The 230,686-nt window shown below is 36.6% G+C and carries 193 protein-coding genes, 1 tRNA gene, 14 pseudogenes and 2 riboswitches (2 of these 210 running past the window's edge); of the genes and pseudogenes, 43 read left to right on the top strand and 165 right to left on the bottom strand.

The window, feature by feature from the left end:
- The 3 genes from GMB29_RS11145 to GMB29_RS11135 all read right to left on the bottom strand — a co-directional run.
- Nucleotides 1-344, bottom strand: the beginning of a protein-coding gene (locus GMB29_RS11145) for a metal ABC transporter ATP-binding protein (protein ID WP_136358848.1). The gene continues 364 nt to the left of window position 1, outside the view; only the first 344 of its 708 coding nucleotides appear in the window; its start codon is at nucleotides 342-344; the stop codon falls past the left edge of the window.
- A 77-nt stretch (nucleotides 345-421) separates the two neighbouring features.
- Entirely contained in the window at nucleotides 422-1,429 is a 1,008-nt protein-coding gene (locus GMB29_RS11140) for a metal ABC transporter substrate-binding protein (RefSeq protein ID WP_136358850.1), read from the bottom strand.
- Nucleotides 1,430-1,639: 210 nt separating this feature from the next.
- Nucleotides 1,640-2,599 (bottom strand): CobW family GTP-binding protein, encoded by a 960-nt coding sequence (locus GMB29_RS11135; RefSeq protein ID WP_136358852.1) that lies wholly within the window; start codon nucleotides 2,597-2,599, stop codon nucleotides 1,640-1,642.
- 286 nt (nucleotides 2,600-2,885) lie between these two features.
- Between GMB29_RS11135 and GMB29_RS11130 the strand changes: the two genes are divergently transcribed.
- From GMB29_RS11130 to sufU, 5 genes are all read left to right on the top strand, one after another.
- The gene (locus GMB29_RS11130; RefSeq protein ID WP_136358854.1) at nucleotides 2,886-3,821 is read left to right on the top strand and encodes a CobW family GTP-binding protein; all 936 of its coding nucleotides are present in this window, start codon (nucleotides 2,886-2,888) and stop codon (nucleotides 3,819-3,821) included.
- A 118-nt stretch (nucleotides 3,822-3,939) separates the two neighbouring features.
- Nucleotides 3,940-4,209 (top strand): 30S ribosomal protein S14, encoded by a 270-nt coding sequence (rpsN, locus tag GMB29_RS11125; RefSeq protein ID WP_136358856.1) that lies wholly within the window; start codon nucleotides 3,940-3,942, stop codon nucleotides 4,207-4,209.
- Between the two features lie 140 nt (nucleotides 4,210-4,349).
- Complete coding sequence (locus GMB29_RS11120) at nucleotides 4,350-4,742, top strand: (2Fe-2S) ferredoxin domain-containing protein (protein WP_136358858.1); 393 nt, start codon at nucleotides 4,350-4,352, stop codon at nucleotides 4,740-4,742.
- 13 nt (nucleotides 4,743-4,755) lie between these two features.
- Nucleotides 4,756-5,745 carry a CobW family GTP-binding protein gene (locus GMB29_RS11115; protein ID WP_136358860.1) on the top strand — a complete coding sequence of 330 codons (990 nt, stop codon included), beginning with the start codon at nucleotides 4,756-4,758 and terminating at the stop codon, nucleotides 5,743-5,745.
- A 121-nt stretch (nucleotides 5,746-5,866) separates the two neighbouring features.
- A complete protein-coding gene (sufU, locus tag GMB29_RS11110; protein ID WP_136358862.1) occupies nucleotides 5,867-6,307 on the top strand; it encodes a Fe-S cluster assembly sulfur transfer protein SufU in 441 nt (146 codons plus the stop codon).
- Between the two features lie 95 nt (nucleotides 6,308-6,402).
- Here sufU and GMB29_RS11105 read toward each other — a convergent pair whose 3' ends face one another.
- The 6 genes from GMB29_RS11105 to GMB29_RS11080 form a co-directional block, all read right to left on the bottom strand.
- Entirely contained in the window at nucleotides 6,403-7,386 is a 984-nt protein-coding gene (locus GMB29_RS11105; protein WP_168733985.1) for a sugar ABC transporter substrate-binding protein, read from the bottom strand.
- 855 nt (nucleotides 7,387-8,241) lie between these two features.
- Entirely contained in the window at nucleotides 8,242-8,778 is a 537-nt protein-coding gene (locus GMB29_RS11100; protein WP_168733986.1) for a DUF3658 domain-containing protein, read from the bottom strand.
- Nucleotides 8,717-9,271, bottom strand: a complete 555-nt coding sequence (locus GMB29_RS11095) for a DUF1835 domain-containing protein (RefSeq protein ID WP_136358868.1) — start codon at nucleotides 9,269-9,271, stop codon at nucleotides 8,717-8,719. Before GMB29_RS11095 ends, GMB29_RS11100 begins: the two co-directional genes overlap by 62 nt.
- A 520-nt stretch (nucleotides 9,272-9,791) precedes the next feature.
- Nucleotides 9,792-11,078: an IS110 family RNA-guided transposase gene (locus tag GMB29_RS11090; RefSeq protein WP_155443879.1), complete on the bottom strand. Its 1,287-nt coding sequence runs from the start codon at nucleotides 11,076-11,078 to the stop codon at nucleotides 9,792-9,794.
- 258 nt (nucleotides 11,079-11,336) lie between these two features.
- Nucleotides 11,337-11,489, bottom strand: coding sequence for a hypothetical protein (locus tag GMB29_RS11085; RefSeq protein WP_155443878.1), 153 nt, complete (start codon nucleotides 11,487-11,489; stop codon nucleotides 11,337-11,339).
- A 336-nt stretch (nucleotides 11,490-11,825) separates the two neighbouring features.
- Nucleotides 11,826-12,308: a hypothetical protein gene (locus tag GMB29_RS11080; protein ID WP_136356888.1), complete on the bottom strand. Its 483-nt coding sequence runs from the start codon at nucleotides 12,306-12,308 to the stop codon at nucleotides 11,826-11,828.
- A 356-nt stretch (nucleotides 12,309-12,664) separates the two neighbouring features.
- Between GMB29_RS11080 and GMB29_RS11075 the strand changes: the two genes are divergently transcribed.
- Complete coding sequence (locus GMB29_RS11075) at nucleotides 12,665-13,708, top strand: metallophosphoesterase (RefSeq protein WP_136356890.1); 1,044 nt, start codon at nucleotides 12,665-12,667, stop codon at nucleotides 13,706-13,708.
- Between the two features lie 561 nt (nucleotides 13,709-14,269).
- On the opposite strand, the gene GMB29_RS11070 is transcribed toward GMB29_RS11075, so the two are convergent.
- From GMB29_RS11070 to GMB29_RS11045, 6 genes are all read right to left on the bottom strand, one after another.
- Nucleotides 14,270-14,551: a GNAT family N-acetyltransferase gene (locus GMB29_RS11070; RefSeq protein ID WP_227551666.1), complete on the bottom strand. Its 282-nt coding sequence runs from the start codon at nucleotides 14,549-14,551 to the stop codon at nucleotides 14,270-14,272.
- Between the two features lie 340 nt (nucleotides 14,552-14,891).
- Nucleotides 14,892-16,178, bottom strand: a complete 1,287-nt coding sequence (locus GMB29_RS11065; RefSeq protein ID WP_319941500.1) for a type III PLP-dependent enzyme — start codon at nucleotides 16,176-16,178, stop codon at nucleotides 14,892-14,894.
- On the bottom strand, nucleotides 16,166-17,389 hold the full coding sequence (locus GMB29_RS11060) for an MFS transporter (protein WP_136356894.1): 1,224 nt from the start codon (nucleotides 17,387-17,389) through the stop codon (nucleotides 16,166-16,168). The genes GMB29_RS11065 and GMB29_RS11060 overlap by 13 nt, the downstream gene beginning before the upstream one ends.
- Before the next feature lie 6 nt (nucleotides 17,390-17,395).
- Complete coding sequence (locus GMB29_RS11055) at nucleotides 17,396-19,519, bottom strand: IucA/IucC family protein (protein ID WP_136356896.1); 2,124 nt, start codon at nucleotides 19,517-19,519, stop codon at nucleotides 17,396-17,398.
- Nucleotides 19,516-21,510 (bottom strand): IucA/IucC family protein, encoded by a 1,995-nt coding sequence (locus GMB29_RS11050; protein ID WP_136356898.1) that lies wholly within the window; start codon nucleotides 21,508-21,510, stop codon nucleotides 19,516-19,518. The genes GMB29_RS11055 and GMB29_RS11050 overlap by 4 nt, the downstream gene beginning before the upstream one ends.
- 540 nt (nucleotides 21,511-22,050) lie before the next feature.
- Nucleotides 22,051-22,191: a hypothetical protein gene (locus GMB29_RS11045; protein WP_155443877.1), complete on the bottom strand. Its 141-nt coding sequence runs from the start codon at nucleotides 22,189-22,191 to the stop codon at nucleotides 22,051-22,053.
- Nucleotides 22,192-22,367: 176 nt separating this feature from the next.
- On the opposite strand from GMB29_RS11045, the gene GMB29_RS11040 reads away from it, so the two are divergent.
- Nucleotides 22,368-22,565, top strand: a complete 198-nt coding sequence (locus GMB29_RS11040) for an IDEAL domain-containing protein (RefSeq protein ID WP_136356900.1) — start codon at nucleotides 22,368-22,370, stop codon at nucleotides 22,563-22,565.
- 279 nt (nucleotides 22,566-22,844) lie between these two features.
- Here GMB29_RS11040 and GMB29_RS27375 read toward each other — a convergent pair.
- Nucleotides 22,845-23,127: pseudogene (locus GMB29_RS27375) on the bottom strand (DUF6262 family protein); the annotation flags it as partial.
- 234 nt (nucleotides 23,128-23,361) lie between these two features.
- Here GMB29_RS27375 and GMB29_RS11035 point away from each other — a divergent pair.
- On the top strand, nucleotides 23,362-25,035 hold the full coding sequence (locus GMB29_RS11035) for a multicopper oxidase family protein (protein ID WP_136356902.1): 1,674 nt from the start codon (nucleotides 23,362-23,364) through the stop codon (nucleotides 25,033-25,035).
- Between the two features lie 575 nt (nucleotides 25,036-25,610).
- Here GMB29_RS11035 and GMB29_RS11030 read toward each other — a convergent pair.
- Nucleotides 25,611-25,784, bottom strand: a complete 174-nt coding sequence (locus tag GMB29_RS11030; protein ID WP_136356904.1) for an aspartyl-phosphate phosphatase Spo0E family protein — start codon at nucleotides 25,782-25,784, stop codon at nucleotides 25,611-25,613.
- A 206-nt stretch (nucleotides 25,785-25,990) separates the two neighbouring features.
- On the opposite strand from GMB29_RS11030, the gene GMB29_RS11025 reads away from it, so the two are divergent.
- A tRNA-Glu gene (locus tag GMB29_RS11025) sits at nucleotides 25,991-26,065 on the top strand.
- Nucleotides 26,066-26,227: 162 nt separating this feature from the next.
- On the opposite strand, the gene GMB29_RS11020 is transcribed toward GMB29_RS11025, so the two are convergent.
- The 17 genes from GMB29_RS11020 to GMB29_RS28070 all read right to left on the bottom strand — a co-directional run bounded on the left by GMB29_RS11020 (nucleotide 26,228) and on the right by GMB29_RS28070 (nucleotide 46,548).
- The gene (locus tag GMB29_RS11020) at nucleotides 26,228-27,724 is read right to left on the bottom strand and encodes a glycoside hydrolase family 32 protein (RefSeq protein ID WP_227551738.1); all 1,497 of its coding nucleotides are present in this window, start codon (nucleotides 27,722-27,724) and stop codon (nucleotides 26,228-26,230) included.
- 9 nt (nucleotides 27,725-27,733) lie between these two features.
- Nucleotides 27,734-29,932 (bottom strand): glycoside hydrolase family 32 protein, encoded by a 2,199-nt coding sequence (locus GMB29_RS11015; RefSeq protein ID WP_136356907.1) that lies wholly within the window; start codon nucleotides 29,930-29,932, stop codon nucleotides 27,734-27,736.
- Between the two features lie 20 nt (nucleotides 29,933-29,952).
- Entirely contained in the window at nucleotides 29,953-30,795 is an 843-nt protein-coding gene (locus GMB29_RS11010) for a carbohydrate ABC transporter permease (protein WP_136356909.1), read from the bottom strand.
- Nucleotides 30,796-30,798: 3 nt separating this feature from the next.
- Nucleotides 30,799-31,695: a carbohydrate ABC transporter permease gene (locus GMB29_RS11005; protein WP_136356910.1), complete on the bottom strand. Its 897-nt coding sequence runs from the start codon at nucleotides 31,693-31,695 to the stop codon at nucleotides 30,799-30,801.
- 73 nt (nucleotides 31,696-31,768) lie between these two features.
- Complete coding sequence (locus tag GMB29_RS11000) at nucleotides 31,769-33,094, bottom strand: ABC transporter substrate-binding protein (protein WP_136356913.1); 1,326 nt, start codon at nucleotides 33,092-33,094, stop codon at nucleotides 31,769-31,771.
- A gap of 142 nt (nucleotides 33,095-33,236) precedes the next feature.
- The gene (locus tag GMB29_RS10995) at nucleotides 33,237-34,202 is read right to left on the bottom strand and encodes a LacI family DNA-binding transcriptional regulator (protein WP_136356915.1); all 966 of its coding nucleotides are present in this window, start codon (nucleotides 34,200-34,202) and stop codon (nucleotides 33,237-33,239) included.
- A gap of 450 nt (nucleotides 34,203-34,652) precedes the next feature.
- Nucleotides 34,653-35,480, bottom strand: coding sequence for an MFS transporter (locus tag GMB29_RS10990; protein WP_136356917.1), 828 nt, complete (start codon nucleotides 35,478-35,480; stop codon nucleotides 34,653-34,655).
- Between the two features lie 147 nt (nucleotides 35,481-35,627).
- Nucleotides 35,628-36,098, bottom strand: coding sequence for a DinB family protein (locus GMB29_RS10985; RefSeq protein WP_136356919.1), 471 nt, complete (start codon nucleotides 36,096-36,098; stop codon nucleotides 35,628-35,630).
- A gap of 400 nt (nucleotides 36,099-36,498) precedes the next feature.
- On the bottom strand, nucleotides 36,499-37,977 hold the full coding sequence (locus GMB29_RS10980; protein WP_136356921.1) for an Lsa family ABC-F type ribosomal protection protein: 1,479 nt from the start codon (nucleotides 37,975-37,977) through the stop codon (nucleotides 36,499-36,501).
- Nucleotides 37,978-38,816: 839 nt separating this feature from the next.
- Entirely contained in the window at nucleotides 38,817-38,978 is a 162-nt protein-coding gene (locus GMB29_RS10975; RefSeq protein WP_155443876.1) for a hypothetical protein, read from the bottom strand.
- Between the two features lie 210 nt (nucleotides 38,979-39,188).
- Nucleotides 39,189-40,430, bottom strand: a complete 1,242-nt coding sequence (locus tag GMB29_RS10970) for a dihydrolipoamide acetyltransferase family protein (protein ID WP_136356925.1) — start codon at nucleotides 40,428-40,430, stop codon at nucleotides 39,189-39,191.
- A 14-nt stretch (nucleotides 40,431-40,444) separates the two neighbouring features.
- On the bottom strand, nucleotides 40,445-41,482 hold the full coding sequence (locus GMB29_RS10965) for an alpha-ketoacid dehydrogenase subunit beta (RefSeq protein WP_136356927.1): 1,038 nt from the start codon (nucleotides 41,480-41,482) through the stop codon (nucleotides 40,445-40,447).
- A gap of 24 nt (nucleotides 41,483-41,506) precedes the next feature.
- On the bottom strand, nucleotides 41,507-42,463 hold the full coding sequence (locus GMB29_RS10960; protein WP_319941499.1) for a thiamine pyrophosphate-dependent dehydrogenase E1 component subunit alpha: 957 nt from the start codon (nucleotides 42,461-42,463) through the stop codon (nucleotides 41,507-41,509).
- 18 nt (nucleotides 42,464-42,481) lie between these two features.
- Nucleotides 42,482-43,837 carry a dihydrolipoyl dehydrogenase gene (gene lpdA / locus GMB29_RS10955; RefSeq protein WP_196305266.1) on the bottom strand — a complete coding sequence of 452 codons (1,356 nt, stop codon included), beginning with the start codon at nucleotides 43,835-43,837 and terminating at the stop codon, nucleotides 42,482-42,484.
- Nucleotides 43,838-44,034: 197 nt separating this feature from the next.
- Nucleotides 44,035-45,837, bottom strand: coding sequence for a sigma-54-dependent Fis family transcriptional regulator (locus tag GMB29_RS10950; protein ID WP_168733928.1), 1,803 nt, complete (start codon nucleotides 45,835-45,837; stop codon nucleotides 44,035-44,037).
- 391 nt (nucleotides 45,838-46,228) lie between these two features.
- On the bottom strand, nucleotides 46,229-46,366 hold the full coding sequence (locus GMB29_RS27670; RefSeq protein WP_168733929.1) for a DnaB-like helicase C-terminal domain-containing protein: 138 nt from the start codon (nucleotides 46,364-46,366) through the stop codon (nucleotides 46,229-46,231).
- 29 nt (nucleotides 46,367-46,395) lie between these two features.
- Nucleotides 46,396-46,548, bottom strand: coding sequence for a DnaB-like helicase C-terminal domain-containing protein (locus tag GMB29_RS28070; protein WP_406600347.1), 153 nt, complete (start codon nucleotides 46,546-46,548; stop codon nucleotides 46,396-46,398).
- Between the two features lie 851 nt (nucleotides 46,549-47,399).
- Between GMB29_RS28070 and GMB29_RS10935 the strand changes: the two genes are divergently transcribed.
- Nucleotides 47,400-48,884, top strand: a complete 1,485-nt coding sequence (locus GMB29_RS10935; protein ID WP_136356933.1) for an aldehyde dehydrogenase family protein — start codon at nucleotides 47,400-47,402, stop codon at nucleotides 48,882-48,884.
- A 298-nt stretch (nucleotides 48,885-49,182) separates the two neighbouring features.
- Here GMB29_RS10935 and GMB29_RS10930 read toward each other — a convergent pair whose 3' ends face one another.
- Both GMB29_RS10930 and GMB29_RS10925 read right to left on the bottom strand, forming a co-directional pair.
- Nucleotides 49,183-49,413 carry a hypothetical protein gene (locus GMB29_RS10930; RefSeq protein ID WP_136356935.1) on the bottom strand — a complete coding sequence of 77 codons (231 nt, stop codon included), beginning with the start codon at nucleotides 49,411-49,413 and terminating at the stop codon, nucleotides 49,183-49,185.
- A gap of 126 nt (nucleotides 49,414-49,539) precedes the next feature.
- Nucleotides 49,540-49,635: pseudogene (locus GMB29_RS10925) on the bottom strand (IS6 family transposase); the annotation flags it as partial.
- A 117-nt stretch (nucleotides 49,636-49,752) separates the two neighbouring features.
- Between GMB29_RS10925 and GMB29_RS10920 the strand changes: the two are divergent.
- On the top strand, nucleotides 49,753-50,100 hold the full coding sequence (locus GMB29_RS10920) for a hypothetical protein (protein WP_136356937.1): 348 nt from the start codon (nucleotides 49,753-49,755) through the stop codon (nucleotides 50,098-50,100).
- Between the two features lie 402 nt (nucleotides 50,101-50,502).
- On the opposite strand, the gene GMB29_RS10915 is transcribed toward GMB29_RS10920, so the two are convergent.
- From GMB29_RS10915 to GMB29_RS10890, 6 genes are all read right to left on the bottom strand, one after another.
- Nucleotides 50,503-50,733: a hypothetical protein gene (locus GMB29_RS10915; RefSeq protein WP_136356939.1), complete on the bottom strand. Its 231-nt coding sequence runs from the start codon at nucleotides 50,731-50,733 to the stop codon at nucleotides 50,503-50,505.
- A gap of 63 nt (nucleotides 50,734-50,796) precedes the next feature.
- Nucleotides 50,797-51,387, bottom strand: coding sequence for an HMA2 domain-containing protein (locus tag GMB29_RS10910; protein WP_136356941.1), 591 nt, complete (start codon nucleotides 51,385-51,387; stop codon nucleotides 50,797-50,799).
- Complete coding sequence (locus GMB29_RS10905) at nucleotides 51,359-53,485, bottom strand: heavy metal translocating P-type ATPase (RefSeq protein ID WP_136356943.1); 2,127 nt, start codon at nucleotides 53,483-53,485, stop codon at nucleotides 51,359-51,361. Before GMB29_RS10905 ends, GMB29_RS10910 begins: the two co-directional genes overlap by 29 nt.
- Nucleotides 53,482-54,009, bottom strand: coding sequence for an HMA2 domain-containing protein (locus GMB29_RS10900; protein WP_136356945.1), 528 nt, complete (start codon nucleotides 54,007-54,009; stop codon nucleotides 53,482-53,484). The genes GMB29_RS10905 and GMB29_RS10900 overlap by 4 nt, the downstream gene beginning before the upstream one ends.
- A 13-nt stretch (nucleotides 54,010-54,022) precedes the next feature.
- Complete coding sequence (locus GMB29_RS10895) at nucleotides 54,023-54,337, bottom strand: HMA2 domain-containing protein (protein WP_227551665.1); 315 nt, start codon at nucleotides 54,335-54,337, stop codon at nucleotides 54,023-54,025.
- A 414-nt stretch (nucleotides 54,338-54,751) separates the two neighbouring features.
- Nucleotides 54,752-54,946: a hypothetical protein gene (locus GMB29_RS10890; protein ID WP_136356947.1), complete on the bottom strand. Its 195-nt coding sequence runs from the start codon at nucleotides 54,944-54,946 to the stop codon at nucleotides 54,752-54,754.
- A gap of 324 nt (nucleotides 54,947-55,270) precedes the next feature.
- Between GMB29_RS10890 and GMB29_RS10885 the strand changes: the two are divergent.
- A pseudogene (locus tag GMB29_RS10885) lies at nucleotides 55,271-56,543 on the top strand (IS110 family transposase).
- A gap of 824 nt (nucleotides 56,544-57,367) precedes the next feature.
- Here the strand turns inward: GMB29_RS10885 and GMB29_RS10880 are convergent.
- From GMB29_RS10880 to GMB29_RS10815, 14 genes and pseudogenes are all read right to left on the bottom strand, one after another.
- Nucleotides 57,368-58,603, bottom strand: coding sequence for a multidrug effflux MFS transporter (locus GMB29_RS10880; protein WP_136356949.1), 1,236 nt, complete (start codon nucleotides 58,601-58,603; stop codon nucleotides 57,368-57,370).
- 12 nt (nucleotides 58,604-58,615) lie between these two features.
- Complete coding sequence (locus tag GMB29_RS10875) at nucleotides 58,616-60,124, bottom strand: FAD/NAD(P)-binding protein (RefSeq protein ID WP_136356951.1); 1,509 nt, start codon at nucleotides 60,122-60,124, stop codon at nucleotides 58,616-58,618.
- A gap of 431 nt (nucleotides 60,125-60,555) precedes the next feature.
- Nucleotides 60,556-60,735 (bottom strand): annotated as a pseudogene (locus tag GMB29_RS10870) (reverse transcriptase N-terminal domain-containing protein); the annotation flags it as partial.
- A gap of 906 nt (nucleotides 60,736-61,641) precedes the next feature.
- Entirely contained in the window at nucleotides 61,642-62,037 is a 396-nt protein-coding gene (locus GMB29_RS10865; protein ID WP_136356953.1) for a recombinase family protein, read from the bottom strand.
- Nucleotides 62,038-62,574: 537 nt separating this feature from the next.
- Entirely contained in the window at nucleotides 62,575-64,593 is a 2,019-nt protein-coding gene (locus GMB29_RS10860; RefSeq protein WP_227551664.1) for a phospholipase D-like domain-containing protein, read from the bottom strand.
- Between the two features lie 307 nt (nucleotides 64,594-64,900).
- Complete coding sequence (locus GMB29_RS10855; RefSeq protein WP_136356956.1) at nucleotides 64,901-65,242, bottom strand: hypothetical protein; 342 nt, start codon at nucleotides 65,240-65,242, stop codon at nucleotides 64,901-64,903.
- Nucleotides 65,243-65,393: 151 nt separating this feature from the next.
- Nucleotides 65,394-65,692, bottom strand: a pseudogene (locus GMB29_RS10850) (DnaB-like helicase C-terminal domain-containing protein).
- 205 nt (nucleotides 65,693-65,897) lie between these two features.
- On the bottom strand, nucleotides 65,898-66,734 hold the full coding sequence (locus GMB29_RS10845) for a methyltransferase domain-containing protein (protein WP_136357069.1): 837 nt from the start codon (nucleotides 66,732-66,734) through the stop codon (nucleotides 65,898-65,900).
- Between the two features lie 378 nt (nucleotides 66,735-67,112).
- Entirely contained in the window at nucleotides 67,113-67,886 is a 774-nt protein-coding gene (locus GMB29_RS10840; RefSeq protein WP_136356958.1) for an ABC transporter ATP-binding protein, read from the bottom strand.
- On the bottom strand, nucleotides 67,886-68,605 hold the full coding sequence (locus GMB29_RS10835; RefSeq protein ID WP_168733930.1) for an ATP-binding cassette domain-containing protein: 720 nt from the start codon (nucleotides 68,603-68,605) through the stop codon (nucleotides 67,886-67,888). The genes GMB29_RS10840 and GMB29_RS10835 overlap by 1 nt, the downstream gene beginning before the upstream one ends.
- Before the next feature lies 1 nt (nucleotide 68,606).
- Nucleotides 68,607-69,434, bottom strand: coding sequence for a nickel transporter permease (nikC, locus tag GMB29_RS10830; protein WP_136356960.1), 828 nt, complete (start codon nucleotides 69,432-69,434; stop codon nucleotides 68,607-68,609).
- 12 nt (nucleotides 69,435-69,446) lie between these two features.
- Nucleotides 69,447-70,376 carry a nickel ABC transporter permease gene (nikB, locus tag GMB29_RS10825; RefSeq protein ID WP_136356961.1) on the bottom strand — a complete coding sequence of 310 codons (930 nt, stop codon included), beginning with the start codon at nucleotides 70,374-70,376 and terminating at the stop codon, nucleotides 69,447-69,449.
- An 8-nt stretch (nucleotides 70,377-70,384) separates the two neighbouring features.
- On the bottom strand, nucleotides 70,385-71,935 hold the full coding sequence (locus GMB29_RS10820) for an ABC transporter substrate-binding protein (protein ID WP_136356963.1): 1,551 nt from the start codon (nucleotides 71,933-71,935) through the stop codon (nucleotides 70,385-70,387).
- 190 nt (nucleotides 71,936-72,125) lie between these two features.
- Nucleotides 72,126-72,335, bottom strand: a riboswitch (cobalamin riboswitch).
- A 396-nt stretch (nucleotides 72,336-72,731) separates the two neighbouring features.
- A riboswitch (SAM riboswitch) is annotated at nucleotides 72,732-72,839 on the bottom strand.
- 145 nt (nucleotides 72,840-72,984) lie between these two features.
- Nucleotides 72,985-73,113: an RNA chaperone Hfq gene (locus tag GMB29_RS10815; RefSeq protein WP_136356965.1), complete on the bottom strand. Its 129-nt coding sequence runs from the start codon at nucleotides 73,111-73,113 to the stop codon at nucleotides 72,985-72,987.
- A gap of 370 nt (nucleotides 73,114-73,483) precedes the next feature.
- On the opposite strand from GMB29_RS10815, the gene GMB29_RS10810 reads away from it, so the two are divergent.
- The 6 genes from GMB29_RS10810 to GMB29_RS10785 all read left to right on the top strand — a co-directional run bounded on the left by GMB29_RS10810 (nucleotide 73,484) and on the right by GMB29_RS10785 (nucleotide 78,116).
- Nucleotides 73,484-74,884, top strand: coding sequence for an amidohydrolase (locus GMB29_RS10810; protein WP_136356967.1), 1,401 nt, complete (start codon nucleotides 73,484-73,486; stop codon nucleotides 74,882-74,884).
- A gap of 70 nt (nucleotides 74,885-74,954) precedes the next feature.
- Nucleotides 74,955-75,143, top strand: a complete 189-nt coding sequence (tatA, locus tag GMB29_RS10805) for a twin-arginine translocase TatA/TatE family subunit (protein WP_136356969.1) — start codon at nucleotides 74,955-74,957, stop codon at nucleotides 75,141-75,143.
- 55 nt (nucleotides 75,144-75,198) lie between these two features.
- The gene (gene tatC, locus GMB29_RS10800) at nucleotides 75,199-75,981 is read left to right on the top strand and encodes a twin-arginine translocase subunit TatC (protein WP_136356971.1); all 783 of its coding nucleotides are present in this window, start codon (nucleotides 75,199-75,201) and stop codon (nucleotides 75,979-75,981) included.
- 364 nt (nucleotides 75,982-76,345) lie between these two features.
- Nucleotides 76,346-77,110 (top strand): DeoR/GlpR family DNA-binding transcription regulator, encoded by a 765-nt coding sequence (locus GMB29_RS10795; RefSeq protein WP_136356973.1) that lies wholly within the window; start codon nucleotides 76,346-76,348, stop codon nucleotides 77,108-77,110.
- A gap of 321 nt (nucleotides 77,111-77,431) precedes the next feature.
- On the top strand, nucleotides 77,432-77,626 hold the full coding sequence (locus GMB29_RS27365) for a recombinase family protein (RefSeq protein ID WP_227551783.1): 195 nt from the start codon (nucleotides 77,432-77,434) through the stop codon (nucleotides 77,624-77,626).
- Nucleotides 77,627-77,720: 94 nt separating this feature from the next.
- Complete coding sequence (locus GMB29_RS10785) at nucleotides 77,721-78,116, top strand: substrate-binding domain-containing protein (protein WP_136356975.1); 396 nt, start codon at nucleotides 77,721-77,723, stop codon at nucleotides 78,114-78,116.
- Nucleotides 78,117-78,633: 517 nt separating this feature from the next.
- On the opposite strand, the gene GMB29_RS10780 is transcribed toward GMB29_RS10785, so the two are convergent.
- From GMB29_RS10780 to GMB29_RS10770, 3 genes are read right to left on the bottom strand one after another with little or no spacing between them, the layout of a single operon-like run.
- Nucleotides 78,634-79,062, bottom strand: coding sequence for a hypothetical protein (locus GMB29_RS10780; RefSeq protein ID WP_136356977.1), 429 nt, complete (start codon nucleotides 79,060-79,062; stop codon nucleotides 78,634-78,636).
- A 56-nt stretch (nucleotides 79,063-79,118) separates the two neighbouring features.
- Nucleotides 79,119-80,378 (bottom strand): replicative DNA helicase, encoded by a 1,260-nt coding sequence (locus tag GMB29_RS10775; RefSeq protein WP_136356979.1) that lies wholly within the window; start codon nucleotides 80,376-80,378, stop codon nucleotides 79,119-79,121.
- Nucleotides 80,375-81,304 carry a DnaD domain-containing protein gene (locus tag GMB29_RS10770; protein ID WP_227551662.1) on the bottom strand — a complete coding sequence of 310 codons (930 nt, stop codon included), beginning with the start codon at nucleotides 81,302-81,304 and terminating at the stop codon, nucleotides 80,375-80,377. The genes GMB29_RS10775 and GMB29_RS10770 overlap by 4 nt, the downstream gene beginning before the upstream one ends.
- 562 nt (nucleotides 81,305-81,866) lie before the next feature.
- On the opposite strand from GMB29_RS10770, the gene GMB29_RS10765 reads away from it, so the two are divergent.
- Complete coding sequence (locus tag GMB29_RS10765; protein ID WP_196305243.1) at nucleotides 81,867-82,499, top strand: LysR family transcriptional regulator substrate-binding protein; 633 nt, start codon at nucleotides 81,867-81,869, stop codon at nucleotides 82,497-82,499.
- A gap of 44 nt (nucleotides 82,500-82,543) precedes the next feature.
- Here GMB29_RS10765 and GMB29_RS10760 read toward each other — a convergent pair whose 3' ends face one another.
- The 6 genes and pseudogenes from GMB29_RS10760 to GMB29_RS10730 form a co-directional block, all read right to left on the bottom strand.
- A complete protein-coding gene (locus tag GMB29_RS10760) occupies nucleotides 82,544-82,837 on the bottom strand; it encodes a putative quinol monooxygenase (protein WP_136356983.1) in 294 nt (97 codons plus the stop codon).
- Nucleotides 82,838-83,155: 318 nt separating this feature from the next.
- On the bottom strand, nucleotides 83,156-83,950 hold the full coding sequence (locus tag GMB29_RS10750) for an SDR family NAD(P)-dependent oxidoreductase (RefSeq protein ID WP_136356985.1): 795 nt from the start codon (nucleotides 83,948-83,950) through the stop codon (nucleotides 83,156-83,158).
- Nucleotides 83,951-84,127: 177 nt separating this feature from the next.
- Nucleotides 84,128-84,970, bottom strand: a complete 843-nt coding sequence (locus GMB29_RS10745; protein WP_136356987.1) for an aldo/keto reductase — start codon at nucleotides 84,968-84,970, stop codon at nucleotides 84,128-84,130.
- A 52-nt stretch (nucleotides 84,971-85,022) separates the two neighbouring features.
- Nucleotides 85,023-85,496: a tautomerase family protein gene (locus GMB29_RS10740; RefSeq protein ID WP_136356989.1), complete on the bottom strand. Its 474-nt coding sequence runs from the start codon at nucleotides 85,494-85,496 to the stop codon at nucleotides 85,023-85,025.
- 42 nt (nucleotides 85,497-85,538) lie between these two features.
- Nucleotides 85,539-86,015: a heme-degrading domain-containing protein gene (locus GMB29_RS10735; protein ID WP_136356991.1), complete on the bottom strand. Its 477-nt coding sequence runs from the start codon at nucleotides 86,013-86,015 to the stop codon at nucleotides 85,539-85,541.
- A gap of 85 nt (nucleotides 86,016-86,100) precedes the next feature.
- Nucleotides 86,101-86,632 (bottom strand): annotated as a pseudogene (locus tag GMB29_RS10730) (MFS transporter); the annotation flags it as partial.
- A gap of 193 nt (nucleotides 86,633-86,825) precedes the next feature.
- On the opposite strand from GMB29_RS10730, the gene GMB29_RS10725 reads away from it, so the two are divergent.
- Nucleotides 86,826-87,209 carry a winged helix-turn-helix transcriptional regulator gene (locus GMB29_RS10725; protein WP_136356993.1) on the top strand — a complete coding sequence of 128 codons (384 nt, stop codon included), beginning with the start codon at nucleotides 86,826-86,828 and terminating at the stop codon, nucleotides 87,207-87,209.
- Nucleotides 87,210-87,366: 157 nt separating this feature from the next.
- Here the strand turns inward: GMB29_RS10725 and GMB29_RS28065 are convergent, their stop codons facing one another.
- The 11 genes from GMB29_RS28065 to GMB29_RS10675 all read right to left on the bottom strand — a co-directional run bounded on the left by GMB29_RS28065 (nucleotide 87,367) and on the right by GMB29_RS10675 (nucleotide 100,611).
- Entirely contained in the window at nucleotides 87,367-87,486 is a 120-nt protein-coding gene (locus tag GMB29_RS28065) for a hypothetical protein (protein WP_406600325.1), read from the bottom strand.
- 486 nt (nucleotides 87,487-87,972) lie between these two features.
- Nucleotides 87,973-88,923: a sugar ABC transporter substrate-binding protein gene (locus GMB29_RS10720; RefSeq protein ID WP_168733931.1), complete on the bottom strand. Its 951-nt coding sequence runs from the start codon at nucleotides 88,921-88,923 to the stop codon at nucleotides 87,973-87,975.
- 147 nt (nucleotides 88,924-89,070) lie between these two features.
- Entirely contained in the window at nucleotides 89,071-89,787 is a 717-nt protein-coding gene (locus GMB29_RS10715; RefSeq protein ID WP_136356997.1) for a response regulator, read from the bottom strand.
- On the bottom strand, nucleotides 89,780-91,384 hold the full coding sequence (gene dcuS / locus GMB29_RS10710) for a DcuS/MalK family sensor histidine kinase (protein ID WP_136356999.1): 1,605 nt from the start codon (nucleotides 91,382-91,384) through the stop codon (nucleotides 89,780-89,782). Before dcuS ends, GMB29_RS10715 begins: the two co-directional genes overlap by 8 nt.
- Nucleotides 91,385-91,576: 192 nt before the next feature.
- On the bottom strand, nucleotides 91,577-92,776 hold the full coding sequence (locus tag GMB29_RS10705; protein ID WP_136357001.1) for an NADP-dependent malic enzyme: 1,200 nt from the start codon (nucleotides 92,774-92,776) through the stop codon (nucleotides 91,577-91,579).
- A gap of 456 nt (nucleotides 92,777-93,232) precedes the next feature.
- Nucleotides 93,233-94,768, bottom strand: coding sequence for a malate:quinone oxidoreductase (locus GMB29_RS10700; protein ID WP_136357003.1), 1,536 nt, complete (start codon nucleotides 94,766-94,768; stop codon nucleotides 93,233-93,235).
- A gap of 303 nt (nucleotides 94,769-95,071) precedes the next feature.
- Nucleotides 95,072-96,658 (bottom strand): phosphoenolpyruvate carboxykinase (ATP), encoded by a 1,587-nt coding sequence (gene pckA / locus GMB29_RS10695; protein WP_136357004.1) that lies wholly within the window; start codon nucleotides 96,656-96,658, stop codon nucleotides 95,072-95,074.
- Nucleotides 96,659-96,814: 156 nt separating this feature from the next.
- Nucleotides 96,815-97,843 carry a glyceraldehyde-3-phosphate dehydrogenase gene (locus tag GMB29_RS10690; RefSeq protein WP_136357006.1) on the bottom strand — a complete coding sequence of 343 codons (1,029 nt, stop codon included), beginning with the start codon at nucleotides 97,841-97,843 and terminating at the stop codon, nucleotides 96,815-96,817.
- Between the two features lie 177 nt (nucleotides 97,844-98,020).
- Nucleotides 98,021-99,226, bottom strand: coding sequence for an acetate kinase (locus GMB29_RS10685; RefSeq protein WP_136357008.1), 1,206 nt, complete (start codon nucleotides 99,224-99,226; stop codon nucleotides 98,021-98,023).
- Nucleotides 99,227-99,293: 67 nt separating this feature from the next.
- A complete protein-coding gene (locus tag GMB29_RS10680) occupies nucleotides 99,294-99,476 on the bottom strand; it encodes a YolD-like family protein (protein ID WP_136357010.1) in 183 nt (60 codons plus the stop codon).
- 484 nt (nucleotides 99,477-99,960) lie between these two features.
- The gene (locus GMB29_RS10675; RefSeq protein ID WP_136357012.1) at nucleotides 99,961-100,611 is read right to left on the bottom strand and encodes an acetate uptake transporter; all 651 of its coding nucleotides are present in this window, start codon (nucleotides 100,609-100,611) and stop codon (nucleotides 99,961-99,963) included.
- 39 nt (nucleotides 100,612-100,650) lie between these two features.
- Between GMB29_RS10675 and GMB29_RS28060 the strand changes: the two are divergent.
- A pseudogene (locus GMB29_RS28060) lies at nucleotides 100,651-100,806 on the top strand (CBS domain-containing protein); the annotation flags it as partial.
- 67 nt (nucleotides 100,807-100,873) lie between these two features.
- On the opposite strand, the gene GMB29_RS10670 reads toward GMB29_RS28060, so the two are convergent.
- Nucleotides 100,874-102,214, bottom strand: coding sequence for a 2-hydroxycarboxylate transporter family protein (locus tag GMB29_RS10670; RefSeq protein ID WP_136357014.1), 1,341 nt, complete (start codon nucleotides 102,212-102,214; stop codon nucleotides 100,874-100,876).
- A 358-nt stretch (nucleotides 102,215-102,572) separates the two neighbouring features.
- On the opposite strand from GMB29_RS10670, the pseudogene GMB29_RS28055 reads away from it, so the two are divergent.
- A pseudogene (locus GMB29_RS28055) lies at nucleotides 102,573-102,685 on the top strand (excalibur calcium-binding domain-containing protein); the annotation flags it as partial.
- A gap of 101 nt (nucleotides 102,686-102,786) precedes the next feature.
- On the opposite strand, the pseudogene GMB29_RS28050 reads toward GMB29_RS28055, so the two are convergent.
- The 7 genes and pseudogenes from GMB29_RS28050 to GMB29_RS10630 form a co-directional block, all read right to left on the bottom strand.
- Nucleotides 102,787-102,927: pseudogene (locus tag GMB29_RS28050) on the bottom strand (hypothetical protein); the annotation flags it as partial.
- Between the two features lie 284 nt (nucleotides 102,928-103,211).
- The gene (locus GMB29_RS10655) at nucleotides 103,212-104,201 is read right to left on the bottom strand and encodes a sugar ABC transporter substrate-binding protein (protein WP_155443873.1); all 990 of its coding nucleotides are present in this window, start codon (nucleotides 104,199-104,201) and stop codon (nucleotides 103,212-103,214) included.
- A gap of 257 nt (nucleotides 104,202-104,458) precedes the next feature.
- The gene (locus GMB29_RS10650; protein ID WP_168733932.1) at nucleotides 104,459-104,860 is read right to left on the bottom strand and encodes a PaaI family thioesterase; all 402 of its coding nucleotides are present in this window, start codon (nucleotides 104,858-104,860) and stop codon (nucleotides 104,459-104,461) included.
- A gap of 186 nt (nucleotides 104,861-105,046) precedes the next feature.
- Nucleotides 105,047-105,853 (bottom strand): ABC transporter permease, encoded by an 807-nt coding sequence (locus tag GMB29_RS10645; protein ID WP_406600324.1) that lies wholly within the window; start codon nucleotides 105,851-105,853, stop codon nucleotides 105,047-105,049.
- Nucleotides 105,850-106,725 (bottom strand): ABC transporter permease, encoded by an 876-nt coding sequence (locus GMB29_RS10640; protein ID WP_406600346.1) that lies wholly within the window; start codon nucleotides 106,723-106,725, stop codon nucleotides 105,850-105,852. Before GMB29_RS10640 ends, GMB29_RS10645 begins: the two co-directional genes overlap by 4 nt.
- Nucleotides 106,726-106,749: 24 nt before the next feature.
- Complete coding sequence (locus GMB29_RS10635) at nucleotides 106,750-107,838, bottom strand: ABC transporter ATP-binding protein (RefSeq protein ID WP_136357020.1); 1,089 nt, start codon at nucleotides 107,836-107,838, stop codon at nucleotides 106,750-106,752.
- Nucleotides 107,835-108,920 carry an extracellular solute-binding protein gene (locus GMB29_RS10630; RefSeq protein ID WP_136357022.1) on the bottom strand — a complete coding sequence of 362 codons (1,086 nt, stop codon included), beginning with the start codon at nucleotides 108,918-108,920 and terminating at the stop codon, nucleotides 107,835-107,837. The genes GMB29_RS10635 and GMB29_RS10630 overlap by 4 nt, the downstream gene beginning before the upstream one ends.
- Before the next feature lie 468 nt (nucleotides 108,921-109,388).
- Between GMB29_RS10630 and GMB29_RS10625 the strand changes: the two genes are divergently transcribed.
- Complete coding sequence (locus tag GMB29_RS10625) at nucleotides 109,389-110,150, top strand: IclR family transcriptional regulator (protein WP_136357024.1); 762 nt, start codon at nucleotides 109,389-109,391, stop codon at nucleotides 110,148-110,150.
- A 366-nt stretch (nucleotides 110,151-110,516) separates the two neighbouring features.
- Here the strand turns inward: GMB29_RS10625 and GMB29_RS10620 are convergent, their stop codons facing one another.
- The 8 genes from GMB29_RS10620 to GMB29_RS10585 form a co-directional block, all read right to left on the bottom strand.
- The gene (locus GMB29_RS10620; protein WP_136357026.1) at nucleotides 110,517-111,821 is read right to left on the bottom strand and encodes a CitMHS family transporter; all 1,305 of its coding nucleotides are present in this window, start codon (nucleotides 111,819-111,821) and stop codon (nucleotides 110,517-110,519) included.
- Nucleotides 111,822-112,048: 227 nt separating this feature from the next.
- Nucleotides 112,049-112,897, bottom strand: coding sequence for a 3-hydroxyacyl-CoA dehydrogenase family protein (locus GMB29_RS10615; RefSeq protein WP_136357028.1), 849 nt, complete (start codon nucleotides 112,895-112,897; stop codon nucleotides 112,049-112,051).
- 15 nt (nucleotides 112,898-112,912) lie between these two features.
- On the bottom strand, nucleotides 112,913-114,106 hold the full coding sequence (locus GMB29_RS10610) for a thiolase family protein (RefSeq protein WP_136357030.1): 1,194 nt from the start codon (nucleotides 114,104-114,106) through the stop codon (nucleotides 112,913-112,915).
- Between the two features lie 37 nt (nucleotides 114,107-114,143).
- Nucleotides 114,144-114,929 (bottom strand): enoyl-CoA hydratase/isomerase family protein, encoded by a 786-nt coding sequence (locus GMB29_RS10605; RefSeq protein WP_136357032.1) that lies wholly within the window; start codon nucleotides 114,927-114,929, stop codon nucleotides 114,144-114,146.
- Nucleotides 114,930-115,016: 87 nt separating this feature from the next.
- The gene (locus tag GMB29_RS10600) at nucleotides 115,017-115,781 is read right to left on the bottom strand and encodes an enoyl-CoA hydratase/isomerase family protein (RefSeq protein WP_136357034.1); all 765 of its coding nucleotides are present in this window, start codon (nucleotides 115,779-115,781) and stop codon (nucleotides 115,017-115,019) included.
- Nucleotides 115,782-115,835: 54 nt separating this feature from the next.
- On the bottom strand, nucleotides 115,836-116,618 hold the full coding sequence (locus GMB29_RS10595; protein ID WP_136357036.1) for an enoyl-CoA hydratase/isomerase family protein: 783 nt from the start codon (nucleotides 116,616-116,618) through the stop codon (nucleotides 115,836-115,838).
- A gap of 30 nt (nucleotides 116,619-116,648) precedes the next feature.
- The gene (locus GMB29_RS10590) at nucleotides 116,649-117,863 is read right to left on the bottom strand and encodes a CaiB/BaiF CoA transferase family protein (RefSeq protein WP_136357038.1); all 1,215 of its coding nucleotides are present in this window, start codon (nucleotides 117,861-117,863) and stop codon (nucleotides 116,649-116,651) included.
- Between the two features lie 549 nt (nucleotides 117,864-118,412).
- A complete protein-coding gene (locus GMB29_RS10585; protein ID WP_136357040.1) occupies nucleotides 118,413-119,555 on the bottom strand; it encodes a low temperature requirement protein A in 1,143 nt (380 codons plus the stop codon).
- A gap of 270 nt (nucleotides 119,556-119,825) precedes the next feature.
- Here GMB29_RS10585 and GMB29_RS10580 point away from each other — a divergent pair, with 270 nt between their 5' ends.
- The gene (locus GMB29_RS10580; protein WP_136357042.1) at nucleotides 119,826-120,383 is read left to right on the top strand and encodes an NADPH-dependent FMN reductase; all 558 of its coding nucleotides are present in this window, start codon (nucleotides 119,826-119,828) and stop codon (nucleotides 120,381-120,383) included.
- Between the two features lie 189 nt (nucleotides 120,384-120,572).
- On the top strand, nucleotides 120,573-121,217 hold the full coding sequence (ycaC, locus tag GMB29_RS10575; protein ID WP_136357044.1) for an isochorismate family cysteine hydrolase YcaC: 645 nt from the start codon (nucleotides 120,573-120,575) through the stop codon (nucleotides 121,215-121,217).
- Nucleotides 121,218-121,864: 647 nt separating this feature from the next.
- Here ycaC and sstT read toward each other — a convergent pair.
- From sstT to GMB29_RS10560, 3 genes are all read right to left on the bottom strand, one after another.
- A complete protein-coding gene (gene sstT, locus GMB29_RS10570) occupies nucleotides 121,865-123,103 on the bottom strand; it encodes a serine/threonine transporter SstT (RefSeq protein WP_136357046.1) in 1,239 nt (412 codons plus the stop codon).
- 422 nt (nucleotides 123,104-123,525) lie between these two features.
- Nucleotides 123,526-124,485 (bottom strand): L-threonine 3-dehydrogenase, encoded by a 960-nt coding sequence (locus GMB29_RS10565; protein ID WP_136357048.1) that lies wholly within the window; start codon nucleotides 124,483-124,485, stop codon nucleotides 123,526-123,528.
- Between the two features lie 42 nt (nucleotides 124,486-124,527).
- A complete protein-coding gene (locus GMB29_RS10560) occupies nucleotides 124,528-125,718 on the bottom strand; it encodes a glycine C-acetyltransferase (protein WP_136357050.1) in 1,191 nt (396 codons plus the stop codon).
- A gap of 1,023 nt (nucleotides 125,719-126,741) precedes the next feature.
- Here GMB29_RS10560 and GMB29_RS10555 point away from each other — a divergent pair.
- On the top strand, nucleotides 126,742-127,695 hold the full coding sequence (locus GMB29_RS10555; protein ID WP_168733933.1) for a sugar ABC transporter substrate-binding protein: 954 nt from the start codon (nucleotides 126,742-126,744) through the stop codon (nucleotides 127,693-127,695).
- Between the two features lie 571 nt (nucleotides 127,696-128,266).
- Here GMB29_RS10555 and GMB29_RS10550 read toward each other — a convergent pair.
- Nucleotides 128,267-129,313 carry an SDR family oxidoreductase gene (locus tag GMB29_RS10550; protein ID WP_136357053.1) on the bottom strand — a complete coding sequence of 349 codons (1,047 nt, stop codon included), beginning with the start codon at nucleotides 129,311-129,313 and terminating at the stop codon, nucleotides 128,267-128,269.
- Between the two features lie 383 nt (nucleotides 129,314-129,696).
- Here GMB29_RS10550 and GMB29_RS10545 point away from each other — a divergent pair, with 383 nt between their 5' ends.
- Entirely contained in the window at nucleotides 129,697-130,986 is a 1,290-nt protein-coding gene (locus GMB29_RS10545) for a protoporphyrinogen/coproporphyrinogen oxidase (RefSeq protein ID WP_136357055.1), read from the top strand.
- The gene (locus GMB29_RS10540) at nucleotides 130,983-131,849 is read left to right on the top strand and encodes an RNA polymerase sigma-70 factor (RefSeq protein WP_136357057.1); all 867 of its coding nucleotides are present in this window, start codon (nucleotides 130,983-130,985) and stop codon (nucleotides 131,847-131,849) included. Before GMB29_RS10545 ends, GMB29_RS10540 begins: the two co-directional genes overlap by 4 nt.
- Before the next feature lie 648 nt (nucleotides 131,850-132,497).
- Here the strand turns inward: GMB29_RS10540 and GMB29_RS10535 are convergent.
- Nucleotides 132,498-133,367 (bottom strand): nuclease-related domain-containing protein, encoded by an 870-nt coding sequence (locus tag GMB29_RS10535; protein ID WP_136357059.1) that lies wholly within the window; start codon nucleotides 133,365-133,367, stop codon nucleotides 132,498-132,500.
- Between the two features lie 552 nt (nucleotides 133,368-133,919).
- Between GMB29_RS10535 and GMB29_RS10530 the strand changes: the two genes are divergently transcribed.
- Complete coding sequence (locus GMB29_RS10530; protein ID WP_136357061.1) at nucleotides 133,920-134,687, top strand: SurA N-terminal domain-containing protein; 768 nt, start codon at nucleotides 133,920-133,922, stop codon at nucleotides 134,685-134,687.
- Nucleotides 134,688-134,750: 63 nt separating this feature from the next.
- Here the strand turns inward: GMB29_RS10530 and GMB29_RS10525 are convergent, their stop codons facing one another.
- The 34 genes and pseudogenes from GMB29_RS10525 to GMB29_RS10365 form a co-directional block, all read right to left on the bottom strand.
- Entirely contained in the window at nucleotides 134,751-135,674 is a 924-nt protein-coding gene (locus GMB29_RS10525) for an IS3 family transposase (RefSeq protein WP_155443847.1), read from the bottom strand.
- On the bottom strand, nucleotides 135,575-136,141 hold the full coding sequence (locus tag GMB29_RS10520; RefSeq protein WP_136359324.1) for a helix-turn-helix domain-containing protein: 567 nt from the start codon (nucleotides 136,139-136,141) through the stop codon (nucleotides 135,575-135,577). The genes GMB29_RS10525 and GMB29_RS10520 overlap by 100 nt, the downstream gene beginning before the upstream one ends.
- Nucleotides 136,142-136,406: 265 nt before the next feature.
- Nucleotides 136,407-136,928, bottom strand: a complete 522-nt coding sequence (locus tag GMB29_RS10515; protein WP_136358258.1) for a hypothetical protein — start codon at nucleotides 136,926-136,928, stop codon at nucleotides 136,407-136,409.
- The gene (locus tag GMB29_RS10510; protein ID WP_168733963.1) at nucleotides 136,921-139,710 is read right to left on the bottom strand and encodes a DUF3289 family protein; all 2,790 of its coding nucleotides are present in this window, start codon (nucleotides 139,708-139,710) and stop codon (nucleotides 136,921-136,923) included. The genes GMB29_RS10515 and GMB29_RS10510 overlap by 8 nt, the downstream gene beginning before the upstream one ends.
- A gap of 1,547 nt (nucleotides 139,711-141,257) precedes the next feature.
- Nucleotides 141,258-142,460, bottom strand: a complete 1,203-nt coding sequence (locus GMB29_RS10505) for an aminotransferase-like domain-containing protein (RefSeq protein ID WP_136358263.1) — start codon at nucleotides 142,458-142,460, stop codon at nucleotides 141,258-141,260.
- A gap of 64 nt (nucleotides 142,461-142,524) precedes the next feature.
- The gene (locus GMB29_RS10500; protein ID WP_196305265.1) at nucleotides 142,525-143,859 is read right to left on the bottom strand and encodes an MFS transporter; all 1,335 of its coding nucleotides are present in this window, start codon (nucleotides 143,857-143,859) and stop codon (nucleotides 142,525-142,527) included.
- Nucleotides 143,860-144,540: 681 nt separating this feature from the next.
- Nucleotides 144,541-144,831: a hypothetical protein gene (locus GMB29_RS10495; RefSeq protein ID WP_136358265.1), complete on the bottom strand. Its 291-nt coding sequence runs from the start codon at nucleotides 144,829-144,831 to the stop codon at nucleotides 144,541-144,543.
- 357 nt (nucleotides 144,832-145,188) lie between these two features.
- Nucleotides 145,189-146,619: an amino acid permease gene (locus GMB29_RS10490; protein ID WP_136358267.1), complete on the bottom strand. Its 1,431-nt coding sequence runs from the start codon at nucleotides 146,617-146,619 to the stop codon at nucleotides 145,189-145,191.
- Between the two features lie 566 nt (nucleotides 146,620-147,185).
- Nucleotides 147,186-147,560: a RidA family protein gene (locus GMB29_RS10485; RefSeq protein WP_211091277.1), complete on the bottom strand. Its 375-nt coding sequence runs from the start codon at nucleotides 147,558-147,560 to the stop codon at nucleotides 147,186-147,188.
- 155 nt (nucleotides 147,561-147,715) lie between these two features.
- A complete protein-coding gene (locus GMB29_RS10480; protein WP_136358271.1) occupies nucleotides 147,716-148,957 on the bottom strand; it encodes a MalY/PatB family protein in 1,242 nt (413 codons plus the stop codon).
- 170 nt (nucleotides 148,958-149,127) lie between these two features.
- The gene (locus GMB29_RS10475) at nucleotides 149,128-150,516 is read right to left on the bottom strand and encodes an aminotransferase-like domain-containing protein (RefSeq protein WP_136358272.1); all 1,389 of its coding nucleotides are present in this window, start codon (nucleotides 150,514-150,516) and stop codon (nucleotides 149,128-149,130) included.
- A gap of 541 nt (nucleotides 150,517-151,057) precedes the next feature.
- Nucleotides 151,058-151,162 carry a putative holin-like toxin gene (locus GMB29_RS28045; RefSeq protein WP_406600323.1) on the bottom strand — a complete coding sequence of 35 codons (105 nt, stop codon included), beginning with the start codon at nucleotides 151,160-151,162 and terminating at the stop codon, nucleotides 151,058-151,060.
- 190 nt (nucleotides 151,163-151,352) lie between these two features.
- Nucleotides 151,353-151,541: a hypothetical protein gene (locus tag GMB29_RS10470; RefSeq protein ID WP_136358274.1), complete on the bottom strand. Its 189-nt coding sequence runs from the start codon at nucleotides 151,539-151,541 to the stop codon at nucleotides 151,353-151,355.
- Between the two features lie 275 nt (nucleotides 151,542-151,816).
- Nucleotides 151,817-153,898 (bottom strand): (Fe-S)-binding protein, encoded by a 2,082-nt coding sequence (locus GMB29_RS10465; protein WP_136358276.1) that lies wholly within the window; start codon nucleotides 153,896-153,898, stop codon nucleotides 151,817-151,819.
- A 154-nt stretch (nucleotides 153,899-154,052) separates the two neighbouring features.
- Nucleotides 154,053-155,027: an electron transfer flavoprotein subunit alpha/FixB family protein gene (locus GMB29_RS10460; RefSeq protein ID WP_136358278.1), complete on the bottom strand. Its 975-nt coding sequence runs from the start codon at nucleotides 155,025-155,027 to the stop codon at nucleotides 154,053-154,055.
- Between the two features lie 11 nt (nucleotides 155,028-155,038).
- The gene (locus GMB29_RS10455) at nucleotides 155,039-155,809 is read right to left on the bottom strand and encodes an electron transfer flavoprotein subunit beta/FixA family protein (protein WP_136358280.1); all 771 of its coding nucleotides are present in this window, start codon (nucleotides 155,807-155,809) and stop codon (nucleotides 155,039-155,041) included.
- 21 nt (nucleotides 155,810-155,830) lie between these two features.
- A complete protein-coding gene (locus tag GMB29_RS10450) occupies nucleotides 155,831-157,024 on the bottom strand; it encodes a thiolase family protein (RefSeq protein ID WP_136358282.1) in 1,194 nt (397 codons plus the stop codon).
- Entirely contained in the window at nucleotides 157,021-157,884 is an 864-nt protein-coding gene (locus GMB29_RS10445; RefSeq protein ID WP_136358335.1) for a 3-hydroxyacyl-CoA dehydrogenase family protein, read from the bottom strand. The genes GMB29_RS10450 and GMB29_RS10445 overlap by 4 nt, the downstream gene beginning before the upstream one ends.
- 109 nt (nucleotides 157,885-157,993) lie before the next feature.
- On the bottom strand, nucleotides 157,994-160,102 hold the full coding sequence (locus tag GMB29_RS10440) for an acetate--CoA ligase family protein (protein ID WP_136358284.1): 2,109 nt from the start codon (nucleotides 160,100-160,102) through the stop codon (nucleotides 157,994-157,996).
- On the bottom strand, nucleotides 160,086-161,267 hold the full coding sequence (locus tag GMB29_RS10435; protein ID WP_136358286.1) for an acyl-CoA dehydrogenase family protein: 1,182 nt from the start codon (nucleotides 161,265-161,267) through the stop codon (nucleotides 160,086-160,088). The genes GMB29_RS10440 and GMB29_RS10435 overlap by 17 nt, the downstream gene beginning before the upstream one ends.
- A gap of 223 nt (nucleotides 161,268-161,490) precedes the next feature.
- Nucleotides 161,491-162,267 (bottom strand): enoyl-CoA hydratase/isomerase family protein, encoded by a 777-nt coding sequence (locus GMB29_RS10430; RefSeq protein ID WP_136358288.1) that lies wholly within the window; start codon nucleotides 162,265-162,267, stop codon nucleotides 161,491-161,493.
- 28 nt (nucleotides 162,268-162,295) lie between these two features.
- Nucleotides 162,296-163,696 carry an MmgE/PrpD family protein gene (locus GMB29_RS10425; RefSeq protein WP_168733964.1) on the bottom strand — a complete coding sequence of 467 codons (1,401 nt, stop codon included), beginning with the start codon at nucleotides 163,694-163,696 and terminating at the stop codon, nucleotides 162,296-162,298.
- A gap of 72 nt (nucleotides 163,697-163,768) precedes the next feature.
- Nucleotides 163,769-164,944, bottom strand: a complete 1,176-nt coding sequence (locus tag GMB29_RS10420) for an MFS transporter (protein WP_136358292.1) — start codon at nucleotides 164,942-164,944, stop codon at nucleotides 163,769-163,771.
- 173 nt (nucleotides 164,945-165,117) lie between these two features.
- Nucleotides 165,118-166,623: a tripartite tricarboxylate transporter permease gene (locus GMB29_RS10415; RefSeq protein ID WP_136358294.1), complete on the bottom strand. Its 1,506-nt coding sequence runs from the start codon at nucleotides 166,621-166,623 to the stop codon at nucleotides 165,118-165,120.
- A 12-nt stretch (nucleotides 166,624-166,635) separates the two neighbouring features.
- Nucleotides 166,636-167,127: a tripartite tricarboxylate transporter TctB family protein gene (locus GMB29_RS10410; protein WP_136358296.1), complete on the bottom strand. Its 492-nt coding sequence runs from the start codon at nucleotides 167,125-167,127 to the stop codon at nucleotides 166,636-166,638.
- Nucleotides 167,128-167,244: 117 nt separating this feature from the next.
- Nucleotides 167,245-168,228 (bottom strand): Bug family tripartite tricarboxylate transporter substrate binding protein, encoded by a 984-nt coding sequence (locus GMB29_RS10405; RefSeq protein ID WP_136358298.1) that lies wholly within the window; start codon nucleotides 168,226-168,228, stop codon nucleotides 167,245-167,247.
- A gap of 299 nt (nucleotides 168,229-168,527) precedes the next feature.
- Entirely contained in the window at nucleotides 168,528-169,304 is a 777-nt protein-coding gene (locus tag GMB29_RS10400; protein ID WP_136358300.1) for an enoyl-CoA hydratase/isomerase family protein, read from the bottom strand.
- Nucleotides 169,305-169,490: 186 nt separating this feature from the next.
- On the bottom strand, nucleotides 169,491-171,386 hold the full coding sequence (locus tag GMB29_RS10395; RefSeq protein WP_136358302.1) for a sigma-54-dependent Fis family transcriptional regulator: 1,896 nt from the start codon (nucleotides 171,384-171,386) through the stop codon (nucleotides 169,491-169,493).
- A gap of 504 nt (nucleotides 171,387-171,890) precedes the next feature.
- A complete protein-coding gene (locus GMB29_RS10390) occupies nucleotides 171,891-172,274 on the bottom strand; it encodes an aldehyde dehydrogenase family protein (RefSeq protein ID WP_136358304.1) in 384 nt (127 codons plus the stop codon).
- An 88-nt stretch (nucleotides 172,275-172,362) separates the two neighbouring features.
- Nucleotides 172,363-172,656: pseudogene (locus GMB29_RS10385) on the bottom strand (family 1 glycosylhydrolase); the annotation flags it as partial.
- A 364-nt stretch (nucleotides 172,657-173,020) separates the two neighbouring features.
- Nucleotides 173,021-174,160 carry a CAP domain-containing protein gene (locus GMB29_RS10380; protein WP_136358306.1) on the bottom strand — a complete coding sequence of 380 codons (1,140 nt, stop codon included), beginning with the start codon at nucleotides 174,158-174,160 and terminating at the stop codon, nucleotides 173,021-173,023.
- A 90-nt stretch (nucleotides 174,161-174,250) separates the two neighbouring features.
- The gene (locus tag GMB29_RS10375; RefSeq protein WP_227551660.1) at nucleotides 174,251-174,493 is read right to left on the bottom strand and encodes an aspartyl-phosphate phosphatase Spo0E family protein; all 243 of its coding nucleotides are present in this window, start codon (nucleotides 174,491-174,493) and stop codon (nucleotides 174,251-174,253) included.
- A 52-nt stretch (nucleotides 174,494-174,545) separates the two neighbouring features.
- Nucleotides 174,546-174,755 carry a DUF2187 family protein gene (locus GMB29_RS10370; protein ID WP_196305242.1) on the bottom strand — a complete coding sequence of 70 codons (210 nt, stop codon included), beginning with the start codon at nucleotides 174,753-174,755 and terminating at the stop codon, nucleotides 174,546-174,548.
- Nucleotides 174,756-175,293: 538 nt separating this feature from the next.
- Entirely contained in the window at nucleotides 175,294-176,334 is a 1,041-nt protein-coding gene (locus GMB29_RS10365; protein WP_136358310.1) for an NAD(P)-dependent alcohol dehydrogenase, read from the bottom strand.
- Nucleotides 176,335-176,706: 372 nt separating this feature from the next.
- Between GMB29_RS10365 and GMB29_RS10360 the strand changes: the two genes are divergently transcribed.
- Nucleotides 176,707-177,123 (top strand): MerR family transcriptional regulator, encoded by a 417-nt coding sequence (locus tag GMB29_RS10360; protein WP_136358312.1) that lies wholly within the window; start codon nucleotides 176,707-176,709, stop codon nucleotides 177,121-177,123.
- Between the two features lie 777 nt (nucleotides 177,124-177,900).
- Here GMB29_RS10360 and GMB29_RS10355 read toward each other — a convergent pair.
- The 8 genes and pseudogenes from GMB29_RS10355 to GMB29_RS10315 all read right to left on the bottom strand — a co-directional run bounded on the left by GMB29_RS10355 (nucleotide 177,901) and on the right by GMB29_RS10315 (nucleotide 185,438).
- Complete coding sequence (locus GMB29_RS10355; RefSeq protein ID WP_136358313.1) at nucleotides 177,901-179,526, bottom strand: alkaline phosphatase D family protein; 1,626 nt, start codon at nucleotides 179,524-179,526, stop codon at nucleotides 177,901-177,903.
- 647 nt (nucleotides 179,527-180,173) lie between these two features.
- Complete coding sequence (locus GMB29_RS10345) at nucleotides 180,174-180,323, bottom strand: hypothetical protein (RefSeq protein ID WP_155443872.1); 150 nt, start codon at nucleotides 180,321-180,323, stop codon at nucleotides 180,174-180,176.
- A gap of 79 nt (nucleotides 180,324-180,402) precedes the next feature.
- Nucleotides 180,403-181,125, bottom strand: a complete 723-nt coding sequence (locus GMB29_RS10340; RefSeq protein WP_168733965.1) for an HAD family hydrolase — start codon at nucleotides 181,123-181,125, stop codon at nucleotides 180,403-180,405.
- A 468-nt stretch (nucleotides 181,126-181,593) separates the two neighbouring features.
- Complete coding sequence (locus GMB29_RS10335; protein ID WP_319941497.1) at nucleotides 181,594-182,352, bottom strand: DeoR/GlpR family DNA-binding transcription regulator; 759 nt, start codon at nucleotides 182,350-182,352, stop codon at nucleotides 181,594-181,596.
- Between the two features lie 81 nt (nucleotides 182,353-182,433).
- Nucleotides 182,434-182,844 (bottom strand): annotated as a pseudogene (gene tatC, locus GMB29_RS10330) (twin-arginine translocase subunit TatC); the annotation flags it as partial.
- Between the two features lie 228 nt (nucleotides 182,845-183,072).
- The gene (locus tag GMB29_RS28040) at nucleotides 183,073-183,282 is read right to left on the bottom strand and encodes a twin-arginine translocase subunit TatC (RefSeq protein ID WP_136358319.1); all 210 of its coding nucleotides are present in this window, start codon (nucleotides 183,280-183,282) and stop codon (nucleotides 183,073-183,075) included.
- Between the two features lie 134 nt (nucleotides 183,283-183,416).
- Complete coding sequence (locus GMB29_RS10320) at nucleotides 183,417-183,620, bottom strand: twin-arginine translocase TatA/TatE family subunit (protein ID WP_136358321.1); 204 nt, start codon at nucleotides 183,618-183,620, stop codon at nucleotides 183,417-183,419.
- A 105-nt stretch (nucleotides 183,621-183,725) separates the two neighbouring features.
- Entirely contained in the window at nucleotides 183,726-185,438 is a 1,713-nt protein-coding gene (locus GMB29_RS10315; protein ID WP_136358323.1) for a metallophosphoesterase family protein, read from the bottom strand.
- Between the two features lie 1,082 nt (nucleotides 185,439-186,520).
- Here GMB29_RS10315 and GMB29_RS10310 point away from each other — a divergent pair.
- Nucleotides 186,521-187,231, top strand: coding sequence for a Dph6-related ATP pyrophosphatase (locus GMB29_RS10310; RefSeq protein WP_136358325.1), 711 nt, complete (start codon nucleotides 186,521-186,523; stop codon nucleotides 187,229-187,231).
- A gap of 263 nt (nucleotides 187,232-187,494) precedes the next feature.
- On the opposite strand, the gene GMB29_RS10305 is transcribed toward GMB29_RS10310, so the two are convergent.
- The 5 genes from GMB29_RS10305 to GMB29_RS10280 form a co-directional block, all read right to left on the bottom strand.
- Complete coding sequence (locus tag GMB29_RS10305; protein WP_168733967.1) at nucleotides 187,495-188,913, bottom strand: DHA2 family efflux MFS transporter permease subunit; 1,419 nt, start codon at nucleotides 188,911-188,913, stop codon at nucleotides 187,495-187,497.
- A 632-nt stretch (nucleotides 188,914-189,545) separates the two neighbouring features.
- Complete coding sequence (locus GMB29_RS26985) at nucleotides 189,546-189,755, bottom strand: hypothetical protein (protein ID WP_196305241.1); 210 nt, start codon at nucleotides 189,753-189,755, stop codon at nucleotides 189,546-189,548.
- A 615-nt stretch (nucleotides 189,756-190,370) separates the two neighbouring features.
- Nucleotides 190,371-190,625: a hypothetical protein gene (locus tag GMB29_RS27840; protein WP_136358327.1), complete on the bottom strand. Its 255-nt coding sequence runs from the start codon at nucleotides 190,623-190,625 to the stop codon at nucleotides 190,371-190,373.
- Nucleotides 190,626-190,746: 121 nt separating this feature from the next.
- Nucleotides 190,747-191,223: a spore coat protein GerQ gene (gene gerQ / locus GMB29_RS10285; protein WP_136358329.1), complete on the bottom strand. Its 477-nt coding sequence runs from the start codon at nucleotides 191,221-191,223 to the stop codon at nucleotides 190,747-190,749.
- A 23-nt stretch (nucleotides 191,224-191,246) separates the two neighbouring features.
- Nucleotides 191,247-191,669, bottom strand: coding sequence for a cell wall hydrolase (locus GMB29_RS10280; RefSeq protein ID WP_227551733.1), 423 nt, complete (start codon nucleotides 191,667-191,669; stop codon nucleotides 191,247-191,249).
- Between the two features lie 780 nt (nucleotides 191,670-192,449).
- On the opposite strand from GMB29_RS10280, the gene GMB29_RS10275 reads away from it, so the two are divergent.
- Nucleotides 192,450-193,724 carry an IS110 family RNA-guided transposase gene (locus tag GMB29_RS10275; protein ID WP_155443871.1) on the top strand — a complete coding sequence of 425 codons (1,275 nt, stop codon included), beginning with the start codon at nucleotides 192,450-192,452 and terminating at the stop codon, nucleotides 193,722-193,724.
- Between the two features lie 489 nt (nucleotides 193,725-194,213).
- Here GMB29_RS10275 and GMB29_RS10270 read toward each other — a convergent pair whose 3' ends face one another.
- From GMB29_RS10270 to GMB29_RS10260, 3 genes are all read right to left on the bottom strand, one after another.
- A complete protein-coding gene (locus tag GMB29_RS10270; RefSeq protein WP_136357564.1) occupies nucleotides 194,214-194,768 on the bottom strand; it encodes a CBO0543 family protein in 555 nt (184 codons plus the stop codon).
- A 625-nt stretch (nucleotides 194,769-195,393) separates the two neighbouring features.
- Nucleotides 195,394-195,816, bottom strand: coding sequence for a hypothetical protein (locus GMB29_RS10265; protein ID WP_136357562.1), 423 nt, complete (start codon nucleotides 195,814-195,816; stop codon nucleotides 195,394-195,396).
- A gap of 524 nt (nucleotides 195,817-196,340) precedes the next feature.
- Nucleotides 196,341-196,919 (bottom strand): YitT family protein, encoded by a 579-nt coding sequence (locus tag GMB29_RS10260; RefSeq protein ID WP_136357560.1) that lies wholly within the window; start codon nucleotides 196,917-196,919, stop codon nucleotides 196,341-196,343.
- Between the two features lie 55 nt (nucleotides 196,920-196,974).
- On the opposite strand from GMB29_RS10260, the gene GMB29_RS10255 reads away from it, so the two are divergent.
- On the top strand, nucleotides 196,975-197,124 hold the full coding sequence (locus GMB29_RS10255) for a hypothetical protein (protein WP_155443870.1): 150 nt from the start codon (nucleotides 196,975-196,977) through the stop codon (nucleotides 197,122-197,124).
- Nucleotides 197,125-197,491: 367 nt separating this feature from the next.
- Here the strand turns inward: GMB29_RS10255 and GMB29_RS10250 are convergent, their stop codons facing one another.
- A complete protein-coding gene (locus tag GMB29_RS10250) occupies nucleotides 197,492-197,788 on the bottom strand; it encodes a hypothetical protein (RefSeq protein WP_136357558.1) in 297 nt (98 codons plus the stop codon).
- Nucleotides 197,789-198,480: 692 nt separating this feature from the next.
- Here GMB29_RS10250 and GMB29_RS10245 point away from each other — a divergent pair.
- Nucleotides 198,481-199,032, top strand: coding sequence for a DJ-1/PfpI family protein (locus GMB29_RS10245; protein WP_136357556.1), 552 nt, complete (start codon nucleotides 198,481-198,483; stop codon nucleotides 199,030-199,032).
- Between the two features lie 555 nt (nucleotides 199,033-199,587).
- Here the strand turns inward: GMB29_RS10245 and GMB29_RS10240 are convergent.
- The 8 genes and pseudogenes from GMB29_RS10240 to GMB29_RS10200 form a co-directional block, all read right to left on the bottom strand.
- Nucleotides 199,588-199,853, bottom strand: a pseudogene (locus GMB29_RS10240) (aldehyde dehydrogenase family protein); the annotation flags it as partial.
- Nucleotides 199,854-199,995: 142 nt separating this feature from the next.
- The gene (locus tag GMB29_RS10230; protein ID WP_136357552.1) at nucleotides 199,996-201,480 is read right to left on the bottom strand and encodes a sodium:solute symporter family protein; all 1,485 of its coding nucleotides are present in this window, start codon (nucleotides 201,478-201,480) and stop codon (nucleotides 199,996-199,998) included.
- The gene (locus tag GMB29_RS10225; protein WP_136357550.1) at nucleotides 201,477-201,668 is read right to left on the bottom strand and encodes a DUF3311 domain-containing protein; all 192 of its coding nucleotides are present in this window, start codon (nucleotides 201,666-201,668) and stop codon (nucleotides 201,477-201,479) included. Before GMB29_RS10225 ends, GMB29_RS10230 begins: the two co-directional genes overlap by 4 nt.
- A gap of 242 nt (nucleotides 201,669-201,910) precedes the next feature.
- A complete protein-coding gene (locus tag GMB29_RS10220) occupies nucleotides 201,911-203,335 on the bottom strand; it encodes an amino acid permease (protein WP_136357547.1) in 1,425 nt (474 codons plus the stop codon).
- A gap of 51 nt (nucleotides 203,336-203,386) precedes the next feature.
- On the bottom strand, nucleotides 203,387-204,571 hold the full coding sequence (locus GMB29_RS10215; protein ID WP_136357545.1) for a Glu/Leu/Phe/Val family dehydrogenase: 1,185 nt from the start codon (nucleotides 204,569-204,571) through the stop codon (nucleotides 203,387-203,389).
- A gap of 611 nt (nucleotides 204,572-205,182) precedes the next feature.
- On the bottom strand, nucleotides 205,183-206,652 hold the full coding sequence (locus tag GMB29_RS10210; RefSeq protein ID WP_136357576.1) for an aldehyde dehydrogenase family protein: 1,470 nt from the start codon (nucleotides 206,650-206,652) through the stop codon (nucleotides 205,183-205,185).
- Nucleotides 206,653-207,051: 399 nt separating this feature from the next.
- Nucleotides 207,052-208,725, bottom strand: coding sequence for a thiamine pyrophosphate-binding protein (locus GMB29_RS10205; protein WP_227551658.1), 1,674 nt, complete (start codon nucleotides 208,723-208,725; stop codon nucleotides 207,052-207,054).
- Nucleotides 208,726-208,846: 121 nt separating this feature from the next.
- A complete protein-coding gene (locus GMB29_RS10200; protein ID WP_136357541.1) occupies nucleotides 208,847-209,911 on the bottom strand; it encodes an aromatic ring-hydroxylating oxygenase subunit alpha in 1,065 nt (354 codons plus the stop codon).
- Between the two features lie 651 nt (nucleotides 209,912-210,562).
- Between GMB29_RS10200 and GMB29_RS10195 the strand changes: the two genes are divergently transcribed.
- A complete protein-coding gene (locus GMB29_RS10195; protein WP_136357539.1) occupies nucleotides 210,563-211,933 on the top strand; it encodes a sigma-54 interaction domain-containing protein in 1,371 nt (456 codons plus the stop codon).
- 796 nt (nucleotides 211,934-212,729) lie between these two features.
- Here GMB29_RS10195 and GMB29_RS10190 read toward each other — a convergent pair.
- Entirely contained in the window at nucleotides 212,730-212,891 is a 162-nt protein-coding gene (locus GMB29_RS10190; RefSeq protein WP_136357574.1) for a cysteine-rich CWC family protein, read from the bottom strand.
- Between the two features lie 474 nt (nucleotides 212,892-213,365).
- Complete coding sequence (locus GMB29_RS10185; protein ID WP_136357537.1) at nucleotides 213,366-214,931, bottom strand: alpha/beta hydrolase; 1,566 nt, start codon at nucleotides 214,929-214,931, stop codon at nucleotides 213,366-213,368.
- Nucleotides 214,932-215,725: 794 nt separating this feature from the next.
- Here GMB29_RS10185 and GMB29_RS10180 point away from each other — a divergent pair.
- The 5 genes from GMB29_RS10180 (at nucleotide 215,726) to GMB29_RS10160 (ending at nucleotide 218,346) form a co-directional block, all read left to right on the top strand.
- Nucleotides 215,726-216,439 (top strand): DUF421 domain-containing protein, encoded by a 714-nt coding sequence (locus GMB29_RS10180; protein WP_136357535.1) that lies wholly within the window; start codon nucleotides 215,726-215,728, stop codon nucleotides 216,437-216,439.
- A 361-nt stretch (nucleotides 216,440-216,800) separates the two neighbouring features.
- On the top strand, nucleotides 216,801-217,145 hold the full coding sequence (locus GMB29_RS10175; RefSeq protein WP_227551656.1) for an ArsR/SmtB family transcription factor: 345 nt from the start codon (nucleotides 216,801-216,803) through the stop codon (nucleotides 217,143-217,145).
- Nucleotides 217,135-217,302 (top strand): hypothetical protein, encoded by a 168-nt coding sequence (locus GMB29_RS26980; protein WP_196305240.1) that lies wholly within the window; start codon nucleotides 217,135-217,137, stop codon nucleotides 217,300-217,302. The genes GMB29_RS10175 and GMB29_RS26980 overlap by 11 nt, the downstream gene beginning before the upstream one ends.
- 74 nt (nucleotides 217,303-217,376) lie before the next feature.
- Nucleotides 217,377-217,775, top strand: coding sequence for a DoxX family protein (locus tag GMB29_RS10165; RefSeq protein ID WP_136357530.1), 399 nt, complete (start codon nucleotides 217,377-217,379; stop codon nucleotides 217,773-217,775).
- 40 nt (nucleotides 217,776-217,815) lie between these two features.
- Complete coding sequence (locus GMB29_RS10160) at nucleotides 217,816-218,346, top strand: SRPBCC family protein (RefSeq protein ID WP_136357528.1); 531 nt, start codon at nucleotides 217,816-217,818, stop codon at nucleotides 218,344-218,346.
- Nucleotides 218,347-219,261: 915 nt separating this feature from the next.
- On the opposite strand, the gene GMB29_RS10155 is transcribed toward GMB29_RS10160, so the two are convergent.
- The 3 genes from GMB29_RS10155 to GMB29_RS10145 all read right to left on the bottom strand — a co-directional run bounded on the left by GMB29_RS10155 (nucleotide 219,262) and on the right by GMB29_RS10145 (nucleotide 222,756).
- Entirely contained in the window at nucleotides 219,262-220,866 is a 1,605-nt protein-coding gene (locus GMB29_RS10155) for a sodium:solute symporter family protein (RefSeq protein ID WP_136357526.1), read from the bottom strand.
- Nucleotides 220,867-221,007, bottom strand: coding sequence for a hypothetical protein (locus tag GMB29_RS10150; RefSeq protein WP_155443869.1), 141 nt, complete (start codon nucleotides 221,005-221,007; stop codon nucleotides 220,867-220,869).
- Between the two features lie 294 nt (nucleotides 221,008-221,301).
- On the bottom strand, nucleotides 221,302-222,756 hold the full coding sequence (locus GMB29_RS10145; protein WP_136357524.1) for a sigma-54 interaction domain-containing protein: 1,455 nt from the start codon (nucleotides 222,754-222,756) through the stop codon (nucleotides 221,302-221,304).
- A 299-nt stretch (nucleotides 222,757-223,055) separates the two neighbouring features.
- Here GMB29_RS10145 and GMB29_RS10140 point away from each other — a divergent pair, with 299 nt between their 5' ends.
- On the top strand, nucleotides 223,056-225,053 hold the full coding sequence (locus GMB29_RS10140; RefSeq protein WP_168733944.1) for an oxidoreductase: 1,998 nt from the start codon (nucleotides 223,056-223,058) through the stop codon (nucleotides 225,051-225,053).
- Nucleotides 225,054-225,522: 469 nt separating this feature from the next.
- Here the strand turns inward: GMB29_RS10140 and GMB29_RS10135 are convergent.
- The 3 genes and pseudogenes from GMB29_RS10135 to GMB29_RS10125 form a co-directional block, all read right to left on the bottom strand.
- Nucleotides 225,523-225,922 (bottom strand): annotated as a pseudogene (locus GMB29_RS10135) (M48 family metallopeptidase); the annotation flags it as partial.
- A gap of 124 nt (nucleotides 225,923-226,046) precedes the next feature.
- A complete protein-coding gene (locus tag GMB29_RS10130; protein WP_136357520.1) occupies nucleotides 226,047-226,418 on the bottom strand; it encodes a Na-translocating system protein MpsC family protein in 372 nt (123 codons plus the stop codon).
- Nucleotides 226,419-226,481: 63 nt separating this feature from the next.
- Nucleotides 226,482-227,123, bottom strand: a complete 642-nt coding sequence (locus GMB29_RS10125; protein WP_136357518.1) for a trimeric intracellular cation channel family protein — start codon at nucleotides 227,121-227,123, stop codon at nucleotides 226,482-226,484.
- 603 nt (nucleotides 227,124-227,726) lie between these two features.
- Between GMB29_RS10125 and GMB29_RS28035 the strand changes: the two are divergent.
- A pseudogene (locus GMB29_RS28035) lies at nucleotides 227,727-228,150 on the top strand (MerR family transcriptional regulator).
- A gap of 527 nt (nucleotides 228,151-228,677) precedes the next feature.
- On the opposite strand, the gene GMB29_RS10115 reads toward GMB29_RS28035, so the two are convergent.
- Nucleotides 228,678-229,565, bottom strand: a complete 888-nt coding sequence (locus tag GMB29_RS10115; RefSeq protein ID WP_136357514.1) for a DMT family transporter — start codon at nucleotides 229,563-229,565, stop codon at nucleotides 228,678-228,680.
- A gap of 348 nt (nucleotides 229,566-229,913) precedes the next feature.
- On the opposite strand from GMB29_RS10115, the gene GMB29_RS10110 reads away from it, so the two are divergent.
- Nucleotides 229,914-230,686, top strand: partial view of a LysR family transcriptional regulator gene (locus GMB29_RS10110; protein ID WP_136357512.1) — the 5' portion only. Its footprint extends 130 nt past the window's final position; only the first 773 of its 903 coding nucleotides appear in the window; it begins with the start codon at nucleotides 229,914-229,916; its stop codon lies beyond the right edge, outside the window.

Here is a 230,686-nt window from a genome sequence, read left to right as displayed (position 1 = left end):
TTATCATCATGGTCTAATTTTTTTAACCATTTCCCTTTTTTATATCTCCCGGACCGTACCAATTCTAGAACTGTACTTGGGAAACCTGTATTAAAAGAAGCAATTTGTTGCGGCACATAACCAATTGTAAGAGATTTTCCTTCTGCATTCCTTTTACTTACAGTAACAAAACCTTCCCAAGGCTTTAGCAACCCCAGCATAATACGAAGCATTGTTGATTTAGACGCACCATTTGGGCCCGTAACCCCCACAAACTCTCCACTTTTTATCTCAAAGGATACTCCGTTTAATGAAGGAGTATGTGTATAACCAAATACGATATTTTGCATAGAAACGAGTTTCAATTTTCCACTCCTCTCCCTAGAAATAAGTACGCCTTACTATAAGACGCACTTATAATGGACATTTAAGCCTAGATCAATTATTTTACAAGTGATTTCTCAAGGGATTTTAAGTTATTCTTCATGACTTCAATATAACTTAGACCTTCCTCTTGATCTTCCTTACTTAAACCTTCTATTGTATTTAATATCTCAGTCTCAGCTCCCAATTCAGCAGCTAGTGTTATAGCAACTTTAGGGGAAGTTGTCTCCTCAAAGTAAATCACATTAATATGATGCTCTTTAGCAAATTCCTTAAGTTCAGCAAGTTTAGACGGACTTGGTTCTTCTGATGGAGATAACCCTGCAATCGGGATTTGAATAAGACCATACTCTTTTGCTAAATATCCAAAAGCAGCATGCTGTGTAATGATTTCCTTACTCGAAACATGTTGTAACGTTTTCCTGAAAAGTTCGTCTAGATCTTTTAATTTTTGAATATATTCTTGACTATTGCTTTCATAATCGTCCTTGTTTTTGGGATCTTGTTTTACAATGGCCTCTGTAATTGTTTGTACCTCTTGTTGAGCAAGCACAGGACTTAACCATACATGTGGATCTAACTGCTCATTCCCTTCTTCATGAACTTCTCCCTCATCAAGATGGTCTGTTTCTACGTCATCGTGGTCGCCTTCTTCCTCATGGTGATCGTGTTCGTCTCCTTTCATTAGAGGAATCCCCTTACTCGCTTCTACAAACTGTGGTTGTTCTTTCCCTAAACTTTCTTTGATAGAGGAAATCCATGTTTCCATAAAGTCACTGTTATAAATGAGAACATCTGCTTTTTGGATCATTGCCATATCTTTAGGAGTAGGCTCCCAATCATGTGGTTCGATATTGGAAGGAATTAAGAGATCCACTTGAGCATTTTCATTTGTAATGTTTTTAGTAAATTCATACATAGGATAAAAAGTTGTAACAATATGTAGTTGATTTTCGGTACTTTCCTTCTGATTTGATCCAACATCTTCTTTATTGCTACATCCTGCTATGACTATAAAACAAGCCAGAACCATTACCAATATTGCTCTTACTTTAGGTTGATTCATTTTTTCTCCTCTTCTCTATTAAACTAACAATTGTACACAATCATCAAATCGTAACTATTACGATTTGTATTTGACCATAGATAACTTATCACTTTTTTCAAGAAAGAACAAGTATATTTCTAGAAATAGATAAAAATTGAAACCCACCGATAAACGATGGGTTTCAATAGTAAAGAACAATTGAGGAATCACCTGGTTTAATAAGTAATTTTAAAAAATCCCCTGCGAAAACTCTTGAAACATCTCTTCGTTCAAATCTTTACCGATAAATACAAATATAGATTGTCTCTCGTCATTTTTCCCCATTTTTGTATAACGTACAAGCTTGTCTGCAAACTGAACATGTGTAAGTGTTGAATCACCTGTTAATTGTACAAGACCCTTCGCACGGATAACATCATTCGGTAGATTGATTAACCAGTTGGTTAATGTACGTTTATCTATCACTGGTACTTGTTCAATTTTCACCGTCTTAATAGTCCCGTGATGTGGTTCGTGATGCTGGTGATCTCCATGGTGATTATTTTTGAGTTGAAAGTCTATTTGTCCTATGCGTTTTTTTCGTAGCATCTCAAAATCAACATCACCATAAGAAGTCATCAATACGGGTACTTCATCCTTTTTTAAGGAGTCAACTTTTCTGTTGATTTTTGCAAGTTTTTGATCATTCACACAGTCTATTTTATTTAGTAGAACAATAGATGAATGCAGTACCTGCTCTTTCATTAAAGTTCGAATTTCTTTTGTACTATCAAAGATACTTAAATATTCTAGAAAGTGACTGGCATCTACTACTCCAATCACCGATTCCAAATCAAATACTTGTTGCATATGACCGTTAGTAAACACTTCAGCTATCTCAAGTGGATGGGCTACTCCTGTTCCTTCTATTAATAAAACTTCAATAGGCTCCTTTTCGTGCTGAACAGCTAGCGCCTTAAGTGTTTGATGTAAATCATTCTGAATCGTACAACAAATGCAACCATTTAAAAGCTCGGTTAATTGTTGATCCTTAAACAAATGTGCCTCGACATTGACTGCCCCTAATTCATTTAATATGATGGCAACTTTCTTATTTTCACTTTTGTATTGTTCTATCATCTTTAACAATACAGTTGTTTTCCCACTTCCTAAGAAACCATTTAAAATAAAAACCGGTATTTTCCTCATTTTCTTATCTCCCCTCAAACTAAATATTCGTAATCATTACGATTTAACCGATGCACTAGTTCATGTGTATGTTTTAGAAAATAGACTATTCATCAAAATTCAAAAATATTGATTAAGTATATATCCGTTACTTTATGTTATAGAATACCTAACTTGTAGAAAACTTCTATTCACTTTATACTAATAAATCGTAACGATTACTTTTTATATGATTCAAATCAGTTACTTTACAACATCTTACAAAATCGTTTCTTGTTATGATTAAATTTATGAAAGGATGATAATAATGCCAATCGTTGAAATAAATATTTTATCAGGTTTCCTTGGCTCAGGAAAAACAACTCTTCTTCAAAAAATTCTAGAAAAAGAACAAAGAAAAGGAAAAAATGTAGCTGTCGTTATGAATGAAATGGGTCAAATTTCTATTGATTCAGATTCTGTTCCTAAAGACATGCCTTTAAAAGAACTTCTAAATGGATGTGTGTGCTGTACACTGTCGGATAAACTCGAAGTTCAGATATCTGAACTTTTAAGTCAGTATGATCTAGATGTGATCTATATTGAAACTACGGGGGTTGCTCATCCGGTTGAAGTGTTGGACACTTGTTTATCACCTCTTTTAGCTAAAAAAGTGAGAATTCACTCCATTATCACTCTTTTAGACGCTGTTTGTTGGATGGAACGTAAAAAACTAAAAATACCCCTTCAAAAGCTAATTGCTGAACAAGTAAAACATGCGGATCTTATCGTATTAAATAAGATTGATTGTATATCAAAGAAAAGCCAAAAGAGTATCGAAGAGGAGTTACGTAGTATTAATCCTACAGGTAAAGTGATTCCGGCAGAATTCGCTAACATCGATATTAATACAGTTATAAGTCTGCAAACAAAAGAAAGAGGCGAATATGAGAAAGTGCACGCTATCCAACATCTACATATGAAAACATACGTTCATACTTTCTTACACCCTATTAGTGAGAAGCTATTTGAAGAATTCTTAAGGACAATGCCGGATACAATCTATCGCATTAAAGGATATATCCGATTTATTGGCATTCCAGACACATTTCTTTTTCAATATGCTTATGGGATGCCATTTCAAACAAAATCAGGATTAAAGATGAAAAATACACTTGTGTTTATCGGTGATAATTTAGATCATAACAAACTTCAGAAAACGCTGTGTAACATAGAGAAAAATAGCATGCAATTAGGTCATTAGTAACATTTGCATCCTTTCTATTTGCATTTAGCTTTAAAAAGAGATATTATTAAAATACAAATCGTAATCATTACGTTTTATTCATCCCCACACTGTTTGATACGAAAGGAGAAAAAATTTGGCAAAAAAATCAAAGGTAGCTAAAGAAAAACAACGCCAAGAAATGGTTGAAAAATATGCAGTGCTACGAAAGGAATTAAAAGCAAAAGGTGACTATGATGCACTGCGGAAGTTACCGAGAGATTCCTCCCCTACTCGTTTGCATAATCGTTGTGAAATTTCAGGAAGACCTAGAGGATATTTAAGAAAGTTTAAAATGTCTAGAATTGCCTTTCGAGAGTTAGCACATAAAGGGCAGCTTCCAGGCATTAAAAAATCAAGTTGGTAAACCGTCAGCAATCGAAAATTTTCCGACTGGAGATTGTTCTTTATCATAAAAATGAATTTTATATCGTTTGAAAATAAAATACACATAATTATAAGTTTCAAATCGTAATTATTACGTTTTAACTTGGAGGTAAAACACACATGGCGACATGGAATTTAAGTAATACGAAGCATCATATTCTCATCTGCAACGGCAGCAGTTGCAACCGGGTCGGAGCTGAGGAACTCACACAATCAATCCGAAAAGAAATCTCAAGAAGAGAGCTAGACGATATGATTCACACAACGCGCACACGGTGTAATGGAAGATGCCATGATAAGTGCGTTGTCATCAACTATCCGAAAGGCACATGGTATAAGGATTTAAAACCTGAGGATGCCCCCCTTTTTGTTGATTCGCTTCTTGCCAATGAAGATTACACAGAAAAAGTAAGCCATTCATTTCATGGCCAAGGCTTCGATCGTTCACCTGAAGTCATTACGGGGGTTTTTAAAGATAAAGAAAAAGTAAACAAAGTATCAAAAATACTCTAAATGGAGAGAAAACATGACTTTAATTAAACCTAATAAAATTCCTGTCACTATTTTAACTGGATATTTAGGAGCTGGGAAAACCACGCTTTTAAATCGAATACTAACAGAAAAACATCATCAAAAGATTGCGGTCATTGTCAATGAGTATGGAGAAGTTGGGATCGATAATCAGCTCGTCGTTGATGCTGACGAGGAAATTTTGGAAATGAATAATGGTTGTATCTGCTGCACAGTTCGAGGAGATTTAATCCGTATTTTGCGCACCCTTGTATTTTCAATGAATCAAGGTAAAGTTAAATTTGACCGAGTCTTAATTGAAACAACAGGTCTCGCTGATCCGGCACCTGTTGCCCAGACATTTTTTATGGATGAGTTACTTTCAGAAAAATTTAATGTAGATAGTATTATTACCGTAGTAGACAGTAAACATATCACTAGGCACCTTGATGGTCATGATGAGGCACAAGAGCAAATTGCTTTTGCTGATGTCATTATTTTAAATAAAACAGATTTAGTTTCTGAGAACGGCCTGAACTCTTTGGAGAAAAGAATAACAAATATGAACCCGGCGGCTAAGAGGATTCATGCACAAAATTGTAATATTAATTTAAGAGATATATTAGGTATTAATACGTTTGATGTTAATCGCAAACTTGAAATTGACCCCCACTTTCTAGAAGATCATCACCATCACGATCATGATGATAAGGTGTCTTCTATTGCTTTTCGAGAAGAGAAACCTCTTGATTTAGAAAAAGTTGATCATTGGATGGATTACCTTGTTCGGGAAAAAGGGGAAGATTTATTGCGTTACAAAGGCATTCTTCATATTAAAGGGATGGAACATCGAATCGTATTTCAGGGACTTCATATGTTGTTTTCAGGAAACCCAGATCGGAAATGGAAAGAAAATGAAACAAGATTAAGTGAACTTGTTTTTATTGGTAAGGACTTAAATAAAGAGGAGTTGGAGCAACAATTTAAAAATTGTATAGCAAACTAACCCTCTCAACTAATTATTTCGTTTTCAACCACATGAGAAAAACGAATTAAGATACTAAAAAATCATTATGAAGTACTCTAGTTGAGCTATTGTATCTTAATGAAGGCGGAGGTCTACTACCATGCTCGATAACCTGTACAGACAAGTTATCATGGATCACTATAGACAAAAGAGAAATTTTGAAGAAATAAAGGGAGAAAATATACGAAAAATACATTATAAAAACCCTACTTGCGGCGATGTCATGACGTTATTTTTAGACCTTGAACAAGATCGAGTTCGGAAAGCAGCCTTCCTTGGTGAAGGCTGCAGCATTAGTATGGCGTCTGCATCTATGATGACAGAACTTATCGAAAACAAGTCTTTAAAAGAGATTGCGTCCCTAAGAAAAGCATTTGAGGATTTAATTCGCCATGGAAATGTAACAGATAAAATAGATTTAGGTGATAGTTTATCTTTACAAGGAGTCCATAAGTTAAAAGCAAGACATAATTGTGCATTAATGACTTGGCAAGCATTAGATAAAGTTTTAAAAGACGAAAAAGAATATAATTCCCTTTAGAGTATTAGTAGATAAATATTAGACCATGTTTATGTATGGTGATTATTCTTCACGTAAAAAAACTGTTTTTTGTTTAGAAAAACAGTTTGCTACTTTCATAATAGTTCATGTAAAAAATGTTTGAATTTCTCAACTCTGCTATAGAATATATTGTTCTGAAACGCTAATCTGTCTCTTGCGTTATCTTTCGTTAAAATATCAACCCCACTATCAATCCTTTCTGGGACATGTTCCCCGTTAACTGCTTTTATTGCTTGTACTACGCTTAAATAAGCCATATCATAAGGATTCTGTGCTATGGTAGCGCTTAGCTTTCCTTCATTTACAACATCTATCATATCGGTAATGCCATCCGTTCCAATGATAGGAATCATCAAGCCTTCTTTTTCTACTGTTTTTAATACATTTAGGGCAATTAAATCGTCAGTAGCAAATACCCCTTGGATATCTGGATGATTCTGCAAAATATTTTCGAATACAGATATTGTCTTTCCATATCGATCTTCTCCTAACTGTTCTGTCGTAATCTCGATTCCGGCTTTTCCTAAGGCCTCCTTCGCTCCCTTTATCCGCTCTACCTCAGCATGATCTTTTAAAGTTCCATGAATAATTGCTACTTGATCGCCTGGCTGCAGCATGGATCCTAGCAATTGTCCTGCCATTATGCCCAATTTAAGGTGGTCTGTTCCTATATACGTGACTTTGTCTTCCCAGTCAGCGTCTCTACCAGCAAACAATACAGGAATGTTATTTTTCTTATATTCCATCAATACTGGAATGGTAACGGAGGGATGTATGGGAGTAACGATCAGTGCATCCGGATGTTGTCTTAAAACTTTTTTTAATGTATCCACTTCATTTGAAATGGGATAGATGGAATTAGGTGCTATCACTTGTCCATCTATGTCAAAATCATGAAACGCTTTTTTAGCTCCTGATTCAAAAATTTTCCAATACTCTAAGTCTAAACTTTTTGCAACAACTACCACTTTAAGCTTCTCATCTTCTTTTAAAAAATGAACGATAAAGCTTATTAAAACTGTAAGACATAGTAATGAAACGATCCATTTCTTTTTCAATATTCTCCCTCCTACTATGGACGATCGGGATTCTATGACGTTGAGACTCTTTTAAAAGTTAAATCCTTCCGAAACTGAAATACAAGGTGGGATTCATTTAATTGTTAATTAAATTATAAAAGCATTCTACTAAAAGCTACAGAAAGTAACAATCAAAACAGTAAAATTATTTAAAAGTTTGATACGACTCCTCAGGGCCTTATAAATATGAGTGGGATACCGAACTTTTTGCCAAAGAAGGATCATATGAAAGCAAGTTGCAAGGAATAGAAGAATTAACGCACAATTAAGAAGAGTAGTTGTAATATGTTAATCCCATTTCATAGTGAAAAATTATAAAAATGAACAATTAGAAGATCATCACCAAGATAATCTTGGTGGCAGTTTGTAGAAAAGGGGTTCGGAATGGTCTTATTCCGAACCCCTTTTTGATTTTTTATTGGATTTGAAGCAATTATAGAGAATAGTAGATCTCTCCTAGGTCATCATTTAGGACATTTTTGGACCATGCCAAGTCCAGTTGGCCATTGAGTGCCCTTTAGAAAAAGTCAAATGTATATATCACTTCCTCCATTAAATGGCCCGATTGTTGTACACAAGTTAAACACCGTTCTTCAACTAAACTGCTTTGTTAACACAAGAAGGGCTGATCATCATATAGAACAATCGCACCCATTAGTTTAAGATTCTCTTAAGCTCCCAGCATTTATATATCTAAATAACGCCCCCGTTAGCTTAAGTACATTTCTTCACAAATAATTTTACGAAAGTTATAGATGGAACCATTAAAAAAGAGAGGCTCATTTTCTGAGCTTCCCTCAATGTATCTTTTCATTCTGCTTTTCAATAAAATATTTATTTAAACTTAATACCGTAATAGCGCATTGCCTCTAGGCTACCTTCATATTCAAAAATTCCCTTTTCGATTAATTTCCTAACCCTATATTCCAAGAAGCTGTCACCTATATACTGAAGAATATGTCCATAAACTTCACCAATTAATCTTGCACTCATAATAAACCCTTTTTTCTTCCCAATCAGCTTCTTCGCTTTTTCGATTATAAAATCATCGAAATAGTCTTCAGGTACAACTTTTATTTCTTCATTTTCCCATATTCTTAATGTACCAGGATTCGTGGAGAGGTCTAACCACTTTTTTTCATAATGCTTACGCTCTATGTGAGATAAAATCTGGTTTTCATCTTGGCTATATTTATATATGGTTTGTAATTCTTTTAAAGGGATTTCACCCGAAAAAAAAGGTACATACTTCTTAGCCTTTTTTTCAAACAATTTCCTGTACAATGCTGCGGTATCAATGATACAAATATTATTCTTTCGTTCCCGCAACAAATACATTGTAAAAAAGAAGTGCTGTTTGTTCATTTGCATTTTCTGATACCCATATGTAAATTGGGAGATCATCATGAATTGATAATACTTGAGAAATGACTTTCGGCAAACTTTCTTTATAAAATTCAACTTCATATTCATTAGATAAGTTGTTTTTTAACCAATCAAATCTATCTGTTTGTCCCTTTTCGGTATCTAAACTGGTTATAGGAGCAATAGAGAAATTTTCGTGGAAAGCTATAATAAACTCTTCTTCAAGGATGTTTAATTCTTTTAATGGTTGTCTTAAATATGGGTATCCAAATTGTATATGAATTTTTTTGTAATTACTTTTTCCAAATAGATCTGAGTCTGTAACTTTTGGATAGAGAATTTCATTCAAAATTTCTTTAAGATCTTTTGCAAACTCAACTAAAGAATTCTCTTTATCCTCTAACAACGCAATCCTATAAAGAATAAATTGCAAGTATGACCTTACTTCCTGTTCTGGCAAGTCCTTTACTTTATTCTTTATATCGTCGAGAATATCCACCTAAAAACTCCTTCTATAATCAAGTAAAAGTATTAATCTTAAATAAAAATGTTCTTTTTGAAGTTATTTTCTCCAAATACTCTTTAACTAAACTCCCTCTATAAATAAAGGATAATCTTACGATTTCTCAAGTTTTCTCACGATTTCATAGTCATTCAGTTTTAATAGACTTTGATTTAATGGAATAATGCTGTATTATAGGTTAATTTTGGAGTCAAGAAGCAAAAAAGGACCATAGCTACCTAACCACTTCTATCCAAAAAGTGGATATCAAGTTAAAGTATGGTCGCACTGGAGGATCTCTACAACTCTCATGGAGGTCAACCCTCCCATTTCTCACAGAGTCTATGCTCCAAAATTCCTTCGTCCAACCTTTCCATGAGGTAGATGTCAGTTATGCTGCCCGACAGGATCAATGTCCGTATTTTAGTTGTTTTACTGACTAATCCGTGCTTCAAATGTCAATAATCATTTAATTAAACTATTACTATCAATAGAGACAATAAATTGTATGAGAAATCTAAGAAGCTTTCTGTAATCCCTCCATATGAGGAATATCCTTTAACATTCTTTCTTCACTAAACTCAAATTGTTTTTTACCAATAGCGAATAAGACACGTATTAATTTATTACATAAAGCTATAAGGGACTGCATCTTTTTCAATGGATTGCCAGGGCGTTTTGTATAATACTCATGTAAGGCTTTAAAGGCTGAATTCTTGGCAACAAGGGGCATGACTACACGAAACAAAAGGGCTCTTAGGTTTTTCCTGCCTCTCTTTGTAATTTTCGTTTGTCCCTTATGCTTACCTGAAGTGTTCTCCTTCAAGCTTAATCCTGCAAGTTTGATAATTTGCCGAGGATGTGAGTAAAAACTAAGGTCTCCGACCTCTGCAAAAAAGCCTGCTATCGTATCTTTTCCTATACCAGTAATCGCTAACATTTGTTGTACACCTGGTATTTGTTCTAGTAATTCATCCCTCTTAGCCTCAAGTTGTTCGAATTTCTGAATAATTAATTCATATTTATCTAATAAGGTGCTTAATTCTAATCTAGCTAATTCAGAACCCTCCCGGATTCCAATAGATTCACTAGCTGCTTGTTTCAATTTTTGTATTCTACTTATACCTACTGCACGTGTCACAGCTTTTCTGAGATGAGTTAAAATCTCCTGATCTGATAACTTTACTAACTCATGGGGTAACAAGTTAAGTTTCAACATTTGAAGAGCTGATTGACCTTCCCAGTCCTTAAATACATTAAGGAATTCGGGGAAATATCGATCAATCCAATTATGAATTTGCCCTTGTACAGCCTGAAGATCAACAGATAAAAGATCGCGTATTTTACGTGCGACCCGAAGGTCGGCATATACTCCTTCTGGAATATTAGGTTCGGCGTATCTTCCATCTTTAACAAGCTGTGCGATAACTCTCGCATCCTTTACATCATTTTTTGTTGGGGAATTATCATCTAATTCCTTAGTCTTCTTAACGTGCATTGGATTTACAACGACAAATTTGAGATTATTCTCTTTTAGATAATGAGCTAAATTAAGCCAATAATGTCCCGTAGGTTCCATACCAATGATTACCTTATCCAAGTCGTTTTGACTTTGTAATTCTTTTATCCATTCTAGAAAACTTTCAAAACTACATTTCGTATTTTCAAAGTGTATAGGTGCCCCAAACTCCAAGCCTCTAAAGTCTTGGGCACGGGCAACGTGCTTGAATTTCGCTATATCTACACCTATAATTAGAGTTTGAGAAGTAATTTGAGCAATCTTTTTATTTTGGTTATAATTCATTTTGAGCCTCCTGGTTTATATGTTTTTTGTCCTATTTGCCGCCAAGCTTGGGACATTCATATAATACCAAGAGGTTTTTTAATGCTCAAACTCCATTTTTCTTCATTACAGGAATGCTGCCCATTAGCGGAACAAGGAAAGCGACTGCCTTTATTTGACTATCGCACCCGTTACTTTAAGTACTATACTTCACAATCTGCTTCGTTAATCAAACCAAAAAAGGCGATACCTTTAAAGAATCGCACTCATTTAGACTAGTTAAAATATATTCTTGATTAAACGAATCATCATTCTCGGTATAAACATTAAGATGTTCCAAACTAATTCAAATAAGATTGAATCTCGAATTTCAATAAGTATGTCTTTAAAAATGCCGCCCTGACCATTCTTTTTCTCTTTCCTGATTTTCATCCTCTATCTCCTAATAACTCAATATTTACTATTTTGACCCGAAGTTCTAAAAAACTATTTCGATTATCCTATCTGTTAGCACAATAAGAGCTGTCAAAATGACAGTTCTTATCTTAAGTATTGCACCCGTTAGCCATCCATGCAGCTCAAAACCAGTGCTGCACCACAAAGAATGAAAATGGTTAGGAAGTGTCAATACTGATACTGACCTTAATCCAGTCTACCCTAATCCATAGACTTTTTAATTACCGCTCTCCTCTTTTTTTAACGATTGAGTAGGGTCTTCTTCAATATTGTCATTTTTCTATTCTTGAAGAAACTTATTTTCATGGTAGTTTAAAAAGACAGTCCTGCTTCTTGTAATGCAAGTTGATAAATATCACTTAATTTTTGAACATCTGTCTGCAGTAACTTATCCCTAATGGTACTAAATAGGTCACTTGAAATGTTAGGAAATTCGTTTTCAAAATCCTCATTTTCATCTAAAAACCTTAGTGAATCAATGATAGCTAAAAATATGTTTGGGTATTGAATCTTAATGTCGGAAGCATACTTAAGAAACTCTTCTAGATTTTTATCAAAATGATGGCAGTCATATTCTTCAACACCTGTATAGAATGGAAATCCACTACCGTCTTCCCACTCTAAAAGAAGACCCCAAAATGCAATAAGTGAACCCCCTCTATATCTTAAATTATCATCATTAAAGTGTTCATAATAAGGGTAAAACAATTCGCCACACCAATCTAAGTCAATTATTCCACCCATTTCTTTTATATCATTGCGTAACAAGTCTAATTTGCCTTTAATAGAACTCATTGGTAGTCCCCCTTAAAGAATGCAATAAAAATTGGTTTTAAACCTATTTTATTCGCCTTTCTTATTCAATTAACCTGCCCCTTTAGCACAATAAACAAAGGGAGCTATCGCAGCATCTCCCTGTTCGCCACAAAAGGACCCGTTAGCTTGAACAAGGCAAATGTTATTGTTCATCCCCTTATTCACATATTACACGTTCCATTGTCATGCCCTCTCTTTATTCTACGCTCGATAAAAGATTGTAAATGCCACATTAAGTTATTTAACGATTCTTAAAGTTTTGGTAAATGGAAACACTTCTGCCATTTTATGCTTTATCATGAAAAAGCAATGATAAATTGAGAGGGGAATTATCCATGAAAACCAAACCAAGAAAACGAAACCTGGCCCAAAAACTGGTGTTTACAGGTGCCAGTGTCGCATTGGGGCTATCTTTATTCACGAGCACGTCTGCCTCTGCAGAAAAAAACGAACGTAAACATCAAAAGCCATCTTTTGAATTCGGCCTCATTTCCGATATTCAATATTGTGATTGTGATACAAATGGGGTTCGCTTTTACCGCAATTCCATCAGCAAACTGCAGGATGCAACGGCGGAACTGAATAAACACGACCTGGAGTTCACCATACAGACGGGTGATTTAATTGACAGGAACAGGGAGAGTTTCGACACTATTCTTCCATATTTCAATCAGATAAATAGCAAAAAATATCATATGTTGGGGAACCATGACTACGACTACCCGAATAGTTCATCCGACCAGACGGTAGACATTCTGGGCATGAAGAATCAATATTATGACTTCGCGGAAGATGGATGGCGTTTCATCGTCTTGGATACAAACGATATGAGCCTGTATGCCAACGAACCGGGAACTCCGAAATACCAGCAATCCGAACAGTTGTATAACCAACTGAAGGCAACCGGGGCAAACAACGCCCAGACCTGGAACGGAGGAGTCGGGCCGGAACAAATGAAATGGTTACATAACGTGCTTCAAAAATCAAAGAAAAAGGGCGAAAAAGTGGTTGTGCTTGGCCATCATCCGGTATATCCTGCGAACGAGCACAACGCATGGAATGATGCTGACATCATGCGGGAGCTTGAGTCTGCGGGCAACGTAGTAGCTTACTTTAATGGTCATAACCATGCCGGCAATTACGGGGAGAACAACGGAATCAAATATGTGAATTTCCATGGTATGCTGGATACTGCCGACAGCAGTGCGTTCGCTGTCATCCAGGCTTTCAAAGATCGCCTTGAGGTTGATGGTTTCGGCCGACAGCCAGACCTCACCATCCATGTGGAGAATCACAAGGAAGACGATGATGACCAACATGATGACGAAAATGACAATCATAACAATGACCGGGATGATCACCAGAACGAAAACAATTAGGAATAGATAACATATTTTTAAAGATGGAAACAAATCTAAGAGTCGAGTTGCTAGACCCTTAGGTTTGTTTTATCTTAACAATTTTTAAACAGAAATCCCTCCGAACTGTTCCAACACACACTGGTCAGAATGGTTATATGCGTCCTAAGCATTCTTTTTGTACTAACTTGCCCCTATAGACAGCCATGTAGCAATGCTGCCCTACAAAAAATGATAATGTCTAGAAACTGGAAATATCGATTACCGGCTTCCAGTCTCACCCTTCTTAGCTAAACACAGTCGCAAGGTAACTTCATCCATTACAAATTTCATTGAGGCAGACGACGTGTGACTCTTTTTTCGCCATACAACCAATACATTATCATCCCAAAATTAACCGGTGAAATACAGTTCTTTTTTGTATTTCCTTGTTCAACTAACCTGCACTTGTTCAATAAGGTCATTGTTTTTTATACTCACATAGAAATCTCTCGACACCTGGATACTTTTCACCAAGGCTTGTTATTTTAAAACCATAATTCCGATAAAAAACAACTGCTTCTTTATCAGTTTCAGCAGTAATCAATGGATATTTATCAGAAATATCTTAACCATTTTACTACCATTACCTTTTCCTCTTTTGAATGGAGATACTGCAATATGTTTAATTTCGCACCTATTTAAACTCATAATTTCAATACCTATACAACCAACAATTTCCCCTTTAGACTCATACCTAAATAATTTTCGGTTTAGTGAATTCAAATATATTTCGTATTCTTGGTCAATTTTTATATCCGAGGTAGCGAAGGATAGTAGTTTCCTAATTGATGGATGAATCGTTTTTGAATTAACTTTTTTCATATCATCACCTTTTAACTGGTCATATTCTATTTACTCGTCCATTGAACAAAACCCACCTTTTTGGCCGGCTGTTGGAGAGCCTGTGGGGACAAAGGTCATTGTATTTCCTGAGAAAAGAGAGTAAGTTCATTTGAAACCTCACGACACATAAAAACACCATCCTTTCCATCATATTACAGAAAGAATAGCGTTTTTTTCGTTTTGGGGATAATGATTTGCCTTAGCTTGATGGGCATGGAGTACTACCAGCAAATCGGAAAAAAACCACGTTAAGCAAATTTCGACAAAAAACAAGCCGGGTTTTACCCCGTTAAAGGGAAACCGGCTCGTTTTTGTTTTTCTACACAACACTTATTTTTATTTGTAGTCTTTTGTCCTCCGTTTTTGCACCGGAACCGTTGATTGAGTCAGATTCTATGTAGAGGTGCTCTGGATGCGGATGACTGAGAAAATCATGATGGGAAATAGCCCAACCATAAGCTCCTGCATAACTGAAAAGAAGAATATCTCCAACCCGAATACGTGGAACAGATATATCTCTTGCAAGTACATCATTAGGAGTACACAGCTCCCCTGCCACAGTAATCACAGAATCGTTTAATTCAGGGCGCGCGAAGGGATATGACCACTTTTCTACTGGTACGATTGTAAAAGGGTGACTCGATTTCCAAGCTGCCGGGAGTCTTAAGTGATGGCTTCCCCCACGAATCACACAAAAAGATTTACCATGATTTTGTTTGATATCTAATACCTCTGCTGCGTAGTAGCCGCACGAAGAAGTGATGTAACGACCACATTCAAACAACGTCTGCCAATTGGTATTGTTGTGCTTTTCTAATACTTTTTCTAAACCCTCCATAAAGTCGACCCAATCAAACTGATTTTCTACATCTTGGTAGTTAATCCCAATACCTCCGCCTACATTTATATAAGAGATATCTATATTCCACTCTTTTCCCCATGTTTTTGCCATTTCAAAGCAATGGTCTACAAAGTACACGTGGGTCTTAGAATCACCATTATTAGACATTGCGTGAAAATGAAAACCTAGGAGCTTCACATTCGGCAAACTTTTTGCTAAAGCAATTGCATTGGGCACTTCTACTTCATCAATTCCAAATTGTGTCGGTACACCTGCCATTTTCAATTGTGCGTTTGGAACGGAACTACGCAAATTGACACGCAGCAAAATGGATACGGTTGTCCCTTTTTGACTGGCAATGTGATTGACCAACTGCAATTCATGTATGCTCTCAACATGAAGCAAAGTGACTCCGTGATGAATAGCCCCTTCAATCTCTTCCTGTGTTTTTCCAGGTCCACCGAACAGGATAGGAATTTTCGCATCCACAGCCCGGACTTTCTCTATCTCCCCTAATGAAGCTACTTCAAACCCATGAACCATTGGAGCTAAAGTTGTAAGTAGATTTGCATCTGAGTTTGCTTTAATCGCATAAAATAAACGACATGCTGAAGGAAGAGTTGTCATTAATTGATTCACATGGTGACGCAGTTTCGATAAGTCATATAAATAGGCACAAAAAGGTTTCTCTCGTTCCATTCTGAGAGATTGCACGATATTTTCCATCTTTATTTGTCCACTCCCATATATAATTACAATTGCCAAATTTGTCGTCTTCTTGCTACGATAACTAAGGTTGTTACAATACAGCCTAACCCCATTATGACGCCTGCCCATAAAGCACCTGCCCATGCCGCAATAGCCCCTATGAGTATCGCTCCTAACGGAATAAATCCTCTATCCATTAAGGCAATGCTCAATATCCTGCCTCGCAATTGATCGGGAACGTGAATCTGTAAAGTAATGCGGCTCATCGTTCGGTAGGTCTGACTCGTTAATCCGACAAGAAACATAGCTGTTCCTGCTATGAACACGTTTTTGGTTCCTATAAATAAAAGCAAAGATACTCCAAATCCCATAATGGAATAAATCAACCACTTTCCCGCACCCTTGATTTCTTTACCAAGAGAAAGCCAAGTTGTCCCAACTAATGCACCGACAGATGAAACAGATAGAAGCATCCCAAATCCTTCAGGTCCAAGCTTTAAAAGATCCTTAGCAAATAAGGGCATCATCGTTGTGTAAGGAAACCCAAATATCATCGGTACAATAGCTAAAATAAGTAAAGATTGAACGGAGGGTTGACTTTTTATATAATCCGCTGCCTCTCGAAGCGTTGTTTTCTCTCTTTCCTTTTTATCAGGGGTTGGAAAAGAATAAGAACGAATCATAAGTAACGATAATAGTACACCTAACGTACCCCACGCGTTAATATAAAATAAATTGGCAATGTCGATGATTGTAAGCAATACTCCTGCAATCGCTGGTCCGATAATACGAGAAAGATTAATGACCATCGTATTAATAGCGATTGCACTTGCCATAGAGCTCTGAGGTACAAGATTTGGCACTAATGCATTTCGAATAGGCGAGTCCATAGCTGCCAGCATAGACCTTAGCGTGACAATGAATGCAAAAAACCAAAATGACTGTCTTGCCTCGATAAGATAGCCCAGGAAAAACGTCAACAACATCATACCTATTTGAAGCAAAATTAATAATTTTCGTCGATCATATCGATCAGCCAATATGCCTGCCGGTACACTCAGTAAAAAAGTAGGCACTAAACGGCAAGCATTCACCAATCCTAAATGGAGTGGAGAGTTCGTAAACTGTAATACCGCCCAGTTTAAGGCGACTAAATCCATCCAATCCCCTACTCGTGTCACCAAGCTTCCAGACATGAAAATTCTAAACATTCTTGAGTGAAGAGCAAAGCGTGATGGCTGCTGAAACTGAACTTCTATTTGTGCCATAACTCCTTATTCTTCCTTCCGACTAAATTCGTGAAGAGGATTAGGGACGATTGCGTAGGAATATTCTTTCCCTTCGGGTTCTAAACGCATTTTTGCAAGTGCCTTGTGATCTACTTCTGCTTGATATAATGCTTTCCTGTCTATGCGTACACTTTCGGAATAGTGGGGTAAGGACTCAAGTTGATCAAAGACTTTTTTGCAAATCCGATGAATCTCCTGCCACAACTCTCCTTCCCCTAAGCCAAAATGCTTGCATACTTGCAGAACTAACTCACCGCAGTGATTCTGTAATACCGTATAAAATACCTTATTATGCATTTCCTTTAGACTATCCGTCACCGTGACGGAACCAGGATAAAATTGCACTTGTTCTTGATGTTGTTGTAGTCTGCTTCGATATATTCTAGTTCCTCCCCAATCGCGAAACAGCATTCGAACAGGGCGACCATCTTTAAATACCATCACACTGTTTTGTAAATGACCTTCTAAACCAATTCCGTACTTTACCATGAGGGTAAGGAAGCCTGGAAGTGCGATTGAAACATACTCTGAGACGAACTGAAACGCAGCCTTCCGAAGTGACGTTTCTTTCCTTTTTTCAGCATACATTTCAATTAATTCGACAAGAATCAACTTTTCCGTGATTGGTGATTCAGCAAAAAGTGAGCTGCCAACAATGGCTACTTCGTCCAACGCTACAAATGATTCTACATTCTCACGTAACACAGCAGATAGATTTCTGCTTTTTAGCTTATGATTACCTGTAAGTCCTTCTGTTTCTTTGATTTTGAAATTAAATCCTGCGCATTCACACACAGGTACAAACTTCTCAACCAAGTCTTGTTCCTGCTGCATAATGGAACGAATGAGTCGAGTAAAGACCGTAGCGTTATTTGTGGTATTTGCGGATATAGAGCGAACAGTAGAAGTCATCTGACTGTTGACAGCTACTTTTATCGCATGTTTAGGCGTCTCCCCATTCGCAAAAGGTACTACTGTTCTGAAAGAAGATGTTGCCCCACTTCGAACCATCATGCCACGTATAGGAACCACAATCTGTTCCTTGATTTCTTGGTGGTAGATGTCTGGTAGTGCTTTTTCCAGCTGCCAAGGATGCACAGGGACCAATACATAATCGTTAACGCTGAGTTCGTGTTCTGCAAATTCTCGTTTAACTGCCTTTGGTAATTCTGGATACTCTTTAAAGAGAAATGCATTCGCATCCTCTTCATTTTCCTCTATAACGACCCACTCCGCATAATCCTTATGAATTCCGACAAAATGAATATCGGCTACTCCATCAAATTCTGGTGCATAACGAAACACATCTTCTGGTTCCATGCCTATTTTTGTTTTGGTACCTGGATGAAGATTATGTCCTTCTACGGATAATTGTTCAAAAAACAAACTTGAATCAAATTCACGATCTTGCATCTTTTGTAACAGTACCCAATCAATGGTAGTCGTAATTCCGTGTTCATCAGCTTTTTTCTGAAGTTCTTTTTTCTTCTGCTTCCAATAGGCATAGGAAAGTGCCAGATTCGCACTTCCATTTACTAATTCTTCAGCTAGCTTCACCCATGCACTTTGCCCTATTTCATTGTGAGCTTCTTCCTTATGGCGCATCAACTGGAGCAATTCAACAGCGTGTTCTATTGTTCTAACTCCATCTTCAGAAACATGTAAAATAACACCATCTACTTCTACTCGGTTAAAGGCATAAGTTCGAGTTACCGGAATAACAAGACATTCTCTCTCACAAAGAGGATATAATTTATAGATTTTTCCACTTTCTAAGCCATATGTATGGAGTGTTCGAATAACCATCTGCCAATACTCATCAATAGCTGGAACATTTAAAGCCTGAATGGAGTCAATAATGTACAGATCATACGAACTTGAAGTAAGTCCCATGATATCTTCACGCAACATGGCCCCTGCTAGCCGACGCAAAATCCCTTGACGCCCTCTTGCAAGAGAAAACACATATGCAGGAACCATATCAGGATAATTGGTTTCTAAAAAAGTGAGGACTTTTAATTCATCTTCCAGCATATATTCCTGTCGGAAATTCCTATATACCGTATGTAGAACATCTCTTTCAAGAAGCTGAGTTGAACTTGCACTCATGACTGGATCTCTCCTTTCCATTCCGTTATAGGATTTGGAACTTGCATAAACGAATAGGCTGTAATATCTCCTCGTAGTCTCATAGTTGTTAGTGCCTTTAAGTCAATCATAGGTTGAAAAAGAGCTTGCTCGTCTGCTGAAGCCTGTTCTGCAATGGAAGGATCTTTCTTCAGTTCTTCAAAAACAGCTTTACATACTGCAACAACCTGCTTCCAAAGCTTCTCCTCATCGATTCCTAGGGCACGAACGATGCATGTGATTAATTCAGCAAAATGGTTCTGCATGACGGAATAAGAGATAATATTTCGCAATTGGTCTACTTTTTCCGTTACTATTGATGAGCCAGGATAAAATTCTGCTTGAAATCCTTGCTTCTTCAATCTTTCTGGTAGAATACGCACACCGCCAAAGTCTCTTAAAAGAATACGCACCAGCTCTCCATTACGAAAAACAGAGACACTATTCTGCATATGACCTTCTAAACTAATTCCATACCGTACCATCAAGGTTAAAAAGCCTGGTAACGATGTTTGTGCATATCTTTGTATAAATAAGGCTGCCGCCTCTGCTAAATCAGATAAACCATAGTAGCCAGCTAGTTCCTCTACTAATTCAACCGCAATAGGCTTACCGCTAATCGGTGAATCCGCTAAAAGCGCTGCAGCAGCCATGGGGATTTCCTCCTCGTTTTTGACATGGTTCTCAGGATTCTCCCGCAGGATAGACGCTAAATTTGCTTGTAGTGTCCAGCGCTCATCTTCCGACAACGCTTGATTTGCTGGTTGAAAATAAGTACCCGCTCGTTCTTGAAGTACAACAAAGCTTCCCGCAAAATCATTCTCTTTTTCTTGAATGTTGGCTAATATTTTCGAAAGAATTGGCCCATTTTCCACGGAATTAGGTGAAACGGTACGTACAGCACTGGTTGTTTGTACATTGACTGCTGTTTTTATATGATGCTTTCTCTGCCCGCGGTTTTGGATGGGAGCTAACGAGCGAAAAGAAACCAATGACAGTGTCGGAATACGAAAATCCGAAATAGGAACGATCCTTTTCTGTTCTATCTCTTCTTTGTACAGAGTGCATAAAGTATGATCAAACTGCCATGGGTGAACGGGAATCAACTCGAACTGGGTATGATCTAATCCCTGCTCTTGTAATGTTTTTTCAACAAATAATTGTAAGCATTCATATTCTTGGTACAGACGAGTTGTCACTGTATGTTCATCGATAGATGTGGTTTGACAATCGTTTTTTGCAACCGCCGCAAGAGCTACCTCTGGAGTGGCACCCCATTCTGGTGAATAACGTATGACATCGGCTACCTCAAGACCAAACTTTGTCTTAGCTCCAGGATGCAGGGGATGACCTTCAACAACCCATTGTTCATAAAAAGCAAGTGGACTAAAGTTCTTGTTGTCCTTACTCTGTTTGACCACCCATTCTAAGGAGGTCTGTATATCTTCTAATTTAGCAATAGCAGCTAACTCTCTTTTCCTTCGAGCAGCACCTGCCAATGCTAAGGTTAGATTCGCTACTCCGTTTTTAATTTCCATTTTGAATCGTTGAAACTGCTCTTCCGTTGCTTCTTTTAACAATCCTTCTTGCCTTAACAACTCTAGTAGTTCAACAGGATGTGTAAGTACTCTAGAGGACCCACAACTTTCAACAATAGCATCCCCTTCTACATCAAATCTTCCAAGTGAATGTCGCTTCTTGACGGCAGCCTGCAGCGTTTTTTCACCGGGAAGCTTAATATAGATCCTTGTTCCTTCTATCCATGAAACTCTCTCTTCGTCGATTAGCTTTTCTCGTATGAGTGCCTGAAATAGACGTTGAAAGATACCTCTTCTTCCTGCCTGAAGATTCATTAGATACAGTTCTTCCAATTCAGGCTCTTCGCTCCTAATGTAAGTTAACGTTTTTGATTCTTCCTCATCAAAAACCTCTTTTTGTATAATTCTCGTATATTCGGTATGTATCGCGCTCATTTCACTGTTCCTTTACCAGAAATTTTAATGATAATGATAATTGTTCTCAACAACTTATCTGAGTTTTATAATAATTGATAATGATTCCCATTGTCAACAGACTTAAGTCCTAAAAAATATTTCAATAGAAGCTATTAGAGTTTAGATGAAGTTGAAACTTAATAAATGAGAAATCAAAAAGAGCTGACTCAATGCCTAATTAGGCTTTTGATTCAGCTCCTTTTAGTGTTTATATCAAATTCAACTTAAGATTTTCAAGCCTTATAGAAATTCCGAATCCAGCGATGAGATTTAAGCTGTTCAAGTTGCTCTTTCGGTAGCCCCTTTCCACCCCCTACTTGACAGTTCATTTCGGCATGACGAATCGAACGCATCCCAGGGATGACAGTTGACACTGCCGGATGACTTAGGAAAAGCGAAGTGCTGTTTCCGACATCTGCTCCAAAGAGATATTCAGGTCAGATAGTTGCTTAAAATATTTGTCTAACTTTGTGGGTTCACTTTATATTGGATGGTTTTATTATTAGAGAGTTTTATAAGTTAATCTTTATTTATAAAATCAATAGCTGATTGAATAATACTAATATCATTAGTAATCAATAGTGCAGGAAGAAATAGAACTGTTAATAAAAGAAGCGCATTTGCTCCAATAGTCACTCGAAATACTTTACCTAAACTCACAATACATTCCCCCTTTTTTATAAGAACATTATCTATTAATATAAGTAAAAGATCAATATATTTTTTGAATTTTCAGTCATATTGTCTAATAAATACCATAGAACTACTAAGCAAAATATTTGAATAGTCTGGAAACCGTTAGTATAATAGAAAAAAGGTTAAGGAGTTGGTTTCCTATGGAAAGGAATTTATTTAATACACCACCACAACCTGAAGTAAACGTCATGGGTTCTAAATTTGCTGAAATGGTATTAAACAAAGCCCTTCGTAATTTCCGAAAAGAGCAAATCCGAAAAAAGATTGACCAGTCATTACAGGATCGAAACAAAGAAGAATTCCTGCGATTAACAGAGGAATTGAAAAATATTTCTTAAGATGTTGTATTATATTTCGAGATGATTTTGAAATAAACTTAACATAATCAGGTATTAACGGTAGTGAAAAAGGATAACTGTGCCACCAGAAGAATATATACAAATGGCTATGCCATTTGTAACGCACGGGATGGGCTTCCTTGTTTCAGAAGAATTGTAGTATAAAAAAAACATTTAAATTAACCCACACAAACAATAAGGTCGCTTACTGCCTGAAAAATATTATCCAGTAAACGACCTTATTTTTGCATTTCTTTTTCCAAAGTTCTTGAACTACTAAGATACTATTATTGCATCTTTGTTGGTATCATCCATCTGAAGTTTGATTTGCTTTGGAGTAGGGACTTGAGCCTGTTGCTGACGTAATAATTCGATTCGTAATCTACTTTCGTTGTTGTTGTAAAGTGTCGCTTTACTTACTTTCGCTTCCTGAGAAACGCTATTAAAATTGATTCTCTCTTTAGCTGTTATAAGTGTTTTATCGCTTCTTCAATTTTTTGGTAAGTCATAGCTTTTTTTCATGAATCTGTTTTAAATGCTCTCTACGGTCATATTTAGCCATTTGAGCCTACCTCCCAAATCAGCTGTCGGTACTGGCGGCTGTTTTTTATTAAGAAACCGGGCAGTTTAGTGAAAGCTGCTAATTTCCAACTCTATTTTTCTAGGTAGGGAAAGATCATCGCACATTTTACAGTTCTATCAATATCGGCCGACACCAGCTTCTATTATTTTCATTTACTATACTAGAATCAATGCTTCAAGTGAATAAAATTTACTAAAGAAGAAGGTGAGTATTATGATTGAAAATTCCGGAACTTCTGTAACAAATAATTGTCCTGAGTATAATGCCAATGTACCAGTAAAACTCCCAGGTACAATAGAAAAATTTGTTGATGAGCTTCCAATTCCACAGGTGTTAAATCCTGTGTCACAAGGAAATGATTCTGCCTATTATGAGGTTGAAATGAAGTGCGGAAGCCATAAATTTCATCGAGACTTTAATGAAACGATTATCTATGGCTATAATGGCATATATCCTGGTCCAACGATTGAGACAATGAGAGGACAAACCGTTAATGTTAAATGGATTAATCATTTGCCATTGGATCACTTTTTACCGGTAGATAAAACGTTACCCGGTGCTATGAATAATCCTGAGGTGCGAACGGTCGTGCATCTTCATGGTGCGAATGTAGCACCTGACAGTGATGGTCATCCTGAAGCCTGGTTTACACGCAACTTCGCAGATGTAGGACCGAAATATAGCAGGCAAGTTTTTGAATATCCTAATGATCAACAGGCAACAACCCTTTGGTATCATGATCATGCATTGGGAGTTACAAGACTTAATCTTTATGCGGGACTGGCAGGTTTCTACCTTATTCACGATGAACATGAGCTGAGCCTTGATCTTCCTAAAGGAAAATATGATATACCGCTTATGATACAAGATAAAACCTTTAGAGCAGATGGTTCACTTTTTTACCCTGCAAATACAGTCCCTCCAGCATCCGTACATCCATCAGTCGTTCGTGCTTTTATTGGGAATACCATGGTGGTCAACGGAAAGGTATGGCCGTATCTTAACGTCGAGCCCAGAAAATACCGCTTTAGAATGTTAAATGCTTCAAATACAAACGGATTTACTTTCTATCTCTTAGACGAAAACAACAAACGGCAGCCCTTCTTGCAAATAGGCACAGATGGCGGAATGATAAGAAAAACGAAGCGACTAATAGAATTTCCGCTGGATCCTGCTGAACGATTAGATGTTATCATCGATTTTTCAAAATTCGCCGGCCAGACGATAACACTTCGAACAGAAGAATTGAATCTTCAAGGGTTTCCAGAGACCTTTAAAGAAGATGTTATGGAGTTTAGAGTAGGGCTTGAAGTTGAATGTGAAGATGAAAGTAAAATACCAATAAAACTTCGCCATTTTGAAAAATTGAAACCCAAAAAGATGGATCCAAAACCAAAAACAAGAAGATTTGTCATGACTGAAGATCAAGATGCTCAATCAAGGCTTATGTTGACTATAAATCACTTAATGTTTCATGATCCTGCAACAGAAACCCCTGAGATTGATAGTGTTGAAATTTGGGAATTTGCAAGCCCTATTTTTAATCCTAATAGTCCTCTTGGCATTCCTCCAAACATTACTCACCCAATTCATCCTCATCTTGTCCAATTCCAGATACTTGAACGCCAGGATTTTGATATAAACGATTTTAATGAACAGGAATGGATTAACAATGGCAAAGGGATCAAACTTGGAAAAAAACACCCCCCAGATCCAAGTGAAATAGGCTGGAAAGATACGGTAAGGGTTGAACCTGGCAAAGTGACGAGGATCATTGTCCCCTTTAAAAACTACACAGGAGAATATGTATGGCATTGCCACATTCTTGAACATGAGGATCATGACATGATGAGACCATTGATTATTACTGAAAAGAATTGTGATTAACGTAAACGGGTGCCAGAATTTCAGAAAGAGGACTGTTTCGGTCCTTTTTCCTTTTAATATGATAAAACATTAGATTTACAGCAGTTTAACTTTTCTTCAGAACAAAAAGCACCTATAGGTTGAACAGGTGCTGAAATGAAATGGGAGACTTTAAATGCTAGCTGCTTAAGTGGACAGGGACTTTTATTCAACTTCCCACTAAGTTATCAATGAAGCTTGTAAAATAGGTATGGTTTTATCAAAAAGGCTGTTTTCGCAAACTTTTCATTTAAAATTATGCTGTGTTTATCCTTAGTTCAACTTAAATCATGTTACTGCTGTTCGACTTTTTCATGTTCGGTTGCTTCTGGGTCAGAGACGTATCTTCGTTACTGTGAGCAAAGGAACCTGTCCCTCTGGCAAATATAGCTGAAGTTTTTTATGATCTCTTAAGCTATATTTTCAAGATTCTTATTTAAGATCATCTAATATCTCCTTAAATACATAGAAAGGTTTTTTTAACAAGCTCTTAAAATCTATACTCTTAGGTTTTTTTTGGGTGTGAAGATATAAAACAACAATACAGTCTGATGGTGTTAACTACAAGATTTTAATAATAGTTGAGTTTCAAAAATTAATTTGTCCAATTCCTGACTATATTTAATTGTTTCAGGATTATTGATTCCTTTTGTTTGGGCAGTTACAATCATTAGTCTTCTAATTAGACTGATTTTATTTGCTAATTCAGAATGTACTACTTGTATAGTCATCGGCCATATCCCCTAATCAAATGTAAGATCAAGCTATATTATTACTATTAAGGATTTTCATGAATTTTGAAATGCTTTCGACAATTGTTCTTGAACACGGAAGTTAAGCTCTTCAATGGTAGTGTTAGGGGTTTCCCCTTGTGAGAGTAGGGCGTTGCCAGGTAAAGCCCTTATTTGGGGCTATTATTTTGTCAATTTATATAGTTGGCCCGTTGGTCAAGCGGTTAAGACACCGTCCTTTCACGGCGGTAACACGGGTTCGAATCCCGTACGGGTCACCAGTAAAAAATATTAATTCGGCATGTTAAATGAGCGACTTCAATCGCCACCCATACACTTTTATTACCTATACTTCGGAGGATTAGCTCAGCTGTCCACCTTTGATGTTGGGATAAAGTCAAATAAAACCTCTCCAATTGTTATTACTTTCCCCATATTCCCCCTTAAACAAGTTCCCATTTCAAAAGTTTATTTATATGTGTCGCACCTTGAGATTGAAACAAAATTCTTTCACTTAATTCCTTCGAAAAGTACAGTGAAGTAAATACATGTTCCCCGTCATTGACAAAAATCTCAATGGATGATACATCTAAAAAGATGGTTAGATGAACAGGATTTGTTAGATCAATCAACTGACTTCTTGTAAAGTCATTCTTGTCTCCCGTATTCTCTATTGCATACTCTGATTCGCTACGATCTAAAACCATTTCATTTTTACTCTTATCAAAAATGAATGATAGTTTTTCATTTGTATCTCTGAAAAACTCGATTGTAAACTGATTGCTTTCCTTCATCTCAAATTGAATGTCAAGTCTTTGGCTATTCCCATTCAGACTAGTATTCTCATAATTTCCGCTTATCGAGAAATCCTTCAATTCTACGCCATTTTTTTGATACGTTTCTATTTTATGATAAGGCTTTTGGATGAGCCTTCCATTTTTTATTGATAATTCTCTCGGAAGAGTCATTGACCCGTTCCATCCATGCCCAAGCTCATGCAAGAGATATCTTCTTTCCCACATATTCATCCATGCGATAATAACTCTCTTTCCTTCAGTAGTTAAAAGGGATTGCGGGGCATAAAAGTCAAAGCCCTGGTCAAGTTCTTGCTCACTCTCCACTTTAAATTCACCTGTAGAGTATTTGAACTCTCCAATTAAAGCCATTGTCGAATGTACATTTTCAAACCTATTCCCAACACGCGGTTTTTCCTGAGGTGAAAAAAGCAAAACATGTTTGCCATCCAGTTCGAATAAATCTGGACATTCCCAAACAGTTCCATATTTCCTACCTAGTGATAACTGATTTAAATATTCCCATTTCATTCCATCTGTTGACGTATAGAATAATACATGCCCGATATTCTCCCTACTCTTTGCCCCAACTGTCATATAAAACTTACCTTCGCAGATCCATACTTTTGGGTCTCTGAAATCTTCAACCCTAATCCCCGCGGGTACCTGTTTAGAAGAAATAACCGGATTATTTTCATACTTTTCGTAAGTTACCCCATCTACAGATTTTGCTAGACACTGCACTTGTCTAATATAGGGAATGGTTTCTTGACTTTCAGGGAGTGGTTTCTTTTTAAAATTCTCATCATATACGGCGTCAAGCTGTGAATCAATATGGCCCGTATAAAATAGCCAATGCTCATTGCCGACTTGAATTCCAGAACCAGAAAAGACACCATTTCGGTCATAATCTCTCCCTGGTTTTAATGCAATTTTTTTATGACTCCATTTGATAAGATCAGAACTTACAGCATGGGCCCAATGCATAGGACCCCAAACTGTATCATGAGGATAATGCTGATAAAAGAGATGATATTCATTATTAAAGTATGAAAAACCATTTGGGTCATTCATCCAACCACACTCAGGCATTAGATGATAGTTATGTCGATAAGTTTTATTCATTCCATGTGTTTGTATTGTCATTCTGTTCACTCAATCCTCCTTTTTCCAAATTGATTTAAGCTCAAAGACTTTCATTGATTTGATGATGATATCTTTTTCACCAATTAAAGAGATATCATCACTGTTTTTTAATGTGGGATATGCCCTGCTTGAAATCATTTTTTTGTTATTTAAGTAGCATTCAATTGCCGAGTGATCAATATAAATATGGGCAGAAAAGCCTTCATCAATATCAAGTATGCCACCTTGTATATCACCTTCACGACCCAAAAAGCTTTTACTTCGATCGATCCAAACTTGCTTTTTTTCCTTTTCATATAATAGGCTTGTTTTTTCTTGATTCTTAGGATCCTTTTTACACTCAAAACCAACCAATTTTTCCGTATGATCAAACTCCACAATAACCTCAAGCATTTTTCCACTTATTTCTTTAAGTTTTTCATTTATTTGAACTAATGGTTTATCCCTTTCATTCACTAGTACTTTGTTTCTCAAAGCCACTAAATTTTCTATCGGCTTCATTCTAAGCTCATTGTTTTCTAAATAAAGTTCAATGGGAAGCCCAGCATTATGAGCCCAACCAGACTCGTACTCTTCCTGCTCATTTCGGTTACCTTGAAGGATGGAGAAAACAATCGATTTGTTCGTAACTGGATCAACAAAACCACTTGGTCCGCTGAATTTAAACTTCCCATAATCCAACAATTGTGGTTCCAGTGAATCAGGAATAAACCTAAGGTTTTCCTTATCAAATTGGCCAAGGTAAAAATAAGTATCTACTTGATATTTTTCTTCCTTGTTAAAGTAGCTCATAAACAGAAAGACGTACTTTGTATTTCCTTTATCGTCAGACACCGGCAGCAAAACAGGTAACTCCCAATTCGTTCCTAAATAAGGAAAATCCTCACTGTCTACAGTAAAAAAATCTCCTTTAAACTGCCAATTTTCACAATCAGTCGATGCATAGATCCATGCTGTTGGCCCTTTATCTTCCATTCCACCGCCTATGATGAGGTACCATATCTCTTCCTTGTCATCTTTCCAGACAAAAGGATCCCTGAATTGAGAAGGCATTCCTTGTTTATCAGTTTGAGTAATGGTACTCTGATCGTCCATTTCCCAATCCACTAGGTGTATGTCGTCTAAATTTTTCGGGCGAGCGATGGCAACACCTTGGTTATAATCCTTCGCCAAATTGGCGGAAGTATAAAACAGATACGGAATACTCTTTGGACCAATGGCAGCTGAACCAGACCACACCCCTGATGGTGTTAATTCACCTCTTTGGGGAAATAAAGCTGTTTTTTCATTTTTCCAGAAAACTAAATCATCACTTGTCCAATGCCCCCAATGTAAGTTTGAAAAGTAAGGACCTGTTGCATTTTTCTGGTAAAACAAGTGATACTTTCCTTTGTAATAAAAAGGAGCATGAGGTTCATTCATCCAATGTTGCGGCGGTATTGCATGATATTGCGGCCGATGAATATCATCTAAAAGTTTATTTTCATCAAGATCTATGTCCTGAAAATCAAGTGAAAGCTTATCTTTGATACATATAAAGTTATTTTGAATTTTTTCTGATAACCAAGCTTCATCATAAATTCGTATAAAGTCGACTAATCCAGAAAACATTCCGCCCTTAAAAATGTCGCTAATTTCGAATGGGGTATTATTTAATCCGATTGATAATGGAATATCAGCATTCTCAAATCCATCTATTAATTCACACATTACCCGCTTGGAATTAATATAGATCGATATCCAGTTGGTTTCATGATTAAAGGTAACCGTAATGAAGGATTTCTTGAACAATTCCAGTTGTTCATTACTCCTAAATGTATCTATACGGTTCCCATTCCCTATTTCAAATTGGACTTCCCCATGCTGATAAAGGCTTAACGCAAATCCTTTTTTCCCTGCTTTATCTAATTGATCAATGATCGTTGTAGACACTTCTCCATGACAAGCTTCAAAACAACGCGGTGCAATAAGAGTAACGATCGTCAAGGATCCATTTACTTCTATTGATTCATCCTTTATATACGTTGAATATCCGTCAAAATCTAAAGCGTAACCTTCAAGTGCAGACGTGACCCATCTTGGGGAACAACTCTCCTTATACCTTGCATGATTAAAGACATATTCAATAGGCAACAGATTGCCCCGTATACGCTCTTTGGTTACACTCCCCTTTCCCTCATTCAAGCTAAGGTCATATAGTAAACTCATAAGTTACCTCTAATCGAATTTTATTTAATTCCAGTTGTTGAGTTTTGTGGCATAATGTATTTTTGACAAAAAATATAAACGAGTAGAATGGGAATCGTTGTAATGGTTAACCCCGCCATCACCTGGTTTAAAAAGATAGGTTTCGTTTCATTCAAAATATTTACAGCTACTGATAATGGATATTTGTCTGTTTCAGTGAAAATCATAAGGGGCCATACATAATCATTCCAAGATCCAACAAAGACAAGTATCCCAATTGTCATGAAGATCGGTTTAGAGATGGGGATAGCAATTTTCGTGAATATTTGCCAGTCCGAAGCACCATCCATATATGCAGACTCGCTTAACTCTTTAGGAATCTTCTTGAAAAATACCATAAAGAGGTAGATATTAAATGCACTTCCGATATGTGGTAATGCTAATCCCCAAACAGTATTTGTAAGGTTCATTTCATTGATGATGATAAAAATTTGGATTAGAACAGACTGAAACGGGAATATGATTAAAATAAGCAGCGTACCAGTAATATACTTTTTAAAAGGTATATCAAAGGTGGCCAACGCATATCCCGCTAGTGAGTTAACCAATAAACTTCCAAAAACAATCACTAAACTATAAAAAACACTATTAAAGAAATGAAGCCCAAAATTAAATCTACTAAACATTTCCTTATAAGGATCTAACCAAGAACCTATATGACTGAAATTTGGTATAAAACTATTAATTGTTCCAATTTCTTTTGATATCTCTGCTACCGATTTTGTGCTACTTACAAACATCCAGACAGTGGGGAATAGGAACAAAATCGTAAATGCAATTAATAAAAGAATCTTTAGAGATTTAATCACATTAAATTCCCTCAATTTTTATTCCTCCTTAACCAATTTTCTTTGAACAAATGCGATAATAATCAATATTAATGCGAATACAACTGTTATAGCACTTGAGTATCCGATTTGGCGGTATCTAGTTCCTTGTTCAAACATATATAAGAGAATACTAGATGTACTGCCTTGGGGACCTCCATTTGTTAACACTAACGGTTCAATGATGATTTTAAATGTCCCTGTAGTCACTACAATTAGCACAAAAACAAGCTGATCTTTTATACTAGGAACAGTAATATGCCTAAACTTTTGCCAAGCATTCGCACCTTCTATATCTGCTGCTTCATACAATGATGATGGAATTTCCTGAAGTGCAGCCATTATTATTAACATTTGAAAGCTTATCCCTTGCCAAAGAATAATAAAAGAAATGGTTTGGAGTGCTAAATCTGGATTACCGAAAAATTCTTGTTTCGAGAAGCCTAATTCAGCTAAAAATACGTTAACAATACCTAGTTCTGGATCCAGGATATTTTTCCAAAGTAAGGAAACGACAATAATAGATAAAATGTATGGTGAAAAGAATGCCGTTCTAAAAAAGGTATTAAGTTTTGATTTTTTTGCAATTAGAATGGCTAAAAATAAGGACAATGCGACTTGTAGAGGCACAATATAAATGACATATTTGGTAGAGTTAAAGAAAGATTGCTTGGCGTATTTATCTTCTATAATCCCAAAGTAGTTATCAAGACCGACAAATGAGATATTATCTGGTTTCAGAAGATAATAATCTGTAAATGAATAGCCCACTGCGAGAATTAGCGGGTAAATAACAAACATACCAATTAAAATAAATGCAGGAAGTAAAAATAGAAATTTACTACTTAAAAAGAAACCTAAAGACCCATTTTTATTTATTCTTCTGATCTTGTTCATATAAAAACCCCTTAATAGAACAGAAAGTGTACGAACGATCGTACACTTTCTATTTTATTATCATCATTAGCTTTTACTTAAATCTAGCAGCTTCTCTTTCGGCTTTTTCAATAGCATCCTCAACTAAATTCTCAACAGAATCCTTTTCTAACGCTATTCCTTCCACAATATCACCGAGTACATCCTCAATCACTGGGAAGATTGGTGATTTCGGCTTCACATGTTCAGATTCTACTAACTGATCTAACATTAGTTTTCTAGGATACTCACTATATTTTTCTGAAGAAGCAAGTAACTCTTTATGACCTGGGATCAGTCCTGCAGCTTCTTCCATCGCCTTAGCACTGTCCTTATTAGTTAGATAAGCAACTAGTTCAGATGTAAGTTCTGGATATTTTGTATCTTTTGTAGCAGCTACATACCAGCTTCCATGTGGTGCAGAATTATGTCCTTCTTTTCCATATGGATAAGGCATCAAGGACCAATTCAAATCAGGATACTCTTTCGTTAATACATCAATCGTCCAAGGCCCTTCAAAACTAATTGCTGCTTTTTCTAAAGCAAATGCATTTTCCCGTGCAGTCGGAGACACAATTCCATCTCTAAAAAGAGTCTCCATAAACTTTAAAGCTTCAATTGTATTTTTGCTATTTAAATAACCGTCTGTATCTAATCCATTTTCTCCAACCAATTGTCCATCATTTGAAAAAATGATTGGTGAATGCGCATACATTTGCCACCCGCTGTTATCAGGGAACATATGCACAGGCTCTTGTCCCATATACTCCTTAAGAATCTTAGCATTCTTTAAAAACTCATCGTAGCTCCACGCTAAATCCAACGTCCAATTTCCATTTGCATCAGCAGGAATTTCTATTCCAGCAGCTTTAAATATATCTGGGTTGTAGAAAACAGGTGAAGATAAGTCAAAAGATTGTAACGCATAAAGATTATCGCCTACACTACCTGCTTTTACGATTGCATCTAAATAAGAGTCAACAGTAGCTTCATCTAAATATTCATTCAAGGGTAAAAGAAGTTCTGAATCGACGTAAGATGCCGTATGTACACTTTCTAGTGTAATCACATCTGGCAGTTCTCCCGTCGTTATTGCAGCGTTGATTCTGTCATTATAGCCGCTTCCCTCACCGGTTTTTACGATGTGTTCGACTGTAACATTTACATTTTCATGTTTTTCTTCAAATTCCTTAGCACGTAAATCATAGTTTAAACCCTCTGGATCTTCTGCAGCAACATGTACCCATACCTTCAATTCTTTTACTTCATCGCCTGAATTTGCCTTATCGTTAGAAGCTGCTTGATTAGTTGCAGAATCAGAACAAGCTGCTAAACCAAAAACTAGTATCGAAATCATGAAAAGGCTTACAATCTTCCTCATATTCTGTCCCCCCTTTTTTATTTATGGAAATGTTTCCATATTAGAAAAAAATAAAGGTATGGAAATGTTTCCATCTTTAAACTCAGTATAGTAAACAGCCCCATGTTTGTCAATCCGTTTTAAAAATATTCTAAATATTAAATTAACGTGTTGTTTCACCCTTTAAAAACTGTACGGGATGTATTTCAGGTGTCACCTGTTCTCCATTTAATTTCTTGATCAGCAGGTCCACTAAACTTCTCCCCATTAATTCGACAGGTTGTCTAATGGTAGAAAGTTTTGGCCTTAGCATTGCATATGTCTGAATGCCATCATACCCTATAATTGAAAGCTCTTCTGGAATACTTATCTTTCTATCCTGTGCAAGTTGCACGAGTTCCAGTGCCATCATATCATTCTCAACAAATACCCCATCTATATTCTTGTAGTTATTTAAGAATGTATGTAAAAATGTGGTTTGGTCCTTAATCGGATCCTCTTCAATATAAAGTGTATAATTTATTCCATTTTCCTTCGCTGCATCTTCAAAACCTTTTAACCTTTTTTCTACTTCAGTAAATATGGTTTTGGAGTAAGTTCCCATATATGCAACATGATTACACCCAGTTTCTTTCAACACCTGTAAAGCCATCTTTCCACCACCATAATTATCACTAGACACATAGGGTATCTCTCCAATATGGCGATCAACTAAAACAATTGGCATTGAATGATTGATTTCATTTTCTATCGGGTTATATGAAATGCCAATAATTCCCGAAACTTTGTTTTGCTTAAGCATGTTAATATACTTAAGCTCCTTCTCTTTCTGTCCACTGGAATTACAGAGAATCATTTTGTAGCCTTTTTTATCAAGCTCATCTTCAATATAGTAGGCTAGTTCTGAAAAGAAGGCATGATGAATAGAAGGCAGAAATAACGCAACAGTCTTGTTATCTTGTGTCACGAATGCTCTTGCCGTTTCATTTGGAACATAGCCTAATTTATTTATTGCTTCTAGTACTTTTTTTTTCGTTTCTTCACTTACATATCCTGAATCATTAATAACACGTGAAGCAGTTCCTAAGCCTACTCCAGCTAATTTTGCTACATCCTTTATTGTTGCCATGATTTCACCCCCAATTAAAATCATATCATATGTGGAAACGTTTCTCTATTGATTATTTTTATCCCCCTTCAGTTAATAGACGAAATAGAGTTTATTTATAAGTTGGTTAAATTATGAAAAATATAAGGGTCTAGGAGTATAATAATTTGAGTCAAAACTGTTTCCACTCGTTATTTTTAAGCAGCAAGTGTATTGGTGATGTCCTAGGTATGATTCAATCCACATGTACAACTATAATTACAGTTCTGTTCTTCCCTTTTCTACAATCTCTTTATGAACATGAACCAATGTAGCCTAGGAACATAGATACGTAGCATGAAACATCTACGTTTGTTATTAATTGATTTGAACGAAAGTAGAAACAAGTTTCCTAGTAGGATAATACCGTGACCCTTTAGTATTTACTTTTTAAATGAAGCAGGAGAAACGTCTCCTGCTTCACTCCCCAATTTACGCTGAATGATTTTCAGTGTTGCTTTCTCCTTGTGGTGTCGGTGCACTTGTTTTATTTTGAAATGGATCATACATTTTTTCTCGGATAAAAAGAGCAGGGATAATTCCGGCTAATGCATAAGCTACCCCCAGTATAGCTAAACCGAAGCCAATTGATTGGGCTTGCGAAATAATGCCAATACTTATTGGTGCTATAGCTGCTCCAAAGCGTCCGATGTTGTATGCGCCTCCTACAGCCGTACCACGAATATGTGTAGGGAAACTTTCGCTCATGTACGTACCATTTACCCCATATGGTGTACCATAGAGAAAACCAAAAATAGTCAGTAAAATAATAATATTGCCTGGAGTATGATACATGATCAGGAACGGCAAGAAAATTGCAGTAGATAGACCACCAATGGCGTAAACTGCTCGTCGGCCAATTAAATCTGCTAACCATCCTGCGAGGATCTTACCAAAGATCAATGCTGTATAAGTTCCAACAAGATATCCTGTCATCTTTTTAAAATCGAATCCTAATTCTTGAACAAGATACGTTGGCAACCAAGTCCCTACTCCATAAAAACCAAATTGTAAAAAGGTTGAAGTGAAAATCCAGAACAAGAAAATGGTCCTGATTTTAGGATCTTTATAAATCGCAAACCATTCATTTTTCTTGTCATTTTTAGGTTGTTTTTTAGCTTCTAACCATCCTTGAGGTTCTGGTATCTTACGTCTGATATAAATTGCTAATACCACAGGTATAATAGAGATAAAGTAAAGTGGACGCCATCCATAAATAGGCAAGATAGCATTTGCTAACCTATATGGGTTATTCTTCATTGTTTTTAAAACACCTTCAAAAGGAATTAGCGTGCCTTAGTGTTTTCACATCATGGTACGCTAATTCCTTTTGAAACTTTATTATCACAAAACACTTGAGCGCTGATCCTTGTTACAGAAAATCGCCCTTTCGTTGAAGAAGCATACCTAATTCTTTACTCCTGTATGTTCAATGACACGCTTCATCGTTTGAATTCGTCCCAAATGGTTTGCTTCGTGCAGTAACGCCATACCTGCTAATTCTCCAAAGGTTTCAAGTCCCATAATTGGTTTTTCCAGCGTTTCATTTAACCGTTCAGCAGGAATTTGTTGAAGACGAACTAACTGATCTTTCAACTGTATAACGAGCTCATCTACGGTAGGTACCTCGCCTTTCCAATCAGCCGGCTTTGTGCCGTTCCCAAATAATTCGAGATAGTTTGTTGGAAGATGGGTCGTTTTGTGGGGGAAGCCGAACATAAACTGTTCAGTAACCGTTAATACATGGCCGATATGCCATTGAATCGTATTGTTAAAACAGTCTGGTTGTACATTTACTATTTCCTTCGAAACTGATTCTACATTTTTAATAAAATAACCTCTTGTCATCCCAAATTGTTTAAACACTAAGTTAGTCATACCTTTCTCCCCTTTCGAAATATCGACACTTCCATAATATACCATGATTATAGATGGATTAGGTAACATTAAGTGAACCTTGAAATAAAATTTGATTAAATTCACTTTATAAACCTTGATAAAAGAGTAAAAAGAAAAAGCATGTTTTGAAATAATAGATTCAATTGAATCATTCTTTTATCAAAAAGTTTCATCATTCAAATTTACAACGTTAAGGATATTCCAGTATAAAAAACCCAATCTCTCAGTGTCAAAAATGAGAAATTGGGATTTATTAAATTAACAATTGCGCCTGATTATTGAACATCTTAACTACTTTCGCTAACCCCTTTCTTGGATTAACGCCCCCCATCGTTTAATAACCTGATTTATGATTATACCTTCAATTCTTCATATTTAACTACATTGATAGTACTTTTGTTGCAACTGTTTGTTGAAATGCTTGATCATGTTCAACAATAACCATTGTAGGATTAAAACTCTGAATAAGCTCTTCAATCTGCATGCGCGAATAAATATCTATAAAGTTTAATGGTTCATCCCAAATATATAAATGAGCTTTTTCACATAAACTTTTGGCAATAAGCAGCTTTTTCTTTTGTCCACCAGAATAATGAGATAGATCTTTCGCAAATTGAATTCGGTCAAAATCCAGCTTACGCAGGATGGATTTAAATAACGTTTCATCAATCTCATGCTCTTCAATAAAGTCAGATAACAGTCCCTTTAAATGAGAGGTATCTTGTTGGACATAGGAAATAATGAGGCCTGAACTTACATTCATTGAGCCTGTATGCTGTATCGGTTTTCCTAGAATTAGTTTTAGGATACTGCTTTTTCCGCTTCCATTCTTTCCATCAAGTACAATGCGGTCACCTTGTTCAACTTTAAAGCTAATTGGCTTATTCACTATTTGGTCATCGTACTTAACAGACACATTAGTCAAATTAATCAATTCATTTGATTGAAATTCTAATGGTTCTAATTTTAATGAATCTGTTTTTTCCACATTTTTTAGCAGCTTAGACTTTTCCTCAATCGCTTTTTGTTGCCTTGATTCAAGGTTCTTCGCTCTCTTCATCATCTTTGCCGCTTTATGTCCTACATACCCCTTATCCAACTTAGAACCCGAATTCGTTGTTCCATTTTTGGAAGATTCCACTTGATTAGACCAACCTGCTGAGCGCTTTGAAGACTGTTTTAATCTCCCGATATCTTTTTGCAGACGTTGATTTGTTGCCTCTTCGTGTTCCTGCTGTCGATCAAAATTTAACTTCCAAGAAGAATAGTTACCACTTTGAACTTCAATATTTGCTCGATTTATAGATAAGATATGGTCAACACATCCATCTAAAAAGATTCTGTCATGTGAAATTAAGATAAACCCTTTTTTCTGCCTTAGATAATCAGAGACTATCTTTCGTGCATCAGTGTCTAGATGATTGGTTGGCTCATCAATCAATAGAAATTGACCCTCATTCAAAAAAAGTGCAGCAAGCAACACCTTTGTTTGTTCTCCATTTGATAATGTTTTAAATGGTCGGTACATGACCTCGGCATCTATATTTAGGTAGGATATTTCACGAAGAAATTCCCAATCTTCTGCTTGGGGGCAAATTTCATCTAAGATTTCATGAGTATACTTGTTTTTATCCGAAACTGGATAAGGGAAATAATTAAATTCTACCGAGAAAATGATTTTTCCACGATACTCATAATTCCCTAATAGTAAATGAAAGAATGTTGTTTTACCTCGGCCATTTCTGCCGATAAATCCAAGTTTCCAATCTGTATCGATTTGAAAGTTTACATCTTCAAAAATATTGTCAAAGCTTCCTGGATAAGAAAAAGTTAAGTTTTGTACTTGTATCATTGACATGATCATTCCTCCTTTGTATATCAACACTTTTTACTTTTCATACAAAGTCGGCACATCCATCGATTCTCATTTCTCCGTATAAGGTTGATGGATATTAACGACTTATACGGAGTATTACATGCGTAACAATCGTATCTGAATTGCTCATGTCTCTCCCTCCTTTATTTATTCGATATAAAATCTTATCAATGAGAGAATAAAAAAATCCTCCCAATTTGTAATTGGAAGGATTAGTCTTTCACTTATAGTAAATAAGGTGCTTTTTTGCCATTGGAATCATGACAAATAAAGTGTAAATTGATTTATAAAAATGGATAGACTAATCCTATATTTTGTAGTTTGAAGTTATTCATTTCAAATAAAAATATAGATTAGTTAATCATTGTCCATCCATCAGTCCTCTCATCATTGTATTTTAATCTTAACAATTTTTTTTATGGAAAACAACATCACATATCGTTTACAATTCCCATTTATTATAAAAACCAAATGAAAAGTAAGTTTTTATTCAAGGAAGTTTTTCTTTCTTAGGGTAAATTAGACACCTTCCCCATACAGAACCGTTCTTGCGCAATTAACGCACAGCTATACTCTTACGTATACATTTACTTTATTTTTGGCGATATTCACCTGATGAATAAAATAAACCAGGTATTAGCAAACTTATTAAGCTTTTTCTTCACTTTTATGATTATTGAATATTTCCAATAATTCTCCGTTTAAATACTTTTTATTATTATTTAAGGTTCCCTCTATATGATCTCTTAAGATGTATTTACTAAATGTAACTTACTATCTCTTTAAATACATAGAGGGATTTTTTAACAAGCCCTCAAAATCTAAGCCTTCGTTTCAGATCCTTTGTTTATTAAAAGCGTCTTTTGTATTGCATTTATTTCGATCGTTAAATGCTTAATACGGTAGCTTTCAATCCTAGTCGCTTTATCCAAATGTTGGTCATCTAGAACAAATTGAACTCTGTCTGAAATTCGTCTTAGCATTCTCCACAACGCAAATTTCATAAATATTTCAGGGAGCTCTTTTGCCTGCTAAAACGTATTCAGTGTTGTTAAGTTAAGGTATAGACTGAAATTCCGTACCCAACAGGCTTTACAATTTCCTTAAGGGGTTCCTAAGCTTCAATATCAAAGCGGACATATTTGTTTGAATCATGTTGGTTCCTCTACTTTAGAAGATGATATCTCAATTACCTATAATATAAGTGAATAAGGGTTCTCTAAATAATAGATGACCCTTGCCAGAAACTCAGCTGCTGGTGCTCCATCTATGATTTGGTGATCAAAAGTTAAGCTTAATGGCAGTTCTTTGCTCTTAACCACTTGGCCTTCTTCATCCAGAGTTAGTTTGTCTTGAAGACTTCCTATCCCTAAAATGCCAGATTCAGGTGTATTTAAAATTGGAGTAAAGTATTCGACACCACTTTGCCCTAGATTTGTAATGGTAAATGTTGAACCCGTTACGAGATCGTTTTCAAGGCTTCCTTCTCGTGCCGCTTGTGTAGTCCTTGTGATGTTTCCACTTAATTCCTTTAAGCTCATCTGGTGAGCATTCCGTATGACCGGTACCATCAGTCCGTCCGATAAAGCAGTTGCCATTCCAAGATGGACTTCTTCAAAGGTTTGGAAGCCATTCATATCCAGTTCATACCAACTATTCATCTCAGGAAACTCTCTTAATGCTAGAATCGTCGCTTTGGCAACACAAACAGTAAGACTAAGACTACCAGCGATTTCTGTTTCGGTAAGATGGCCCTTAATAGTCTGTTTAAACAACATAAAAGCAGTTAAATCAGCTTTTCTATGAATCGTTAATTGAGCCGATTGAGCTAAACTATTTCTCATTCTTTTGGCAATAACCATACGCATACCCGTGAGTCCTGTACCAAGGTTTCGGTCAGCCGTGTTGACCGGGAAAGAATGAATTTCAACCGCAGGAGCTACTTCCTTAGAAGAAGAAATTTCATAAGCTTCTATATCTCTTCTGGTAATCCGATTATTTCCACCTGTACCTCTAACCAAAGCGAGATTAATATTCTTCTCTTTTGCTAATTTCCTAGCAAGTGGACTAGCAAAAATACGTCCTGAGTGCGATTCGATTGGTTTTTCGATTTGAGGCACATTCTTCTGTTCTATTTCTTTACCTTCTAGCTTGTCTTCTGGGGCTATTTCGGCAGGCTGAGAAAGGATTGCTTCACCATCTTGAGCAACAATTCCAATTACTTCTTTAACCGGTACTTCCGCCCCCTGTTGTGCAATGACTTTTAATAACACCCCATCTGCTGGTGCTTCTACATCCATTGTTAATTTTTCAGAACTGATCGTGCAGATAGGCTCTCCCTTTTTAACGGGTTCTCCTTCTTTTTTGAACCATTCATCCACATTTCCACTAGTCATCGTTAACCCCAACTTAGGCATTAAAACATCTGTTGCCATGATTATTCACCACCTTAAACTAAGATTCTCTTATTTAAATCAAAGATAATTTCTTCTGCTACCTTTAAGACTTTATCTACATTTGGAATATATAGGTCCTCAAGGTTCTTTGCAAATGGAACAGGTGTGTTCGGTGCACATACACATTTAACTGGAGCATCCAAATAATCAAACGCTTTATCTGATACGACACTCGCAATATCAGTAGCCGTATTATTGTGTGGATTCGATTCATCAATCACGATTAATCGGTTGGTCTTTTTAACAGAATTGATAACAGTCTCCTGATCCCATGGAGCCACCGTTAACAGATCGATGACTTCTACTGAGATATCCTGCTTTGCTAAACGATCTGCCACCTCTTCCGCTACATAGAACATTTTTCCGATTGAAACAATCGTTAAGTCAGTACCTTCTCTTTTCACCTTTGCTTTTCCAATTTCAACCGTATAATATCCTTCAGGAACTTCACCTTTTAGACCATAAATGGTTTTATCCTCTGAGAATACAACGATGTTATCATCCTTAATAGATGAAAGCAGTAATCCTTTTGCATCATATGGATTGGAAGGAACAACGACCTTAACTCCTGGAATGGACCCAAGAATCCCGTAATAACAGCCTGAATGCTGTGCTGCAGCTGATGCACCTGCTCCATGATTTGTTCGAACCGTCATTGGAATGGTTGCTTTTCCTCCGAACATGTAACGCATTTTCGATCCTTGTCCAAGGATGGTGTCAAAGCAGAACCCAAGAAAGTCATTAAACATTAATTCCGGGATAGGTCTTAAGCCTGTTGCTGCAGCCCCTACTGCTGCTCCCATATAACCCATTTCAGAAATCGGTGTATCGATCACACGTTCTGTTCCATACTTTTCCACTAACCCTTTCGTTAAGCCGAATACACCTCCCCAAGCTCCTGTTTCATTTAAGTGCTCGACAGTGGCACCACCCGCTATATCCTCACCAAGCAGGATCACTCGTTCATCTTGAGCCATCGCTATATCCAACGCCTCATTGATTGCTTGCATCATCGTTATTTTTCTTTCCATTTCTCGACACTCCCTTTCAAATGATTAAGCATATACATCTTCATATAAAGATTCTGCTCTTGGCTCCGGACTATTCTCAGCAAATTTAATCGCTTCAATAATCTTTTCTTCCGAAACTTTCTCAATTTCATCTGCTTCGATCTCTGAGATGAGATTTAGCTCAATGGCCTGCTTACGGAAAAGGGAAATACAATCTTTATCAGCAAGCTCTTTTTCTGCTCCATCCTTTGCTTTATACTTTTGTTCATCTCCCTCAAAATGACCATAGTTACGATAAGTCACACATTCGATTAAAGTCGGTCCTTCCCCACGTCTCGCACGCTCGATCGCTTTCTCCGCTTCCTTATAGACTTCAAGCACATCTTTTCCATCAACCCTAACTCCAGGCATGTTATACGCTGCGCTTCTTTCAGCAATCGTTTTTGAGCCTGAAGAATAGGTTTGTGGTGTTGCCTCAGCAAACATATTATTTTCACAAACGAAGATAACAGGCAGTTTCCAAATAGATGCTAAATTAAGACCTTCATGGAATGTTCCCTCATTTGCCGCACCATCACCGAAGAAACAAACAACGACAGAATCAGTCTTTAAATACTTATTCCTAAGTCCCGCTCCTACAGCGAGAGGAATACCTCCACCAACCATTCCATTTGCACCGAGCATCCCTTTGTCAATATCCGCAATATGCATGGAACCGCCTTTTCCTTTACAAAGTCCGGTTTCTTTGCCATAAATCTCTGCCATCATTCCATCTAAATCACATCCCTTGGCAATACAATGTCCATGTCCTCGATGGGTACTAGTAATGTAATCGCTATCAGTTAAATGGGCACAAAAACCTGTTGCAACAGCTTCCTCACCTGCATATAAGTGCACAAAACCAGGTATTTCACCCTTCGCAAATATATCGTGAACTTTGTCTTCAAATTGACGAATTTCATTCATTTTTTGGTAGATCCATAACGCATCCTGCTTTTTCATCATAATTCCTCCTCTTCTTTATGCGTGAATCGCTTTAAACAACATACTTTCGGCTGTTTCACCAATCGTCTCTGACAAGTTGGGATGTCCATATATAAGTGAACTCAGTTCTTCAATTCGGCCTTCTGATTGCTTCACGGCTAGAATTTGATTGATTAACTCGGTTGCATTTGCCCCAACCACAACTGCCCCTAATATTTCATGATCATTTTTCTCGGTGATTAATTTGACAAATCCTTCTGTTTCGTCCATTGCTATTGCTCTTCCATTCGATTTAAACGTCATTTTCTTAGTTAACACATCATATCCCTTTACCTTCGCTTGCTTTTCATTAAGGCCAAACGAGGCGATTTCAGGATGTGTGTACACACATCTAGGAATGTCATCTTGATTTATTGTAGAATGACGTTCATTAAGAATGGCCGCGACAGCTACTAATCCTTCCTGGCTTGCCACATGTGCAAGCTGATAGCCCCCTATTACATCTCCAATGGCATACACATGATTTTTACTCGTTAAATAGTTACGATTCACTTTAATAAATTTCTTGTTTTCATCCATTTCTAAATGTAAGGCATCGGCAATTTCGATATTAGCTCTCCTACCTGTTGCCACAAGCAGATGCGTGTAAGGAATCTTATGATGTTCTAAATGTACATCGGTACGTGTTACGTCAAGAATCGTTGCTTTTGTATAGTAAGCGATTCCAAGCTGATCCATTTTCTTTTTTAAAATTTCACGAGCATCGTCGTCTTCTGTTAAAAGAATGTCATCTGCTGCTTCAATGACCGTAACCTTTGTACCAAGAGGAGCCATCGCAAAGGCTAATTCAATTCCAATTACTCCCCCACCAATAATGATTAGTTCTTTAGGCTGTTCTTTTATATCAAAAAAGCTATCTGTCGTATGGTAAAACACTTGGTCTAGCCCCTTGATAGACGGAACATACGGTCTGCTTCCAGTTGCAAGGATGATATCTTTGCTCTTGAACTCTTGATGATTGACCATCACAACCATGCTTTCCAATATCGTTGCTTCACCCTTAATCAAGGTGATGTTGTTTTTTTGTAACAAATACTCAATGCCGTGTACCAATGTTCCCACTACTTTATCTTTACGTTCTACAAGCCTCTCATAGTCAATATGCTTTACCTCAGCTGAGATCCCGTAAAGATTCGCTTTTTTAATGTTTTCAAGCCATTCGCTGTGCTGTAAAAATGTCTTTGATGGAATGCACCCAACATTTAAACATGTTCCACCTAAAGACGATTTTTCGATGATGGCTACTTTCTTTCCTTTTTGAGCTGCCCTGATTGCTGCAACATACCCACCTGGTCCGGCACCAATTACGATTAAATCAAAGTGCTTCAAGATTCCTTCCCTCCTGTCCCTAAAAATGCTGCTGTTACAGTATGTTTGTGATGAAGACATCAACTGTTTTTATTGATGATCTCACTTTTCATATATGCAATTATCGCGCCAACATCAAAACCCACTACTAGAAGGGGAGGTTTTAAATAAAGAAATAAAAAATGCGACAATCGTTTCAGATCGTCGCATTTCGTCTCATTTTAATTCAATCTATATTTAGTGATTTTTCGATAAAGAGTGCTTTTTGACATTGATAATTGTTTGGCTGATAAAGGAATATTCCCATTGTTTTGAATCAAAGCATTCATAATCTGTTCTTTTTCTATTTGTTCCTTAAAATTTATATCTTCGCTGCTAGTCTCTGGATGCTGCAGGATTAATCCACCTTTATGAATCAACTGGATTAACTGTTCCCTAGTTGGTGTCCTTTCTCTGTAGTACACATGACACCTTTCCAAAAAGTTATTCAGCTCACGTATATTTCCATTCCATTGGTTCTGTTCTGCTACTTCAATTAATTCTTTTTCCCAAAAAGGATACCATGCGTTCGCGTCTTCATAAGATTTTATCAACTCACGTATATCTTCTTTACGTTCTCTTAAAGGAGGGATATGAAGTGGACAAACATACACTCGATAAAACAAATCTTCTCGAAATTCCCCATTTATGACAAGGGTTTTTAAGTCTTGATTGCTTGCTGTAATGAGTCTAAAATTCACTTGTATTTCTTGATTTCCACCAATTCGAGTCAGCTTCTTTTCTTGAAGAACCCGCAACAAGTCAGACTGCATCGAGGCTGGCATATCCTCTATTTCATCGAGAAATAAGGTTCCATTATTGGCCTGCTCAATTTTCCCTTGATAGCCATTAGCATTAGCTCCTGTAAAAGCGCCCTTTTCGTAACCGAATAATTCACTTTCCATCAAATTATCCGGGATAGAACCACAATTTACACTAACGAGCTTCCCCTCTGAAAAAGGACTGTTTACATGGATGGTATTTGCCAGCACTTCTTTCCCCGTCCCTGTTTCACCAAATAAATGAATAGGTGCTGAAGTAGGTGCAACAATTTTTACTTCCTCTAATAATTCATGATACGTCTTACTCCGGCCAGCAACATAAGGAAAGACAAACGTTTTATCCGCTACTCTTTGTTTCAAGCCATGTACAAAGTAGCCGATACAGGCATCTTCCTTCCAAATAGGTTCCTGTATACCGATCAGCCAATCAGTGGTTTTTATATCATTCAGTTTTTTTCCTAAATAGGATTCAGGCTCGTTTATTAGTTCAGTGGATATATGTAGAATGGTCATGGAGGAATCGCACAGAATGCCAGGTTGTTTTTTACTAGAGTAATATTGCAGCATGTACTTCTGGTCTTCATATGCCTTTCTTTGTAATGCTTCTGAGATATAGTCAGCAATCAGTTGGACCCTTACTAAGAAATCAAATTCTTTTGGATAGTGGGCAGGCATTGATAAGTCTACTACCCCTTTAACTTGCCCATCCTCTCCAAATATAGGAGAAGACACACAGCTCCATCTTTGGGAGGCTTTAGCGAAATGCTCGTATCCATGGATGATATTCGCCTCTTTTGTTCGTAAAGCGACACCAATCGCATTCGTTCCAACCACCGATTCGGTCCATTGAGAACCTTCCCAAAACCCTATTTCTCTCGCAGTTTCTCTCAATCTCTCATTTCCAGATTGCCATAAAATATAACCCTCTGCATCTGTTAGGACTAGAATAAAATCCATATTTTTAAACAGTATACGAAAGCGGTCCATGCTTCTCTTTGCCAATGAAATCAGAGTCTCATTATTTCTCAATTTTTCTTGAAAATCACTTGTCGTAAGAATTCGGTTGCCGACCCCCTGATTCGGGTTCACTTTAAATTTCTTACTAAGCTTCCAAGAATCGCTAATGACCTTATCGATTTTAGATGGATCCAGTTTATTTTCATGAATATACTTCTCCCAAGTTTGCCGAATCTCCATACTCATGTACATCAGCCCCCTCTTGTATCCCCTTTCATTATATAATTGTGATAGGTTCGGTTCAATTACATATGTTTATTATTATTGTAACAACGTTAAATAAAACGCTGGTACGGTATACATTGCTTTCAATCATTTCCTCTACTTTATGATGATCTGCTTGATCAAAGTCTATTTTGGATATGTTGTCATCCAATGATATATTCCCCTCTTTAAGTAAATGGTGAATATAATGTGCCAATGATGATTATTCAAAATGGATCGAATTAAGGTAAAGATCCTTCACAATCACGTGTTAACACCTCGATATGAGAATTTTTTCGCATTGAGTTTTCGTCCTTAAAATTATCAATGAATAAGCCTCTTTTCCTTTTGCTCCTCAATCTTTCCTGTATACTTATTGTAATGAACGGCGACGGTTCCAACTGGACCATTTGTTTTTAAAAACAATGATTTCAAGTGTTTGATCCTGCCAGTCCTTATCATAATAGGCTTCACGATACAAGAACAAAATGACATCTGCGTCTTGTTCCAAACTTTCCGATTCCCGAATATCTTACATTATCAGGTGTTTATTGGCTCTTGATTCTTCGATCGATTTAGCTGCGCCAGACAAACGACTGAACACTGAAAATCCTTTGCCATCGTTTTGAGAGATTTGGATATTTCCGTCACCTGTAAATGGGAATTCCCTCCGTAAAGCTCACCAGAACGGATGAGTGTTAAGTAATCAATAAAAAGAATCGGTTTTTTTGTTTGGCAATTGATTCATCAATTTTCGCGTTTTCGCTCTCATCTCTGCTACCGTTTGTCCAGCACCATCAAAAATTTGCATATGCGTTCCATTTAGATAACCAATCACATCCGACCATTTAAATAGAGGTGCCTGTCACTTTTGCACAAATAAAAAGTGACAGGCACCGAAATATTTTCTCTTTGATTAATGACAGTAAGCAGTTAGCACACGATTTGTTCACGATGTCTTTGTATGAATTTTATTTGTGATAAATAAAAATCGATCATTACATAATGTAAGAAACGTTGATAAATTAGATTTTCTTATCGTAATCAGGTCATAAAATATTAACAAACCGATCCATTATATCTAAGACATCACTTACTAATAAGTGTTATCTTTGTTGTTAAAAGTGTTTAATCGTTCATCTAATTTTCTTTCTACTTCCTCTTTTAAATGGGACTTATCTTGTGATACATATCTGATAGAACCTCCTTTATATTTAAATAGATTCTCACATTCCGGGCATCTTATATGCATATGTTTGCTCCTTTAGATTTTTTGGTAAAATAACCATCCTCCCTCACAATTTTCGATTACATGACATAATGATTACCTCTTACTATCTAATATTCTATCAACTTCGACAAAACTTGATGGTAACTGGCACCCAACCACAATCTCTTTGTCAAATTATATCTGAATGTTTGGAAATGTTTTCCTTGAGTTTCTTCCTCTTAATATGTAAAACTAGTTTTGTAAGTGTAATATTTTGACACTTATTTTTTCTTGTGTCGACCATTACATAATACAAATCATGAGGAGGAATAGCATGAGCCAATTAGTAGTTCAATTAAGAGAAAGAGTAGAAAAGTTTCTGAATGGAAAGAAGAAGCTCTTTATTAATGGAGAGTTTGTGGAAAGTGTTTCCCAAAAAACATTTGAGACATATAACCCAGCTACAGGTGAAGTGCTTGCGCATGTATTTGAAGCAGGGCCAGAGGACATCGATTTAGCTGTTAAAGCTGCTCGCAAAGCCTTTGATGAAGGTCCATGGTCTAAGATGGGAACAGCTGAGAGAAGCCGCTTAATGTACAAGCTGGCAGATTTAATGGAAGAACATAAAGATGATTTAGCTCAATTAGAAACATTAGATAATGGTAAACCAATTAGAGAAACAACGAATGCAGATATTCCTTTAGCTATAGAACATATGCGTTATTACGCAGGTTGGACGACAAAGATCGTCGGCCAAACAATTCCTGTCAATGGCCCGTATTTTAACTTTACCCGTCATGAAGCTGTTGGTGTAGTCGGGCAGATTATCCCTTGGAACTTCCCATTATTAATGGCAATGTGGAAGCTGGGAGCTGCTTTAGCAACTGGCTGTACAGTCGTATTAAAGCCTGCAGAACAAACACCTTTATCTGCACTATACTTAGCAGAATTAGCTCAAGAAGCTGGATTCCCAGCAGGAGTTCTTAATATTGTTCCTGGTTTTGGTGAGACGGCAGGTCAACCACTAGTCGATCATCCAAAAGTAGATAAAATTGCCTTCACAGGATCAACTGAAGTTGGAAAACTAATTATGGAAAAGGCAGCTAAAACGTTAAAACGAGTCACACTTGAATTAGGCGGAAAATCTCCGAACATCATTTTACCTGATGCAGACCTTACAGAAGCCATTCCTGGTGCATTAAACGGGGTTATGTTTAACCAGGGGCAAGTTTGCTGTGCTGGATCTCGCGTGTTCGTTCAAAAGAAACAATTCGATAATGTAGTGGCTGACATGGTGAGTCACGCAGAAAAAATTAAACAAGGATCAGGAATCCACGCTGATACAGAAATTGGTCCACTTGTTTCGACAGAACAACAAAACCGGGTATTAGGCTATATTGAAAAAGGTGTAAATGAAGGTGCTGAACTATTAGTAGGTGGAACAAAACCATATGAACAAGGTTACTTCGTATCTCCTACTATTTTTGCAAATGTTAATGATGAAATGACGATTGCGAAAGAAGAAATCTTTGGTCCAGTCATTTCAGCTATGCCTTATGATGATGTAGATGATCTGATTGCTCGTGCAAATAATAGTGAATATGGACTAGCTGCCGGGGTTTGGACAAGGGATGTGGCAAAAGCCCACTATATTGCGGAAAACCTTCGTGCAGGAACTGTATGGGTAAACTGCTACAATGTCTTTGATGCTGCATCACCATTTGGCGGTTACAAGCAATCGGGTATTGGCCGTGAAATGGGATCTTACGCATTGAACAACTACACTGAAGTTAAGAGCGTTTGGATTTCTAAGAAATAAAGCAACTGAATTTCTTAAGAAAATGGCAATGTTTCTTTAAGCATTGCCATTTTTTATTCACAATGAAACGCAACTCCCACTCGACTTTGTCATTAGTATGCTAGCAATCAATCCACTAATTTTGTCTTCATCTTTATTAATACTAGTTGTAGGATTGATTCTCTCATCTTTCGGCTTTTTGTCATTTCACCAATTGTTTTCTTTTTATTTTTTCCTCATAAATAAAACCTTTCTTGCCTTCTTAAAGTTGAAAAAAATAAGAACCTTTAAGGAGCCTTTGTGTGCTGCAAGAACAGGATTATATCATTTGAATTACACCAAAAAGAATCCAGTAGGCGACAATTGCGATTACTTTCCAAGCAGTTTTTCTAAACATAACAGCTATTATTAAACATAGTAAAGTGAAAACTGAAAAACCAATGACTCTAAGCTCGCCTGCTAATGGTCTTATGTTATTTAAAATAGCTAGAATGCTAGAAACAATAAAAATCACGACAAAAATCGGTGTTGTTTTTCCACTGGAATTCATAGATATTTATTCTCCTTTTTACTAGTAATGCATATATAATTATAGCATTTTTTGGAAATTAGATATATTCAAGAAGCAACAAATATTTCCAAGATATTTCAAGAAACGAATATAAAAAGACAGCGGGATAAAACGATGATCTTGCTCCACTATATTATTCAAGTACTTCTGTTGTCTAAGTTGCGTACCTTCGGGTATGCTCTTGACTTTTTTCAACTCTTGACATGATTTTTTGTGGAATAACTATTTTTTTACCTTATACAAATTTTATGGTATACAGAAAAAATGGTAGGGTAAACTCATACTAAAAACAAGAAGTTTAGTAAAGAGAGTGTGTCCATGAATTATATTTACAGTTTAGCGTGCTTGTTCTCAGGATTATTTCTGGTAAACCTGATTTTTTCTTATCAAAGCAAACACATTGATCCAGCTTTTTGGGAAACACTTAAGTTCCAGCTCCTTGTCTTACCGTTATTTTTAACCGCAAATATGCTAATCGGTTATGGAATAAAGTTTGGGTTTAAAGCTGTAGACAACCTGACGTATGTCTTAGTTACCTCTAAAGGAATAGAAATTCTGATCTCATTGATGATGGGATATATGTTTCTAAAGGAAATTCCTACTTGGAAAACATTATTGGGATTTTCGATTATTATTGTTGGGTTGATTATCTCAAAAATAAAATAGAGGTATTTATATAACGGATAAATGACAAGGTTTTATCACCAATTGAGAAAGCCGGCATTATTTTTATGTTAAGCCTTTTTTGAACAGCTACATTTTCAATATAGGGTAGCGCCCCATAGAGCAAAAAACACCTCTTTAGATGCTAACATTTTTACCATTTTTTAGATTTTATATTGATTTTTTTTTGTTATTCCATTATGATAAAATAAAGTTTTTCCTTTAGGAAACATTTTAACGTCAGGTAAAAATGTTTGTCTATAGAAAAATATTCAAAGTAGCTATATATGAAGGTAAAGTCAATGAATTGAGTTTTTTCTATCTATTGTGATCCCCTATTTTTTATATAAAAAAGAATGAGAAGCAGCCTGGAACTGTTTCTCATTCTTTTAATGATTGCAGATTTTATTGTACTTGAAGTTCTGCAATCATATCTTCTAAACGTTCTTTTTGTGCTACTAACTCTTCTACAGAAGGCTGATATGAAGGTGCTCCTGCTCCTTGTACACTTCTAAACGATTGATTAGGTTGTACAAGTCTTTGTAATTGACCTCCATTTTGTTCATACAAACGGTATCCCACTGCACCTACTACTGTGCCTGATACAAAACCCATTAAAAAGTCGCGATTAATCATTGTATAATTCCCCCATTAAATTAGTTGTATATATCAATTCATGTAAAAGACATGAATGAATATCTAGATGATCGTGTGTAGACGTTGAGTTTGAAATTTTTGTTTTTCATGAAATAGCTCTAGTACGTTGACAATCCATGTAATCATAGCCACATAAAGCATATTAGAGGGACCTAGGGATAATAAAGTAATTATGCCTGTTATGATGTCTGGATGCTTAATTTTATCCGTCGACCCATGAGACAATACAGTATATCCAGTGGCTACAACTGCTCCATATACTAAAGCATCCGGTTTATAGAAGGATGACTTTCGTATACCTGCTAACAATAATAAACATCCAGAAAATAGAGTCCGCAACCAATCTTTTCGAGTTGTTGGATCTATCTGAATCATAATATCATCTAACGGATCTAAGCGAATTTGCTGAAAAAAAATAGATATATACCGAAAAATAGTATTACGAGAAAGATGTGAAAAATCATATTTAATTAACATGGTTTGAATTGTAGGTTCTACCCTCACAAATAAAATACCTTTGAGGGAAGAAAACATATGCTCAATTTCCTTGTAATCCGTCTTGTCTCGTAAGGATGGAATCTGTAATCGAAGGCGGCCTGGTATATCATGCAGAACATAAAACTTTGGATTCATTCGATTCATCTCCTGTCCATAGAATACGTGCACTATTTATGACTACACCAATCGTAGCTGCATTATGAATAGCTGCTCCAACGATTGGCGAAAAAATGCCCAATGCTCCAAATAAAATAGCAAGACCATTAATTGCAAAGGTTACAATGAAGTTTTGTTTAATAATATTCATCGTTTTTCTAGAAAGTCCTACTAATTCTGAGAGCATTTCTGGGTTATCGGAGGTAATAATGACGTCACTCGCTTCTGATGCAATATCTGTTCGTTTAGCTCCCATTGTGACTCCTACATCGGCATGAGCGAGAGCTGGTGCATCATTTATTCCATCTCCTACCATCATGACAGATCCTCGTTTCCCATAGTGTTTTACATAAGTAGCTTTGTCTTCTGGCAGAGCCTCTGCATGATACCAATTTAATCGTAAACGTCGTGCCATTTCTCTTGCGACGGTGCGTTTATCGCCTGTGAGCATGATAATGTCATCAATTCCTTGTTTACGAAGATGCTGAACAGTGCGGTGCATACCTGATCGGATTTTATCGAAAATACTCACTACACCTATGAGTGTTTGATCGTAGGCTACATAGATTACATTTTCATCTTTCTCTAACTTGTGAAGGAAATGATCTACTTTAATTTTCGACTCATTCATAAAGCGAAGACTTCCTACAAAAATTTGTTTTCCATCTAAGAAGGTACTAATTCCTTTTCCGACTACTGTTTCTACTTGAGCATTGTTATCTCGCATTGGAATTGGGATTCCCCATTTACTAGCCTGTTTAACAATAGCATCAGCAATAGGATGCGAAGAATTCTTTTCAGCTGTAGCAGCGAAGCGAATGACATCCTCTTGTTGGTATCCTTCACATGCAATAACATGTTGTACTACAGGTGCTCCTTCTGTAATAGTTCCTGTTTTATCAAGAATAATAGTGGTGAGTTTAGACATCTCTTCAATATGATGACTACCTTTTACAATAGCTCCTTTTTTCGCAGCACGACCAATTGAAGCATAAAGTGCAGTCGCTGTAGATAATTTAATTCCACAAATAAAGTCAATAACAAGCATGTTCATGGAACGATTGACGTTGCGTGTTAAAAGAAGTGTTAACAGTGCTAATCCAAATGAAACAGGTATCATCTTTTCAGCCAGGGTATCAGCAATATTTTGAATAGGTGCTTGTTTTTCCTGTGCTTCTTCTAACAATTTGACAATACGAGAAATAGCTGTATCGTCACCCACTTTCTCTACTATTACTATAAGGTGACCATTTTGCAAAACACTTCCTGCATATACACATTCGTCTTTTTTTAATTCTTTTGGCATGTACTCACCAGTAATAGAGGATTCATCTGCCGTTCCATATCCTTCTATGACGACTCCATCTGCTGGAATTTTTTCTCCAGTAAACACAACTACTCGATCGCCAACTTGTATTTCTTCTAATGAAACTTTCTCTTCAATACCTTCTTCATTAACTTTCCAAGCATAACAAGTATCTAGTTCTAAAACAGAATGGATGTATTGCTTTGTTTGCTGGGATGTATATTCGGTTAGTAATTCACTAATAGTAGACATAATGGTAATAACCAAAGCAGATCCAGGGTTACCAATATACAAGGAAGCAAAGATGGAAGCAGCAGTCAACGTGTTAGCATTTCCCTTTTTTTCTTTAAATAAGTTTAAAATCCCATCTTTTATAACATTAAAAGATGTAGCAATTGCAGTTACCATTGCTCCTAAATGAAATGTATGTTTCCACATAATGGAGGCAGGAGATTTTTGTATGTACCAATTTGCTACAAACATAGTAATAGAGCTTACAATTGGTGCTATTTGTTTCCAAACCGAAGATAACCATTCTGATGGGTTATTGATTTTTAAAAATGAGAAAATGAATTGTCTCAGTTTTACTAAAGAAATTTCTAAGTCATGATAAACTAGAATACTTCCTGTCATCTGCGTATAAACAGCCGAACGAACACCAGGAAAAGATCGTAACCAGCATTCAATTTGACCTGGTTCTATAACTTTTGAAATATAAAAGCGTGTTCTTCCTGGTAAAGAATGTTCTATACGCACTGTATTCGTTATCACCTATTTGAATCCCCCTTAATAATGCTATAAGACCAATATAATAGGCTTGCTGAAAAAGCAGGTGCATTGCCAAAGGATTGTATTCCTTTTCCTAGTAAGAATAAAATAAAGAGACTATCAAAATCTGCAAACCCATTGGTTTGCTTCTTAATACCTTTATCAATAAACTGTAACGTATTTTTCATGCCATTCATTAACATAGCATCTTTATGTAAGATTGCGTTTGATGCTATTTGTACAATGTTAGTCATTATTTCATCCAATTCATCTTGACTAATATGAGGAACAATAAATTCAATAACAAGGCTTCCTGTTATTTCTGATGCTTTAGATGTTAATATAAGGGGATGACTCTGTACCTGTTTACCTAATGCTTCTGCTACAATAGGATGTTTCCAGCTATCACATTGTAAACGTAGTCTACCTGGCATAGCATGGATTACTTTTACTTTCTGATCCCGGAATTGGGACATTATTTTTGGAGCAATCAAAGAGGCTCCAATTCCCACAAGAGTAGGTACCACTGTTCATCCCTCCTTAGAGGATAAATTCTTTCTGATAAACTTCATCAACTATATAAAACCATGATTCTAGTTCCTTCATATCACTCACATGCGACGCATCATATGTAATAAGTAAACTACCAGTTGCTTGTGTAAACTGTACATCATACACTAAAATTTGCTCTTTTAACTTTGCTATAATCGTGTTTATTAATAGTACATTTTTCTTCCATGTAGGGGATTGAAGGCGAATACGTCCAGGGATAAAATGCATAAGTGTAATATCATATTTACCTAGTTTTCTTTCTACATGTTTCAACATTATTTTTTCCGTTATTCTTCCAATCATGTTAAATACCACCAATCTAATTCAACATTTTACCAATTATCTCTTTCTAAAGCAATGTATTGTTAAGTTATTGTAAATATTATGATTTTAACTGTTACACAAACAATCTTTTCTTTATATGTGCTTAATAATTCTACTAATATATTCATTCTCCTTTGAAAACAGAGGAATAAAATGTTTTATTAATTATTAAAAAGTTTAAAAATAAGGTTCTGGTTCAAAACCTGTGGAGAAAGTTGCGACTAAGGAAGAAAGTTTTTTCGTTTACCGTTCTCTTGAACATTTATCCGATCAATCTTCATTTCGCAAAATTCACAATAAAAATGATATTGATAGGTTCTATCTTACTTCCGCAATACGAGCATGTCTTCAATACCTTCACCTCTTTTTTAAAAAGCCCTTAAAATTTACGACTCATTGATATTTTCTATACAAGGCAATGACAGCTTTATTTTCTTTTTCCCACTCAACATTTCTCAAAGTTGGAATATTGAAATGTTTCTCCATGTAATCCATTAGAAAAGCTAATTTTTTATCCTTCTCATTATCGCTAATATTTAAATGTAAGATTGTTTCATATTGACTATTTAAATCGGCTAAATTCTTCATTCTCTCTCAATCCTTTTCTCCAGTAGCCTCTTTCACAGTTTTAGCGAACTACGCAATGAAATTTTTATCTTTTTTACATTTTTTGGTATAAACATCAGAGGAATAGACACCTTATTCTTTAAGGTACAAGGTCAAGATTCCATCATTGTTTTGTTGCTGCATCGATGACCTTGTACCGAAGTTTTTGTGTCTATTACGCATTTTTAGTTCCCCATTAGCATTCCTGTAGAGAGTTAATTATTGACTTTGATAAAAAAAGAGCTCCTCAGTAAGATTGAATATAGACACCACTCTAAACTCAAATCTTAAGGAGGAAACTCTACTATGAAGTATAAAATGCAAGACAAACAAAATCAACTTATTGAAAGAATCTCAGACCGCCATCTCGTTGTCGGTGTTGATATTGCCCAACAAGTCCATGTAGCTCGAGCTGTAAATTATCGTGGTATTGTGGTTGGTAATCCTCTCTCTTTCGAAAATAATGAAGTGGGCTTTACTAGGTTACTAGAATGGATCAAAGGATTAAAAGATTTAAAAAATTTTGATAAAGCAATAGTTGGTATGGAGCCTACCGGACACTACTGGATTAACTTATCAAAATGGCTATATGAACAAAACATTGATGTCGTAACAGTTAATCCTCACCTTGTAAAAAAGAATAAGGAAAACCGAGATAACACCCAATCCAAAAGTGATATAAAAGACGCTCTCGTCATCGCTGATATGGTTAAGAATGGTTACTATGCTTTGATTCGTCCATCTTCAGAGCCTTTCGAAAAACTTCGAGTATTAATGGCTAACCGTGACGTGATTGTTAAACGGCTCGTCAGTTCCATCAACCAAATAAATCGTTGGGTAGATGTTGTCTTCCCTGAACTTCGACAGGTATTTAAAGACGTCAAAGGTAAAGGGTCAATCGCGACTCTTCGCTTATTTCCTACACCAATGGAACTACGTTCCATGGAAGCACAGGATATAGTTAACGGTTGGAAAACAGTGATGAAGAGACACGCTGGTTTAAAAAAAGCACAGTTACTAATAGAATTGGCCAAACATTCTGTTGGTAGTCACCAAGCACATGATGCTTATAAACTACACTTAGAACAATTACTTGAAGAATTTGATCTCACTACAGCTCAACTCGAAAGAGTCGAAAAAGAAGTTACTGGTGTACTTAAACAAATTCCTTTCGCAAGGAAATTACTTGCCATTAAAGGAATTAGTGAAATTACACTAGCAGGCATTTTAGGAGAAGCAGGAGATTTAAGTGGTTTTGCCCATGGAAACTCTCTATTAAGACATGGAGGATTACATCTAGCAGAGGCTAGCTCGGGTAAATGGAAAGGACAAATCGTCATCTCTAAACGTGGGAGATCCAGACTGCGACGTTTCTTGTATTTAGCGACGATGAGTCTTATCATGAACAATTCCGAGTTCAAAGAGCTTCACTCCAACAATGTTAAAGAAAATAATGAAGAAAATGAAATCAATTATGAAACTGATTGGTAAGCTTGCAAGAATATTAGTAGGAATGGCCCGACGTAATGAATCTTATAGTCCTCAAAAAGTACAACCTTTAACACTATTAGCAGCATAACTGAAACTTATAAAGTAAATACCTATCAATTAATATTTAGATTAGTATTTTTCGAATGTTGCCTTATTCGTAGGATCTCAAAGAAAGCACGGAGTACTGGATGTGTTTAACCAAAGGGCACCGACCCGTTCCGTTAGCAAAACCGGCCTCCACCCCTTGGATAGGCATGACGAAGGAATGAGAGGGCTTAGACCCGTTGAGACATGGGAGGGATAGCCTCCAGGGGCGGCGTGGAGAATGCGTGCATCATATGGTAATAATTGGAGTTGTTTCTACCTCCTCTATTTCCGCATGCCTTCACGTAGCCAATATTATCAAAATTCATTCCATCATCCGTTTTTGTTCGATCATGTGGTTTGAAATCCTGCGAATAAGTGAGCATTCGAGAGATAAATGTATCTAACTGAGGGAGGCTAACAATATTATAGAAAGCCCGGATCCTAATGGAGTCCGAGCTTTCTACTTGTTCATAAAAATGGACCTTTACGAAGAACGATACATGTTTCAATAAAATTTATCTTATTGGAACTTTTACTTATTGAGTTAACGGATCTTTTATATACAGTATGATTTTCCACCGTATTCAACGTAAACAACGATAGGACTTTACTTGGAGGGGGGGTATGATAGGCTCGGATTGTACGCCTACTGAAACAACTGCTTCAGCCTATCAAGACCAATCATGCCCACAGAGGCTCTAAGTCAAGTCCTTAACCACTTATCTTTGCTTACATGTAAACAAAGATAAAAGGTGCATTCTATCAATTATTTTAGGTTGATACATAAGTGACAGTTTAATTTAGTAGTATCAGTAAGTAAAAATTTCATAGATTTCTTGAACCAGAATCCGAAGAATACCCCTTACTCGTTATGATATTCCTATTTTTTGGTAGAAGAAGGTAGGAACTTAACGATAGTAGAAGGCAAGATACAACAATTGTTAACACCATAGGCACTTGTGAATGGATATGGAAGCTACTAAGAATAAGACCACAAATTGCTCCAAAAATCATTTGGATAAAGAAAAACAATCCTGATGCAGTTCCTGCAATGTGAGTGAATGGTCGCATGACCGCAGCTTGACAAGCTGGAAAAATTCCACCGACTCCCATCATAAGAATAGTCATAGGTACCAAAATGCTCAAAATTAGTCCTAGTTTAAAGTAAGTTAGAGTAAGCATTAAAATTGAAGATCCTAAAGCGACTAAGCTTTCATACATGATTACATTATCTATTCCAATTTTATTGGAATATCGTCTTGTAAACGTAGTACCTATAATATAGCCTATGATGATTATTGCATACATAGCACCATAAACAGTCGGTGTTACTTTAAAGACACTTTGAAACACAAAAGACGATGACTGTATGAAAGAATAATAAGCACACCATGCAAGACCAATAGAAACACTGTACGCTAAAAATAATCTTTGAGTTAAAAGATATCTATAGTTATTTAGTATAGTAATAATATTTGTAGCATTCGGATCAGGGTTCTTATTAGTTTCTTTCAAACCAAAAGTAGAAAGAATTAAAGCCATTAGAGCAATCAGACAGAGAACTAAAAAGCCCGATCTCCATCCAAAGTAAGTTTCTAGGTAGCCACCAATGATCGGAGCAATTGCTGGAGTAACTGCAATCGCAGTTGATAGATAAGTTAAAATCCGAACCTGCTCTTTATTGTCAAAGACATCTTTTACAATAACTCGGGCTACTACAGTTCCACAACAGCCACCAAGAGCTTGTAAGAATCGTCCGATGATCAACATATCAACATTGTTGGCAGTTAGACAGAGTAATGTAGCAAATAAGTAAGTAACTAATCCAGTGACAATAACAATTTTCCTTCCATATCTGTCTGATAAAATACCACATACTAATGTCGACAATGCATAACCAATCATGTATATACTCAATGTAAGCTGTAGTTCACTACTATTAGTATTTAACGCTTTAATCATGTATGGTAAAGAAGGGATATACAATCCAATAGAAGCTTGAGGAATGGAAACAAGTGTGATTAATATAAAGATTAGTAAGAGTCTATTTTTACTTTCCATTTCTGTGACTCCTTAAATAGATACAAAATCTTTTTCTTCTTGTAAAGATTGGTTAATTAAATCGGAAATGTCTTCTGATATTTGTTTAGCATGTTTTGCAATCATTTCCATTGAGTTTGTAAAGTAGTAAGTTCCACAAGTAATATGTCCTAAAGCTCTTAGGTTTGTATCAGGCTGACCACTTTTATTGATTAAAGCCCCAGAATCAAAATCAGTTTTTACCCCACCATAATTATTAATAGTGGCATAGCCATTGCTGATTAGGGAGCCAATTAATCCACTTTTACAAGGACCAGAAAGATGTTTAGACGGACCAGTTGCATTGATAATCCAATTATAGTTTATGTACTCTCTATTATTAAATTGCACATAGAATGTATGATCCTTGAGGTAATCAATAAATACAACATCGCTTTTCAGGGAAAGCTGACCTTTATTCATTAAATTTAAAATCTTAGTTGCATTCACTAAAGGCATTGGATTTCTTCTACTCATAAAAATTCGATCGTATTTATTTAAATAAATATCTTTATCCTCCTCATTTAAAAAGTGCCAATATTTTTCAATTATTTCATTTGTAGACATTAGCACGGATTGCCAAGCACTCTGGTGTAAAACATTCTTTATTTCTTCTTCTAATTTCTTTTTAGCATTTGAATCATGAGATTTAGGGGCTAATATTGATTTCCATTCCAGACCTGTTTCCTCAAACTCTTTCTTAATTAGTTTAGTAATATCTCTTAACCTTATTTGACCATTTCTTTTTAAAAGGATTTGGTTCAGTGAATCATAAGTCAAATATTTAAGTTTATGTGGCTTAGCTTCTCCTCTTACAGAAGGAAGTTCTCCATTTCTAGATAGCATGTCAATTTTTCCGTTATGTCCGTTTTCCTTAAGAGTTAAACAAATATCTACAGCAGTTAAACTGGAACCTAATATAGCAATATTAGCGTTTTTAGGAATTAAAGATACTGTTTGTTTAAGTGGGTAAGGGTTATATATGAACTGCGGCTGTCCATTTAAGTAATAATGATCGTGTAATCTCGTATTACCTAAGCATAACAACACTAGATCAAACTCCTGAGTTTCACCGTCACGTGTCATGAGAACATAATTTCTTTCTTTCCTTAAATATGATACTTCACTGTATTTAACACAAACTGCTATATTTTTCTCGATAGCTCTCTCTACACTTTTCTCAAAAACATTCTTAAGATATTCACCAAATACGCTTCTTGGTAAGAATTCCTCCTGTTCAAATCTTACTTTATATTGGCTTTTATACCAATTCCAAAAGTGATCAGGCTCTTCAACCATAACAGACATTTGTTTTGAATGCCTATTTAATAACAAAAAATCGTAATCATCTTGATAGGCAATCCCTGGACCGACATAAGATTTTTTTTCATATAGGGTAATATTCACATTATTTCCATTAATCTTCTTTGTGAAGTAATTAAATAAGGAAATGCCTGCAGCACCACCTCCAACAATTGCGATAGATTTGATTGATTCCTTCATAATTAATTCCTCCTTTTCAGGTCAAAATTGTGACTTGTCATTTCAATTACCTTGCTAGTTAAGGATATCTTCTTTCTCAACTAACTCTTAAAGACTAGATAATTATTTAGTTTTTAAAGGATTCCTGTTTTATATAGGGGTTAGATACAAGTACTTATTTAATAGCTCTCCCTTATGCGTATTTGTTTTTACGTAAGTTAATTGCTTTATCAAAAAAAGTTTACCTAATGCAAAATTTTAACCTATATTCAAAAAATGTCAATTGTTATTTAGAAAAAAATGTAAAATGGTGAGAAAGTCATGGTAGAAAGAGGTAGTATGTAAAAAGCACAGAGCCTTGGAAGACTACAATCAATTTTGTATATAAAATAACTATTAAATCTCCCTCTATAAAGAAAGGAATAACTCTGGATTTCTCGCTTTTTCTCATGATTCGCTTCACTCCGCAGGAGTAGTCGTTGAAGTTTTCGTACTTTCCTTTGTTGATTGAGTTGTTCGGCACGATAAATTCTTTGTCGTAGCTTCGTCACATACTTTTGAATTTCATTCCAGTTTACTGAATTCCAATTTGTATACGAGGCGTGCGCCGACGCTCGTTTCGAGGTGTACATAACTGCACGCTCCTTTTCTTCAGAAATTACACAAATTTATTTTCGTGTTGAAGACCTATTGGAAGTCAGCTCTCTTTCGAGCCTGTCATGGGTTTGCCAAAGCTGGCGACAGTATCCGTCCAGTTATACAGATTCCTGTTTTCTGTTACCTTTCGGTGCGACGGCTTTTGCTTTCTCCAATATCCCATACCCTCTGCCACATCGATTGGTTTTGCAACCTCTCTACTGTTAATACAGATGACATAGGGCTTACCAAGTTCCGCATTCCACAGATACGACAGGGTTAGGTGGGTTCTTTACTACGGGCAAGATGTGGGACACAACACAGTAGCATTATGAATCTGCTTTTCCCCTTACCAATACCCAAGCGAAACTATGCATTATCTCGAGCTAGTTGTTACGAAGCTTACAAACCTTCACTTTTGTTCACCATATCTGTCTTCTCCTAGCAGTATTCCGGACCATACACTTGTCCTCTGTTTCCTCATTTCCTCATGCAACCTACAAACTCGTTACCAAGCATGCAGTTTCGGCTGGAGATCATCTTTGTGTCTAGATAAGTAGCGTAAGCTACACTGTGTGAATGCGACTTCTTGTCGCACCATAATGCCAACTATATGAAGTTAGCAAAAACGCCAAACCTAGACGTATCAAAGGTTTGGCGTTGCTTCGTTTTTTATCGTTTAAACATGATATTATACATCGTTGATTTATCAACGTTTTTGGCTTCTGAAGAAGCCTGGCAGCTGCATAAAAAGTGGGGTTTTATGCAACCTTATAATGGCCCGTTTGCATAATAAGAAAACAATCATTTTTCTTTCCTTTTGTTCTCTCGCCTTAAAATTAATCTCAATATTGACCTTAATATTTAAAAATGAATAACCGGTTAAATCTTAATAAACCAGGTTATTTAACTTCAAAACCTTCAACTTCATTCAATACTTTATATACGGTACTTCTTCCTATTCCGTATTCTTTTGCAATATCTATGGCACGTTCTCCACCTTTAAACAGCGTTACAATCTGTTGTTTTTGTTTTTCTGTTAACGGTGGTCTTCCACCTGTTCGACCTTGTTTCTTAGCTGATTCTAACCCAGCTCTAGTACGCTCTCTAATAAGGTTACGCTCAAACTCTGCGAATACTGCAATCATACCAAACATAGCTCTTCCGGCTGCTGTTGTCGTGTCTATGCTATCGCTTACTGATACAAAATTAACCCCTTTTTGCTCTAAATCTTCATGAATAGTATAAAGCTGCTTTGTAGAGCGTGCTAAACGGTCTAACTTATAAATAACGAACATATCACCTTTTCTTATTGCTTTACACTCATTAGGACTTACTTATTCACCTATGTACATAACAGTATCGAAATATTTTTTTAATTCTGTAACCAAACCTTAATATAATCTCCATAAAAAATGCAAATTAAAGCTGTAGTATACGATTTGAAAGACAAGTTAGAAAAATTCCATCATGGGGAGAGAACATGTTGTTAATAAAAAAATCTCTATCTAACTTTGGGATGGGAACATGGCTGATTATATTTATTCAGTTTATTGCCTTCTTTACCTTTTTTATGTTTGTACCTTTCATTTCAAGAGAAACACGGGGACGGTTCTTATGTTTCCTAGCTTCTACCCTATTCTAAGTTTTAAAGACTTACAGTACAGTTCTCAATCATCTCAAGTTTCTTTCAAATTGCTAGGAATGAATAGAAGAAACAAAGGAACCGTCCCTTTGTTTCTCAATATGATCTCAAGGGGCACAAGTAATGTTAAAAAAGCCGGTCCTTGATAGGTGAATGTATCTCACCTTGAGGACCAGCTACTATTATATGATTATTGTATTGTTCCGCCGGCTTGAACATAGCGAGCGTTAAATTCCTGAACGAATTGATTAGCAATAGCGGCATCATGAATGATTAGCATGTTTTCATCGTTTACATTATTACCGTTATTGCTCCAATTCGTAGATCCAACTATAACCGTCGGATCACTATTTGTATCTGCATCAATAATCATTGTCTTGCTATGCAGTTTTCGCACTTCTGCATCCTGAAACACAGGTGCAGGATTCTTCCAGCGTGTATTAGGATTATTGACACTCGTCTGAGAAGCTGTTCGTCCTGTCATATCAACACTTGCAGACCACCATTGATTCCAGAAATCCGAATCAAACAAGCCTTTTACATCAAAACCAGTAAGAGTTCCTTGAAGGTCATTGTAAGACCCTTCCCATTTGTTTTTAAGCTCATCTACTAAAGCTTGGTCACTCCAGGCGAAAATAGTAAAAAAAGTATTATAATGTGCTTCATTCCGAATCATCTCAGCCATCTTTCCAACGGCGTTGTCACCAGCCGAAAAGTAAATTTCCACCTTTTTTCCGTTAATGTCAATAACATGTGTCGTATTATCAGTTTTACGGCTGCTGAAGTTTGATACAACAGGATCAGGATTCAATGTGCTGGCTCCCCACATTTCATTAAATTCTGTTTCATAAATCGCTGCAAGCTGAGGCCAGTTAATTTCATTAATATGATTCTGGTTCCCATCTAAGATGCCCTGTTGCATATTTTCATCAGACCCATAGAGTCCTGTCACAGTAAAATTCCAAGTTCCTGTAAAAACCCATCTGTCGTCGATAATAGCGAATTTGTTGTGCATCTGATTATCAGGACTATAATAGTTTCCTGCAGATTTTGATTCACCATTTATGTATAAACGGCCAGTTACAGAACTGTTTCCAATTGTTACGGTTACTTGATTGATATCATTTGCTGCAGAAGGTAGGCCATAACTTGTTCTTTTGGCACTATCCTCTACTGCAAACATAGGAGAATCTGAAAAGACCACAATGTCATCGGCGGTCCCAATTATTGAGTCTTGCCCGCGAACCATTTTTTCCAAATAAAGTCGCATGGTTTCAAAACGCTCAGCATAATGAGGATCTGCTGAATCTTTGGAATCAGCGATGACACGAACATCAATACCTTCCGCTGCCTTTTGAATCAGGGTATCAACCACGCGTGGCAAATTAATTTCGTAAGTGGCTAAATCAATGCTTTTTGTCGCTGAACTTAAACGCTTGATTAAAATATCTTCAAAATTCACATTGTAATTTGCTTCATTTCCAATCGAAGCATATTGCGGGAATGCACACTTGTTAAAATAAACATTTACCGCTCCTTCAGCCTCGGACACATTATTTAGATGTTGTGTTCTGTCATTACATACATTTGATGTTGGTGGAGGTGTATTTGTACCGCCCCCATCGTCAATTGAACCACTACCATCAGTGCCTGTTGAATTGAAGGCTTTTGGCGTTCCCAAACCATTGGCATAGCTCTGGTTGGCAGTTGCCCAGTTTGATGATGAAATTCCTCCTACGTTCGGATCGATGCGTTCCATCGTTGCTTTGGCAGTATTATCACCTGCATACCACGTATCAACTTCGTCTATTACTGAACCCGCTAAATCGATAAGCTTTAGTTGTTCTCCTGTATTGCTAAGTGCCCCGCTGTATATTAGGTCTGCAGCAATACCGGATACGGCTTGATCATCTGTTCTTTCCAATAAATAATAGCCATATGCCGGAATCGTACCACTTAGTGTTATGGATGGTGTACCATCGGCCGTATTTAACTTCCAGCCATCCAGTACTACAGGTGACCCGGAGTTATTGTAAAGCTCAATCCATTCATCATTGTAGTCAATAGAAGTACCCATCCAAGCTATCTCGTTGATGACCACATTTGTTGTTCCTGCCGCATTTACGTTTGTAGCAGTACTCTGCATTAAAGGAAAAAAAATAGAAAACAATAGAATAAATGCAGGAAAAAAAGAAATCCATTTCTTCAACTAAACTACCTCCTAAAATTTAAAATCAAATTAATTTTAATAGGCAAATGTTGATGAAATATGTTGAAAATGTAAAGGTTACAAAAAACAGTTCCGATGGACTAGTTTAGATCATTTTAACAATCCCGTTACTCCCCAATATGTCCCTAAAATGAAATAAGCGCTTATCCTTGTTCAAGCACCTGATCGTTGAAAAACATTATTTAATTAAAGCAGCCGTTCGTCATATAAGGGAGCATCTTTTGTTAGGGATTACTCACTGTTAAATTTTCACAGAATATGAATCCTTTAAAAGGGCTGGTCTTTTTCAAGTTTGGCGTATAGTAGTTACTCTAATTCCTCTTTGTGAATGCATTTTTTCAACCGACTTCGCTATAATCTCCCGAAACGAAACCACACCATTCCCTCTTACAAGCTCGAAATCCAACGAATACTCATGACAATTCAATGGGGCATAATGAAATATCTCTGTATAAAATCGGACTGCCTCTTGCTCACTACAAGCAAATATAAAGACAAAATCACTCTCGTTCATCTTCAATGAGTAAACACCAAGCTTATGAAAACCTAACACATTGCTTTCAATCATTTCCGCTACTTTCTGATGATCTGCTTTGTCAAAGTCAATGTTGGAAATGTTATCATTCAATTCAAATTCCCCTTTTCAAGTAAATGGTAGAGGTAATGGGCCAATGACGATTCTTCAAAACGGATCGAATCCAGGTAAAGATCTTTCACAATCACGTGATAACACCTCGATATGAGAATTTTTTCGCCTTTGGTCTTCGTGCTTAAGCGTATCAATGAATAAGCCTCTGTTCCTTGTGCTCCTCAATCATTCCTGTATACTCATTGTAATGAACGGCAACGGTTCCAACTGGACCATTCCTGTTTTTCGAAACAATGATATCAAGCGTTTGATCCTGACATTCCGTGTCATAATATGATTCCCGATACAGGAACAAATGACATCGGCGTCTTGTTCGACACTGGCCGATTCCCGAATATCTGACATCATCGGCCGTTTATTGGCTCTTGATTCCACCGATCGATTTAGCTGCGCTAGACTAATGACTGGGCATTGAAAATCCTTTGCCATCGTTTTGAGTGATTTCGATATTTCCGTAACCTGTAAATGGAATTCCCTCCATAATGTTCACCAGAACGGATGAGTGTTAAGTAATCGATAAAAAGAATCGGTTTTTTGTTTGGGAAATAAACTAAGGGTGATCTCCTTGTATTCAAGAAGAAACATCTGAACCAAAGATCGTTGATTGTTCAATTGAAAAGGCAAAATAGAAATTTCACAAATTTATTGGGTTCCAATACAATAAAGCAGCATGAAAAGGATATATGTACTCAAATTTACCATCCTTCTCTGTTATATACCTATTTATAACCATTTCAACTTCATTAGCATTATAATGAGCATCTAAAATCTTTGTAGTATTATCTCGAATTAATTCCTCGTAAGATAAATAGCTTTTCTTACTTTGTAGTTTTACTATTTTACAGTTTGCCATGATTCCAAGCTGATAAAGTACATTAAGTATGTGAATATAATCTCGTCGCCTCAGATTTATTTTGTATCCCTTTTTATGTAGATCCATATAATGGGGTTTTTCTGGTCCTGTTGTCATCCCAACAATAGCTAGACGCTGTGCAGATTTATTCATTTTCAATAGTGCTTTTTCAATATCGTACATTCGGTAATAGCAGTTGAATCCAAATACAACATTATACTTTTCAATTTCTGTTTCGCTCTCCCATTTACCATGAATGAGTTTCATATTATAAACGTTTTTGGCGGTTGCCTGAGACTCTAAAAATTGTACAATGCTTTTTGAACTGTCGATACAGGTTAGTCTTTTAACATTTTCGGCAATTGCAAATGTGTAGTTTCCCCATCCTGGACCGATTTCCAATACGTGATCGTCACCATTTAGAAGAGAGAGAATCTCCCTCTGTACCACTTGCGCATACGGATCCAGTTTTTGCTGTTTTTTCTTTTCCAACATCGATGACCAAAAAGCTTCTTCGACCGCATCATCTATCATGCGTTTCGGCATGTTCCCGTTATGATCTGTCATAGATTCCTTCCACAACTCAATGTAATCGTATCTCGTATTTGTCATTACCATCACAAGCCTCTCTCCTTCACTTTATTTTTATATTTACGTTGCAATTTTTGTTTGATTTTCCCCTCAGCTTTCATAGGAATGGATTGTAGATTTATCACAATTTAATAATCTATTAACTTTTTGCTCAAAAAGTAAACACACGATTTATACATAGGTTCCACGGTAGGGGTAAATAAACTGACAGGGGTGTTTATAAAACTTATATGAGTTGTTATTACATCATAGTTACATTAATTTTATCTAGCTCGTATTTAAGTTCCAAAGATGCTTTTGATTCTCATAAAACCAACGTACGCTCTTTTTATTTCCATATTTTATAACATAATAAAATTTCGATTATATAATAGTTGTCAACACTAGATATCAACTCATTTATTGTTAATCAAGATGTTGGAATAATAAACGCGAATAAGGATGACTTAGTTGCTGAGAATCCCAACGGCTGAATGTTTCTACTAGTTCTCCTTGATACATGACCATAACCCGATCACACAGTTGTTGAGTCGATTTAAGATCATGGGTAATAAATAAATAAGATAATTGTTGTTTTTTTTGGATATGTTTCAGCATATTTATGATATCCATTTGAGATGCCTGATCCAAGCTGGCAATTGATTCATCAAATATAATGATTTCCGGCTGGACAGCTAAAGCTTTCGCGATGCACACTCGCTGCTTTTGTCCGCCACTTAATTGATGAGGATATCTGGATAAAAAAGAAGAGTCAAGATCCACCAGCTTAAGTAATTTTCGGATTGTTACTTCCCACACTGTTTTTTCTTCTGGAAAATAATTACGAAGCGGTTCTTCCAAGATTTCCTTCACTTGCATTTTTGGATGTAAGGAAGAAGATGAATCCTGCAATACTAACTGCATCTGTTTATACATCTTCACATCATTTATTTGCCTTCCATGAATCGGTTGACCGTTTAATAAAATTTGTCCAGATGTTACTGACTCCATTTTCATTATCAATTTTGCTAATGTACTTTTCCCGCTACCGCTTTCACCAACCAACCCTACACTTTCCCCTTTTTTTATGGTCAGATTGATTTGGTTAACGGCTTTCAAACGTGGATTCGGTTTAAATAAGGATTTTCGCCTTGATCTCAACGGATATTCTTTTGTCACATAACGTAATTCAAGCAACATTAGGTAATGATTCCTCCTTGATCCATCTGAATCACACGATCTGCAAACTTTTTTATACTTTCATAATCATGAGAAATAAGTAAAATTGTCAGCTCAAAATCGTGTTGTAGCTTCTTCAACAAGGTCAATACCTTTTCTCTATTTATTATATCAAGGGCTGTTGTTGGTTCGTCTGCAATCAATATCTTGGGTCTTATGCTTATCATCATCGCTAACAATATCCGCTGGCGCATGCCTCCGCTTAATTCAAACGGATAAGAGGATAATATATGTTCCGGATCGGTAAAACCAACTTGATGCAAAAGAGAATGCAAATAGGTATTTACGTCTTTTCTCGACCACTTTTTCTTTTGATTCAATGTTTCAACCATCTGTTTTTTCACAGTGCGAATCGGGTTTAAACCATTTAATGAATGTTGGATGAGTAAGGCGACTTCCTCACGTCGGAGGCTTTGCCAGTCCTTTTCATCATAATCAATGATATTTTGATTCTTGTAATAAATCTGACCGTTTGTCACTTTATACCCCGTTTCCAACAACCCAACAACGGCATGGGCAGTCAAACTTTTCCCACATCCACTTGTTCCTGTCAGTGCAACCATTTCACCCGGATATAATTGAAACGTTACATCCTGGACAATCGGCTTCAACTTTTCTTTATCTTGATAAGAAATTTCTAAGTGTTCAACACTTAATAAGGATTTTATGCTTATCGTCATCTTACACCTCTTTTAAAGTAGCAGCATTCCACTTTCTAAACCGGTCACTGATTAGCTGACAGGCTAAAACGAAAAACAACATGGCCATACCAGGAAAAATCATCACATGAGGCGCAATTTGAAAATAGGCTGTTGCATCACGCAGCATGACTCCCCATTCTGGTGTTGGTGGCTGAGTACCCAACCCTAAAAAAGAAAGTCCCGCCATTAAAAGGACGATTTTTCCCATATCCAGTGCCCCAAAAACAACGAGAGGCGAAAAAATGTCAGGAAGAACATAGCGCCTCATAATACGCAGATGTGAGTTCCCTGACATCCGAGCCGATAGTATATAATCTTCCTCACAACTTTTTAAGACAAGACTACGGATAAGTCGAACGTAATTCGCCCACCGAACCATAATGATGGCGATCATCATGTTAACGAAACCAGGGCCTAATACTCCTACAATAGCGATTGTGAGTACAATATCTGGAATGGCAAGCGTACCATCAATCAAACGCATAAAAAGATGGTCCGTTCGCCCGCGCCAATACCCTGTTAAAAGTCCAATAGGAAGACTAATAATGAACGTAAACATCATGATGAGAAACGCAAATGCAACACTTACTCTTATTCCATAAATAATTCGCGATAAGACGCAACGTCCCAAATGATCTGTTCCAAACGGGTAATTCCAGCTTGGAAATGCCAGCCTATTTGACAGATTAACCGCTAAAGGGTCGTGAGGAGAAACCCATGGTGCAAAAAGACCGATCAAAACGATTATTATAAGTAAGCTAATCCCCACAATTAAGCTTATATTTAATGAATACGGAACTTTTTTCATAAATGGTTCCCCCTAACGAACTCTTAACCTCGGATCTAACAGTACATAAATCATATCAACGACAATATGAATGGATACAAATAAGAAAGAAGTAAACATGACATAGCCTTGAATGACAGGATAATCTCTCATATTAATGGCCTCAACAATATATTTTCCTAAACCTGGCCAAGAAAAGATTGACTCTACAATAATACTTCCGCCTAACATAAACGCAAAGCTTGTCCCTAACATCGTTACAACAGGCAAGAAGGCGTGTTTGAACACTTGAAATACTAATATACGCCTATTTGACAGGCCTCTTGCCTTAGCTGCTTTTATAAAATGTTGATTCATCATTTCAAGCATATTGGTGCGTAATACACGTGCATAAATCGTTCCCATTCCTAATCCAAGGGTGATAGCTGGTAAAATAAGATGTTTTAATGTACCACGTCCCATAGAAGGAAGCCATCCATATTGGACTGAAAAAAAATAAATAAATAAGAATCCAAGCCAGAAAGAAGGGATGGAAGATCCTAAAAGAGCCATAAGCCTTCCTACTAGATCCAGCAATCCATTTGAGTAAATGGCAGTGGAGATCCCCAAAATAAAGGTGATAAATATCATCACCATCAAACCAGCAGTTGCCAGTTCTAAAGTTGCAGGTATCCTCCTGAACAATTCTTCCGTCACAGGTTCTTTTGAAACATAAGATGTCCCCCACTGCCAGGTAAAAGCATCTGTTACCCAGTGTACATATTGGGTCCATAACGGTTCTGTTAACCCCAGCTCTTTTCGTAAAGCGCTCAAGGCTTCTTCAGAAGCAGGAACATCGTGTGTGGTTAATAATATATAAGCGGGATCTCCCGGAGCTAACCTTAAAAGTAAAAAAGTAAGTGTGGAGACAAAAAAGATGACCATCATCAATTGAGCAATACGTTCTAGACAAAAGCGAATCATTTCATCCCTCACTCATTCACATCAATTTGGGAATGAATATAGTAATACTCAATTGGGTGAGGCGTGAATCCTTTGACTCCATTTCTAACACCGAATACCGTTTTCGGATGAACGATAAACGACTGCGGCAGATCTTTATTAATCATTTCTTGTATTTGTAAAGCTAACTGGTTACGTTTTGTCCAATCAGTTGTATGATTTAGTTCACCAATCATAAGATCAAGGGAAGGTGAAACATAGTGACTAACGTTTGATTCACTATCAGATTGATAGAAAATATTTAAAAAATATTGGGGATCACCGGTATGTGCCGTTAACATGCTATACATAGATAAATCCCAATCATCATTTGCTAGCACCTCATCGATATTCTCCACCTGACGAATGTTGACTTTGATCCCTTCATTTAATAATTCACTTTGAATCGTTTCCGCCATGACGGTTAATTCTGGTCGTTGTGGAAAGGTTAACAGCGTCACTTCAAATGGTTTCCCTTGCTTTTCCCACATTGCATCTGCGTTTTTCTTCCACCCTCTCTGTTTCATTAATTGTTCAATCGACTCTGTTGCTTTTTCCTTCTCCACTTTACCGAATGGCAATATTTCTGGGAATGGGCTCTTTGCTTCCGTACCTTGATCCATCATAATCGATTTGACAATATCTGCACGTGGAATGGACATATCAATGACTTTTCGAAGAGCCACATCCTTAAATAGAGGGGAACTCATATTAAAAAGCAACATATGGGTCCGAAGTGATGGGGCCGTGAATACATCAAATTTCTCGTCCTTCTCCAACAAAGTTATATTATCAATAGGAATATCAGTTGCAGCGTCAACATCCCCGGATTGCAGTGCCATTAATCGTGTATTTCCATCTGGTATAAATTTGATTGTTACTTCTGACAGTAACGCTTCTTTCCCCCAATAATCTTCATATCTCTCTACAACAAGGGATTCATCTTTGTTAAACTGTTTAAATTTAAACGATCCGGTAAACGCAGGATCGTTATTTTTATCTTTGATGGTCGTTACATCAGCAATGATGGTAGACGGATCGGCTAAATGTGCGATCAAAGCCGCATTCGGTTGTTTCGTTACAATTTTTAATTCGTTTTCTGAAAGTACTTCCATTGATTCTACTTGTAATAAATCCTTCGCTTTTTGATCCTTCTTTAAAGACCTAAGCAATGATTCTTTCACACTGGCTGCGTCCATTGCTTTCCCGTTATGGAAACTTACATTGTCCTCCAACTTGAATACCCATGTCGTTTCATTTTCTTGCTTCCATTCTTTCGCCAGCCAGGGAGTGGGCTTCAATTCTTCATTTAACTTCACCAATGTTTCCCCCATACCTGAACGCATAATTTCCCAACTATCACTGCCATGTGGGTCAAGGCTTTGCGGACTCCATGGAAAAGCCAGAGTTACTTTCTTGTCAGATGCTGTAACTACAGCTCCTTCCTTTTCCACTCCCGCGCATCCAGCTAGAGAGAGAATGAGACTACAGAAAACCATCCAAAAAACTAAGGCGTATTTTTGATGACTGTTTTTTACCATATCGAAAACCTCCATTGTTATGTAAAAAAATAAAAAAAGCATTTCTGACCGGCTCATGAGGTCAGAAATGCTTCTTTTGATAAATAAAGGGAATCACTGAACATTTCAATATCATCGATTAGATATAGAGATGGATTCAGACAATTGGTTATCAGCATCCTAACCACCTCCCTAAAATCCCGTAGGTCTAACAGCGATGTTAAAATAGGCAGGTCTCCTGACTAAGGGCATAACGTTCAGACCTTCCCAGGTACAACCCAGTGGTTTTTCTGAAACTAATCAGCATTTCATACTGATACCCATTACAGTGGCGGGTCCGTGCCGGAGTTTAACCGACTTCCCTTTTAAGCTGATAAAGCTTTTTAATGCTTTAACTCGCACCTATTTCCAAGATATATAATATTTTTAAAGTTAATCTAAAAATAGAAAATTTAAGTAACCTTTACGACTTTTACTGTAATAAACCTAAAAAATTTCAACTGAAATCAACTCTAATGTTAGTTTTAATACATCTTGTTGTCAACAGACGATTTGTAAATATGAAGAGTCTGTGTCCTCTTAGGCAAACTAGAGACAATCAAAATATAAAACGAGATCTGGTAAAAGATCTCGTTTTTAGCTTAACATAATATCTTACTTACCTATGTTATTATCCCTTTTTCACGAACAACTTTTCTCTCGTTTGTTCTGCCGCTTCAACCATCACCGTATTTTGTATGAAATTTTTATATAAAAAGTATTGAAGCTTGACAATCTTTTAGCTTTTAGCTTATACCTTACCAAAAACAAAAGACCTCTCTTATTTGTCAAACAATATGCTTTGCAGGAATTAGCACCTTTTCAACAAAGTTGTTGAATGGTTGCCGGGCTTCATAAGGCCAGTCCTCCAGCTCTCTAATGAAAGGGGTTCACTTCTTGTGTTTTTTATCTTTTATTCTTAGGAAAATCACAAGCAGTTGCTAGCATATTTATCTTGGTGCTTTTTCCTTAAGCAATTTAATATCGCTTATACAACAATATTAAAGTATTAAAATAAGACAGAGTCTGCCCTATCTAACAATTGTAAATATAGAATGTTTATAAAGAGTCTGCTGTTTTCCATTAGATTTAACCATAATGGAGTATTTATCGTGTCCCTCAATTGTTCCAAGAATACGGACTCCTTTTAAGATACACACCTTATAATACCTTGATAATACAGGGCTTAAAAAACAGTTTCGATACTTTTAAGTAATGATCCCCTATTACCAAATACTAATTAAGTATTCAGCCTACTACAAAAAAACTTAATTTAACTTAAAAAAATGCAAGTTTTATTGCAATTTACCTTAATACTCCTTATAATTGTTTACAAGGAGTGATTATGTTAAAGGATGGGCTATAAGTTTGATTTTCAATCTAAAATGCTTAATAAGATCCAAACTACTACCAGATTTTTCTTGTATGTAAATTCATTTAAAACAAGAGAAAAATTTTTCGACCAATAGTTTCTATCATTTTTATCATGATCATTCTATCATACAAGTTTATAAGAGGAGGATTTTCCAGATGAATCAAGAAAACATAGGTTTGTCTCGCAGAAAATTTTTAGGAAATGCTTGTAAAATTGGAAGCGCTTCCGCTATTTTAGGTGTAACTGGTACGATGGGTTTAATCGCTCCAGAAACAGCTAGTGCAGGAGAAAAAAGTAATAAACATCACAGCAAGAAACCCTCAAAAAACAGCTCCTATATGTTATTGAATGTTCGACTGGAAAGTGGATATAAGTTTGAAAATGGTGAGGTAGTTGCAACCGAAAGTGTATTACGTAATATTCAAATTGATAAAGGTAAAATTACTAAAATACTAGATACAAAGGCAGATTATAAAAGAAATATTGATTGCTATGACGCAAAAGGAATGCTCCTGCTTCCATCCTTTAAAGATATGCATATTCATTTGGATAAAACATATTATGGAGGTCCATGGAAAGCAGCAGCAACGAGAAAAAGTGGTATTTTTGATGTAATAGAATTAGAGAAAACCCTTCTATTAGAGTTACTGCCAACTGCCCAGGAGCGAGCGGAGAAATTAATTGAATTGATTCTTGGATATGGTACCACGTATGTAAGAAGCCATTGTAATATTGATCCAGTCGTAGGGTTAAAAAATCTTGAGAAGCTTAAGCTCGCTTTAGCAAACTATTCAGATAAAATTTCTCATGAAATTGTTGCTTTCCCACAACATGGCTTACTTCGATCCAATTCCGAAGGTTTATTACGTGAGGCAATGCAGCTTGGAGTTACACATGTCGGTGGAGTAGATCCAACCCTTTTTGACGGGGATATGGAAAAATCACTTCAAACTACAATACAAATTGCAGTAGACCATAAGGTAGGGATTGATATTCACCTTCATGAAGTAGGCGAAACAGGCTTAAAGACGATTCACAGATTGGCTGATCTTACTGAAGAAGCTGGTTTACAGGGTAAGGTAACAATCAGTCATGGATTCGGACTCACCTCTTTACCAGAGAGTGTAGCTATAGAAACAGCTAATCGACTTGCATCGTTAGGCATATCGATTGCATCAACCGTTCCAATCGGTGGTTTCATAATGCCAATTCCTATTCTTCAAAAGCAAAACGTAAATGTCATGCTTGGTAATGACAGTATTACAGATCACTGGGATCCATTTGGAATTGGTGATACTCTTCAAAAGGCACATGTCGCAGCAATAGTATATGGCTGGAAAAACGAATATAATCTTTCACGTGCCCTTTCCCTTGCTACCGGCGGAATTACACCATTAGACGCAAATGGCAAGCAAGTATGGCCAAATGTTGGTGACGATGCAACGGCCGTTTTAGTCCCTGCAAGCTGCTCTGCTGAAGCTGTAGCCCGACTGCCTGAGCGTGATGCAGTTCTACATAAAGGCGAACTATCATCAGGCCATCTAGATTACCGTTAATTTCAAAATATTTACTTGTTTACTATTAATTTTGAATCCTTATAGATCATTAAAATTTAGGAGGTAAATGATGCTACAAAATATTAGAATACCAGGATTAATACTTATTTTAGTGATTGCTCTTATTATTTTCGGACCTTCAAAGTTACCTGAAATTGGACGTGCATTCGGCTCTACATTAAGAGAGTTTAAAAAGTCTACAAGAGATCTTGTAGCGGATGACACGAATGAAGAAGAATCAAAAAGGAAAGCAAACTAATCAATAGATTAAAAGGAGATGTAGGATCTATCTTACATTTCCTTTTTACGGAGAGATGAAATTGGAAGATAAAAAAAACATAAATACAATACAGCACCTCGAGGAATTACGAAAACGTATTATTATCACTTTAGTCACATTCTTCCTGACTTTAATACTATCATTTGTATTTGTTCAAGATATTTATCATATAATAGTGAAAGATTTACCGTTTAAGCTAGCATTGTTAGGGCCAAGTGATATCCTGCTCGTTTATTTAATTATTGCTACCATCGTTTCCATAACAGCTACTATTCCAGTTGCAGCTCATCAAACTTGGCTGTTTGTACGTCCAGCGTTAACACAAAAAGAACGTAAAATTACAATTGCATATATTCCAGCACTATTTATTCTATTTCTGTTAGGAATTAGTTTTGGTTACTTTATTTTATTCCCTCTGGTTCTAAATTTTTTAATGTCACTTTCAAACGATATGTTTACGACTTTCTTTACAACAGAAAAGTATTTCCGTTTTTTGCTTCATATGACATTACCTATGGGAGTCTTATTTGAGTTACCTGTTGTCATTATGTTTTTAACAAGTTTAGGAATTATTGATCCATACCGTTTACAAAATATCAGGAAGCATGCTTACTTTGTATTAATTGTTGTTTCGATTTTAATTTCACCGCCAGATTTTCTATCAGATATTTTAGTGATCATCCCCTTATTACTCTTGTATGAATGTAGTGTAAGTTTATCTAAAATAGTGTATAAAAAACTACAACGAGCAAAGGAAAATAATGAAGAAATTGATTCAATTTCTTCATCTAATAGCCATGGCACTACCATAAGCTAATATCAAAATAATTGATAGATCCTATCATAATTGGAAGATATAACAAAAATAACACTATTAGTTTGGTTTTCCAAATGATTGTCTAATTCCTTCATTTATCCCCCTTTTTTTAAACTGGCATGGATATCCATGAATATCCGTGCCCAGTCTATCTGTTATTATTTTTTTACGTATAACGGCTAGGACCCCTCCAATATGATCCTTTTTCATATGAATGTAAGGTTAGAAAATTGTTTATCTAGTATACTTTTTTTAAAATCCATAGCCATTTCATTATATAAATACCTAATTGCGCATAGCCTAAAATACCTTTTATTGCAAAAATAGTTAATAGAAAATATAATCAAATCAATGAGGTGAGAATATGTTACAAGATGAGCGCCTGGACGCCATTATTCAATATTTAAACGAGTATAATCGGATTGACATTGAAACCATTTGTAAAATAAATCATGTATCCAAAGATACTGCCAGAAGAGATTTAATAAAATTGGAAGATTTAAAGAAAATCATTCGTATACGTGGCGGGGCAAAAAAACGTCTGTTATCTAATGAAGTTTATAATTATGATCAACGTATGAATATGGAATTGAAAGCTAAAAGTAACATTGGAAAGATGGCGGCTTCTTTAATAAATGACGAAGAACATCTTATTCTTGATGCCTCGACGACCGTTCAATTCGTTGTCAAATATTTAACGAGTCGGAACAATACGATCGTGACTAATTCAATTAACATTGCCAGTACATTAAGCCAAAGAGAGGATTTAAAAATTAACATCTTAAGTGGTACATTAAATCATAGACATCAAGCCATTTATGGTTCAAAAACGATAAGAGATGTTCAAAATTATCATGTAAATAAATGTTTAATTGGTACTTGCGGTATATCTTCTGAAGGACTATCTACTTCAATTGAAGAAGAAGGCCTTTTACTTAACGAGATTATTAAGCGTTCTGACCAGGTCATCGTGCTTGCTGATTCAACCAAATTCAATAAATCCTTTTTTCAAAAGGTGTGTGAATTAGATGCCATTGATATAGTTATTACTGATAAAGATGTACCAAAAATGCGGGAAATACTCAATAAGCATGCGATTGAAGTGATGGTAATCCCCGAAAACATTTAATTAATAGAATTTTATTTACTAATATCAGTGTCAAAGCTTGGAAGTTTTGACTCATAAAATCATAATAAAAAACCTTCTAGACAGGCCTGTCTAGAATTTTATGTCCCTGTTAGTTCTAATCCAGCCTTCCCCGATCCAATTTCACACTAAGGAAAAAATATTATTTCTCAAAAACTATCAAAAACCATGTTTTTTGAGAATTATCTAAACAACCTTGAAAACCTACTATCTTACTATTATTTTCATTTCAAAATTCACATCAAAATCTATCTATCATAAAGGGACATTTTTGGTGTAATTCATGTATTGAATTAGAATTTTATGGATAATTGGGTACGCAATGTTAGTACCATCGATCAGTCAGTAGATTTACAATTAGATGTACTAAATGAATTTGGTTGTTATGAAATTTTTAAAGAAAAAGTATCAGGTGCAAAAGATGATCGTGAGGATCGTTTAGCCAGATCAACAAAAAAACAATTGAAATTGCTGATGATCTTAGAGAAAAGGAAGTAGAATTTGTTAGCATCTGCAGGAAAAGCTATGTTTGGAATGTTAACAGTATCGGCAATGTTTGACCGAGATATTATTCGTAAACGAACAATGGCATATGGCTACAAAACATCTAATTCAAAATGGACATTCAAATATTTTATTATTGACTGTATATCCTACATTATCAATCTATAAAAAATTTGAAGACCTTAGTTCGAAAGGATATAAACAAGCTTTAAAAGAAGAGAATATCCCATTTAATGAATTAAACATAATGTACGTTCCTTACCAAACTAATTTAAATAACATGATTTCGCAAAAAATTGATCAAATACAACCTACAGGAATAATTGCAGGAACAAATACTATCGGGATCGATGTTTTAAAGGTATGTAAAGAAAGGAAAATTTTAATACCAAATGATATTAGTTTTATTATGTTTGATGATGTTAATTGGGCTCCTCTACATGACCTAACAGTAGTTTCACAACCCACAAAGGAAGTTGCATAAGCCACTTGCCGTTTTATTTTAGAACAAATTGAACATAAAAATTTTAATAAATCTCCAATGAAAACAACTATAGAGCCTATTTTAATTGCACGAAATTCTGTTAAAAACTTATACGCCAATAAAGTGAACAGCATAAATTAGGTATTTTAACCTTTTCTAGGATAGTGGTGAACAGTTACACTGTTCACCAAATGGAACTTAAGTTTAGTAACGATTGAATAAAAAGTTGCTAGGTTTTTTTACGCAAACTAAATCTTTAAAACCACGCAAAATACCTTTTCATACCAAATCGATCACACTTTAACGGTTAAGAGTCAACAATATTTAGTCTTTCCTAGAATCTATTAATTAGCTGACAAAAACCTATTTCTTCCTTTTTCCTTTTGTTTTAACGAGATATTTGAAGTATTCGTTCATTTAAACGTTCTCTCTGATTGGAATTTCTTTATTCCAGATTCCAATATATATTATATATTAATACATAGTTTAGAAAAGCAATAAAGGAAAATAGCATTCCCTAACTCTCCGTTTTCTGAAAATATCCTGCTACAACCGGAAAACTCATAAACTCCTTCCTCATATCCCGAAACGAAATCACTCCATTCCCTCTTACAAGCTCGAAATCCAGCGAATATTCATAACAGTTCAATGGGGTTTCATGAAATGTTTCACTATAGAATCGGATTGCCTCTTGCTCACTCTCAGCATATATAAAGACAAAATCACTCTCGTTCATCTTCAATGAGTAAACACCAACCTTATGAAACCCTAATACATTGCCTTCAATCATTTCTGCTACCTTCCGATGATCCGCCTGATCAAAATCTATGCTGGATATATTGTCATCCAATTCAATATTCCCCTCTTCAAGTAAATGGTGAATATAATGGGCCAACGATGATTCCTCAAAACGAATAGATTCCAGGTAAAGATCCTTCACAATCACGTGCTAACACCTCGATTTAAGAATTTTTTCGCCTTTGGTCTTCGTACTTAAGGTTATCAATGAATAAGATTCTGCTCCTTTTTCTCCTCAATCATTCCTGTATACTCATTGTAATGAACGGCGACGGTTCCAACTGGACCATTCCGGTTTTTCGAAACAATGATTTCTAGTGTTTGATCCTGAGAGTCCTTGTCATAATATGCTTCACGATACAAGAACAAAATCACATCGGCATCCTGTTCCACACTGCCTGATTCCCGTATATCTGACATCATCGGCCGTTTATTAGCTCTTGATTCCACCGATCGATTCAGCTGCGCCAGACAAACGACTGGGCACTGAAAATCCTTTGCCATCGTTTTGAGCGATTTGGATATTTCCGTCACCTGCATATGAGAATTCCCTCCGTAATGTTCGCCAGAACGGATGAGTGTTAGGTAATCGATAAAAAGAATTGGTTTTTTGTTTGGAAATTGATGCAATAATTTTCGCGTTTTTGCCCTCATTTCAGCAACCGTTTGACCAGCACCATCAAAAATTTGCATATGTGTTTCATTGAGGTTGCCAATCACATCCGACCATTTATTCTTTTGATCTTCATTTAGCATTCTTTTCGGGTCCCGCATTTTTCTGCGGTTAAATCCCCCTGTAGAAGCAATTATTCGTTTGGTGATCAGCTTTTCAGGCATTTCCAACGAGAAGACGAGCGGCAAATAGCCAGCCCAGCCGGACATCTTTGCAAAGTGAAGCATGACGTCGGTTTTTCCCATCGAGGGTCTTGCCGCTAGGATTGTCACTTCTCCATCCTGAAAGCCTCCTGTCATTTCGTTGAGCTTTTTGATACCTGTTGTGGCAGTTTTTAGGATTGTTTGATCCTCCCATGGTGCCTCATAGATAGCTGTCAATGCTTGTTGGATGGACGTATGATCGTCCACTTTCATTTGGTTTATGTTATCCAATTCAGTAATGACCTTTGTAATATCCCAATCATTCACAGCTGCATTGGTTAAAATGTTTTTCTTTTCCCGTTCCTTCCAAAGATCAAGTATGAGCTTTTCCGTACCTTCAAATTTCTCAACATCCGCATATGATAACAGCTCTGAAAGGTAAGACATGCCGCCAAATGATTCGAGGTCTGGTAAGGTTGTTAAGGTGATTAAATCAATATTCTTACCAGCTCGGTTAAATTCCACCATTCTTCGCATTAATTCTTGATGCCTTGTTCCTTCCAGATGCTGGGGTTTTATAACGGTATCCTTGAGCAGGTACTCTGCCTTCATCAATGTACCTAGGAACGCTTTTTCCGCAATATTCACCAATCTTCACCTGCTGATAGATCAAGGTTTACTTCATCTGGGATCGCTCTACCAGCAGGAAATGATTCGGTTGAATGCTTATTCTTAGGAACTGGCCTTGGGTTCTCATGATAAGAGTCAATTTCTTCAATAGTTAGTAATGATTCATTTTCCCAGTTTTTCAGAATCCCTACAATATAATTGAGCTTTCGCTTGTTATTCGCACAGGCAATTGCCATCGCTTTTAAGATCACAGCTTTTGGTTGTAAAAAGCTAGAATCCTCTAACCAGGATAACAGCTGCAGTTTCGCATTTATATTTGAAAGACCAAAGCCATTGTTATCCCAGAACTCAACAATTTCTTTCACATCTTGTGTTTGATCCTCTATTTCTGGATTATTCTCTATACCTGGTTGTTGTCCAAGTACCGTATCACCAGGTACGAAAGAATCGTCAAGTTCCTCACATTCAGTTTCTGGATATGTATCATCATCAGCTTGATCGCTAATTTCCTTCTCTCCATCTTGTTTACAAAAAGATTCATATAGACTGCGAATTTCCTCTTTTGTAATGGCTTCGGCAACATATGAAATAAGCGAGGTATCCTCGACATCTTTTAATTCAGTTTTTATACAATCCATAACAGGCTTCCCGCCCTTTTGCAGGTTATCTTTCCCCCAGTTTTTAATCGCGAGTTCTCTTGTGATCGGATTGTAACGGATCAGTTTGTGATGCAGGGTGAATCGTTCCATTAATGATTGGACAGTCTCAATCGAATACCCTAAATCAAACGCCATTTGTTTCTTCGTCATTCGATAGATGCCAATTTGAGTTGTATTTGAATTCGTAAGAAGATAAAGGTAAAAATACTTATCCTCAGGGGTCATTTCTTCTAAAGCAATCGGATTCTTCCAAAAATCAACTCTCACCATACGATATTTTGCCATTTTCAATCACTATCCTTTCATCTAGAAAAATTATTTTCATAGACTATATAGGGAAAATGAGATGAAAAGTAGCGGATTAAAATGTGAACATTTTGTGACAACGCTATTCTGTGTAATTTGGTTGATGTGCTCATCCTCTAAATAAAAAACGTTCCTCACAATGTGTAAGAAACGTTTTTTGCTAAATTCAGTTACGGTTGGCTATTCCAAAAGAAAACAACTACCACTTTCACATGATTGTTTTTTGGATATGTGATTGACCCTCTACTTCTGGATTATTCTCTATACTTGGGTTAAAAGCTTTTTCTTTTTGTTGTTGTTTTTATTTTTCTTTTTATTTTTGTTTTTCTTTTTGCCCACGTATCGTAGAACGACACAAGAAAGTAAAAAGTCATTATATTGTTCGTAAATTAAATAACAGGTGCATTACAAACAAATTCGCAATTTAGAAATAGAATTAGGAACCACGTTATTAATGCGTTCATCAGTGGGGGTTTCCTTAACTCCTACAGGTCAAATCTTATTTAATAGAAGTAAAAATATCATTAACGAAGTGAATGTAATGAAAAGAGAAATTATCCTTAGTCAGGAGAAAGAAAAAGCATTTCTTACCATTGGTTCATGGCCAAGCGTAGCCACTGTTTATTTACCTTATCACTTAGCACAAAATAAACGCTTAAAGAACAGGTCGGAAATTAAAATTAAAGTATCCTATAGCTTCTTTGACCTTCTAAATAATTTAGAAAATAGAAATATTGATGCGGCAGTATTTAACGATAGTGATGTGAATCATAAATTCTATTCGTCTCCATTAATTGAAGAAGAGTTTCTGTTATTTGTGAATCGCCAACACCCGAAATATGGTCAGAAAGAAGAAGTATCTTTTGATGAAATGATAGAGGAAACTTTTGTCATGTTAGCTGAGGGTTGCGATGCGAGAATGTTAGTGGAAAAAGCGTTTTTAGAAAAAGGAGAAAAGCTAAATATTGCTTTAGAAATTGACTTTATTGAGGCTAATTTAGGTATATCTATTCTTCCTGAAATTTTTATTAACCAACTTAGTGACAATATTAAGGCGATTCCTATTACAAACTTCAAAATCACTCGTAAAATTTCAGTTATTGCTCGTAAAGAATCCGATAGCAAACAAAAGATCTTGATACAATCGTTGAAAGGAAAAATCTCGATGACATAAAGGAAGCACCGTTCAGAAAATGAACGGTGCACAGGTGTCGGCCATTAAGGGGTTATTATTTGTAAACGATAAACATCTCGTTTTTCAAGCAGCTGTTCTGTTTGCTGGCGATAATGCTTATAATGATCCGTTTCAATATGTGTAGCAAGTGCCTTTTCATCTTTCCATCTTTCGTAGAAAACAAATGTATCATTATTTTCAACGGATTCATGAAGAGTATATTGAAGGCAGCTATCCTCGGCTCGAGATGCTTCAATAATATTTAATAACTCTGTTCGAAGCAGTTCTCCTTTTCCCGGTTTAGCTTTTAAAACTGCATTGATTATAATTTCGCTCATAATTCTCCCCCGTTCCTTATTTATTATGAATTTCGAAAACCACTAAACCAATTAAAAATAAACTTATCAGGGTCTGAATTGACTCGATGCTTTTTTTCAATTTATGCATTTATTTTTTCAACCTTTTAAGTTGATCATCAAAATCAAAAATACTGCATTTTAATTTTGCATGATCCTATGTTCGTTTATTCATTTCTATGATGATAAATCCCGCTCCGCCAATTGCTCGGCTTGTATAATGAGTAAAAATGCAAATCATTCGGCTTACCATCTTTCTCTTTGACAGAGTACTATGTTAGCGTTTCTTTTGTTCGTTTATTAAAATACACTACGTACTAATCCCCCGTCTATTCGCAACGCGGAACCATTAATGGCTGAGGAAAGAGGACTACTTAAGAATGTGGAGAGATGGGCAATTTCTTCCGGTCGAATAAGTCTTTGAATAATGGAGGTTGGCCGATTCTCTTTCATAAATCGCTTTTCAGCTTCTTCTATTGTCAATCTGTCATTAGGATAAAGACTATTTAACATATTTTCCACTCCTTCTGTTAGAGTGGAACCAGGCATAATAGTATTGACAGTTACATTTGTTCCTTTAGTCAACTCAGCTAAACTACGAGAAAGTGAGAGCTGCATAGTCTTAGTGGCACTATAATGAGCCATTTCTTGAGATGGCATAATGGCTGCTTCGCTAGCAATAAAGATAACTCTGCCTTCTTTTCTTTGAATCATTTGTTTTAGATACCAGCGAGTAAGTCGAACACCACTCATAATGTTGACTTCAAACATCTTAAACCAATCTTCATCAGGGATATCAAAATATTCTTTAGGTTCAAAAATTCCTAGGTTGTTAATAAGAATGTCTACTTCAGAGTACTTCTCAATAACCTTTTGACACCCTTGTTCTGTTCCTAGATCAGCTACTACTGATTGAAGGATGGCATCAGGATACTGTGCTCGAATTTCTTTTATAGTTTGATTAACATTTTCTTCACGACGTCCATTAATAAGTACAGTGGCACCTTCCGCCACTAATGACGTAGCAATTGCTTTCCCAATTCCTGCCGTAGACCCAGTAACCAGTGCCGTTTTCCCTTTTAAATGCAGATGCATGTAAATCCCTCCCAGATTCGTGTTTCAAATCATTGACTTATGTAGGAATGAATAATTACTGTTATATTGTTAATAGTGTGGATTACTCCTCTTATTTTTAACAGAAAATAAGAGGAGCCACTCTTTTCTCAAAAGGGATATAACGAAAGAAATGTGTTTATACTCCTCTGTACCTAATTAAAAATCAAAATTGTCTGGGTCTGGACCAACTCGGTGATTCTGATTCAAGCTATCAATTTGTTCCATATCTTCTTTCGTTAATTCAAAATCAAATACCGTTGCGTTTTCAACAATCCGATGTTCTTTTACAGATTTCGGAATGGTTACAACACCATTTTGTAAGTCCCAGCGTAAAATGATTTGAGCAACAGATTTGTTATACTTATTTGCAATCTCTGTTAAAACTTCATTATCCAGTAACTGTCCTTGCATTAATGGAGACCAGGCTTCTAGCTGAATTCCTTGTTCCTGACAAAATGCTTGAAGTTCTTTTTGTGTCAAACGTGGATGGTATTCCACTTGGTTCACCATTGGTTTAATCTCTGCGTCTTTCATCAAGTCTTCAAGGTGATGGATTTGGAAATTACTTACCCCTATCGCTTTTACTCGCCCTTCTTTATAAAGGGTCTCTAATGCTCTCCAAGCATCTTTGTATTTGCCTTCTACAGGCCAGTGAATGAGGTATAAGTCTAAATACTCCAATCCAAGTTTTTTTAAGCTTGTTTCGTATGCTGCTATCGTAGATTCGTATCCTAAATCAGCATTCCAAACTTTGGAAGTCACAAACAACTCTTCTCTTGAAATGCCTGCTTCTTGAATCCCTTCACGAATACCTTGTCCGACTCCTTCTTCATTTTCATAGATGGCTGCCGTATCAACACTACGATAACCATGCTTAATAGCTGCTTTTACAGAGTTAACTAACACATGCCCTTCTTCTACTTTAAATACCCCGATACCAAACCAAGGCATTTTTACGCCGTTATGCAAAGTTGTTGTATCTTGTAAATTTTTTATCATTACAATGAACCTCCATTATTATTTGATTTGAATTGATAAGATTTAGTGGTTTTTAAAATGTTCTACTCTTTGAAAGAAAGTCTTTATCTGCTCCCGTTACACCACTTTGTCCCCAGTTCCCTGGAATCATTTCACGAATGACGATAAGTACTTTATCCAAAGGTGCATGAGTATATTTAGATGTTATTTGTGTAAGCTGGTTTACCCACTTATCCTTTGTATCTTGATCAAACGTATTCCAAATATCAATCGTGATGATAGCCATTCCATCTATGTTACTTTCCGGCATATGATAAGACTCTTTTGTATCCCAATTGACCACCCTGCTCTTCTCAGCAAAGGTAGCATCGATTGCAACTGCCCCAGCTTTTCCCCAGTTTTCTTTCTCAAGTTCATTTATCAATACTTGAATTTTGTCAGGGACAATCTTTAATAATTTTGTTGTAAGTTCGGTTACAGTATAAATGAATTCCTTTTTTTCGTCTGTTGACATGGTTGGCCAAGTATTTAGCTCAATTAATGGCATAGTATCACTCCCTAAAACTGATTATTTATTCACTAACTACAACTAATTGTTTAAATAATTTTTAACTGCTCTAATCACCAATTCATGATCTTCTTCTGGGGTTAATCCTGATACTGTTATCATCCCAATAGTCCCTACGTTTTTTATTTGGATGGGAAATGCTCCACCAAACGCAGCGTATTCCGAGGCATCTAAACGGTATTCTTCATGGTGCGGGATTCCATTTATCTCACTTTGTATCTGCATATAATACGAGCTATGATTATGCAGAGAAACGACCCGTTTTTTACGCTCAATCCATATGGTATTTTCCTCAGTCGTCCCTGTCATCTTGAAATGAAATAATTGCACACCATTTTTTGTTATATCAACAGCAATCGATTTCCCCTCTTGCTTTGCTGTTTCAACGATTAATAAACCTAATTGAAAGGCATCTTCATTTGTAAAAGAGGAAAATTGAAGTGTTTCCTCCTCTATTAAAATTTTTTTTCTTATTTCACCCATACTTGAAGCACTCATATCTTTTACCCCCATAATCGTTTTATGATACATTTACATTTTTTTGATCTTTTTTCTCTAAAGCCATGCTCCAACTAGTAAGGATCACAGCTCCAATGATTCCAACAATGACAATTGCAATGAAGGCTTCTCTCCATCCAAATTGTTGACCAATAAAAGTACCAAAAGGTACTCCAGTCAAGATTTCTATAGTTAGTCCTGAAAACATTATGGAAATGGCACTGGCTCTACGATTATCAGGAACTACATCAGCAGCAATGGTTGAACCCACAGACATGAATACTCCATGTGAAAAAGCTGTGATTACACGCGCAACTATCAACACTTCAAAACTCGCTGCACTTGCTGCAAGAGTATTTCCCACAATAAAGACGACCATAATCCAAAGCAGCAAACCTTTTCGTGATAGGCTTGATGTTAACGGAGTCAGAATGGGTGCTCTTAAATGTTACTCCCAATGCATAAAAGGAAACCGTTAAGCCGGCTGTTGTAACAGAAATATGCATGTCATTTGCAATGAGGGGTAATAAACCAACACTTATAAATTCTGTTGTTCCAATTGCAAATGTACTTACTGCTAAAGCTAAAAGTGCCCATGTACTTTTTTTATTTTCCATGGCCTTCCTGCTTTCTAGTGATGTGAAATTTTTCTAGAACATGAACTGCAAAAAGTCTGGTAGAAAATGTCCGCAAGATGTATTATAAGGAGTGTGTTTTATAAAAGTAAGTACGCACTTTAAAGTTATATAAGCACCTGAAAGTGATATAGGTACTTTTTAGTGCCTATAAATATTGAGTAGGAGGATAAGTATGTCTACTAAAAAGTATAATATTTCGGTTGAAGCTACACTTGAGGTTATAGGTGGGAAATGGAAGTGTGTAATCCTTTGTCATTTAACACATGGTAAGAAACGAACAAGTGAATTAAAACGCCTTATGCCTGCTATCACACAGAAAATGTTAACTCAACAATTACGTGAATTAGAACAGGATGGAATTATTAAACGGATTATTTATAATGAAATTCCCCCAAAAGTGGAATATGAGCTTAGCGAATATGGCTGGAGTTTGAAAAGTATTTTGGATTCTTTATGTGCTTGGGGAGAAAATCATATTACGAAAGTATATGGTGATAAATCATCTGTCTTAGAGGACAACATCTTAAACAAAAAGATTGATTTTGTGCCATCATAACGTAAAATAGTCCAGCAACAATCGCAAAAACATCGGGCACAATTGTGTAATAAGACAAATCAAAAAATCTTCTTTGTATACAAAATCCCCGCATACATTCATACAAAAATAGGTATACCATATTGGTATACCTATAATTTAAGCCATAACTTTCTCCTTAATATTCTCTCCTTTTACCATTTTTAACCAATTGAGCAATCTTTTCAATTTCCGCACTTGAGTTCTTCCACCAATTTCGACTCCAAATTCGAGTGATCTTCCACCCTTTTGTTTCCAAAAATCTTTGTCTATATACGTCTCTTTCTTTTGCTGAAGGTTTCTGTGGGTGTTCGTCTTTTGATTCAGTCCTCTGTTAGGCACCCGTTATGGGTAAAAATGATGTATACTATAAATTTAAAAATCTTAATTTTCTAACTCAGTCTTGAATTGATCTAATAGAAAGATGGGAAGGGGAGCCATTATATTTTGAAAAAAAAAAATATTCATATTCAGCATCTGTCCCACCATATCGTTCTTTCCTCACATTAAGATAACCCTTTATATCATCCATGTTAATTACTACATCTTTTTTTCTTATCTGTTTTCCTTGAAAATTCGAGCATTGGGGGAATATTGCAAACGAATGGGGATTACACCTAATGAAGTTAGTTGAGAAGTGATCGCGTTGTTCCTTGTTCGAAATACCAAAAGGTAAATTGCAAAACCCACACATCTATAGGACGTCATTATTTATTACAAAAAAATAATAGTAGAAGATTTTACTTTACCGTAATAATTTTTTTAAAAAGTTTATTTTATCTTCCGCATTATCCTTAGTTATGATATCAATTCCACTATCAATTATCTTTTCGGTATTGTCTCCTTCAATTGCTTTCAGTGCCTGTACTACGCTTAGATATCCCATATCATAAGGATTCTGCGCTATAGTGGCATCTACCTTTCCTGACTCAACAAATTCTGTCATTTCTATTATACCATCTGTACCAATAACAGGGATTTTCATCCCTTTTTCCTCTATTGTTCCTAATGCCTCTAGAGCTAAGCGGTCAGAAGTAGCAATTACCCCTTTAATATTTGGATACGATTGCAAAATGCTTCCCATCACTGGTGTTGGATTTGCCAAATCGTCATACCCTGATCTTTCTGTAACAACCTCTATTCCGATATTCTTCAAAACCTTCTTTGCCCCGTTCATTCGATCAATCATAACTTGATCATATGCTAGCCCAAAAATGATAGCGACTTGATCTCCTGGCTGCAGCATTGAACCCAATAACTTTCCTGACATCTCACCCAATTCATAGTGGTCCGGTCCAATAAAGGCGGTTTTATCTTCCCATTCAATGTCCCTAGACACAAGGAGCACAGGAATATTTTTTTTCTTATATTCCATCAATGCAGGAATAGTAACCTCTTCATCAATAGGGGCTACAATTAGCGCATCAGGTTGTTGAGTAAGAACCTTTTTTAACATTTTAGGCTGATTACTAATAGGATAGATCGATTCAGGAGCTATGACTTTACCCTTTAGATTTAAATCTTGGAAGGCTTTTTCGGCTCCTGACTCAAATATTTTCCAATACTCGATATCTAATCTATGTGTAACGATCATAATCTTAGGCTTATCCTTTTCCTTAATAAACCAAACTGTAAAACTTGTGAAAGCCATGATGAAAAAGAAAAAGGCTAATGGAACGATCAAATTTTTTTTCACTATACGCTTCCCCCTCATGCTTTCTTTATATTTGCAGAACGAAAGGAGATCATATTTTAATAGAATTGAGATTAAAAGTACGATTCCTTGAAGTCTGTTATGTGTGATATTCACATTGTAAAACGTAATTATTGATATCTTTTTTAATTACATATATTGTTTAAGAATCGATTCATTTTCCTCGTTATACATATAAGAATAAATAGGTCTACCAATACCATAAGTTAATGTTTCATCAATAACATGAACCTCACTTAAAAATTTTAAATACTTCCTAATGGAAACTCTTGAAATTTCTGTAATTTCAGCCATTTCATCTGTCGTAAATGGAAAATTCGCTTGCTTTTTAATCGCACTAAAAACTACTTTTAAAGTCTCTCTAGATAAACCTTTTGGCAGAGGCTTTATTGGTTTAGCGGTAACTAATTCATCCTGTTTCACCAGTAGGAGCTCATCTAAATCCTTCTGGTTCATCTTAGTTTGTTGATTTAAATATAAGTATTGTTCTTTGTAAGATATAAGTGCTTTTTGAAATCTCTTAAACTCAAATGGTTTTATTAAATAATCTACAGCTCCATATCTTAGCCCAGTCTGAATTTTATCTACGTCTGAAGCCGCAGTTATTAGAATGACATCTAATTCTTTTTTTTCTTTTCTTATTTTACTTAATAAAGTCAACCCATTTTCACCCGGCATGTAGATATCTAAAAGTACTAGATCAACTTTTTGATGATTGATCATTTTTGTCGCTTCATTTACCGAATGTGCGATACCTACTAAAATAAAACCATCAATTTTTTTTAAGTATTGTTTATTAAACTCTGCTACCATCGGGTCATCATCTACAATTAGAACATTAATCATTTGTCTCCTGCTCTCCCTTGTAAGGAATTTGAATAATAAACTCTGTTCCTTTTTCAACACTTAAGTTTAGTTGGATAGATCCTCCTAAAACTTCGACACTTTTACTCACTAAATATAATCCATAGCCTCGATTTTCTCCCTTTGTCGAATACCCCTTCTTAAATATGTGAGTAAATTGTTCCTTTTTAAGACCAGGCCCCGTATCCTGGACTTTAATTCGAAGTTGATTTTTATTATAGTTTAACTTTAACAGAAGCTTCTTTTCCTTCATTTCACTCATGGCTTCTATCGCATTATCTACGACATTTCCGATAATGGTAATTAATTCATGTGTAACATGATCCTCACTGGATTTTGGAATGACTGTCTTATTATCTATCTTCATCTCTACCTTATTTTCTCTTGCCGTACTAAGCTTGCCCATAATAAACCCAGCAAGAACAGGATCTTTCATATTTTTTGTAACATAACTAACTTCGTTTACACGGTGATCAACAATTTCATTTATAAAATCGATTAACTCATTATAAAATCCCATTTTAACCATACCAAGAATAACATGCAGTCGATTCATAAACTCATGTGACTGGGCGCGCAAGGCTTCTGCATATAATCGAACACCCGTTAATTGCTCTGCTAATTGGTGGACTTCAGTTTTGTCCCTGAATGTTGAGATTGCTCCAACTATTTCTTGGTTTACAATCAACGGAGCTCGATTCGATAAAAGTGTTACACCATTGACCGTTATCTCTTCATCTTTTTCGGACCTTCCTGTTTTTATCACCCGTTCCAATTTTGAAAATGGCAGAAAATCGGTCAGTTTCCTTCCTACAGGATTACCTTGCAATCCCATATTCATAAAGGTTCGTAATGCTGATTTATTGACAAGAGTTATTATTGCATTTTTATCAACTGCAATAATTCCTTCATGAACAGATTGCAGCATCGTATTTCTTTCCTCATGAATTTTTGCAATCGCAGAGGGTTCTAATCCAAATAAAACCTTTTTAATATATCTTGCCAGGAAAACTGCACCTATGATACCTACTAAAATACCTAAGCTCGAGCCAATTAAAATATTTTTATGACCACTTTCAAGTGCTTGTTCAACATTATTGAGGGATATCCCAACTACAACTGCTCCTACCTGTTCCTTTTCATCATTATAGATAGGAGTAAATGCACGTAATGACTGTCCTAGTGTCCCTTTCGATATCGAGATATTCTCTTTTCCGTTTAATACCACTTCTTCATCTCCGCCGATAAAGTGTTTCCCAATTTCTCCTGGATCAGGATGAGATTTTCTAATTCCGTTTATATCCATCACTACAACAAAAAGAACATCAGCTGCTTGTTGAATATCGACTGTATACTCTTGTATTGCACCACTATCATCTTCTCTCTCAAGTCCACTTCTAACAATTTCAGATTTGGCAACTGTTCGTGATACAATCTTTGCTTTTTCTTCTTGACTGCTACGAATCGATTCGCTTACTGTTTGACTAATTAATAAATCAGTAAAAAGCAATGATAAAAGAACAACCAAGCATACAAAGAAAATGATAATAGTACTTAGCTTAAATTTTTGTTTTGACAATGAGTCCACTCCTAAAAACGTTCCTGCTTATTCTTTCATTCAATACAGCTTTAACTAAGCTATTGTAAAATAAAAGCCTTACCTAAACAGATTATTAGGAAGGCTATAAAAGTAAAATTTCTATTTTAACTTGATCTGGAGTTATAATTAGCAATGGTTTAGCAATTTCCTTAATACCAGATAAACGAATCTTTAAGTGGTTGTAAAATCAAATGTTTTTTGCGCAACCCCTGTTTTTATTGCTGCAGCTGCAACAGCTTCTGCTACATGTTTCGCTACTCTTGGGTCAAATGGATCTGGAATGACATAATCAGCGTGAAGCTCTTCACTGCTAATTAAATCAGTGATAGCATAAACAGCAGCAATTTTCATTCCTTCATTAATTTCCTTTGCACGAACATCTAAAGCACCACGGAAAATCCCTGGGAATGCAAGGACATTATTAACTTGGTTCGGGAAATCAGAGCGTCCTGTTCCAACTACAAGTGCTCCTGCTTCTTTTGCCTCCTCCGGCATAATTTCTGGTGTCGGATTAGCCATAGCAAAAATAATTGGATTCTCATTCATAGAACGAACCATCTCTTTTGTAACTGCTCCTGCGGCAGAGACCCCGACAAACACATCTGCACCCTGCAATGCATCTGCTAATGACCCTTGCTTTTGTTCTTTATTTGTAATCCTTGCCATTTCTTCTTTAAATTTATTCATACCCACCGGACGGCCTTTATAAATGATTCCTTTTGTATCACATAAAATGACATCTTTCACACCCATACTCAGCAACAGCTTGACAATAGCAACGCCTGCAGCCCCAGCTCCATTTGCTACGACACGAATATCCACAATATTTTTGTTTGCTAGTTTCAGAGCATTAATGAGTCCTGCTGCGGTTACAATAGCTGTTCCATGTTGGTCATCATGGAAAATAGGAATATCACACTCTTTGTGTAAACGCTCTTCAATTTCGAAGCATTGCGGTGCCGCAATATCTTCTAAGTTTATTCCGCCAAAAGTAGGCTCTAACATTTTAACGTGCTCGACAATTTTATCCGTATCAGTCGAGTTTATGCATAGTGGAAAGGCATCTACATTTGCAAATTCTTTAAATAACAATGCCTTCCCTTCCATTACCGGCATAGCTGCTTTCGGCCCGATATTTCCAAGCCCAAGGACAGCGGTTCCATTTGAAACGACAGCAACCAGATTTCCCTTCATTGTATAATCATATACTTTACCTTCATTCTCATGAATAGCTAAACATGGCTCAGCTACACCTGGTGAGTATGCAAGACTTAAATCTTTTGCATCACGTACCTTGACTTTAGAACTAACACTAAGTTTACCTCTATTTTCTTGATGCATTTTTAATGCTTCTTCTCGTAATGTTGACATAACGGAATCACCCTGCTTTTGTAGAATTTTATAAGACTTATTGAATTGGTAGATTAATAGATTAATTTTAATTTAGAGCACTAAACATATTAAATATATTGTCTTTTTAGATTGTACAAATTAGGAAAAAAAGCGCTTCCCATTGACTAATTTTTTCATTCTCTTTCTTTAGTAAAGATTATAGTGTTTTTAGAAAGCTTCATAGTATATTTAACTTTTTTAATTGTTTTTTAATTTAAGAAAATTAATTAAAAAACTTACTTTTCACCAGGTCTTATGGCGGAAGCTTTAGTTTTTATATGAAAACAACTCTAGAAAAGACAATAAGAAAATTAGACCTTCACCTTGAAAATCCCCTTATGCTATCAACCATAAAATATAATTTCTGATAGTATAAAAAAGTACTCTAATGTCTACTCTCTAGGATACTTTTTTCAATCATCGCTTTTTCAATAATTAACTAAATACAAGTTCCGGCTCTTTTTCTGCTAGACCAAGTGTTTTAGCTGTTGAGGTATGGATTTCGTTCAGAAGTTCTCGATTATCCATTAGCGATATACCATAAGAAGGAATCATTTCTTTCATTTTCGTTTCCCACTCATTTATATGTTCAGGGAAACATTTTTCTAGTACTTCTAGCATGACGTGCACGGCGGTAGAGGCACCAGGGGAAGCACCAAGCAATGCTGCAATTGAACCATCAGCTGCACTAACAACTTCCGTTCCAAATTGAAGTGTTCCTTTACCAGCTTCCGTATCTTTAATCACCTGCACCCGCTGGCCTGCTACGACTAAATCCCAATCCTCACTTTTTGCGTTCGGAATAAATTCACGTAATTCTTCCATGCGCTGTTCTTTTGATAACATCACTTGCTGGATCAGGTATTTTGTCAATGACATGTTTTTTGCACCTGCTGCCAACATCGTTACGAGATTATCCGGTTTTACGGAAGTGATCAAATCAAACATTGAACCGTTTTTCAAGAACTTTGGTGTGAAGCCAGCAAATGGTCCGAATAGTAATGATTTCTTATTATCAATAAATCTTGTGTCCAGGTGCGGAACAGACATTGGAGGAGCACCAACCTTAGCTTTTCCGTATACTTTTGCATGATGCTGCTCTACTACATCTGGATTATTACACACCATAAATAATCCGCTTACCGGGAACCCCCCCATATGTTTTCCTTCAGGAATGCCGGATTTTTGCAGTAGGTGCAGACTTCCTCCTCCGCCTCCGATAAAGACAAATTTTGCATTATGGCATTCGACAGTACCGCTACCCGAATTCCGTACTTTTAATTCCCATAGACCATCGCTCGTACGTTTCATATCAGTAACACTATGATTGTAGTGTAAATCGACATTTTTAGTCTCTAAGTGGTCAAACAACATGCGGGATAAAGCTCCAAAGTTGATATCAGTACCAGAGTCGATCTTTGTTGCTGCAATAGGCTCATTCGATGTGCGATCTTGCATAATAAGCGGAATCCATTCCATTAGTTTTTCAGGATCATCGGAAAATTCCATTCCTTGAAACAATGGGTTCTTTGATAACGCTTCAAATCTTTTTTTTAAAAACGAAACATTTTGTTCCCCTTGAACTAAGCTCATATGAGGCAATGGCATGATAAAATCTTGTGGATTTTGGATCAGCTTGTTGTTTACAAGATATGACCAAAACTGCATTGAAACTTGAAATTGTTCATTAATCTTTATTGCTTTACTAATATCAATCAATCCATCCGGATTTTCGACCGTATAGTTAAGCTCGCACAGTGCGGCATGACCTGTGCCTGCATTATTCCATTCGTTAGAGCTTTCCCCTCCTGCGTTTGTAAGCTTTTCAAATACCTTAATTTTCCAGTTTGGTACTAATTCTTTCAGAAGTGTCCCCAAAGTAGCACTCATGATTCCGGCACCAATTAAAATTACGTCTGTTTTCGTTTCTCTGTTGCTCATTTTAACTCTCCTTTCCTTATTAATATTCATATCCACTTCAAATCCGATCGAATGCCCTTGGGACGATTGATCATAGGCAAAGGATGAAAGCTTGTCTGTCGGGCTTTAAATCAATTGAATAAGTCTCTTGATGTTTGAATGGCATTCGATGCATAAGCTAAAAAAAAGACAACTTCACCCAATGGGTGAAGTCTGTCCAAATTGAAAATAGAATTTATATAGAATGGTTTGGAAATTCATCATAAGCTGTCATTGAACAAGTTGTCATTTAGGTTTCTATGTCTCTATTAAATTATTTTTACACCAGCTTAAGAGCTGAACATTCAGTTTTCGTTATACCAGAGGTCCGCCAAGCTTTACAATATCTTCAGATACGCTTGTAAACTTTTTGAAGTTTTCATTGAACTTGCTAGCAAGGTCTAAGGCTTTTGCTTTATAAGCTTCCTTGTCAGTCCATGTTTTTTCTGGAATTAATACGTCGTCAGGTACACCTGGAACTTTAAGTGGAATTTCCAGACCAAAGATATCGTCCTTTCCGGTTTCCACGTTATCTAATTCTCCGTTAAGTGCTGCTCTCACCATTGCTCGAGTGTAGGAAAGGTTCATACGGTGACCTATGCCATATTCTCCACCAGTCCAACCAGTATTTACTAAGAATACGTTTGAGTTGTGCTTTTCTATTTTTTCCCCAAGCATTTCTGCATAACGAGATGCGTTAAGCGGCAGGAATGGAGAACCAAAGCATGTAGAAAAGGTTACTTCTGGAGATGTAACCCCCCGCTCTGTTCCTGCTAGCTTACTAGTATAACCGCTTAAGAAATGGTACATGGCTTGTTCTTTAGATAACTTGCTGATTGGAGGCAATACGCCGAATGCATCAGCTGTTAAGAACACAATTGTATTTGGGTGTCCGGCAACACTTGGAAGCATGATATTATCGATTGCATCAATTGGATACGCTGCACGTGTATTTTCTGTTAGGGATACATCATTGTAATTTGCAAGACCAGTATTCTCGCAGATAATAACATTTTCCAATACAGACCCGAATGTAATCGCATCAAAGATTTGAGGTTCCTTCTCGCGAGATAAGTTCACGCACTTTGCATAGCAGCCGCCTTCAATATTAAATACACCGTTATCAGACCAGCCATGCTCGTCATCACCGATTAACTTGCGGTTTGGATCTGCAGAAAGCGTTGTCTTTCCTGTACCCGATAAGCCGAAGAACAATGCCACATTGCCTTCTTCACCTACGTTTGCAGAACAGTGCATAGGTAAAATGTCTTGTTCCGGCAACAAGTAGTTCATGATAGAGAAGATGGATTTCTTCATTTCACCTGCATACTCAGTACCGCCGATCAGAATAACACGCTTTTCAAAAGAAACAATGATGAACGTTTCAGAATTTGTACCGTCAATATCCGGATTAGCTTTAAATGTTGGAGCAGATACGATTGTAAATTGTTCATCATGTTTCGGGGAATCAATCCCTGTCGGACGGATAAACAATTGATGTGCAAATAAGTTATGCCAAGCATATTCATTTATAACTTGAATTGGAAGACGGTGGCTGTGATCCGCTCCGGCAAAGCCTTTAAATACGAAGATTTCTTCTTTTTCTTTTAAGTATTCTAATACCTTTGTGTACAGATTATCAAAATGCTGTTGGGAAATCGGTTGGTTTACAGTACCCCAATCAATTTTATCAGCAGTAGATGCTTCCTTAACAATGAATTTATCTTTAGGAGAACGACCTGTGTATTTACCTGTTGAAACAGAGACAGCACCGGTAGAAGTTAATTTACCTTCTCCCCTCTTAATTACTTTTTCCACTAACTGCGAAACACTTAATTGAACTTGTGCATTACTTCCATTTAATAACTCATGTAATTCAATTTGTACGTTCACACTACTCATATCTATATCATCCTTTTATCTTTTTTGAAAATTTCTTGTAATTCCCGCAAATAGTACATACATTAACTTAAATGATTCATACTATTTATAGGGTTTTGTTGGTGAATTCTTCTGAAAGTATTTGAACCTTAAGTTGCTAGTAATGAAGTCATCGACTTAAACATGTTGTAATTTTTTTTGGCTAGCAATCTGATCTGCTACTAGCTTTACGAGATCTACAACGCGGCAGGAGTAGCCCCACTCATTATCATACCAGGCAAGAACCTTTACCTTACGGGTTCCCATAACGATTGTAGATAAACCATCAATAATAGACGAACTTGTATTTGTATTGAAATCTACTGACACAAGCGGTGAATGACAGAATTCTATAATACCCTTCATTGATCCTTGGGCCGCAGTCTGGAAGGCATTATTAATTTGTTCCACTGTCACATCACATTTTACGTCTACTACAAGATCTACAAGCGAAACATTTGGTGTCGGAACGCGTAGTGCCATACCATGTAATTTGCCGGTTAAATGTGGTAGTACCTTTGCTAAAGCTTTAGCAGCACCTGTTGTAGTTGGAATAATAGATTGTGCGCATGCACGAGCTCTACGTAAATCTTTATGTGGATTATCAATATTATTTTGATCATTTGTATATGCATGTACAGTAGTCATTAAGCCATTCTCTATGCCGAATTGTTCATCTAACAGCTTGACGACTGGAGCAAGACAATTAGTTGTACAGGAGGCATTTGAGATCACATCGTGTTTTGTAATATCCAATTGCTCATCGTTTACACCAACTACAATCGTAACATCTTCATTTTTACCTGGAGCTGTTAAAACGACCTTCTTTGCCCCTGCTTCTAGATGTAGACTTGCTTGTTCTTTTGCATTAAATTTTCCTGTTGCTTCAATCACAACATCTATTCCCAGCTCCTTCCAAGGAAGCTCTTGAGGATTACGATGATTAAGAAGTTGAACTAACTTACCATCCACCAATAAGTGATCTTGCGAAACCTCTACAGTACCGTCAAACTTCCCGTGTACTGTGTCGTACTTTAAAAGGTGTGCCAACGTCTCTGCAGGATAGCTCGCATTAATTGCTACGACCTGGAATGAGCTTTCTTTTATCGCTTGACGAAACACCATTCTTCCAATACGTCCAAACCCGTTAATAGCCACATTAATCATTTTAATATGTCCCCCTCAATCTATTGAGTTATACTATTTATCTAAAAATCTACGAATAGTATAACATAAATAGAGAAAAATCCATCACTAATTTTACTTTTTTTAATTACTCAATTATTAACATTCCATTCCCTAAAGTACCGATTAATTCTAACCAAGGCATCCTAAGTCCTTATCTCAATGAAGTACAGGTACAGGTACCGCTATTTGTTGTACATCACGAGCAATCATAACTTCTTCATTTGTCGGAATAATGATAACTTTTACCGGAGAATGCGGATAGCTAATAAATCTTTCTTCACCACGGACCTGATTACGTTCAGGATCCCAATAAACACCCATGAATTCCAAACCACGTAATACACGTGAACGGATAATATCACTGTTTTCCCCAATTCCAGCAGTAAAAAGAATTGCATCTACTCCAGACATTTGTGCTGCGTAAGAACCTATATATTTATGAATTCTACTACCGAATACTTCAAGAGCTGTTTCTGCTCGTTCATTTCCTTCTTCAGCAGCTTGTTCGATGTCACGAAGATCGCTTGATAAACCTGAAATGCCCAATATACCACTCTTTTTATTTAAAATATCTAACACTTCCATTTCTGATTGACCTGTTTTTTCCATAATAAATGGAATCAGCGCTGGGTCAATGTTCCCTGAACGAGTTCCCATTGCAACACCTGCAAGTGGTGTAAAGCCCATTGAAGTATCAATAGATTTCCCGCCTTCAATTGCTGCTATACTCGCTCCATTTCCTAAGTGACAAGAAATCAATCGTAATTGTTCGATCGGACGCCCTAATAATTCTGCTGCCCTTTCAGATACATATTTATGTGAGGTACCATGAAAGCCATATTTGCGAATTCCATATTTTTCATAATATTCATATGGTAAACTATATAAGAATGATCGTTCTGGCATTGTTTGATGGAATGCCGTGTCAAAAACTGCTACTGCATTTACATTTGGTAAAACTTCTTTGAATGCTTTAATTCCAACAACATTTGCTGGGTTATGAAGTGGGGCTAAATCAGATAACTCCTCAATTTTTTGAAGTGTTTCATCTGTAATTAAAACTGAGTCATTAAAAATCTCACCACCGTGTACAACACGATGACCGATTCCTTCAATTTCATTTAAAGAATCGAGAATTCCAAAATGTGTAAGCTTGCTAAGAAGCATCTTAACCGCAACAGAATGGTCTGGAATGTCTATTATTTCTTTTACTTTTTCTCCGTTCACTAAAATAGTAAATACTCCTTTATCTAAGCCGATACGTTCTACTAACCCAGCTGTAAGTACTTCTTCACTCGGCATTTCAAATAACTGGAATTTTAAAGAAGAGCTTCCTGCATTGATTGCTATTATTTTTGACATGATATTTCCTGCTCCTTTTCATCTAAACCATTTCGTTTTTAGAAACATATTAGATATCTAGAATGTACTAATGAATTTCCTTAATACTTGATAAACGAATGGAGATCGCATTTTGCTTTTCGTTTATTACATTAATAGTCTGATTGAAATAATTAAGTTTATATACTCGACCTTTGCATGTTTTAAGCAATCCATTCTGAAAATAAATAATGGTTATCAAGCGATTTTTGGTTAATTTTTTTAAAATCATCTATCTATCTCCTCAATCACTAAAGTCCTATATGGAAAGGCGTTATTCTATTGACTAGTGACATGAATAAATATGCCCTTTACCATTTAGTAAAATAATCTTTAACATACTTACAACTGTCTATTATTAGACTTATAGAGTCCAAGTTTAAAGTTTTAAATGAAATAAATATTTTACTGACAACTAACGTGAAAGAGGCTTACTTATTAACTGAAAATATTCCCAAGTCAAGTACAGCGTTTCCATCTGAGACAACAGCAACTAGATTTCCTTTAATCCTAGGGAAAGTATTTTGGTAAAAAAACACATCGGCCTTGATCAGCCCTGTATGCAAAAGCCGTAATTCCTGAAAAGGCTACACTAAGTTGGACAGATATTATAAGAGCTAGTACACTAATCATTTTTACCGGAAATTTATAAGATTTACATACATTCCAAGTGAGATATTTCAATAACGTTTATCCAACTATTCTTCTAAGCCACCTTAAGCTGTAGCTTTTCTTATTTCTTTTCTATTATCGTTTATGAATATGCGAAATGGTTTTCCTACAGGTAACACAACTTGTTGAAAGTGAGTGTTTAAAACAGCTGCAGCAGAACCATAAAATGAAAGTAGCGCAATAAGCAATTCAGAGATGGCTGCAAGCATATGTGAAAATTCGTACATAATATCAAACGAACTTAAGGATAATCCAATAAATAAGAAATCAATGAGTACGAAAATAAAAAACAGCACTTTATGAGTTTCCATTGCACCGATTGTCATAAATAAGCTAAAAATTAAATAGCCAATGAATGCAACACCCAGCTGTTTAGAATCAGCATTTGCCAAGACCGTGTCTCCTAAAGCCCCCATTTGGATCAACCAGCTTGTACCGACACCGAACCAAAACAATCCAAATGCACCAAATGCCGTTGTTCCAAATACATTATTATGCTTAGCATCAAAAAAGCTGGCAATTAATTGAGCAATACCCCCTAAAAAAAATGCCCATGGCAAGATTAATGCCGTACCTTCTGTTAAACCTAATTTTTGTGATGATGCTACAAGCGTAACCATTGCTAAACCAAATAGACCAAGCGCTGATGGATCAGCTATCATCACCTTTACTGACGTATAACTTTGATTTTTCATTCTAATCCTCTTACTTTCCTTCATAATTTACTCTTAATTATGTCTGTTTCTGAAACTAGTAACCTGATGGCAAGCATCAAATTCGTCGTTTACCTATTGTAGATGATGGATCATTAGTGGGCATTGCAGCTCTTAGGGGATCTTGCTGTTGCTGATAAAAAAGCTGGGCAAGCTTTGAGTGAAATTTCCAAATAACAAATTTATACTAAATCACTAAAATCCTGGAATGAACACCAAGCTTTCCTTGATTTCCCTTATCCTTTTAACTCAATAGCTTCATTAAGAGTGTTGCCATGATTACTGTAGCAGCACCACCAAGTCTTGTTGCTACTTGTGCAAATGGCATTAATGACATTCTGTTGGAGGCAGACAAAATTGCTACGTCCCCTGTTCCCCCTAATCCGCTATGACACCCAGTTACAATCGCTGATTCAACCGGATGCATATTTAGGAATTTACCAACAATATAACCTGTCCCAACCATTGCGAGCACAACAGACATACAAACTACCACATAAGCAGGAGTTACAATTTTCACAACATCCTCCAATGGAATAAACAGCATTCCCAACCCTACCATAAGCGGCCAAGTTAAACCTGTAGAAACAAATTTATAAAGATGAAATGCACCCTGTTCCATTTTTGCCGGCATTAGCTGAAGACATTTAACCAATGTAGCAGCCACAATCATTAAAACTGGACCAGGAATGCCTAAAAACATATGGGCAAATTGACCGAAGATGAAAAAACCACAGGCAAGCAGTAAACCTGCACCCATTAATGAAAAATCGACTGGCGCATTTATATTTGTATTCTCGTTCTTCATCTCTTTTACGCCGTCTTTTGCTTTGACTAATACGCCATTTCCAGTAAGCTCTGGCTTTCTTTCACCTAAATTTTTCATTAATCCTGCACATATAACTGCGACGATATTTCCAATGACTGCAGCAGGGATCATTTGAGATACATACGTTTCAGCTGATCCACCTAAAATTTGCGAGTATGCTAGTGATAATGGTAGAATTCCTTCACCAACTCCTCCGCCAATAATAGGAACAATGATATAGAAAAAGGTATGCTTCATTTCATATCCAAAAAGTGCTCCAACTGATATACCAACAACAATAGATGCTACAGTTCCGAGAACAAGCGGTATAAACATTTTTGAAAAACCTTGAATCAAGACTCTGCGATTCATTCCCAGGATACTTCCAGCTACTAAAACAGAAATATACAAATAAAGAAAGTTAGACGTTTTCATTAATGTTGTCACCGCTTCCATCGAAGCCGGATTAAAGATGTTAAAAAATACGAGAACAGATGGAACAAGCAGGGCCAATATAGCAGGTCCGCCAATGTCTTTTAAAATAGGAATTTTCATTCCAAGGTCACCTAGTAAAATTCCAAGCACCATAATAACCGCAAATCCTCCGATCATGTCTGGAGGTAGTTGATTATAAACAGATGCACCATAAACAATTGCCGCTAATACTAAATATAGTGGTAATGGGATAACCCCTACCTTTACTTGTTTGAGCTTTGTAAGAAACCCTTGTTTTTCATGTTCATGTTGAAGCGTTTCCAATTTTCTTGCTGTTTCCATGAAGTTATTCCTCCTTTACTATTTCTGTATCTACATAATAGTTGTAACGCTTCCAAAAAAACAGTTTATGAAATTTATATTAATGTTTTGAAAATAAAAAAAGTAAGCCGCAAAAAAGTTGCTTACAAACGTATTGTTCAATGAATTGGTTCTAGTGCAAGAAAAAATCTAGTAAACTCGGACTTTACTGACATTATAAGATAACAAAAATAAAAACACTCTAGAAGAGCTAGAAGAAAAACCATTAGAGGAGGAAAAAGAACCAGTAGAGAATGAATCAGAGGCTGAACCTTAACAACAAGAAGAAATTATTGAGCCTGAGCCAGAACCTATTGAAGAACCGGAAGAGACAGTTATATACAATAACTGTTCTGAAGTAAGAGATGCTGAGCAGCCCCAATTAGAAAGGGGGAGCCTGGTTATAGTAGTAAATTGGATCGTGATGGAGATGGTATTTCTTGTGATCAATAAAAAATGACAGGACTTGGGTAACATTCATACAAAAATAGGTATACCATATTGGTATACCTATAATTTAAGCCATAACTTTCACCTAAACATTCTCTTCTTTTTTAATTTTTAACCAATTGATCAATCTTTTCAATTTCCGCACTTGAGTTCTTCCGCCAATTTCGACTCCAAATTCGAGTGATCTTCCACCCTTTTGTTTCCAAAAATCTTTGTCTATATACGTCTCTTTCTTTTGCTGAAGGTTTCTGCGGGTGTTCGCCTTTTGATTCAGTCCTCTGTTAGGCACCCGTTAGGGTGAAAATGATGTATACCTATAAATTTAAAAATCTTAACATATTCGCTGGTCGATTTTGATATCTAAATTGATATCATTCTTATATTGTTTGAGTGTATTAAAACTAGGTGCTTGATTAAAACAAGTCCAAAAGGAATCTCTTGCTTTATTTCTAGCCATCTTTACTTTTTGTCCAAACTTTTCTGGCAGGAGATAGGTATCTTGTCGAGGAAACAGTTATCTAATCTTATCTTATAAGAGTTCCCGTACAAAATTGTTAATTCTATCTAGCCTTGAATGTAATATTTCGTTTAGAAAATTTAACCTTTCCTTTCCATTATCTTCTGTGACGATGTCCACTCCAATATCGATCCTTTTTTCTACGTATTCTCCCTTTATGGCTTTCTGTGCTTGTTCCACGCTAAGATATCCGATATCATAAGGATTTTGCCCTATAGTAGCGCTGAGCATTCCGGATTCAATAGCCCTTACCATTTCTCTGCTACCTTCTGTTCCAACGACGGGAATATTCAGGTCATTTTCTTTTATTACTTTCAATGTCTCTAGAGCGATTCGATCACCTGTGGCAAATACACCTTTAATATTAGGATAATCCTGCAAGACATGCTCCATTACTGGTATTGGATTCTCAAATCGATCTTCTCCAAACCGTTCAGTGGCAACCTTAATTCCAACGTCTTCCAAAACTTCCTTCGCTCCTTTTATTCGCTCCTGCTCGGAGCTCTCTAACTTTCCATATATAATGGCTACTTCATCTCCAGGCTGTAGTGTGGAAGCCAATAGCTGCCCTGCTCTTTTCCCTAATATTGAATGATTAGTTCCTATATATGTGGTTTTTTCGTTCCACTGCATATCCTTGCCCGCAAACAATATGGGAATGTTTCTTTTTTTATATTCTTTTAATACAGGAATCGTATGGGATGGATGAATTGGACTAATGATAAGTGCATCTGGATTTTGCTTTAAAACTCTTTTTAACAGGTCAGCCTCATTTGTGATGGGGTATACATTCTCAGGTGCTATTATTTTACCGTCTATGTCAAAATCATCAAATGCCTTTTGGGCTCCTGATTCAAAAGCCTTCCAATACTCTACGTCTAACCTTTTTAAAATTACCACCACTTTAGGCTTATCATCTTCTTTCAGAAAATGAACAGCCATGCATAGTAAAGTTATAAGAAAAACAGAACAAATTAATCGAACTTTCCATTTCCTTTTCAATTTTCTTCTCCTTCCCTGTCAAACCATTGATCAATTTAGAAGCATAAAACATCTGTAAAAACTTTTTTATAAATAAAATACAACTTTTTAGATAATATTTTAAAGGCGAAAATTAATTTGAGCTTCCTTGGTCTCTTGCAGTGACGGTCTTCTCTGAAAATGATCGTTTCTTGCTTTCTTTTTTTAGTAAACCTCCTATGAATGAATGGTAGTAAAAATAGAAAGCGGTTAACCTCAATGCTGTCAAAGAGTTGAATTTATTCTTTCGTTCTATCTTTATTTAAAATGATAAAAGTTGCAGTTCCCATTGCAACCAATTGGTTTTGATCATTATAAATCTCAGATATACCTACAGATAAAGTTCCTCCTCTATGAGATAAAGAAGATTTAGCTAACAAGAATGAACCATTTGCAGGTCTTATGTAGTTAATCTTTAATTCAACTGTTGCAGAGCGATAACGATCATCAAGTGTTGTACGAACTGCACTACCAATTGAAATGTCAATGAGCGATGCAAGTACTCCGCCATGTACATTGTCAGAGAAATTTAAAAGATCAGGGAATATTTCAAGCTTAACTTCTGCAGCCCCATTTTCAGCATTAATTTCTTTTATTTGAAGTAAATTCCGAAAAGGATTACTCCTTTTATCTTGTTCCATTCTCATTCCTCCCCTTTTTTCTACTATTATATAGTATATTTTTTCAATTTTTATAAAAATTGAAAATATTAAAAAGAGCAAGTAATGCCCTGCTCTTTCTATACCTCAATTTATTTGAAAATGCATGATAATCAAGATTAAAACTATCGTTGTACTTTCTAATTAACATAAATAACTTTCAAGAAATTAATGTGAATTTGAGTTTAAACCAAACAGACGATCAAGACCATACACTTTTTCTAAAATTATGATTGGAATTAAGCTTAATAGAATAACCATAGTTGATACTGCAGAGATTAACGGACTTAAGTTTTGTTGGATATAGTTAAAAATCATTAATGGCAACGTCATGCTTTCTGCAGACACCAAAAACAAAGATATAGTCACATTATCAAATGAAATTAGAAATGAAAAAACTGCCCCTGAAACTACTGCTGAACGAATTAACGGAAAGGTAACATCCCAGAAAGTTCGTATAGGTTTGGCTCCCAAAATAGCAGCTGCTTTTTCATAATTGTCATCGAAGGTGGCCATCCCTGTTAACACAAAACGGATGACATATGGAATAGTGATCAATACATGCGCTAACAAAAGACCTGTAAATGAGCCCGCTAATCCAAGATAAGTAAAGTAAACTAACAAGGCAATTCCTATAATTAGTGAAGGCAATGCTAAAGGTGATAATAATAGAGTATTAATTGTTTGTTTCCCTTTAAAGTTATATTTTGTAATACATAAGCCTGCAAATGTTCCAAACACTGTTGATATAATTGCTGTAACTGTAGCCAATTGTAAACTGAACACAACCGCATCTAATATCCCGGGCATATTTATCATCCCTGTATACCACTTTAGGGACAATCCTTCAGGTGGAAACGATACAAAGTTCTCAGAAGTAAAAGAACTAGGAATAATCACGAGAAAAGGCGCGATCGTAATCATTAAAATAAAGAAAGTTACAACCCCGAGCCATGAAAAGCGGAGTTTCATCATGATTTAAATACCTCCTTATATCGTTTTGTTTCTGTTAGTTTTGTAAATGTTGAGACTAGTAATATCGTGCTTGCCAAAAGAACAAACGATATCGCCGCACCTAGTGGCCAATTCAGTGTAAACATGATTTGTTGATAGGTTAATGTTGGCATTACCTTAACGCTTGTCCCACCCAAGAGAGTTGGTGTAACAAAAGCACTCATAGATAAACTGAAAACCAGAACAATTCCTGAGTAAACCCCTGGCAAACTTAGCGGGAATGTGATACTAAAAAAGCATCTTAGTCGATTCGCACCCATGATTGCCCCAGCTTTATATAATGAAGGATTAATTGAATATAGACTTGTGGCAATGGCCAATATCATGTAAGCGACAAATGAATCCACTAACCCAATCACTGTACCTAATTCATTATACATTAACCGTAGCGGCTGATTGATAATTCCTATCTCTAAAAGAAATGTATTAATTAACCCACGTTCATTTAGTATAATTGTCCAGCCGAAATTTCTAATTACAACACTGACTAGGTGTGGCAATAAGACAAGAAAGGTTACGATTGCTCTGATTTTACCTGTTGAACCCGCCATAAACATTGCTACTGGATAACTTAAAATTAATGTACCCAGTACTGTCAAGCTACTAATTTTGATCGTTTGCCAAAGAACTCCCCAATAAAATGGCTCTTGGAAAAAAACTAAATAGTTTGCTATCGTAAAGTTACTCTGTTCGTCTATTAGACTTTGTATAAACATCAACATCATTGGAATGAAGAAGACACCTATTAATATAATCAGTGCCGGTGCCAAAAGAATTGGAATGACCCATCGAGAAGAAAAAACATTAAATGTATTACTTTTTGTCTTATGAATTAATAGAGAAGTCTGTGCCAAAAATCATTCCTCCCTTTTGATTAACAGCTGATCTTTAATGTCCCAGTAACATGAAACAGTAGTACCCTCCATCCATTCACTTTTGGGCTGTTGTGTTCGTACTGTTAAATCATGATTACCAACTGTTATGTGATACTCTGTAACAGCACCAAGAAATGTTACTAATTTAATGGTTCCAGTAATACTAGTAATATTCTGGTCTGTATGAAAATCTTTAGATAAATAAACACTTTCAGGACGAATGAATAGATTTACTTGTTCTCCTACCTCAAATTTATTCTGTTGGCTGAGTGTGTTGAAACGGAAGCCATCACTTGATAAAATACAAACTTCTTTTCCATTTACAGCTTCAACCTTTCCCTGGAATCGATTCGTTTGCCCAATAAATGTATGTACAAACTCAGTTTTTGGACGGTGATAAATCTCATCAGGAGTTCCAATTTGTTCAATATTCCCATGACTCATGACAACGATACGATCAGATAATGATAATGCTTCTTCCTGATCGTGAGTAACAAATATAGTGGTTACACCCAATTGTTTATGCAAGCGTTTTAACTCGTCTCTTAGTTCAATACGGAGTTTAGCATCGAGATTACTTAACGGTTCATCTAATAGTAAAATTGAAGGTTCTGTAACTAAAGCACGAGCAATAGCAATTCGCTGCCTCTGTCCACCTGAAAGCTGATTAGGGAAACGATCATTCAAATGGGGCAACTGAACAAGTTCTAGCACTTTTTTTACTCTTAATTTAATCTCAGATTTAGGTACTTTTCTTAATTTCAATCCATAAGCTACATTTTCAAAGATAGTCATATGAGGAAATAGAGAATATGTCTGGAAAACCATCCCCAATTCTCTATTATACGGGGGGATTTTATTCATCTTTTTCCCTTTTATAAATAATTCTCCTTCATTTGGTTCTAAAAATCCTGCCAACATATTCAATGTAGTAGTTTTACCGCAACCAGAAGGTCCTAGAAAGGAGATAAACTCCCCTTTTTTGACTTGAAGATTAAATTCTTTAACTATGTTTTGATTGTTAAAACTCTTCTTGATACCTTTTAACTCTACATCATACGTCATTGTCACATATCCTTTCCTATTAAAGGTGAGATTTCTTGATTAAACCGCTCGAGCCATTTTGGAAATTCACTAGAAATAACGTTGTTGTCGAATTCTTTACTATTGCTCTTATCAAACTCCAACTTTTTAGCGACTTCAGAAGACACCTTCACATCAGTAACAGGATTAAGGTAGAGATCTTCAGCCAATAACTTTTGAACTTCATCACTCAACATAAAATCAATAAACTTTTTAGCAGCATTTGGGTGCTTCGCTCCATCAACCAATGTCGCAATTCCGGAATTAGAAATGTAAACACCTTCTTTAGGTACAACAAACTCAAGGGGCAGATTGCCTTCCTCACGGTAAGTATGGTGTCGATTTAAAGCCCAAACCGTATATGCCGCTGAGTCATCTTGCAGAGCTTGATTAATAAAGCTTTGATTCTTATAAAATGTCGACTGATTTGATGCAATTTCAGCTAATTTTTTAAATCCTGGTTCAATTTGGCTCTCTGATCCCCCGTTAGCATAAGCAAGCATAATTAACGCTGTACGGCCAAAACTGCCTGCAGGATCTTGAAGAGCAACCTTTCCTTTTAATTCAGGTAAAGCTAAGTCATTCCATGATGTCAATACAGGGAGTCCTTTACTTTCGACTAATTCTTTGTTATAGGACACTACGTGTGGAGAGTAAAAAACTGGTACACCACTGTTTTCTGGAATATTCGTTTCATGTACAATTTTGTTCATACTAGGAATGTCCTCTTTATTAAGCGGGGACCAAAGTTTATTGTTGTATCCATCAATTTGTGAATTGATTTCTAGAATAGCAACATCAATTTGCGGAGAGTTCTTTTGTGCTTTAACTTTTGCTGCTGTTTCCGCACCGTTTCCTGGAATATACGTGACTTTCGTATCTGGATATTTTTCTTGGAAAGACTTAAAAATTTTCTGGTTCATTAGATCTGTCATATCCTGATTTCCTGCAACTACTAATTCTTGTTCAACTCCATCACTACCAACAGTCGCCTCTTCTTTTTTCCCACATCCCGCAAGTAAAATTGTAGCTAGAATTAATATAGTTACATAAAAAAGCAGTCTTTTCATAGATATTCCCCCTACTTAATATTTAAGCCTTGACCTAGCATCAACACTCTTTCTAGTGCTTGATCTCCCCTCCTTTGATAACGTTTACATTTCGTTGGATTCAATCTCTTTTTTGCTTAATAATTCTTGTATTGAACTATTAAACTTAAAAAACATAATCTTTTCAAAAAAGCAAAAACGGACTAAAAACGAAACCGATTATCGGATTATCAATCCGATAATTAAATATTATCATCATCAGTTAATTTTTTCAATAATTTTAAAAATAAAAAAATATTAAATCATAACTTATAAATCCTAACAGGGTTTTCAATAAGGTACTATCAAACTTAATACCATATAATTGTTATTGTTTCTAAAACATATTTGATGGTGATGAAAATTGAAATCCTTTAGCTGGGATAATATAATTTACTCTATAGGTTTGATAAACAATTAGTTTTTTAATAGTTGGGGGAATGTGTTTTTATGACGGATAAATCGACGTCTCAAACGTTAAGAAGAGGATTAATGGTTTTGAATCATTTTCATGGAAACGATATTGAATATAGTGTCAAAGAATTAACTAATAAATTAAATATTTCATCAACAGTTATGTTTCGCTTAGTTAACACGCTAGTTGAAAGTGGATATTTAACAAAAAATATTTCTACAGGAAAATACAGATTAGGATTAAATGCATATAAACTTGGCTTGTATGCGAATCCCAATCTTAAACTCCAACAAGTTGCTAGGCCTTTCCTGGAAAAGATTTCCCTAGCAACAAGAGAAACGATCAGTTTAAATGTTGTCGACCCTATCACATTAGAAGGAGTTTGTATTGATTCAATCGAAAGCCCTAACGACATCAAATTTTCATCGCCTATTGGAGCAAGTAGACCTGTTTATCGTGGTGCATCAAGAAAAGTTTTATTAGCATTTATGGAACCTTTACAACAAGAACAAGTATTCCAAAGAGCCATTTCAGAAGGTTTTACAAATATTGATGAGTTAAAAAAAGATCTAGAAAATATAAAAATACAGGGATTTGCATATACAGAAGGAGAAGTATATGAAGGAGCTCTTAATGTCTCCGCACCTGTATTGACTAATGATGGATTAATCCTTGCTGGTGTATCAATCAATTGTCCGGTATTCCGGAAAGAAGAAGATACAGTTACCTCATTTTCAAACTATGTAATAGAAGCTGCTAAGCAAATAGGAAATGCAATGGAAAGAAATATTCCTTGATAATATATTCTGTATTTTCAAATGCATATTTTTAATAAAATAGAAAATCAGCTTCATCTAAACAGTTAGATGAAGCTGATTTTCGAAAAAAGATTCTGTTAAATAGAACTTATAAATAGTAAGAATAATGTTGATAAACGATGACCCTTAATGTAAAGATCATCGTTCTTTTTATGTCTGTTTTTAGTTATAATTTCAATCATTAAAAACCCAGATAGAAAGATGTAAAACTATATTTCTACTAAAAGTAAACATTATTATCCCTACAAATGAGTTCTGTTTTTAAAATTGAATGAATTATTACCCCTTTTGTATCATGTTACGTGGATGTAGCTTATCTCTTAGAGATTTTCCTCATTCTAATTATCAGTTCATAATTGCACCTGTTGCCCAAGCAATTAAAATCAGGACAACACTAGTGAGAACTGACCATTTAAATGCAAATCTGACATATTCTCCAATATTAATTTTTAGCATCCCAATTAATAATATAGTGGCTGGCACTAAAGGAAGAAGAAAATGCGCTGATTGTGACAATACAACCGCTCTGACAATTTCTATCGGTTCAATTCCATAAGCCACAGCTGTATTTGCAAAGATAGGCACTACACCAAAATAAAATGCATCATTTGACATGACAAAAGTAAATGGAATACTGATTAATGCAATAATTACAGAGAAATAACTTCCCCATGATTCTGGAATAATTGATACCAAATCATCTGCTATTGAATCGACCATTTCTGTCCCAGATAAAATTCCGGTAAAAGCGCCGCCAGCAAATACAACCAATAATACCATCAATGCATTAGCTCCGTGGGCGTTAATTCTTTCTTTCTGCTGCTCTATAGTAGGATAATTGATTAACATAGCAATAACAACCGCCACCAAAAAGAGAACAGCTGGTTTCATTAGCCCCATTATCAGCACTGCCATGACGATAATAGTTAAACTCAAATTTATCCATAACATCTGTGGACGCTTAATTGAACACTCTTGTGCAGCAGCAATTTCTATCGTATATGCTGCATTTTCATATTCATCTATATCAACTACCCCAAGTCTTTTTCTCTCCATTTTCCCCAAAATGAATGAGACAATTATGACCCATATTGCTCCGCCGATTAAAGTGGGAATAAGAGGTATAAAAAAGTCTGTCTGCTCTAATCCTAAAACAGATAAAGCTCGAATTCCAGGTCCTCCCCACGGCGTTAAACCACAGACCACACTAAAAGAAAGCATGGCAATTGTTGCTAATACCAATGGATTCATATCTAACCTTCTATACAGAGGCAGCATTGAGGAGACAACAATGATAAAAGTCGTAGTTCCATCCCCATCAAGTGCAACAAGAAGAGTTAAAATAGCAGTTCCGACTGCTACTTTAAGTGGGTCACCTTTGACTGTCTTGATTATCCTATTGATTAACGGATCAAACAAACCCGCGTCTATCATGATTCCGAAAAACAAAAGAGCAAATAACAGGAATGCAGCTGAAGTTGCAACCAGCTTGATTCCATCAAGCATCATCGTATCAACACTGGAACCGAATCCTCCGATGATGGCAAATAAAAGCGGGATTACCGTTAATGCAGTAAAAGAAGACATGCGACCCGACATTATAAAATAGGTAAATACCGCTATCATTGTTAATCCAAGTACCGTTAACATCCTTTTCCCCCCTAGTGCAAATCTTTTACACTTTTATTACGCAATTCATTGATAGCGCTATCAAAACGATCAAAAAATAAGATGTGAAAACATTCACCTATCTCTATTTCACATCTTTTCTCATATCCGTCCCGAACAAATGACTAATCTCGCAACAGATTTATCTTGTAAAAAGTACCCCAAAAGACTTCTATATCTCAAATATATAAATTGAATATTAATCTTTTTTATAATGAATAGTTAAAAAAACCTGAACCTGATTTCACTCCTAATTTTCCTGCTTTTACATACTTAGTTAGCAGCGGACAAGGGCGATACTTTTCCCCTAATGTTTGATGTAAGTATTCCATATTGCGTAATCTCGTATCCAAACCTACTAAATCTGCAAGTGCAAGAGGCCCCATCGGATGATTTAATCCTAGCTTAATAGACTTATCAATATCTTCTGCTGATGCAACCCCTTCCATCAACATGTTCATTGCCTCATTACCAATAAGGCAATTCATTCTGCTTGTAATAAAACCAGGAAATTCATTAACTTCTACGGTTTCTTTTCCCATCTTCTTGCCGATATTTTTAACAAACTCCATTGTTTCTTTTGAAGTATCAAGGCCTTTGACTATTTCTATTAGCTTCATTTTATGAACAGGGTTAAAGAAATGCATTGCAATGACTTTATCAGGACGAGATGTTTGAGCTCCTATTTCTGTTGGGCTCATAGTGGACGTATTGGTTGCCAAAATCGTATAATCAGGGCATAATCTATCAAGTTCTTTGAATACGTTTATTTTCATATCCATGATTTCAAGCACAGCCTCAATAACAAGTTCTGAATCTTCAACACAAGCATTCATGTCCAAAGAAAATGTTAAGTTATTCATACTTCTTTCAATATCGTCTTTGCTAATATATCCTCTTTCTTCACTTTTGATCAATTCTTCTTTAATATAGTTTTCAGCTTGCTTCAATGATTCAGAATGAATATCATTCAATGCAACAGAAAAACCATTGAGCGCCGCAACGTATGCAATCCCTCTTCCCATTGTACCGGAACCGATTATAGCTATCTTAGTCATGACTCTTTCCCCCTATTATACCTGCAAATTTTCGAAAATAGTCGAAATACCTTGCCCTCCACCGATACATAGAGTGACTAGACCGTACTTTTCTCCACGGCGTTCCATTTCATGTAAAAGTTTTGTTGTTAAAATGGCACCTGTTGCGCCGATAGGATGACCGAGTGCAATGGCACCTCCGTTTACATTTACTGTATCTAAGTTTAAATCGAGTTCTTTAATAACGGCCAATGCTTGAGCGGAAAAAGCCTCATTCAGTTCAATCAATCCAATATCTTTTAATGAAAGTCCACTCATTTTCAATACTTTCTGTGTTGAATACACCGGACCGATTCCCATGATGTCAGGATCAACTCCCACACTTGCTTGAGCGATTATTTTCGCTTTAGGCTTGAAGCCTCTTTCCTTTGCAATCGACTCATTCATCATAAGAATGGCGGAAGCCGCATCATTTCTACCGCTTGCATTACCAGCTGTTACGGTTCCATCTGATTGAAAAACAGGTTTTAATACTGACAGTTTTTCCAGTGTTGTATTCCGTGGATGCTCATCCTGCTCAAAAAGAATAGTCTCTTTTCGTTGCTTGACTTCATATGGAACGATTTGATCTTTAAAAAATCCGCTTTGGATAGCTTTTGCTGCTAACTCTTGACTTCTCAAAGCAAATTCATCCTGCTCTAATCGATCAATTTTATATTTTTTTGCTAAGTTTTCAGCTGTCATTCCCATTGTTAAATTCCCATACTTTTCAATGGGCTGGGAGTAGGGCTGACTCTCTGTGTTAGGATCAAGGAGCAAACCGTTTCCGGAACGATAGCCAAAACGAGCCTCACGAATATAATAAGGAGCCGTACTCATACTTTCTGCTCCCCCTGCAATAATAACATCACTCAAACCTAACTTAATTTGCATATCTGCACTGTTAATTGCTTGCAGACCTGAACCACATTGCCGGTGAATAGTATAGCCTGGAACTTGAACTGGAAGTTCCGCACGTAATAAAGCAAGGCGAGCAAGATTGGAAGAATCGGCACTTTGCTTCGCTTGTCCCATAATAACTTCATCCACTAAATCTGACGTAACACCAGAACGTTTTATATTTTCTTTAATGACTTTTGCAGCCAAAAAATCGACAAGTACCGTACTTAACGCTCCTCCCAGCCTTCCAATCGGGGTTCTAACGGAATCAATAATGACAGCTTCATTCATTTGTCATCCTCTCCTTATTTCTAAATGATTTTATCTGCTAAATTCCTGTTCGTGCTTTATAATAATTGGGTTTTCGTTTTTCTAAAAACGCTGTTGTTCCCTCTTGCTTTTCTTCAGAAGCAAACGCAACTGTTTGTGCTAGTTTTTCCAACAACAACGCTGTATCTAAATCGACATCTTGCCCTTTATTTACAACCATTTTTGCTAATTTAACGGCCAATGTACCTTTAGATAAAATAGAATTAACCAAATGATCTGTCGCTTCTTTCAATTTACTGCCATCTACCGATAGTGTAACAAGTCCAATACGCTCCGCTTCAACACCGTCAACCAGCTTTCCAGTCAAAATCATTTCTAACGTTCTTCCTCTTCCAATCATTCTGGTTAACCTTTGTGTCCCCCCGGCGCCGGGAATGATCCCTAGATTTAATTCCGGCAAACCGATTTTGGCATGATTTGCTGCAATTCTTAAATCACAGGCGAGTGCAAGTTCACATCCTCCACCTAAAGCGTTGCCATTCATGACCGCAATAGTCACTTTGCTTGATTGTTCAATCCTTGTGTATATACCTTGCATTCCTGGCATCAGCGCCTCTAACATCGTTCTGTCATGTAATTCTTTAATATCCGCGCCTGCAACAAACGCACGTTCACCTGCGCCTGTAATAACAATAACCCTCAATTCAGGATGAGCTTCAAATTCATTTAGTACTATTTGAAGATCCTCAATCGTTGCCTTATTGAGAGCGTTTCTCGCCTCTTGACGGTCAATTATTATCGTTCCGACGTACTGACTTATTTCCGTCTTAATATGTTGAAACACTCTACTCACCCTCTATGAATGATTGATGTTCTGCTTTTTAAGCAGACTTTTCTGAATATTAATGGAGATGGACAAATCGTTTCTTTTTTATCTGCCTTTCCAGACTGGTTTTCTTTTCTCAAGAAACGCTTGAGCTCCTTCAATCCGATCCTCACTCTCATACACATTCGGACCGATATCCAACTGTAGAGCTTGAAACAATGGAACATCCATCGTTTTCCAAATCGTTTCTTTAATTCTCTTAACTGAAAGCGGTGCACATTCGCAAATGTCACTTGCAATTTCAATCGCCCTAGCCATTAATTGATCTTGGTCTTCTAATACTTCGTCGACAAGACCTACTTGCAAGGCTTCCTCACTCGTCACTAATTTACCAGTGTAAAGCATTTTAGCTGCAAAGCTTGGGGAAATTAATTTAGGTAAAATCGTTGCTCCGAATGTAGCACCCATTCCTCTCTTTGCTTCTGGCATACCTATTTTGCTTCCTGCACACGCAAGACGAATATCACTAGCAAGAGCTATTTCGCATCCTGCTCCTACAGCCGCCCCATTAATTGCTGAAATGACAGGTTTGTAAGTTTCAATAATCGCATTAAACAATCTGCCGCGCAGTGGTTTCTTTTTGAAAGCTTCTGGGTTCTCTTTTGATTCTTTTAAATCTCTCCCACTGCAAAATGCTTTGTCGCCTTTACCTGTAATAATTAAAACTCTTGCTTCTGAATCCGCTTTATATTCTTCTAAATATTCCAGAAATAAGTCAGACATTTCAGAGTTAATAGCATTTCGTTTTTCTGGTCGATTTAAATATAAATAGGCTATTTCACCTTTTTTCTCATACTGTATGAAACTCATTTGCTCTCCCCATTCCCTTTATGTTTTATAAGTTATTTAAGACCTACTGATCGGTTATTTTCCTGTAAATTTTGCTTTTCTTTTTTCTTTAAATGCTGCGACCCCTTCTTTGTGATCATCTGTCTCTTTAATAATGGCGTAGTGAGAGGAAATCAGATCAAGAGCTGGCTCTAAATCCATTGTTCTAGAATATCGAACAGCTCTTTTGGTCATTCGAATTGCCACTTGTGGACCTGCTGCTATCTGCTCTGCTAATTGCATTGTTTTTTCAAAAAACTTTTCTTGTGAATACACATGGTTGACCAGTCTTAATGTTAGCGCTTCCTCTGAACTGATAAAATTTCCGGTCCATAATAATTCAAAGGCCTTTGCTTCTCCTACGATCTTCGGCAAAAAGAAAGCGCCACCATCTCCAGGTACAAGTCCTACTTTCACATAGCCTTCACTAACCTTTGAATCGCTCACCATGGTACGAATATCGCACATTAAAGCCATGTCTAGACCAGCTCCCACAGCTGGACCATTTATCGCAGCAATCACTGGCTTATCGATTGATTTTAAGGTAAGTGGTACGCGATGAATATTTTCCCAAAGCTTATTTTTATTATCTAAGGGCTTTTGATCTTGCTTCATTCCTCCAACATCTCCGCCTGAACAGAAAGCACTTCCCGCTCCTGTGATGACAATGACATGCACTTCTTCATTTTGCTGTGCATCTTCAAGAGCCTTTACCCATTCTTCAATCATTTCTCCGTTAAATGCATTTTTCTTTTCAGGACGATTTAGTGTAATAATCTGTACGTGGTTTATAAGACTAGTTAGAATTGTCGAACCCATAAGTAGCTTCTCTCCCTTTTCTATGGATAATTATTTCTCTTGGGTCATTTTTTCTTTTGAACGAATGATATTTTTGTCACGAAGTTCTTCCAGTTTCCCTTCTGTAAGACCTAATAAGTCCTGAAGAACTTCATCCGTATGCTCCCCTATCATAGGTGCAGCAAAAACTTCAGTAAGAGGAGAATCCGATAATCGAATTGGTGAACCTGGAACTTTTATTTTTCCTTCTTTTGGATGTTCAATTTCTCGAATCATACCTCGGTATGTTAAATGAGGGTCTTCGGCGACTTCTGCTATTGATTGAACAGGAGCATGAGGAACATTGGCTTTAATCAGCATATCCGCAATATCTAATTTTTTTCTATTAGAAGTCCAGTTTGTAACAATTTCATCAACAATGTAAGTATTTGCAGAGCGATCGATGTTTGTTTGGAAGCGCTCATCGTTAAGCAACTCTTCTTTCTCCATGACTTTTAAAAGTGATTTCCATTGCCTATCTGCTACACAAAGAATGGCGATGTAACCGTCTTCTGTTGGGTATACATTATAAGGAGCAGTTGCCATTCCGCTATGCTGATTTCCAGTTCTTTGAGATACTTTTCCACCCTGACTGTAATAAGCTCCAAGTGCTGAAGCAAGAGTAGGATAAATCGTATCGTGCATAGATACTTCTACTAGCTGCCCTTTACCTGTTTTTTCTCTTTGATAAAGTGCTGTTGCAATACCTCCGAACAAATGAATTCCTCCAAGAAAATCACATAAAGCTGGACCTGCTTTGACAGGCGGCTTGTCAGCAAAACCTGTTGTCGCCATAACACCACCCATTGCTTGAATCGTCAAATCCATTGCTGGTCTGTTAGCATAAGGCCCCTCTAATCCGTAACCTTTTCCAGATGCATAAATGATACGAGGATTTATTGTACTTAAAACATCGTATCCAAGCCCTAGACGCTCCATGGCCCCAAGAGAAAAGTTCTCTACAACCACGTCTGCTCTTTTAACTAATTCTAAAAAAATTTCTTTACCTTCTTCTGATTTAAGATCAAGAGATACACCAAGTTTATTTGAATTCAGCATGAGCAGCTCGTGACAATCACCTTTTCTTCTTACTCGAAGATTTTCTCCATTTATCGGTTCAATTTTAATCACTTTAGCCCCTTGAAACGCCAACATGAGTGAACAGTAAGGACCATTGTAAATTTGACCTAAATCTAAAACGATTGTACCTTCTAATGCTTTTTTCATCCTTTTACCCCCTACTACTATTAAAATGATTATATTTTCCGTTTTAGCAACTTTTAATCCGATAATCGGTTTGTTATTCCGATTATCGTAATATTATCATATGAAGAAAATTAATTCAATATAGAATTTTGACAATTCTGTTTTTGGTGTTTTTTTATTAGTTACAATAAGTATTGCTTCAAATAGAAAAAGCCGCCTGCCAAAAGGCAAACAGCTAGTCTCAGTTTTTTAGTAGAATGTTAATTCAATGCTCAAATATTAGTTATTAAAATAGATCAATTGAATAGTTTCCTAACTAAAAGAATGCTTTAATATTAATCTTTTTTTTTAACTTCTTTTAAACTATGTCAAAAAATATATCAACAAAATGAAATGTTTCAAAATAAAAAAACATACTTTTTGACACACAGAATATTACCTGTTTTTCAACGTGTCATAAAGTATGCTTTTTGACAATAGCCACAATAAGAAAAATGAACAAGAAGTGATAATTATAATATATTTTAGTAGTTTATAGCGGTAAAGTAATAAAATGAAAATGAACCCCTATTAAACATTTTTTATTCTCGAATGAATCTCATTTGTCAACGGTTGCTTTTTATTAGAAATTGTTAGTTTAGTAAAGATAATAAAAAACAAGGTTAATTCAGCTATTATCAAAATATTTGGTACTACAATAATCAAATTAATAATAAAAAAGACGGCTAAAATTCCTAAAAATAACCCTAAATGATAAATTTTCAATCGGTGGTGCACATGTCTATATTGATGGAAAACAAAGGTAGTTGACAGGAAATAGAGCAATACAGATCCGAAAACAAAAAGTAAGATAAATAAGTAATGGACCTCCTGTAAAAACAATAGTCTGATAGATGCTGCAATCATGCTCAAAGACATTAAAATAAACAGATGACCATAAATAATAATTTGCCCGGATGATTGTAAAGACTTGTCTAGTTTCTTCTCCATGTTATCGAAATATTGCCACCACATCGAAATAATCAGGATAAATGAAATGATCGCAAAGCCTATTGAATCCCAATTTCCTTGTGTAGGCTGAATGACCGCAAGTGTACTAATAAGAGCTTCCCCAAAGAGAATAATGGTAAATAAACCAAATCGCTCTAATAAGTGAGCCGTATTTGTGGGAACCTTTTCTAAGCATTTTCGTCCAACTACCGGGACAATGATATCAATAAGGATTCCCGTATACAACACAGCATATCGAATCCAAGAATCAAAAAAGACGGACAATAATGAAATGACAATTCCAATCCAAAAATACCTTCCCAAAAAGAGGGCTGCTTGTTTTCGAACTCCCGTTTCTATACGCTGGACAATAAGATATTGGATCGCTGTCACTGCTCTTAAGCCAATATACCCAATTAAAAAAGAAAGATAATAAGAATCAAAATCAACTGATAAACTTGATGTCATAATTAATACAAAAAACATTTGCAGAATTAAAAAGATACGTTGATGAAATAAATCTTTTCCAAACCGGTTAATAAAGATGGTTTGCCCTACCCAAGCCCACCAGATAGGAATAAAAATTAATACAAACTTTACTAAATACTCTGCATGGATATGACCATCTTCAACATGAAGTAAAACATGAGTCGCTGCCGCAACCGCCGCCACAAATAACAAATCATAAAAGAGTTCTAACCACGTCACTTTCTTTTCTTCCATTTCTGCACTCCCTCCAATTTTTTTATAGTTACTATTATGCTAGAAATATATAGTAATTGGAACAGAAAATAAAAATGACATAGACCATTTGCCATAGCTTGCAAACACACGAGCCAATTATATGAAAACTAAAGAGAAATCCTTATATCCTAGATTTTTGTATTAAACACTTCATTAAATTAAATAGTCTGACAATTAGGAATAAAGCCACTTCTTCTTTTTTGGTATATTATGGTATCATGAAAGTGAATTTAAACAAGGAGGAAATATATGACTAAAACCATAGGCCTTATTTGTGGGAGTTTACGAAAAAACTCTTATAATCGAATCATTGCTCAATCATTAACAGAGCTGGATGATTCCCATCAATTTCGTTGGATCGAGATAAATGATCTACCTTTGTTCAACGAAGACTTAGAAATAAGTGTTCCAGAAACAGTGACATCATTTAAATCTGCTATCCAGGACGTTGACGGTATCATTATTGTAAGTCCAGAGTACAATTCTGGAATTCCAGGCGTATTAAAGAATGCATTGGACTGGGCATCAAGACCTCGGGAATCCGCTGTTCTTAGCAGAAAACCGGTTGGTTTAATTGGTGCAACTCCTGGGGGATTAGGTACTGCCTTTGCTCAATTGCAAATCAGACAAGTACTAGAGGCCATGCAGGTTAATGTACTTCCATTTCAAAAAGTGTTGATTTCCCAAGTACATAAAAAGATTGATTCCGATCAGAAAGTCCTTACAGACGAACAAACAAAACGTTATCTTCAGCAATATTTACACCAATTTATTCATTGGATTGATCACACCCCAATTCTAGATTAATTGAAGAAGTCCAAGCTTTATCAATCATCTTTTTTTATAAATACTACTGCTCCCCATAATGAGTTTATAGAAAATGAATACCAGTAATCCGTACAATTAAATTGGAATAACGAAGGAGTTTAATTTCCATTTTCGAATCTATTAATCTTCTTTCGATTACTTATACTTAATTAAAGGGAGGACAATAAAATGTCTGATTTCTATTCTCGTATTAATAAAGATGATGCTGCCGTTCTTTTAGTTGATCATCAAACCGGCCTTATCTCAGGTCTTGTGCGTGACTATGGTGTTGATGAATTCAAGAACAATGTTATGGCTCTTGCTAACACTGCTAAGTTTTTTGATTTACCAGTTATTTTAACAACAAGCTTTGAAAATGGGCCTAATGGGCCACTCATGCAAGAATTGGTTGAACTTTTTCCTCATGCGCCAAAAATAGCTCGTCCTGGACAAATTAACGCATGGGATAATGAAGATTTTGTCAAAGCAATCGAAGAAACTGGAAAAAAACAACTGATCATTGCAGGCGTAGTAACAGATGTTTGTGTTGCATTTCCTGCACTTTCCGCTGTGAACGCTGGTTATGAAGTATTTGTTGCTACTGATGCTTCTGGAACATTCAGTAAACAAGTAGCGGATGCGGCATTAACGCGTATGGCCCATGGTGGGGTGCAGCTTCTGAACTGGTTTAGCATTGCGTGCGAATTACAACGTGATTGGCGCAATGATGTTGAAGGTTTTGGCGCTTTAATTTCCAGCCATCTTCCTGGTTATCAAAATCTTATTGGAAGCTATAGGGGAGCCCATCGAGATTTCAGCAAGCAGCCTAACTAGAATTGCAGCTTATTAAAAACTCACTTTTTCCAATATAAAGCTTCTGGCTTATACAAGAAAAGGGCACGATTGTTGAGGAGTATTCCTAATAAATAGGCTGTTTACATATTAGTCATGTATAATATGTTAAACGGCCTATGTTTTTTGTTTTTTTAAAATTTAGGTCTTGATAATCGTAATAAACCTTTTTTAGTAAGGTTACGATATTTTACAAGCCCTTTTAACTTCGGTTCTAAATAAATATAGTTGTTGGTTTGGGGTTTGTACAATGATGGTTGGCAACAGCACAGGATGAGGAAGGTAATACAATCATACTTTTTTTTAACCCGATTGTGTAAATTTGGTTCGGAAGTCTTTGAACGATTTTGTTTTTGAGAATGGTATAACATGTTAGGGTGGATAAAACGGTGAATCAGAATCCATATAAGGTATTATCTGTTCATATTGAACAAAAAAGAAATGATTCTTTTGGGAAGTTGATATAGGCTAACAACTCTTGATAGAGGAACCTTTCCCTTGAAGATATTCACCAACAGTAGCTCATTTTTGTTTAAAGTACAGTTTTCCATAAAAAAACTGCACCTCCAATTGTTAGTCGAGTCTAACAATTGGGGTGCAGTTCAATCACAGATAAGAGGATTTCTTCTTTATGCTACTTTGTGGATATCTATTTTTTTTCCTTCTTTACGCCACTCTTTAAATTCAGCTGTTGCTGTGAAAAGTACGTCTGTTGATGAGTTAAGTGCCGTTTCAAAAGAGTCTTGTAAAACACCTATGATAAAGCCTACTCCAACTACCTGCATAGCAACCTCAGCTGGGATTCCAAATAAGCTGCATGCTAGAGGAATCAGTAATAAGGATCCACCAGCAACCCCTGAAGCACCACAAGCACATATAGCTGATATTACGCTGAGGAGAATTGCTGTAGGGATGTCCACTTGAATGCCAAGTGTATGAACCGCTGCAAGTGTCAAAACAGATATAGTAACTGCGGCACCAGCCATATTAATGGTTGCACCTAATGGAATGGATACTGAATAACTATCCTTATCCAAACCTAGATTTTCACATAATCTCATATTTACAGGAATATTTGAAGCTGAGCTACGTGTAAAAAATGCTGTAATCCCGCTTTCCTTTAAGCACTTTAAAACAAGCGGGTAAGGATTCTGTTTTATAAATAGGAGCACAATGATTGGATTGACAACCAGCGCCACAAAGAGCATACAACCAATTAAAACGGTAAGTAATTTCCCATAGCTTAGTAGCGACTCAATTCCATTTGTAGTAATAGACTCAATTACTAGACCCATGATTCCTAATGGAGCAAACTTAATAACCCATGTAACCATTTTGGAAACAGCATCTGAAAAATTAGAAATCATCGTTTTTGTCGTATCAGCTGCATTTCGTAAAGCCAATCCAAGGATTATCGCCCAAGCTAAAATACCGATATAGTTCGCATTAAAAATTGCTTTAATTGGGTTATCAACAACGTTTAGCAGTAACGATTTGAGAACCTCTACAATACCGCCAGGAGGCGTCACACCTTCAGCGCCCTTTGCAAGTGTTAAGCCTACAGGAAAAATAAAACTCACAATAACCGCGATTAATCCAGCTAAAAAGGTTCCTAAAAGGTATAGGAAGATAATGGATTTCATATTCGTTTGGTGACCACTCTTGTGTTGAGCGATGGCCGACATAACCAAGAAGAGGACCAACACAGGTGCAATTGCTTTCAAAGCACCTACAAATAAAGAGCCAAAAATGACAACAGGTTTTGCTGCTTCTGGGATCGTTACAGCCAGGATAATACCAATAATCAAACCTATAATTATTTGTTTTACCAGACTCAATTGACTCCACTTTTTCAGTAAACTTTTCATAGATATTCCCCCACTAGTTTAAGATAAAATTGCAACATTGCTACTATCAAGCTATTCATTTTTCATAACCCTGCGATAGAATTAAGTCTATTACAAATAGATACGATCGAATAATAGATGACCTTTATTAGATATGTACCAACACCAGTCCTAGAGTTTGGCTTTTGCTTTTCTCCTTCGGTGCTCTTTCAAAATCTCTCCAAAGGTTAATCTATTAGAGGTCATTATTAATATCCATGAATCATACTTTCATACCTAAAAGAAAAAGCAGTGCTGTTTAATTTTATACGCTTATAGAAAGCGCTTACTTTTTGGCGGTTATAAAAGGTGTATTATATAACGTTTAAAAACCTCAAAATTTCTTAATAAAGTAACTCGAATAAAAGAGTGTTACAACTCTTTTATTCGGCTAGCAGGCTTATTTATGCGGTAATTAAAAGTGACTTTAATCTCAGCTTCATCAACATATCCATCGTCATTTTCTCTAAATCATATTCCGCCTTAAATCCCCATTCTTCCTTTGCACAAGTTGAATCTATTATATTAGGCCAACTGTCGGCAATAGATTGTCTTACAGGATCGACCTCATAAGTCATGACAAATTCCGGAATATGCCTTTTAATCTCGGCTGCAATTTGCTCCGGATCAAAGCTCATAGCTGACACATTGAAAGAATTCCGATGTTTTAGCTTTGATGCATCTGCCTCCATTAATGTAATGATGGCATCTAAAGCGTCAGGCATATACATCATATCCATATACGTTCCTTTGGCAATGTAAGAAGTATATCTCTTATTTTTAATCGCTTCATAGTAAATTTCAACTGCGTAGTCGGTCGTTCCCCCGCCTGGAGGCGTAACATACGAGATTAGTCCCGGGAATCGGAGACCTCTCGTATCAACTCCAAATTTATGATAGTAATAATCACATAACAACTCTCCGGATACTTTATTCACTCCGTACATCGTAGTCGGTCGTTGAATGATGTCTTGCGGAGTCCGATTTTTAGGAGTGGTTGGACCAAACGCACCAATGGAACTAGGTGTGAAAAATTGGCAATTTAATTCTCGTGCCGCTTCCAAAGCATTCACCAATCCGCCCATGTTTAAATGCCAGGCTAAAAGAGGCTTTTTTTCAGCTGTTGCTGACAATAAAGCAGCTAAATGAATAATCGTATCCACTTCATGTTTTTTTGCCATGTTAAACATCGCTTTTTCATCTGTAACATCTAAAATCTCAAATGGACCTGATTGGACTACATCGCTTTCCGTTTTTCGAATGTCTGTTGCAATGATATTGTCAAATCCGTAAATTTCTCTCATTTTTAGCGTCAGTTCTGAACCAATTTGACCTAAAGCCCCTGTTACTAAGACCTTTTTCATCAAAAATTCCTCCCCTTTTTCACTCTGTAGCAAGAAATCCCCTTAAATTATCGACATCTCTTTTCCTACTTTTTCATAAATGGCTAATGCACGATCTAGCATTTCTTTTGTATGAGCAGCTGTCGGCATATTCCTCACTCTTCCTGTTCCCTTTGGAACGGTAGGGAATACGATGGATTTAGCATACACACCTTCTTTGTTAAGCCACTTACTGAATTGCTGCGTTTTTACTTCATCTCCTATAATGCAAGGCGTAATCGGTGTTTCGCTCTCTCCGATATCAAATCCTAATTCTTTTAGGCCTTTTTTCAAATAATCTCCGTTTTCCCACAGCTTATTTTGTAGATCTGAGCTATTCATCAAAATATCAATGGCTTCTATACAAGCTGCAACTGCTCCCGGTGTAACTGCCGTAGAAAATAAAAATGGACGGCTTCTCACTTTTAACCAATCTATTAAATCTTTCTTGCCTGCTACATAGCCTCCTACAACACCAATGGCTTTGGATAGTGTTCCAATTTGGAAATCCACTCTATCCGATAACCCAAAATGTTTTACAGTTCCTGCACCATTACCTAATACACCCGAACCATGCGCATCATCAACATACGTAATTAAATCAAACTCTTCGGCAATCTCAACAATTTCAGGAAGCTTGGCAATATCCCCATCCATCGAGAACACTCCATCGGTGATAATCATGATTTTGTTATACAATCCCGACTCTTTTGCTTCACGTGCTTTTGATCGTAAATCTTCCATGTCGGAATGGTTATAGCGAATAATCTTTGCTTTCGATAATCGACATCCATCAATGATTGAAGCATGGTTCAATTCATCTGAAAGAATGACATCGTGTTTATCCATTACTCCTGAAATCGCTGCCATATTACAATTAAATCCAGATTGATAAGCGATGGCTGCTTCTGTATGTTTAAATTCGGCAAGCTTTTCTTCTAATTTGACATGAATATCTAACGTTCCGTTGATCGTACGGACGGCACCGGCACCGACACCATATGTTTTCGTTGCTTCTAAGCAAGCCTCTATTAAGCGTCGATCTGTTGCTAAACCTAAATAGTTATTGGATGATAAATTAATTAGCTCTCTGCCTGCAATAGTGATCATCGGACCGTTTGAACCCTCTACCGTATCAATAACGTTGTAAAGTCCTTTTCCTTTTAAGTCGTCCAAATTTTCTTTCAAAAATTGATTTAATGTTTCACTTGACATTTCATATACCCCCTCATTGACGGTTAGAATAAAAGCAGGATTTTTTACTGATTTCCCCCTATTCTCAAGTATTGCTTTTAAAAATATTGAATTTTCTCCCTTCAAGAAAATACATATGTCTTCTCCATAAACACACGAAAGGGGTGGTGAAAACCCTTTCATTCTAACGATTATAACAATCATAATAATAGATGAATTTTGAATTGTCTATACAAAACGGACAAAAAAATTCAAAAATTTATCCAACATAACAAAACGAGATAAATTTGAATAAAAGTAGCAGGTAATAAAAATAGAGGTCTTCTAAAAGATTATTTTTAACCTTTCAGAAAACCTCGATCAAAAGAATTTTTATTTAAAGAAAAATAAACTCCTGATAACCACGAACTGTTAGAAAAGCAAACACCGGGTACCAGACAAGAGATAAGTCCCGGAACGGCATTTAAATTAGCATTTGTATTGGAATTTTGGAATTGAATGATTTATTTTCCAAAAAGGTTTAATGCTTGCAATTAGGGTCTCAAACTTAAGAGAATTAACACACTTATTAAAGTTATCAAGGTATTGAAAGTTTTCATACCTTAGAGTTGTAAATTAAATCAAAATTATTAGTAGAAGTTCTGTATTCTTCAACAAACGGGCCATTATATTGAATAAGAGATTGCTTGAAACTTCCTTTTTTTTGCAGCCATCAGGTTTCTTCAAAAGCCGAAAACGTTGATAAATCAACGATGTATAAAATCATGCAAAAACAATAAAAAACGACCAAAGGCTAATCCCTTCTGTACCAAGGAGTTGGCCTTTTTGCAACTTTCGAAGGTGGACGTTATGTAAATTAGAGTTGTATATGATATACAATAAAGTATTTTATTAATCAATGAGAAAATAAGGTTTACATATAAAAAAGATATTCCTATAATTGTTTAAAGAGAGAGGATTTAAAAGGGGAGTATCTGCTTGTTAGAGAAATTAGAAAATGTTATAGAGTGAGTAGTATAAATATACGAAATAATGGAGTATCTAATGTTAAATAAGTTATCTTTTTTTCTACTAATTATATTCATATTGTCTTTGTTCTTAATAGTATATAAATCTAAAACATTATCAGCTGAAAAACCAAATGTAACTGTTGTTTTAAAAGGTCTAAATTCAGAGTATTGGGAGCTTATGGCAGCCGGGGCGAGAAAAGGATTTCAAGATTTTGGTATAAATGGTAAAGTTATTGCACCTTCTGATGGAGCATCTGTTGAGGAGCAAGATCGTTTTTTAGAACGAGTTCTTATGGAAAGTCCTGATAGCTTAATTATAGCTCCTATTTATCCGGATTATATTAGTTCTGCGTTAGAAGACTTTGTCGAACAGGATATTCCTGTTATCTTACTTGATACTGATGTTTCTTGGGAGGATAAAACCTCTTATGTTGGTACTGATAATGTTGCGTTAGGAAGAATAGCGGGAGCGTTACTAGGTTCGCAACTGCAGCCTGGAAATGAAGTTGCCATCTTAGGAGTAGATACAAATAGTCCGGTAGCTTCTGACCGGATAAAAGGTGCTAAAATAAGTTTACAGTCTGTAGGAATTGAAATTGTTGCAGAAGGAGTTGATGTTTTCTTAGAGCCTTTGCAAGTGAAAGAAGATTTGAAAACGATTTTAGACGAACACCCTAACCTTCAAGGAATAATCGCCACTAATGACGAACTAGCATTAACTGCTTTTCACACTATTGAAGATCTTGGTTATAAAATGCCAGTCATTGGAGCGGATGGTATTAATGAAATGATTGAATTGATAGAAGAGGAAAAGCTGCCTGGAACAGTTGCACAAAATCCTTATGATATGGGATATTTAAGTGTCGAAGCTGTGATGAAAGTATTAAATGGTAAGAATGTTTCAAGGAATATCGATAGTGGAATCGATATCATCATTAAAGGGAATGCAAAGCAACGTTTCGAATTTCAGGAGAGAGTCCGAAGGTAATTAACTTAATTATTTCTATTAGCCTTAGTTTGATATTAGGATTGAGGATAGTGCTTCACCAACCCCTTCTTTTGCCGATAATAAGCTTTATGTATAATAGGCAGACAAAGAAATGTGTTTTTCTTATTCCGCAATCGGGCGCTTTTCTGAAGTAACTAAAGCCTAATTTCTCACTTATAACACCTGAGAAATTAGGCTTTTTATATTTGTATTTCCTACGTTGTAAATCCGCGTTTTGCTGGTGTTACCCCAAGACGAGAGCTCGAACTTTATCGCGGTATTTTTTTTATTTGCCTTTGCTTTACGTAAGAGAAGCTCATCTTCTGAATGGATATTCTCTCAAAAAAGCAAAGCGTATTGTTCAACAAATGATTATTCCAAGAACTTTGAGACTCCCGTTGTGGTTAGAGTACTGATAAAGGAGTTCTCGTTATGTTTTTATGCTTCCTTGATTGAATTTCCGTAACTACTAGTTGACCTTATAATACGAAAGCTCCCGATTGTTAAAGATCATACAATTATTAAGGATATAATTTTTCCTTAGCTTGATGAGCATGGGGTAATAACCCCATTAAACTGTCTCCTTTTTCTCTTTTTGAAACCAAGTCTCTAGCAGCTCCTGCTCTCTTTCTCTTGATATCCCCGTCTTTCGTTCTGAATTCTTTCTAGCTTTCTCCCATTGATATACATCATGAATAGTATCTTCAAGAGGTCGGAAGGAAAGACCAGCGTTAACAGCTTTTTCTACACTAATGAAAGAAGCGCCTTTCCATGACTCTGTTTCTCCTTCTAACGGGAAGTGTTCAGGAATCCATAACGGCATTTCCGTCCATGGCTGTATTTTATGATCCAATACAAATTGTTCATCTGTCCATACAAATTCGGCATCACTGTTTGTGACAACTTTACAGTTATTCAATAGCTCTTCTATAGTCAATTCATAATCCGGTCCTGTTACATTGAACATACCTACTTTTCTGTTTTCTGCCATATCGAATACCCATGTTGCTACATCTTTTACGTCAATCAATTGAACAGGACGATCTGGACGTCCCGGAACCAATACTTTTCCGCCTTGTGCTACACGCTGTACCCAGTACGGAAGCCGATCCGTATAGTCAAATGGTCCGACAAGCAGCCCAGCTCTTATATGCAAAACACGCCCTGGCCAATGCTTCTCCGCCTCTCCTTCACATAGTACTTTCAAAGCGCCGTAATACTCGTAAGGAGAAATTTTCCCCTCCTCAACATCTTTTAATTTATTATCCGGCGGCATGGATTGTAAATGATAGTCTTCCGTAATATTGAGTGGAATCCAATCTTTATAAGCAGAGATACTTGAGATGTATGTATAATGTTCGATGTTTGCCCCAAGTACAGCAGCGATTTTTTTGATTTGATGAGGAGCAAATCCGCATGTATCCACTACGACATCCCATTTCCGGTTTTCCAGATGTGATACATCACTGTCTCTATTGCCGATTAGCTGCTCTACTTCAGGAAACGTCTCTTTATAAGTTCCGCGATTAAATAAGGTGATTTCGTGCCCTCTTTTCAATGCTTCTTCTACCAAAGCTCTTCCCAAAAAACGAGTACCTCCTAATATAAGGACCTTCATAGTTTTCCCCCATTCACTTTAATAGCCTGTAAAAATACCTTTTGTTTTAAATAACGATTTTCCTTTGTAAAAAGTTACGGAGAGTATGAAAAATTTATGCCCTTTTATTAAAGAAAGGCGCCCTTTAATGGAATAACTTTAATTATGGAGCAATACTCGTTAACCAATCAGGGACTCTTTTCTTCGCAGCTATTAAAAACTCACTTCATATGCATCTCAATCCATTCTTTTACCAAACGCTTTGGTGCGGCTCGTAAATAAGCTTCTTGAATCAGTTCGTATTACCTAACAATCCACTCCATCAAAAAACTTTTGTCTCCATTTTGTCACAGAATTATTTACTCATCCGTTATATTAGTAAATAATCGAAAAGGATGATGACGATGACAAAATATGAAGTGGCTATTGTAGGCGGGGGAATTGCGGGTTTAACGGCTGCGATCTATGCAGCAAAAGCAGGGAAACGAACCATTGTACTGGAAAAACAAAAGCGGTTGGGAGGCAGAGCCATCACCAACAATAAGCAGGGTGTATATTTTAATTTGGGTGGGCATGCACTGTATAAAGGGGAAGCGTACGAAGCATTCCGCGAACTCGGATTACGACTTGAGGGGAGCACACCGTCTATTGATGCTTACGGGATGTGGAAAGAACAAATGTTGCCCATACCAACGAACATATCTTCCTTCTTTCAAACGCCGCTCCTAAGTTGGGAAGGAAAGCTCGAATTTGCAAAATGGTTCATTAAATTAGGAAAAATGGACACAAGCGTTTGGAACCAGATCAGTATCCGCGATTGGATTGAAACTCAATTGCATAATCCAATGCTGCGCAACGTGTTCTATGCATTGCTCCGAACATCCACTTATGTGTTTGCACCTGAATTACACGCTGCTGGTCCTGCCTTAAAGCAGCTGCAGCGATCACTAAAAGGAGTCTTGTATCTTGATAAAGGCTGGGGGACAGTCGTAGAAGAACTGCGTGAACTTGCTGTCCAACAAGGAGTGGAGCTGATCACCGGTTGTAAAGTGGTTGCAGTCGAACATCAAGATCAAAAAGTACACTCGATTTTATGTGAGGGTGGCACAAAAATTGAAGCATCGAATGTTATACTAACTACACCACCTTCCATTTCTCACAAACTAGTTCCCCATGCGGATCAAACAGCACTCGACACGTGGAACAAGCAAGCTATTCCTGTTACAGTTGCCTGTCTAGATGTTGGATTGCGCCAATTGCCTAATCCAAAGCACCAATTTATCTATGGATTGGATCAACCAATTTTCTTTACGCACCAATCACGGGAGGGAAAACCAAGACCCGCTATCTTAAGTGATGATGGGACACAAGTGATATCGCTTTTTAAATATCAGGGTCCACAAACAGATGCAGCGAAGGATGAGAGTGAGTTGGAGCAAGTATTAAATGTGGTCCAACCCGGCTGGCGGAAAGAATTAGTGATAAGACAGTTCCTGCCGAAAATGACGGTTGTCCACGATTTTCCTCATAGGAAAAGAATGGAGAATCCAGGCCCTGCTGTTCCTGAAATTAAGGGACTATATGTTGCTGGTGACTGGGTCTCACATGGGGAGCTACTCGTTGATGCATCCGTAGCTAGCGCTAAACGAGTCGTTTCACAACTACTAAATACTAGAGAGGTGATCAAATTATGAGTATGGAAAGACTTTATCAAACCTATCAACCTCTGCTTTTTTCCTTAGCCTATCGTATGTTAGGGAGCGTGATGGATTCAGAGGACATTGTCCAAGAAGCGTTTATAACCTTTCATCAACTTCCCAACTACGAACATATTGAAAACAAAAAAGCGTATCTATGTAAGATAGTCACTAATCGCTGTCTGGATTTGATACGGTCATCCGCAAAAAAACGTGAGGTATATGTCGGACCGTGGCTTCCGGAACCATTGCTTGAAATAGAGAATTCACCTAACGATCCTTCACAAGTCTTTTTTCAACAAGAATCCATCTCCACCGCATATTTGCTTTTATTACAACAACTAAATGCGATAGAACGAGCCGTCTTTTTGCTTCGTGAAGTCTTCCAATACTCTTATGATGAAATAGCTGAAATTCTTGGAAAAAGCAATGCTAACTGTCGGCAAATTTTTCACCGTTCGAAAAAAAGCATGGAATATGACCCTAAGAAACAGCCTTCGATTTCAATGGCGGAATCTTCAGTAAAAGAGTTTGTACAGTCTATCTTAAATGGAAACGTAAATCAATTATTGGACCTTGTCAGCGAAGATGTCGCAATGTACTCGGATGGAGGCGGCAAAGTAAAAGCCGCACAAATACCTATTTTCGGTGCTACCAGAGTGGTTCAATTGCTCCAAAGCCTCATGAAAATGTATGCAGGCAGGTTCACCATCAAATATACATCTGTCAACGGTCTACCAGGACTAATTTTAACAATCGATGATCACTTACAATATGTGTTCTCCTTTGCTTTTAGTGGCAATCGAATTCAGACGATCTACTCGGTTGCTAATCCCGATAAACTACGACATTTGTATTAGAAGACTCCATACGATCACTTAATCACAGTTTTCGCTCTATCAATTAGACACAAAAATTAGCTGGCCCATCCATTAAGCTAACTGTTTTTTACTAATAGTTTAATTTCTTTCTCTGAAAATTCTTTTTTACTCATAGTCACTTTCCCCAAATCATGTATTTTTCTTAATTATACAAAAAAGTACCCTATAGAGGACTTTTTTGAGTGTCTACTCTATAGGGTACAGTTTAAAGTACGCCCGTGCTGTTATGTCTTAAAAGCTTTATAACCAAACCCTTTATAATCCTTATACGGCTTAGTATCTTCGTAAAACTGCCTTTCCTTTCCCAACTATAACAGAATAACTAAAATATGGTCTCAAACCTAAAATCACTTAATTCTCCTTCAACTAACACACCAGCTTGTTTAACAAAAAATAAGTGTTTTTATCATTCAAAAAAACAGACTTGCAATTTATTACCATCGAGATCATAGAAATCAAAGAAGTTATTTATCCCATCGTTATGTAATTCTCCTACTCTTACACCCTGCTATTTTAATTAAGCGTTGCAGGTCAGCGAAAGTAAAGGCTTCTTTCAATTGGGAATACTTTATCATTAGCTCCAAAAGAGGGGCTCTTATCCTTCCTTTCTTAAATTCTAGTAAACTTTTAATTATTATAATTAGCGCTTTCGATAAGATGTTTTATATTGTTAAGCTGAAAAGCTCCATATATTCTTTTTTGGGATGTAAGTTCATTTATAAAAAACTGTTGTAATTCCTCTTTATTCGTAAACCGTTTAACTATGCTATTATCAGACCAATCGTGTAACTCTTTTTCATCGTGATTAAAAAATACCAAGATGTTTATCCACGTTTCAATATCTTGACTTTTTAAATAGTTTAATAAGATGACGGCTGTCTGCTGAACCTGGTTAATTGGATTTTCATAAGTCTTTAAAGTTAATGCTCCCGACTCAGCTTTATCAAATATAAGCGTTTCCTCTTTTTCACTGTCTAATAAGTCTGCTAAAAAAGAAAATTTTTGGGGGCCCTTTCTTGTCATTCCCATTACTATATGGCCTTTCCAGTTTTTTGTTTCTATTACATATATACCAGTTGGATAAAGTACAATGTGATCGATCTGCCGGATATTACCGTTTACTTCCGGTATAAAAATGTTCGGCATAATAATCATTTCATCAGGTGAAATGATTCTTTTTCTAATTAGATCTGATTTAAAATTTTCTAGTATTTGATGGGTAATTATTTCCCCTTGGTTTCTATAATTTTTCCGTATATCTTCATTTTCAATCATCAGCTTTTCTATTTCGCGTTTGTATGATTCAGACAAAAGTGTGACCTTCTCATCAAATGTTGCTGCTGCTGTTTCCATAGAAGCTTTTTGTAATTCTTTAATAGCTGCTAACTCTTGGTAATGGTCGTTTCTCATTTCTTTTTGTTTAACCTTTTCTTTTTTTACTATGTAAGCTAACCAAGCGACAGACACGGCAAGTAAAGTGGAAATTAACCAGGTCATTTATTTTCTCCTTAATTTTAAATTTTTTGTTCATCAATGAATTTGGGTTCTGGAAACGTCGCTTTGTTGCATATCACATTTATGGTGAATTTCGATTCCTGGCAGTCTATTTAAAACACTAAATTCTATTAATTTCTTTAATTAAGATAGATTAGACAAATCTTTTCTATTGCAGACCTTACAATATAACGTAAATTATGAATATGAAATTCCTTTGGATCAACCCTCATTACATTTTCTCCTGTCAATTCTATATTGAAATAACCTACCCTGCGTTAATTGAATAACTTATAGTTCATAGTTCGATTTCTTATGAAAAATCCCTTCTCTAATTCACGAATAAGGCACTTTTTCCTAAAGTAAGAGCGCAATTCTTATTCTGGAATTGCGCCTGTTTGTTGAAGATCTTCTATATCAAATGTTTCAATCCTGTTATAAATCTTAAAAAAGAGCGCATAATGTTTCTTTTTCGTAAGATTTACTTTATAATGCGCACTAGATCATTTTTTTTAGGGGAAAATGATACTTCTAGCTTAAGGAAGGAGATCGATTATGAAAAAAATGATGTTTACATTAATAACCGGTCTAATGGCCGTTGTTTTAGCAGCATGCGGAGGAAATGAAGAAAGTAAAGAAGCTAAAAATGATGATAAAGCAAAAACAGCGGAAACCGATCAGCAGAAGGAACAGCAAAATCTAATGGAAGAAATGCAAAAGAAATTAGAAGCACAGCAAGTAGATGAAAAGAAAACTGTTGCCATAGTGAATGATAAAGAAATTTTAGGAAGCGACTATAATAGCGCCATAGCATCTACACAAGGACAAATGCAGCAAATGGGACAAGATCCGACTTCTAAAGAAGCTGCAGAGCAAGTGAAAAAACAAACAATTGACAGCTTAGTCGGAAAAACTCTTCTTCTTCAAGAGGCAGATAAAAAAGGCTATAAAGTTTCAGAGGCAGATATTAATAAGCAGCTGGATGAAACGAAAAAACAGTTTAAAACAGAAAAAGAATTCGAAGCCGCTCTAAAAAAATCCGGCATGGATATGAAAACACTTGAAACTCAAATAGCTGACGATATTAAACTCAAACAGTACGTTGAGAAAGAAGTGCCGGCTGGTGAAATAACCGATGAAGAAATTCAAAAAACGTATGATCAATATGCGGAACAAGGAAAGAGTACTGGACAAGAAGTTCCAAAGCTTGAAGAAGTAAAACCGCAAATCGAACAATCTCTTCAACAGCAAAAACAGCAGGAAAAACTCGCACAGCAGGTTGAAGAGTTAAAGAAAAATGCGAAGATTGATATTAAGATTTAAGATGTTACACACAAAAAGGAACAGCTCAAGGGTGAAGAGACCCCCGAAAGTTAGAGTTTTATATTAAGCAACTAATTGGCTGGTATGGATACGGTATTGAACCGGACTCATGCCTGCCAATTTTTGTTTTATACGCTTATTATTATAATAATTGATATATCTCTCAATTTTCTGTTTTAATTCCTCAAATGTGCATAGTGCTTCTCCATAATACATTTCTTGTTTCATTAATCCAAAAAAGTTCTCCATCGGTGAATTATCTAAACAATTTCCTTTTCGTGACATACTCTGGAAAACTTTATTTTCCTTGAGTTTTTTCACCCATTTTTTATGTTGATAATGCCAGCCTTGATCAGAATGCATAGTAGTTCTGTATTTTGAATTTTTCACAATTTCTAGTGTTTCTTCTAGAGGTTCTAGGACTAAATCTAGTGTTGGGTGACTACTTATCCCATAAGATAGAATTTCGCTATTGAACATATCCATGAATGGATTAAAAAAAAGTTTTCCATCAGAACACTTAAATTCTGTGATATCTGTTGTTATTTTTTGATGGCATACATTTGTGCGAAAACGGCGATTAATAAGGTTCTTGGCGACAGTTCCAATATTCCCTTTGTAAGAACTATACTTGCGTGATTTTCGTGTAAACTTATTTCCTTTGAGTCCGAGTTTCTTCATAATTCGTTGAACCTTTTTGTGATTTACTTTTAATTGACGGTTTTTCAATTCTAAATGAATACGTCGGTAACCGTAATTGCCGTCATGGTCCTCGAATATGGATTGAATACATTCTTCAAGATTTTGATCGGGATTCTCTTCCTTCATTCGCTTTATATGATAGTGATACGAAGATTCAGGAATATCAACTATCTGTAGAACATCTTTTAATCGGAATTTTTCTTTGAGTTCGAATGATAACGCTGCTTGTGCTTTTCTAGATAGCTTTCCGGATCCATCTGAAAAGCTTGTAACTTTTTTAAGTATTCTACCTCTAAGCGAAGAAGTTCATTTTCTTTCTCCAATTTTTGTTCGTACGTCATTTCTTTTTCTTCTGCAGGAATTTTACTTTTTTGGTTCTTGGATTTATCAGACATGGGCGGTCTCCCTTTCGCTCTATCCAGGGCTTCAGTGCCACCTTCCAAAAAAGCTTTCTTCCATGAAGCTATTATTGGAGGATTTGTTAACCCAAATTGAAGGGCAGTTTCCGTCTCTGAAGAACCTGTACTATTCATAAAGCTTAATACATCCAGCTTGAATTGAACAGGATATGTTTCCTTATACTTCTTCCTCATCAACCCATCTATCCCAAATTTCTCGTATACTTTTACCCACCGCTTAATTGGAGAACTGCTTTTTATATTATGTTTCTTTGCCAAAAGGTCATATCCTAATTTCCCTTCTAGATACTCTTTTACGAGCATTAACTTAAATTGCTCACTATATTTAGTCATAAAAATACACCCCAAATGTTAGATTTCACTCTAACTTTTGGGGTGCATTACAGGGGCTGTTCTTTTTTGTTTTCTATTTCATTTTATTATCCTAATATTAGATGGTATTATGGAATATTAAAGTTTTAATAGGGTATGGAAACGATTCGAGTAATGAGGGCCACTATGGAAAATATTCATAGTGATCCCCAGTCTATCATTTAGTGTTCCTGTTGTAGTTTCTAACAATTTCCATTTCTTTATTTTTTAGTGTATGGATAGTGTATCACTCAACAAGCTGATCCTCAATAAAACGCATCCTCTTAATTACCTTTCCTTCCTTATTTTTATCATAAACATTGTATTCTTTTTGTGGTTCAGCATCTGACCAAATTATATATGCAATTAGATCATTCTTATGATGTTCTAGCCGATCTGTATTCATGTAACTTTCATCAGGCTGCCAGTCTCCTGGCAAATCCTCACTTTCCCTATATAAGGATATATCAAAAATCCTGTTTTTGCCTTCTATTACTTTCATTTCTTCTTCAACTGGATGATCCTTACTGTATTTTTCAATTAATTCTTTCAATTGTATTAAATCTTTCGGTGGATTTAGAATCATATAGTGCTTTCTAACAGTCACCACTTCTTCATCCTTTTTACCAAAGATCTCTTCTGTATTGTCAATTTCGAAAATCTTTGTTTCCCCATTTGACTCCTCATTCTTTTTACATCCAATTAAGTTTAATGGAATTAAGAATATACCAATCATTAAAACTATAATTTTTAAATTAACTTTAATCACTCAATTCCCCCTCGAATGGTATATCCATTTCCATTACAGTAACAAAGGGCTTATATTCCCCATTATATTCATCATAATGCTGTAAGACAAACCAGGAACGGAATCCTGCTAAGTTGACATACACCTTCTCAACATCTGGCTGATCTAACCCAAAATGATCATATAAACGAACATGCATGACACCTTTAAAGTGATTGTTCTCTACTGAAAAATCTTTTACGGATACTGTATTCCCCCAAGTATCATTTACTGTAATTGTAAGTCCTCCTATTCTATCACTCCAAGTGCTAAACGTCGGGTAACTAGCATTTCTCTGTATAAAATTATAAAATTCATTAGTTTCCTTTGTACTTTTATCAAACTGAAGTGCTGCCAAATTACCTCCATTTTTCTTTAGCTCATCAACTAAGGCATTTTTGACAAATTCAACATAGTCTTTTGTTGTCTCATGCTCACTCGCTTTTTTAGTTAAAGTCTGATTGCTATACTCTGTAGCAGTTCCATCCTCAAAATGATCAATCATATCTAAAACAACATCTTCCATATCTCCCGTAGAAAATATGCTTGTTGACATTGTCTCGAACTCATCAAAGAGAATACCTGGGAAATAAGATTCAAGTAATTGGAAATTGAACATCCAGCTAATGTCAGTTATTTCATCTCCAGTATAATCATTTGTTTTCATATCATTCGCTACATTTCCATTTTCATCATAGCCTTCTGGTCTATCTGATTGATGAATTATTAAATTGGATAAATCAGAGTACAACGGTCTCGAATCCTCATTATCAAAAATTCCATCTCCATCACTATCTTTTTGGTCAGGAAAACTAGTTGGAAAGAAACCTTCATAATGAATAGTAATTCCAAAAATTTCTATCGTGAATGTTTTGAATGGACCCATTTCTTGCCCATCGGTTAATCCATCTCCATCACTATCTTTCTTGTTAGGATCTGAGTAAATTATACCGTATGGTGTTTTCATTCCTTCAACTTCATAGCTGTCGTATAAGCCATCCCCATCTGAATCTTTTGTATCTATCCCTCCATCACCTGAATCATCGCTAGAGACAATGTCATTCAACTTATCGCTGCTTGCAGCTTGATCGTTCTCTCCACCTGTTCTCGTTGCAATATTTTGTTCATTTACACCATCCGTCCTTGAGTAGTCTATTTCCCTACTCCAAAGCTCCAACCATTTTGTCTTATCAACAACCAGATATTCACCAAAGTGAGTAGTTTCCACACTTATTGTATTTTTACTTGTATCTAACACAGCGTTAAGGCTTTCAAACATTTCCTCGTCTTCATTGTACCAAACGATGGCTAGATCATCTTCCAACGTGTCTCCTAGCTTCGCTTCATCATAAGTAAACTTAATGCTTGCTTTCTCAAATTCTGATTGCGTATTGATGCTTACAGGAGAACCAATAATACCGTGTAAATTAGTTGTTTTAATATTTACGTTGTTTGTGCTGCTAATTCTAGTCGTTTTATTAATATTATCCTTTGCACTAAACCCAACTTCTACGCTTTTAATTTCTGATTTATCAGGCTGAATCAATGATTTACTAATCGATTGTTTATAGAGTTCTTGTGAATCCTCAATTTCGTCATTGTTGCTGTCTGCAGCATTCGGATTTGTCTTTAAAGCATATTCATCTCCATCACTTAACTCATCGTTATCTGTATCATACTTATTAGGTAATGAATCGAACTGATGTACTTCAAATCCGTCAGTTAAACCATCTTGGTCTGAATCTTCCTTAATCAAATTTGTTTGATAAGCTTGCTCGTCTTTATTACTCAGGCCGTCTTCATCGATATCTTCATCTGCATCACTTATACCATTACGATCTGAATCATATTTTGTCGGGGAAATAAATGATTTAACCTCATATTCAATATTGTCCTGCAATCCATCACCATCTGTATCCTTTTTAAATGGATTCATTCCCTCTAGGAATTCTATTCCATCTGTTATCGTGTCACCATCCGTGTCAGAGGTAGATTCAAAGAATTCCGTGTTAAATAAATAGCCTGCTTTTTCAAGTCCGAATAACACTTGTTTATATGCATTTTGATAGGATTTTGATGCAGGGATAGCTAGATCTTTTTCTAGAAACTCATTACCTTTTTCAGACATTTTCACAGCATTATTCAAATGAGCTTTTAGTTTATTTCCTTTGTGATCTGCTTGATCGGAGATATCCTTTAAGATGCCGATAGCATTTTTATTGACAATTTTATCCGATAAATAAAAATTAAAGAGTATATCTGCAAGTAATACTTCAGTTGGTGCATTAAAATCGTTTTCTTTTACATACCCCCATAGACATATGGTTAACCTATGTTTGATGTTCAAGAGCCGATCACTTTTAAGAACCACCTCTTGTATGTACTCCTCTTGAACAGCTTGTTCATATTCGTTAATCAATTGTTGAAGTACATCAAGTCCATTCATATCTTTTTGTTTAAAGTCTCTGGTTTCATCAATTTCCGCTATCAGTTTAGAATCAAACTTAGCATTAGTTTCTTTTATGACTGTCGCGAAACGCTTTAATTCTTTTATTGCAATCTCATCATAGATTTTTGCAATTCTGGTGTCCTCATAGAATTCATATTCACTTAACCACTGTTTTACATTTTGCTCACTAGAATTCTTATGTTTTCCTTGATTATCATGGTTATTGCCCTTGGCAACTACCGCTTGCCCAGATCCGCCGAAAATCATTGCAAAGATCAATAAACAACTCAACATACTTTTTACTTTATTTTCCATCATGATAATCTCCTCTATAAAAATATTATTTTTAACCTATATATGATATCCTGTGTTCCCATCCGAAGAAATATTGTCAAAATCCTTGAGATAATGCCATTAAATCAACTCCTTTACAAGTTTATTTTTTTTAATAGCATCTAGTTGGTACCTATCAAAAGGATATAATGGAAATGTATTTGAATGCCGAATTTTCAAAAAATATTAAACCAGAAAGACACCTAATAATTAAGTGTCTTTTCTTTTTAAATTTACCGAACATAAATAAATCTTTGCCCTAATATATTTTCTACCTGTAAACCAATGAATGGATCCCGTTTCGCTCCCCACCTTTTATATGAAATGTTTCAGGGGATGATGCTTTTTGGTCCTTAGACTGTGGCGAAAATGCAAAAAACATTGAAAAGCATAAAATAAACGGTAACAGTTATTTCTTATAGTTCCTTGGGGGATAAATTCATTTTTTCTCCTTTCCTCCCAAAACTAAAGTTTCGCTAACCAATTTTAGTTTATTGTGTAAATCAATGGAATGTAAGGTAAAAACTTCCTGATAATTTTATTATTTTTATCAGACTTATGAATCAATGATCTTTCTTTAGAGATTGAACCTATATATACAGCGAATTTTTTTAAAACTATTGTTCAAGAAAATGGCCCTTTAATTGAACAATACAGATGAAGTTTAAGAATCAAAAGAAAAACCCTATATTAATACAGGGTTTTTATCAAACTTTATTTTTAAATTATCAATCTTAATTTTAAATCAACACTTAAGCCTGCCATTTAGCCTTTAAGGCTGAAATACATTTGTGTTTCTTTTATGACATCTTGTTCAGTACCTTTTTCTTTTAGTTGATTATTCATGAGTTGTAATTCTAGTGTCAACGCCATGAAATAGTCATCACATGGTAAGAAAAACATGCTCTTCCAATGATCTTGATTAAAAATATAACCTTTATTTTTGATTGAATCCGTTTATTTCCGTCCACGCATATAAAAGGTTTATCATTTCCGTATATCCTTGTTAAAAAAGGCAGTCTTTGATCCTTTAGTTTATTTATTCTTAATTATTGGAGTGGTTGAATCAATATATATATCTTTTTTAGATATATCCTCAATAGGATAGATACAAAATTTTTATGTAGAATATACTTCATTTTTTCCACATCAAAATTTAAATAAAAAGAACCGCCTGCTGTAAATGTATTTATACGCGAATATTTCATATATAAAGTCAGCAGGGACATCAGGTCGTTTCATTCTTTCCATAACAGGATTAGAACCGGAAAACTTCTTTATAAAGTCAATAATGTGTTGATCTTGCTCTTGAAAAATGTCAATCCAAAACCGCTTCCATTCTGGGAAAAATGATAACCCCCCAAGCTCCAACTAGATTTGAATCATCATAACACGCACAAAAAACCATACAATATAATAATTGTATGGCAAACAATGATCAACTAAAGGAAATGAATATAACATATAAAATTGTAGCACAAGACCTTGTTTCTTTGGGTGTCTTCCTCGGTTATAATGACAACTCTAAATCATAAAAGCGCTGTTTCTTTTTCTAATTCACGATGTAATACTTCTCCCATACGCTTCATACCTTCAATGATTTTCTCTTTAGACATATTTGAGTAATTTAAACGTAATGTATTTTTTTGTGTACGATTTGGAAAAAATGGTACACCAGGAACACAAGCAACATTGTTTTTCAAGCACTCTATAAATATATGTGTTGAATCAACGCCCTCAGGGAGCTCAACCCAAATAAATAATCCACCTTCTGGCTTACTGTAAGACAAATTCTTTGGAAAAAATTCTTCAATACAAGATAACATAGCTGTGCATCTTTCTTTATAAACTGCTTTGATTTTAGTAATGTGCTCTTCGATATCGTAAAGTTCCATATACTTTGCTGTCATTCTTTGAGCAAAGCTGACAGTATGTAAGTCAGCTGTTTGCATAAAAGCAACGTACTTATCAATGAAAGATTCGTCTGCACAAATCCATCCAAGTCGAAGACCGGGAGTAAAAATCTTAGAGAAAGTGCTTATATAAATGACTCTGCTCTCTGTGTCAAAATGTTTCACAGGGGGGAGTTCCTCCCCGGCAAATCTTACAGCTCCATAGGGGTTATCCTCTACAATCAGCACATCATATTGATTAGCAAGCTCAATCATTCTAATTCGCCTTTCGAGTTTTAATGTGCGACCTGTAGGGTTTTGGAAATCTGGAATCGTATAGATAAATTTTGTGTCAGGATGCTCTTGCAGCTTTTTCTCTAGCTCTTCCATAACCATTCCATCATCATCCATAGCTACTTCAACAAATTTGGCATTATATGACTTGAATGCATGAATTGCTGAAAGATAGGTTGGGCTTTCACAAATAATCGTATCTCCTTCATTGATAAATAATCTTCCTGTAAGGTCGATTGCTTGCTGGGATCCTGATGTAATAAGAACATTTTCAATAGTAGAGTTGATTCCAATCCCTTTCATCCTTTGACAAATAGCTTCTCTTAAAGGAATATATCCTTCTGTCGTACTATATTGTAGAGAAGCCGCACCTTCTTCACTCAAAACAGCATTGCATACATCCTTAAGAGCTTCTACAGGAAACAACTCTGGAGCTGGCAGTCCTCCTGCAAAAGAGATGATTTCTGGTCTTTCTGTTACTTTTAGTATTTCTCTTGTCTCAGAAGATTTTATTAAACGAGCTCTCTCAGCAAACTTATTTTCCAATTATCATCATTCCTTTTTTATAACGTTTAGTCATGATTTGAAAAGATTCTAGGCTATCCTTACTCTAAGAATGTTTTGAATTTTCAGTTACATTTATTTTTTCGACTTTACTCTCTTTTCTAGTCGCAAAAATGATAATTGGAATAAGCAGTAATGAAAGCACAGCACCAGCAATGGAAAGAGCAGCATAACTAGAATGTGCTACAACCATTCCTGATAATCCTCCTCCTAATGCTCCTGACAAAGCAATCCAAACATCTACAGAACCCTGCGTCTTAGCCCGAGTAGATGGTGAAGTAGCATCTACAATGATTGCTGTGCCGCTAATTAACCCAAAATTCCAGCCAAGTCCAAGTAAAACAAGTGCTGTAATGAGTACTTCCATTGAATCAGCAGGACCCATAGCACCTAGAATGCCAGTAGCAAGCAGCGTAACGGCAGAAGCAATGGCCATAGCAGTACGACCAATTTTATCAACAAGAAAACCAGTTACTAACGAAGGTAAAAACATAGCACCTACGTGAAATCCAATGACAAGACCTACTTCATTCAAACCATGGCCATGGTGTCCCATATGTATGGGGGTCATTGTCATAATTGCCGTCATCACAAATTGAGTTAGAACCATTACGGCAGCTCCTGCAAAAATGCCTCTCCTGTTTATCGACAACATAGCAGATTTTTCCTCTAAAAGACTGTTTTTTCTTTGATCATCTGATATTGCTTTTGCAACAATAAAGGGATCAGGACGAAGAAAAATTAAGAGAACCAAACCAGCAAGTATATAAGCTGTGGCAGCTAATATAAATGGACCAGCTAAAGAAGGAATTCCGATGGATATCGCAAACTCACCCATTACATCCACCAGGTTTGGTCCTGCAACAGCACCGAATGTGGTGGAAACCATGGCCATACTAACAGCCTTTGCTCTTTGTGCCCGGTTTGCCAAGTCAGTTCCTGCGTAACGTGCTTGTAAGTTCGTTGCAGATCCAGCTCCATAGATAAGTAGTGAAATAAATAAAAGTAAAATGCTATTTAATAATGCTGAAATGACTACTCCAATGGCACCGATACCGCCAGCCAAAAATCCTGCCGCAAGTCCAGAACGACGTCCAAATCTTTGAGAAAGTCGTCCCACAAGCAGTGCGGCCCCTGCTGACCCTAAAGTAAATAATGCCGTAGGAAGTCCCGTTACACTATCTGTACCTAACATGTCTTGGGCTAGAAGTGCTCCCACTGTTATTCCTGCTGCAAGTCCTGCTCCTCCAAAAATTTGGGATATAACAACAACCATTAATGTTCTCTTATATAGTTGTTTTTGTTTTTCTGAAGAACGAATGTAGACTTGTAACCAAGCTGATTGATCGTCTGACTTTTTTACGCTATCTTGTAACACAATTTAACCTACCTTTCTAGAAAACTCATTCTCTTTCATATAACTAGATTTCAAACATCTTAACACCAATAAAAAAACCATACAATATTATTATTGTACGGCAAACAATTTTCTTAATTGTTTCCTTATCTATGCAAAATAACTATTATGTTGATAAACTTCTTATTTACAATTTATGTAACACAGCATCTAGATCTAAAGTCTGTGTTCCATCTTCTAATTCAATAAATGGAATTCCTATACCTCCTGCTTCTCGTACAGCTTCATAAAGGGCATTGTTTTCCCTAATATACAAATAATTCTTTAGCGCAGAAAAGCTTGCAGAAAAATCCTGAAACTCGATATTTGCTTTTTTTCTTTTAGTTTACTTAGTGCATATAATGTATCTGGGCACCTCCCAATTACTTTCACTTTCATCGTTCATCCACCTTCGAATTATTTATGTTATAGTACACCTTTCATGGCTTGAAAGTAATTCGCTAATATCTCACAAAGAATGATTTTGGGAAACTCTTTAACCGCTGAGATTTAGAATAATTTCTATTAAAATAAAATGATAATACATTGATAATTGTACTTGTTTAACGTGACTTTTATAGCGGCTTTTAGATTTAAGAAATTCATTGCTGAATGGAGTCCTATAAACTTTGGAAATAACTCAAAGCCAACGTTTTTACTATTACCTTATGCCACACTAAAAATTTTCACTTCAGGGTCAGCACTCAACAATGGCTTAAGACCAACAAAAACATCGCTATTAAACATTTCACTTTTTAGATAAGCTTCTGCGTTCTCAACACTATCGAATCCGTGAAGCACCTGAACATCTTCATTTCGAATTAAAAGTTCCTTAGAAACAGCACCTTTTATTTGTGTCAAAAAAGGTTGGCGATAATCAACGTATACCTTGGCTGCTGCCGGACGGTTTGCTTCATCAATAATCATTGTTATTTCTAAATATGCTTTTGTACTCATGGTATCTACCTCCATCATTTATTTGTATGGATCAACGATTTCATCATATCACCCGTAAAAAAACCATACAATACTATAATTGTATGGCGAACAATATATGTGGGTGGTTGATTACCGTGGTCATTATTCTTTATTCACATGGTGTTGCAGTAATGTCATCATGTCCATCTTACACACTGTCTCCTTATATAATACGGCATTTTCTAGCATGGTTAAGCGCTTGCGATGAAACGAGTTTTTGAATCAAATTCGAAATATAGTATTCTATTAATATCTGTGTCCTAAAAAAATGAAATCACAGCAAATTACTTCGTTTTATAAAACAAATAGCTTAAATCGTATCGCAGTATCTAGTCATTATGCGCCAAAATCTTCTTCATTTAATGAATCTTTTGCTAGATCCTTTGCTGGTTCCTTTTTTGTATAGAACTTATACGCTGCAAAAACGATTGCAACCCATACTGCTGATACTACTAAGGACATTCTCATTTCCGGCAGGATACCCATACATACTATTATCACAGCCATAAAGAACAGGCCGAAATAATTGCTGTACGGATAGAAAGGCATTTTGTAAGTAAGTTTGTCAACTTCATTATTTTTCATTTTAATCTTCCTGAATTTTAAATGACTTATTAGAATCGCAGACCAGGCAGAAATTAGACCAAAAACAGTAACGGAAGCAAACAATGAAAAAACTGACTCGGGAATTAAGTAATTCATAATAACACCAACAAGCATTGCTGCAAAAACGAGTATGACTGCTGCAGATGGTATATTTTTACTGTTAACCTTGCTAAGGAAGCCGGGAGCATTCTTTGCCAAAGACAAGCTGTAGAAAGAACGGGTATTGGTAAAAATACTAGAGTTTACTGCAGATAATACTGCCGTAATAACGACAAAATTCATAATTGAAGCGGCAGCTGGAATATTCATTTTACTAAATATTTCAACGAATGGGCTTCCAGACGAACCGATAGTATTCCAAGGATAGATTGTTACCAAAATAAAGATAGCCCCAACATAGAAAATAAAAATTCTCCAGAACACAGAATTAACAGCCTTAGGAATTGTAGTCTTTACATCTTTTGCTTCTCCTGCTGCAAGTCCGAGGTTTTCAACTCCGCCAAATGCAAAAGCCACCATTACAATCGATAAAATAAATCCGCTCATTCCCGTTGAGAAAAAGCCTCCATGGTTTACGAGATTTCCTAACCCAACCGGATTACCACCATTTCCAACTCCGAAAAATATCATTAAAACTCCAAATATTATCATAAGGACAATCGCTATAACCTTAACCAAGGAAAACCAGTATTCTGCCTCTCCATAAATCGATACACCAATCATATTAATTGTGAACAAAATCAATACCACTGCTAAAGAGCTAACCCAAATTGGTATATCAGGAAACCAAAACTGTACATATCTCCCAAGTGCGTTAAGTTCTGCTGCACTTGTTGCTATTAAAAAGATAAAAGCGTTCCAACCTGTTAGAAACCCAACAAAGCGATGAATATAACGATTCGAATAGGAAATATATGAACCAGATACCGGTTCTTCCACAGCCATTTCGCCTAAAGCTCTCATGATGAAGTAAATGGCAATCCCAACGAGTAAATATGTCAGCAGAATGGCAGGTCCCCCTCTGCTAATGGCCCAGGAAGAACCGTAGAAGAGACCAGTTCCAATTGAGCCCCCTATAGCTATCATCTGGATATGACGACTTGACAGACCTCTCTTCAACTCTTCTTTCTCGTAGGGCTGTACGTGTATTTTTTTACTCATTTCATTCCCTCCTCATGACTTTGTGTATTTCATTTTATTTTTCTTATGTTAAACAGATCATGGTAACTCCTCGATGAAAAAAACACTCTGTCCCCCTTCACAAGATTAGCTTCTTGATAAAAGCGTAGATGTACGGAAAAGCTTTTCCCTTTAGATGTTAGCGCTTTCATTAAAATTATTAAAATTAATACTTCCGAGGAGATGTGGCAGGATTAGGTACTGATACACCGGAAAAGAAATCAAGACCCGAATTGTCTTTGTTCGTTTTATCATGCTTGCGACCAATCCACGAGAAGAGGATGACCCGAAATCTGTGGGACAACTCTTCTATTTGGCTTGCGATGAAATCCGAGACATTCGTTTTGTGGAAGTGATTTTCATCCTATTATTATCACTAACTTATAAACTATCGGAAGATCTTCTCCTTACCATGGAACAAAAATCTCTTTTTTCAGAAGCCTTTTTAACAAGTTGCCCCTTTATTCTCGACTGGGCCATCAGGGTTTTTTACACTGTGTTCAGGATGAGAAAATTGAGTAGTTAATAGATTTAATTTCATTCAGCTTTCATGGCATTACAGCAATAGCTTCTATCTCACAATGAACACCTTTTGGAAGCTCTTTAACCGCTACACAGCTTCTAGCTGGTTTTGATACAAAATAGTTTGAATATACCTCATTAAAGGCCGCAAAATCCGCCATATCTGCTAAGAAACATGTAGTCTTAAATACATACTCAAATCCACTTCCTGCTTCTTCAAGAATCGCTCCCACATTGCGGCAACTCTGTTCCGCCTGGTCTTTAATGGTATTCCCTACCATTCCGTCTTTTGGATTTACTGGAATTTGTCCTGACGTATATACGAATCCATTTACTATAAATCCCTGTGAATATGGTCCAATTGCTCCTGGTGCATGTTTAGTTTCTATTATTTTCATCATCTTTTTCCTCCTATATTTATATATCCGGGGCCTAAGATAATTTAAATCCCGGCAAATTCCTTCATCTTAAATATCCATTAAACAGATAACTTATGTCGTATTTTAGATCGCCTGTGCTAAAGGACTGATTTTTTCCGCCATTTATAGTGATAACTTTATCCTGATATTTCAGTTGCTTGGTGAGTTTCCAATTCTGCAGTTTCTTGCTTTGTATTGATTGCATCACAGATTCTTTTAAGGCCTTCAGCCAATACAGATTTCGGGCAGGCAAGATTTAACCTAATGTAGGAGTCTGAATTCTGTACAAACATATCCCCCCCCTCTAGTAGAACTCCTGCCTTATGGGCAAAAAACAAGGGAAGGTTTTCAACCTCATTGAAGTAAGCCCTTACATTTATCCACGCAAGGTACGTTGCTTCCGAAATTTCAAAAACGACATTTGGCAAATTCTCTGCCAGATAATCTCTAGTAAAAATAAAATTGTCATCCAGATAAACCCTAAGTTCTTCTAACCAAGGTTCTCCCTTCTCATAAGCGGCTTGGGCACCGGCAACACTTAAAGGGTTATCAAAATTGTAATGTCTTGAAAGCCAAATTTCTCGTAATTTATTATTCGGAATAATAATATTTGAAAGCATCAGTCCCGCTGTGTTAAAAGTCTTACTCGGTGCCATACAGGTAATTAATTTGTCATACTTAGGAAACACTTTAGCTAACGGAATATGTTTTTTACCCACTCTCAGAAGATCACAATGAATCTCGTCTGAGATCATCCACAAATCGTTTTTGATACATATATCTCCCAATCTTCTAAGCTCCTCTTCCGTCCAAACCCGACCTGTAGGATTATGTGGATTACATAAAATTAAGAGAGTTGTTTTTTCATCAGCTGCTTTCCGTTCAAAATCATCAAAGTCAATGCGATAGTGACCATTGTCATTTATAAGGTCTGTGCATACACTCTCACGACCATGAAAATCTGCTGCATATTTAAAATATGCATAAGATGGAGTTAAAAAGATGACCTTTTCATCTGGCTTGCAGATATAATCAACCAGTTCATATAAAGCAGGAATAATTCCATTAGACATGACTAGGTGGTTTCTATCAAAACTCCATCCATATCTTTTCATACACCAATTCACAAAAGCATGATAATAAGAATCAGAGAATATACGGGTATAACCAAAGATTTTTTTATCCAAACGTTCTTTGATGGCATCGATAATGACCTGCGGTGTTGCAAAATCCATATCTGCAACCCACATTCTGATAAACTCCTCATCTTTGTAAGGAAACGTAATCGAATCATTGGTCCCGAATATATAGTCACGGAAACCATCTGTACTCATTGCATTTGTATTACTTCTGTCAATCATTTCGTCAAAATTATACATGATCTTATCCCACCTTCTGTATTTTGCACTTCTGAATTAGGACTAATGTTGTTGCATCCAAATAACATCATTCCTTTTAGAAAATAGATATTATTTAGAATTTTCTTTCTGCAGTTATCTTAACACGCACAAAAAAGCCATACAATATTACAATTGTATGGCAAATCATATTAGGTAAGATCGTTTAGTAAACGTTTAAGGATCATCAATCCTTGCTCAAGCTCTTCAAGCGTTTCTGGTGCACAGACTGAAACCCTTACAGCACGCTCTGGACAACTATTTCCAACGACAAAACGTTCCGCCGCATACACTTGTACCCCATGTTGTGCAGCTAATCTTTCAAATTCAGCACCTGTGATTTTGCCTGGTAATAGTAACCAGCGAAAGATACCTGAATCAGCACCTAAACAGGTATAATCTGCCAAATGTCGATTTACGACTTGGTTTCTACGAATGGTTTGCTCCCGATGAACATCAATGATGATTTCAAATTGATTCGATACAATCGTACGTGCCGCCAGTTCTGCTAATAATGGGGAAACGGATATATTTAGATTATAAAGTGCCTTTGAAATTGGCTCCTTGAATCGACTCGGAACTGCTGCATAAGCTAGTCGTAACCCCGGTGCTATTGATTTCGATAAACTCGCAATATAGATAACCTGTTCTGGTGCAAATGATGCGACTGCTGGAAGTGGTTTTTCGCCCAGGAGATGATATGTCGCATCTTCAATAATGAACTGATTATACTTTTTGGCAATTTCTGCAATCGTTTTTCGATTCTCGACAGACATACAAGAAGCTGTTGGATTATGGTAATCTGGGATCAAATAAATGCCTTTAATATTGTCATTTTTACACGCATATTCAAAGGCAGTTGGACTCATTTCATTGTTCTCTGATTTTATCGGTACTATTTGCACACTAAGCATCGCTGCAACAGTTTTTAAGCCAGGGTACGTATGATGGTCAGCACCAATGCGATCACCAGGCTTACAAAGACTTGCCAGTGTAGCAGCAATCGCATTTTGACCCCCATTAGCAAATAAAATGTGATCAACTGTTGTCTCAAATCCACCTCTTCGGATTAGCTTTATAGCCGCATCCTTTTGCCAAAGGCTTTCGCCTGCACGACCATAACCAAACCATCTTTCATAATCTGTCTCTTGCAGCATACTTTTTAGCTGTAGTAGCAGTGGCTCGTAAGAAGCATTATCTGGAAGTGTTGCTCCCATTTCAATTAATTGCTTCGGCTTTGTATCTTCAAGTAAATATGCATTCGATAACGCATCATACGATACAAATGTCCCACTTCCAACCGATGCACTTAATAATCCCTTTAACTCACACACTTTAAACGCTTTTGAAATGGTACTTAGATTTAAATCTAAATAATCTGCAAGTTCTCGCTGTGGGGGAAGTTTTGTTCCCGGTAATAAAACTCCGTTTAAAATATCCTGTTCCAATTGCCCTGCGATTGCTTGATAAATTGGCTTTTTCGTTTTATCAATCGATGGTTTCCAGCTCATCGGATAGTTTTCAAAAGAATTAATCGGCATAATACGCATCCTTTTTCATACAATTATATGATTGTGTGGTTTATAAAACAATTATAATTTTCTTTCATTTGGCATCTAGTCATTTCCTTTCTCGCCTATCTCCACACGCTCATTAATTGACCACCTATTTTTCAAAAATTAGTACATGTCACTTAAAGCAACTTGCATCTCATTCAAACTATCTTAATTCACTCTTAGCATCAACCTCTTCTAAAAATGACAGTCTTTTACCATTCTATTTTCTTAACTTGTCAAGGTACGTCAGTAGTAAGTAATGACTAACTGTTATACGACTGTTTCATTCTTAAGACTCCTAACATACTGTAAGAGGAAAAATTAAATTACCATCTAGCAGACATGATCATAAGACTTTTCAATTTAGAAATCATTGGTTATACTAATAGTAGAAAAATCATAAACTAAAAAAGACTGTTCGGTGCTAGAACACCAAACAATCACACAATAACCAGGTTCCCTTCAAGTGGGATCAGCGTTTTTGGAAAATAACTCACCTCATCGCGCTGCTATGCTCAAGGGTGGGTTATTTTTTGTCTTTAAAAGATATGATTGACAACACCAAACTTGCAAATGCTATCATAAGCATTAACGTTTGTAATATGTCATCATAAGCACCACCCCCTTTCATTCCGGGGTAATGCTGACCACCCTTGAGTTTTCCTAACTATTGTAAAACAATTATAGCAGAAAACAGAATGTATGTTCTTATGTGTTTCGTAAATAAATTGGTTTGTCAAAAACAAAACAACAACCTATTTATAAATGGTCCATCTTTATCTCAAATCCGTATTTTACTTTATACGAAAAATAAATCCCTGCTAACGCGCAGGGATTCCCAATTTATTACTCAAACTATTTAGATATCCAATTCCTCCACTCTTCTCCATTTCATTTATTAGGAATTCTCTTTTATCTTTCACGATAATGTCTACACCGGTGTCTACAAATTTTTCAACACTTTCACCTTTTGTCACCTTCAGTGCAGTTTCAACACTTAAATACCCCATGGATTATCAACAGCTAAACCTTGTATACGCTCTACTTCGATTAGCTCAAGTATGTTGCTCAATGAACTCTACTAAATGTAGTGTTTCCCGGTACATCTATTATTTTCGATTCATTATTAAACTTAATTTGTACTCAGTAAAAGTGAAAAAACAAATAGGATTAAGGCAGTGAAGAGCGATGGTTTTTTCTCTATTGGTTTATAAACTCTTTTCTATTCCTTTTTCATTCCAATCTTGTTGTTGTTTTTATACGTCACGGTCCTAGGTAAAGCTATTTAGATTACTGACTTCTCAAGAATTTCAACAACATCTAATGTTTGTACTTTTTCTTCTACTTCCTTTGCTTTTGTGCCATCACTGATCATGGTTAAACAGTATGGGCACCCTGTACTGATGATGGTTGGATTTGTTTCAAGAAGCTGCTCGGTTCTTGAAACATTGATACGTGTTCCCTTATCTTCTTCCATCCACATTAATCCTCCGCCAGCACCGCAGCACATCACATTCTCACGTTTCCGCTCAGGCTCTACAATTTTCACACCTGGAATCGCTTTTAGAATTTCTCGTGGTGCATCATACACATTATTGTAGCGTCCTAAGTAACAGGAATCATGGTACGTAATTACTTCTTCTACCTTTTTATTTGGAATGATCTTTCCTTCTTTGATTAATGTTTCTAGTAATTCTGTATGATGATAAACCTCTGCTTCTAAACCAAATTCAGGGTATTCATTTTTTAATGTGTTAAAAGCATGAGGATCCATCGTAACTATTTTTTTTACATGATACTTTTTAAATGTTTCAATATTTGCATTTACTAACTCTTGGAATAAAAACTCATTTCCAAGACGGCGCGGTGTATCTCCAGAGTTCTTTTCTTCATTTCCAAGGATCGCTACCTTCACCCCAGCTTTATTTAAAAGACGAGTAAAGGATTGAGTAAGCTTTTGACTTCGATTATCATAAGATCCCATCGATCCAACAAAGAACAGATAATCAAACTCTTCACCTGTTTTTTTCAATTCTTTTGCCGTTGGAATCGTCACATCCTCTACATCATTGCGCCAATTGATACGTTCCTTACGGTTAATCCCCCATGGATTTCCTTGACGTTCAATATTCGTCATCGCACGTTGTGCATCAGGATTCATTTTTCCTTCTGTTAAGACAAGGTAACGGCGCAAATCTATGATTTTATCCACATGCTCATTCATCACGGGACATTGGTCTTCACAGTTTCGGCACGTCGTACATGCCCAAATCTCTTCTTCTGTCACTACATCTCCTATTAAACTCTCACTTTCGATCGTTGCTGATACTTCCTGAAAAGCACTACTCACCAATGCTAATTGATTGCCTCTTGTGTTTTTAAAAGCAAATGCAGGCATCCATGGCTGTCTGGAAGTAACCGCAGCTCCCTTTTCTGTTAAATGGTTCCTCATTTTAATAATAAGCTCCATCGGAGATAACGTTTTTCCAGTTCCTGAAGCTGGGCACATATTTGTGCATCGTCCGCATTCTGCACATGCGTACAGATCAATCAACTGATGCTGGGTAAAATCCTCAATTTTCCCGACACCGAATTCTTCAGCTGTCTCATCCTCAAAATCAATCTTTTTCAATTTCCCAACAGGGCCGCTTTTCTTAAAGAAGATATTGACCATGGCAAACAACTCATGAAATTGCTTGGACTGGGGTACAAATACCATAAACGTGAATACAGTCAGCATATGAACCCACCAAAATCCGTAGAACATCACAGTTCCTGCTGTTGTTCCAATACCGGAAAACAATAATGCAACTGCACCAGAGAAAGGAGCATAGACAAGATTTGGTTCATGGTTTAACATGACCGTTTCGAATCCTAATGTAACTAGGATGGATAAAGTCAATATACTTAAAGCGATATAAACAAAAGCAGCTTTACCGTCGCGCTTCCATTGCAGACGCTTTATCTTTTCACCATATCGGCGGTAGAAGCCATATACGACGGCGAGCAGCATAAGGAACGTAGCCCACTCCTGCAGGAGACTGAAATATTTATGAGCTTCACCAAAAGGAAATTCATAGCCTTTAATAAATCCTTTGATAATAAGTTCTATAAGTCCTACTTGAATGATAAAAAAGGTATAAAATAATATTACATGCATCAAACCGCTTTTCTTGTCTTTGAATAATTTTGACTGACCGAAGCCGTTGACTAAGATCAGATTGAAGCGTTCTTTCAGGTTTGGTTCAAACTCAGCTTTTTTGCCAAGCTTGATAAACAAATAGCGAGTATACACTAGATTGACAAACAAATAGATCGCATATCCAGCCACGGCCAGGAAAGCAAGTAAATTCAGCAACGATAACATCCTTATCATCCCCTCATGGTTGTTTCTAAATCAGTTCCCTTTAATGGAGAACAAATCCTATTGATGATTTTCTCTTCAATTATCGGCACACTGCTTTGAAGTAAATAGGAGGAAATGAATTCCTCCCTGTAAGCACTCTAACCTTTTTTCTAATCTAGTGAAGGGCTACAAGCTTAAACTCTTCTACTAGTAAAGGCACTACTTCAAATAAATCTCCGACAATTCCATAATCAGCGATGCTGAAGATATTTGCTTCCGGATCCTTATTGATCGCTACAATCACTTTCGAGTTAGACATCCCTGCAACATGTTGAATGGCACCGGAAATTCCGCAGGCAATGTATAGATCGGGTGTGACTACTTTCCCTGTTTGACCAATTTGCATAGAATAATCGCAGTAATCAGCATCGCATGCACCACGGGATGCCCCTACTGCTCCGCCTAGCGCATCAGCCAGTTCCTGCAGCACTTTAAAGCCTTCCTTACTCTTTACGCCGCGGCCGCCGGAAACAATAATTTTTGCCTCTGAAAGGTCAACTCCGCTAGTCGTTTTGCGTACTACTTCTTTGATAATCGTACGTAAATCTTTTATTTCCACATTGATAGAAGTCACTTCTCCGCTGCGGGATTCATCCTTTTCAAGTGACGCAATATTATTTGGACGAATGGTTGCAAACAACAATCCATTATTTATTTTCTTCTTTTCAAAAGCTTTACCCGAATAAATGGGACGAGTAAATAAAACATCTTCCCCGTTCTTTTCAATGGCAATTACATCTGAAACTAATCCGCTTTGCAGCTTCATCGCAATCCGGGGTGCAACATCTTTCGCATTTCCTGTATGCCCCATAAAAATTCCGTCTGGATTTTCAAGCTCGATAATCTGAAGTAGAGCTTGCTGATAAGCATCTGTCGTATACAAAGCTAATTGTGGATGATTGACAATAATCACTCTATCTGCCCCATATTGAATCAAAGCATCGGTAATACCTTTTTCTTGTTCACCTAAAAGGACACTTACTACTTCTCCTCCGTTTGCAGCTATTTTAGCAGCTGCAATTGTTTCAAATGATATATTTCGTAATTCACCGTTTTTTATTTCAGCTACCGTTACTATTTTTTTCATTATGAACCCACCTTTTATATAACTTTTGCTTCTGAACTTAACAATGATACTAACTGTTTCACTTGCTCATGGGCATCTCCCTCAAGTATTCTTCCAGCCTGTTTTACTTGTGGGAGGAAAACTTCAACCATAGATGTCTTTGCTTCAACATTCTCTTCCTCTATGTCAAGATCATCAAGCTCTAAGATTTCAAGCGGTTTTTTCTTTGCTTTCATAATTCCTGGTAATGAGGGATACCGCGGCTCATTTAATCCTTGTTGTGCCGTTACGAGAATTGGAAGTGATACTTCAATGGTTTCTACATCCCCTTCCACATCTCTTACAACCAGCGCTTTCCCTTCATTTACATCCAGCTTGGTGATTGCTGTAACTTGGGCAATTCCTAATCCTCCAGCAACAAGGGGTCCAATTTGAGCGGATCCTCCATCTACCGTCATATTTCCAGCAAGGATTAGATCAATCTCTTGTTTTTCTAAGTATTTGACAAGGATGGACGCAACTGTGAATGAATCGACGTGGTCCAAATCCTCTATTTTAATTAAAACCGCTTTATCTGCTCCCATCGCTAGTGCAGTTCTTAATTCTGCCTCTCCGTCTTCATCCCCAACCGTTACAACCGTCACTTCTCCACCATGCTTTTCTTTCAATACAATCGCCTCTTCGATGGCATATTCATCGTAAGGATTGATAATGAATTCGGCATCCCCTTCATGGATCTGACCATTTTTAATGGAGATCTTTTCTTCTGTATCGAAGGTTCTTTTCATCATGACAAAAATATTCATTTCTATTCTCCTCTTTCTTTCTTAAATTTGTAAATTCTCAACGATAGTCGTAATACCCAAGCCCCCGGCAATACAAAGGGTGACAAGGCCGTACTTTTCGCCGCGTCTTTCCATTTCATGCAATAATTTTGTCATTAAGATAGCTCCTGATGCTCCAATCGGATGGCCAAGAGCAATGGCACCGCCGTTTACATTGACTTTATCCCAGCTGATATTCCATTTCTTAATAACAGACAATGCTTGTGCCGAGAAAGCTTCGTTTAATTCAATCAAGCCGATATCATCAAAGGTTAGTCCTGCCATTTTTAATGCCTTCAAAGTAGAGGGAACAGGTCCGATCCCCATGATATCTGGAGAAACACCGGATGCTGCTTGTGCAATCACTTTTGCCTTTGGCCGCAACCCTTGTTTTGCCGCCGCATCTTCTGACATAACAAGCAAAGCTGAAGCACCGTCATTTCTGCCGCTGCTATTTCCGGCTGTCACTGTCCCACTTTCTTTAAAAACAGGCTTTAAGGTAGAGAGTTTCTCATAAGATGTTTGACGTGGATGTTCGTCACGATCAAATACAACATGTTGTTTTTTCCCTTTTATCTCAAATGGAACAATTTCTTTATCAAAAAAACCCTTTTCTATAGCTGATAGAGCCAGTTCTTGACTCCGGGCAGCAAATTCATCCTGTTCAGCACGAGAAATATGATATTTTTCCGCTAAATTTTCTGCTGTGATCCCCATATTCAATTTCCCATAAATCTCTATTGGCTGGGACCTAGGCTGACTTTCCGTATTTGGATCTAAAATCTCACCATTACCGGCACCATATCCATATCGAGCATTTCGAATATAATAAGGGGCAGTGCTCATGCTTTCCGCACCGCCGGCTACAACCATATCTGACAGTCCGCATTGAATTTGCTGCACTGCATTGTTAATGGCTTGAAGTCCTGATCCACATTGACGATGAATGGTGTAGCCTGATACTTCTATTGGATATCCAGCTCGCAATAATGAAAGTCTTGCTAGATTAGAAGAATCAGCACTTTGTTTGCCTTGTCCTAAAATCACTTCATCCACTTGATTTTTATCAATCCCTGCACGGAGGGCAATTTCATCCAATACTTTTGCAGCCAGATAATCTACTTCGACATCTTTTAAACTGCCTCCTAAACGACCGATAGCCGTTCTAACTGAATCAACGATAACAGCATTTCTCATTTGCTTCCCACCTCATTGCTATAGTCATAGAAACCAACCCCTGATTTCTTTCCAAGTCTTCCAGCCTTCACATATTTTGTTAAAAGCGGACATGGGCGATATTTTTCTCCTAAGGTTTGATACAAATATTCTATATTTCTCAACCGTGTATCCAACCCGACAAGATCTGCCATTTCAAGCGGCCCCATTGGATGGTTTAACCCTAATTTGATGGCTTTATCAATATCTGCAGCAGAGGCGACACCTTCCATCAGCATATTCATCGCTTCATTCCCTATTAAGCAATTCATTCGGCTTGTTACAAATCCGGGAAATTCATTGACTTCAACGGTTTCCTTTTTCATTTGCTCTGCAACCTGCCTAGCTGATTCATAGGTTTCATCCGAGGTATTTAACCCTCTGATGATTTCCACGAGTTTCATTTTGTGGGGGGGATTGAAAAAGTGCATGGCGATACATTTATCAGGCCGCGATGTCTGTGCTGCAATTTCGGTTGGGCTCATCGTTGACGTATTTGTCGCTAGGATTGTGTGTTCCGGGCAAATTTCATCCAATTTTTTAAAGATTTCGATTTTCAAATCCATCTTTTCAAGGACTGCCTCAATAACAAGATCTGCCTCCCTTACTGCTTCCTCCATACTTGTTGTAAAAGTAATTCGATGAAAGCTTTCGATTTCTTCTTCCGCTGTCAGAAACCTTCGTTCTACAGCTTTTTTCATTTCTGCTTTCATATAAGCTTCAGCTTTCTCTAAAGCTTTCGTGCTAATATCCTGAAGCTGCACTTGAAAATGATTGACACTAGCAGCATAGGCGATACCCGTTCCCATCAGACCGCTTCCGATTACAGCTATTTTCTTCATCGTTTCCGCTCCGTTCTCAGTATGCTGTTTAATAAATCCTGCGTGAAAGATAGTTTCATTACTTTCTTCTTTCACGCAGGCAAACATCGTATTAAATAAAGGTCTTTAATCAGTTTTTTAGCAATTGGCTATATTTCACTAGGTAATTCATGATGCTCACTACTTGTTCTGGAGATGCGTAAACAGGGAGATTTCCTTCTTCGTATAAAGCCATTGCTTTTGGAGCAATACCATCTGCTCCTAAGCGCCCAACAACAATCGGTTTGTCTTGCTCTCTCTGAACCTCCATAATGGCTTCAGCAATAACCGCTGCACCCGGATCTGCATTCGTTGTTAACATCACAATGACGCCATCAATATACTGGTCTTCGGCAAGTGTTTGCAGCACTTTTTTGAACATTTCAGGCTTAGCAATGACTTCAGCCGTTACATCCACTGGATTTTGCGCAGAACCAAATGGCGGGATTAGTTCTTTTATCTTATCTGAACTTTCGGTTAATTCAGGAACGATTAATCCTTTTTCCGAACACAGATCCGCGATGACACTGCAGGCTCCACCTGAAGCGGTCAATACACCAATGCGATTACCCTTTGGTAATTTTTGAACAGTGAAAGCTCTTGAAACATCAATTATTTCATCTATACTCGAAATTCTCAGAGCGCCAAGCTTTTGGAAAGCGGCTGAATAAACCGCATCATCCCCTGCAATGGAACCTGTATGCGATTGCACGGCTTTTTTTCCAACTGCCGACCTTCCTGTTTTAAACACCAATACCGGTTTCTTTGCTTTTAAAGCTTTGGAAGTTGCTTTTTCAAATGCTTTGACATCTTTAATCCCTTCCATAAAGACGGTAATCACCTTTGTTAATTCATCTTCAGCCAATATTTCGATAAAATCTGTCGTGGTCAAGTCAGCTTCATTTCCAACACTTACCCATCTGCTAAAACCAGCACTTTGTTCCCATGCACGGCTTAGGAGGGCGCTTCCCATCGCACCGCTTTGTGAGATAAAGCCAATATTCCCAAGCGGCTTCACTTTTGATTCTAATGCAGCTCCAAAAGCGGTATAAATGTTTTTAGATGGACTGGCAATACCGATGGAATTAGGACCAAGCACACGGATATTTCCTTTTTCCGCAAGATTCATTAGCTCTTCCTGAAGCTTTTTCCCTTCTTCCCCTATTTCCGCAAAGCCAGAGGAGTATACAATGACTGCTTTCACGCCTTTTGCAATACAATCCTCCATGACTTGCGGAACACTTTTGGCTTCCACAATGATACAAGCCAAATCAATATCTTCTGGAACCTCTCTGATAGTTGGATAAGCTTTATAACCCTTTATTTCAGAGGCACCTGGATTAATAGGGTAAAGCTTGCCAGGGAATTGATTTTCAACCAGGTAGCGAAAAAGCCGTCCGCCATTTTTCTTTTCGTTCGCAGATGCCCCGACCACTGCTATAGAAGCAGGGTTAATCATTTTCTCTAGATTTTCTAGTGATCTTTGCTTACGTCCTGTTTCTTTCTTTTCTCCTAATAAAATCCTGACATCACAAATGAAAGCATCTTGATCTGAAAAAATAACAGGATTTAGGTCTAACTCTTCAATTTCAGGTCTCTGCTTCACTAATTCATTTAATCCCAGACAAATGTCTGCTACGATCTCTTGATTCAGCCCTTCTTGTCCGCGGTAGCCTTTAATAATTGGATACGTTTTCAATTCTTGCAGCATTTCTTCAATATCTTTTATAGAAACCGGCATCATTCTCATGGCAAAATCTTTCATAATTTCAACGAAGATTCCTCCAAAACCAATCACAAGCTGGTGGCCGAATACAGGATCCTTTTTCACCCCAAAAATCAATTCTGTTCCTTTTGGAGCCATTTTTTGCACGAGAATTCCTGCCATGTTTGCCTTATTATCGTAATTTGAAGCGTTCTCCATAATCTCGGTAAAGGCTGCTTCAACTTCTTCCGCATTCCGGACATTTATTTTAACGATTCCTGCTTCTGTTTTGTGAACAATATCTCTAGACATCCCTTTCAGTACTACGGGATATCCGATTCTCTGTGCATACTGAACAGCTTCCTGCTTCGTTTTAACCAATAATGATTGGGCTACTGGAAGCCCTAACTCTTTTAAAAGCTGGGCTCCTTCATGTTCCATTAAAAAGAGTGGTTGTTCTTCTACAGCAACGGAAACATTATGATTTAGTGACAACTTTTTCTCCCCCTGTCTTTGGTCTTCTTTGACTAAATCTCATACCCAATACATCTTCAGCAATTTTATTTTTCAATACTTCCGGAGTTCCACCGGCAATCATCCAACCTCTAACTCTTCTAAAAATGTACTCTAGCGGGTAGTCAGTAGAGTAACCATAACCGCCAAAGATTTGAACTGCTTCATGTGCCACTTCAAATGCAGTGGTATTAATATAAGCCTTTGCCATATTCGCATCTAAAGGATTTGGAGCCCCTTTATCAGCATTAGTTGCAGCTTTATATAATAGCAGTCTTCCAGCCTCTAACTTCATTTTCATTTCAGCAATTTTCCATTGAGTTCCTTGGAATTCAGCTAACGGACGTCCAAATTGTTCTCTTTCCTTTGCATGCTGTACAGCCATATCAAAGGCAGCCTGTGCTAATGCTAGTGATCTTGATGTATTTCCCATCCGTTCAATGTTAAACATTGTAAACAAGCGTTTAAAACCATTATCAGGAACTAAAATATGACCAACTGGGACTTCGCAATCTTCAAAATATAAAGCACAATGCTCTTCACCAGACATATGCGTTTCAGTTTTTCCAATTGTAAAGCCAGGAGCGCCTCTTTCCACTAGCACGGCACCGCACGTTTTCACACTGTCTCCAAAATTAACCCATACAACATAATAAGAATTATGTGGTCCATGTGTATTAAACACTTTTGATCCATTGATAATGACTTTATCTCCTTCAATACGAGCTTTCGTCTTTAGGTCTGTAACTGCAGAGCCTGCGTTAGGCTCTGACATCGCAACTGAAATAAGCTTCTCACCAGCTAAAATAGTTGGAAGAACACGCTGCTTCAGTTCTTCTGAGCCATATGCAGCCAATTGGCGAATTGCCCCGAAATTCCCCACTTGCAGCATATCAGCTGTACTAGGACAAACTTTTGCCACTTCTTCCATAACGATAATCGCTTCAACCAATGACATCCCTTGACCGCCATCCTCAATCGGTAGGGTCATACCCATTAAGCCATTTTCCGCTAGAATTTTAGCGTTCTCCCAAGGTACTTTATGATTTTTTGTCCATGTGTAAGCTTTTTCTGAGAACTTTTCCTTTGCAAAGTTTTTTGCCCATTTTTGTAATTCTAGTAAATCTTCACTTAAGTTGAAATCCATTTTAAACTCTCCCCTTGTTATGATTAATTAATAATTGCTTTCGTAAATACTAGTAGCAAGATGCGTGCCAACTTTAAAAAACACTAAAAATAATACGATATTTCAGCTTTATTGTTTATCATTTGAACACACTTGTTAAAAAAACAAACAAAAACAGACGAACCATTTTAAGTCCGTCTGTTTATTTTTTTAATAGCAGAGTTCAGTTTATGAACAAATGATGTTACTTTCCTTGATAATGCGGTGGTCTTTTTTCTAAAAAGGCCGTTGTACCCTCCAATTTATCATCAGAATTAAAAAGAATGGCTTGAGCAAATTTTTCTAATGTTAAGGCGGTCTTTATATCTATATCATACCCTTGATGAATCACCATCTTCGCTAATTTCACTGCCATCGGTCCTTTTTCAATGATTTTATGAGCTTTTCCTACTACCGTTTCCCATAATTCTTCCATCGGTACGACAGTAGAAACTAAGCCAATCCTTTCAGCCTTTTCCGCAGTAATGATTTCACCCGTTAAGATCATATCAAGCGCTGTCCCTTTCCCTAGCATCCGTGATAATCTTTGTGTACCGCCAGCACCGGGGATGATAGATAAACTGAGCTCTGGCAAGCCGAATTTAGCATGCAAAGCAGCAACACGGATATCACAGGCAATGGCTAATTCACAGCCGCCTCCGAGAGCATAACCGTTAATCGCCGCAATGGTCACTTTCGTACTTTGCTCTATCCTTTGACATAAGCCTGAAAGTCCTGGCAACAATGCATCGGCTGCACTCTTTTCCCTTAACTGTCTAATATCAGCACCTGCAGCAAAGGATTTCGCTCCCTCCCCTGTAAGTACAATTACCATCACGCCTTCATGATTTTCCCATTGGAGTAATGCTTGTTCAATTTCACTAACTGTTTGATTATCTAGTGCATTTCTCACTTCAGGCCGATTAATCTTGATTACACCAATAGCTCCATCTTTATACATAAGAATATTTTCAAAGCGCATTCCTATTTCCTCCTTTTCCAAAATGGATTTAAATAGAATAAAGAGTTTCCATATATTCCTCGAGATTTTTAATACTTTGTACGATTGACTTTGCTCTTTCTTCGCCAATAATAGAAGAACAATTGGCAATAAATTTCATTTCTAGCTTTTCATCTGATAATGGTTTTGAAGGCTCTCCTAGCGGGTTTTCCACATAACATGTTAGTGTTTTGCTATTTTTCAACTTGATTTCAAGTCTCGCTGCCCGTTGTGCAGGATAATGTTGATCGGCTTCCTCATCCACATACACTTCAACTAATTGCGCCAGCCTGCTAATGGTTTCTTTTGTCTGCTCTGGTTGAAAATGATTAACCTCCAAAACTGGATGATAAATAGCTGACGCAATCGCATACGGCAAACTCATTTGTGCATCCAATAGTGTTTGGCAATTCTTATGGCGATGTAAATAAGCAATCTTATTGACGCCTATACGAATTTCAGCAATATCTAGTGGTTGAATTTGTGCATTCATTTTTAATTCATAAACAGCATCAATCGAAGAATGTAAATGCCGGCAGCATGGATATGGCTTAAAATATATATTCATAATTTCATATTTTTCACCGATATCTTTAAACATTCGTTCCACAGATACTTTCCCATCTGCAAAGGCCTGAAAAAGACCGTTTTCCCCTTCCAACACATCCTTCGGCCCTGATAATCCCTTTCTTGTCAGTTCAACTGCAGAGATTCCATCACGTGCAGCCTGCCCAGGATGAATCCGTTTCACTTCCGAACCTGTACCTAAAAAAGCAAAAATCCCGCCAGCAAAGCTCCCGGCTATCCCAAAAGCATTCTGGACTTCTTCCTTTTTCAATCCATATAATACGCTAGCTGCAGCTACAGCACCGAAAATACCAGCTACCGGTGTATTATGGAAACCTCGCTGCCTCGAAGATGGATGAATAGCAGATGAAATTCTTAGGCAAACGTCATAACCGATTACAATGGCTTTTGCCAATTCATCAAATGTTGGTTTTACATGTTGCGCTATAGCAAATACAACTGGAAATACAACCGTTCCGGGATGAACCGATCCCCCTGTATGTCCATCGTCCATATCAAGGCAATGGGCACTCGTCCCATTTAAGAAGGCAGCGTTTCCTTTTAATAATCCCGATTGATACCCAATGATGTTCGTCGTTCCTCTTCCTTCAGATTCTATCAAGTATTCATAAACAAGCCTGCTTACTTCTGTGTTTGCTCCTGTGATCGCCGCACAGACATAATCTAAACAAGTTCTTTTCACTTGATGAACTAACCCTTTATCTAACTGAATATTTCCATAATTAGCTACATGGGCAGCCAATCGTTCTGTCATATTTTGATCGTCTATTGACTGGTACCCTTTTTCTGAATTCATAACGCTGATTGTGTTCTTATCATTCATATTCATTTTTCCTCCTATTTACAAGAACGTTTCTCATCGATATTATTTTTGTATTTAATAGCACATTTATATTTAACGAACTTTTACCTTTCTTTCCGACATTTCATCTTGCTTCACCTTGTCAATAATTCCGCGTGCAGTTATTGCACCTGCTGCAAGTACAATCGCTTTCATAAATAAAATTGGACCCAATCCGATTAATGTACTTAAATTAGCAAAAACAAAGGGAATGATCGTTTGCCCAAGCCTGTTAGCAGCCAGCCGAATTCCCAATACCTCCCCAGTTTGACCAGGAGGAGAAACATTGTATGAGAGGACAATCGTTAATGGCTGGGTAACACCTAGACCTGCTCCTAATAGAAAGGAAGCAGCAAAAAGCAAAGAAAATTCATGAAGAAACGGAATCATGCCGTAAGAAATGGCACCAATCATCATAAAAATCCACAGCACTGTCACCCTGCCAAACATCATTATTAACCTTGGCATAAAAATTCTTACCAAAACATTAGAAGCTGCTTGTGCTCCTAAAAGCAATCCTATTTGTGAAAAATTTAGTCCGATGGATTGGGCATACAACGGAAAATAGACATAGAATATATCTAAGGCTGATAAGATAATCATACTGACCAGAACAGCTCGAGATAAGCCAGGAATTCGAAACAACTCTTTCATACTCGTAGACTTTTCTTTCTTTGACACGGAAGCAGTTCTTGAAGATTTAGTAATGAAAAAAGATAGAACCATAGGGACAAAGGGAACAAATGCTAGAATCATAAATGACAGTTGAAAGCCATAATGTTCGGTTGAATATCCTCCAATGATAGGACCGAGCAGCATCCCAGCTGAAGAGAAAAGACTAAATGTCCCAACTGAACGATCACGATTCTTATTTGTTGTTGACTTCGCTACTCCATTTTGAATCGCGAGTATGGCAAGTAATTGTGATCCACCTAAAATGAGCTGTGAGATAAATAAAATTTGAACACTTGGAAAAAAGTATGGAAGACACAAAGAAATAAATAATCCTAGTGATCCAATGAATATTGGAATTCTCTCTCCATATCGATCAATATAACGCCCGGCAAAAATAGCGATAATAAGTGGTGCAATCGAATAACAGGCCGTGATCATTCCAATTTCGAACATCGTTGCTTCTAACTCGTTTGCAAATAAAGATGTCATAGGTCTTGCTGCAAAGACTGAAATAAAAATAAAAGGAGTAACCATATATAAAAGGTTCCGTTTCATACTTCCTCCGCGTTTGAATCATTTTGAAATGAAAAATACATGTTCTACCATTCCTTTCTTTTAATAGCTTCAACACAGTAGAACAATAAATCCCTGTTTTCATATCTAAAACAGGGATTTTCTAATAAGTTATTAAACTGGAAAGTGATATCCTGTTTAATGGAAGGATTTAGTTAAACTTCAAAATCACCTTCTATTAAATTTTTCTTCTTTTTAAATCCATTTAATGTGCTGAAAACTAGTAAAAGCAAACCGATAGCAATTAAAGTACCAGAAATCGGGCGCATAAAGAAGATGAGAAATCCATCTGTTGATGACGCAAGTGATTGAAGAAATGAAGACTCAATTTGGCCTCCCAAAACAAATGTTAAGACGGTTACTGCAGCAGGAATATCTAGTTTTTTCATGATATATCCCACAACCCCAAATAAAAGCATTAACCCTACATCCCATAAGCTATTATTAATACTGTAAGTCCCAACCATTGTTAAAATAAGAATCAATGGAAATAATAGCTTATATGGAACAAGTGCTATTCTCGCCCAAAATCCTGCTAATGGAAGATTAAAAATGAGCAGAATGAAATTACCAATAAACATACTGGCAATAATGCCCCATACAAAATTAGGGTTGTTTTGGAATAATGCAGGCCCTGGAGCTAAACCATGCATCATAAAGGCTCCTAGTAATACAGCAATCGTTGGCGAGCTAGGAATGCCGAGTGTAAATAGCGGAATGAGTGCGGCACCACTGTGAGCGTTGTTAGCCGTTTCAGGTCCTGCAACTCCTTCAATAGCCCCTTTCCCAAATCGAGAAGGATCCTTTGCCATTTTTTTCTCAATAGAATAAGAGATCAGGGAGGAGATCGTTGCTCCTGCGCCAGGAATTAATCCAATTAACATCCCGATACCTGTTCCTCTTCCAACTGATTTCATCGTTGGTTTCCATTCGTCCCTTCTTGGCAGCATTCCCTGAACTTTAGCTGGTTTATCCATTTTCATCTTATTTTCAGCATTTAGCAGGATTTCTGATATTCCAAAAAGACCCATAGCCACAATAACAAAATCAATACCTTCTATTAAATTCATTTGTCCAAAGGTAAATCGAATTTCTCCTGAAATCGGATCCATACCAATTAGCGCTAATAGTAAACCAAATAAAGCAGCGATAAGCCCTCTTGTTATTGATTTCCCCATCAATCCTACAATTAATAACAATCCAAGCAACATGAGAGCAAAATACTCAGGAGGACCAAACTTTAAAGCGAAGCGAGCTAATGGAGGACCTAAAAAAGTGAGTCCTAAAACAGCCACAATTCCACCAACAAAGGAACCGATTGCGGCAACTCCTAAGGCTGTTCCTCCCCTCCCCTGCTTTGCTAGTTGATGTCCATCGATACAAGTGATAACAGACGCTGATTCTCCCGGTGTATTAATAAGAACGGAGGTAATCGTCCCGCCATACATAGATCCATAGTAAATGCCCGCTAACATAATAATGGCAGATACCGGTTCCATCCCAAATGTAATCGGGATTAACAGGGCTGTTCCTGCAACAGGGCCCAGCCCGGGCAATACGCCTACAAACATCCCCATTGACACACCAATAATGCAATAGATAATGTTCCAAACGGTTAGTGCTTCCTGAAAACCAACTAATAGCCCTTGCAAAGATTCCATATCCTTCCTCCCCTACCAACCTAATACATTAACTGGCAAAGCCACATTTAATAAAGATCCAAATAACCAGAACAAGAAGATTGATACGAAAATAGCAATACCAAGACTCGTATACCATTTATATTCCTTAAAAAGCAGTGCAAAAAGGAAGATGGTCGTTGTTAAAACAAAACCCAAATAAGTAAGTGCCATTACGTAAAACAACATACATCCAACTATATAGGCTATTTTTCCAAATGACTTCTCATTTGGCGCACTTTCTTCTGGTGTGCTATCTTCTTCCTTTATTTCTGCAGCTTTTTCTTTTGTTTTACCATTTTTATAAGATTGATAAATATATATAAGTGATAAAACAGCAAGAGATCCACTTATCCAAGTTGAAAAAAAGCCTGGTCCTGGTCCTAAGGATCCCAAATATTCAAATCCGAGCGCTTGTACAAAAAAGACTGATGCAAAAAGGAATAAAAATATCCCTGCTCCCATTTCGCTTTTATTATTAAGCACGAACTCACCACCCTTTTCATGTTTTCTTTTATCTAAAAAGAATGAACGGCTATCATCTAAATCATTACCCTGCTTGATGATAAATGATTTAGATGATATGTATGTTTTGTTTTGGCTTTACTTAATTAATCCCACTTCTTTTAATACCTTTCTACTTTTCTCATAACTTCCCGTAATTTCTTTTTGAAAATCTTCTGGTCCTGCATAAGCTGGATTTGCTCCACCTTTATTAATTAGGTCAATAACAGCTGGATCCTCTAATGCTTTTTTGAAGGCATCATGCAAAATATCTAAAACTTCCTTAGGAGTATCTTTAGGTGCTAATAGTCCATGATAAACATCTACTGAAGCATTTTCGCTTGCCCAAGGGAAACCATCAAAGCCTTCTTCTTTATTACTACCGATATTTATTAACGGACGAACCTCACCAGATTCAACTAAAGCTCGTGGATTTTGAGCTTGAACGACCACACCTTGAACATGTCCACCTAACAATGCGGTCAGCGCAGGACCTGCACCATCGAACGGAACATGTTTTGCTTTAATTTTTTCATCCATAGATAAAGCTTCCATCGCAATATGACCAGTAAGACCTGTGCCTGCTGTGCCATAAGTGAATACTCCAGGGTTCTTTTTCATATAAGCTAACCATTCATCATATGTTTTCCAAGGAGCATCTGCTTTGACAATGATTGCTTGCGGATTAGAAAGCACACGCATAATAGGTGCAAAACTGTCATGGGAGTATGTTGCTTTTCCATAATTAGGCTGGATTGACAAAGCTCCAGTTGAAGTCATTAATAATGTGTAACCATCTGGTTTCGCATTCAATACTTGAGTATTTCCTACCGTAGCTCCTCCGCCAGGCTTATTAACAACTACTACCGCTTGCTTATTTGGCAAATATTCGCTGACCTTACTTGCCAGTGCCCTTGCTGCCATATCAGTCCCTCCGCCAGCATCGTATGGGACAATAATTTCAATTGGTTTCGTTGGGAAATCCGTATTTGCATTATCTGAAGCAGCATTTCCAGTCTGATTCGAACAGGCGCTTAAGATCATCATGGCAACTAAAACTAAATACAATGAAATTTTTTTCATTTTTTTCTTTTCCCCTTTTTAAATGAGATAGTTTATAGCCAGAATAAAAAATAAAATATAACGCTTTCATTTGTTTGTTGACCCTAAGTGTTTAATAAACATTTTCTATCTTTTACTTTCAGAATTCCGAATTCCCCTTTTAATTAAATGAAAACTTTATAATTAGGGTTAATATTCTGATTTTTATTGGTAGAAATTTCATCTTACTTAATTTCAATAGCAAGAATTTTTCCGTCTACCTGTTTCATTTTAAAACAGTTTGTGTTTTAATCGTTCAAATTTTAAACCTGATATGAGTTTTATTTCCCTATAAATTCAGGCCTTCGTTTTTCAATAAAAGATTCTACACCTTCTCTATGATCCAATGTCGTCCGTAAAAACGTTTGGCTCATATTCTCCTTTTGTATTACCTCTTCAAAGGACAGAGATGAAGAACTATTAATAATGAATTTTGAATGGATAAATGCCTGCAGTGCACCGTTCATTAAATCTTCCGCCAGTACAAGCGCTCTCTCCAACGCCTGATTTTTCTCAGCAATTTCATAGATGAATCCATAGTCATAAGCTTCTTCAACCGGAATGGTTACTCCCTTCCAAATCCATTCTTTGGCCTTCCACTCTCCTACTTTTTTCGGGAGATGATAGAGAAGGCCTAGATCAGGAATTAAACCAACATTTTTAAACGATAAAGAAAACTTAGAACCTTCCTCTGCGATAATAAGATCTGATGCTAATGCTAAACTCATCCCCGCTCCCGCTGCATATCCATGAACTGCGGAGATAACTAACTTTGGCATTCTACGGATTAATTCTACAATCTTAGCAGCCTGATCCATTGTTTGTTTAATTTCTAATGTTGTATACTTCTTTGCCATTCCCTTCAAATCCCCGCCAGCACAAAACGATTTTCCCTTGCCTGAAAGAATGACAACATGGATTGACTCATCCTGTTCAACTTCTTTTAAAGTGAATAAAAGTTGTTCTTTTAATCCTTTGCTAAAAGCATTTAACGTTTCGGGTTCATTTAAGTAAATAACCGCGATATGATGATGCTTTTCCAAAAGAACACGATTCAATAATCACACCTCCCATCATTTAATTTTCTGATTTATTGTTGATTGACCCAAAGCTAATCATTTCTTACACCCATTTATAAAGCAAGAAGTATGCCAACTTAATAACCTATTAAAACAAACCGGAAATCAATTAATCTGTTCATTTTAGTAACATTTTTACTAAGTCATCGTTTATATATTAAACAGTTAAGAAGTTTCACTTAATTTTTTCCACAACGTGGTACGGCTAATCCCTAATTTTTCAGCCACTACGGTTTTATTATGATCATTCAATTGCATCATTTTATTAATCACTTGCTTTTCTATTTCGTCCATCGTACCAAATTGAACCATGATTACCTCGTTTTGATTTAACTGACGATCTTCCTCTTCTGTTTCGCTTAAAATATCATTTATAAAGGCATCTTCCCCTTTAAATTTCTGTACACCGAGCTGAATTCTTTCGATAATATTTTCAAGCTGCCTAATATTCCCCGGCCAGCTGTACGTCAAAAAAAAGTTTTTTAGATTATCCGAGAAATCTTCAAAACAGAGTCTAGACCCCATCTTCTGTAGGAAGAAATCAACAAGAATCGGAATATCTTCCATTCTGTGACGCAATGGAGGAAGCCCCATATGAAGCACATTTAATCTAAAATATAAATCAGAACGAAACTTTCCTTCTCTCACCATATCCCAAAGTTTACGGTTTGTTGCCGCTACGACTCGAATATTAACGGGAATCACCCGATCCCCTCCAACTCGCATAACCTCTTTTTCTTGAAGTACCCTTAATAGTCTTGTTTGAATAAAATCGGGAATTTCTCCTATTTCATCAAGGAAAATCGTTCCTCCATGGGCCAATTCAAAGAAGCCCTGTTTCCCTCCCTTATTCGCACCAGTAAAGGCCCCTGCTGCATACCCAAATAATTCACTTTCAATTAAATTTTCTGGCAGAGCTGCACAGTTAACAGCCACAAAAGGACCATCCTTTCTGTTGCTGGCATTATGTATACCTTGGGCCATTAACTCTTTCCCCGTTCCGCTTTCTCCAATTATCAAAACGGTCGAATCCGTCGCGGCATATTCTTTAGCCAGTTTAATCTCGAGCTCCATCTGCTCACTTTTATGTCGAATATCTTCCAATGTAAAACGGGCTATTAATCCTTTTGAATGCAATTCTCTTCTAATTTCACTCTCTAATTTTTGAATCTTACTAATCTCTCGGCAAATAATAACCGTGCCGATCCGTTCTATTCCAACAATAAGCGGTTCATAATTAACAATTAGATTTTGCAATCGGAAACTTCCATTGTCAGTATATATGTTTTTTTCCTGCAACAGATTTAAGAGGAGGGGATTTCGTATTTCCTCAATTCTCTTCCCAGTAACAAATGATTCCTTTATCCCAAAAATCCTTTCGGCCGCAGGGTTAAATGTTTCTATGTGACCATCTTTTGATAGAAAGAGAATCCCTTCTTCCGTCACATTAATAACTGCCTTTAATCTTTCCGTCTCTTTTTTAATCAGTATTCGGTCTTGTGCTACTTGACTAGCTAAGATTAATGTTCTTTTTATTGTTCTCTCACTTGTAATAATGTTCATACTCTTCATTCCATAATTTTGAACAATTTCATGTGCCCGAATGCCGCCGCCCACTACTACTTCCATTCCCATTTCTTTTGCCTTTTTTATTTGCTTAACCAGCTCATCCCATGTATGATACGGCAATATCGTTACATCAAAACCAACTGTTTCAATCACTTGGTCAAAATTAAAAGCAAACCCTTCTTCCGGATAAGTGATAAAACAAATTTTATCTCCCAGTTCTTTTGCTCTTTTAAAAGAATCTAATATATCAAAATTGCTTGAAGCACTATGAATAACTGGAAGCGGTACCAATTTAGCAATTCCCTTGGCAGTCCCTGCCCGGCTTATCACCACTTCAAATCCACCCTGTGATACAAGTCTTTTTACTTCCTGGGCTGCTTCATTTAAAATTCCCTCAACAACAGTTACTGAAAAGTTAAGTTCTTTCGCAATTTTTTCAATCTTAGCTGTCAACTCTGGATTCCCCGATGTCATAATCATCTTAAAATTCATCTTTGATTCCCCCGTTTTGCTATTATCTATTAAATTATCTTTTTAATAATTAAATTGTAACCGTTCACATTTTAATCATACATGACAATAACTGAACAGTTAATAAAAAAGTCATACTCTTCAAAAATTATTTCTTTTTTTATTTTCATATAAAATTACATAATCACCTAACAATAAAACAGTGTTTTGCCTTTCAATAAGAAGACACAATCTGAATTGGAAATATTACTATTTTTTTATTAAGTATACAGAATAGAATGTATTGGATTAGTTGAAGCGCCGTAGGCGATGAAAGCCGCACGTACAGGTGCTAGCAGGGGGATAGGGAGAAATAACGTCATACCCTTAACTATCAAAAAAGATCGCCATCCTAATGGTCAAAACGGCCAAGTTAGGTTAACGATCTTTCTGATGTAATCTCTTATATATGATACTTGTGCAAATTCATAAAATCTTAACAAGTGACTTAAATAAATGTAATTACCTTAAGTTCTGTCATTTCCTCTATAGCATACTTTGGACCTTCTCTGCCAATCCCACTATTTTTATACCGCCATATGGAATGATATCCGCACGCCAGTTCGATGTATCATTAATATTTAGACCGCCCATTTCAATTTGATTGGCTAAGTAAAACTTTGTGTTAATGTCGTTCGTAAATGCACCTGCTTGTAAACCATGATCCGAATCATTTACTAAACGAATAACCTCATCCATATCCTTAAAAGGAATAGCAGAAACTACAGGAGCAAAGATTTCTTTATAACTAACTTTCATATCAGGCTTAACATCTGTAGGTAATGTCGGAAAAAATAAGGATTTATTTCGTTTATTCCCACACACTACTCTCGCCCCTTGTTCAACGGCTTCATGAACCCATTTAAACACTCCCTTCTAGAAATATAAAGTGAGTGTTTATACCTAGTTTAGGTTTTATCAAAGATTGCTATTTAGTTAAGCAAAAATAATAAAAATTTTATATTTTTTCTCCATTTGTTGCAATTACATCTTTATACCAATAGAAAGACTTTTTCCTTTTACGCTCTAATGTCCCACTGCCATCATCATTTTTATCAACATAAATGAAACCATAACGCTTGGACATTTCTCCTGTCGAAGCACTTACCAAATCAATACAACCCCAAGGTGTGTATCCCATCAACTCAACACCATCTTCAATGGCTTCACGCATTTGCTCAATATGGCCCCGGATGTATTCAATGCGATAATCATCATTAATCGAACCATCTTCTATTGCACGAATTTTGTCTTCAAAAAGGCAAACTACCACACTAGTAAAATGGGAATGGTTAATTCCTTCATATTCAATGGTTTACACAGTTATCACGAAAGATATCGAAAAGAGTTCTGAAAGCAAATTGACAGGTTCTGGTGCAATGATTTCACTAGTTTTAGAAATATTTATAGATTTTTATCGGAATCGAGAGTTACGTAGCTATTCCAAATATGGTAGATGAACTTCGCTTGATGGAACCCCAAAAGCGATGGATTAACTTCTTCGTGCGCTCGCCGCAAAGGGCCTTTCTTTCGCTGTTTTCTCTCATAAAACTGTATATTTTCTGCTTCCATGTTATGCAGTAGTTCCATGTTCAATCTACGTCATCTATTTTTATTCAAATTCTAAAAAGGCGGGAAATCACTATAAAAATTTTCAGTAAATAAGGCTGTGACTCGTTATTAAATGCCACTCCTACCCCTAAATATTCATAACTTTCCTGGAGGATGTTTTTTCTGTGTCCTAAGGAATTCATCAGCCCTTCGTGGGCAAAGATGCTGCTGAACTGACCGTATGCCAGGTTTTCACCAGCAGTAATAAAACGAATATTGTCTTCTTTCATATGATCAAATGGAGATTGGCCTTGTAAATTTGTATGGTCCAAATATTGATTTTCCGCCATGTCCATACTATGCTCCCGAGCCGTTTCTCTCACATGATCATCCCATGTTAAAATGGGCAAATCGTGATTTTCTCTTGAAGCGTTTGTTAAATCAAACAACTGATATTCAAAGCCTTCTTTTTGCTCCTGGCTTGATTCGGTATAAAAATCATTTTTGTTTTGTTCCAATTCTTCATCGATCACTTGAATAGCTGTAACCGTATTGTTTTCGTGCTTATCATAAAAAATCGTGACATAGTTGTTGTCGAGCTGGAATACATCATATTCTCCATTACTATTAATCTCATAGTTGACCAAACCTTTTCTCATAATGGATTCAGGTGTACCTAGTTGCTCCTGAATCGTTTGCTTAGGGCTCCCCAGTTTTATTCCCGTTGAAGAGGCAATCATATCTTGATTAGTATAAAGGCCGCGGACGATATCTTCTTCATCATAAGCAACCATAATAAAATTTTGGTAGTTTTCATGATAGGCGTCCCAGCTGACACCATATTCATTTTTCGAAGTCCTTTTCGGCTTACCAATTTCCTGCTCAACATCAGCTCTTGATTCGCCTAATTCAATATTATGGATCGAAAATAGTTGGTCTTTAGGAGCTGTTAATTTTGGTCTTTCAACTTTCGAATCGTTTGATTCTGACGGCTGGTTATTTAACGTCAAAAATAAGGAATTCAATTGCTGATTTAAAGTATCAATCGCAAAATTGATTTCCGGATTTTCTTTTACTGAATCGACTGTGGAACGGATGGAATCAGTTATAGTTAAAGGAACAAATTGTTGAACTCGCTCTTCCCATAACGACTTTGAAACATAACCGATAAACACTAGTATTATTAATAGAATAAACCGTTTCATAGCTACACTCTCCAATTTCAATCTTTATCGTTCTATCTATTATTTCTTAAAAATTTTTAGCAACGACATTAATCCGGGAAAATTGTACGTTTATATACAGCATGGACACAGTTTAGCCGATTTCCTGTACGTTAGGAAACCGGCTAAACTGTGTCCATGCTGTTTTTTCATAATTGACAAAATCGCAGCATCTAGTTCCTCTGATAGTCTAAGAGTTTGAGAGCTGGTTAATCCCTTAGTCATTGCCGAGTGTATCAGTTGTTTTCTTTTTTGTTCAATTACTATGGTATCTTCATTTTGAGGGATTATAATGAATGATTCTGCTTTTTTCACAATTTATCTCGTTCCTTCTGAAATTAAGTATTAAAAATTTCATCCTCCTAATTTATGTCACCTTTTTATGCACCTGGTTCGTGATGATTTCATAATTTCTATGGTGTACAACCGTTAAAGTACTAAGTGATTCGATTTTATCAGCATCTGCCTGGCTTATTTCTATAATTGCAGAGCGGTCTAATGCTTTAATGATTTCCCCCTTGACTTTTATGTTATTTCTTACAAATGAAACTTCTAATCCCACAAGAAATTCACCCATTTTCTTCATCTTCTTTCTTTTCATTTATTTTATTCGTTTATTTTTAGGTTTAAATCGTTCCAGGTTTAAGCATTCCTGTTTTTTGTTTAGACAAACCTCCTTTGTTTAAGCTAATTCCATCTTAACGATGCTAAATTAGAGCAAAATAACAGAAAGATTAGAAATTAATTAGAATTCTTTTGGGGATGATGGAAGAATTTATTGGTTAAAAAGAAAGTTAGTTGTTGGGGAATCGTGGGTTAATTCGTTTATTAATGAAGATGGCTTCTTAAAAACTCTAAAACCTAAATGGGCTGTGTCGGAAAATCAATTCCTCTACTAATTATTGTTGATTTTCCAATGAAAAATCCCGTCTCATTCCTTTAAGAGACGGGATCTTTTATTAGTAGTTTTACGCATGTCAGTAAAAAATACTTTTACCTTGTCAAATGGAATCAAATCCGTATTAATTTTATATCCAACATTTGTCACAGGTGTTTTGCCCATAGGCTTTTTGGATATCCTCAAAATGACATTAGAAACTTTTCTTTTACACAACTCACATTGTGCTGATGTCAATCACGAATCGATATTTAACATCTGAAGCTAATACGCGTTCATAGGCTTCGTCAATTTGATCAGCTGTAATCACTTCAATTTTAGGAACAATATTATGTTTTGCACAGAAATCCAACATTTCCTGTGTCTCACGTATGCCTCCAATCATTGAGCCTGCAAATGAACGGCGATGAGGAATAAGTGAGAACACATTTACTGCCAATGGCTCTGCAGGCGCTCCGACATTTACTAGCGTACCATCCAGCGTTAACAGTGAGAGGTATGCATTAATGTCGATTTGTGCACTTACCGTGTTAATGATCAGGTCAAACGTATTAGCAAGTTTATTAAATGTCTCAGGATCACTTGTCGCATAGTAGTTGTCTGCACCAAATTGCAAGCCATCTTCCTTTTTATTCAATGTTTGTGACAGGACGGTAACTTCTGCACCCATGGCGTGTGCAATCTTAACAGCCATATGTCCAAGACCGCCCATACCAACTACAGCTATTTTCTTACCTGGTCCAGCTCCCCAATGGTTTAATGGTGAATATGTCGTAATACCTGCACAAAGTAATGGTGCTGCAGCATCTAGCTCAATGTTTTCTGGGATTCTAACTACGAAATCCTCTGTTACAACAATGTGAGTAGAATAGCCGCCTTGAGTTGGCTCGCCATATTTGTCAACACCAGCATAGGTAGGGATATTACCTTTGAGACAGTATTGTTCTTCACCATTACGGCAGTTGTCGCATTCACCGCAGGAGTCAACCATACATCCTACCCCTACCCGGTCACCAACCTGGTATTTTGTGACTTCAGGTCCTACTTCCGTAACAATTCCCGCAATCTCATGTCCCGGTACGAGTGGATAGTTCACTGGCCCCCATTCGCCGTGTGCAGTATGGATATCAGAATGGCAAATGCCTGCAAATTTAATTTCAATTAGAACATCATGCAAATCAAGATCGCGTCGGTTAATTTCAGCTGCTCGAAACGATTTGTCTGGACCATCAACAGCTCTTGCTTTAGCAGTTATCATGAATAAATCCTCCTAAATTTATACTTTTCAAGAGAATAAGCTTGTATCAGATAAATGAATCATTCAGGTTACATTTCCCTTCATTCATTTCTTTCCTTGCTTTTTTTCTCTTGCAAAACAATGTTAATCCCTATAGTTAACTCTAGGTCAAGTGATATATTTATCTTTTTTTGAAAATCTCTCAGACCCTACAAGTTTCATAACATCTATCATCTCCCCTATTGCTACCTGCATTTTTTAATAGAAAGTAGATCGAGCCGATTTTCACTTTCCTTTATGATGACTTTGACATTCAGCGAATCCCGTGTTAGAATCCATCCATAAAAATAGAGTTAACTCGAAGTCTATATCAATTAGAAGGGGAGATAAAAGTTGAAGACATATTCGATCAGCGAGGTTGCAAAAGAATTGAATCTTACCGTATATACCTTGCGTTACTACGACAAAGAGGGACTTATGCCCTTTGTAGAACGGACAGCCAGCGGAACACGATTGTTTAAAGAATCTGATATCGGTGCTTTAAAAGTCATTGAATGTTTAAAAGCCACTGGGATGCCGATTAAGGAAATTAAACATTTCATTGATTGGTGTTCTGATGGAGATTCCACCTTGCAGCAAAGATATGACATGTTTTTGGAAAGAAAAGCTAGTGTAGAAGCACAGATGGAAGAACTAAAAAAAACAATGGAAATCATTGATCATAAATGTTCCTATTACAAGACTGCTTTGGATGCCGGAACGGAAGATATTCATAAAAAAGATAACATAAAGATTTCTATTACTATTTAACAGAAAACCACCTGTTATTCATATATGTTTATATGAATATAGGTGGTTATTTTTGTATTATTTATTCCCTCTTCCTTTAGGAACAAGACTTCTCTATAGATAATCAACAATTTAAGTTCAGATGTTGATTAATCAACTAATTGCGTTATTTTAACCATTGTATGCATCTCATTTCTATTTATAATAATAAACAGATGTTGATTAATCTATGATGTTTTTGAACGCTTTAAGTCTAAGTGAAATCTTGATTCGTCCAACAAAACAAGTTATCTAATGGATTTTGCGATTACCGAATAATGTTTCGTTCAACCAGAATGTTCCTATAATAGTTCCTAATTAAAAAATTGCCTTATAGCTTGCTAGAGGCAATTTTTTTTAGAATCAGTGTGATGCTAAGGGAAGCCGATGGGATTCCTCAATTCCATCGGCTTTTATCTATGAATGCAATAAAATCTTCAATTGGCATATACTTCAAAAAATATTAATCAATTATAAAAATAAGGATGTATAAAGTGAGACTTCCATCAGTGGGGGTTTTCTTCATCCCCCACTGATGGTTAGCGAAACTTATCACGCTTAGTATGCCACTTCCTTATGTCTCGCCTGACTTGGACGTCAATCGTTCGTCTTGATCTTTACGGGCAGTTATCTCCCACTTATCTTCCTTGTTCCTCTCGAATCTTGAAGTAGGAGTCTTACTGCCCGTTAAGTATAGGATAAAAATATATAAAAAAATAAGAGAACTAGTATTCAAATGTATATTTGTTTGATCAATGTTTAAACTGGAACTGCTTCAGTCTTTACTTGCTGCAAACTTGATTTTCCATCTTCAACAATGAAAGATGCTCGGGTTTCAATTGGGGCTCCCGGTCTTGATACATACCGAACTACTTGATAATCCGTTTGCCATGTTTGTTGTGTCAGTTTACAGCGTACGTAGCCGCGATAGTTATTAAAGAATTTAATATGCGGATTTTCTTTTAAGTATTGTGCTGTGTTGCTATTAACATCAGACCCGTCTCCATTGGAAGTAATCGATGTTCCAACAAACTCTACCGCTACATTTTCTGAATTTGGATCATGGAAGTCCACTTTGATTTCATTTGCCCAGTTGGTATGAACATCCCCAGTGAGGACAACGGTATTATTAATATCCTTTTCAGCTAAAAAGTCAACAATTCGTTGGCGTGCAGCAGGATATCCATCCCAGCTATCCATACTTACATATTCTTCGCCAGGATCAAAATCACCATCACGGTGGGCGAAAAAGACTTGTTGAGCAAGTACCTTCCATTTCGATTGTGATGCAGCTAGTCCCTCTAATAACCAACTCTCTTGTTGTTCACCTAGAAGAGTTCGAGTTGGATCCTCTGATTCAGGTGTTGGAACTTTCCAGCCGTCTCCATTTGCTTGATCATCCCTGTACTGGCGTGTGTCTAGTACATTGACTTCCAATAAATTTCCAAAGGATAGACGACGATATATTTGTATGTCGCTTCCATTTGGCACAGATGTACGACGAAGCGGCATATGTTCATAATAGGCTTGGTAAGCCAAAGCTCTCCGTTTCATGAAATCTTCTGTAGATTGCTTATCCGGATCTTGCGGAACTTCTCCAGCATAGTTATTATCCACTTCATGGTCATCAAATGTAACAATCCATGGGAAATTGGCATGTGCAGCTTGAAGGTCACTGTCTAACTTATATAAGGCATAACGATTACGATAGTCATCAATCGTATAGATTTCTTGGTAAACCTGATCGTTTGGTCGAATTTTTGAGCTATGCTTTCCTTCATAAATATAGTCTCCTAAATGGACAACAAAATCCAGGTCATCCTTAGCCATATGTTGATATGCTGTGTAAAAACCAACTGGCCAGTTTTGGCAAGAAGCAAATGCGAAGTTTAGCTTGTCTACCGGACTATTATAGGCAGGTGCTGTCTTCGTTCTGCCTACTGGGCTAAAATCAGATTGGGACTTAAAACGGTAATAATACCATGTAGCAGGTTCCAAGCCATCAACTTCAACATGGACAGAATGCCCCAGTTGAGGTTTTGAGAGTTCAGTTCCCCTTTTAACGACATTTATAAAATTGGAATCAAGTGAAACCTCCCATTGTACAGGAAATGGATGGTTCGGCATTCCCCCTCCATTCAATGGATCTGGAGCAAGTCTTGTCCACAAAACAACCCCATCTGGCAGCGGGTCACCTGAAGCAATTCCTAGTGTAAAAGGATAAGCGATATTGCTAGAATTATTGGATGTAGATTCCGCCGCTGCAATATTCATTTGCAATGAAGGAACAAGCGCTGCTCCTAGCGCAATACCCACTCCTTTACCTGTCTTTTTTAAGAAATTTCTACGGTCTAGCATTTCTGATTGAAGATCAATTTTTTTCATTTTTAACACTCCCTCCGTAATGTCTATTTTTATCTTAGGGAATGGTTATTAAGAAACTTTAGTATTGTCGTAAAATAACAGTAAACATCGAAAAAATAGCAGATTTGTCCTGTGTTTTTCAAAACATAGTTCAATAGAATCTAGATTTACTTTCCATCTATCAAAGTGACATGAGTCTTTTCTATTATTTCACGTCTCGCTGATATCTATCGATTATCCCTCAGAATGCCCGATTAATAAGAAGGAAGTTTTATATAATTGGATTTTTCAATGAACATTTCACTTGTTAAACTCATTTACAAATATTGATAAAATATGTAAAATGACCCATATGTAATTATTTCTTTTGTTTCAGTATCTTTAAATTATTAATATTTCATTAATGTATAGTTAATTTTTGTGATAAATCGTCAGAACGAGTCGAAACATAGATCTTTTACTTTAATATTGTAGGTGAAATCAAATTATGATTCATGGCCAGGTTTATTTGGGAAGCTTAAATTACATCTGTCAATACTAGTCCATAATTTCTCTGTTCCCCAAATATCTACAAACGCATCATATACTTTTTGATAAGAACGATTGTTACAGAAGTATTGATGATTATATAACTCTACCATCCCTGCTCCATAGCCCCACCATAGCTTCTAGGATATCGAAGCAAGATCGCTATTAGCTTTTGAACCTTGTTTCTCTTCAGTTTCCTCTTTTTCTCTTCCTGGTGTCATTAGATTAAACTTTTTGATCATAAAGCGGAAAATAAAGTAATATGCAAAAGCATATAACACACCTAACAAGACCGCAATCCACCAAGGCTAATGTTCCTTAAAATTTGTAAGAAACTTTTTTAAATAAGTATTTCTACTAAATCTTACTTTATTCCCAAATGAACTCGTTATTACTATTAATTAGGTGCTCAACATTCGGGATAACAAAATCTGCTAGGCTTTGCAGCTCTTGTTTAGAACCAACTCCTGAGAGTACACCTATTCCGTATCTTACCTTACTGTTTTGGGCTGTTTTTAAATCAACCACGGTATCTCCGACTACAGCAACTTCTTCTTTTTCTAAGCCAAATTGTTCACAAAACTTCTCCACTACTTGAGTACCAGGCTTCTTCTCGTAAAGATCAGCTGTTCCTAGAAATTGAATTTCGTTTTTGATTCCTAAATGGTGTAAACATAGAACAGTAGTTTCATAGTCATCAGCCGTGGCAATTCCTATTATAACTCCTTTTTGCTTAATTGCTGAAAAGAGAGATGATAAGTTACAAACAGGTTTTACATACTCAATCAATTGTTTCGTTTTTTTTAAGATATTCTCTGATACCCATTGGTGCAATAATGGTACTTGCTTTGGTAGAACTGCTTGAAAAGCATTGGCAATATCCAAGGTAGTACCACTTGCTAAATGACCTTTCTCGTCAACTTCTCCATTTCTTAACCCAATTGAAAGACATAACTGTTTTTGAAGATCTCTATTACCTGTCTTTCCTATCATCTTCAGTAAATCATCGATGATCTCTTCCACCACTTTAATCCATATAGTCCCAAATTGTAATAAAGTACCATCTTTATCAAATAGAATACCCTTTATCATCAAAACCTCTCCTCCATTTACATTAGCTTTCTCGAAATATGAGAGTTCATCAGTATTAGACAATTGTGATTGAACATTACAAATAAAATAAAGTGAGACTTCCATCAGTGGGGGTTTTCTTCATCCCCCACTGATGGTTAGCGAAACTTATCACGCACAATACGCCACATCCTTCGCCTGACTCGGACGTCAATCGCTCGTCGGATCTTGACGGGCAGTTATCTCCCACTTATCTTCTTTGTTTCTCTCAAATCTTGAAGTGGGAGTCTTACTACCCGTTAAGAATGGGATAAAGTTTTATTTACTGTAATGCTGAAGAAAGGCTCTTGAGTTTAATAACAAATGAAATCAAATCCACAAATCAAAAATAGTCTACTCTTTTCATCACTTATTACACAATAATAGGTAGGTAAATATTAGATATAAATGTAATAATTCTACTTTCCTCTCAACGTAATAGTAGTCCTATTACTTATTTACAATCTCAATACCTTCTTTTGTATACTTTTGATGGACCTTATTTGATAACTTCGAATCGGTAATAATCCGGTCGATACGATCAAAATGACAAACCTTTAAAAGAGAAGCAACATCAAATTTGCTGCTATCCGCTAAAACGATACAGTTTCTAGAGCTCTCTAGTATCTTCATTTTCACTTGATATTCTCCCAGCCCATAATCTGTTAATCCTTCAGTTAATGATATTCCACTTATACTCATATAGAAGGTATCAATACTAAAACCTTTAAAGAAATCTTCTGTCAAATGCCCAACCATGCATAATTCTTCATTTCTCAGAACACCTCCCGGTAAGATAATGGTGTAATAAGGCATTTCAGCAAGTTCATTAGCAATCACTAAAGAATTGGTTAATATCGTTAGACGTTGAAATTTTTTCTTTAAAGCTTTAGCAAACTCCGTATTTGTTGTACTAACGTCTAATGCAATCGATTGACCTTCCGTTACATAACGTGTTGCAATTTCAGCAAGTTCCCTTTTCTCATCTATGTTCTTTGTTTCTCGCAAAGTAAAGTTCATTTCTGTGCTGTTTATATCATCTAATACAGCTCCACCGCGTACTCTTCTCAAATAACCTTCCTTTTCTAAATACTCTAAATCCCTTCTTACAGTTTCAGTAGAAACCCCAAACATCTTTGTCACTGTAGAAACTTTTAATGATTTATTTTTACGTAATAGCTCCATAACTTTTTCGTGACGATCATACATTAACAAAGATTTCACCAACTTTTTCATATGTATATATGCTATTAATAACACATTTTTGCACAAATTTACATTTTATATATACTAATTATTAACTCCTAGGTCAACAGTATTCTGTTTACGACGATAAACGACCTTGGAAAGTAAGACACTACATTCATAAAGAAAGAGTAATGGGATAATAACAAGAATATCAGATAGAAAATCCGATGGAGTAATTAGCACCGACGTTAAAATCAAGACAAAATATGCATATTTTCTAACTTTTTGTAAGCGATATGGATTTAAAATCCCAATGCTTGTCAAGAACATAATAACTACTGGAAGTTCAAATAGTATCCCGAATGGAAGAGTCATATTCACCAAAAAACGAAAATATTTCTCCACCGTAAAGAAGTTCATAAACAGATCATCTGACAGTGAAAGAAGGAAGTTAAAGACAATTGGGAAAATGAGAAAATACCCGAAACATATCCCTAAAATAAACAATATAAAGTGAGACTTCCATCAGTGGGGGTTTCTTCATCCCCCACTGATGGTTAGCGAAACTTATCACGCACAATACGCCACATCCTTCGCCTGACTCGGACGTCAATCGCTCGTCGGATCTTTACGGGCAGTTATCTCCCACTATTCTTCTTTGTTTCTCTCAAATCTTGAAGTGGGAGTCTTACTGCCCGTTAAGAATGGGATAAATAATGCAGGAATGTAAGCTAAAGTTACTTACCTCTCGTTTTCATGTAAAGCTGGCCGGACATATAGCCATAATTGATAAGCTGCGATTGGCATCGTTCCAGTAAGTGCAACAACACTAGACAACATTAAATATACCCATAATTTATCACTAGGACCTAAAACAGCTAACTTAATTGGGAAGTCTTGATTGATCCAATCAAAGATATTTTTAACATAAAGAAACGATGAAGAAACCAAAGGTAATAATTAGTCGTTTTCGCAATTCATCTAAATGACCAATAAGATTCATTTCATTCGTTCCTATTAGAAATACCTCTTTAAAAAAAGAAGATGCAAGTTACATGAGAAACTCACATCCTACTAGATTTATCTTATTTCATTGCTTTTTCGTTCTTAATTGTTGATTGATCTTGATCTGGCTCATCATCTGAGACCAGTTCTCGTGTTGATTTTTTAAATTCCTTTAATGTTGAACCGACTGCACGACCTAGTTCTGGCAATTTTGATGGTCCAAAAATGATTAATGCAATGACAAGAACGAGTATTAAACCTGGAATCCCTATATTCTGTAACATAAAGTTGACCTCCCTTAGTTCAAATGTAAACTTTTAATCTATTAACCTAAATAAACCCTTGTCAGAATATTTTTTAGAAATAGCGAAAAATTATCGCTTCTATACCTAACTGCCAACAGTGAATGTTTTTGAAGCTACAGCGTCATATCCGCTTCCATAAAAATAGACAAATTTATAAGTCGAACCTTCCTTGTATCTTGAAGAACTGCTTCCATTAAAAGTAAATGAAAGGGTTCCATTTGTCGTTTGGGTATACATCCACCAAATGGCAGCGATATCTCCCGGTTTTTCATTTACTTCATATAAGCCAATCCAGTCACTTTTCGGAATTCTTGCATTTTCTACCGTAACTTCTACTGAATCTTCTACTCCTTTCAATATATCCTTAGATAACGTAATCATTACATCTTTTACTTCACCGTCAAGCGTTTTCCCTAATACTTTTAAAGAATTATGGCTTACATTTTCGTATGCATCAAGAGCATATACTTCAATCTGATAGGTTGTATTAGGCATTAATTCACCAACTGATAATGTTAAAGGATTAGGCACAGGATCTTTATAAAATTCTGAGAATGCTAGAAACTTGTTGACTACTTCCCCTGTATCTGCATTTCTCGCTACAACTCGATAGTCATGTACAAGAAGATTATCTTTAGCTTGAGTCAACATAATTGCTAAGCTTGTAACAGCTGTCTTTTCATGATCGATAGAGATCATTGCATCTTTCGTAAAGAAAGGAGCCTTATTGTCTCGATCCTCTGTATATTTAAATTTATTCTTCTCAGCAGGATAACTAATTTCAAATGGCTCCCCAGTCCAATCATCGTTATGAATATCACGACGTTTGATTAATACTTTGTTGTTATGAACCTCTACAACTAAAGCTTGATTGAGAATATCGGCTCCTTCTGGCACCTCTCCTTGAACTCTTCCACTATCAAGCCACAAGTAGGCACCTGTAGAGGTTCCAATAGAGGTGAAGTCTTTTTGATGAATGATCCTTGGGTCATCTAGCGGATAATGTGTATGACCAGAAAATGAAATTACTTGCGGATATGGTTTTAACGTATCGTAAAATAGATCTCTATTTTCAGTGAAGCCCCATTCGCTTCCGTAAATGGTCTCTTTAATAGGCTGATGATGGAAGACAAAAATTGGTTTATTCGGATCATCAGCTTTAGCGAGCTTTAACTGTTCTCCTAACCATTCAATTTGCTTCACTGAAAAGGTTCCCTCTGTTCTACCATCTTCCGTGCCAAGAACAATAAAATGATAACCTTTGATTACCTTATGATAGTAATGAGAGTCCATCCCAGTTTTCTCGTAGAACCGTTTATAAGAATCATTTACTGATAATCCATTCCAATAGTCATGGTTTCCTATAGCAAACATAGAAACAGCTTTTGATTGTTTTCGCTTATTATAAGCAGACATAAACTTATCATATTCTGATTCATATCCATAATCCGTTAAATCTCCAACAACCACAAATGCATCTTGGCTAGGAACTACTTTATTTAACTGTTCTAAAGTTGTTATAAACTTATTCAAGGTATTATCATTACTATGATGAATATGAACATCACTTATAACGGGAAAAACTAAATCTGGTTTTCTACCATTTGAATGAATGACAGAAGAGCTAGATACCGCCCCCACGGGTATACTATTTAACGAACCTATTAGTGTTAATCCCAAAGCAGCTCCCGCGACTTTCGAGCTCCTCTGTAAAAAAGTACGACGATCCATTTCATTTTTAAAAATATCAGTAGATAACAAGTTTTCCGTTTCATTTTGTGATTGCTTGTCCTTCATTGTACTTTATCCCTCTTTCTTATGTATTTTAGTTACAGTGTCACACCTGTTCTCCCAAGCTAAAAATTCCATTTTTTGTTACCACCATGAAGAATAAAATTCAGCCTTACAAATGGATCTAAAATAACCAAACCTAAATTGAATTTCTCACTTTGATATTCACATAAATTCAATTTAACCAAATCACACAATATCACACATTTTTACACAAATAAGCTCCTTTCCACATAAATAATACATAATATTTGTTAATCTCACGTTAATTCCGTGTAAATTTTTGTGTAATCCAACAAACTCCACACAAATTAACACATTTAAGCAAATCTAATTTTGATAAGCGAAAAACTTTGCAAATGATCATTCAACAAGCTATTCCGCTTTTTCCATTTATAAAGAAATAAAACAACACTGCTTTTCTATATCTTCCGCTAACCTGCCCCGGATCGCTTAACCAAAATTAATTCAAATTATGTTCATTCCCTCAAACTCTTATTCTGTTATTTGGCCCTTTACAAATAGAAAGAGCACAATTCTTGAATAAACTACTACATAATTTATTTGAAATGCGACATAATCATCAACAATATATACCACCTTAAAAATTTGTTATAAAATGGAATATATTTACTGTAGGAGGTTATTTTATGGGAAGATCCATTTCAATAACTATGTTAATTTTTTTTGGTAGTTTGATATTGTTTTACCTACTTGTTTGGTTATTTGATGATCAATCAGGTGCACTTTCAGTTGGGATTGTTCTGCTTTTGCTATTGTCCATAATAATTACTTTATTAATTAGGATTCTGGAATCACTGAAGAAAAATTAACTTTAAAAGCTCCTTTGTGTCAAATATGAAATAAGACGTCGGCAATGAAGTAGTTTCTTTGGATAAACTTCTCTTTTCTTCATCATTAGATTTCAAGTTTTTTGTATCAGGGTGCAATAATATCTTATCTGTAAAGGTCCAATAGTGATAAAATCGAACAAATAGAGCTATGAAACCTCTTATATAAAATATGAAATTGATTGGCTAATAACAGGTATCGTAAAAAAGTCATTAGAATAAAGGGGAAAGATATGAATGGCAGAATTAATGGATTGGAAAAATAGTGCTCGCGGTCATAAATTTATAGCTTCTTTTAGCGGAGGAAAGGATAGTGTCTTAGCTCTATATAAAGCAGTGAAGGTTGGAGAAGCGGTTGGACTGATCGTCATGCTGGAGGAAGAAGGAAAACGTTCCAGATCCCATGGAATGCCTCCGGAACTCATACATGCCCAAGGTAAATCTATAGGTTTGCCAATATATACTGCAGCTGCAAGTTGGACAGATTATGAAAAAGTATTTATGCGCCTCTTAGAAAATGCTAAAAATTTAGGAGCAGAAGTGTTAGTAACTGGAGACTTAGATATGCCTGCTCATGGCTGTTGGCATGAAAAGGTTACGAAGAACGCTGGATTAAAGCTTGGGATGCCTTTATGGGAAATGAACCATCGTGAAGCTGTCGAAGAGTTCATAAATCTTGGATTTGTAACGATTATTGTAACTGTTAATTTATCATTAGGAATGCAAGAGGACGATTTAGGGCGAACGTTAACCCATGAATACGTGAGGGAGCTTGAAGCTCGTGGTATTGACCCCTGCGGAGAAGGTGGAGAATTCCATACCACAGTAATAGATGGGCCCATTTTTAAATATCCTATTCCAGTTCGTAAAGGTGAGATTACTAAGGACGGAGAATATGCTTTTTTGCCTTTGGAGCTAGATCAGATGTCGGATATAGATACCTTATAAAGTATAAAATAACATAAAAAAGAGACAGTTTTCACCCAGGATTACATGGTCTCGCCTCTGAATTTTCAGGATATGTCTGTTTGGGGTTTTCAGCCTATTTGATCAAACTACTTTTGAAACTAAGCTTTACCTCTATTTTTGACATCAACATCCGCCATCTAAAAAACACCCCTTCGGCTAATCAAACCAGAGGGGTATTTTGATTAAAATCTACACTGATAGATTAATAATTCTTTTTTTGTTATGTTCCCGCATATGTGGTGTCAGTTCTTAGCAACCTTCTTAATTTCCAATCCATCTTCTTGAGAAACGGACCGTTTTATAAAGAATGACACAATCCAAGCGATAGCTACTAGTCCGAATGCAAGCAAGAACGCGCTTTTCATTCCAGCAATCATCGCTAGAACTTGTATTGTAGCCTCATCTTCCTTAAGCAACGTATTTTCCATAAAACTAGCAGAACGATTGGTCATGATTGATACAAGCAATGCTGTCCCAACAGCGCCAGCTACCTGCTGAAGCGTACTGATAATAGCCGTACCGTGTGGATATAACGGAGGTGGCAGTTCGTTCAAAGCATTTGTCATGATCGGCATCATAACCATTGAAATCCCCAACATTAATAGTGTATTGAAAATCATAATCGTGCTGTATTGAGTTGACATTGTGATATAGGCAAATTGCCAAAGCGTATTCGCGATCAGCCCCAATCCGATAAGCGCCAGCCACTTGGCCCCAAATTTATCAAATAATCTGCCTGTAATTGGTGACATGATTCCCATGACAATACCGCCTGGCAACATGATCAAACCTGCCTCCAACGGACTGTAACCTAACGCATTCTGGAGAAAAATTGGCAACAACATCATCGCAGAAAACATCGCCATCATGACAATCATCATAATCAGCGTCGACATTCTAAAAATGTTGTATTTAAATGTTCTTAAATCTAGCAAAGGTTGTGAAATTTTCAATTGCCTCCAAGTAAACAGGACTAAAGAAACAACGCCAATGGCAATTGGAATTAGAACTTCATTGCTCGACCAACCCTCATTTCCTTCACCAGAACTGCTGAATCCGTACACAATCCCCCCGAAACCTAAGGTTGAAAGTAGAAGTGATATCGGATCAATCTTCGGATTAGTTGTCTCCGTCACGTTTTTAAGCTTGACATATGCAAATATAATAACAATCAGTGCGATCGGCAGAACGCCGTAAAAGAGAACCCGCCAACTAAAATGCTCAACAATGATCCCTGATAGAGTGGGTCCAATTGCGGGAGCAAAAGTAATGACAATTCCAATTGTCCCCATTGCCGAGCCCCTTTTTTCAATAGGAACGATGGAGAATACCACGTTGGTTAGTAAAGGAAAGAGCAGCCCGGTACCCGCCGCTTGAAGCAGTCTTCCGATTAAAAGCACTTCGATTCCCGGTGCGATAGCTGCTACAAATGTCCCCACCGTAAACAAGCCCATAGCTCCAAGGAACAAGCTTCTTGTCGTGAACCGCTGAATTAAATAAGCAGTAACCGGTATAAGTACACCTATAACAAGGAGATATCCAGTAGTCAACCATTGCGCGGTACTCGGCGCGATTTCGAAGTCATCCATAATTTTTGACAATGCTACGTTAAGCAGCGTTTCATTCAAAATGGCTACAAACACACCTAGAATCATAATCATGACCAACAAAAAGTTACCTCTGCTTCCGAATGTCCCTACGTTTTGAGTCGTTTCGTTTTGATTTTTCAAATTCTTACTCCTTTCGATTTGCGATGTGACTGTTTAAAGTATTGTTAACTTAGGAAAGTCAAACGATATGACCGAGCGTTCAGAACATTTGGTGTGACTCTACATTTCTTTCTCATATTACTTTGTAAGTTGTTTATGATTACCATAATTACATCGTCTGCTCAAGAAAAATTTTCGTCATTATTCTTTTAAGTTATCATCAAACAGAACAAACATTCGCATTAATATTATCACATTAATAAGATTCTGCCAATCAATAATATTACATGTGAGTTATGATTTAATAGATATATTGTTTACTAAATGAATCTGGTTCAATACACCATTTTTTTCGGACAATACCGATGTGGTCAAATTGATGGACAGCTAATCGTTCAATAGGGGATCTCATGCGAGTATCTATTCAAGCTTGTATTAATAAAATAATAAGAATTGCATGATTTTCCCATAGAAAGCACAAAACAATATTAAAGAATTCTTACTGTCATCTTTTATATTTGAAATGACAGATACTTGTGATCGTTTTCGTTCGTCGAAATTCTGCATTTAGCATCTGAATGAGATTATACGAACCAAGATAGCAGCTGCTGTTTCGCATTTACGTTTGAAAGACCAAATTCATTGTTAAAACAAAACTCAACAATTTTTTTCACATCTATCGTTTTTTGATTATGTTCTTGATTCTCAATGTCTGGATTGTTCTCTATATAAGGAATAATAGCTTTTTGTTGTTGTTTTTCTTTTTTATTTTCTTTTTGTCCACGTATCGTCAAATTCTTCACATTCCGTATCTAGATATGTATCACTTTCACCTTCCTTACCCAAAGACAATTCCGGGCTCACAAAAAGAGTCATATAGACTACGAATTTCCAGTTTATGAATGGAATCCAAAACATATGTATAAGATAGGTATCCTCGACATCTTTTAATTCGGAAAAAATGCAATCCATAACCGGTTTCCCGCCCTTATGCAGGTTATCTCTCCCCTAGTTTTTAATAGTGAGTTCTCTTGTTTCAGGATTGTAACAAATCAACTTGTGATGCCTGGTGAATCGTTCCATTAACGAATGAACACTCTCAATCGAATAACCCAAATCAAACGCCATTTGTTTTATACGTAGGTTTTTTACCTTTTAAAATATCTTCCATCTGCTCATTAGTCCAATTCCTTGTTGAAGGTTCCAGTTTTATATCCTTTTCTTTTCTTGCTTCCAAAAATCGTTAACTCCTGCTGCTCTTCTTTTTGAAAATCTTTTATCCTAAAGATATCTTTTATATTCTTCTTTTGTTATTGTACGGTTTTCAATCTTTTCTTTTAATTTTCTTTGTTGGGTCCTATTCAATGATTTGAATGGTGCAAGCTTAGGTGTTAAGTCAAGTTCTGCTTTCAAGCCTTTGTTTTTGTAGCCAACTCATGCGCTTTATTAATAGTCTTCTCACGAATTAGTTTACCATTTTTCACAAACTGCGGTGCAAATGGAGCTGCGATTAGAGCTGGACCAATGATGCTTTGTAAGAGACTGGCTTGTCTCTTCTCATCTGTTAACTTATTGCCAAACATATCCTTACCAGTGTTATACTCGCTAAAGCCGTTGGCAGATACAAGTCCATAAATGCCCATTTCTGCTTTTTCGTGAAACAATGTGACGGTTCCAGCGTTTGCAAAAATAAAAGAACCGTCCCTTTGTTTCCTGGTCAGAACGAATAAAAACCCTCTCTATTTTCCAAAAAGAAAGTAAGAGGGTTTTTAACGTTCTACAAACTCACTCCGATGTCGTCAGGGACGCCTGAACTTCCGGGTTAATTTCCGCTAGAGGATAGTTAATTTGTTCATCGAATTCTACCCAGTCAAGATTTGCCATCATGAGCAGGAAGCGTTTACCGCTGGCCGGGTCGCTGATGATGAGGTGGTCACGGCCAGCCGTTTCTACGCGTCCGCGGTAAACCATCGCATTCCATTTGTCGTTACCTTGGTAAGTAAAGTAGAATGTCCCGATCTTACCTTTGTTGAAGCGCAGGATATTTTCAATAAATGATTCTTCCATCGTGCCTGGCGGAAGTTGCTGCCCAGCAGTTCCCAGCGGGACCACTGGGGCGGCAAATGACTGTCCAGAATGCATAGGCATAGTTGCCGGGAAGCCGCCATTTTGTTGTTGTGGGGCACCAGCCCGCATCATAGAAGATGGGTAAAAACCAGGATAATAATTGATTGGATAATAACTAGAATCTCCATAAGTCATGTGAAGATCAGCTCCTTTTTAATTTATCTGTAAAACTCTGTGCAGTAGCCCGGTACAGCCACATAGAAGCAATGATTCTTGTGCGCAAAATCGAACTGCGTCATCGGGGATCTTGGCATCGTGGGGGAACAAGGAGCTCGGAATTTTTTCCCCGGACTGGGGTTAAAAAACCACAAATTCATTCTCGCTCGAGGTTCCCTGTGACCATGCAACAAATTCCTAGCCCTCTGGAGGTCAGCTTCATTGGGACGTTGTGTATATAATGTTCCATTTAAAACGGGCTCGAAGTGAGGAATCCCAGTTTCAGGAACGGTTTGATAGATCGCATGTCTGATATTGCGCAACCCTCTGAAGTCAGGAGCACAGTCAGCCTCGACACGATTGGCCACAACCGATCCCACCATGCTCATCCCTTGCGCCCCTTCACCGACCGCTTCCGCCAGCATGAGCCTCGCTAACTCCTCCACATCACGTGAAGTATGTTTTATTCGTCTACTCATTTTCTCACCCCTTTTGCCTATACTCTTAACTTATTGTCTAAAGTTGGTTTTGGTAACTTGCCTATCAGCCCAAACTACGGAAATGCATCCACAACGAAAAAATAAGTTTTATTTGAATACTTAATGAATCAATGTAAATAAGTATTTATATCTAAAAATTATGGCTTTTAGACAACACAAATATTTTTATGAAATTGTAATGTCACTATAGGATTTATTTTCGCACCTTTTTTAAGTGCTATTTTGCACATATAACGTTAAAACCCAGCTACCTTCACATGAGAAGATTAACTGGGTTTTAACGTTATTTGCATCCAATTATTTATAGATCTATTCGAATCCAACTAGTAAAAAATAGACTATTCATTCTTCAGCAATCGCGCACTTTAATAAAATAACAAAAATAGAAACACAGATGCAAATAAGCTTATTATTTTCAACTAACGCCACCCGTTACTTGAATAAGACCTGACCTAGTGAAGCCTTTTAAGGTTTTTTGTTCATCCCATATGTACATATATCTATTACGAAATTGAAAATGAACATCTCAGATTTAAGATTGTATTTTACGTATTACTTCCCTCAGTAATCAGTATTCCTCAACTAACCTGACCGTTAGAATTCCTGTAGATTATTAATTATCAACTTTGAAAAAAACAGGGCCCCTCAGTAAGATTTGAGTATAGACACCACTCTAACTCAAAACCTTAAGGAGGAAGCCCTTATATGAAGTTTAAAATGCAAGACAAACAAAATCAACTAATTGAGAGAATTTCTGATAAACACCTTGTTGTTGGTGTTGATATTGCCCAAGAATTACACGTAGCTAGAGCTGTGAATTTCCGTGGAATAGTAGTCGGAGACCCTCTTACATTTGAAAATAATGAAGATGGTTTTGCAAGATTACTACAATGGATTAACCAATTAATAACCAAAAAAGGATTTGATTCTACAATAGTTGGTATGGTACCTACAGGACATTATTGGATTAACCTATCAAAATGGCTATTTGCTCAAGATATTGAAGCTGTAACTGTTAACCCCCATCTAGTGAAAAAAAACAAGGAAAACAGGGATAATACCCAATCCAAAAGTGATAAAAAAGATGCTCTTGTTATTGCTGATATGGTCAAAAATGGTTACTATTCCTTTATTCGTCCTACTTCAAAAGCCTTTGAAAAACTCAGAGTGCTAATGTCCAACCGGGATATGACGGTTAAAAGACTAGTCAGTACTATCAATCAAATTAACCGATGGGTAGATATTGTATTCCCTGAACTTCGACAGGTATTCAAAGATATTAAAGGGAAAGGTGCAATCGCCACTCTTCGCTTATTCCCTACACCAAATGAACTTCGTTCAATGAAGGCACCAGATATCGTTAAAGGTTGGAAAACTCAAATGAAGAGACAACCTGGGTTAAAAAAAGCACATCAATTAATTGAATTAGCTAAGCATTCAGTGGGAACGCGACAAGCACTTGATGCTTATAAACTACACCTTGAACAATTAATTGAAGAGTTTGATCTAGCAACAGCTCAACTTGAACGAGTTGAAAAGGAAGTCACTGACGTTCTTAAACGAATTCCTTACGCAAGAAAGTTACTTGCCATTAAGGGGATTAGCGAAATTGCACTTGCAGGTATTTTAGGAGAAGCAGGAGATTTAAGTGGATTTGCACACGGTAATTCCTTATTGCGTCATGCAGGATTACATCTGGCAGAGGCTAGTTCAGGTAAATGGAAAGGTCAAATTGTCCTCTCAAAACGTGGGAGATCTCGTTTACGTCGATTTTTGTACTTAGCAACTATGAGTCTAGTCATGAACAACCCTGATTTTAAAGAGCTGCACGCTAACAATGTTAAAGTGAAAAAAATGAAGAAAATGAAATCGATTATGAAATTAGTTCATAAACTCGCAAGAGTTTTAGTTGGAATGGCCCAAAAAAATGAATCTTATCGTCCCCACAAAGTACAACCAATAGCTCAAATGGCTGCATAACTTAAACCAGAATACATTATTTAATGTACTAATATATAAACTAATAGCTTTAAGATTAATATTTTCGAATATTGGCTTATTCGTAGGATCTCAAAGAAAGTACGAAGTACCGGATTTATTGTGCAAAAGGGCTCTGACCCGTTCCGTTAGAAAGACCGGCCTCTACCACTTGGATAGGTGTGACGAAGGAATGAGAGGGCAATTGACCCGTTGAGACATGGGAGCGAAAACCTCCAAGGGGAGCGTGGAGAATGCGTACATTATATGGAAATTATTGGAGTTATTACTACCTCCTTTATTTAAGTACGCCTTCATGTAGCCAAAATGGTCAAAACTCATTCAATTAATCCCCTACTATTCTTTCAAGTGATTTGAAATCCTGCGAATAAGTGAGTATTCGAGAGATAATCGTATCTAACTGAGGGAGCACAATAAGAAAATGCGAAACCTCCTTATTGAAGTATCGCACCATTTAGTTAAAATATATAATCACGTGAATTTTTTATGAACTCCTATAATTTTTTCAACTAACAATTTTATTGAAATTCCAATTAAAATATAGATTGGAAAGGAGTATATATGTTTCCATTTTAGTTCTTTATAGAAATTTATCCATTCGCTTAAGGGTTCTAAAATAAAAGAAAAAAAAGCCGACAATATAATAGCAGCAACTAAAAACGCCTTCCATTTAGAGAAATATTGAAAGATTAACATATAAAAGAATGGAAATAATGAAAAATTAATTGGGAGTAATGGTGTACATAAGGCTAATAAAGTATTGGGATAATACCACATTGAATAATTCCATCCAAGAACATCTAGAGATGATGTAATTATTATCACAAATAAACCGAATAGTAATATTTCTAAAATTCTCTTTTTATCCAAAATTTTCCACCATAAAATCCAAGGAACTATTGATAAAACTAATAAAGTCCACCATTCTCCTGTAAAAACAAAATTATTTTGCCAGTCTTCAATCATCATTTGATTTAACTCAAGACTGTGTTGTAGCAATTCAAGCTGTTTTTGACCTTCTTTCAAAAAATCACCTTCAATCTGCTGCTATCTGCATACATATTCTCCTACAAACAGCTTGTCTATACCTGTCAAAGTTAGGTCTTCAACTAAACTGCACCGTTAACTTAAGTACATTACTTCACAATTAAATCCAATCCCTAACTCTTTGGAAATTGATCTAATACCCATATCTTCCTTTTAGTATAAATTAATCGCTTTTAGCTTAATTTCTTTTGTATAGGTTGTTCTAATATTTCCCATAAAAAATCCCCTTCATAGAAGACAGTACAATCCTTTCTTTTAACTGTCCACTATAAGGGGATAATAACAAAATGAAGATCCTTTTAACTACTACTTTAAATTAGAAACTAAAATAAACCTAATAATAATTCATTCTTTCCAAATTGGTATGCCGTTCTCCTCTTGGAGTATAATTTTATTCCTAATCTCTTCGGTTTGTTACTGTGACGTAACCTTGGTATTTCAAAAGGAGAGCAATCATCACTTTTATGATTGACTCTCCTTTTCTTTTATTATATAAACTTTGGTCATGTTCAGGCACCATAACAATAATAATAGTAATAATAATAATAATAATCAAAAAGAGCCAACTCTTAATAAGTTTAATGTTAGCCCTATTCATCCTAATTTATTGTTGATGATTATTTTGATATTCCATAACAGTGGCTTGTGCCTGATGATATTTTTCTTGTGCTAGTTGAACATCTTTTTGTTCCTGTTCAACTTGTTGTTGTGCTTGTTTTACTAGTTGTTGTGCTTGTTGTAACTGTTGGTTTTCCGTTTGTACCAGTTGCTGTGCTTTTAGTAATTGTTGATTTTCTACTTGTAACTGTTGGTACGCCTTTTGAACATCCTGTTGTAATTTTTGCAATTGTTGCTGTTCCTGAGGATTAGAAGTTTGAATACTTTGTAATTGCTGTTGTACTTGTTGAACAACTTGTTGTGCTTCTTGCATTTGCTGGTGGCCTACTGCTTGTTCTACTGCTCGTTGTGCTTGTAGCACAGACTGGGAAACTTGTGGTAATAGCAACTGTTGATTTGGTTGTGACATAAAACAAAAGCCTCCAATAATTATTGTTTGAACTTAAAATGCTCTATAATTATTGTGCTCATAAAAGATTTTTCTATGCTATAACTCAATTGAATTAGGGTAAACTTTGGGTAAGCAACAATCTACTTAATAACTTGGCACTCTCTAATCCATCGATTAAACAAACAACATATCTATAAAAATTTTTTTGAAATAGTCGTCCTACTCCATAGCCTAGTAATGCAAAGATAAGATAGACAAAGATGTAACCAAGACCACTGCTATTTGCACAAATTAAGATTGTAAATTCAAAGCTCAATGTTATTGAAGTGTTTCATCTTCAAGAACCTAATAAGAAAAGTTAATAAATTATTAAAACCTAAGTGTCAACCTAATTTTGCTTCTGAAATTTGGCAAGATGAAAATAGAATTGAGATACCTAAGAACACTATAGCAGCAACTAATGGTAATTATTTTTTTATCCTCCATTTTTAACTCCCTTATTAAACTTTGTTATAAAAGCATATTACCTAGAAAATCATTTTTCAACCATTAGCAACTTTACTTGTAAAAATACTAGTAGTTAGTCCGACTGTAAGTATCGTTATTATAGAAAGTTGAAGAGTGTCAGATGATAATATGAGACCTCCAGAAAGAATTACAAGCGCATCTATTATAAAAATTAAAATCCCTACATTAACACCTGTTCTATCGGAAAGAAATTGGGCCAAAAGGTCTGTTCCACCTGTACTTGTCCTAAAGCGCAACATAATGCCTATACCTAGCCCAACTAAGATCCCCCCCATAATCGAACTGTATATAGCTTCAATATGGAGAAGAGTATCGTTGGGTTTTAAAATATCTATAAAAAAGGAGGAAATAACCATACCATGTAAACTATTGTAAAAATAATCTCTATAATAAAACCATGCAATTAGAAATATTGGGATACTTAAAAATATAATCATAAGTCCTGCTTTAAATCCCCATACATAGTAACATATTAATCCTATGCCAATAATACCCCCATCTAATATCTCGTAGGGTACTAAAAAAAGATTTATTCCTAAAGATAATAAGATGCTACCTAAAACTATAATCATACTTTTCTTTAGGAAATACATAGAACCCCCCCAAAAATTGTACATATATAAATCATATGTAATATTGGAGCCGAACATGTGGACAAGGTTATTAAAAAGTCTTGAATTTAATGAGGTATTAATAGAATATGGTGGAAATATTTTCAAAGTTAATAAAAGTGATGATCATCATATTCAATATTTAGAAGTTAAAAAACTACACAATAAAATAAACTTAACAGTATAAATAAAGAGCTTGGAGGAATTTCTTTCCAAGCTTTTTGTAATTGGTTATTTAACTGGTTTTTCACTTATGCCAGATATTCACTTACTCGGAAGGTCATACGTATTTCACATTGAATAACACATATATGAGTTTAAGTAAAATGAGGGTGAACAATCTATGAAGGTAAATCAAAAAGCATCCATACGAAGTATTTTAAAAGTATTGGGCTAAGAAGGAGTAAAAACAGAAGATGTGGCTAAAAATGACTCTTTTAGGAAATAAGCAAAAGAGCCAATCTCTTTTATGTTTTAAGAAATTGGCTTTTTTGCTTTTTTTAGTATAAATATCAATTAATAATACTTTACAATTCGTTAGTTAGTCATCTGAATTACTCGTCTTTTCTATTTTCATCACCTATATCTTCTGGATCTTCGATTGGATCTTCTGGATCTTGATCTGCATCTTTTTCATCGTCTTTAAACATGTTATCATCTTCATCAACGCCAGGAATGTTTTCTTCACCTTCGATTATATCATCGGCGTTGTTGTCATTATTATTTGCTCCGTTTTCATCACCACCATTGTTATCATCTGGCGGTGCCGGATCTGGATCTACATTACATCCTACTAACATCATCACAGATAAAAATATACTCGTTAGCATGAGAAGCCATTTTTTATTCATGGTCATTCCCCTTCCTTAATTTATGTATGACCTTTTAGGTCTTTAATTATCGTTCCCCATATGGATGAAATTATGAGTAATTTGTGCAAATGAAATAAAAATCTAATAGAAGTCTTTTCAAATGGAGCCTTACATAAAGAATAAATAAAGATACCTCCCAATTAATATCAGAAGGTATCTCAAAAAGGAAAAAATCATGAACTTTTGGTTTCTCATGCGTTAATTAGTATGTTCATTACTTATTGAAGATATACTAATTGTTTATAATTTAATAGCTGACTAATACTTCAAAATCTAACATCTATATGAACCTAAATATCCATTTTTGATTGGAAGTCTTCTTCCATTAAACTGCCCTATAGTTAACAGTCTTAATTAATAAGAGATTTAAGTTTGACGATAAGTTATGACACTTAATCATTACTTTATAAGTTTATAGAAATTTATTGTTAGTCCTCACTATTTAGATATGTTCAAGTGATACTCCGATTATTGGATTCTCACAATATTATAAAATGCCAAATAGGGTATTCTATCGGGATGTTAACTAAACAGATGTTTTAGTAATCGACATATGGATGTTTCTTTAACAGGAAATCGTATAGAATTGTTGAATTTAATAAATGAAAAGACAACATGAAAGTAATAAACATTTTTAACTGTTAAAATTATTTTTTATGGAGGTTATGTTCATGAGTAAAAAAGTACTGATTGTTACTGGGGATGCTGTAGAGGCGCTTGAAATTTTTTATCCATATTATCGGTGTCTTGAAGAAGGATTTGACGTAACGATTGCTTCCCCTTCTGTAAAAAAACTACAAACAGTAAGTCACGACTTTATAGAAGGAATGGAAACATATGTGGAAAAACCTGCTTATGGCATTGATTCTCAAGTAGCTTTTGCTAATGTGATTCCTTCGCAATATGACGGTTTGATTATTCCTGGAGGACGAGCACCTGAATATATTCGCTTGGAGGAATCGTTACCGAAAATTGTCCGTCACTTCTTTGAGGAAAATAAGCCTGTTGGTGCTATCTGTCATGCGGCACAAGTGCTTACTATTGTCCCGGATTTGATGAAAGGCCGGGAGTATACAGCATATATTGCTTGTAAGCCTGATGTGACTGCATGCGGCGCTACATATATTAATGAAACATTACACACACATCAAAACCTTGTTTCTGGTCATGCGTGGCCAGATCTACCTGGGTTCATGCGTGAATTTATTAATTTACTGAAATAAGACGAGTTTCTCTACGATATCCTGGTACAAAAAGCAGCAAATCAAAATGTTGGTGGTACCACCATTAGAAAATATAAAAGATAAGTATTGTTTATTCTTTCATGAGGATTTATTGTCGTAGAATAATCCTTTCCAAGTTCAATGGAAAAGTAAAAAATATACTCGACACAGATCCTCGATGGCAAAATTTTTGTTTCAGACCCTGATGGAAAGCCAGATTTTGTAGCCATTATCTATACTCAGGATTAAAAGAATCTGATTTGATAATGGTTTTACATTGAAGACATTGATATAAAGTATTTAAAAACCCAATTTCTCAGTGTTTTACATGGGGAATTGGGTTTATTAATTGTGCCCTTTTGTTGAAGATTGTTTTATATTTAAACTCCGTTAACTTAATGTGTTTTTTCTTTCATACATGAAAGCAGTGGATATTCGGCTGGATTTTTATCATTCTTTATACTTTTTGGGCAAATATCTCATTTTCATTCCTCATAATTCAGTTGTAAAAAAAATATATCTTTCAAATTTACAGCTAAAGAGCACTAACCATTCTTAGTCTAATGCTCTAATATAAACACTCCATAATATGATGAGCGGCTGCCGTGCTTCAGCCGCAAAATATTCGAGGATACTTACTGCACGATTGGCTTCCCCCATCCCTCCTGATAATGGTTTTCCCTCTTCTTTGATTAGATCCCGCCCTATTTCCTCTATGTTTTCTTTCAAAATAGCCGCAGCCTTTTGTAAATATATTGCCCTTTGTTGAAAGGAGATTTTTTCCAAGCGGGAAATGCAGCTTTTGCAGCAGCAACCGCATCGTGTAGATCAGCTGACGCATTGGATGGGAATTCCTCGAGGCTTTCTCTGTTATGTGGACTAGATTCTCACTATATTCCTCTGTTGATGGTGCTTTCCATTTGCCATTCTTCATATCCCCCTTTACCCTAACCTTCAAAAAATTTATCTAGCTATATGACTAATATCAGCCTCTTCCTCCACCCTATTAACTGATTTCCTTGTGACTGCACTTACACCTAATGTCACAACAATATTGATGATGATGACGGCTAATCCTAAATCTATATCCTTTATTTCTTGCGGAAGAGACGGGAATAATGTTGCAAGTGACGTTTCCGTAACAGTTGAATAGAAGACGATTATAATTCCAGCAATCATTCCGGCAAATGCCCCCTGAACGGTTGCAGGATTCCTCTTCCAAAGACTAAAAAACAGGGCAGGAAATAGCTGTACCATAAAGCTATAAGACATGAGATATAGCGTAAAAATGGAGTCGCCACCATTAAATGTAAAGTAAAGTGTCACCAAAGCAATGACAGGCACGAGCATTCTGCTTAGCTTTGTCAGCTGTTGATCTGTTGTATTTGGTTTCCATACTTTATAGATGTTCTTAGACAGAATCGTTGCCGTTGCTGTCAATACTAATGAACTTGGGATAAGGGCGGCCATTGCTCCTGCTGCTCCAATCACACCAACGAACCAAGGATCAAAAGACATTTTAGCCATTTTAAACAAAGCTAAATCTGCATCTGCCCCATTTAAATCTGGAACTTGAATAATAGCGGAAAAGCCGATAAGCAAGGAAAAAACGATGATAATCTGATAAATAGGCATGACTCCTGCATTCAGACGCAGTGATTTTGCACTTTTAGCGGAGAACACCCCTGCCAGCATATGTGGAAACATGTAAAATGCAAGTGCCGTCATGATCGTGGCAGAAACAAACCACGAGATACTCAACCCTTGTTCAGGGAAGATTAAAAATTCATTTTTTGCTTCATTGATCGCTTCAAACATTGGCTGTACTCCACCGTAGTAATGAAGCGGAAAATAAATTCCCATAAAGACGACCACAGCCAAGATCAAAATGTCTTTAATAATAGCTGTCCATGCGGCCCCATGCATCCCTGATGCCGATACATAAATCGTGATCGCAATAACCCCAACTACGATTGCCATGTTGGGTGAAATCGAACCATAGGATGCTTGGGATACAATAATTCCCAACCCTTTTAACTGCATCACCAAATACGGAATAATGGCAATCACACTTATGATGGCGACGAGAATGCCGAGAGCCTGGCTATTATACTTTTTTTCATATAAGTCTGATTGGGATATGACATTATTTTTCTTCGCATACTTCCAAATGGGCGGCAACAGCCAGTAAGCGATTACAAAATAGAAGCAATTAAAAGCGTATAGGGCGGCGGGAATACCAGATCGATAGGTACCGCCACTTGCTCCTAGAAAGGTATAGGTAGTAAACATTTCACCCGCTAACAAAAAGAACATTAAAACACTTCCAAAACCACGTCCCCCGACAGACCACTGCTCCATCGTCATTTCTTTCCCTTTACGAGCCTGCAGTCCTAACCATATACACAAAACGAGGAAAAAGAGGATGACTAGGAGGGCTGCATTCATAATTCTTCCTCCTCTTTTGAGTCATCAAATTTATTAGCAATGATCAAAAATAGAGATGTCAGAAATACCCAGCATATTCCCCAGAAAAGGACAAATGGCAAGCCAAGTACATAGGGTTCCACCCGATTGATGACAACAAGTGACCCCAAAGCTGGTATAGTCGTTAATACAAAAATCAACTTTTTCATCTTCCACCATCCTCATTTAGAATACTTACTTGTATAAAGCGAGACTTCCATCAGCGGTGGTTTTCTTTATCCCCCACCTTCGCTTTTTTGTATCATTCAACTCAAGCCTAGAGGTGGGGTATTACTGCCCGTTAATATGGGATAACTGACTGGTATACCCGCCCCGTCATTCTTTTGGCTGCAACATTTCTATTAAATCTCGATTTTTAATAGCTTTCCTCATCTAAACCATCGCAAATCGATTACACGATTTTATCGGGCTGCCCTTCTGTTACGATTGTTGAATCGATTTTCTTTCTGGAAAATTTAAAATAGTAAAAGACATAACAAGCTGCAACAAAGCCGAATCCGATATACAATGATGTCCGCTGTGCCGGATCGAAAGCGGTAAACACGACGATACCTACGCACATGATGAGGCAGCCAATTGGAACGAGAGGGAAGAAAGGAACTTTAAATGTTAAATCCTCCAGCTTTCCGCCATCTGCTATATAATGTTTACGGAATTTATACTGTGCTAACGCAATCGCCATCCACGTAACCACCCCTCCAACACCACTGATCGCAAGCAGCACCACAAATAATGTTTCCTCTGCTATGACACTGGTAAGCAGGGACAGCAAGGCAAAGGCGAGCGTCACGAGCAAAGCGTTCATCGGCACACCCCGCTTGTTTACCTTTCCGAATAAACGAGGAGCCTGCCCGCTTTGTGAAAGGGAAAAAAGGATTCTTGTACAAGCAAACAAACCTGTATTTCCCACCGAAAGAATGGCTGTTAAAATAACGAAGTTCATGATATCAGCTGCATAAGGAATACCGATCATATCGAATACAGTGACAAATGGGCTTTCGAGAACCCCTGCTTCTTTCCATGGAACAATGGCTGATAAGACAAAAGTTGCGAGTACATAGAAAAGCAAAATACGGAAGATGATACTCTTGATTGCTTTTGGGATACTCTTTTCGGGATCCTCTGTCTCACCTGCTGCTACTCCCATAATTTCCGAACCCATAAAAGCATAGACGACTGTCATCATCGAGATAAATACGCCAATGAATCCTGTTGGAAATAATCCGTCACCGATAAAGTTTGAAAGCAGCGGGGCAGATTGTCCCTTTAAAGGAACCAATCCGAACATCGCTGCTCCGCCAATCACGATAAAAAAGAGGACAGCAAAGACTTTAATGGCAGAGAACCAATATTCCATCTCGGCAAAGCTTCTTGTTGTCAAAGCGTTTATACCGAATAAAAGCAAGGTGAAAACCGCACACCATATCCATACTGGTACATTTGGAAACCATCTGGCCATCAGCAAACCTGCCGCAATAAACTCAAGCCCTACGTAAATAGCCCAGCTCAACCAATACGTCCAGCCGATCATAAACCCGGAGGCAGGGCCGATAAATCGCTCTGCATGAGCCTGGAATGAACCTGAGACCGGCATCACGACGGATAGCTCGCCAAGACAAACCATGACCATGTACATAAGTAAGCCCCCTGCCAAATAGGCAGTTATGGCTCCCATAGGTCCGGCTTCACCGATCGCATATCCGGACCCTATGAAAAGACCTGTTCCAATGACTCCACCTACGGAAAGCATAAATAAATGTCGACTTTTCATCGAACGTTTTAATTCTTTTGGTTGACTCCCTTGTTCTGGCTCCATCCAATCCCCCCTGTATTTCTTCTATCCTCATGAAAGACTTAATAGAAATAATTATCCGTTTACCCGAGCAGCTGCCTTTTCGGAAGGATCCGCAAACTCTACTAAATCGCTGACTTCCGGTTTGAAAATTTCATAAGCAACGTCTCGCTGATACCTGTTTTGTTTCTTTGCATCCGAAAATAGTTGATAGGTATTTTTTCGGCATAGCTTTTCAATATCATCAATCACAGCCTGAGGGTCCGGTTTGACCAGTCCAAAAATAACGGCATCATAAAACCTTATTGCCCCCAGGTTCGCAACAAAATCGTTAACGATGTCAATTCCTCTTTGTCTGATGATTTCGTCTCCTTTAGAAGAGATTGGAATATTGGCAGCTTCAACAATTAAGCTTGCTTTCACAGTATCAGCATTAGACTCATTTATAACGTCCTCTAATGCACATGGGATGACAATATCGCAGTCCATATCAAGCCAGTCCGCGTTTGGCCTTACCGTATAGGTTGGTTCAAAATGGGCTTGATCCATTTCTCCATATACATTCTTATGGTCAATGAGCTTTTGAACATCTAATCCTTCTTCACATGTGACGAACAAGTTCGCATCCGAAATTCCGACGATTTTATAACCTAATTGAGACAGTTTCAATGCGCAGCTTGCCCCTACACAACCGAAGCCTTGGATGATAACCTTCGCTCCGTCTTTGCCATTTTTAAATTTCCAGGCTTCATCTGCCGAAAAGGCAACGCCATATCCTGTGACAGCATCATTTAACAGCAATCCGTCGATTCTTGTTTTCATCAGTCGATCAAAATCCTTTATCCCTTGAAGGACAGCAGGATCTTGTTTCATTGACTTCGTCAGCGGGATATCTATGCCAAATTCGTTAAAGATTTTGAGCACATCCTCGTATTTCGTCCCTAAATCACTGCCCAATGAAACACCGATATCAATATAAGGCATCATGGCAATTAAAAATCTTCTTAATACTGCATAGGCATCAGGAGCTTTGTAATCATAAGAAATACCTGCTTTACATCCCCCGGTCGTTCCGCTGTCACAAGCTACATACTTATAAGCCATGGCCTCGGCCAATCTAATAACCTCTTCCTTTGTCACTGACGGATGCATTCTCGTACCGCCGCCTGTATAGCCTTTCATGAAGTTATGAACAACAAGCCACCCTTGCGCATCTGTTTCCGTATCATTCCACTCGACAACTAAATATGGTCTAGACAATCCAATCCCCCCTAATAACTTCACGACTTTCATAACTTACTGCAATCCGTGTATAACACTTTCTTTAATGAAAAATGGCTAGATTGCTAGTCTCCAAATTAGAAAAAACATTTCTTATTGTACGATTCGTTCTGTACGAAATTTTTCACTCCCGCAAATTTTTTAAGCGACCTCCTCATTTCCCCATAAAATTCTTAACCCTCTCTAATTTAAGCGCTTTCAAAAAAGTGAGAAGTCCATCGATTTGTCTTGTCGTTATCTCTTTTCTATAAGAAACTCCTCTTACATCTAATATTGCAACATTTGTGCCACCATTTTTGTGATACAATATCGGTTACTGATAAGGTTTATAAAAATAAAAGTGAGTGCCATTGTGTTCATTGAGTTTCTGAAAACTCACTAGAATGTGTTCCATCCTAAAAATAAGGAATCACTACGTCTCGGCAAACCTAATTTGAGCAATAACGATGGGCGTTCTTAGTAACCTTAAAACGTTTCAAATCTATTCATTTAGGGAAAAGCTGAGTCAGCAATAGTAGTAAACTCCAACATAAAACTCTCTTTGCAAGAAAAGCTTGCAGAAGATGACCTGCAAGCTCTTCTTTTATTCCCTATTCAAACCAATGAATCGGCTTCGGAGCCAGATTAATGTTGATCTGTTTCGTTTCCTGATATTCATCCAATCCATACGTACCAAGGCTTCTGCCGATACCACTTTGTTTGTAGCCGCCCCACGGGGCTTGAATATTCGTAAGGTGGTAGGCGTTCACCCATGTGATGCCAGCTCTAACTTTTTTGATGACACGCAATGCTTTGTTTTGATCTGTAGAGAAGACAGCGCCTGCAAGGCCAAAGTCTGTATCGTTGGCAATCTTGATTGCCTCTTCTTCATCTTTAAACTTTTGGATCGCAACAACAGGACCAAAGATTTCTTCTCTGACAATCCGCATGTCGCTTGTTACGTTCGTAAAGATGGTTGGTTCAATGAAAAATCCTTTTTCTAAACCATTTTTCTCGATTCGATTGCCGCCTAGAGCAAGGGTTGCACCTTCTTCTTTTCCAATTCGAATGTAGTCTAGTATGCTTTCGAGGTGCTGTTCACTGACTATGGCTCCCATCTGGGCGTTCTTGTCATTTCCAGGACCAACTCTTATTCCTTTTGCTTTTTCTACATATTTTTTTACAAATTCATCGTAGATCCCCTCTTGGACAAGAATGCGGCTTCCTGAAGAACAAACTTGCCCAGATCCCATGAAAATGCCAAACAAGGAGTAATCAACGGCTGTTTCCAAATCTGTATCATCAAAAATGATGTTCGGGGATTTTCCTCCCAGTTCAAGAGAAACTTTTTTCATATTGCCTGCTGCGGTCTGCATGATTTGGCGGCCGACTCCTGTGCTTCCAGTAAAAGAAACGATATCCACATCATTGCTTTCAGCGATCGTCTGGCCTACAACCGATCCAGCTCCCATGATGAGGTTAGCTGCCCCTTTTGGCAGATCGGTCTCATTCATCAGCTCAAATAATTTTACCGCAGTCATCGGCGTAATTTCTGCCGGTTTTAAAAGAATGCTGTTACCTGCCGCTAATGCTGGAGCAATCTTCCAGACACTCATCAATAATGGAAAGTTCCAAGGAACGATCAATCCAGCAACACCCATCGGTTCTTTTACGATCAATGTCTGCATATCAGAGGATGCTTCATATGCTTGACCATTAGGCATATTGAGCAGTCCAGCATAATAAATGAAAGTGCCTACTGCCTCTTCAGCATCTGATTGGGCCTCTCTTCTCGTTTTGCCGTTATTTTGTACTTCCAGCTCTGTTAACTCGTCAATGTTTTCCTGCAATTTATCAGCAATCTGAAGTAAAACTGCCGCTCTTTCTTGTGGAGAACGGTCAGACCAGACGCCGCTTTCAAACGTTCTCTTCGCTATTTTGATGGCTTCTTCTGTTTCTACTTTTGTTGCTTTTGGGGCTCTGGCAATAACTTCCTGTGTAGCAGGATTGATGATCGTAAGTTTTTTCGGGTCACTTGATTCGATCCATTGTCCATTTATATAGTGTTTCAATTCTTTTATCATACCTTTGTTTCCTCCCTACTTGTCAGCTTCCATTCTAGCAATGCGGAAATCAAGGGTGCAGTCATACAAATACAGCCTTGATTTGCAGCAATTACATAATTTCATCCAGCAATACGGTAAAATAGAGCCAATTTCTATTAGACTGTTTTCGCAAACTTTGATGCTTTTTACGTAGATAGAATTGGCGGGCATATGAAGGAATTATGACCAACAGTATTAAAAGATGGCTCTTTTCTAAAAGATTGTTGTTTTTTAGCAAAAACTATTTAAGGTTGATTGGAGCGGAAAGCGAGCATCTGTAGCGGAAATCAACCACTCCGCCCTACTAACTATTTAAAATTGGGGGTATAACCCACATTTAGAAGTGTTGGAATGAACATTGAATTCAGTAAAACCTTATCCGTGTTTTGGACGGAAGGATGCGATGTATTCGTCAGAATCTTTGTATTCCAATACTCCTACTGCTTCGACATCTACTACTACCATATAAGGTTTTTTGCTTGCAATTGCATTCGCTAACCCTTGCTTGAACTCATCGACCGAGCGTACTTTCTCTGATTCGAAGCCCATTGATTTTGCCATCATGACGAAATCTGGGTTAACTAGATCTACAGATGTCCGTCTGCCATAAGCTGCTTCTTGGTAGTATCTTAAGATTCCATATCCGCCATCATCGAATAAAAGAATGATAAGCGGTGTTTCTTCCTGAATCGCCGTGATCATTTCTCCTGCATTCACCATGAATCCACCATCACCTGCAATAAGAACGACTGGCTTTTCTGACTGGCCTATTTGGGCACCGATCGCCATTGGCAAGCCTTGCCCGATTCCACCGCCGGTCATGTAGAGATAATTTCTAGGTTCATAAATGTCGAACAATTTATTCCCCCACGTGTATCCAGGGATGGTTACATCCGTCACCAAGATTGTATTCTCAGGAAGCTGTTCACGCATGATATCTGCCACCTCTCCGTAAGGCCCAATTTGGCTGCGAAGGTCATCCCGAACGGCTTGACGGGCAGCTTTCACTTCGTCTACAAAAGCTTCATCTGGATTAATCTCCTTATTTTCTAATACACTATTAATCTCGTGTAAAACGGCTTTGGCATCTCCGACCAGTGTATACAATGTATCAAAATTGCGGTTGAATGCATCTGGGTTCAAATCGATATTAATATGATTTTCAGGTACTGGGAGCGTCCAGCCGTTCGTTTCCCCACCGCGGAAACGGACCCCAATACTAATGAGTAGATCCGATGTTTTCAAGAGTTCCTCCACCTGAGGGGAGGCAGCAAAGTGACCGATGCAGAGCGGATGATTTTCAGGGATAGACCCTTTTCCGGATTCACTTGTCACGACAGCAGGCTGAATTGTATCTACCAACAGTTGAAGTTCCTCAGATGCTCCCGAAGCAATCACTCCATTTCCTGCCCAGATAACTGGTCTTTTTGCTGTGGTAATTTTTTCAGTCACATCAGCTGGAATGCTGATTTTCACTTCCGGCTCTTGAACCGATGCCACTTCAATCAATTGATTTTGCGGAATGATCTGCGTTTGGAAATTCGTTGGAATAGAAATCGTTACCGGCCCTGTAGGAACAGTCAGTGCCTCTTTGATTGCTTTGCGCATAAATGGTGTGATTTGCTTTGGACGCTTCAACAAATAAGCTGTTTTGTTCGCGCCATCCATCATTTTCAGCTGGTCCTTAGCTTCGTGGATAAAACGTTGATCTGTTCCAATATAATGAGAATCAGCTTCCCCTGTAATGTGCAATAACGGAGTCCCTGAGTTCCATGTTTCTGTCAAGGAACCTGCACCGTTTCCTGCTCCAGCACCAGTACTTGTTATGACAACGCCCAATTTCCCTGTAGCACGCGCATAGCCATCAGCCATGTTGACTGCTCCACTTTCACCGCGGGCAGTGACGATGCGGATGCTCCCTTCACGCAGCAGTGCATCATAAATCGGCATATTGTGGATACTGACGATCCCATATACTACGTCCACCTCTGCTTGTATTAGCTCTTTTACGATTGCTTCTGCAACTGTGAATTCTGTTTGATTGTTCATTGTCATATCCTCCCAAAATGTCTATTCATATTTCTACTATGCTTACTTTCTCAGCCTGAAGCCGATAATCACTTTCCCCTGAGATTTTATGCCCCCTAAAAAAAGTAGGCGTCACGCGATTTCATTTCTTCATCACTGACCCTCGTTTGATAGCGTTTTCATAAAGGCCGTGGAAAAATTTGATTGCATACTCAGTCGGAGAATAAATTCCGTGCTTGAAGGCATTCGTATGGAAACCTTTTTGCAATAACTCCACAAGATCGAAATCTTCTCTTCTGACCTGATCCACGAAGCGAATCAGTTCTTCCTGCTCCTCATTAATTTCGTCTGATTTAAAGTAGTAGCTATAGATAGCCAGAGATTTATCCGGAGCCAGCGGCAAAATTTGGCTTGTCGTCATATTTCCTTCTTCTCCAGGATAAATGCTCACCATCAAGTTCGGCCATACCCAATAGAAATTAGCGTGCTCTTCTTGATCTTCATTTGTTTTGTTCGTCAGTTCGGAATATTGACATGAAAAATTGTCATGTAAATCAATGTGGTAATTTTTCATATCGAAGGTTTTTGAAAACTCAGGGTGTGCAATCTTACAATGGTCACATTCCAAATAGTTATCAACAACCGCTTTCCAGTTGGCATCAATGACTCTTTGTGTGACACGAATCTTTTTCAATGAATCCAAGAACGCGTATTTTTCCAAGTTGGCCATCAATTCTCCGTATGTTTCCGCCATCGGCCTTGCATCTGGGTTCAAATTTATGAAAATCAATGACTGGAATACTTCCAGCTTCACCTGTGTCATGCAGCTATGGTTTCCTAATTCATTTGTATCGAAGTTTGGTGCCCTATTCAATTTTCCGTTCAAGTGGAATGTCCAGCCGTGATAAGAACACATGAAAACCTTTTTATTTCCTTGCTCACTTTTTTCTACTTTTGTTCCTCTATGAGGACATATATTGTAAAAAGCATTCAATTCATTGTTTTTATCTCTGCTGATGATTAATGGCTGATCCACTATTTCAAAAAGGAAGAAGTCTCCGACATTTTCCACTTGGCTCGTATGTCCGGCTAAAATCCAGCTGTTTTGGAAGATTTTTTTATTTTCTTCTTCAAATATTTGCTGGTCCACATAATGATCATACGGAAGCGTGTATTCCAAGGTCTGATCTGTTTGTAACTGTTTCATTTGTTATTCCCCCTTACCTCATTCAAATCCTTTAATTCGTTTTCTCCTGAATAGTCATTGCAACTTTCATGCCAACTGCCTTTAGCTTTAAAAGTCAAGATTGACGGGATTTCAAAAAATGAAAGCGAGTGCAATAACGTTCAGTGTACCCCTACACTCACTCTGCTTCGACCTTTAAAGAAGCCTCAAACGGTTCTTCTTTCATTTTGACCTGAGTTTGTAGGGCAGAAGTGCCATGGTTTCTTCCTTTTCATTCAAAATGCTAAAAGAAAATCCTCCTTCATCATCAAAGATATCAGGAGCAACTGCGCCGAACCTCCGCAAAATAATATTTCTGCTGCCTCACGTTGGTCTCCTATCTATGTACCCTACTTCCCCTATTTACAATTCAGAATATTTCTTCTATGATTAAGTGCAAAGTTATAAGATTCTATTACATAACCAAACTTTATAAGTTAACTTGTAAACACAAAAAACCCACTACACTTGCTGCTATACACGATAAAACTCGCAATAACCGTGCCAAACTTTTAAAGAGTGGCGAAACGACAAGTTGATTCATCACATCAAGAATATTCATTATTTTTTAACGCTATTGTACTCAATGTGAGTACTCTTAAACTCACATGATCGTTTTCGGGAGGTCACCTCATGACATTATCCAATTTATTTACCAATTTTGATTTGGACATGGAAACGCTTACTAAAATTTTGGATTATTCTTCTGATGAAATTTTTGTTTTGGATAAGAATAAGAAAATTATTTATGTCAATGATGCCTGTAAGAAGCATTATGGATTAAATAAGGAAGATGTGATGGGAAAATTAAGCTTGGAATTAGTTGATAAGGGATATTGGTTTCCCTCCATTTTCCCCGATATCTTGGAAAGAAAAGAGCCGATTACGATTAAACAAACCACTGTCCTCGGTGCAGAGCTGCTCACTTCTGCCGTCCCTATTTTAAATGAAAAGAAGGAAGTGGAATTGATCGTAACAACTGCAAGAGAATTACAAAGCTATAAAATGCTGAAAGGTAAAGAAAAGGATTCAGATCAAAGGAAGGAAATGGAAGATTCATTTACTAGCATTATCACAAATAATAAAAAAATGAAAAATGTATTGAAGTATGCTAGGAAGGTGGCGGCTACAAACTCTACGATATTAATTCTTGGTGAATCCGGAACAGGTAAAAGCGTTTTAGCCCAATATATCCACGAAAACAGCAGTAGAAAAAACGGTCCCTTTTTAACAATTAATTGTGCAGCCATTCCTGCTGAATTAATGGAATCCGAGCTTTTTGGCTATACACCAGGAGCGTTTACAAATGCAAACCGTTCCGGAAAAAAAGGGATGTTGGAAACTGTTGATAGAGGGACACTGTTTCTTGATGAAATCGGGGACATGCCTTTGCCTCTTCAGGCCAAAATGCTGCGAGTCATTCAGGATAAAAAATTCATTCCAATTGGCGGAACTCAAGAAAAGACCGTGGATATCCGTATTATTACTGCGACCAATAAAGACTTGTACGAAATGGTGAAAAACAAAACGTTTCGGGAGGATTTATATTACAGGCTGAACGTAGTGGATATCACCATGCTTCCTCTTCGTGAAAGACCGGAAGATATCAGCCCGCTCACCTATCATTTCTTATATAAATTTAATCGAAAATATGAAATGAACAAATTAATTTCAAAAGATTGCCTCGAGTGTCTGACCCATTATTCCTGGCAAGGAAACGTAAGGCAATTAGAAAACCTTATCGAAAAGCTTGTCATTACTAGCGATGATGTCATCGGCATCCATGATCTACCCGAAGGCGTTTATCGACAAAGCCAGCTGCTGATTGATAAAACCGTCCCCACTTCCCTCAATGAGGCGATCGAATTAGCAAAAAAAGAGATGGTTCGTGCATCCTATAAGCTGAATCGGAGCTCCAGGCGCGTAGCCAAGGATCTACAAATCAGCCAAACGCAAGCAGTCAAATTGATCAGAGAGTATTGTCAGGACTTGCAGGAGAATTGAATATTCTGCACTTGTTTCGAAGCTTAGCTTGAGGTCTGAGGGAATGAAAGCTAAGCCGTTTTTGTCCGGATACGGCCAAAAGCACTCGGCTTACTTACCATCATATTCTGATACATGGTTCATACATAAAACAAGTTATATATTCGCTTTGCTAATCAGCTCGTCAAAAAGTCGAAAGAGCATGGAATGAAGTAGTGGAACAACATAAATTGCTAACAATGGGCATCTCTTCTGAAACAATCGGATTCTTCCCAAAAGTAAGTACGTATCATTCGATATTTTGCCATGTTCAAACCACTAAAACCCCTCTAATTTTAGAGGGGTTTGTTTTATAATAGCTTTGAGCTTTTTCCTATGTATTTTTTGTCTATTTGTTTTCATAGAAACCCATTGTAATAAAGTGAGACTTCCATCAGTAGGGGGTTTCTTCATCCCCACTGATGGTTAGCGAAACTTATCACGCTTAATACGCCACTTCCTTATGTCTCGCCTGACTTGGACGTCAATCGCTCGTCGGATCTTTACGGGCAGTTATCTCCCATTTATCTCCCATTTATCTTCTTTATTTCTCTCGAATCTTGAAGTGGGAGTCCTACTGCCCGTTAAGAATGGGGTAAGCATCATCTACTTTTTATCTATCTATATCTGAACATATGAAATAATAGGTCATTTACACAACCTATTTTTTAATGCTTAAAGTTTGCTGTAACAATTCTAGTTTTCTACCACTCTTATATTCAGTATTTATATCCAATTTTTCACATTTTGCAACATCCTGTAAATCTTAGTTTTATACTTACTTTTCCTTAAACTTATCAAGACATTCTTTGCAGATGCACGATTTTCTCAATTGATTATCTGGTACTAACTCAAAAATCTCTTTTGGAAAATACTCTTTCGTACACCAGCATGAATGGTAGCCACAGTTATTGCCCTTACTGCAGATTGGACATTTCATTGATTTTTTTGAAACATCATTCACATTCCTCACTCTCTTTCTAGTTCCTAATAATTAAAAGATATATCTATTAAAGAAACACTCAACACCCCCCTTTTATACTGAAGGTAAAATTACCTGCTGTTAAAATTATGGAAACCCATTTCTCTATGAATATTAATTTAACCTCTCCTATATGTTACATGTCATCTCGTAAATTCTCGTTCTTTTTGCCATTGCCAGGTATTAAAACAAAACTCCTTGTTGGTATAACCTTCACGACTGAGAAATTGAGAATACAAAAAAATGTTGACCTAGAGATCCTAAGGTCAACATTTTTGTTATTTCTAAAACTTTCTATTTAGAATAAAAACCTTGAAAAGCAAAATCCAATCAAGGTTTTTAATTCTTTATTAATTAGAATGTTGTTTTGTTTCCCATACCAATATGATCTTTTCTAGTTCACTTGCTACTATTATCTATTCATCCTCATCTTTACCGAACCAAAGATGAGTGACTAACCTTTTTTGATTCACTTTTATAGGGTTCAGACTTAACCCACTCAGCAATGTCATTAATTATATATTCTGGGATGTTAGCAGGTGTAAGGTATTCTGCCGGTGTGCTCATTTCCCCTTCGCCTTCTGTAAAGAAATGATTCAGCATTGGATATAGTCGATATTCAACATTGTCACGATGAGAAAGCTCCTCTTTCCAAATAGGCGTCTCAATGTCTGATATCACTTGATAATCCCGTTCACCTTGAATGATAAGCAATGGTTTATTTTGATCCTTTGCCATCTCTGCTGCACTAATATCATTGAAAGAATCCCAAAACATTGCCTGACCAAGGAGAAATTCATCAGGGGGATTTTCTCCAGAGAAATTCGGATCATTTATCATTTCGAATTGTTTCGAATAAAAATCATATGCCTGAGGTGAGAGTTGGCCAATTGAAAGAAGATAATCAAATTGGTCAAAAATAACCTCCTGAATTGTTCTTGCTGGTGAGCCCATTACGATCGCACCTGCAATGTTTTGTCTCTTATCTTGATCAATCATTTGAGGCACCATCATACCGCCTTGGCTATGACCAAGAATATAGATTTGCTCATCGTCTATTTTTTTCTCTTTTTCAAGTAAACGAGTTGCTAAAAGCGCATCATCTGTTGTTTCTTTATCAACCGTGTGATTTAGATCTGCTGTTGTTTTTACTGTATGTTCAAATGTCCGTTTGTTGTAACGGAGTACAGCAATTCCTTTTGTAGCTAGACCGTACGCCAAATCACGGAAAGGTTTTAACGCATAAGCTGCTTCATCCTGATCACTTGCCCCTGATCCTTGAACTAGAACAACTACCGGAAATGGTCCCTTCCCTTTAGGAATTGTCAGTGTTCCATGCAGGGCAAAATCTCCTTTTCCTACCACAACGTCTTTTTCAATAAAAGAATCTGGATCACTGTACTCGGGATCTGGAGCAAACGGACCTGTAAACATATTTAATTGAAAATCATCTACCTTCCCTGACTGGTCTAATCTAAGTATAAACGGAAACGTTGCCTTTTCGAATTGAAGCTCAACTTCAACATTGGTATGGACTCGATTCGACTCCTTGACCTTAGCTGTCCCAAAACCAATAAATGAACCTCCTTGAGGCTGTAATTGCTGCATAAGTGTAGTCCAGTAGGTTTTAATCCATTGTTCTGAAATAGATTTCTTTAAAGCGCGAGATGACAACTTTAAGGCTTGTATACCATTCCCCTCTTCCACATTCGTAAGAAATTGAACAGCATTCTGTACAAATCGATCTTGTTGTTTATTCGATTCAACGATTGGGCCTTTTCTTGAGAGCTCGCTCTGCTCATTCGGATAAATTGCAGGTAAATTTAGTAGATTAAGTGTACTGGTTATGCTTACCGCATTTGTACTTTTAACTAGATTAATAGGTTGGTTTGTTGAATTTGGACTAGCAGCTGGTTCCCTTCCAAATGCAATTGTCGGAAGACTTAAAGAAATGATCAGTCCGAAAATAAGTCCTTTTTTATGTATTGAATTTCTCATAAGATCCCCTCCTGTTTAAATGATCTTGTATCCTATGTTTCTCATAATTAAGTACGTTTTAAAAAGAAAATAGTTTCAATTTTTTACCTCTTTTTATATAAAATGGAAAATGCAAAAAACATTTTGGTTAGACGTTATGATAAAGTGAGACTTCCATCAGTGGGGGTTTTCTTCATCCCCCACTGATAGTTAGCGAAACTTATCACGCATAAAACGCCACGTCCTTATGTCTTGCCTGACTTGGACGTCAATCGCTCGTCGGATCTTTACGGGCAGTTATCTCCCACTTATCTTCTTTGTTTCTCTCGAATCTTGAAGTGGAAGTCTTACTGCCCGTTAAGTATGGGATAAAAGGTACCTGCTGTTGCTTTGAAATAAAGTTTGATCAAAAATAACTCACAAACTAGTTTTTTATGATAAATAAAAAGAATCCATTTTGACAAAAGATTGATCAAAATGGATTCTTCTCCAGCAGATTTTAAGTTTGGTTTTTATAAAAAAGTTTGATCATTTTCTACCTATGTTGTTCCACAATCGCGCCCGATTCTTGAATAGAAATATACTCTATCTCAGTGGTTCAACAATGATTATTTTAAATATTTCTATTTCACATAAATATTTCTTATCAGCAATTATAAAGCCTTGGAACTCATAGAATCCAAGACTTATTCCCAGGCAACCATAATAAGTTAATTTGTTTCGTTCAAATATCTTTGCAAAAGTTATTTTCTTTTATGTATGTTTTAAGCCTTTAATGTAAAAAAATAGTAAGTAAAAAGTTAAAGGTGAGGATAATGGTCGGAACTTTTGAAGTCATAATTCGAACTCTTGCAGCATTTGTTTTGCTAATTTGTATTGCCCATTTACTTGGAAAACAAACTATTTCTCAAATGACTTATCATGATTTTATTGCTTCAATTACGCTAGGATCTATTGCAGGAAATTTGACATTTAATACCTCCATACGCTTCAGTAACTTTATTACTGCATTAATAATTTTTAGTACGATTATATTCCTTGCCACTTTAGTTTCATTAAAAAATAGAAATGCCAGAGCCTTTCTTAATGGAGAACCTACTGTAGTCATACAAGATGGAAAAATACTTGAAAAAAATATGGGTAAATTAAAATTTACAATAGATTCATTAAATCAAGCCTTAAGGGGAAAAGAAATATTTGATATTGATGAAGTAGAATACGCTATTGTTGAAGCTGGCGGACATTTATCTGTATTAAAGAAACCCCCGCATCGAAATGTAACCAAAAAAGATTTAGGGATTTTCACTCCTACCCAATCAGCTTTTCCTATTGAATTAATTATGGATGGTCAAATTATTGATAAAAATTTCACTCAAAACCACCTAACAAAAAGTTGGTTATTTACAGAATTAGATCAACGAGGATTGACCCTACCTGATGTTTCATATTGTGTTCGGGGAACAAATGGTCAACTGTATTTTGATTTGTACAAAGACAAGATTACTTCTCCCATTGATAAAGAGTCATAAATAGAAACTTAGACACACTCATAAATAATAAAATACGAGTTCATATTATATTCACCTTTTATTAACATAATAATTCATCAACGGAACCTAACATAAATAAACCCCCTTGGACGCCCAAGGGGGTTTATACAACCTCATACTCAATTAAATGGCCCTTTAAATATCACTACCCTTATTCAAGGATAGCGCCCAATTGTTGAAGATCAATAATATTTTAAAGTGCTTCTAAAGCTAACTAGCGCATATTGAACTAGAGCCTCTCGTTTAATAAAAATCAAATTGTAAACAATCACAGAGGCAACAAGGAACGTAAATTAGGAAAAAAATTCCACAATATTCCTTGACAGGAATATTCCTATTAATGTATATTCAATTCATGAAAACAACATTGAATGCTCTTGCTGAGTCCAACCGACTACACATCGTAGAACTCTTGCGTGACGGGCCTCTCACAGTAGGGGAAATTGCCGAACGACTTGGACTTAACCAGCCGCAAGCTTCCAAACATCTTCGTGTACTTAATAATGCCGGGTTGGTAGAGGTGCAGGCGATGGCCAATAGACGGATCTACAAACTGAGAGCCGAGCCGTTCAAAGAGATTGATGAATGGTTGAAGTCTTACCGCCACATCTGGAACGAGAGATTCGACCGCTTAGACGAATACCTGCAGGACCTGCAAGGTAAGGAAGTGAACCATGACGACTAGCAGTAGTCCTGCAAAAGTGCATAAAAAAAACGAAATTGGAGGAATGAAATCATGGCAGAAAGCAGCCGAATTGGATAAGTTGGTCAAGGAGTACGGCGCCATTGAGGGAGCAAAATCCACGCTTGATCGTCTTGAGGAACAATTGGCGAAGATTTAAGGAACAAAAACACAACAAAATAGGAAATTTGCAATATACGGTTAATATACAAAACTAAGGGAGGAAATGAGTAAATGAAAAAAATAAAAATTATATACTGGATTTTTACAGGGCCGTTTGTGACATTGATGATTTTTGGTTCTATTCCGGATATAATGTCTGTTCCCGATGCAGTTGCTTTATTTAATCATTTAGGCTATCCAACCTACCTCCTGCCCTTTCTCGGAATTGCCAAATTATTAGGTGTTGTAGCGATACTTATTCCTGGTTTTCCGAGAATTAAGGAATGGGCTTATGCAGGTTTTGTATTTGATTTAACGGGTGCTATGTATTCAAGTATATCTGTTGGCGACCCTGCTAGTGGATGGCTGTTTTTTATTATCGGCTACATTTTGATAGCCGGCTCTTATATTTTCCATCACAAAAAAATAAAATCCGCTTCATTGATTAGTAAGAATAGCTTAACAATATAACTAAAATGGCAACAACCTACACATTTAAGGAGGAACTGAAATGTCAAAGGAAAATGTAATAAATTCCACTAAAATGAACACTGATGAATGTGAATTAGTTATCACGCGTACCTTCGATGCACCACGCGAGCTGGTATTCAAGGTATGGACCGATCCTGAACATCTGAAGCACTGGTGGGGACCGAAAGGCTTCACGATAGATGTAACGAAGTTCGATCTCCGCCCAGATGGTGTCTTTCACTACTGCATGCAATCCACTAATGGCCACGAAATGTGGGGCAAGTTTGTTTATCGCGAAATCATTGCACCAGAGAAAATCGTCTTCATCAATTCATTTTCTGATGAAGAGGGCAATACGATCCGTGCACCATTTAGCCCGATCTGGCCGCTAGAAGTATTAAATACACTGACGTTTTCAGAAAATGAAGGCAAAACCACAATCACCCTTCGAGGTGGTCCTATAAATGCATCTGAGACAGAACGTAAGAGATTTGTGGAAGAGTTTGAATCAATGAAGCAAGGTTTTGGCGAAACCTTTGATCAGCTCGACGATTACTTGAATAGAGTGTGACGAATTGGATAATAGCTGCCTTGTGTATCAAAGAAAAAGCACCGATAATTGGTGTTTTTTCTTTTGGTTGAGAGTCTGGAGACGTTTTATGATTTCAACTTCGATTCCTTTGTAAAAAGAACTGCCAATCTTCAACAATATGGCCCGTTTGCTTAATAAGAGAAAATCCTACATTATCAAAAATCCACATATAAACGGTTGAACTTTTTTCAAAACGGTGCAACTTTATTACAAACGGTTGAACTTTGTTTTAAATCCACATCTGCAATGCAATAATTAAACCTTATATTTAAACCTTAGCAATCTCCCAATCATTCATAAAGATTGTCAAAGTGATTAAAACAATATTTTTACTCGCTCGGTTGTGAATGTTTTTTAAGTTTACGAACACATTTTCATTCCTACTTGATTCATGACAGGTAAGCACACAATTTTATCTACATAATATTTTTGTGTGAATTGTATTTTGATAAAGTGAGACTTCCATCAGTGGGGGTTTTCTTCATCCCCCACTGATGGTTAGCGAAACTTATCACGCTTAAAACGCCACGTCCTGTGGCTTTTGCCTGACTTGGACGTCCTGTCCTTCGTCGGATCTTTACGGGCAGTTATCTCCCATTTATCTTCTTTGTTTCTCTCGAATCTTGAAGTGGAGTTTTACTGCCCGTTAAGAATGGGATAAATAAAAAATATTCATTACAATAACGTTCAGACTGTAGATAAATTTGAGGTTTTTCTACGTAACATATTTTTTAGTTTTTGGTATACAGATATTTGGGTTCTATATAACCTTACTGTACACCGGCTTTCTCCTCTAAAAAATAAGGTGTAGTCGTAAAAAAAGAGTGTCTAAGAGAATACAAAAAAATGTTGACCTATGAAAATCCTAAGGTCAACATTTTTATGATTCCCTCCCTACATTGCAAGTGTTAGCGGCCAATAATAGAACACAAACGTAATGATAATAATGACAATGCCACTAACGATAAGGTACGTAGGATATCTTTTTGTAATCGCCATTTCTTCTCTTTCGTTTTCTTCTAGTGGGCGTTGCAAAATGTTATTTTGAAAGTTTCGTTCTTCCTCCGATATTTCACCGAATTTGGAACCAATATAGAGGGCAAGTGTGCTTAAGATGACACCGATAATGACAGGATTAAAATACACCGGCAGCTCTACTCCGAATTTTTTCAATGATTCTCCTAGTATGACTCCTAAAAATCCCATGATGATACTCCATAGTGCGCCCGTTTTTGTTGCTTTTTTTGAGAAGACACTTGCAATGGCTACTGGTCCCCATGATGCGGCAAATAGTGTTGCTGCAAAATATCCGATCCACATGATAGAAGGTGATTGCCAAAGACCAATAAGAAGGATAACAATACTAGCGACAATCATTGAAACTCGGCTTGTTCGAAGTAATTGTGCGTCGGAATAGGTTTTGTTTCTTGATTGTTCCATGATATCTCTTGTCACACTGCTGCCAATTAATTGCAGGAAACTTGCACAAGATGATAGAGCCGCAGCCATAATCCCACTCACGATAATGACTCCTAACCATTGTGGTACCATATTCATCGCAGCCCAAATAAATACTTTTTCTGTAGGATTAATATTCGGGTTGACCGTGGTAATCGTAGAAATGCTAATATGAAGAAATAGATAAATTGTAATGACAGAAATTGTTGACCAAATACCGGAACGAATCGCTACATGTTCATTTTTAGCCATTAGGTAGCGACTGCTTTGCCATGGGCTAATCGCGATAACCGCAGACCAAACGATACCTAGGACAATCGCCCAGATTAATGCTTCCCAAGGTTCACCCATATAGGCTTTCGGCCCGGTAATTCCATGCCAGCTTAATAAATCAGGCCTTTCGGGATTGGTTGCTGCTTTCACAATGGCGTCAGGAAATCCCCCAGCTTTACTTATGATAAAAGGAAAGGATAAATAAGTAGCTAATGAAAAGATGAAAAACATAATTGTATCATTCACCATTACCCCTTTAGCCCCGGAAAGGACAGTAAAAGAAGCATATACGAGCCACATAATGAATAAAGCGACTGGGTATGAAACACCGGAAATTTCGGCAAGTAATACAGCACCTCCTTGTGTAACAGCCACTAGGTAGGCAGATATTCCAAGTATCGTGGTAATGGCAGCTGCCATTCGAACCTTATTTGATTGAAAGCGGTTACCAAAATATTCAGGTACGGTTAATGATTTGCTTCTTCGCAAATATCGTCCAAAAAAGAATACGCCAAACACATATCCGGTTACATTAAAAATAACGAGTATTAGTAACAAAATGGGATAACCTTCATAAGAAAAACCTGCTTCACCCATGAAAGACACGGTACTTAGAAAGGAAGCAACAAGGGTACCCGTCACCATTAAGGTTGACCCTTTTCTACCAGAAACATAATATTCCTCTGAATCTTTCACTCTTCTAGAAAGGACAATACCGATAAGGATGTAAATAATAAAGGAAACAATAATACCGATTGTATAGATCAATTACATCTCCACCTTTTCATTCGATATTTCGGTATAAGTGGAAACAACATCCTTTTCCATTCTGCGAATAAAAACTTTTGAGACAATACCAAGAATGATAAGCGACCCGCCATAACCGAAACAAAAAAGCAATTCTCCCATTTCTATCACTCCTTTTTTAATTGTTTCAAATACATATCATGCAAGTTCTATGCCGGTTCCGCACAATTTTGTTCCTTATAAAATAAAGTGAGACTTCCATCAGTGGGGGTTTTCTTCATCCTCCACTGATGGTTAGCGAAACTTATCACGCATAAAACGCCACGTCCTTATGTCTTGCCTGATCTTTGAACATCCTGTCCTTTGTCGGATCTTTACGGGCAGTTATCTCCCACTTATCTTCTTTGTTTCTCTCGAATCTTGAAGTGGGCGTCTTACTGCCCGTTAAGAAAGGGATCAATTCGTCCCATTTTGATTCAATTGATATTTATGAAGCTTTCTCATGATTGTCGTTTGATTCACCCCAAGTGCCTTGGCCATTTTTCTAGTCGTTTTATATTTTTTCAATGCAGTTGAGAGAAGTTGTTTTTCTGTTTCTTCCACAGCTGTTTTTAATGGCATTAGCTCTAGTGATTTTTGACTTTCATTGTGAATGCCATGCTCCATGGCAAATGGCAAATCTTCAATACTGACAATCTGTTTTTGAGCAGTGACGACAATTTGTTCAATGAAATTTTCTAATTCTCTTACATTTCCTCGCCATTCCTGCATTTGAATCATTAGCTTTGCATGTTCATCTAATTCAACATGCTGAGAATACTTTTGATTAAATTGTTTCAGAAAGTAATCGGTTAATACTAAAATATCTTGTTTACGCTCCCTTAATGGAGGGATACGCAGTGGGACAACATGTAAACGATAATATAGATCCTGGCGAAATGTTTTTTCTGCGATCATTTCCAGCAAATTTTTATTCGTAGCCGAAATAATCCGAATATTAATTTGCTTTTCGGACGTACCTCCTACTTTTTTAAACGTTTTGTCTTGAACTAAATGCAAAATTTTCACTTGCAGGTCTAATGGCATTTCTCCAATTTCATCTAAAAACAAGGTGCCTCCTTCAGCCATCTCAACAAGACCCGCTTTTCCACGTTTGTTTGCACCTGTAAATGCCCCAGCCTCATAACCAAATAATTCTGATTCCAATAATGTTCCGGGGATGGAACCACAGTTCACTTGAATAAAAGTCTTGTCCTTTCTCGGACTATGTTCATGAATAATCCTTGCTAAAACTCCTTTTCCTACACCAGATTCTCCATGAATAAAAATCGAAGAATCCAAGGGTGCAACCTTTTCAGCTAGTTGCAGTGTCGAGATCATGTTATGAGATTGAGTGATAAACTTTTTCTGACCGATCGTTAGTTGGATGATGTATGGATCTTCTTTCTGAATCGAATGGATTTCTACTAACTTTCTCTTCATTTCAACGAGCTCCGAAATGTCTCGTGAATTACAAACAATTCGATACAATCTTCCTTCTTCATCAAAAACAGGTTTAGCTGTGGCTAGAACAGTTTTGCCGTTTGGATAGTTCTGTTCAACAGATTGGACTGTTTGTGTATTCATGGTTTTTAATGTGACTGAGTTCACGATGATGCCTTTTTCCACTAGCTCTCTAATGTTTTTATTCATATATGCCTCTGGGGGCAAGCCTGTGAAATGTTTGCATGATTCACTTACAAATAATACGTTTCCCTCTGCATCTGTAACAAAAATTTCATCATATGAAGAATTTAGTATTTGGGAAAGTTCTTTATTTTTTCGGAGCGAAACTTCTAATTGCTCTTTAAGAGATTCATTGACATTCATAAGTGCATTGATTTTTTGTTCATATTGATTTCCATCAATCATGTCATCACTCCTCAGAGAATATTGAACACATTTTGCATCAATAAGAGCTTATTTTCTTGCTTAGATCATGCTTCTAATCAATACCGACATAATGATTGATTAGTTTGAACCTTTAATGCATCACCAAATGCAAAAAAGGTTCGTTTTTATCTTCATTGTACAACAAATCAGAACGAACAATTATGAATTTTCAAAAAATAGATCACATTACTCAATTGCAGCTGAAAATGTAACGTCTGAAAATGATTGGCATGATTTTTGCTAAATAATCTATAAACCTTTTTAGGGAGTGAATGTACATGACACACTTTAAGCATTTATTTAGTCCAATCACAATTGGCTTTACTGAATTGAAAAATAGAATATTAAGTACTGCACACCAAACAAATCATGTCATTGATGGTATTCCAACTCCTGATATGACAGCTTATCACGTTGAAAGGGCAAAAGGCGGAGCGGGATTGCTTATATTAGAAGCCGCCGCGGTTCACCCATCAGGTATGCTGACGACACATACAATTGCTGGATATGATCAAAATGTTGTCCCAGCCTATTTAGACCTTACGAATGAAGTCCATCAATATGGCACGAAAGTTTTTCAACAATTATTTCATGGAGGAAGAGAAGTCGTTTCTAGTGACTATCGCAGTCCGGCTTGGGCACCATCTGCCATTCCTAGTTTACGATTTGGTACGATGCCAAGACCGATGAGTACGGAAGAGATTAAAGAGGTCATCGAAGGTTTTGCGATTTCAGCAAAACTAGCAAAAGCTGGAGGACTGGATGGAGTTGAAATCTGTTGTTCACACGGATATCTGCCTGCCCAATTTTGGTCGGAGCATACAAATCATCGTACGGATGAATACGGGGGATCTTTTCAAAATCGAATGAGGTTTATCGTTGAAGTAATGGAGCGGGTATGGCAGGAGGTTGGCGAGGATTTCACAGTTGGGATACGAATGAGTGCAGATGAAATGACAATGGATGGTACAGATGTAAAAGACGCGGTTAAAATCGTCGAATATTTAGTGGATCAAGTAAGGGTGGATTTTGTTAATGTCACAGCTGGAGATTCTAGCACATATGCAGGTTCTACGCATATTGTCCCCCCTTCTCCGATGAAACATGCCTATGTTTCCCCACAAGCGTTCAAAATACGAATGGCTGGAGCGGTACCGGTATTTGTAGGATCCCGCATTGTAGACCCGCAGGAAGCAGAGCAAATTGTAGCAACCGGGAAAGCCGATTTAGTGGGAATGACTCGATCATTAATCGTTGATCCAGAACTGCCGAATAAAGCTGAATCGGGAAATCACCATTTAATTGATGCCTGCCTCGGCTGCCTTCAAGCATGTATCGGTCATTATCATAAAGGGTTAGCAATCGGATGTGTGCAAAATCCATCAACGGGAAAAGAAAGACAGGTGCAAGTGCTTAAGGAACGTCCAAGAGAGAAAAAGAAAGTGCTAGTCATAGGTGCAGGTCCAGCTGGTTTAAAAGCCGCCTTAACGTTAGATGAATTTGGACATGAAGTCATTTTAGCAGATAAGGCCGAAGAAATCGGTGGATTATTGCATACATTAAAACGTGCACCAATGAGACAAGAACTAGCCGAAACAATGCTTGATAATTATAGAAGAAAGTTATCCATTAGTCATGTAAAGGTCAAACTCGGATGGAACATTCAACCATCAGATGTTATAAAAATTTCCCCGGACATAATATTCTGTGCGATCGGTTCAAGACCGCTTATTCCAAACATCCCGGGAATTAACGATCCAAGGGTCATAACAGTCGATGACCTTTTTAATCAGGGGAGTAAAACAATCGGAAAACATGTATTAGTATTTGATTTTGGCGGTGATTGGCCTGGAATGGAAGCGGCCATTGAATTAGCAGAAAAAGGGCACCATGTGACATTCATTTCTTCAAAACTTTATATTGGAGAAGAAGTTCATCAATATGTACGAAATGAATATTTAAAGAAGCTTTATCAACTAAACATAAAGATGATTCCTCATTATGATTTAGGTGAAATCAAAAACAATCAAGTCATTATTCGAAACTTATTTTCATATGAGAAAGAAACGCTAGAAAATTGGGATTCCATCGTCTTATCACAAGGACGTGTCCCAAATGTGGAACTTTACGAAAAAATTAAACATTCAGCTTCTGAGGTTTATCAAATAGGTGATTGCTTAGCACCAAGAACATTAGAAGAAGCCACATTTGAAGGATTCATGACATCTTTACAAATAGGTGTCCAAGGCAAAAAAACAGCAGTGGAAACATGGTAGAGTAAATCAATCTATTACAATCTAAAAAAGTGTCTTTGATGCGGAGAGCTCTCACTGTATAGGTGTTACGCTCTCCTTTTACTGTTATCTGTATACTTCCCGATTAATTCCCTCTAGATGCAAAAACAGCTTGATTTTAAGCATGTGATTTATGATAATCTCCGAAGATTATTAAAGCAGGAGACGAGTTTCTTTCTTCCTTTTTAGCTTTGAATGAAATCTTTTATATCAGCGTTCGCCTATATATTATAAATTTCGGCGAACGCTGATATATCTAAATTTTCGCTGATATATCTAAAATTTCGCCGATATATCCAAATTTTCGCTGATATATTGTCTGAGCCTTCTCTGTTTTTAATCTATTAAAAACTTAATATAAATAATTGTGATTTATATTGTTGATAAATAAAAAACGTTCCTTACATTGTGTAAGAAACGTTGGACTTCTAAATTCAGTTATCGGTGGCCTCTAAACAGTCATATTCCAAATTGTTAAAGACAGCCAGTTCTCTTTTTCCTTGTAGTCCGGCATGATTTTTCCAACCAGGCGCCAGAAGAAGCGGTCGTGATTTAGATGGACCATGTGACACATTTCGCGAACGGCGACATAGTCAATGACCTTACGCGGTGCCGTTGCCAGCCTCCAATTAAATGTTAATTGCTGCTTTGAATCACAGATTTCCCATGTTGTTTTACTGTCCGTAATCCGTATTGAACGTGGATTTGTTTTAAAGTGACGTGATAGGAAGAGATACTCTTCTCCACTGTGCCCTACTCTGCTGGTAATAAAATCGTTTTAATGCTTGTTAGATTTTTTCATCTTCAAACTGCTTTACATAGATATGCAGTATTTCTCCTTCAAACCTGACATGTTCCTGCGTTATAACTCTGGTTACTTTAATTAAGAGATCTTAGGCTGATCAGCTGCTGATACCTCGTAATATACCAAGAGGTCTCTTTTTATTTCAATCCTCAAGGATTGGTTTCATGTATTTAATTTTTACTTTCACTATTGACCATGATAGGTTTATCAAAAACAAAAACCGTCATCGCCGTATCAATTTCTATATCAATATCTGTAAAAATACTCACAACTTTTGCATCCATCATTTCCTCAAGTTTATTCACCGGGATAGGATCCTTATAGATATTTTTCACTAATTCGGTTCTTGCTTCATGAACCATAATCTGTCCCTCTTTTGACTTAATCATAAACTTTTCAACATTCGTTAAATTTCCTTTCATCTCACAAATGACCCATGGACCTACAATACGAGTATTAATTTCTCTTGGTCCATTTCCAATGTGTTCCTTTCTTATTTCGCGGATCAGCATACTAAATTTATGTTCCAAATTCTTTGTCATTCTTGCTCTCCTTATATCATCATGTTTTTTATATCATTCGTTAGCAATTTCCGAAACCTTCATTCATACAGAGTTATTATGTTTTTCAGATCGATTGAAAGGTAGTTTTAGTTTTTTCCATTTATGAAGTTTTAATCTCCATTTATAACGAATCGATAACATACGAATAAATACAACGAACACAACTATGGTCGTCAATTCAATAGGACTGTTCCACCCAGACCCAATGCAAATCGCACACAAAATTGTAAGTACAGCATGGATTTCTTCCTTTAAAGCAAGTGGGGTTCTACCTGCTAACAAATCTCGTACCATTCCACCTCCAACACCAGTAAACATAGAAGCAATGACAATAATGCCTAGATCATGCTGCAGACTTTTTGCTAATAGTCCCCCTTGTATGGCAAAGGAAGCAAGACCGATAGAGTCAAAGAAATGTCCCCATCGTTTCCAATGATTAATCCATTTCCTCTCAACAAATATGATGATCGTTAGCGTTATAAGTACAATCAATAAGGATTGACGATCCCATATGTCAGAAATAGGGATATCGAGAACTAAGTTTCGAATCACTGCCCCGCCATAAGACGTTGTAAGTCCAAGGACAAAGATTCCAATAAAAGAATATTTGGCCTGCATAGCAACAAATGCCCCACTAGCTGCATAAGCAATAATTCCGATTATGTGTAAAACTGACCAAGTCAATTGATTTTTCCCCCTTATAATTATGATAAGTCTTTTTCTTCGAAGTAAGTGACTTGATTAAATTGTGTATAGTAGGAAGGCTTTCACTCTCACAATTTCAGACAATGTAAACTCTCCCTTTTTACAAAATTAAAAGCCCGCCATAAAATAGTGTGTGCATGACTTTACACAAACTATTTTATGGCGGGCTAATATCTAAGCAGTTTATCCTACTTGTTATCCATCTCACCATTAAACATATAAAAAAGACATAGAAGTAGGCAATTTGGCATTACTTAACATCCATGAACTTTTAGAATTTAATTATAATGCTTTTTTTATGTACTTTCAATAACAAATCTCCTTCAGAACAAAGTACGTAGAAAAAGCCCCCCCTATACTTATCACGCATAAAACGCCATGTCCTTATGTTTTGCATGATCTTTGAACATCCTGTCCTTCGTCAGATCTTTACGGGCAGTTATCTCCCACTTTCCTTCTTTGTTTCTCTCGAATCTTGATGCAGGAGTCTTACTGCCCGTTAAGAATGGGATAAATAGATCACCTTCTAAATCAAGAGATTTCGAATAACTTTTAAATAAATTTTTACGAGGAGGTCTAACAATGTATACAGTTAAAGAAGTTGCCAAACTACTTGAGTTAACCGATCATACTGTTCGCTTTTATACTGATAAAGGGTTAGTTCCAAATTTAAAACGTGACAAAAATAATAATCGTCTATTTGATGATGATTCAATAAAATGGCTTATAGGTGCAAAAAAATATAATATGATGTGGGATGTCAGTGGAAGACATTAAAAAATATGTAGATCTAAGTTTGAAAGGTGATTCTACCATTCAGGAACGTTATGAAATAATACTGAAGCAAAAAGAGGCTGCTCTAGCTCAATTAGAGGAAGCTAAATTAATGGCAGAGTTTATGATAAAAAAAGAAAAACACTATCGTGACATTATGGATCAGGTGATCCCTGATGATACCAATCCTGGCAAATGGCAAAAAGATAAAATGCCGATGGCTCATTTATAACTAGATTTATATAGAAGAAAAAGCATAAACTAAAAAAAAGACTGTTCGGTGCTAGAACACCAAACAGTCATACAAATAGCTAGGTTCTCTTCAAGGGAATCAGTGATGTTGGCAAATAATCCACCCTATCGCCGTGCTAAGCTCAAGGGTGATTATTTTTTGTCTCTAAAAGTTATGATGGGCAACACTAAACTAGCAAATGCTATCATGAGCATTAAGGTTTGCTCCAAAACTATATTCTCGTTAAAGGTAAAATTGACCTTGTCAGACACCATTCTTTCCCTATGCTGAACGAATGATTTCTTGCTCGATAGACTTTGCAAGTTGGACCGTTTCAAAGTCCACAAATTATCTATCGAATCAGATAGATCTCACCCAAAAGTTGGAGACTAGAAAGAATTGAATTCACATTCTTCGAGACTAGTTGATATTAATTAATTCATATGTTTGAGAACTAAATCATCCTAAGATCGAGAATTAATACATAAATTTAAATATTGTTAATTTACTTGATATTGTCTTTCCGTCTAAAGTCCTTTATTCACAACATTTGATTCTACCTTACAAGTTTCGTGAGTACTTTTACTATTTACAATCCATATTCCTACCAGTACTAATAATATCCCTGCTAATGTTGCTATTTTTAAGTTTTCATCCAAAAATATGAATCCAGAAATGACACCCACGATGGGAACTAGTAGTAACGAAATCGATGCTTTGCTTGCTTCTGTATGTCTCAAAATATGATTCCACATGACAAAAGCCAAGGCAGAGGCTACAACCCCGGAAAACAGAATATAAACGACCGGCATGAATCCCCAATTCGATTCACCGTGTTCAAATGAAAGAGTATATACCAATAATCCCATCGCTCCAATTGTCATTTGCCAAGTGGTAAATTGAATGGTATCACAATGCTTTAATTTCAGTTTATATAGCAAGTTAGCTATAGCCCAAGAAATAGCGGAGCTTAGTGCCAGTAACACTGTCCAAATGGATCCTCCTAAATGGATGTTCATTGCAAGAAACAAACCCACTATGCCTATTATAATTCCAAACGTCTTTCTTGCCGTCAACCGTTCACCGGGAATCCACCTATGTGCCATTATTGATAGAAAAAGCGGCATGCTGTAGGTCAAAACAGATGTAAGACCTGCACTAATGTAGTTAAGCGATAGTTGAATAGCAATATTAAAATAAGTTGTTTGTAGCAGCCCAACTAGAACCAACCACTTGAAATCCGATTTATTTGGCAGTGGTATTTTTCTCATCAAACACACACCTAGGAGGACGAAGGAACCGGTTAAAAATCGCAATGCAGCAAACTCTCCAGGAGGAAAAACGCCATTTCCTAATTTCATGATAACAAAATTAAATCCCCATATCAGACATAAAATGGCCATCGCAGCATTCATACGAAAAATTCTCTCCCTTAAATAATTATTCTTTTAGAAGTCTGAAGAAGATCATTCAACAAACGTTTGAGTTTCACAATTTTATCTAGTGTGCTAGAACCATAGATCGTAGTCCAATTAAATTTCTCGGTCGTTAGGTGTGTCCGTTCCTCGACCAGTTCTCAAATTTCACAGGTAGCTAACAACCGAAGATCAGCATAAAGGTTTTGACGAAATCTAGTCCATTTGTTTTCTTCATTCCATCTTCCTTCCTTTATAAAAAACTTTACAACTGGAATCAATTAGTGTCTAATATATAAAAATCATATTTTTAAGTCGTAAAACGACTTAATCGGAAGGAGTAAGACCGTGGAACTGCGTCAACTTAAATATTTTACTGTTGTGGCAGAAGAGTTGCATTTTGGTCGTGCTGCATTACGTTTACAGATGACACAGCCACCTTTAAGTCAACAGATTTTACAACTTGAAAGTGAACTGGGAGTAAAGTTGTTTGAGAGATCAAAAAGACATGTAGAGCTGACAAATGCGGGAAAGATTTACTTGCAAGAGGTTCTCCTCGTTCTTACCAAATTAGAGGAGGCTAAAGCTTCAGCACTTAGGGCACAAAATGGAATGGTTGGACGGTTAGTGGTGGGGTTTGTTGGATCTGCAACATTTGATATTCTTCCTATCATTGTTCGGGGGTTTCAGGAACAGTTTCCAAACGTAGATTTAATTCTTCACGAGATGCCTACACCAATGCAAATTGAGGCATTTCATAATAAGGAAATTGATATTGGTTTTGTAAGACCTCCTATTTTTGATCCGCTTTTATCACTCTTGTCAGTTTATCAAGAGTCATGTATCGCTGTCGTACCGAAGTTACATCCATTTGCGCAACGAGCTTCAATTTCATTGGAGGATCTGAGCAAGGAACAATTCATATTGGTGGAGAGGGAAATTTGGCCGAGTTGGTACGATGATGTCATCTCAAAATGTCACGATGCTGGTTTCAGCCCAATCATACGTCAAGGTGTGAAAGAAATACAGACAGTAATAGGGTTGGTTGCGTCAGGACTGGGTATTAGTATCGTACCAAGATCAACATCGAATTTTCATGTGCGGGATGTCACGTATGTGAA

It is taken from the genome of Metabacillus sediminilitoris (assembly GCF_009720625.1).
GTDB classification, from domain to species: Bacteria; Bacillota; Bacilli; order Bacillales; family Bacillaceae; genus Metabacillus; species Metabacillus sediminilitoris.
The sequence above is the reverse complement of the archived record's forward strand: the minus strand, read 5'-3'. Positions and strand labels throughout refer to the sequence as shown.

Coding starts and splice junctions, on each gene's coding strand:
- GMB29_RS11140 (WP_136358850.1), bottom strand. CDS start 1,429: ATGAATCAACCTAAAGTAAGAGCAATATTGGTAATGGTTCTGGCTTGT.
- GMB29_RS11135 (WP_136358852.1), bottom strand. CDS start 2,599: ATGAGGAAAATACCGGTTTTTATTTTAAATGGTTTCTTAGGAAGTGGG.
- GMB29_RS11130 (WP_136358854.1), top strand. CDS start 2,886: ATGCCAATCGTTGAAATAAATATTTTATCAGGTTTCCTTGGCTCAGGA.
- GMB29_RS11120 (WP_136358858.1), top strand. CDS start 4,350: ATGGCGACATGGAATTTAAGTAATACGAAGCATCATATTCTCATCTGC.
- GMB29_RS11115 (WP_136358860.1), top strand. CDS start 4,756: ATGACTTTAATTAAACCTAATAAAATTCCTGTCACTATTTTAACTGGA.
- sufU (WP_136358862.1), top strand. CDS start 5,867: ATGCTCGATAACCTGTACAGACAAGTTATCATGGATCACTATAGACAA.
- GMB29_RS11100 (WP_168733986.1), bottom strand. CDS start 8,778: ATGCAAATGAACAAACAGCACTTCTTTTTTACAATGTATTTGTTGCGG.
- GMB29_RS11090 (WP_155443879.1), bottom strand. CDS start 11,078: ATGAATTATAACCAAAATAAAAAGATTGCTCAAATTACTTCTCAAACT.
- GMB29_RS11085 (WP_155443878.1), bottom strand. CDS start 11,489: ATGAAAATCAGGAAAGAGAAAAAGAATGGTCAGGGCGGCATTTTTAAA.
- GMB29_RS11080 (WP_136356888.1), bottom strand. CDS start 12,308: ATGAGTTCTATTAAAGGCAAATTAGACTTGTTACGCAATGATATAAAA.
- GMB29_RS11075 (WP_136356890.1), top strand. CDS start 12,665: ATGAAAACCAAACCAAGAAAACGAAACCTGGCCCAAAAACTGGTGTTT.
- GMB29_RS11070 (WP_227551666.1), bottom strand. CDS start 14,551: ATGAAAAAAGTTAATTCAAAAACGATTCATCCATCAATTAGGAAACTA.
- GMB29_RS11060 (WP_136356894.1), bottom strand. CDS start 17,389: ATGGCACAAATAGAAGTTCAGTTTCAGCAGCCATCACGCTTTGCTCTT.
- GMB29_RS11055 (WP_136356896.1), bottom strand. CDS start 19,519: ATGAGTGCAAGTTCAACTCAGCTTCTTGAAAGAGATGTTCTACATACG.
- GMB29_RS11050 (WP_136356898.1), bottom strand. CDS start 21,510: ATGAGCGCGATACATACCGAATATACGAGAATTATACAAAAAGAGGTT.
- GMB29_RS11040 (WP_136356900.1), top strand. CDS start 22,368: ATGGAAAGGAATTTATTTAATACACCACCACAACCTGAAGTAAACGTC.
- GMB29_RS11035 (WP_136356902.1), top strand. CDS start 23,362: ATGATTGAAAATTCCGGAACTTCTGTAACAAATAATTGTCCTGAGTAT.
- GMB29_RS11030 (WP_136356904.1), bottom strand. CDS start 25,784: ATGACTATACAAGTAGTACATTCTGAATTAGCAAATAAAATCAGTCTA.
- GMB29_RS11020 (WP_227551738.1), bottom strand. CDS start 27,724: ATGACAATACAAACACATGGAATGAATAAAACTTATCGACATAACTAT.
- GMB29_RS11015 (WP_136356907.1), bottom strand. CDS start 29,932: ATGAGTTTACTATATGACCTTAGCTTGAATGAGGGAAAGGGGAGTGTA.
- GMB29_RS11005 (WP_136356910.1), bottom strand. CDS start 31,695: ATGAACAAGATCAGAAGAATAAATAAAAATGGGTCTTTAGGTTTCTTT.
- GMB29_RS11000 (WP_136356913.1), bottom strand. CDS start 33,094: ATGAGGAAGATTGTAAGCCTTTTCATGATTTCGATACTAGTTTTTGGT.
- GMB29_RS10995 (WP_136356915.1), bottom strand. CDS start 34,202: ATGGCAACAATAAAGGATGTAGCAAAATTAGCTGGAGTAGGCTTAGGA.
- GMB29_RS10990 (WP_136356917.1), bottom strand. CDS start 35,480: ATGAAGAATAACCCATATAGGTTAGCAAATGCTATCTTGCCTATTTAT.
- GMB29_RS10985 (WP_136356919.1), bottom strand. CDS start 36,098: ATGACTAACTTAGTGTTTAAACAATTTGGGATGACAAGAGGTTATTTT.
- GMB29_RS10980 (WP_136356921.1), bottom strand. CDS start 37,977: ATGTCAATGATACAAGTACAAAACTTAACTTTTTCTTATCCAGGAAGC.
- GMB29_RS10975 (WP_155443876.1), bottom strand. CDS start 38,978: ATGCTAAGACGAATTTCAGACAGAGTTCAATTTGTTCTAGATGACCAA.
- GMB29_RS10970 (WP_136356925.1), bottom strand. CDS start 40,430: ATGGCAACAGATGTTTTAATGCCTAAGTTGGGGTTAACGATGACTAGT.
- GMB29_RS10965 (WP_136356927.1), bottom strand. CDS start 41,482: ATGGAAAGAAAAATAACGATGATGCAAGCAATCAATGAGGCGTTGGAT.
- GMB29_RS10960 (WP_319941499.1), bottom strand. CDS start 42,463: ATGAAAAAGCAGGATGCGTTATGGATCTACCAAAAAATGAATGAAATT.
- GMB29_RS10950 (WP_168733928.1), bottom strand. CDS start 45,837: ATGAGTATGGAGATTCGGCAAACTTGGGAGAAGTATATTCATGAAAAT.
- GMB29_RS10935 (WP_136356933.1), top strand. CDS start 47,400: ATGAGCCAATTAGTAGTTCAATTAAGAGAAAGAGTAGAAAAGTTTCTG.
- GMB29_RS10930 (WP_136356935.1), bottom strand. CDS start 49,413: ATGAATTCCAGTGGAAAAACAACACCGATTTTTGTCGTGATTTTTATT.
- GMB29_RS10920 (WP_136356937.1), top strand. CDS start 49,753: ATGAATTATATTTACAGTTTAGCGTGCTTGTTCTCAGGATTATTTCTG.
- GMB29_RS10915 (WP_136356939.1), bottom strand. CDS start 50,733: ATGATTAATCGCGACTTTTTAATGGGTTTTGTATCAGGCACAGTAGTA.
- GMB29_RS10910 (WP_136356941.1), bottom strand. CDS start 51,387: ATGAATCCAAAGTTTTATGTTCTGCATGATATACCAGGCCGCCTTCGA.
- GMB29_RS10895 (WP_227551665.1), bottom strand. CDS start 54,337: ATGATTGGAAGAATAACGGAAAAAATAATGTTGAAACATGTAGAAAGA.
- GMB29_RS10890 (WP_136356947.1), bottom strand. CDS start 54,946: ATGAAGAATTTAGCCGATTTAAATAGTCAATATGAAACAATCTTACAT.
- GMB29_RS10880 (WP_136356949.1), bottom strand. CDS start 58,603: ATGGAAAGTAAAAATAGACTCTTACTAATCTTTATATTAATCACACTT.
- GMB29_RS10875 (WP_136356951.1), bottom strand. CDS start 60,124: ATGAAGGAATCAATCAAATCTATCGCAATTGTTGGAGGTGGTGCTGCA.
- GMB29_RS10865 (WP_136356953.1), bottom strand. CDS start 62,037: ATGTTCGTTATTTATAAGTTAGACCGTTTAGCACGCTCTACAAAGCAG.
- GMB29_RS10845 (WP_136357069.1), bottom strand. CDS start 66,734: ATGGTAATGACAAATACGAGATACGATTACATTGAGTTGTGGAAGGAA.
- GMB29_RS10840 (WP_136356958.1), bottom strand. CDS start 67,886: ATGTTGCTTGAATTACGTTATGTGACAAAAGAATATCCGTTGAGATCA.
- GMB29_RS10835 (WP_168733930.1), bottom strand. CDS start 68,605: ATGACGATAAGCATAAAATCCTTATTAAGTGTTGAACACTTAGAAATT.
- nikC (WP_136356960.1), bottom strand. CDS start 69,434: ATGAAAAAAGTTCCGTATTCATTAAATATAAGCTTAATTGTGGGGATT.
- nikB (WP_136356961.1), bottom strand. CDS start 70,376: ATGATTCGCTTTTGTCTAGAACGTATTGCTCAATTGATGATGGTCATC.
- GMB29_RS10820 (WP_136356963.1), bottom strand. CDS start 71,935: ATGGTAAAAAACAGTCATCAAAAATACGCCTTAGTTTTTTGGATGGTT.
- GMB29_RS10810 (WP_136356967.1), top strand. CDS start 73,484: ATGAATCAAGAAAACATAGGTTTGTCTCGCAGAAAATTTTTAGGAAAT.
- tatA (WP_136356969.1), top strand. CDS start 74,955: ATGCTACAAAATATTAGAATACCAGGATTAATACTTATTTTAGTGATT.
- tatC (WP_136356971.1), top strand. CDS start 75,199: ATGAAATTGGAAGATAAAAAAAACATAAATACAATACAGCACCTCGAG.
- GMB29_RS10795 (WP_136356973.1), top strand. CDS start 76,346: ATGTTACAAGATGAGCGCCTGGACGCCATTATTCAATATTTAAACGAG.
- GMB29_RS27365 (WP_227551783.1), top strand. CDS start 77,432: ATGGATAATTGGGTACGCAATGTTAGTACCATCGATCAGTCAGTAGAT.
- GMB29_RS10785 (WP_136356975.1), top strand. CDS start 77,721: ATGGCTACAAAACATCTAATTCAAAATGGACATTCAAATATTTTATTA.
- GMB29_RS10770 (WP_227551662.1), bottom strand. CDS start 81,304: ATGGCAAAATATCGTATGGTGAGAGTTGATTTTTGGAAGAATCCGATT.
- GMB29_RS10765 (WP_196305243.1), top strand. CDS start 81,867: ATGAAAAGAGAAATTATCCTTAGTCAGGAGAAAGAAAAAGCATTTCTT.
- GMB29_RS10760 (WP_136356983.1), bottom strand. CDS start 82,837: ATGAGCGAAATTATAATCAATGCAGTTTTAAAAGCTAAACCGGGAAAA.
- GMB29_RS10750 (WP_136356985.1), bottom strand. CDS start 83,950: ATGCATCTGCATTTAAAAGGGAAAACGGCACTGGTTACTGGGTCTACG.
- GMB29_RS10745 (WP_136356987.1), bottom strand. CDS start 84,970: ATGATAAAAAATTTACAAGATACAACAACTTTGCATAACGGCGTAAAA.
- GMB29_RS10740 (WP_136356989.1), bottom strand. CDS start 85,496: ATGCCATTAATTGAGCTAAATACTTGGCCAACCATGTCAACAGACGAA.
- GMB29_RS10735 (WP_136356991.1), bottom strand. CDS start 86,015: ATGAGTGCTTCAAGTATGGGTGAAATAAGAAAAAAAATTTTAATAGAG.
- GMB29_RS10725 (WP_136356993.1), top strand. CDS start 86,826: ATGTCTACTAAAAAGTATAATATTTCGGTTGAAGCTACACTTGAGGTT.
- GMB29_RS10715 (WP_136356997.1), bottom strand. CDS start 89,787: ATGATTAATGTTCTAATTGTAGATGATGACCCGATGGTAGCAGAGTTT.
- GMB29_RS10705 (WP_136357001.1), bottom strand. CDS start 92,776: ATGTCAACATTACGAGAAGAAGCATTAAAAATGCATCAAGAAAATAGA.
- GMB29_RS10700 (WP_136357003.1), bottom strand. CDS start 94,768: ATGAATATTAATAAGGAAAGGAGAGTTAAAATGAGCAACAGAGAAACG.
- pckA (WP_136357004.1), bottom strand. CDS start 96,658: ATGAGTAGTGTGAACGTACAAATTGAATTACATGAGTTATTAAATGGA.
- GMB29_RS10690 (WP_136357006.1), bottom strand. CDS start 97,843: ATGATTAATGTGGCTATTAACGGGTTTGGACGTATTGGAAGAATGGTG.
- GMB29_RS10685 (WP_136357008.1), bottom strand. CDS start 99,226: ATGTCAAAAATAATAGCAATCAATGCAGGAAGCTCTTCTTTAAAATTC.
- GMB29_RS10680 (WP_136357010.1), bottom strand. CDS start 99,476: ATGATTTTAAAAAAATTAACCAAAAATCGCTTGATAACCATTATTTAT.
- GMB29_RS10675 (WP_136357012.1), bottom strand. CDS start 100,611: ATGAAAAATCAAAGTTATACGTCAGTAAAGGTGATGATAGCTGATCCA.
- GMB29_RS10670 (WP_136357014.1), bottom strand. CDS start 102,214: ATGGAAACAGCAAGAAAATTGGAAACGCTTCAACATGAACATGAAAAA.
- GMB29_RS10650 (WP_168733932.1), bottom strand. CDS start 104,860: ATGGAACAAGATAAAAGGAGTAATCCTTTTCGGAATTTACTTCAAATA.
- GMB29_RS10645 (WP_406600324.1), bottom strand. CDS start 105,853: ATGATGAAACTCCGCTTTTCATGGCTCGGGGTTGTAACTTTCTTTATT.
- GMB29_RS10630 (WP_136357022.1), bottom strand. CDS start 108,920: ATGAAAAGACTGCTTTTTTATGTAACTATATTAATTCTAGCTACAATT.
- GMB29_RS10625 (WP_136357024.1), top strand. CDS start 109,389: ATGACGGATAAATCGACGTCTCAAACGTTAAGAAGAGGATTAATGGTT.
- GMB29_RS10620 (WP_136357026.1), bottom strand. CDS start 111,821: ATGTTAACGGTACTTGGATTAACAATGATAGCGGTATTTACCTATTTT.
- GMB29_RS10615 (WP_136357028.1), bottom strand. CDS start 112,897: ATGACTAAGATAGCTATAATCGGTTCCGGTACAATGGGAAGAGGGATT.
- GMB29_RS10610 (WP_136357030.1), bottom strand. CDS start 114,106: ATGAATGAAGCTGTCATTATTGATTCCGTTAGAACCCCGATTGGAAGG.
- GMB29_RS10600 (WP_136357034.1), bottom strand. CDS start 115,781: ATGAGTTTCATACAGTATGAGAAAAAAGGTGAAATAGCCTATTTATAT.
- GMB29_RS10595 (WP_136357036.1), bottom strand. CDS start 116,618: ATGGGTTCGACAATTCTAACTAGTCTTATAAACCACGTACAGATTATT.
- GMB29_RS10590 (WP_136357038.1), bottom strand. CDS start 117,863: ATGAAAAAAGCATTAGAAGGTACAATCGTTTTAGATTTAGGTCAAATT.
- GMB29_RS10585 (WP_136357040.1), bottom strand. CDS start 119,555: ATGGAAGAAAAGAAAGTGACGTGGTTAGAACTCTTTTATGATTTGTTA.
- GMB29_RS10580 (WP_136357042.1), top strand. CDS start 119,826: ATGACTAAAACCATAGGCCTTATTTGTGGGAGTTTACGAAAAAACTCT.
- ycaC (WP_136357044.1), top strand. CDS start 120,573: ATGTCTGATTTCTATTCTCGTATTAATAAAGATGATGCTGCCGTTCTT.
- sstT (WP_136357046.1), bottom strand. CDS start 123,103: ATGAAAAGTTTACTGAAAAAGTGGAGTCAATTGAGTCTGGTAAAACAA.
- GMB29_RS10565 (WP_136357048.1), bottom strand. CDS start 124,485: ATGAAAAAGGTCTTAGTAACAGGGGCTTTAGGTCAAATTGGTTCAGAA.
- GMB29_RS10560 (WP_136357050.1), bottom strand. CDS start 125,718: ATGTCAAGTGAAACATTAAATCAATTTTTGAAAGAAAATTTGGACGAC.
- GMB29_RS10555 (WP_168733933.1), top strand. CDS start 126,742: ATGTTAAATAAGTTATCTTTTTTTCTACTAATTATATTCATATTGTCT.
- GMB29_RS10550 (WP_136357053.1), bottom strand. CDS start 129,313: ATGAAGGTCCTTATATTAGGAGGTACTCGTTTTTTGGGAAGAGCTTTG.
- GMB29_RS10545 (WP_136357055.1), top strand. CDS start 129,697: ATGACAAAATATGAAGTGGCTATTGTAGGCGGGGGAATTGCGGGTTTA.
- GMB29_RS10540 (WP_136357057.1), top strand. CDS start 130,983: ATGAGTATGGAAAGACTTTATCAAACCTATCAACCTCTGCTTTTTTCC.
- GMB29_RS10535 (WP_136357059.1), bottom strand. CDS start 133,367: ATGACCTGGTTAATTTCCACTTTACTTGCCGTGTCTGTCGCTTGGTTA.
- GMB29_RS10530 (WP_136357061.1), top strand. CDS start 133,920: ATGAAAAAAATGATGTTTACATTAATAACCGGTCTAATGGCCGTTGTT.
- GMB29_RS10520 (WP_136359324.1), bottom strand. CDS start 136,141: ATGACTAAATATAGTGAGCAATTTAAGTTAATGCTCGTAAAAGAGTAT.
- GMB29_RS10510 (WP_168733963.1), bottom strand. CDS start 139,710: ATGGAAAATAAAGTAAAAAGTATGTTGAGTTGTTTATTGATCTTTGCA.
- GMB29_RS10495 (WP_136358265.1), bottom strand. CDS start 144,831: ATGAGTACAAAAGCATATTTAGAAATAACAATGATTATTGATGAAGCA.
- GMB29_RS10490 (WP_136358267.1), bottom strand. CDS start 146,619: ATGAGTAAAAAAATACACGTACAGCCCTACGAGAAAGAAGAGTTGAAG.
- GMB29_RS10485 (WP_211091277.1), bottom strand. CDS start 147,560: ATGATGAAAATAATAGAAACTAAACATGCACCAGGAGCAATTGGACCA.
- GMB29_RS10480 (WP_136358271.1), bottom strand. CDS start 148,957: ATGTATAATTTTGACGAAATGATTGACAGAAGTAATACAAATGCAATG.
- GMB29_RS10475 (WP_136358272.1), bottom strand. CDS start 150,516: ATGCCGATTAATTCTTTTGAAAACTATCCGATGAGCTGGAAACCATCG.
- GMB29_RS28045 (WP_406600323.1), bottom strand. CDS start 151,162: ATGAAAGGGGGTGGTGCTTATGATGACATATTACAAACGTTAATGCTT.
- GMB29_RS10470 (WP_136358274.1), bottom strand. CDS start 151,541: ATGGGGTATTTAAGTGTTGAAACTGCACTGAAGGTGACAAAAGGTGAA.
- GMB29_RS10465 (WP_136358276.1), bottom strand. CDS start 153,898: ATGTTATCGTTGCTGAATTTACTTGCTTTCCTGGCCGTGGCTGGATAT.
- GMB29_RS10455 (WP_136358280.1), bottom strand. CDS start 155,809: ATGAATATTTTTGTCATGATGAAAAGAACCTTCGATACAGAAGAAAAG.
- GMB29_RS10450 (WP_136358282.1), bottom strand. CDS start 157,024: ATGAGAAATGCTGTTATCGTTGATTCAGTTAGAACGGCTATCGGTCGT.
- GMB29_RS10445 (WP_136358335.1), bottom strand. CDS start 157,884: ATGAAGAAAATAGCTGTAATCGGAAGCGGTCTGATGGGAACGGGTATC.
- GMB29_RS10435 (WP_136358286.1), bottom strand. CDS start 161,267: ATGGATTTCAACTTAAGTGAAGATTTACTAGAATTACAAAAATGGGCA.
- GMB29_RS10430 (WP_136358288.1), bottom strand. CDS start 162,267: ATGCGCTTTGAAAATATTCTTATGTATAAAGATGGAGCTATTGGTGTA.
- GMB29_RS10425 (WP_168733964.1), bottom strand. CDS start 163,696: ATGAATGATAAGAACACAATCAGCGTTATGAATTCAGAAAAAGGGTAC.
- GMB29_RS10420 (WP_136358292.1), bottom strand. CDS start 164,944: ATGAAACGGAACCTTTTATATATGGTTACTCCTTTTATTTTTATTTCA.
- GMB29_RS10415 (WP_136358294.1), bottom strand. CDS start 166,623: ATGGAATCTTTGCAAGGGCTATTAGTTGGTTTTCAGGAAGCACTAACC.
- GMB29_RS10405 (WP_136358298.1), bottom strand. CDS start 168,228: ATGAAAAAAATTTCATTGTATTTAGTTTTAGTTGCCATGATGATCTTA.
- GMB29_RS10395 (WP_136358302.1), bottom strand. CDS start 171,386: ATGAATTTTAAGATGATTATGACATCGGGGAATCCAGAGTTGACAGCT.
- GMB29_RS10380 (WP_136358306.1), bottom strand. CDS start 174,160: ATGAAACGGTTTATTCTATTAATAATACTAGTGTTTATCGGTTATGTT.
- GMB29_RS10370 (WP_196305242.1), bottom strand. CDS start 174,755: ATGGGTGAATTTCTTGTGGGATTAGAAGTTTCATTTGTAAGAAATAAC.
- GMB29_RS10365 (WP_136358310.1), bottom strand. CDS start 176,334: ATGATAACTGCTAAAGCAAGAGCTGTTGATGGTCCAGACAAATCGTTT.
- GMB29_RS10355 (WP_136358313.1), bottom strand. CDS start 179,526: ATGAAAAAAATTGATCTTCAATCAGAAATGCTAGACCGTAGAAATTTC.
- GMB29_RS10340 (WP_168733965.1), bottom strand. CDS start 181,125: ATGATAAAGGGTATTCTATTTGATAAAGATGGTACTTTATTACAATTT.
- GMB29_RS10335 (WP_319941497.1), bottom strand. CDS start 182,352: ATGTATGATCGTCACGAAAAAGTTATGGAGCTATTACGTAAAAATAAA.
- GMB29_RS10320 (WP_136358321.1), bottom strand. CDS start 183,620: ATGTTACAGAATATAGGGATTCCAGGTTTAATACTCGTTCTTGTCATT.
- GMB29_RS10315 (WP_136358323.1), bottom strand. CDS start 185,438: ATGAAGGACAAGCAATCACAAAATGAAACGGAAAACTTGTTATCTACT.
- GMB29_RS10310 (WP_136358325.1), top strand. CDS start 186,521: ATGGCAGAATTAATGGATTGGAAAAATAGTGCTCGCGGTCATAAATTT.
- GMB29_RS10305 (WP_168733967.1), bottom strand. CDS start 188,913: ATGATTATGATTCTAGGTGTGTTTGTAGCCATTTTGAATGAAACGCTG.
- gerQ (WP_136358329.1), bottom strand. CDS start 191,223: ATGACTTATGGAGATTCTAGTTATTATCCAATCAATTATTATCCTGGT.
- GMB29_RS10280 (WP_227551733.1), bottom strand. CDS start 191,669: ATGCTGGCGGAAGCGGTCGGTGAAGGGGCGCAAGGGATGAGCATGGTG.
- GMB29_RS10275 (WP_155443871.1), top strand. CDS start 192,450: ATGAAGTTTAAAATGCAAGACAAACAAAATCAACTAATTGAGAGAATT.
- GMB29_RS10265 (WP_136357562.1), bottom strand. CDS start 195,816: ATGTCACAACCAAATCAACAGTTGCTATTACCACAAGTTTCCCAGTCT.
- GMB29_RS10260 (WP_136357560.1), bottom strand. CDS start 196,919: ATGTATTTCCTAAAGAAAAGTATGATTATAGTTTTAGGTAGCATCTTA.
- GMB29_RS10255 (WP_155443870.1), top strand. CDS start 196,975: ATGTGGACAAGGTTATTAAAAAGTCTTGAATTTAATGAGGTATTAATA.
- GMB29_RS10250 (WP_136357558.1), bottom strand. CDS start 197,788: ATGAATAAAAAATGGCTTCTCATGCTAACGAGTATATTTTTATCTGTG.
- GMB29_RS10245 (WP_136357556.1), top strand. CDS start 198,481: ATGAGTAAAAAAGTACTGATTGTTACTGGGGATGCTGTAGAGGCGCTT.
- GMB29_RS10230 (WP_136357552.1), bottom strand. CDS start 201,480: ATGAATGCAGCCCTCCTAGTCATCCTCTTTTTCCTCGTTTTGTGTATA.
- GMB29_RS10225 (WP_136357550.1), bottom strand. CDS start 201,668: ATGAAAAAGTTGATTTTTGTATTAACGACTATACCAGCTTTGGGGTCA.
- GMB29_RS10220 (WP_136357547.1), bottom strand. CDS start 203,335: ATGGAGCCAGAACAAGGGAGTCAACCAAAAGAATTAAAACGTTCGATG.
- GMB29_RS10205 (WP_227551658.1), bottom strand. CDS start 208,725: ATGAACAATCAAACAGAATTCACAGTTGCAGAAGCAATCGTAAAAGAG.
- GMB29_RS10200 (WP_136357541.1), bottom strand. CDS start 209,911: ATGAAACAGTTACAAACAGATCAGACCTTGGAATACACGCTTCCGTAT.
- GMB29_RS10195 (WP_136357539.1), top strand. CDS start 210,563: ATGACATTATCCAATTTATTTACCAATTTTGATTTGGACATGGAAACG.
- GMB29_RS10190 (WP_136357574.1), bottom strand. CDS start 212,891: ATGAAATGTCCAATCTGCAGTAAGGGCAATAACTGTGGCTACCATTCA.
- GMB29_RS10185 (WP_136357537.1), bottom strand. CDS start 214,931: ATGAGAAATTCAATACATAAAAAAGGACTTATTTTCGGACTGATCATT.
- GMB29_RS10180 (WP_136357535.1), top strand. CDS start 215,726: ATGGTCGGAACTTTTGAAGTCATAATTCGAACTCTTGCAGCATTTGTT.
- GMB29_RS10175 (WP_227551656.1), top strand. CDS start 216,801: ATGTATATTCAATTCATGAAAACAACATTGAATGCTCTTGCTGAGTCC.
- GMB29_RS26980 (WP_196305240.1), top strand. CDS start 217,135: ATGACGACTAGCAGTAGTCCTGCAAAAGTGCATAAAAAAAACGAAATT.
- GMB29_RS10165 (WP_136357530.1), top strand. CDS start 217,377: ATGAAAAAAATAAAAATTATATACTGGATTTTTACAGGGCCGTTTGTG.
- GMB29_RS10160 (WP_136357528.1), top strand. CDS start 217,816: ATGTCAAAGGAAAATGTAATAAATTCCACTAAAATGAACACTGATGAA.
- GMB29_RS10150 (WP_155443869.1), bottom strand. CDS start 221,007: ATGGGAGAATTGCTTTTTTGTTTCGGTTATGGCGGGTCGCTTATCATT.
- GMB29_RS10145 (WP_136357524.1), bottom strand. CDS start 222,756: ATGATTGATGGAAATCAATATGAACAAAAAATCAATGCACTTATGAAT.
- GMB29_RS10140 (WP_168733944.1), top strand. CDS start 223,056: ATGACACACTTTAAGCATTTATTTAGTCCAATCACAATTGGCTTTACT.
- GMB29_RS10130 (WP_136357520.1), bottom strand. CDS start 226,418: ATGACAAAGAATTTGGAACATAAATTTAGTATGCTGATCCGCGAAATA.
- GMB29_RS10115 (WP_136357514.1), bottom strand. CDS start 229,565: ATGAATGCTGCGATGGCCATTTTATGTCTGATATGGGGATTTAATTTT.